This window comes from Variovorax sp. PEI5 (assembly GCF_056679935.1).
The window spans coordinates 1,363,743-1,588,431 of record NZ_CM155257.1; the positions used below are offsets into that span (position 1 = coordinate 1,363,743).

General features: G+C 70.5%; 205 protein-coding genes, 3 tRNA genes and 2 pseudogenes (2 of these 210 only partly in view). 109 read left to right on the forward strand and 101 right to left on the reverse strand.

The window, feature by feature from the left end; translation table 11 throughout:
• Nucleotides 1–634: the 5' portion of a tripartite tricarboxylate transporter substrate binding protein gene (locus tag AC1MLT_RS06225; protein ID WP_481034432.1), read on the reverse strand. Its footprint begins 362 nt before the window's first position; 634 of the gene's 996 nt are visible here — the first part of the coding sequence; it begins with the start codon at nucleotides 632–634; the stop codon falls past the left edge of the window.
• Between the two features lie 195 nt (nucleotides 635–829).
• Here AC1MLT_RS06225 and AC1MLT_RS06230 point away from each other — a divergent pair, with 195 nt between their 5' ends.
• From AC1MLT_RS06230 to AC1MLT_RS06240, 3 genes are all read left to right on the forward strand, one after another.
• Nucleotides 830–1,753, forward strand: coding sequence for a 2-dehydro-3-deoxygalactonokinase (locus AC1MLT_RS06230; RefSeq protein WP_481034433.1), 924 nt, complete (start codon nucleotides 830–832; stop codon nucleotides 1,751–1,753).
• Nucleotides 1,754–1,851: 98 nt separating this feature from the next.
• Nucleotides 1,852–2,493 (forward strand): 2-dehydro-3-deoxy-6-phosphogalactonate aldolase, encoded by a 642-nt coding sequence (locus AC1MLT_RS06235; RefSeq protein ID WP_481034434.1) that lies wholly within the window; start codon nucleotides 1,852–1,854, stop codon nucleotides 2,491–2,493.
• Between the two features lie 25 nt (nucleotides 2,494–2,518).
• Nucleotides 2,519–3,301: an aldolase gene (locus AC1MLT_RS06240; RefSeq protein ID WP_481034435.1), complete on the forward strand. Its 783-nt coding sequence runs from the start codon at nucleotides 2,519–2,521 to the stop codon at nucleotides 3,299–3,301.
• A gap of 63 nt (nucleotides 3,302–3,364) precedes the next feature.
• On the opposite strand, the gene AC1MLT_RS06245 is transcribed toward AC1MLT_RS06240, so the two are convergent.
• The 3 genes from AC1MLT_RS06245 to AC1MLT_RS06255 all read right to left on the reverse strand — a co-directional run bounded on the left by AC1MLT_RS06245 (nucleotide 3,365) and on the right by AC1MLT_RS06255 (nucleotide 6,780).
• Complete coding sequence (locus tag AC1MLT_RS06245) at nucleotides 3,365–4,780, reverse strand: MATE family efflux transporter (RefSeq protein ID WP_481034920.1); 1,416 nt, start codon at nucleotides 4,778–4,780, stop codon at nucleotides 3,365–3,367.
• Between the two features lie 91 nt (nucleotides 4,781–4,871).
• Nucleotides 4,872–6,212, reverse strand: a complete 1,341-nt coding sequence (locus AC1MLT_RS06250; protein WP_481034436.1) for an MFS transporter — start codon at nucleotides 6,210–6,212, stop codon at nucleotides 4,872–4,874.
• A gap of 67 nt (nucleotides 6,213–6,279) precedes the next feature.
• Entirely contained in the window at nucleotides 6,280–6,780 is a 501-nt protein-coding gene (locus AC1MLT_RS06255; RefSeq protein ID WP_481034438.1) for a MarR family winged helix-turn-helix transcriptional regulator, read from the reverse strand.
• Nucleotides 6,781–6,834: 54 nt separating this feature from the next.
• On the opposite strand from AC1MLT_RS06255, the gene AC1MLT_RS06260 reads away from it, so the two are divergent.
• Entirely contained in the window at nucleotides 6,835–7,404 is a 570-nt protein-coding gene (locus tag AC1MLT_RS06260) for a PaaI family thioesterase (protein WP_481034440.1), read from the forward strand.
• Nucleotides 7,405–7,431: 27 nt separating this feature from the next.
• Here the strand turns inward: AC1MLT_RS06260 and AC1MLT_RS06265 are convergent, their stop codons facing one another.
• Genes AC1MLT_RS06265 through AC1MLT_RS06275 form a run of 3 tightly spaced genes read right to left on the reverse strand, consistent with a single transcriptional unit; the run spans nucleotide 7,432 to nucleotide 9,984 of the window.
• Nucleotides 7,432–8,370: a LytR/AlgR family response regulator transcription factor gene (locus tag AC1MLT_RS06265; protein WP_481034441.1), complete on the reverse strand. Its 939-nt coding sequence runs from the start codon at nucleotides 8,368–8,370 to the stop codon at nucleotides 7,432–7,434.
• A 25-nt stretch (nucleotides 8,371–8,395) separates the two neighbouring features.
• Nucleotides 8,396–9,451 carry a sensor histidine kinase gene (locus tag AC1MLT_RS06270; RefSeq protein ID WP_481034443.1) on the reverse strand — a complete coding sequence of 352 codons (1,056 nt, stop codon included), beginning with the start codon at nucleotides 9,449–9,451 and terminating at the stop codon, nucleotides 8,396–8,398.
• 11 nt (nucleotides 9,452–9,462) lie between these two features.
• Complete coding sequence (locus AC1MLT_RS06275; RefSeq protein WP_481034444.1) at nucleotides 9,463–9,984, reverse strand: DUF6622 family protein; 522 nt, start codon at nucleotides 9,982–9,984, stop codon at nucleotides 9,463–9,465.
• A gap of 254 nt (nucleotides 9,985–10,238) precedes the next feature.
• On the opposite strand from AC1MLT_RS06275, the gene AC1MLT_RS06280 reads away from it, so the two are divergent.
• The 4 genes and pseudogenes from AC1MLT_RS06280 to gloA all read left to right on the forward strand — a co-directional run bounded on the left by AC1MLT_RS06280 (nucleotide 10,239) and on the right by gloA (nucleotide 14,303).
• Nucleotides 10,239–11,306: an extracellular solute-binding protein gene (locus AC1MLT_RS06280; RefSeq protein WP_481034446.1), complete on the forward strand. Its 1,068-nt coding sequence runs from the start codon at nucleotides 10,239–10,241 to the stop codon at nucleotides 11,304–11,306.
• A gap of 8 nt (nucleotides 11,307–11,314) precedes the next feature.
• Nucleotides 11,315–12,925: pseudogene (locus tag AC1MLT_RS06285) on the forward strand (ABC transporter permease); the annotation flags it as partial.
• Nucleotides 12,926–13,053: 128 nt separating this feature from the next.
• The gene (locus AC1MLT_RS06290) at nucleotides 13,054–13,755 is read left to right on the forward strand and encodes an ABC transporter ATP-binding protein (protein WP_481034448.1); all 702 of its coding nucleotides are present in this window, start codon (nucleotides 13,054–13,056) and stop codon (nucleotides 13,753–13,755) included.
• A gap of 137 nt (nucleotides 13,756–13,892) precedes the next feature.
• Nucleotides 13,893–14,303, forward strand: coding sequence for a lactoylglutathione lyase (gene gloA / locus AC1MLT_RS06295; RefSeq protein ID WP_481034450.1), 411 nt, complete (start codon nucleotides 13,893–13,895; stop codon nucleotides 14,301–14,303).
• Nucleotides 14,304–14,322: 19 nt separating this feature from the next.
• On the opposite strand, the gene AC1MLT_RS06300 is transcribed toward gloA, so the two are convergent.
• The 5 genes from AC1MLT_RS06300 to AC1MLT_RS06320 all read right to left on the reverse strand — a co-directional run bounded on the left by AC1MLT_RS06300 (nucleotide 14,323) and on the right by AC1MLT_RS06320 (nucleotide 18,859).
• On the reverse strand, nucleotides 14,323–14,877 hold the full coding sequence (locus AC1MLT_RS06300; RefSeq protein WP_481034921.1) for a DUF924 family protein: 555 nt from the start codon (nucleotides 14,875–14,877) through the stop codon (nucleotides 14,323–14,325).
• Nucleotides 14,878–14,920: 43 nt separating this feature from the next.
• Nucleotides 14,921–15,670: a haloacid dehalogenase type II gene (locus AC1MLT_RS06305; protein WP_481034452.1), complete on the reverse strand. Its 750-nt coding sequence runs from the start codon at nucleotides 15,668–15,670 to the stop codon at nucleotides 14,921–14,923.
• An 8-nt stretch (nucleotides 15,671–15,678) separates the two neighbouring features.
• Nucleotides 15,679–16,326 (reverse strand): bifunctional 4-hydroxy-2-oxoglutarate aldolase/2-dehydro-3-deoxy-phosphogluconate aldolase, encoded by a 648-nt coding sequence (eda, locus tag AC1MLT_RS06310; RefSeq protein WP_481034453.1) that lies wholly within the window; start codon nucleotides 16,324–16,326, stop codon nucleotides 15,679–15,681.
• The gene (edd, locus tag AC1MLT_RS06315; protein WP_481034454.1) at nucleotides 16,317–18,164 is read right to left on the reverse strand and encodes a phosphogluconate dehydratase; all 1,848 of its coding nucleotides are present in this window, start codon (nucleotides 18,162–18,164) and stop codon (nucleotides 16,317–16,319) included. Before edd ends, eda begins: the two co-directional genes overlap by 10 nt.
• Nucleotides 18,165–18,301: 137 nt before the next feature.
• Nucleotides 18,302–18,859, reverse strand: coding sequence for an OmpA family protein (locus AC1MLT_RS06320; RefSeq protein WP_481034455.1), 558 nt, complete (start codon nucleotides 18,857–18,859; stop codon nucleotides 18,302–18,304).
• A gap of 84 nt (nucleotides 18,860–18,943) precedes the next feature.
• Here AC1MLT_RS06320 and AC1MLT_RS06325 point away from each other — a divergent pair, with 84 nt between their 5' ends.
• Nucleotides 18,944–19,669 (forward strand): gamma-glutamylcyclotransferase, encoded by a 726-nt coding sequence (locus tag AC1MLT_RS06325; RefSeq protein WP_481034456.1) that lies wholly within the window; start codon nucleotides 18,944–18,946, stop codon nucleotides 19,667–19,669.
• Here AC1MLT_RS06325 and AC1MLT_RS06330 read toward each other — a convergent pair.
• Nucleotides 19,638–20,330 (reverse strand): nucleotidyltransferase family protein, encoded by a 693-nt coding sequence (locus AC1MLT_RS06330; RefSeq protein WP_481034457.1) that lies wholly within the window; start codon nucleotides 20,328–20,330, stop codon nucleotides 19,638–19,640. The genes AC1MLT_RS06325 and AC1MLT_RS06330 overlap by 32 nt on opposite strands.
• A gap of 57 nt (nucleotides 20,331–20,387) precedes the next feature.
• On the opposite strand from AC1MLT_RS06330, the gene pdxH reads away from it, so the two are divergent.
• From pdxH to AC1MLT_RS06380, 10 genes are all read left to right on the forward strand, one after another.
• A complete protein-coding gene (gene pdxH, locus AC1MLT_RS06335; protein ID WP_481034459.1) occupies nucleotides 20,388–21,095 on the forward strand; it encodes a pyridoxamine 5'-phosphate oxidase in 708 nt (235 codons plus the stop codon).
• Nucleotides 21,096–21,181: 86 nt separating this feature from the next.
• Nucleotides 21,182–22,033, forward strand: a complete 852-nt coding sequence (gene asd, locus AC1MLT_RS06340) for an archaetidylserine decarboxylase (RefSeq protein WP_481034460.1) — start codon at nucleotides 21,182–21,184, stop codon at nucleotides 22,031–22,033.
• A gap of 4 nt (nucleotides 22,034–22,037) precedes the next feature.
• The gene (locus AC1MLT_RS06345) at nucleotides 22,038–22,415 is read left to right on the forward strand and encodes a winged helix-turn-helix transcriptional regulator (RefSeq protein ID WP_481034461.1); all 378 of its coding nucleotides are present in this window, start codon (nucleotides 22,038–22,040) and stop codon (nucleotides 22,413–22,415) included.
• Between the two features lie 91 nt (nucleotides 22,416–22,506).
• Nucleotides 22,507–22,857, forward strand: coding sequence for an FKBP-type peptidyl-prolyl cis-trans isomerase (locus AC1MLT_RS06350; RefSeq protein WP_481034462.1), 351 nt, complete (start codon nucleotides 22,507–22,509; stop codon nucleotides 22,855–22,857).
• Nucleotides 22,858–23,048: 191 nt separating this feature from the next.
• Complete coding sequence (grpE, locus tag AC1MLT_RS06355; protein ID WP_481034463.1) at nucleotides 23,049–23,642, forward strand: nucleotide exchange factor GrpE; 594 nt, start codon at nucleotides 23,049–23,051, stop codon at nucleotides 23,640–23,642.
• Nucleotides 23,643–23,744: 102 nt separating this feature from the next.
• Entirely contained in the window at nucleotides 23,745–25,697 is a 1,953-nt protein-coding gene (gene dnaK, locus AC1MLT_RS06360; protein ID WP_481034464.1) for a molecular chaperone DnaK, read from the forward strand.
• A gap of 122 nt (nucleotides 25,698–25,819) precedes the next feature.
• Nucleotides 25,820–26,959, forward strand: coding sequence for a molecular chaperone DnaJ (gene dnaJ, locus AC1MLT_RS06365; RefSeq protein WP_481034465.1), 1,140 nt, complete (start codon nucleotides 25,820–25,822; stop codon nucleotides 26,957–26,959).
• A 530-nt stretch (nucleotides 26,960–27,489) separates the two neighbouring features.
• Nucleotides 27,490–29,412, forward strand: coding sequence for a PrkA family serine protein kinase (locus AC1MLT_RS06370; RefSeq protein ID WP_481034466.1), 1,923 nt, complete (start codon nucleotides 27,490–27,492; stop codon nucleotides 29,410–29,412).
• Nucleotides 29,413–29,491: 79 nt separating this feature from the next.
• Nucleotides 29,492–30,787 carry a YeaH/YhbH family protein gene (locus tag AC1MLT_RS06375; protein ID WP_481034467.1) on the forward strand — a complete coding sequence of 432 codons (1,296 nt, stop codon included), beginning with the start codon at nucleotides 29,492–29,494 and terminating at the stop codon, nucleotides 30,785–30,787.
• Nucleotides 30,784–32,319: a SpoVR family protein gene (locus AC1MLT_RS06380; protein ID WP_481034468.1), complete on the forward strand. Its 1,536-nt coding sequence runs from the start codon at nucleotides 30,784–30,786 to the stop codon at nucleotides 32,317–32,319. The genes AC1MLT_RS06375 and AC1MLT_RS06380 overlap by 4 nt, the downstream gene beginning before the upstream one ends.
• 73 nt (nucleotides 32,320–32,392) lie before the next feature.
• On the opposite strand, the gene AC1MLT_RS06385 is transcribed toward AC1MLT_RS06380, so the two are convergent.
• Together AC1MLT_RS06385 and aroQ are read right to left on the reverse strand one after the other, a co-directional pair.
• Complete coding sequence (locus AC1MLT_RS06385; RefSeq protein ID WP_481034470.1) at nucleotides 32,393–33,085, reverse strand: DNA-3-methyladenine glycosylase I; 693 nt, start codon at nucleotides 33,083–33,085, stop codon at nucleotides 32,393–32,395.
• On the reverse strand, nucleotides 33,082–33,534 hold the full coding sequence (gene aroQ, locus AC1MLT_RS06390; protein ID WP_481034471.1) for a type II 3-dehydroquinate dehydratase: 453 nt from the start codon (nucleotides 33,532–33,534) through the stop codon (nucleotides 33,082–33,084). The genes AC1MLT_RS06385 and aroQ overlap by 4 nt, the downstream gene beginning before the upstream one ends.
• Before the next feature lie 115 nt (nucleotides 33,535–33,649).
• Here aroQ and AC1MLT_RS06395 point away from each other — a divergent pair, with 115 nt between their 5' ends.
• Genes AC1MLT_RS06395 through AC1MLT_RS06410 form a run of 4 tightly spaced genes read left to right on the forward strand, consistent with a single transcriptional unit; the run spans nucleotide 33,650 to nucleotide 37,295 of the window.
• Nucleotides 33,650–34,771 (forward strand): S-(hydroxymethyl)glutathione dehydrogenase/class III alcohol dehydrogenase, encoded by a 1,122-nt coding sequence (locus AC1MLT_RS06395; RefSeq protein ID WP_481034473.1) that lies wholly within the window; start codon nucleotides 33,650–33,652, stop codon nucleotides 34,769–34,771.
• Nucleotides 34,764–35,699, forward strand: coding sequence for an alpha/beta fold hydrolase (locus tag AC1MLT_RS06400; protein ID WP_481034475.1), 936 nt, complete (start codon nucleotides 34,764–34,766; stop codon nucleotides 35,697–35,699). The genes AC1MLT_RS06395 and AC1MLT_RS06400 overlap by 8 nt, the downstream gene beginning before the upstream one ends.
• 10 nt (nucleotides 35,700–35,709) lie before the next feature.
• Nucleotides 35,710–36,579 carry an S-formylglutathione hydrolase gene (gene fghA, locus AC1MLT_RS06405; protein WP_481034476.1) on the forward strand — a complete coding sequence of 290 codons (870 nt, stop codon included), beginning with the start codon at nucleotides 35,710–35,712 and terminating at the stop codon, nucleotides 36,577–36,579.
• Complete coding sequence (locus tag AC1MLT_RS06410; RefSeq protein ID WP_481034477.1) at nucleotides 36,576–37,295, forward strand: 3'-5' exonuclease; 720 nt, start codon at nucleotides 36,576–36,578, stop codon at nucleotides 37,293–37,295. The genes fghA and AC1MLT_RS06410 overlap by 4 nt, the downstream gene beginning before the upstream one ends.
• On the opposite strand, the gene AC1MLT_RS06415 is transcribed toward AC1MLT_RS06410, so the two are convergent.
• Nucleotides 37,292–37,831 carry a gluconokinase gene (locus tag AC1MLT_RS06415; protein WP_481034922.1) on the reverse strand — a complete coding sequence of 180 codons (540 nt, stop codon included), beginning with the start codon at nucleotides 37,829–37,831 and terminating at the stop codon, nucleotides 37,292–37,294. The genes AC1MLT_RS06410 and AC1MLT_RS06415 overlap by 4 nt on opposite strands.
• A gap of 279 nt (nucleotides 37,832–38,110) precedes the next feature.
• On the opposite strand from AC1MLT_RS06415, the gene AC1MLT_RS06420 reads away from it, so the two are divergent.
• Entirely contained in the window at nucleotides 38,111–38,737 is a 627-nt protein-coding gene (locus tag AC1MLT_RS06420; RefSeq protein ID WP_481034479.1) for a hypothetical protein, read from the forward strand.
• Between the two features lie 30 nt (nucleotides 38,738–38,767).
• On the opposite strand, the gene AC1MLT_RS06425 is transcribed toward AC1MLT_RS06420, so the two are convergent.
• Nucleotides 38,768–39,856 carry a PA0069 family radical SAM protein gene (locus tag AC1MLT_RS06425; RefSeq protein WP_481034480.1) on the reverse strand — a complete coding sequence of 363 codons (1,089 nt, stop codon included), beginning with the start codon at nucleotides 39,854–39,856 and terminating at the stop codon, nucleotides 38,768–38,770.
• Nucleotides 39,857–40,062: 206 nt separating this feature from the next.
• Here AC1MLT_RS06425 and glgB point away from each other — a divergent pair, with 206 nt between their 5' ends.
• The 7 genes from glgB to AC1MLT_RS06460 all read left to right on the forward strand — a co-directional run bounded on the left by glgB (nucleotide 40,063) and on the right by AC1MLT_RS06460 (nucleotide 58,159).
• Nucleotides 40,063–41,964 (forward strand): 1,4-alpha-glucan branching protein GlgB, encoded by a 1,902-nt coding sequence (gene glgB / locus AC1MLT_RS06430; RefSeq protein WP_481034481.1) that lies wholly within the window; start codon nucleotides 40,063–40,065, stop codon nucleotides 41,962–41,964.
• Nucleotides 41,965–42,425: 461 nt separating this feature from the next.
• A complete protein-coding gene (locus tag AC1MLT_RS06435; protein WP_481034923.1) occupies nucleotides 42,426–44,426 on the forward strand; it encodes an alpha-1,4-glucan--maltose-1-phosphate maltosyltransferase in 2,001 nt (666 codons plus the stop codon).
• Between the two features lie 39 nt (nucleotides 44,427–44,465).
• Entirely contained in the window at nucleotides 44,466–47,792 is a 3,327-nt protein-coding gene (treS, locus tag AC1MLT_RS06440; RefSeq protein ID WP_481034483.1) for a maltose alpha-D-glucosyltransferase, read from the forward strand.
• 37 nt (nucleotides 47,793–47,829) lie between these two features.
• On the forward strand, nucleotides 47,830–48,702 hold the full coding sequence (locus AC1MLT_RS06445) for a mechanosensitive ion channel family protein (RefSeq protein WP_481034484.1): 873 nt from the start codon (nucleotides 47,830–47,832) through the stop codon (nucleotides 48,700–48,702).
• A 22-nt stretch (nucleotides 48,703–48,724) separates the two neighbouring features.
• Entirely contained in the window at nucleotides 48,725–51,046 is a 2,322-nt protein-coding gene (glgX, locus tag AC1MLT_RS06450) for a glycogen debranching protein GlgX (protein ID WP_481034485.1), read from the forward strand.
• Nucleotides 51,043–52,932: a malto-oligosyltrehalose trehalohydrolase gene (gene treZ / locus AC1MLT_RS06455; protein WP_481034486.1), complete on the forward strand. Its 1,890-nt coding sequence runs from the start codon at nucleotides 51,043–51,045 to the stop codon at nucleotides 52,930–52,932. The genes glgX and treZ overlap by 4 nt, the downstream gene beginning before the upstream one ends.
• Nucleotides 52,925–58,159: a malto-oligosyltrehalose synthase gene (locus AC1MLT_RS06460; RefSeq protein WP_481034487.1), complete on the forward strand. Its 5,235-nt coding sequence runs from the start codon at nucleotides 52,925–52,927 to the stop codon at nucleotides 58,157–58,159. The genes treZ and AC1MLT_RS06460 overlap by 8 nt, the downstream gene beginning before the upstream one ends.
• A gap of 81 nt (nucleotides 58,160–58,240) precedes the next feature.
• Here AC1MLT_RS06460 and AC1MLT_RS06465 read toward each other — a convergent pair whose 3' ends face one another.
• Nucleotides 58,241–58,711 (reverse strand): CBS domain-containing protein, encoded by a 471-nt coding sequence (locus AC1MLT_RS06465; protein WP_481034488.1) that lies wholly within the window; start codon nucleotides 58,709–58,711, stop codon nucleotides 58,241–58,243.
• Nucleotides 58,712–58,840: 129 nt separating this feature from the next.
• Between AC1MLT_RS06465 and AC1MLT_RS06470 the strand changes: the two genes are divergently transcribed.
• Nucleotides 58,841–60,151: an O-acetylhomoserine aminocarboxypropyltransferase gene (locus tag AC1MLT_RS06470; protein WP_481034489.1), complete on the forward strand. Its 1,311-nt coding sequence runs from the start codon at nucleotides 58,841–58,843 to the stop codon at nucleotides 60,149–60,151.
• Between the two features lies 1 nt (nucleotide 60,152).
• Nucleotides 60,153–60,968, forward strand: a complete 816-nt coding sequence (locus AC1MLT_RS06475) for an alpha/beta fold hydrolase (protein ID WP_481034491.1) — start codon at nucleotides 60,153–60,155, stop codon at nucleotides 60,966–60,968.
• Here AC1MLT_RS06475 and AC1MLT_RS06480 read toward each other — a convergent pair.
• Nucleotides 60,965–61,357 (reverse strand): thioredoxin family protein, encoded by a 393-nt coding sequence (locus AC1MLT_RS06480; protein ID WP_481034492.1) that lies wholly within the window; start codon nucleotides 61,355–61,357, stop codon nucleotides 60,965–60,967. The genes AC1MLT_RS06475 and AC1MLT_RS06480 overlap by 4 nt on opposite strands.
• Nucleotides 61,358–61,455: 98 nt before the next feature.
• Between AC1MLT_RS06480 and AC1MLT_RS06485 the strand changes: the two genes are divergently transcribed.
• From AC1MLT_RS06485 to AC1MLT_RS06505, 5 genes are read left to right on the forward strand one after another with little or no spacing between them, the layout of a single operon-like run.
• The gene (locus AC1MLT_RS06485) at nucleotides 61,456–61,848 is read left to right on the forward strand and encodes a DUF2069 domain-containing protein (RefSeq protein ID WP_481034493.1); all 393 of its coding nucleotides are present in this window, start codon (nucleotides 61,456–61,458) and stop codon (nucleotides 61,846–61,848) included.
• Nucleotides 61,849–61,869: 21 nt separating this feature from the next.
• Nucleotides 61,870–63,342, forward strand: a complete 1,473-nt coding sequence (locus AC1MLT_RS06490; RefSeq protein WP_481034494.1) for an FAD-binding oxidoreductase — start codon at nucleotides 61,870–61,872, stop codon at nucleotides 63,340–63,342.
• Complete coding sequence (locus AC1MLT_RS06495) at nucleotides 63,339–64,169, forward strand: thymidylate synthase (protein WP_481034495.1); 831 nt, start codon at nucleotides 63,339–63,341, stop codon at nucleotides 64,167–64,169. The genes AC1MLT_RS06490 and AC1MLT_RS06495 overlap by 4 nt, the downstream gene beginning before the upstream one ends.
• Nucleotides 64,170–64,183: 14 nt before the next feature.
• Nucleotides 64,184–64,687 carry a dihydrofolate reductase gene (locus tag AC1MLT_RS06500; RefSeq protein ID WP_481034497.1) on the forward strand — a complete coding sequence of 168 codons (504 nt, stop codon included), beginning with the start codon at nucleotides 64,184–64,186 and terminating at the stop codon, nucleotides 64,685–64,687.
• Entirely contained in the window at nucleotides 64,684–65,739 is a 1,056-nt protein-coding gene (locus tag AC1MLT_RS06505) for an NAD(P)H-dependent flavin oxidoreductase (RefSeq protein WP_481034498.1), read from the forward strand. Before AC1MLT_RS06500 ends, AC1MLT_RS06505 begins: the two co-directional genes overlap by 4 nt.
• 21 nt (nucleotides 65,740–65,760) lie before the next feature.
• Here the strand turns inward: AC1MLT_RS06505 and AC1MLT_RS06510 are convergent, their stop codons facing one another.
• Complete coding sequence (locus AC1MLT_RS06510) at nucleotides 65,761–66,441, reverse strand: DUF1120 domain-containing protein (RefSeq protein WP_481034499.1); 681 nt, start codon at nucleotides 66,439–66,441, stop codon at nucleotides 65,761–65,763.
• A 203-nt stretch (nucleotides 66,442–66,644) separates the two neighbouring features.
• Here AC1MLT_RS06510 and AC1MLT_RS06515 point away from each other — a divergent pair, with 203 nt between their 5' ends.
• The 3 genes from AC1MLT_RS06515 (at nucleotide 66,645) to AC1MLT_RS06525 (ending at nucleotide 70,187) form a co-directional block, all read left to right on the forward strand.
• A complete protein-coding gene (locus AC1MLT_RS06515) occupies nucleotides 66,645–68,084 on the forward strand; it encodes an NAD-dependent succinate-semialdehyde dehydrogenase (protein WP_481034501.1) in 1,440 nt (479 codons plus the stop codon).
• 104 nt (nucleotides 68,085–68,188) lie between these two features.
• On the forward strand, nucleotides 68,189–68,347 hold the full coding sequence (locus AC1MLT_RS06520) for a hypothetical protein (protein ID WP_481034502.1): 159 nt from the start codon (nucleotides 68,189–68,191) through the stop codon (nucleotides 68,345–68,347).
• A 190-nt stretch (nucleotides 68,348–68,537) separates the two neighbouring features.
• A complete protein-coding gene (locus AC1MLT_RS06525; protein WP_481034504.1) occupies nucleotides 68,538–70,187 on the forward strand; it encodes a histidine kinase famiy protein in 1,650 nt (549 codons plus the stop codon).
• A gap of 24 nt (nucleotides 70,188–70,211) precedes the next feature.
• Here the strand turns inward: AC1MLT_RS06525 and AC1MLT_RS06530 are convergent, their stop codons facing one another.
• The 12 genes from AC1MLT_RS06530 to flgB all read right to left on the reverse strand — a co-directional run bounded on the left by AC1MLT_RS06530 (nucleotide 70,212) and on the right by flgB (nucleotide 82,161).
• Nucleotides 70,212–71,456, reverse strand: a complete 1,245-nt coding sequence (locus AC1MLT_RS06530) for a YuxH family protein (RefSeq protein WP_481034506.1) — start codon at nucleotides 71,454–71,456, stop codon at nucleotides 70,212–70,214.
• A gap of 18 nt (nucleotides 71,457–71,474) precedes the next feature.
• Nucleotides 71,475–72,674: a flagellar hook-associated protein FlgL gene (gene flgL, locus AC1MLT_RS06535; RefSeq protein WP_481034507.1), complete on the reverse strand. Its 1,200-nt coding sequence runs from the start codon at nucleotides 72,672–72,674 to the stop codon at nucleotides 71,475–71,477.
• A gap of 70 nt (nucleotides 72,675–72,744) precedes the next feature.
• A complete protein-coding gene (gene flgK, locus AC1MLT_RS06540; RefSeq protein ID WP_481034508.1) occupies nucleotides 72,745–74,631 on the reverse strand; it encodes a flagellar hook-associated protein FlgK in 1,887 nt (628 codons plus the stop codon).
• Between the two features lie 81 nt (nucleotides 74,632–74,712).
• A complete protein-coding gene (locus tag AC1MLT_RS06545) occupies nucleotides 74,713–75,612 on the reverse strand; it encodes a glucosaminidase domain-containing protein (RefSeq protein WP_481034510.1) in 900 nt (299 codons plus the stop codon).
• A 115-nt stretch (nucleotides 75,613–75,727) separates the two neighbouring features.
• A complete protein-coding gene (locus AC1MLT_RS06550; protein ID WP_481034925.1) occupies nucleotides 75,728–76,813 on the reverse strand; it encodes a flagellar basal body P-ring protein FlgI in 1,086 nt (361 codons plus the stop codon).
• A gap of 127 nt (nucleotides 76,814–76,940) precedes the next feature.
• A complete protein-coding gene (locus tag AC1MLT_RS06555) occupies nucleotides 76,941–77,600 on the reverse strand; it encodes a flagellar basal body L-ring protein FlgH (RefSeq protein ID WP_481034927.1) in 660 nt (219 codons plus the stop codon).
• A gap of 128 nt (nucleotides 77,601–77,728) precedes the next feature.
• Nucleotides 77,729–78,511, reverse strand: coding sequence for a flagellar basal-body rod protein FlgG (gene flgG, locus AC1MLT_RS06560; RefSeq protein WP_481034511.1), 783 nt, complete (start codon nucleotides 78,509–78,511; stop codon nucleotides 77,729–77,731).
• 37 nt (nucleotides 78,512–78,548) lie between these two features.
• A complete protein-coding gene (flgF, locus tag AC1MLT_RS06565) occupies nucleotides 78,549–79,289 on the reverse strand; it encodes a flagellar basal-body rod protein FlgF (protein ID WP_481034513.1) in 741 nt (246 codons plus the stop codon).
• 25 nt (nucleotides 79,290–79,314) lie between these two features.
• Complete coding sequence (gene flgE, locus AC1MLT_RS06570) at nucleotides 79,315–80,532, reverse strand: flagellar hook protein FlgE (RefSeq protein ID WP_481034514.1); 1,218 nt, start codon at nucleotides 80,530–80,532, stop codon at nucleotides 79,315–79,317.
• A 49-nt stretch (nucleotides 80,533–80,581) separates the two neighbouring features.
• Nucleotides 80,582–81,271, reverse strand: coding sequence for a flagellar hook assembly protein FlgD (locus AC1MLT_RS06575; protein ID WP_481034515.1), 690 nt, complete (start codon nucleotides 81,269–81,271; stop codon nucleotides 80,582–80,584).
• A 44-nt stretch (nucleotides 81,272–81,315) separates the two neighbouring features.
• Nucleotides 81,316–81,720 (reverse strand): flagellar basal body rod protein FlgC, encoded by a 405-nt coding sequence (flgC, locus tag AC1MLT_RS06580; RefSeq protein WP_481034517.1) that lies wholly within the window; start codon nucleotides 81,718–81,720, stop codon nucleotides 81,316–81,318.
• Between the two features lie 3 nt (nucleotides 81,721–81,723).
• The gene (gene flgB, locus AC1MLT_RS06585) at nucleotides 81,724–82,161 is read right to left on the reverse strand and encodes a flagellar basal body rod protein FlgB (protein WP_481034929.1); all 438 of its coding nucleotides are present in this window, start codon (nucleotides 82,159–82,161) and stop codon (nucleotides 81,724–81,726) included.
• Nucleotides 82,162–82,409: 248 nt separating this feature from the next.
• Between flgB and flgA the strand changes: the two genes are divergently transcribed.
• The 5 genes from flgA to AC1MLT_RS06610 all read left to right on the forward strand — a co-directional run bounded on the left by flgA (nucleotide 82,410) and on the right by AC1MLT_RS06610 (nucleotide 85,683).
• Nucleotides 82,410–83,144: a flagellar basal body P-ring formation chaperone FlgA gene (flgA, locus tag AC1MLT_RS06590; RefSeq protein WP_481034519.1), complete on the forward strand. Its 735-nt coding sequence runs from the start codon at nucleotides 82,410–82,412 to the stop codon at nucleotides 83,142–83,144.
• 103 nt (nucleotides 83,145–83,247) lie between these two features.
• Nucleotides 83,248–83,568, forward strand: a complete 321-nt coding sequence (gene flgM, locus AC1MLT_RS06595) for a flagellar biosynthesis anti-sigma factor FlgM (protein WP_481034521.1) — start codon at nucleotides 83,248–83,250, stop codon at nucleotides 83,566–83,568.
• 6 nt (nucleotides 83,569–83,574) lie between these two features.
• Nucleotides 83,575–83,934 carry a hypothetical protein gene (locus tag AC1MLT_RS06600; RefSeq protein WP_481034523.1) on the forward strand — a complete coding sequence of 120 codons (360 nt, stop codon included), beginning with the start codon at nucleotides 83,575–83,577 and terminating at the stop codon, nucleotides 83,932–83,934.
• Between the two features lie 67 nt (nucleotides 83,935–84,001).
• Complete coding sequence (locus AC1MLT_RS06605; protein ID WP_481034525.1) at nucleotides 84,002–84,232, forward strand: hypothetical protein; 231 nt, start codon at nucleotides 84,002–84,004, stop codon at nucleotides 84,230–84,232.
• A gap of 461 nt (nucleotides 84,233–84,693) precedes the next feature.
• Entirely contained in the window at nucleotides 84,694–85,683 is a 990-nt protein-coding gene (locus tag AC1MLT_RS06610; RefSeq protein WP_481034527.1) for a patatin-like phospholipase family protein, read from the forward strand.
• A gap of 36 nt (nucleotides 85,684–85,719) precedes the next feature.
• Here AC1MLT_RS06610 and AC1MLT_RS06615 read toward each other — a convergent pair whose 3' ends face one another.
• Nucleotides 85,720–86,979 (reverse strand): hypothetical protein, encoded by a 1,260-nt coding sequence (locus tag AC1MLT_RS06615; RefSeq protein WP_481034529.1) that lies wholly within the window; start codon nucleotides 86,977–86,979, stop codon nucleotides 85,720–85,722.
• Nucleotides 86,980–87,666: 687 nt separating this feature from the next.
• Here AC1MLT_RS06615 and AC1MLT_RS06620 point away from each other — a divergent pair.
• Genes AC1MLT_RS06620 through AC1MLT_RS06640 form a run of 5 tightly spaced genes read left to right on the forward strand, consistent with a single transcriptional unit; the run spans nucleotide 87,667 to nucleotide 93,918 of the window.
• Nucleotides 87,667–88,770 carry a glycosyltransferase gene (locus AC1MLT_RS06620; protein WP_481034530.1) on the forward strand — a complete coding sequence of 368 codons (1,104 nt, stop codon included), beginning with the start codon at nucleotides 87,667–87,669 and terminating at the stop codon, nucleotides 88,768–88,770.
• Nucleotides 88,771–88,783: 13 nt separating this feature from the next.
• A complete protein-coding gene (locus tag AC1MLT_RS06625; RefSeq protein ID WP_481034532.1) occupies nucleotides 88,784–90,256 on the forward strand; it encodes a hypothetical protein in 1,473 nt (490 codons plus the stop codon).
• Nucleotides 90,249–91,808 (forward strand): oligosaccharide flippase family protein, encoded by a 1,560-nt coding sequence (locus AC1MLT_RS06630; protein WP_481034534.1) that lies wholly within the window; start codon nucleotides 90,249–90,251, stop codon nucleotides 91,806–91,808. Before AC1MLT_RS06625 ends, AC1MLT_RS06630 begins: the two co-directional genes overlap by 8 nt.
• The gene (locus AC1MLT_RS06635; protein ID WP_481034536.1) at nucleotides 91,789–93,027 is read left to right on the forward strand and encodes a glycosyltransferase family 4 protein; all 1,239 of its coding nucleotides are present in this window, start codon (nucleotides 91,789–91,791) and stop codon (nucleotides 93,025–93,027) included. The genes AC1MLT_RS06630 and AC1MLT_RS06635 overlap by 20 nt, the downstream gene beginning before the upstream one ends.
• Before the next feature lie 6 nt (nucleotides 93,028–93,033).
• Nucleotides 93,034–93,918, forward strand: coding sequence for a glycosyltransferase family 2 protein (locus AC1MLT_RS06640; protein WP_481034538.1), 885 nt, complete (start codon nucleotides 93,034–93,036; stop codon nucleotides 93,916–93,918).
• A 13-nt stretch (nucleotides 93,919–93,931) separates the two neighbouring features.
• Here AC1MLT_RS06640 and AC1MLT_RS06645 read toward each other — a convergent pair whose 3' ends face one another.
• From AC1MLT_RS06645 to AC1MLT_RS06660, 4 genes are all read right to left on the reverse strand, one after another.
• Nucleotides 93,932–96,235 carry a polysaccharide biosynthesis tyrosine autokinase gene (locus AC1MLT_RS06645; RefSeq protein ID WP_481034540.1) on the reverse strand — a complete coding sequence of 768 codons (2,304 nt, stop codon included), beginning with the start codon at nucleotides 96,233–96,235 and terminating at the stop codon, nucleotides 93,932–93,934.
• A 102-nt stretch (nucleotides 96,236–96,337) separates the two neighbouring features.
• Nucleotides 96,338–97,468, reverse strand: coding sequence for a glycosyltransferase (locus AC1MLT_RS06650; protein ID WP_481034542.1), 1,131 nt, complete (start codon nucleotides 97,466–97,468; stop codon nucleotides 96,338–96,340).
• On the reverse strand, nucleotides 97,468–98,151 hold the full coding sequence (locus AC1MLT_RS06655) for a sugar transferase (protein WP_481034544.1): 684 nt from the start codon (nucleotides 98,149–98,151) through the stop codon (nucleotides 97,468–97,470). Before AC1MLT_RS06655 ends, AC1MLT_RS06650 begins: the two co-directional genes overlap by 1 nt.
• Before the next feature lie 389 nt (nucleotides 98,152–98,540).
• Nucleotides 98,541–98,813, reverse strand: coding sequence for a hypothetical protein (locus tag AC1MLT_RS06660; RefSeq protein ID WP_481034546.1), 273 nt, complete (start codon nucleotides 98,811–98,813; stop codon nucleotides 98,541–98,543).
• Between the two features lie 418 nt (nucleotides 98,814–99,231).
• On the opposite strand from AC1MLT_RS06660, the gene AC1MLT_RS06665 reads away from it, so the two are divergent.
• Genes AC1MLT_RS06665 through AC1MLT_RS06675 form a run of 3 tightly spaced genes read left to right on the forward strand, consistent with a single transcriptional unit; the run spans nucleotide 99,232 to nucleotide 101,361 of the window.
• Nucleotides 99,232–100,386 (forward strand): zinc-dependent alcohol dehydrogenase, encoded by a 1,155-nt coding sequence (locus AC1MLT_RS06665; RefSeq protein WP_481034548.1) that lies wholly within the window; start codon nucleotides 99,232–99,234, stop codon nucleotides 100,384–100,386.
• A gap of 17 nt (nucleotides 100,387–100,403) precedes the next feature.
• Nucleotides 100,404–100,892: a hypothetical protein gene (locus AC1MLT_RS06670; RefSeq protein WP_481034550.1), complete on the forward strand. Its 489-nt coding sequence runs from the start codon at nucleotides 100,404–100,406 to the stop codon at nucleotides 100,890–100,892.
• 55 nt (nucleotides 100,893–100,947) lie between these two features.
• Nucleotides 100,948–101,361, forward strand: coding sequence for a hypothetical protein (locus AC1MLT_RS06675; RefSeq protein WP_481034552.1), 414 nt, complete (start codon nucleotides 100,948–100,950; stop codon nucleotides 101,359–101,361).
• Between the two features lie 70 nt (nucleotides 101,362–101,431).
• Here AC1MLT_RS06675 and AC1MLT_RS06680 read toward each other — a convergent pair whose 3' ends face one another.
• The 8 genes from AC1MLT_RS06680 to flhD form a co-directional block, all read right to left on the reverse strand.
• Nucleotides 101,432–102,187: an RNA polymerase sigma factor FliA gene (locus AC1MLT_RS06680; protein ID WP_481034554.1), complete on the reverse strand. Its 756-nt coding sequence runs from the start codon at nucleotides 102,185–102,187 to the stop codon at nucleotides 101,432–101,434.
• Between the two features lie 35 nt (nucleotides 102,188–102,222).
• Entirely contained in the window at nucleotides 102,223–103,887 is a 1,665-nt protein-coding gene (gene flhF, locus AC1MLT_RS06685) for a flagellar biosynthesis GTPase FlhF (RefSeq protein ID WP_481034556.1), read from the reverse strand.
• On the reverse strand, nucleotides 103,884–105,965 hold the full coding sequence (flhA, locus tag AC1MLT_RS06690) for a flagellar biosynthesis protein FlhA (RefSeq protein ID WP_481034558.1): 2,082 nt from the start codon (nucleotides 105,963–105,965) through the stop codon (nucleotides 103,884–103,886). The genes flhF and flhA overlap by 4 nt, the downstream gene beginning before the upstream one ends.
• Nucleotides 105,962–107,119: an EscU/YscU/HrcU family type III secretion system export apparatus switch protein gene (locus AC1MLT_RS06695; protein WP_481034559.1), complete on the reverse strand. Its 1,158-nt coding sequence runs from the start codon at nucleotides 107,117–107,119 to the stop codon at nucleotides 105,962–105,964. Before AC1MLT_RS06695 ends, flhA begins: the two co-directional genes overlap by 4 nt.
• 115 nt (nucleotides 107,120–107,234) lie before the next feature.
• Entirely contained in the window at nucleotides 107,235–108,269 is a 1,035-nt protein-coding gene (motB, locus tag AC1MLT_RS06700) for a flagellar motor protein MotB (RefSeq protein ID WP_481034561.1), read from the reverse strand.
• Nucleotides 108,270–108,386: 117 nt separating this feature from the next.
• Nucleotides 108,387–109,244, reverse strand: a complete 858-nt coding sequence (gene motA, locus AC1MLT_RS06705; protein ID WP_481034563.1) for a flagellar motor stator protein MotA — start codon at nucleotides 109,242–109,244, stop codon at nucleotides 108,387–108,389.
• A gap of 141 nt (nucleotides 109,245–109,385) precedes the next feature.
• Entirely contained in the window at nucleotides 109,386–109,925 is a 540-nt protein-coding gene (gene flhC, locus AC1MLT_RS06710; protein ID WP_296315049.1) for a flagellar transcriptional regulator FlhC, read from the reverse strand.
• A 48-nt stretch (nucleotides 109,926–109,973) separates the two neighbouring features.
• Nucleotides 109,974–110,306, reverse strand: coding sequence for a flagellar transcriptional regulator FlhD (flhD, locus tag AC1MLT_RS06715; RefSeq protein ID WP_481034565.1), 333 nt, complete (start codon nucleotides 110,304–110,306; stop codon nucleotides 109,974–109,976).
• A 611-nt stretch (nucleotides 110,307–110,917) separates the two neighbouring features.
• Between flhD and AC1MLT_RS06720 the strand changes: the two genes are divergently transcribed.
• The 4 genes from AC1MLT_RS06720 (at nucleotide 110,918) to AC1MLT_RS06735 (ending at nucleotide 114,518) form a co-directional block, all read left to right on the forward strand.
• Nucleotides 110,918–112,078, forward strand: coding sequence for a flagellin (locus AC1MLT_RS06720; protein ID WP_481034567.1), 1,161 nt, complete (start codon nucleotides 110,918–110,920; stop codon nucleotides 112,076–112,078).
• A gap of 149 nt (nucleotides 112,079–112,227) precedes the next feature.
• Entirely contained in the window at nucleotides 112,228–113,706 is a 1,479-nt protein-coding gene (fliD, locus tag AC1MLT_RS06725; RefSeq protein WP_481034568.1) for a flagellar filament capping protein FliD, read from the forward strand.
• A gap of 66 nt (nucleotides 113,707–113,772) precedes the next feature.
• Nucleotides 113,773–114,186 carry a flagellar export chaperone FliS gene (gene fliS, locus AC1MLT_RS06730; protein ID WP_481034570.1) on the forward strand — a complete coding sequence of 138 codons (414 nt, stop codon included), beginning with the start codon at nucleotides 113,773–113,775 and terminating at the stop codon, nucleotides 114,184–114,186.
• 32 nt (nucleotides 114,187–114,218) lie between these two features.
• Nucleotides 114,219–114,518, forward strand: coding sequence for a flagellar protein FliT (locus AC1MLT_RS06735; protein ID WP_481034571.1), 300 nt, complete (start codon nucleotides 114,219–114,221; stop codon nucleotides 114,516–114,518).
• Nucleotides 114,519–114,526: 8 nt separating this feature from the next.
• Here AC1MLT_RS06735 and AC1MLT_RS06740 read toward each other — a convergent pair whose 3' ends face one another.
• Complete coding sequence (locus AC1MLT_RS06740; RefSeq protein WP_481034572.1) at nucleotides 114,527–115,600, reverse strand: tartrate dehydrogenase; 1,074 nt, start codon at nucleotides 115,598–115,600, stop codon at nucleotides 114,527–114,529.
• Nucleotides 115,601–115,710: 110 nt separating this feature from the next.
• Here AC1MLT_RS06740 and AC1MLT_RS06745 point away from each other — a divergent pair, with 110 nt between their 5' ends.
• Nucleotides 115,711–116,625: a LysR substrate-binding domain-containing protein gene (locus AC1MLT_RS06745; RefSeq protein ID WP_481034573.1), complete on the forward strand. Its 915-nt coding sequence runs from the start codon at nucleotides 115,711–115,713 to the stop codon at nucleotides 116,623–116,625.
• A 31-nt stretch (nucleotides 116,626–116,656) separates the two neighbouring features.
• Here the strand turns inward: AC1MLT_RS06745 and fliE are convergent, their stop codons facing one another.
• Nucleotides 116,657–116,962, reverse strand: a complete 306-nt coding sequence (gene fliE, locus AC1MLT_RS06750; protein WP_481034574.1) for a flagellar hook-basal body complex protein FliE — start codon at nucleotides 116,960–116,962, stop codon at nucleotides 116,657–116,659.
• A gap of 173 nt (nucleotides 116,963–117,135) precedes the next feature.
• Between fliE and fliF the strand changes: the two genes are divergently transcribed.
• From fliF to fliR, 13 genes are all read left to right on the forward strand, one after another.
• On the forward strand, nucleotides 117,136–118,938 hold the full coding sequence (gene fliF, locus AC1MLT_RS06755) for a flagellar basal-body MS-ring/collar protein FliF (protein WP_481034576.1): 1,803 nt from the start codon (nucleotides 117,136–117,138) through the stop codon (nucleotides 118,936–118,938).
• A gap of 12 nt (nucleotides 118,939–118,950) precedes the next feature.
• Nucleotides 118,951–119,943, forward strand: coding sequence for a flagellar motor switch protein FliG (gene fliG, locus AC1MLT_RS06760; RefSeq protein ID WP_481034577.1), 993 nt, complete (start codon nucleotides 118,951–118,953; stop codon nucleotides 119,941–119,943).
• A gap of 13 nt (nucleotides 119,944–119,956) precedes the next feature.
• Nucleotides 119,957–120,649: a FliH/SctL family protein gene (locus AC1MLT_RS06765; protein WP_481034579.1), complete on the forward strand. Its 693-nt coding sequence runs from the start codon at nucleotides 119,957–119,959 to the stop codon at nucleotides 120,647–120,649.
• A 22-nt stretch (nucleotides 120,650–120,671) separates the two neighbouring features.
• On the forward strand, nucleotides 120,672–122,030 hold the full coding sequence (fliI, locus tag AC1MLT_RS06770; RefSeq protein ID WP_481034930.1) for a flagellar protein export ATPase FliI: 1,359 nt from the start codon (nucleotides 120,672–120,674) through the stop codon (nucleotides 122,028–122,030).
• A gap of 59 nt (nucleotides 122,031–122,089) precedes the next feature.
• Nucleotides 122,090–122,554, forward strand: a complete 465-nt coding sequence (locus AC1MLT_RS06775; RefSeq protein ID WP_481034580.1) for a flagellar export protein FliJ — start codon at nucleotides 122,090–122,092, stop codon at nucleotides 122,552–122,554.
• Complete coding sequence (locus AC1MLT_RS06780; RefSeq protein ID WP_481034581.1) at nucleotides 122,551–124,236, forward strand: flagellar hook-length control protein FliK; 1,686 nt, start codon at nucleotides 122,551–122,553, stop codon at nucleotides 124,234–124,236. Before AC1MLT_RS06775 ends, AC1MLT_RS06780 begins: the two co-directional genes overlap by 4 nt.
• A 212-nt stretch (nucleotides 124,237–124,448) precedes the next feature.
• Nucleotides 124,449–125,051, forward strand: a complete 603-nt coding sequence (locus AC1MLT_RS06785) for a flagellar basal body-associated FliL family protein (RefSeq protein WP_481034582.1) — start codon at nucleotides 124,449–124,451, stop codon at nucleotides 125,049–125,051.
• A gap of 2 nt (nucleotides 125,052–125,053) precedes the next feature.
• Nucleotides 125,054–126,058: a flagellar motor switch protein FliM gene (gene fliM / locus AC1MLT_RS06790; protein WP_481034583.1), complete on the forward strand. Its 1,005-nt coding sequence runs from the start codon at nucleotides 125,054–125,056 to the stop codon at nucleotides 126,056–126,058.
• On the forward strand, nucleotides 126,048–126,455 hold the full coding sequence (fliN, locus tag AC1MLT_RS06795; RefSeq protein WP_481034585.1) for a flagellar motor switch protein FliN: 408 nt from the start codon (nucleotides 126,048–126,050) through the stop codon (nucleotides 126,453–126,455). The genes fliM and fliN overlap by 11 nt, the downstream gene beginning before the upstream one ends.
• Before the next feature lie 135 nt (nucleotides 126,456–126,590).
• Nucleotides 126,591–126,902 carry a FliO/MopB family protein gene (locus AC1MLT_RS06800; RefSeq protein WP_481034587.1) on the forward strand — a complete coding sequence of 104 codons (312 nt, stop codon included), beginning with the start codon at nucleotides 126,591–126,593 and terminating at the stop codon, nucleotides 126,900–126,902.
• Nucleotides 126,895–127,692: a flagellar type III secretion system pore protein FliP gene (gene fliP / locus AC1MLT_RS06805; protein WP_481034588.1), complete on the forward strand. Its 798-nt coding sequence runs from the start codon at nucleotides 126,895–126,897 to the stop codon at nucleotides 127,690–127,692. The genes AC1MLT_RS06800 and fliP overlap by 8 nt, the downstream gene beginning before the upstream one ends.
• Nucleotides 127,689–127,958 (forward strand): flagellar biosynthesis protein FliQ, encoded by a 270-nt coding sequence (gene fliQ / locus AC1MLT_RS06810; protein WP_481034589.1) that lies wholly within the window; start codon nucleotides 127,689–127,691, stop codon nucleotides 127,956–127,958. The genes fliP and fliQ overlap by 4 nt, the downstream gene beginning before the upstream one ends.
• 16 nt (nucleotides 127,959–127,974) lie before the next feature.
• Entirely contained in the window at nucleotides 127,975–128,745 is a 771-nt protein-coding gene (gene fliR, locus AC1MLT_RS06815; protein ID WP_481034590.1) for a flagellar biosynthetic protein FliR, read from the forward strand.
• A 4-nt stretch (nucleotides 128,746–128,749) separates the two neighbouring features.
• Here fliR and AC1MLT_RS06820 read toward each other — a convergent pair whose 3' ends face one another.
• From AC1MLT_RS06820 to AC1MLT_RS06835, 4 genes are all read right to left on the reverse strand, one after another.
• Nucleotides 128,750–131,035, reverse strand: coding sequence for a TonB-dependent siderophore receptor (locus AC1MLT_RS06820; RefSeq protein WP_481034591.1), 2,286 nt, complete (start codon nucleotides 131,033–131,035; stop codon nucleotides 128,750–128,752).
• A 252-nt stretch (nucleotides 131,036–131,287) separates the two neighbouring features.
• On the reverse strand, nucleotides 131,288–131,674 hold the full coding sequence (locus AC1MLT_RS06825; RefSeq protein WP_481034592.1) for a VOC family protein: 387 nt from the start codon (nucleotides 131,672–131,674) through the stop codon (nucleotides 131,288–131,290).
• A 90-nt stretch (nucleotides 131,675–131,764) separates the two neighbouring features.
• The gene (locus tag AC1MLT_RS06830; protein WP_481034594.1) at nucleotides 131,765–132,400 is read right to left on the reverse strand and encodes a response regulator; all 636 of its coding nucleotides are present in this window, start codon (nucleotides 132,398–132,400) and stop codon (nucleotides 131,765–131,767) included.
• Nucleotides 132,397–133,221 (reverse strand): sensor histidine kinase, encoded by an 825-nt coding sequence (locus AC1MLT_RS06835; protein ID WP_481034596.1) that lies wholly within the window; start codon nucleotides 133,219–133,221, stop codon nucleotides 132,397–132,399. Before AC1MLT_RS06835 ends, AC1MLT_RS06830 begins: the two co-directional genes overlap by 4 nt.
• 309 nt (nucleotides 133,222–133,530) lie before the next feature.
• On the opposite strand from AC1MLT_RS06835, the gene AC1MLT_RS06840 reads away from it, so the two are divergent.
• From AC1MLT_RS06840 to AC1MLT_RS06865, 6 genes are all read left to right on the forward strand, one after another.
• Nucleotides 133,531–135,048, forward strand: a complete 1,518-nt coding sequence (locus AC1MLT_RS06840; protein ID WP_481034597.1) for a sensor histidine kinase — start codon at nucleotides 133,531–133,533, stop codon at nucleotides 135,046–135,048.
• Nucleotides 135,033–136,421 (forward strand): sigma-54-dependent transcriptional regulator, encoded by a 1,389-nt coding sequence (locus tag AC1MLT_RS06845; RefSeq protein WP_481034598.1) that lies wholly within the window; start codon nucleotides 135,033–135,035, stop codon nucleotides 136,419–136,421. The genes AC1MLT_RS06840 and AC1MLT_RS06845 overlap by 16 nt, the downstream gene beginning before the upstream one ends.
• 56 nt (nucleotides 136,422–136,477) lie before the next feature.
• Nucleotides 136,478–137,620 (forward strand): SLC13 family permease, encoded by a 1,143-nt coding sequence (locus tag AC1MLT_RS06850; protein ID WP_481034599.1) that lies wholly within the window; start codon nucleotides 136,478–136,480, stop codon nucleotides 137,618–137,620.
• A 177-nt stretch (nucleotides 137,621–137,797) separates the two neighbouring features.
• Nucleotides 137,798–138,724, forward strand: coding sequence for a hypothetical protein (locus AC1MLT_RS06855; protein WP_481034600.1), 927 nt, complete (start codon nucleotides 137,798–137,800; stop codon nucleotides 138,722–138,724).
• A gap of 78 nt (nucleotides 138,725–138,802) precedes the next feature.
• Nucleotides 138,803–139,399, forward strand: coding sequence for a hypothetical protein (locus AC1MLT_RS06860; RefSeq protein WP_481034601.1), 597 nt, complete (start codon nucleotides 138,803–138,805; stop codon nucleotides 139,397–139,399).
• 12 nt (nucleotides 139,400–139,411) lie between these two features.
• Nucleotides 139,412–140,683 carry an MFS transporter gene (locus AC1MLT_RS06865; protein ID WP_481034603.1) on the forward strand — a complete coding sequence of 424 codons (1,272 nt, stop codon included), beginning with the start codon at nucleotides 139,412–139,414 and terminating at the stop codon, nucleotides 140,681–140,683.
• Here the strand turns inward: AC1MLT_RS06865 and AC1MLT_RS06870 are convergent.
• Nucleotides 140,674–142,854: a putative bifunctional diguanylate cyclase/phosphodiesterase gene (locus AC1MLT_RS06870; protein ID WP_481034605.1), complete on the reverse strand. Its 2,181-nt coding sequence runs from the start codon at nucleotides 142,852–142,854 to the stop codon at nucleotides 140,674–140,676. The two genes, AC1MLT_RS06865 and AC1MLT_RS06870, sit on opposite strands and share 10 nt — an antisense overlap.
• A gap of 198 nt (nucleotides 142,855–143,052) precedes the next feature.
• Here AC1MLT_RS06870 and AC1MLT_RS06875 point away from each other — a divergent pair, with 198 nt between their 5' ends.
• The 7 genes from AC1MLT_RS06875 (at nucleotide 143,053) to AC1MLT_RS06905 (ending at nucleotide 149,155) form a co-directional block, all read left to right on the forward strand.
• Entirely contained in the window at nucleotides 143,053–144,036 is a 984-nt protein-coding gene (locus tag AC1MLT_RS06875) for a Bug family tripartite tricarboxylate transporter substrate binding protein (RefSeq protein WP_481034606.1), read from the forward strand.
• A gap of 139 nt (nucleotides 144,037–144,175) precedes the next feature.
• Nucleotides 144,176–145,528 carry an FAD-dependent oxidoreductase gene (locus AC1MLT_RS06880; protein WP_481034607.1) on the forward strand — a complete coding sequence of 451 codons (1,353 nt, stop codon included), beginning with the start codon at nucleotides 144,176–144,178 and terminating at the stop codon, nucleotides 145,526–145,528.
• Between the two features lie 340 nt (nucleotides 145,529–145,868).
• Nucleotides 145,869–146,567, forward strand: a complete 699-nt coding sequence (maiA, locus tag AC1MLT_RS06885; RefSeq protein ID WP_481034609.1) for a maleylacetoacetate isomerase — start codon at nucleotides 145,869–145,871, stop codon at nucleotides 146,565–146,567.
• Between the two features lie 69 nt (nucleotides 146,568–146,636).
• On the forward strand, nucleotides 146,637–147,482 hold the full coding sequence (locus tag AC1MLT_RS06890) for an alpha/beta fold hydrolase (protein ID WP_481034611.1): 846 nt from the start codon (nucleotides 146,637–146,639) through the stop codon (nucleotides 147,480–147,482).
• Nucleotides 147,483–147,487: 5 nt separating this feature from the next.
• Complete coding sequence (locus AC1MLT_RS06895) at nucleotides 147,488–147,772, forward strand: cupin domain-containing protein (protein ID WP_481034613.1); 285 nt, start codon at nucleotides 147,488–147,490, stop codon at nucleotides 147,770–147,772.
• 200 nt (nucleotides 147,773–147,972) lie between these two features.
• The gene (locus AC1MLT_RS06900) at nucleotides 147,973–148,557 is read left to right on the forward strand and encodes a sugar O-acetyltransferase (protein ID WP_481034615.1); all 585 of its coding nucleotides are present in this window, start codon (nucleotides 147,973–147,975) and stop codon (nucleotides 148,555–148,557) included.
• A gap of 10 nt (nucleotides 148,558–148,567) precedes the next feature.
• Entirely contained in the window at nucleotides 148,568–149,155 is a 588-nt protein-coding gene (locus AC1MLT_RS06905) for a putative glycolipid-binding domain-containing protein (RefSeq protein ID WP_481034617.1), read from the forward strand.
• Between the two features lie 27 nt (nucleotides 149,156–149,182).
• Here AC1MLT_RS06905 and AC1MLT_RS06910 read toward each other — a convergent pair whose 3' ends face one another.
• From AC1MLT_RS06910 to chrA, 9 genes are all read right to left on the reverse strand, one after another.
• Nucleotides 149,183–150,121, reverse strand: a complete 939-nt coding sequence (locus tag AC1MLT_RS06910) for a 2-hydroxyacid dehydrogenase (protein ID WP_481034932.1) — start codon at nucleotides 150,119–150,121, stop codon at nucleotides 149,183–149,185.
• Nucleotides 150,122–150,186: 65 nt separating this feature from the next.
• Nucleotides 150,187–151,179: a tripartite tricarboxylate transporter substrate binding protein gene (locus AC1MLT_RS06915; RefSeq protein WP_481034619.1), complete on the reverse strand. Its 993-nt coding sequence runs from the start codon at nucleotides 151,177–151,179 to the stop codon at nucleotides 150,187–150,189.
• A gap of 3 nt (nucleotides 151,180–151,182) precedes the next feature.
• Complete coding sequence (locus tag AC1MLT_RS06920; RefSeq protein ID WP_481034620.1) at nucleotides 151,183–151,911, reverse strand: ribonuclease activity regulator RraA; 729 nt, start codon at nucleotides 151,909–151,911, stop codon at nucleotides 151,183–151,185.
• 89 nt (nucleotides 151,912–152,000) lie between these two features.
• Nucleotides 152,001–153,023 carry a Bug family tripartite tricarboxylate transporter substrate binding protein gene (locus AC1MLT_RS06925; RefSeq protein WP_481034621.1) on the reverse strand — a complete coding sequence of 341 codons (1,023 nt, stop codon included), beginning with the start codon at nucleotides 153,021–153,023 and terminating at the stop codon, nucleotides 152,001–152,003.
• Nucleotides 153,024–153,097: 74 nt separating this feature from the next.
• Nucleotides 153,098–154,090 carry a Bug family tripartite tricarboxylate transporter substrate binding protein gene (locus tag AC1MLT_RS06930; protein WP_481034933.1) on the reverse strand — a complete coding sequence of 331 codons (993 nt, stop codon included), beginning with the start codon at nucleotides 154,088–154,090 and terminating at the stop codon, nucleotides 153,098–153,100.
• A 154-nt stretch (nucleotides 154,091–154,244) separates the two neighbouring features.
• Nucleotides 154,245–156,029 (reverse strand): L-arabinonate dehydratase, encoded by a 1,785-nt coding sequence (gene araD, locus AC1MLT_RS06935; RefSeq protein ID WP_481034622.1) that lies wholly within the window; start codon nucleotides 156,027–156,029, stop codon nucleotides 154,245–154,247.
• 227 nt (nucleotides 156,030–156,256) lie between these two features.
• Entirely contained in the window at nucleotides 156,257–157,285 is a 1,029-nt protein-coding gene (locus AC1MLT_RS06940; protein WP_481034623.1) for a LacI family DNA-binding transcriptional regulator, read from the reverse strand.
• Entirely contained in the window at nucleotides 157,282–159,723 is a 2,442-nt protein-coding gene (locus AC1MLT_RS06945) for a PAS domain S-box protein (protein ID WP_481034624.1), read from the reverse strand. Before AC1MLT_RS06945 ends, AC1MLT_RS06940 begins: the two co-directional genes overlap by 4 nt.
• Nucleotides 159,724–159,981: 258 nt before the next feature.
• Nucleotides 159,982–161,190 carry a chromate efflux transporter gene (gene chrA / locus AC1MLT_RS06950; RefSeq protein ID WP_481034625.1) on the reverse strand — a complete coding sequence of 403 codons (1,209 nt, stop codon included), beginning with the start codon at nucleotides 161,188–161,190 and terminating at the stop codon, nucleotides 159,982–159,984.
• Nucleotides 161,191–161,418: 228 nt separating this feature from the next.
• Here chrA and AC1MLT_RS06955 point away from each other — a divergent pair, with 228 nt between their 5' ends.
• Nucleotides 161,419–161,688 carry an inner membrane complex domain-containing protein gene (locus AC1MLT_RS06955; RefSeq protein ID WP_481034627.1) on the forward strand — a complete coding sequence of 90 codons (270 nt, stop codon included), beginning with the start codon at nucleotides 161,419–161,421 and terminating at the stop codon, nucleotides 161,686–161,688.
• A gap of 22 nt (nucleotides 161,689–161,710) precedes the next feature.
• Here AC1MLT_RS06955 and AC1MLT_RS06960 read toward each other — a convergent pair whose 3' ends face one another.
• Nucleotides 161,711–162,304: an N-acetyltransferase family protein gene (locus AC1MLT_RS06960; RefSeq protein WP_481034629.1), complete on the reverse strand. Its 594-nt coding sequence runs from the start codon at nucleotides 162,302–162,304 to the stop codon at nucleotides 161,711–161,713.
• A 189-nt stretch (nucleotides 162,305–162,493) separates the two neighbouring features.
• Between AC1MLT_RS06960 and AC1MLT_RS06965 the strand changes: the two genes are divergently transcribed.
• The gene (locus tag AC1MLT_RS06965; RefSeq protein ID WP_481034631.1) at nucleotides 162,494–163,795 is read left to right on the forward strand and encodes an acetyl-CoA hydrolase/transferase family protein; all 1,302 of its coding nucleotides are present in this window, start codon (nucleotides 162,494–162,496) and stop codon (nucleotides 163,793–163,795) included.
• Between the two features lie 23 nt (nucleotides 163,796–163,818).
• Here AC1MLT_RS06965 and AC1MLT_RS06970 read toward each other — a convergent pair whose 3' ends face one another.
• Nucleotides 163,819–164,532: a Crp/Fnr family transcriptional regulator gene (locus AC1MLT_RS06970; RefSeq protein WP_481034632.1), complete on the reverse strand. Its 714-nt coding sequence runs from the start codon at nucleotides 164,530–164,532 to the stop codon at nucleotides 163,819–163,821.
• 137 nt (nucleotides 164,533–164,669) lie between these two features.
• Between AC1MLT_RS06970 and AC1MLT_RS06975 the strand changes: the two genes are divergently transcribed.
• Both AC1MLT_RS06975 and AC1MLT_RS06980 read left to right on the forward strand, forming a co-directional pair.
• Entirely contained in the window at nucleotides 164,670–165,719 is a 1,050-nt protein-coding gene (locus AC1MLT_RS06975) for a 2-hydroxyacid dehydrogenase (protein WP_481034634.1), read from the forward strand.
• Between the two features lie 49 nt (nucleotides 165,720–165,768).
• On the forward strand, nucleotides 165,769–167,319 hold the full coding sequence (locus AC1MLT_RS06980) for a M20/M25/M40 family metallo-hydrolase (protein ID WP_481034635.1): 1,551 nt from the start codon (nucleotides 165,769–165,771) through the stop codon (nucleotides 167,317–167,319).
• Between the two features lie 380 nt (nucleotides 167,320–167,699).
• Here the strand turns inward: AC1MLT_RS06980 and AC1MLT_RS06985 are convergent, their stop codons facing one another.
• A complete protein-coding gene (locus tag AC1MLT_RS06985) occupies nucleotides 167,700–167,942 on the reverse strand; it encodes a hypothetical protein (protein ID WP_481034636.1) in 243 nt (80 codons plus the stop codon).
• A 22-nt stretch (nucleotides 167,943–167,964) separates the two neighbouring features.
• On the opposite strand from AC1MLT_RS06985, the gene AC1MLT_RS06990 reads away from it, so the two are divergent.
• The 4 genes from AC1MLT_RS06990 to AC1MLT_RS07005 are packed head-to-tail and all read left to right on the forward strand — an operon-like array spanning nucleotide 167,965 to nucleotide 170,761.
• Nucleotides 167,965–168,489, forward strand: a complete 525-nt coding sequence (locus AC1MLT_RS06990; RefSeq protein WP_481034637.1) for a hypothetical protein — start codon at nucleotides 167,965–167,967, stop codon at nucleotides 168,487–168,489.
• Entirely contained in the window at nucleotides 168,486–169,163 is a 678-nt protein-coding gene (locus AC1MLT_RS06995; RefSeq protein WP_481034638.1) for a hypothetical protein, read from the forward strand. Before AC1MLT_RS06990 ends, AC1MLT_RS06995 begins: the two co-directional genes overlap by 4 nt.
• Before the next feature lie 32 nt (nucleotides 169,164–169,195).
• Nucleotides 169,196–169,864: a hypothetical protein gene (locus AC1MLT_RS07000; RefSeq protein WP_481034639.1), complete on the forward strand. Its 669-nt coding sequence runs from the start codon at nucleotides 169,196–169,198 to the stop codon at nucleotides 169,862–169,864.
• Between the two features lie 3 nt (nucleotides 169,865–169,867).
• Nucleotides 169,868–170,761, forward strand: coding sequence for a hypothetical protein (locus AC1MLT_RS07005; RefSeq protein ID WP_481034641.1), 894 nt, complete (start codon nucleotides 169,868–169,870; stop codon nucleotides 170,759–170,761).
• Between the two features lie 54 nt (nucleotides 170,762–170,815).
• On the opposite strand, the gene AC1MLT_RS07010 is transcribed toward AC1MLT_RS07005, so the two are convergent.
• The 7 genes from AC1MLT_RS07010 to AC1MLT_RS07040 all read right to left on the reverse strand — a co-directional run bounded on the left by AC1MLT_RS07010 (nucleotide 170,816) and on the right by AC1MLT_RS07040 (nucleotide 178,799).
• Nucleotides 170,816–171,607 carry a class I SAM-dependent methyltransferase gene (locus AC1MLT_RS07010; RefSeq protein ID WP_481034642.1) on the reverse strand — a complete coding sequence of 264 codons (792 nt, stop codon included), beginning with the start codon at nucleotides 171,605–171,607 and terminating at the stop codon, nucleotides 170,816–170,818.
• 29 nt (nucleotides 171,608–171,636) lie between these two features.
• Nucleotides 171,637–172,539, reverse strand: a complete 903-nt coding sequence (locus AC1MLT_RS07015; protein ID WP_481034644.1) for a substrate-binding domain-containing protein — start codon at nucleotides 172,537–172,539, stop codon at nucleotides 171,637–171,639.
• 112 nt (nucleotides 172,540–172,651) lie between these two features.
• Nucleotides 172,652–172,963 carry a hypothetical protein gene (locus AC1MLT_RS07020; protein ID WP_481034645.1) on the reverse strand — a complete coding sequence of 104 codons (312 nt, stop codon included), beginning with the start codon at nucleotides 172,961–172,963 and terminating at the stop codon, nucleotides 172,652–172,654.
• An 11-nt stretch (nucleotides 172,964–172,974) separates the two neighbouring features.
• Entirely contained in the window at nucleotides 172,975–174,849 is a 1,875-nt protein-coding gene (locus AC1MLT_RS07025; RefSeq protein WP_481034646.1) for a TRAP transporter large permease, read from the reverse strand.
• Between the two features lie 35 nt (nucleotides 174,850–174,884).
• Nucleotides 174,885–175,898 (reverse strand): TRAP transporter substrate-binding protein, encoded by a 1,014-nt coding sequence (locus AC1MLT_RS07030; protein ID WP_481034648.1) that lies wholly within the window; start codon nucleotides 175,896–175,898, stop codon nucleotides 174,885–174,887.
• A 40-nt stretch (nucleotides 175,899–175,938) separates the two neighbouring features.
• Nucleotides 175,939–177,543 (reverse strand): acyl-CoA synthetase, encoded by a 1,605-nt coding sequence (locus tag AC1MLT_RS07035; RefSeq protein WP_481034934.1) that lies wholly within the window; start codon nucleotides 177,541–177,543, stop codon nucleotides 175,939–175,941.
• Between the two features lie 86 nt (nucleotides 177,544–177,629).
• Nucleotides 177,630–178,799, reverse strand: a complete 1,170-nt coding sequence (locus tag AC1MLT_RS07040) for an acetyl-CoA acetyltransferase (protein ID WP_481034649.1) — start codon at nucleotides 178,797–178,799, stop codon at nucleotides 177,630–177,632.
• Nucleotides 178,800–178,931: 132 nt separating this feature from the next.
• On the opposite strand from AC1MLT_RS07040, the gene AC1MLT_RS07045 reads away from it, so the two are divergent.
• Nucleotides 178,932–179,753 (forward strand): IclR family transcriptional regulator, encoded by an 822-nt coding sequence (locus AC1MLT_RS07045; RefSeq protein WP_481034650.1) that lies wholly within the window; start codon nucleotides 178,932–178,934, stop codon nucleotides 179,751–179,753.
• Here the strand turns inward: AC1MLT_RS07045 and AC1MLT_RS07050 are convergent.
• Nucleotides 179,750–180,634, reverse strand: coding sequence for a LysR family transcriptional regulator (locus tag AC1MLT_RS07050; RefSeq protein ID WP_481034651.1), 885 nt, complete (start codon nucleotides 180,632–180,634; stop codon nucleotides 179,750–179,752). The genes AC1MLT_RS07045 and AC1MLT_RS07050 overlap by 4 nt on opposite strands.
• An 89-nt stretch (nucleotides 180,635–180,723) precedes the next feature.
• On the opposite strand from AC1MLT_RS07050, the gene AC1MLT_RS07055 reads away from it, so the two are divergent.
• The 3 genes from AC1MLT_RS07055 to AC1MLT_RS07065 all read left to right on the forward strand — a co-directional run bounded on the left by AC1MLT_RS07055 (nucleotide 180,724) and on the right by AC1MLT_RS07065 (nucleotide 183,305).
• Nucleotides 180,724–181,521, forward strand: a complete 798-nt coding sequence (locus AC1MLT_RS07055) for an SDR family NAD(P)-dependent oxidoreductase (protein WP_481034652.1) — start codon at nucleotides 180,724–180,726, stop codon at nucleotides 181,519–181,521.
• Between the two features lie 35 nt (nucleotides 181,522–181,556).
• Nucleotides 181,557–182,417: a PCC domain-containing protein gene (locus tag AC1MLT_RS07060; protein ID WP_481034653.1), complete on the forward strand. Its 861-nt coding sequence runs from the start codon at nucleotides 181,557–181,559 to the stop codon at nucleotides 182,415–182,417.
• A gap of 129 nt (nucleotides 182,418–182,546) precedes the next feature.
• Nucleotides 182,547–183,305, forward strand: coding sequence for a molybdate ABC transporter substrate-binding protein (locus AC1MLT_RS07065; protein WP_481034654.1), 759 nt, complete (start codon nucleotides 182,547–182,549; stop codon nucleotides 183,303–183,305).
• Nucleotides 183,306–183,319: 14 nt separating this feature from the next.
• Here AC1MLT_RS07065 and AC1MLT_RS07070 read toward each other — a convergent pair whose 3' ends face one another.
• From AC1MLT_RS07070 to AC1MLT_RS07085, 4 genes are read right to left on the reverse strand one after another with little or no spacing between them, the layout of a single operon-like run.
• A complete protein-coding gene (locus AC1MLT_RS07070) occupies nucleotides 183,320–184,129 on the reverse strand; it encodes an aldolase/citrate lyase family protein (RefSeq protein ID WP_481034655.1) in 810 nt (269 codons plus the stop codon).
• Nucleotides 184,130–184,143: 14 nt separating this feature from the next.
• Entirely contained in the window at nucleotides 184,144–185,616 is a 1,473-nt protein-coding gene (locus AC1MLT_RS07075; protein ID WP_481034656.1) for an NAD-dependent succinate-semialdehyde dehydrogenase, read from the reverse strand.
• 38 nt (nucleotides 185,617–185,654) lie between these two features.
• The gene (locus AC1MLT_RS07080; protein ID WP_481034657.1) at nucleotides 185,655–187,211 is read right to left on the reverse strand and encodes a UxaA family hydrolase; all 1,557 of its coding nucleotides are present in this window, start codon (nucleotides 187,209–187,211) and stop codon (nucleotides 185,655–185,657) included.
• Between the two features lie 32 nt (nucleotides 187,212–187,243).
• The gene (locus AC1MLT_RS07085; RefSeq protein ID WP_481034658.1) at nucleotides 187,244–188,227 is read right to left on the reverse strand and encodes a tripartite tricarboxylate transporter substrate binding protein; all 984 of its coding nucleotides are present in this window, start codon (nucleotides 188,225–188,227) and stop codon (nucleotides 187,244–187,246) included.
• Between the two features lie 113 nt (nucleotides 188,228–188,340).
• On the opposite strand from AC1MLT_RS07085, the gene AC1MLT_RS07090 reads away from it, so the two are divergent.
• Entirely contained in the window at nucleotides 188,341–189,294 is a 954-nt protein-coding gene (locus AC1MLT_RS07090; RefSeq protein WP_481034659.1) for a LysR substrate-binding domain-containing protein, read from the forward strand.
• Complete coding sequence (locus AC1MLT_RS07095) at nucleotides 189,291–190,763, forward strand: DHA2 family efflux MFS transporter permease subunit (protein WP_481034660.1); 1,473 nt, start codon at nucleotides 189,291–189,293, stop codon at nucleotides 190,761–190,763. Before AC1MLT_RS07090 ends, AC1MLT_RS07095 begins: the two co-directional genes overlap by 4 nt.
• On the opposite strand, the gene AC1MLT_RS07100 is transcribed toward AC1MLT_RS07095, so the two are convergent.
• From AC1MLT_RS07100 to AC1MLT_RS07110, 3 genes and pseudogenes are all read right to left on the reverse strand, one after another.
• The gene (locus AC1MLT_RS07100) at nucleotides 190,735–191,820 is read right to left on the reverse strand and encodes an SDR family oxidoreductase (RefSeq protein WP_481034661.1); all 1,086 of its coding nucleotides are present in this window, start codon (nucleotides 191,818–191,820) and stop codon (nucleotides 190,735–190,737) included. The genes AC1MLT_RS07095 and AC1MLT_RS07100 overlap by 29 nt on opposite strands.
• Before the next feature lie 89 nt (nucleotides 191,821–191,909).
• Entirely contained in the window at nucleotides 191,910–192,104 is a 195-nt protein-coding gene (locus tag AC1MLT_RS07105) for a hypothetical protein (protein WP_481034663.1), read from the reverse strand.
• 79 nt (nucleotides 192,105–192,183) lie between these two features.
• Nucleotides 192,184–192,552, reverse strand: a pseudogene (locus AC1MLT_RS07110) (alcohol dehydrogenase catalytic domain-containing protein); the annotation flags it as partial.
• Nucleotides 192,553–192,738: 186 nt separating this feature from the next.
• Here AC1MLT_RS07110 and AC1MLT_RS07115 point away from each other — a divergent pair.
• From AC1MLT_RS07115 to AC1MLT_RS07155, 9 genes are all read left to right on the forward strand, one after another.
• Nucleotides 192,739–193,788, forward strand: a complete 1,050-nt coding sequence (locus AC1MLT_RS07115; protein ID WP_481034664.1) for an SAM-dependent methyltransferase — start codon at nucleotides 192,739–192,741, stop codon at nucleotides 193,786–193,788.
• Between the two features lie 349 nt (nucleotides 193,789–194,137).
• On the forward strand, nucleotides 194,138–194,749 hold the full coding sequence (locus tag AC1MLT_RS07120) for a biliverdin-producing heme oxygenase (protein ID WP_481034666.1): 612 nt from the start codon (nucleotides 194,138–194,140) through the stop codon (nucleotides 194,747–194,749).
• Entirely contained in the window at nucleotides 194,746–196,977 is a 2,232-nt protein-coding gene (locus AC1MLT_RS07125; RefSeq protein WP_481034668.1) for an ATP-binding protein, read from the forward strand. The genes AC1MLT_RS07120 and AC1MLT_RS07125 overlap by 4 nt, the downstream gene beginning before the upstream one ends.
• A gap of 290 nt (nucleotides 196,978–197,267) precedes the next feature.
• The gene (locus tag AC1MLT_RS07130) at nucleotides 197,268–198,401 is read left to right on the forward strand and encodes a branched-chain amino acid ABC transporter substrate-binding protein (RefSeq protein WP_481034669.1); all 1,134 of its coding nucleotides are present in this window, start codon (nucleotides 197,268–197,270) and stop codon (nucleotides 198,399–198,401) included.
• 15 nt (nucleotides 198,402–198,416) lie between these two features.
• Nucleotides 198,417–199,352, forward strand: a complete 936-nt coding sequence (locus tag AC1MLT_RS07135; protein ID WP_481034671.1) for a 4-hydroxyproline epimerase — start codon at nucleotides 198,417–198,419, stop codon at nucleotides 199,350–199,352.
• 5 nt (nucleotides 199,353–199,357) lie between these two features.
• The gene (locus AC1MLT_RS07140) at nucleotides 199,358–200,458 is read left to right on the forward strand and encodes an NAD(P)/FAD-dependent oxidoreductase (protein WP_481034672.1); all 1,101 of its coding nucleotides are present in this window, start codon (nucleotides 199,358–199,360) and stop codon (nucleotides 200,456–200,458) included.
• Nucleotides 200,455–200,736 carry a (2Fe-2S)-binding protein gene (locus AC1MLT_RS07145; RefSeq protein ID WP_481034673.1) on the forward strand — a complete coding sequence of 94 codons (282 nt, stop codon included), beginning with the start codon at nucleotides 200,455–200,457 and terminating at the stop codon, nucleotides 200,734–200,736. The genes AC1MLT_RS07140 and AC1MLT_RS07145 overlap by 4 nt, the downstream gene beginning before the upstream one ends.
• Entirely contained in the window at nucleotides 200,733–202,052 is a 1,320-nt protein-coding gene (locus tag AC1MLT_RS07150; RefSeq protein WP_481034674.1) for an FAD-dependent oxidoreductase, read from the forward strand. Before AC1MLT_RS07145 ends, AC1MLT_RS07150 begins: the two co-directional genes overlap by 4 nt.
• Nucleotides 202,053–202,106: 54 nt before the next feature.
• Nucleotides 202,107–202,787 carry a GntR family transcriptional regulator gene (locus AC1MLT_RS07155; protein WP_481034675.1) on the forward strand — a complete coding sequence of 227 codons (681 nt, stop codon included), beginning with the start codon at nucleotides 202,107–202,109 and terminating at the stop codon, nucleotides 202,785–202,787.
• A gap of 62 nt (nucleotides 202,788–202,849) precedes the next feature.
• On the opposite strand, the gene AC1MLT_RS07160 is transcribed toward AC1MLT_RS07155, so the two are convergent.
• Both AC1MLT_RS07160 and AC1MLT_RS07165 read right to left on the reverse strand, forming a co-directional pair.
• Nucleotides 202,850–206,413, reverse strand: a complete 3,564-nt coding sequence (locus tag AC1MLT_RS07160) for an ATP-binding protein (RefSeq protein ID WP_481034677.1) — start codon at nucleotides 206,411–206,413, stop codon at nucleotides 202,850–202,852.
• A 43-nt stretch (nucleotides 206,414–206,456) separates the two neighbouring features.
• The gene (locus AC1MLT_RS07165) at nucleotides 206,457–207,716 is read right to left on the reverse strand and encodes a metallophosphoesterase family protein (protein ID WP_481034679.1); all 1,260 of its coding nucleotides are present in this window, start codon (nucleotides 207,714–207,716) and stop codon (nucleotides 206,457–206,459) included.
• Nucleotides 207,717–207,900: 184 nt separating this feature from the next.
• On the opposite strand from AC1MLT_RS07165, the gene AC1MLT_RS07170 reads away from it, so the two are divergent.
• Nucleotides 207,901–208,356, forward strand: coding sequence for a hypothetical protein (locus tag AC1MLT_RS07170; protein ID WP_481034680.1), 456 nt, complete (start codon nucleotides 207,901–207,903; stop codon nucleotides 208,354–208,356).
• A gap of 63 nt (nucleotides 208,357–208,419) precedes the next feature.
• Here AC1MLT_RS07170 and AC1MLT_RS07175 read toward each other — a convergent pair whose 3' ends face one another.
• The 20 genes from AC1MLT_RS07175 to AC1MLT_RS07270 form a co-directional block, all read right to left on the reverse strand.
• Complete coding sequence (locus AC1MLT_RS07175) at nucleotides 208,420–210,390, reverse strand: S9 family peptidase (RefSeq protein ID WP_481034681.1); 1,971 nt, start codon at nucleotides 210,388–210,390, stop codon at nucleotides 208,420–208,422.
• Nucleotides 210,362–210,913, reverse strand: coding sequence for a Csu type fimbrial protein (locus AC1MLT_RS07180; RefSeq protein ID WP_481034683.1), 552 nt, complete (start codon nucleotides 210,911–210,913; stop codon nucleotides 210,362–210,364). Before AC1MLT_RS07180 ends, AC1MLT_RS07175 begins: the two co-directional genes overlap by 29 nt.
• 13 nt (nucleotides 210,914–210,926) lie before the next feature.
• Nucleotides 210,927–211,457, reverse strand: coding sequence for a Csu type fimbrial protein (locus AC1MLT_RS07185; protein WP_481034684.1), 531 nt, complete (start codon nucleotides 211,455–211,457; stop codon nucleotides 210,927–210,929).
• Nucleotides 211,458–211,576: 119 nt separating this feature from the next.
• A complete protein-coding gene (locus AC1MLT_RS07190) occupies nucleotides 211,577–211,969 on the reverse strand; it encodes a spore coat protein U domain-containing protein (RefSeq protein ID WP_481034685.1) in 393 nt (130 codons plus the stop codon).
• A 56-nt stretch (nucleotides 211,970–212,025) separates the two neighbouring features.
• Complete coding sequence (locus tag AC1MLT_RS07195) at nucleotides 212,026–212,532, reverse strand: Csu type fimbrial protein (RefSeq protein ID WP_481034686.1); 507 nt, start codon at nucleotides 212,530–212,532, stop codon at nucleotides 212,026–212,028.
• A gap of 68 nt (nucleotides 212,533–212,600) precedes the next feature.
• Entirely contained in the window at nucleotides 212,601–213,104 is a 504-nt protein-coding gene (locus AC1MLT_RS07200) for a Csu type fimbrial protein (RefSeq protein WP_481034687.1), read from the reverse strand.
• 64 nt (nucleotides 213,105–213,168) lie between these two features.
• Nucleotides 213,169–213,681: a spore coat protein U domain-containing protein gene (locus tag AC1MLT_RS07205; RefSeq protein WP_481034688.1), complete on the reverse strand. Its 513-nt coding sequence runs from the start codon at nucleotides 213,679–213,681 to the stop codon at nucleotides 213,169–213,171.
• A gap of 1 nt (nucleotide 213,682) precedes the next feature.
• Nucleotides 213,683–214,198: a spore coat protein U domain-containing protein gene (locus AC1MLT_RS07210; RefSeq protein WP_481034689.1), complete on the reverse strand. Its 516-nt coding sequence runs from the start codon at nucleotides 214,196–214,198 to the stop codon at nucleotides 213,683–213,685.
• Nucleotides 214,198–215,214 (reverse strand): spore coat protein U domain-containing protein, encoded by a 1,017-nt coding sequence (locus AC1MLT_RS07215; RefSeq protein WP_481034690.1) that lies wholly within the window; start codon nucleotides 215,212–215,214, stop codon nucleotides 214,198–214,200. Before AC1MLT_RS07215 ends, AC1MLT_RS07210 begins: the two co-directional genes overlap by 1 nt.
• A 10-nt stretch (nucleotides 215,215–215,224) precedes the next feature.
• Nucleotides 215,225–215,761 carry a hypothetical protein gene (locus AC1MLT_RS07220; protein ID WP_481034691.1) on the reverse strand — a complete coding sequence of 179 codons (537 nt, stop codon included), beginning with the start codon at nucleotides 215,759–215,761 and terminating at the stop codon, nucleotides 215,225–215,227.
• Complete coding sequence (locus AC1MLT_RS07225) at nucleotides 215,758–218,295, reverse strand: fimbria/pilus outer membrane usher protein (protein ID WP_481034693.1); 2,538 nt, start codon at nucleotides 218,293–218,295, stop codon at nucleotides 215,758–215,760. The genes AC1MLT_RS07220 and AC1MLT_RS07225 overlap by 4 nt, the downstream gene beginning before the upstream one ends.
• Nucleotides 218,296–218,299: 4 nt before the next feature.
• Entirely contained in the window at nucleotides 218,300–219,037 is a 738-nt protein-coding gene (locus tag AC1MLT_RS07230) for a fimbrial biogenesis chaperone (protein ID WP_481034694.1), read from the reverse strand.
• A gap of 11 nt (nucleotides 219,038–219,048) precedes the next feature.
• Nucleotides 219,049–219,582 carry a spore coat protein U domain-containing protein gene (locus tag AC1MLT_RS07235; RefSeq protein WP_481034696.1) on the reverse strand — a complete coding sequence of 178 codons (534 nt, stop codon included), beginning with the start codon at nucleotides 219,580–219,582 and terminating at the stop codon, nucleotides 219,049–219,051.
• A gap of 337 nt (nucleotides 219,583–219,919) precedes the next feature.
• A tRNA-Asp gene (locus AC1MLT_RS07240) sits at nucleotides 219,920–219,996 on the reverse strand.
• 69 nt (nucleotides 219,997–220,065) lie between these two features.
• Nucleotides 220,066–220,141, reverse strand: a tRNA-Glu gene (locus tag AC1MLT_RS07245).
• Between the two features lie 57 nt (nucleotides 220,142–220,198).
• Nucleotides 220,199–220,274 (reverse strand) — tRNA-Ala (locus tag AC1MLT_RS07250).
• Between the two features lie 27 nt (nucleotides 220,275–220,301).
• On the reverse strand, nucleotides 220,302–221,702 hold the full coding sequence (gene gltX / locus AC1MLT_RS07255; protein ID WP_481034697.1) for a glutamate--tRNA ligase: 1,401 nt from the start codon (nucleotides 221,700–221,702) through the stop codon (nucleotides 220,302–220,304).
• Entirely contained in the window at nucleotides 221,699–222,934 is a 1,236-nt protein-coding gene (locus tag AC1MLT_RS07260) for an O-succinylhomoserine sulfhydrylase (RefSeq protein ID WP_481034698.1), read from the reverse strand. The genes gltX and AC1MLT_RS07260 overlap by 4 nt, the downstream gene beginning before the upstream one ends.
• Nucleotides 222,935–222,966: 32 nt before the next feature.
• Nucleotides 222,967–224,466 carry an amidophosphoribosyltransferase gene (gene purF, locus AC1MLT_RS07265; protein WP_481034700.1) on the reverse strand — a complete coding sequence of 500 codons (1,500 nt, stop codon included), beginning with the start codon at nucleotides 224,464–224,466 and terminating at the stop codon, nucleotides 222,967–222,969.
• Nucleotides 224,467–224,478: 12 nt separating this feature from the next.
• A protein-coding gene (locus tag AC1MLT_RS07270) for a CvpA family protein (RefSeq protein WP_481034702.1) crosses the window boundary here: on the reverse strand, nucleotides 224,479–224,689 show its end. It continues 275 nt past the right edge of the window; only the last 211 of its 486 coding nucleotides appear in the window; its start codon lies off the right edge, out of view; its stop codon occupies nucleotides 224,479–224,481.

The window sequence follows — 224,689 nt, forward strand, 5'->3', positions numbered from 1 at the left end:
CCGCGTCGATGTGGCCGCCCAGCAGCGCCACCACGCCCGGCGCCGCGCCCTGGTAGGGCACATGGTTGAACTTGACGCCGGCGCGATCCTCCAGCGCCGCCGCGGCCAGGTGCCAGATCGAGCCGTTGCCCGAATTGCCCACGCGCACCTCGTCGGGCCGCGCCTTGGCGGCGGCGAGGAATTCCTCGACCGTGTTCCAGGGCGCCTCGGCGCGCACGGTGATCGCCGCCGGGTCGGCGTTGAGGCGCGCGACCGGCTGGAAGTCGGCATAGGTGAACTTGGACAGGTTCAGGTGCGGCAGGATCACCAGCTCGGCGATGACGACGCTGACCTTGTAGCCGTCCGGCTTGCCGTTGAGGACGTCGCTCATGCCGACCACGCCGCTGGCGCCGGGCTTGTCGTTGACGATCAGGGGCTGCGGCAGGTGCTTCTTCACGATCTCCGCGAAGGCGCGCGCCAGGGCGTCGGTGCCGCCACCGGCCGAGGCCGGCACCACCAGCTCGATCGGCTTGCTGGGATAGGCGGACGCCTGCGCGCGCGACCACAGCGGCAGTGGCAGCAGGGCCGCGCCCAGGCCCTGGAGCACGCGGCGGCGCGGGGTTGCGGACGGATTGGGCGAGTCGGTCATGGACATGTCTCTGGCTTCGTTGGAGGGGAAAGGCGGGAGGACGACGGCCCCAGGCAGCGGAAACCCTCGGCCGGCCGGGGACATGCCGACTTATCATATGACCATTGAAACCGGCCCCCGGCAGGACAAACCCTGCCACCGGCGCCCCGCCGCCACCGGCCCCTGGAACACCTTCACATCTTCGAGAGGACATCTCCCGTCATGACACTGGTCGCGGTCGATTGGGGCACGAGTTCGTTGCGCGGCGCGTTGCTGGACGACGCCGGCCGGGTGGTCGAGGAGCGCGCCGCGCCGCGCGGCATCCTGACGGTGGCCGCCGGCGGTTTCCCGGCCCTGTTCGACGAGCTGTTCGGCGACTGGATGCGCGCCGCGCCGGGCACGCGGGCGCTGATCTCGGGCATGGCGGGCAGCCGCCAGGGCTGGATCGAGGCGCCCTACTGCCCCTGCCCGGCGGGCCTGGCCGATGTCGCGGCGCATGTCGTGGCGGTCGAGCCCGGCCGCATCGCCATGGTGCCGGGCCTGAGCGCGGAGAACGACGGCGTGCCCGACGTGATGCGCGGCGAGGAGGTCCAGCTCTTCGGCGCGATGGCGCTGACCGGCCGACGCGACGGCGTCTTCGTGCTGCCCGGCACGCACAACAAGTGGGTGCGCGTGGCCACCGGCCGCATCGCGGGATTCCGTACCTTCATGACGGGCGAGTTCTACGCGCTGCTGGCCACGCATTCGATCCTGGCGCGCACCATCGATGCCGACGCGCCGCTCGACGAGGCCGCCTTCCGGCAGGGCGTGGCATGCGCGGGCCACGGCCACGGGCTGCTGCACCATGCGTTCGGCGCCCGCACGCTGTCGCTGTTCGGCCGCATGGACGCGGCATCGCTGGCGAGCTACCTGTCGGGCCTGCTGATCGGCGAGGAGCTGCGCACCCAGACCTGGGACGCCGACGATGGCGAGGTGGTGCTGATCGGCTCGCCCCCGCTCACGCGGCGCTATGCCCTGGCGCTGGATGCGCGGGGCATCGCGAGCCGCGCACTGGGCGCCGAGGCCACGTGGGCCGGCCTGCGGGCGCTGCACGAGCTGCACCGGGCCGACCCGTTCGCCGCGTCCGGTCCTTCCGGCAGGGCCTGAAGGGCGCCGACGCGGCACCCCCACCTCGCTACCTGTCCGCCTTCCTCCCGGCTCCCCGCCACGCCCGCTCCCGCCCCACCGCACAGAAACGCCCCGACATGACCACCCCCCACGACACCTTCGAAGCCGCGCTGCGGCAGCTTCCACTGGTCGCCATCCTGCGCGGCCTGACGCCGGCCGAGGCGCCCGCCATCGGCGACGCCCTGCTCGAGGCCGGCTTCCGCGTGCTGGAAGTGCCGCTCAATTCGCCGGATCCGCTCGCGAGCATCGCGCTGCTGCGCCAGCGCTGCGCCGGGGCCCTGGTCGGCGCCGGCACCGTGCTGACGCCCCGGCAGGTGAACGAGGTGCGCGACGCCGGCGGCGAGCTGATCGTCTCGCCCAATTTCGACGCCGCCGTCGTCGCCGAGACGGCGCGCCTGGGCCTGGTCAGCCTGCCCGGCGTGGCGACGCCGAGCGAAGCCTTCGGCGCGCTGGCCGCCGGCGCGAGCGGCCTCAAGCTGTTCCCGGCCGAGGCGGCCTCGCCGGCCGTGGTCAAGGCCTGGCTGGCGGTGCTGCCCCGGGGCACGGCGCTGATGCCGGTCGGTGGCATCGCGCCCGCCACCATGGCCGCCTGGCGCGCCGCCGGCGCCACCGGCTTCGGCATCGGCTCGGCGCTCTACAAGCCGGGCAAGAGCGCGGCCGCCGTGGCCGAGGACGCGCGCGCCTTCGTCGCCGCCTGGACCGGTGCCCTGCGCGCCTGAACCCGTCGCTCCCGCCGCCGCCACCATGAACCCGACCTCCGCTGCGAACCCCACCCCGACCTTCGAGGACGCCCGCATCCAGTACGCGAGTCCCGCCGTCCGCCAGCTGCGCGAGGACCTCGCGCTGGCCCTGCGCGCCGCCGCGCATCATGGTCTCGCCGAGGGGGTGTGCAACCATTTCAGCGTCGCCCTGCCCGGCAATGCCGAGCGCTACCTGCTCAATCCGCGCGGCCTGCTGTGGAGCGAGGTCGGCGCCGACGACATCGTGCTGATCGACGTGCGCGGCGAGGTGCTGGCCGGCCGCCATCGCGTCGAACCCACCGCCCTCTTCATCCATGGCGCGGTGCATCGCCTGACGGGCCACGCGGTGGTGCTGCACGTGCACGCGCCCCACGCCACCGCCCTCACCCTGACCGCCGATCGCGCGCTCGATCCCACCCTGAGCCAGAACGCGATGCGCTACATGGGCCGCATCGCCATCGACGACACCTACAACGGCCTGGCGCTCGACGATGCCGAGGGCGAACGCATCGCCCGCGCCATGGCCGGCAAGGACGTGGCCTTCCTGGCCAACCACGGCGTGCTGGTGGCCGGCGCGACCCTGGCGCATGCCTACGACGACCTCTACTACCTGGAGCGCGCCTGCCTGCACCAGGTCATCGCCCAGTCCACCGGCCGGCCGCTGGCGCCGGTCGACGCGGCGCTGGCCGCGCGCGTGGCGGCGCAGGTGCAGGGCGAGCGCGAGCAGTCGGACCTGTTCTTCGAGGCCTTGCGGCGTCGGCTGCCGGCGCCGGTCGCGGCCGCCTGAGCGCGTCGCACGCGGGCCCGCGAAGGCGCGAAGGCCCGAACACGCGGGCGACGCGGCGGCGCGTCAGGAACGCAGCGGCAGCCGCCGCAGCAGGCCGGTGGTGGTGCGCGGCCAGCCGACGCGGCCGAACCAGGCGCCACCCGCGATGGCCGCCGTGATGACCACGCCATACACCGCCAGCGCCACGCCCTGGGCGACGAAGACGTGGACCAGTTCGCCGCTCCAGCGCAGCGCCAGCCAGCCGCCCGCGCCGGCCACCACCAGTCGCACCAGATTGCCCAGCACCGGCCACAGCAGCCGGCCCGCGCCCTGCGAAGCGAAGTACAGCACCAGCCCGACGCCGAAGCAGCCATAGAACGGGCCGACCGCGCGCAGGTACTGCGCGCCCGTGGCGAGCATCGTCGGATCGTCGCCGAACAGCAGCAGCCAGGGCCGCGGGAACAGCGCCGCCGCGACGCCGATGGATTCGGTCAGCACGAAGGCCAGGCCGGCGCCGGTCCAGGCCGCGCGCATCGCCCGCTCGCGCTGGCCGGCGCCGATGCAGGTGCCCACCATGGCCACCAGTGGCGCGCCGAGCCCGAACACCAGCGGCACCAGCAGGTATTCGAGCCGCGACGCCGTGCCGTAGCCGGCGATGGCGCCAGCGCCGAAGTGGCCCGACAGCGCAGTCGCGATGCCGATCGACAGGTTGGTCGCCACCGTCGACACGGCGCCGATCAGTCCGATGCGCAGGATGTCGCGGAACAGCACCCAGCGCAGCCGCACGCCGGCGACCGTCAGCCGCAGCAGGCTGCGGGGCGAACGCAGATAGGCCGCCAGCGCCAGCGTGCCGCCCAGGTAGTAGATCAGCAGGGCCAGCGCGCCGCCCGCGATGCCCAGCCCCGACAAGGGTCCCCAGCCGAAGATCAGCAATGGCGACAGCGGCACCAGCAGCACCACGCCGGCCACCGTCACGTTGGCCGGCACGGCCATGTTGCCGGTGCCGCGGATCACCGCCGCCAGCGCGTTGAACAGCCACACCAGCACCGCGCCGGCGAAGACCCAGTGCGAGTACGCCAGCGCGGCATCGAGCGCGGCGCCGCTGCCGCCCATGAGCGCGTAGAGCCAGCGCCCGCCCAGCAGCAGGGCCGCCGTGAAGGCCAGACCGAAGCCCAGCGCGATCACCAGGGCATGCACCACCAGCGCGTCGGCGGTGTCGCGCCGCCCCGCGCCCAGCGCCCGCGCGATGGCCGAGGCGATGCCGCCACCCATGGCGCCGGCCGAGGTCATCTGCATCAGCATCACGATCGGGAACACCAGCGCCATGCCGGCCAGCGCATCGGTGCCCAGCTTGCCGACGAAATAGGTCTCGACCAGGCCGACGGCCGCCTGCGCGACCATCACCAGCACGTTGGGCGCGGCCAGCCGCAGCAGGGTCGGGACGATCGGCGCCTCCAGCAGCAGCCGGGTGCGCGGGTCGAGGCCACGGGCCGGAGCCATGCCGGCGGCGGACGTGGGGGTGGCGGTCCCGGGGGCGGAGACGGAGGCGGCGGGGGCGGTGGGGGTCATGGGTCGGCTCCGGTCCAGGGGTTCAGGCGCGGGCCGCCGCGTTCGACGCCGGCAGCGCCAACGGCCCCGACGCTGCCGGGGCGGCCCGGGCCGGCGCGGCGGGCCGGCGGATCGCCATCACCAGCAGCGCGGCGACCAGGCAGGCGGCACCGGCCGCGTACAGGGCCGGCGTGTAGGTCAGCAGCAGCGTGCGCACGAAGCCGGCGCCATAGGCCGCGGCGGCGGCGCCGAGCTGGTGGGCGGCGAAGATCCAGCCGAACACCAGGCCGACCTTCTGCGGTCCGAAGGCCGCGCCCGCGAGCTTGACGGTCGGCGGCACGGTGGCGATCCAGTCGAGGCCGTAGAACATCGCGAACAGGCCCAGCCCGTAGATCGTGAATTCCGAATGCGGCAGCCAGAACAGCGACAGGCCGCGCAGGCCGTAGTACCAGAACAGCAGCTTGCGGTTGTCGTAGCGGTCCGACAGCCAGCCCGAGAGGATGGTGCCGACGAAATCGAAGGCGCCCATCATCGCCAGCACCGATGCCGCCGGCACCGCCGACAGGCCGTTGTCGCCGCACAGCGAGATGAAGTGCGTCTGCACCAGACCATTGGTGCTCAGGCCGCAGATGAAGAAGGTGCCCGCCAGGATCCAGAAGGTGCGGTGGGCCGAGACCTCGCGCAGGGTCGTGAACGGCGTGCGCCAGGTCATGGCGCTCATGGCGGGCGTGGCGGCCACGGCCGCCTCCGGCGTCTGGCCGTAGGGCCGCAGGCCGAGGTCCGAGGGCCGGTCGCGCATGAACGCCAGGCACAGCAGCGCGATCAGCACGGCGCCGAGGAACACCGGCGCGACGGCCGAGCGCCAGCCCCAGTGCTCGATCATCCAGGCGGCCACGGGCAGGAAGGCGAGCTGCCCGGTGGCGGCGCTGGCCGTCAGCAGGCCCACCACCAGCCCGCGCCGGGCGACGAACCAGCGGTTGGCGACCACCGCGCCGAGCACCAGCGCCGTCAGGCCCGTGCCGATGCCCAGCATCAGGCTCCAGACGATGAACAGCTGCCAGAGCTGCGACGCCAGCGTGACCAGCGCCATGCCCGAGCCCACCAGCGCCAGCCCGATGCACATCACCGCGCGCAGGCCGTGGCGCTCCATCAGCACGGCGGCGAACGGCCCCATCAGGCCGAACAGCGCGAAGCGCAGCGCCAATGCCGACGAGATGTCGCCCGTGCTCCAGCCGAACTCCTGGCCGAGCGGCCGCATCATGGCGCCAGGCAGGCCCAGCGCGGCCGACATGGTCAGCATCGTCAGGAACGTGATCGCCGCGACGACCCAGCCGTAATGGATCCCGCGACGCTGCAGCCAGGGAAGGATGCGGTGGGCGAACATGGCGGGCCTGCGGTGGGTGGATCGGTCGGGGGAAAGGACGTGCGGCGGCGCGGCGTGGACGAACCGTTCAGCCGGCGTCGGCGTCGGGATCGGGGGCCGGCGCATCGACGCCGAGCAGGCCGAGCGAGTCGTCGATCAGCGCGTGCAGGGCCAGCACGCGCTCGATGCCGAGCCGCTCGTTCAATGTCCGCTGCGCCACCTTCCAGTGCTTCTGGCCTTCGCCGCGCTTGACGATGCCCGCTGGCGTGATGCTCACCAGCCGGCTGCGCGCGTCGGCTCCCGCGCCCAACTCCAGCCAGCCGGCAGCGACCAGCGGCTGCAGGTTGCGGCTCAGGGTCGAGGCGGTCATCTTCATCGCCGCCGCCAGGTCGACCGGCCGCAGCGGACCGAGCTTCAGCACGTGCGAGAGCAGCGAGTACTGGGTCGTCTTCAGGCCGCTGGCCGCCATCGCGGCGTCGTAGTGCTGCGAGACGCGGCGCATCAGCTGGCGCACCTTGAAGCTGGTGCAGCCCTGCGGCTGCACGGTAGTGGCGGCGGTCGTCCTGGATGTCGCGGGGGTGATGGCCATGAATTTCATTGTACCTACAATCGTTGCATATACAACCCAAAGGAGACCCCGAAGATGACCGACGACACGACGATCCCCGACGATGCCGGCGCGCGCCTGCTGGAGCGCTGGCTGGCCGACGAGCGCGCGGTGGCCGCCCGGCTCGATGCCGGTCCGGGTCCCGGCCTGGCGCGGCCCGAGGAGATCGCCGGCCTGAGCGGCCTGGAGGTGATGCGCGCCATGCTGGCGGGCACCCTGCCCTATGCCGCCATCGCCCGCACGCTCGACTTCACCATCGTCGAGGTGGCCGACGGTCGCGCCGTGTTCCAGGGCACGCCCCTGGCGCGACACCTCAATCCGCTGGGCACCGTGCATGGCGGCTGGATCGCGACATTGCTGAATTCGGCCCTGGGCTGCGCGGTGCACACCCGCCTGCCGGCCGGCCGCGGCTACACGACGGCGGAGCTGGGCGTGAACTACGTCAAGGCCGTGACGCCGCGCGTGCCGCGCGTGCGCGCCGAGGGCCGGGTGATCCACTGCGGCCGTCAGCTGGCCACCGCCGAGGCGCGGGTGGTGGGCGCCGACGGCACGCTGTACGCCCACGCGACGACGACCTGCCTGGTGTTCGAGCAGCGGCCGGCCTGACGCGATCGCGATCGCCGCGCCAGCCGCTCACAGGGCGCGGAACAGGTGGGCGTGGAGCCGGCTCACCGGCAGCCGCTCGGTCCGCCCGCGCAATCTCAGGTGCATCCGGCCGGCCTCGTCCCGGTGCACCGATTCGACGGCCGTGCCGCGCACCACCACCGCCCGGTGGACCTGCCAGAAGACCTCGGCGTCGAGTTGCGGCAGCAGCTGCTTCAGCGGCGTGCGGATCAGGTGCTCGTGGCTGGCGGTCAGCACGCGCAGGTACTTGTCGGCGGCCTCGAAGCACAGCACCTCGTCGACCGGCACCATGCGCACGCTGCCGCCGCCGGCATCGCCGACGGCCAGCAGGCGCAGCGGTGCCGGCGCGCGCCGTGGCGCCGGCGCGGCCCGGGCGGCATCCAGCAGCTCGCGCCACCGGGCCAGCGTGCGTTCCAGCGCCTCGTCGAGCGCGGCGGGTCCGGCGGACAGCGGCGGCACCGGGGCGGCGAGCGCCCGGCGCAGCCGCTCGACGGTCCGGCGCAGGCGCTCGGGCTGCACCGGCTTGAGCACGTAGTCGATGGCCTCGGTCTCGAAGGCGCGCGCGGCGTACTCGTCGTGGGCGGTCACGAACACCAGCTGCGGCAGGGGTGCCTGGTCGGTGGGCCAGCGTTCGGCCAGCTCGGCGGCGGCACCCAGGCCATCGAGACCGGGCATGCGGATGTCGAGGAACAGCACCCGTGGCAGCCATCGCAGCGCCGCGTCCACCGCCGCGCGGCCGTCGCCGACCATGGCGACGATCCTCAGCTCGGGCCAGGCCAGCGCCAGCTCGGCGGCCAGGGCCCGCGCGAGCAGGGGCTCGTCCTCGGCGATGAGCGCGGAGGCGGTCGCGTCCGTTCGATCGGGCCTGTCGGGCCTGTCGGGCCTGTCGGGCCTGTCGGGCAGGCCATGCGGGCCAGGCTCGTCGGCCGGGGGAAGGATGGCAGGCATGTCGGGCTCCGGTGCGTGGCCGGGCTCAGGCCGGCCAGGGAAGACTCAGCGTGACGCGGGTGCCGCCATCGGCATCGAGCGCGGGCGCCAGCGCCAGCCGGGCGCCCCCGCCATACACGGCGGCCAGCCGCTCGCGCACCTGGGCCAGGCCGAAGCCGCCATCGGCATCGCCGGTGGACGGCGCCGCCGCGTCGAGTCCGACGCCGGTGTCGCGCACCTCGATGACCAGCCGGTCGGCCGCGCGATGCGCGGTGACGCCGAGCCACCCGCCCGCCACCTGCGGCTCCAGCCCGTGGCGGATGGCGTTCTCCACCAGCGGCTGCAGCAGCAGCGGCGGTACGGGCACGTCGCGCAGCTCGGCGGGCAGCGCCAGCGTGTAGCGCAGGCGCTCGCCCATGCGCATCGACATCAGCTCGAGGTAGTCGGCCAGCCGGTCGAACTCGGCCGCCAGCGGATGCGCCGGCGCGCGCGAGGCACCCAGCGTCATGCGCAGGTAGCCGTTGAGACGGTCGAGCATGGCCACCGCGCGCGGCGGATCGGTGGCGATCAGCGCGCGCAGGTTGGCCAGCGTGTTGAACAGCATGTGGGGTTCGAGCTGGGTCTCCAGCAGCCTCAGGCGGGCCTCGGTGGCGGCGCGCTGCGCCTGGTCGATCCGGCCCTGCAGGTGCCGGCTGCGGCCCAGGCTGTAGAAGAAGAAGCACAGGCCGGCCGTCGTGGCGATCGTCACGATCATCGCGGAGGCCAGCTGGCGGCCGTCGCCCGCCAGGAAGCCGAGCGCCGGCGCGCCGACCCAGGCATCGCCGATCAGGTTGCCGCCCAGGAAGCCGATGCCGATGCCGGCCCCGACGACCAGATAGCCGCCGAGCCCCCGTGGCCAGCGGACCTCCTGGCGCCGGGTGACCAGCAGGCGGGTGACGTCGATGAAGAGCCAGCTGACGAGGCCGGTGGCGAGCGAGTAGACGAGATGCGTCGTCCAGGCGCCGCCACGGGCCAGGGTCAGCGCGCCGGCGACCAGGCCGCAGAACACGGCGGTGATCAGTCCATGACCCAGCAGGTGGCGCATGCCGGCTTTGTACTCCACGGCATCCCCGCTCAGGCGATGCCGGCGGCGACCGGGGCGGCCTCGCCCCGGCCGGCCAGTCGCCAGAGCCGCGCCGCGCGGGCCACGAACACGCCGCCGAACACGCCATACAGCACCGGCACGCCGAATCCGAAGAGGGCCTGCTGGCGCAGCTCCGGGTGCAGGGCCAGGGCGACGCCGACCGCGTACCGGGTCAGGAAGATGCCCATCAGCAGCACCAGGGGCCACGGGCTGCCGGCGACGTGGAAGCGCCGCCGCGCGGCGTCGTACCGGGTGCCGGCGGGCAGCGGACGGCGCAGCGTCAGCGCCACCACGGCCAGGAGCGCGGCGGCCCAGCCGCCGAGCGCGGCCGGCGAATCACCGAAGACCGACACCATGCCGTGGACCGACAGGCCGCCCATGACCAGCGGCAGCACCAGGACGCGCCGCAGGCCGAGCTCGTGGTCGCTCCACTGCCTGAGGCCCAGCCACAGCAGGAGGAGGAGGACGGTGAAGACCCATTTCGGGGTGTGCAGGACGATCTGGATCAGCATTTGGAGGACTCCGTGGAACGATGGGCGGACTGTGCCGCCGCCCGCGCCCCGCCGCCATCGGCATGCGACGGAATGCGCCCCGGCGGCGCCGGTCGCCGCCGGCGGGCGCGGGATGCCGGTGCCCCTCCCGCGCATCGATAGGTCGCCGCCGCGCAAGGGCAATCCGCCGATGGCGTCGATTCATTTGATAATTATTCTCATCGGCAGCGCCGATCCGCATCGTCTTCAACCACATCCCCGGAGGATCCCTTCCCATGACCGACCGCCCCCGCGCGACCGGCCGCCCGCCGCGCGCCCGCTCCTTCCTGTCCACCTGCGCCGGCCTCGCCATCGCCGCGCTCATGGCCTCCACGGCGGCGCAGGCGGCCGAGGAACTCACGCTCTACACGACGCGCGAGCCGGGCCTGATCCAGCCGCTGCTCGCGGCCTTCACGGCGACCACCCGGGTGCAGGTGAACACGGTGTTCGTGAAGGACGGCCTGCTCGAACGCGTCAAGGCCGAGGGCCAGCGCTCGCCGGCCGACGTGCTGATGACGGTCGACGTCGGCAACCTGCTCGACCTGGTCGAGGGCGGCGCGACGCAGCCGGTGAAATCCGCCGCGCTGGAGTCGGCGGTGCCGGCCCACCTGCGCGGCACCGACGGCCAATGGTTCGCGCTGTCGATGCGCGCCCGCGTGCTGTATGCCGACAAGGACCTGAAGCTCGGCGCCTTCCGCTACGAGGACCTCGCCGATCCGAAGTGGAAGGGCAAGGTCTGCATCCGCGCCGGCCAGCATCCCTACAACACCGCGCTGGTCGCCGCGCTGATCGCGCACGACGGCGAGGCCCGCGCCGAGCAGTGGCTGCGCGGCGTCAAGGCCAACCTGGCGCGCAAGGCGACCGGTGGCGATCGCGATGTCGCGCGCGACATCCTGGGCGGCATCTGCGACGTCGGCCTGGCCAACTCCTACTACGTCGGCCACATGAAGGCCTCCAAGGAAGGCACCGACGCGCGCCGCTGGGGCGATGCGATCCAGGTGGTGCGCCCGGCCTTCGCCAACGGCGGCGGCACGCATGTCAACATCAGCGGCGCGGCGGTGGCCCGGCACGCGCCGCAGCGCGCCAACGCGGTCCGGCTGCTGGAGTTCCTGGTCTCGGCGCCGGCGCAGGAGCTCTATGCGCAGGCCAACTACGAATACCCGGTGCGCAAGGGCGTCGCGCTCGACCCGATCATCGGCGAGACCATCGGCGAACTCAGGATCGACGCCCTGCCGCTCACCGAGATCGCCCGGCACCGCAAGCAGGCCAGCATGCTGATCGACAAGGTCGGCTTCGACCGTTGAGCCCGCCGGTGTCCCGCGCGGTGGGGCCGCTCTGGCGGGCCGTCGCGCTCCTGATCGCGCTCGGCGTGCTCGCCCCGGTGGCGACGCTCGCCGTGCTGGCGCTGGGCGCCGATGCCTCGCACTGGACGCACCTCTTCGCCTTCGTGCTGCCCGACGCGGCCCTGAACACGGCCCTGCTGCTGGCGGGCGTCGGCGCGGTGGTGCTGGTGGTGGGCGTCGGCTGCGCCTGGCTGGTCAGCGCCTGCGACTTCCCGGGCCGCCGCGTGCTGCACTGGGCCCTGCTGCTGCCGCTGGCCATGCCGACCTACATCGTGGCCTTCGCCTACCTCGACCTGCTGCACCCGATCGGCCCGGTGCAGGGCGCATTGCGCTGGCTGCTGGGCCACGAGAGCCCGCGCGATTTCCGCCTGCCCGACCTGCGCTCGATGGGCGGCGCCATCCTCGTGCTGGGCAGCGTGCTCTATCCCTATGTCTACATGACGGCGCGCGCCATGTTCATGACGCAGCCGGCGCACCTGATGGAGGCCGCGCGCACGCTGGGCGCCACGCCGCTGGGCGCCTTCTTGCGCGTGGCGCTGCCGCTGGCCCGCCCGGCCATCGCCGTCGGCCTGAGCCTGGCGCTGCTGGAGGTGCTCAACGACATCGGCGCCTCCGAGTTCCTGGGCGTGAACACGCTCACCGTGGCGGTCTACACGACCTGGATCACGCGCTCGGACCTGGCCGGCGCGGCGCAGATCGCCTGCGCGATGCTGGTGGTGGTGGTGGCGCTGGTGCTGCTGGAGCGCCACGGCCGGCGGCGCCAGCGCTTCGGCTCGGCGCAGCGCATGCGCGCCATGCAGCCGCGACGCCTGCACGGCGCGCGCGGCTGGACCGCCACGCTGGCCACGGCGACACCGGTGCTGCTGGGCTTCGCCGCGCCGGCCGCCTACCTGGTGTGGGAGAGCGCCAAGCGGCTGGGCCAGGGCGGCGGCCTGTCGCCGGGCCTGCTCGCCAGCCTGGGCAACACGCTGGGGCTGGCACTGGGCGTCACGGCGGTGGCGCTGGCGGCCGGCCTGGTGGTGGCGTGGCGCACGCGCGCCACCGGCTCGGCCGCCAATCCCGCGCGCTGGCAGGCTCGCGTGGCGACGCTGGGCTATGCCTTGCCGGGCACGGTGCTGGCCATCGGCCTGCTGACGCCGGCCCTGGCCGTCGATGCCCGCCTGGCCGAGGTCCTGCGCCTGCCCGGCCTGCCGCTGATGGGGCTGGGCGTGGTGCTGGTGGCGGCCTGCGCGATGCGCTTCCTGGCGATGCCGGTGGGCGGACTCGAAGCCGGCCTGGCGCGCATCCCGCCGGCGCTGGAGCAGGCCGCGCGCCTGCTCGGCGAGAACGCCGCCGGCACCTTGCGCCGGGTCCACCTGCCGCTGCTGCGGCCGGCGCTGGCGACCAGCACGCTGCTGGTGTTCGTCGAGGCGATGAAGGAACTGCCCGCCACCCTGCTGCTGCGGCCGGCGAACTTCGACACCCTGGCGACCTGGCTCTATGCCGAGGCGGCGCGCGGCACCTACGAGGAAGGCGCCCTCGCCGCGCTGGCCATCGTGCTGGCCGGGCTGGCGCCGGTGCTGCTGCTGGCGCGCACCCAGTTCGTCCAGGCCGCGATGTCGTCGACCCCACCGGCCGACGCCGTCGCGCCATCGACATCGACATCGACATCGACATCGATGCCACCCGCGCCGATCGGCCCGGTACCCCTCTCGCTCGTTCCGCCGTCATGACCTCCACGCCACCGGGCAGTGCCCTGCTCCTCGATGCGGTCCGCATCGCCTACGACGGCGCGCCGGGCCGGGCCGCCGTCGTCGACGGCTTCTCGCTGGCGCTCGACGCCGGCCACATCGCCTGCCTGCTGGGCCCCTCGGGCTGCGGCAAGACTACCGTGCTGCGCGCCATCGCCGGCTTCGAGCCGGTGCGCGCGGGTCGCATCGCCCTGGGCGGGCAGACGCTGTCGACGCCGTCGCTCCACCTGCCGCCGGAGCGCCGCCGCGTCGGCATGATGTTCCAGGAATACGCGCTGTTCCCGCACCTCACGGCGGCGCAGAACGTCGCCTTCGGGCTGCGCCGGCTGACGCGCGCCGAACAGGCGGCGCGCACCGCCGAGCTGCTGGCGCTGGTCGGCCTGCCCGAGGCCGGCGACCGGCATCCGCACGAACTCTCCGGTGGCCAGCAGCAGCGCATCGCGCTGGCCCGCGCCCTGGCGCCCGCGCCGGCGCTGCTGCTGCTCGACGAGCCGTTCTCCAACCTCGACGCCGACACCCGCGAGCGCCTGGCCTGCGAGGTCCGCGCCATCCTGCGCGCGGCCGGTCAGACCGCCCTGCTGGTGACCCACAACCAGGCCGAGGCGCAGGCCATGGCCGATCGCGTCGGCACCATGCGCGACGGGCGGCTGGCGCGCTGGGACGCCGTCACCAGGACCTGAGCCACGCGCGCGCCATCTCCGGACGGCGGCTTCCGGGCAGCGGCTCCGGGAGCCATCCCGGCTCGATCGCGGAGATGCGATCACTGGCATGATGCCCAGCCCACGTTCCACTCCCCGCCCCACGCGGGCTCCCTGTCATGAGACTCCTCCACACCATGCTGCGCGTCGGCGACCTGCAGCGCTCGATCGATTTCTACACCCAGGTGCTGGGCATGAAGCTGCTGCGCACCTCCGAGAACCCCGAGTACAAGTACAGCCTGGCCTTCGTCGGCTTCGAGGGCAATCCCGGCCAGGCCGAGATCGAGCTGACCTACAACTGGGGCACCGACCGCTACGAGCTGGGCACCGCCTATGGCCACATCGCGCTGGGCATGCCCGACATCTACGCCGCCTGCGAGAAGATCAGGGCGGCCGGCGGCGAGGTCTCGCGCGAGCCCGGCCCGGTCAAGGGCGGCACCACCGTCATCGCCTTCGTGACCGACCCCGATGGCTACAAGATCGAGCTGATCCAGCGCGACGAGGGCGCGGCCGGCGGCGGCCTGCGCTGAGCGGCGTGGCGCGCAGCGCCTAGAAGCTCGACCCCGGCGTCGCCAGGAACGCCAGTTCCTCGGCGCTGGAGGTCCGGCCCAGGATCGCGTTGCGATGCGGATAGCGGCCGAAGCGCTCGACGATGGCGCGGTGGCGGCGCTCGAAATCCAGGTTGTCCGCGATGCCCAGCGCGATGAACAGGCGCTCCGCCTCCGCGTGCACGAGACGCGACTCGCTGTGCATGTAGGGCATGTAGAGAAACACGCGCCGCTCGGATGGCAGCGCCAGGTCCTGCCCGAGCGCGACCGCCTCCTGCGCCAGGGCCAGTGCCATCGGATCGGCCGCGAAGGCGCCCGCCGCGCCGCGATGGATGTTGCGGGAGAACTGGTCGAGCACGATCACCTCGGCCAGGCGGCCGTCCGCGTCCTTCCGCCACTGGAACAGCTCGCCCCGCAGCGCCGCGGCATGCGTCGCGCCGAAGCGCCGCGCGATCGTCGCGTCGAATGCCGGATCGACCTTCCACCATTGGGCCGGTACGATCTCCTCGAACCAGAAGCGCAGGATGTCGGCGGGCGTATCGGTCATGTCGGTCATGTCGGTCATGTCGGTCATGTCGTGCAGGTCGGTCGTGCCGCGCTCAGCAGCCCAGCAGATCGGCCAGGGCGCCGATGTCGCGCGCGTGCAGGTCGTTGCCATCGCGTGGCGACACGTCCTTGGGCTGGCCGGCGCCGAATTCCAGCGGCCGCTCGATGTAGGCGGTGCGCAGGCCGCAGGCGCGCGCGGCGGCCAGGTCCTCGTGATGGGCCGCCGCCAGCATGACGCGCCGTGGCGCGACGTCGAACACCGACGCCACGCCGAGATAGGTGCGCGGATCGGGCTTGTAGGCCTGGAAGACCTCGGCCGACAGCACGCAGTCCCAGGGCAGACCGGCGCGCTTGGCCATGGCGGTGAGCAGGCCGATGTTGCCGTTGGACAGCGGGCAGATGGTGTAGCGGCGGCGCAGCCGCGCCAGGCCGGCGACGGCATCCGGCCAGGCCGGCAGGCGATGCCAGGCGCGATTGAGATCGCGTCGCGCGGCATCGTCGAGACGCGCCGCAACGCCGAAGTCGCGCAGCACGCCGTCGAGGATGCGCAGGTGCAGGTCGTCCAGGCGCACGAAGCCGCCCTCGCCGGCCTCGATGGCCGCCATGACGGCACGCATGGCCGGCTGGTAGCCCGCGCGCCAGGCCAGGGCGAAGGCGCCGCCATCGATGCCGGGCAGCGCGCGCTCGGCCTCCGCCGCGATGCCTCCGTGCCAGTCGACCACCGTGCCGAAGACATCGAAGGCGATCACGGCCACCTCGTCCGGATCGAGCCCGGGCCGGGCGGCGGTGCTGGCGTCTCCCATGGGACGGCTCAACGCTGCAGCCGCGAGGCGTCGCGCGCCAGCTGCTCGATGCGGCCCCAGTCGCCGGCCTGGATGGCATCGGTCGGCACGATCCACGAGCCGCCCACGCAGGCCACGTTCGACAGCGCCAGGAACTCCGGCGCGTTGCCCAGGTGGATGCCGCCGGTCGGGCAGAACGAGACATCGCCGAACGGCCCCTGCCAGGCCTTGAGCATGGCCAGTCCGCCGGCCTGCACGGCGGGGAAGAACTTGAGCTGCTGGTAGCCGTCCTCCTGCGCCATCATGATCTCGCCGCCGGTCGCCACGCCGGGCAGCAGCGGCAGGCCGAGTTCGTGGCACGCCTTGCCCACCGAGTGCGTGTAGCCCGGGCTGACGCCGAACTTCGCGCCGGCCAGCGCCGCGGCCTGGGCGTCGGCCGCCGTGCGGATGGTGCCGGCGCCGGCGACGGCCTCGGGCACCTCCCGGGCGATGGCCTCGATGCACTGCAGCGCCTGCGGCGTGCGCAGCGTCACCTCCAGCATGCGGATGCCGCCGGCCACCAGCGCGCGCGCCAGCGGCACCGCATGCGCCACGTCGTGGAGCACGATCACCGGGATCACCGGCGCGTCGCCCATCACGTCCAGCGCGCTCAGTCGCCCGTCTCTGTTCACAGCCATGTGCATGCTCCTTCTTCTGCCGTCAATGCATTGCGGCGCATGCCGGCGAACAGCTCGCGGCCCAGGCCGCGGCCCTCGGCGAAACGCTGCTCGTCGGTCATGGTCGCGTTCTCGCGCGCCGCCCACTCGTGTTCCGGGATCAGCACGGCCAGCGTGCCGGCCAGCGCGTCGAGCCGGATCAGGTCGCCATCGCGCACCTTGGCCAGCGGCCCGCCGGCGGCGGCCTCCGGCGACACGTGGATCGCCGCGGGCACCTTGCCCGAGGCGCCACTCATGCGCCCATCGGTCACCAGCGCCACCCGATGGCCCTTGCCCTGCAGCACCGACAGCGGCGGCGTGAGCTTGTGCAGCTCGGGCATGCCGTTGGCCTGCGGGCCCTGCCAGCGCACCACGCAGATCACGTCGCGGTCGAGCTCGCCGGCCGCGAAGGCCTTCTGCAGGCCGGCCTGCGAGTCGAACACCCGCGCTGGCGCCTCCACCACGTGGCGGTCGTCGGGCACCGAGGACACCTTGATCACGCTGCGCCCCAGGTTGCCCTTGAGCAGCTTCAGGCCGCCGCTGGGGCTGAAGGGCGCCGCCACCGGCCGCGCCACGCTGTCGTCCTTCGACGGTGCCGCCTCGCGCCAGCCCAGCACCCGCTCGGCCGAGGCGTCGCCGCCCTCGAGCACCGGGATGCGGCCGAATTCGGCGATGCCGCCGGCGCGCACGGTCAGCACGTCGGCATGCATCAGGCCGGCGCCGACGAGCTCGCCGATCACGAAGCCCGGGCCGCCCGCGTCCTGGAAGGCGTTGACGTCGGCGCTGCCGTTCGGATAGACCCGCGTGAGCAGCGGCACCACGTCGGAGAGATCGGAGAAGTCGTTCCAGTCGATCAGGATGCCGGCGGCGCGCGCCACCGCGACCCAGTGGATCAGGTGGTTGGTCGAGCCGCCGGTGGCCAGCAGCGCGACCATGGCGTTGACGATGCAGCGCTCGTCGACCACCTCGCCGATCGGCGGGCAGCGGGAGCCGGCCGGAGCGCCCGTCGCCCGGCCCAGCACCGTGCGCACCGCCTCGCGCGTGAGCGCCTCGCGCATCGAGTCGCCGGGCTGGATGAAGGCGGCGCCGGGCACGTGCAGGCCCATGGCCTCGAGCAGCATCTGGTTGCTGTTGGCGGTGCCGTAGAAGGTGCAGGTGCCGGGCGCGTGGTAGGCCGCCATCTCGGCCTCCATCAGGCCCTCGCGGCCGACCAGGCCCTGCGCGGCCTGCTCGCGCACCTTGGCCTTGGCGCTGTTGGAGAGGCCCGAGGGCATCGGTCCGGCCGGCACGAACACCGTGGGCAGATGGCCGAAGTGCAGCGCGCCGATCAGCAGGCCCGGCACGATCTTGTCGCACACGCCCAGCATCAGGGCGGCGTCGAACATGTCGTGGGTCAGCGCCACCGCCGCGCCCATGGCGATGGTGTCGCGGCTGAACAGGCTCAGCTCCATGCCGGGCGTGCCCTGGGTGACGCCGTCGCACATGGCGGGCACGCCACCGGCGACCTGCGCCGTGGCGCCCAGGCGACGCGCCTCGTGCTTCAGGATGTCCGGGTAGCCCTGGTACGGCGCATGGGCCGAGAGCATGTCGTTGTAGGCCGTGACGATGCCGATGTTGGGAGCGCGCTCGGTGACGATGCGCAGCTTGTCGTTGGCCGGCACGCCGGCCACGGCATGCGCCACGTTGGCGCAGCCCATGCGGTCGGAACCCCGGTCGCGGCGCGCCATCTCGGCGATCTGGTGCAGGTAGCTCTCTCGGCCGGGCCGGCTGCGCTCGCGGATGCGGTCGGTGACGCGGCTGACGGTGGAATTCGTGGTCATGGGATCTTGGTGCTCTCTGGAGAGTGCCGCCGGGCGGCTTCGGCCCGAGGCGACACTATCGTATCAAGCGCGCATGAAAAAAGCCCGGTCGTCGCCGGGCTTTCGAGATCGCGAGGGGGCGGCCTGCCGCCCGGCCGTCAATCGATCAGCTTGACCTCGACGCGGCGGGCCTCGGCGTTGTTGCCCGAGCCGGTGCTGACGGCCGGCTTCTGCAGGTCGACGCGGTCGGCCGGCACGCCCAGGCCGAGCAGCACGTCGCGCACGGTCTGCGCGCGCAGCTTGGCGAGTTCCTCGTTCACCGTGGCGTCGCCGGTCGAATCGTGGAAGCCCGAGACCATGGCGCGGCGACCCTTGCCGATGCCCTGGATGACGGCGGCCAGGGCCTCGGCCGCGCCGGGCGCGAGGTCGGCGCTGCCGGTGGCGAAGTAGAAGTTCACGACGCCGTCGGCCACGCTGATGCTGGCGCCTTCGGGGACGACCACCGTGACCGTCTCGGTCACGACGCTCACCGTCGGGGTGGTGGGCACCACCACGGTGGCGGCGGGCGCGGTGGCGGCGGGTGCCTCGGGGCGCGTGATCAGGCCATAGCGATAGACGGCGAAACCGACGATGGTGCAGACCAGCAGCGCGATGAGGGCGAACAGGAAGCCGAGGGCAAAGCGTTGCTGACTGTCTTCGTCTTGGGGGGATGACATCCGGTGATCTCCGTAGGAAAGTGAGTTGGGCACGTAAATAATGGGCGGGTGAGCCATGATCGTGAAATTGTAGGCGGCGCCGTCATGGGGCCGCGCGACGGAACCCTCCCAAATGCGCCATCCGCGCCCACCGCCGGACCGCCGGCGCTGCCGCGCGATCCCCAGCCGCTGCTCGAACGCGTGATCGCCGACTGGGGCGGGCGCGACGATCTGTGGCTGTTCGGCTATGGCTCGCTGATCTGGCGCCAGGAGTTCGACGCCGTCGAGCACCGCCCCGCCCTCGTGCACGGCTGGCACCGGGCCCTCAAGCTCTGGAGCCGCGCCCATCGGGGCACGGCGCACAACCCGGGCCTGGTGTTCGGACTGCTCTCGGGTGGCAGCTGCCGGGGCGTGGTGTTCCGCGTGCCGGCCGCCGCCGGGCTCGAGGCGCTCGGACGGCTCTGGCTGCGCGAGATGGCCGATTCGATCTACGACCCGCGCTGGCTCGACTGCCGCACCGCCGGCGGCCCGGTGCGCGCCCTCGCCTTCACGCTGTCGCGCCGCAGTCCGCACTACGCGGGCGAACTCAGCGACGACCACTACCGCCATGTCTTCCGCAGCGCCAGCGGCAACTTCGGCACCTCGCTCGACTACGCGCGGCTGACGCTGCAGGAACTCCAGCGCCACGCGATCCACGACCGCGCCCTGGCGCGCCTGGTGCGCCTGGCCGAGCGGGTGGAACAGGAACGGGCGGCCGAGGCGATGGCCGCGGACGACGCGGATGCGGTGGGCGGCGTGCTCAGCCGGTCGCCGGCGGCGCCACGCGGCTGAGCAGCAGCGCCTCGGCCGCCGCCAGGTCGGCCAGGGTGTCGATGTCGGTGACGATGCCGACGTCGTCGATCGCCAGTTCGGTCACCCGTCCCGCCGCGCGCAGGCGCCGGAGCACCGGCGCGGCGCCGAACTCACCGGCCAGCCGCAGGAGGTCGTCGCGGCAGGCGGCGGAGAAGGCCACCGGATGGCCGCGCCGACCGTCGTGGACGGGCTGCACGGCATGCGCCGCCAGACCGGCCGGCGCGTCCGGGTCCGCCGGCGACGGCGACGGCCCGCGCAAGGCCCGCGCCACGCGCCGCAGCGTGGCCGGCTCGACCAGCGGCAGATCGGCCGGCAGCACCAGCCAGCCGGCGGCATCGATCGTGGCGCGCACCGCCGCGGCGATCGAGTCGCCCATGCCGGGATGGCCGGCATCCTCGACGTGCCACGGCAGCCCGCTCGCGCGCACCGCGGCCAGCGTGCGCTCGCGCACCGCGCGGCCATCCAATGGCGCATCGAGCTTGTGGACGGTGCCGCCCGAGGCGCGGAAGCGTTCGCCCCGGCCGGAGGCCAGCACGATCACCGTGGGCGCGGCGGCGGCCTCGCCGGCTTCGCCGAGCTCGTCGGGTTCACCGGGCGGCACGGGACGAGGCGGGAGGAAGGGTCGTTCGGAAGGATCCATGATCGCCAGTATCCGGCCCGCGCGCGGGCGCCCGCGCAGCACGGACAATCGGACCCCATGACCGATCCCCAGCGCCCCGGCGACGCCGCCGCCCTCCCCACCCCCACCGAACTCGCCGCCCTGCGCAAGAGCTACGAGCGCGCCGAACTCGACGAGACCCGCAGCGACGTCGACCCGCTGCGCCAGTTCGAACGCTGGCTGGGCGAGGCCCTCGCCGCCCGCGTGCCGGAGCCCAACGCCATGACGCTGGCCACCGTCGGCGCCGACCTGCGGCCCTCGACGCGCATCGTGCTGGTCAAGGGCGTCGATGCGCGCGGCCTGGTCTGGTACACCAACTACGACAGCCGCAAGGGCCATGAACTGGCGGGCAATCCCTACGCGGCGCTGCAGTTCCACTGGGTCGAGCTCGAACGCGTGGTGCGCATCGAAGGCGTGGTCGAGCGCATCGACGCCGCCGAGAGCGACGCCTATTTCGCCAGCCGGCCGCTCGACTCGCGCCTGGGCGCCTGGGCCAGTCCGCAGAGTCAGGTGATCGAGAACCGCGAGGTGCTGGTCAAGAACGCCGCCTGGGCCGCCGCGCGCTTCCTGCTGTCGCCGCCGCGACCGCCGCACTGGGGCGGCTATCGCCTGGTGCCGCAGCGCTGGGAGTTCTGGCAGGGCCGCAAGAGCCGGCTGCACGACCGGCTGCGCTATCGCCGCGAGGACGGGGAAGGCGCCGCGGGCGGCGACGGCGCGGGCTGGATCCGCGAGCGCCTGGCGCCCTGACCGACGCTCATACGCTCGAAATGGCCCGCCGCGCGACGGGCCGAGTTCCTAAAATGCGCTGTCCGCCGCTTCCCGAGACCCACGCCGTGTCCGACCGCCTTCCCGTCCTGCCCCAATACGTCCTGCCCAAGCAGGCCCTCACATCGTTCGCCGGCTGGGTCGCGGGCAAGGAACGCGGCGCCGTGACGACGTGGATCATCCGGCGCTTCGTCCTCAAGTACGGCGTCGACATGGGCGAGGCGCTGGAGAGCGACGTCACGCGCTATGCCAGCTTCAACGACTTCTTCACCCGCGCCCTCAAGCCCGGCGCGCGACCGATCGACGCGGCCGCGCTGGTCTCGCCGGTCGATGGCGCGATCAGCCAGTTCGGTCGCATCGATGGCGACCAGATCTTCCAGGCCAAGGGCCACAACTACCGCACCACCGAACTCGTCGGCGGCGATGCCGCGCTGGCGGCGCGGTTCGCGCACGGCAGCTTCGCCACCCTCTACCTGAGCCCGCGCGACTACCACCGCATCCACATGCCGTGCGACGGCCGGCTGACGCGCATGATCTATGTGCCGGGCGACCTGTTCTCGGTCAATCCGACGACCGCGCGCGGCGTGCCGGGACTGTTCGCGCGCAACGAGCGCACGGTATGCGTGTTCGAGACGGCGCGCGGTCCCTTCGTGCTGGTGCTGGTGGGAGCGACCATCGTCGGCAGCATGGCCACCGTCTGGCACGGCGTGGTCAATCCGCCGCGCGGTGGCGGCATCCGCGAATGGCATTACGACGACCGCGAGATCGTCCTGAGGAAGGGCGAGGAGATGGGCCGCTTCCTGCTGGGCTCGACCGTGGTGCTGCTGTTCCCGGCGCCGGCGCTGCGCTTCAACTCCGACTGGGCACCGGCGCGCGCCGTGCGCCTGGGCGAACCCATGGCCGACTACGCGGCCGCCTGAGCGCATGAGCCCGAAGGAGAACACCGCCATCGGCCAGCTGCTGGCGCTGCTGGAGGCGCGCTATGCGCTGCGCGTGCTGTGGGCGCTGCGCGACGGCCATGCGCAGACCTTCCGATTGCTGCAGGACAGCGTCGGCGGCATCACGCCCAACACGCTCAACACCCGCATCAAGGAACTGCGCGAGGCCGGCGTGGTGAGCCATGGCGGCGACGGCTACAGCCTGACCCTGAGCGGCCAGGACCTGCTCAAGCGCCTGTCGGACCTGCAGGCCTTCGCGGTCAAGTGGCAGGCCGGGCAGCAGCGCAAGGCCCTGGCGCCGGCACCGGCGGTCGCCCCCGCGACAGCGGCGCCGGCGGCGGCCGATCTCCCGCTCGCGCGCTGACGCACGGGCCGGCATCGGCCTACTCCGAGGGGTGGAAACGGCTCGTTAAACTCCGCCGCTTCCCTCCATCGACACATCCCAAGGAACGTTCATGCCCACCACTCCCTCCGGCCTGCAATACGAAGACACCGTCGTCGGCGACGGGGCCGAAGCCAAAGCCGGCCAGCACGTGCACGTGCACTACACCGGCTGGCTCTACCAGGACGGCGTGCAGGGCGCCAAGTTCGATTCGAGCCGCGACCGCAACGACCCGTTCGCCTTCTCGCTGGGCGCCGGCCAGGTCATCAAGGGCTGGGACGAAGGCGTCGCCGGCATGAAGATCGGCGGCCAGCGCACGCTGATCATCCCCGCCTCGCTGGGCTATGGCGCGCGCGGCGCCGGCGGCGTGATCCCGCCGAACGCGACGCTGAAGTTCGACGTCGAATTGCTCGACGCCCACTGAGCGCACGCCTCTCCCCGTCTCTCCGAGGGCCGCTTTGCGGCCCTTTCGCGTTTCCGGAACCCATGCCCGGGCACGGCGTGGGGGCGCCGGCCGGCGGGACCGTGTTCATTTTCTTCTTGAAAAGTTCCGGGGCCATCCCCACGTGGCCTGCACTCGCTTTTTCCAAGGTCCGGTTCACGCCGCCATCGAACATGTCAGCACCCTTCCAACCCGAATCCCCCGCCACGAATCCGAACGACCCGAACGGCCTGCAGGGCGCGCCCAGCCCCGAGGAGCTCGAAGCCGCCCAGGCCGCCAACGAAGCCGATGCGCAGGCCGCGCTGGCCGACGTCCAGGCCGAGCTCGCGACGCTGCGGTCCAAGAACGCCGAGCTGGCGGACCAGTACCTGCGGGCCCAGGCCGACGTGCAGAACGCGCGCCGCCGCGCCGACGACGAGATCACCAAGGCGCGCAAGTTCGCCGTCGAGGCCTTCGCCGAGAGCCTGCTGCCGGTGACCGACAGCCTGGAGGCCGGGCTGGCCATCAAGGACGCCACGCCCGACCAGATCCGCGAAGGCGCCGCCGCCACGCTGCAGCAGCTCAAGAGCGCGCTGGAGCGCAACAAGGTGATCGAGATCGCCCCGGCCGCCGGCACGAAGTTCGATCCGCACCAGCACCAGGCGATCTCGGTCGTGCCGGCGCCCGGCCAGGAGGCCAACACCGTCGTGGCCGTGCTGCAGAAGGGCTACACCATCGCCGAGCGCGTGCTGCGTCCGGCCCTGGTGACCGTCAGCGCACCGTCCTGACCTATCCATCATCGAAATTCGGCCGGTTCAGACCCTTGAATCGCGCCATGTGATCCGCAGATTCACGACAACTCAATTTCCGCATTCAGGAGCAAGAACATCATGGGCAAGATCATCGGCATCGACCTGGGCACGACCAACTCGTGCGTCTCGATCATGGAGGGCAACACGACCCGCGTGATCGAGAACTCCGAGGGCGCGCGCACCACGCCGTCCATCGTGGCCTATCAGGAAGACGGTGAAGTGCTGGTCGGCGCCTCGGCCAAGCGCCAGGCCGTCACCAACCCCAAGAACACGATCTACGCCGTCAAGCGCCTGATCGGCCGCAAGTTCGAGGAGAAGGAAGTCCAGAAGGACATCGACCTGATGCCCTACACGATCACCAAGGCCGACAACGGCGACGCCTGGGTCGAGAGCCGCGGCAAGAAGCTCGCGCCGCAGCAGGTCAGCGCCGAGATCCTGCGCAAGATGAAGAAGACCGCCGAGGACTACCTGGGCGAGCCCGTGACCGAGGCCGTGATCACCGTGCCGGCCTACTTCAACGACAGCCAGCGCCAGGCCACCAAGGATGCCGGCCGCATCGCCGGCCTGGACGTCAAGCGCATCATCAACGAGCCGACGGCGGCCGCGCTGGCCTTCGGCCTGGACAAGCAGGAGAAGGGCGACCGCAAGATCGCCGTGTACGACCTGGGTGGCGGCACCTTCGACGTCTCGATCATCGAGATCGCCGACGTCGATGGCGAGAAGCAGTTCGAGGTGCTGTCGACCAACGGCGACACCTTCCTCGGTGGCGAGGACTTCGACCAGCGCATCATCGACTACATCATTTCCGAGTTCAAGAAGGAACAGGGCGTCGACCTCGGCAAGGACGTGCTCGCGCTGCAGCGCCTGAAGGAAGCCGCCGAGAAGGCCAAGATCGAGCTGTCCAACGGTGCCCAGACCGACATCAACCTGCCCTACATCACGGCCGACGCGTCGGGTCCGAAGCACCTGAACATCAAGCTGAGCCGCGCCAAGCTCGAATCGCTGGTCGACGAACTGATCGAGCGCACCATCGCGCCGTGCCGCACCGCCATCAAGGATGCCGGCGTGAGCGTGTCGGACATCAACGACGTCATCCTGGTGGGCGGCATGACCCGCATGCCCAAGGTGCAGGAGAAGGTCAAGGAGTTCTTCGGCAAGGAGCCGCGCAAGGACGTGAACCCCGACGAGGCCGTGGCCGTCGGCGCCGCCATCCAGGGCCAGGTGCTCTCGGGCGACCGCAAGGACGTGCTGCTGCTGGACGTGACTCCGCTGTCGCTCGGCATCGAGACGATGGGTGGCGTCATGACCAAGATGATCACCAAGAACACGACCATCCCGACGAAGTTCGCGCAGACCTTCTCGACTGCCGAGGACAACCAGCCGGCCGTGACGATCAAGGTGTTCCAGGGCGAGCGCGAGATCGCCTCGGGCAACAAGGCGCTGGGCGAGTTCAACCTCGAGGGCATCCCGCCGGCGGCGCGCGGCACGCCGCAGATCGAGGTCAGCTTCGACATCGACGCCAACGGCATCCTGCACGTGGGCGCCAAGGACAAGGGCACGGGCAAGGAGAACAAGATCACCATCAAGGCGAACTCGGGCCTCTCGGAGGACGAGATCCAGAAGATGGTGAAGGACGCCGAGCTCAATGCCGCCGACGACAAGAAGAAGCTCGAACTGGTGCAGGCGCGCAACCAGGCCGAAGCCATGGTGCACAGCGTGAAGAAGTCGCTGGGCGAGCATGGCGCCAGCCTGGACGCCGGCGAGAAGGAGAAGATCGAGGCCGCGATCAAGGACGTCGAGGAGGTCCTCAAGACCGAGGACACCGCGGCGATCGGCGAGAAGACCAACACGCTGATGAGCGCGAGCCAGAAGCTCGGCGAGAAGATGTATGCCGACTCGCAGGCCGCGGCCGGCGGCGCGGCGGAAGGCCCGGGAGCGACCGGTGCCGGTGGCGCAGCGCAGTCGTCTTCGGGCGCCGCGGCCGACGACAACGTGGTCGACGCCGAAGTCAAGGAAGTCAAGAAGGGCTGATCGCCCGGCATTGACCCGAGGCTGGATCACCTGGGCGGGTGATCCAGCCTTTTCCGTTTCAAGAAGAGTTTCATCACGCGTCCGAGGATCCCGCCCCACCTCGTTCCCGAAGATCATCGACCATGGCCACCAAACGCGACTATTACGAAACCCTTGGCGTTCCCAAGAACGCGAGCGACGAAGAGATCAAGAAGGCTTATCGCAAGCAGGCGATGAAGCACCATCCCGACCGCAATCACGGCGACAGCAGCAAGGACGCCGAGGCCAAGTTCAAGGAAGCCAAGGAAGCCTACGAGATGCTGTCGGACGCGCAGAAGCGCGCGGCCTACGACCAGTACGGCCATGCCGGCGTCGATCCCAACATGCGCGGCGGCCCGGGCGCGGAAGGCTTCGGCGGTTTCGCGGAGGCCTTCGGCGACATCTTCGGCGATGTCTTCGGTGGCGCGCGTGGTGGTCGCCAGAGCAGCGGACGCCAGGTCTTCCGTGGCGGCGACCTGAGCTACGCGATGGAGGTCACCCTGGAGGAAGCCGCCGACGGCAAGGATGCGCAGATCCGCATCCCGAGCTGGGACGAGTGCGGCACCTGCCACGGCTCGGGCGCCAAGCCCGGCACCAAGCCGATCACCTGCACCACCTGCCACGGCCAGGGCGCCGTGCAGATGCGCCAGGGCTTCTTCAGCGTGCAGCAGACCTGCCCGCAGTGCCATGGCACCGGCAAGATCATCCCGGAACCCTGCGCCACCTGCCATGGCCAGGGCAAGATCAAGAACAACAAGACACTGGAAGTGAAGATCCCGGCGGGCATCGACGACGGCATGCGCATCCGCAGCACCGGCAACGGCGAGCCGGGCACAAATGGCGGGCCGCCAGGCGATCTCTACATCGAGGTGCGGCTCAAGAAGCACGATGTCTTCGAGCGCGATGGCGACGACCTGCACTGCGTGGTGCCGGTCAGCATGACGACCGCCGCGCTCGGTGGCGAGATCGACGTTCCCACGCTCAAGGGCGATGCCGCGATCGACATCCCCGAAGGCACGCAGAGTGGCAAGCAGTTCCGCCTGCGCGGCAAGGGCATCAAGGGCGTGCGCTCCAGCTATCCGGGCGACCTGTACTGCCACGTGCGGGTCGAGACGCCGGTCAAGCTCACCGAGCATCAGCGCAAGCTGGTCAAGGAACTCGACGAGTCGCTCAAGAAGGGGGGCGACAAGCACAGCCCCGCCGACAAGGGCTGGATCGACAAGGCCAAGGACTTCTTCAGCTGAGTCCACCGGCCGCGGGCCCTGCTTCGGACCGGACAGCGACGCGGGTCGGCGCCTCCACCCGTTCCGAGGTCCGGCGGCATCCCTTTCGTCGATCGACTCGATGGGCCCCGTCTGTTTCGGACCCGGCGGATCGCTCGCTCCCATCGCGGCCGGGCGCCCTTTTCCTCCCTCCGGCGAAGGGACTGCCGACGCTCTCGTCTGGCCGGGTCCGGCGCCCGCTCCGATGCCCTTTCACGCCGGCTTTTCCCGGCCTGGAAAAGGGCTCTTTCTTTCATCGGAGTCCGACGGACAGTCCGATGCGAAGCTTTCTTCCGAAGTGGTCTAAGGTTCTACTGCTCAAGCGTCCTCTTAGGAACTTTGCCTCAGCCGTGTTGCTCTTAAAGGACATTGCGCCTTCACGGGTGTGATCTTTGCTTTATGCTGAATCTCAGCACAGGCATGCAGTCCTCGCGGAACACCGACTCAGGGTGCGACGGCCCGGCTGCTGCAGATCGGGGCTTTCGCCTCATTGACTCGATGGAGGTATTTCCATGGACGTGATCAGCAACTTTGCCGCCCGTTACGACCGCACGCGAGAAGAGGTCATCTCGCTGCAGGAGTATCTGGATCTCTGCAAGCGCGACCCACTCGCCTACGCCACCGCTGCCGAACGCATGCTCAGGGCCATCGGCGATCCCCAGCTGGTCGACACGCGCAACGACTCCCGCCTCTCACGCATCTTCGCCAACAAGGTGATCAAGCTCTATCCGGCCTTCAAGGAGTTCTATGGCATGGAGGACGCCATCGAACAGGTGGTGTCGTACTTCCGGCATGCCGCGCAGGGGCTGGAGGAGAAGAAGCAGATCCTGTATCTGCTGGGCCCGGTGGGCGGTGGCAAGAGCTCCATCGCCGAGCGCCTCAAGCAGCTGATGGAACACGTGCCCTTCTATGCCATCAAGGGCTCGCCGGTGAACGAGTCGCCGCTCGGCCTGTTCGACCCGGTGGAGGACGGCGAGATCCTGGAGAAGGAATACGGCATCCCGCGCCGCTACCTGCAGCGCATCCTCTCGCCCTGGGCGGTGAAGCGGCTGGAGGAATTCGGTGGCGACATCCGCAAGTTCCAGGTCGTCAAGCGCTATCCGTCGGTGCTGCGCCAGATCGGCGTCGCCAAGACCGAGCCGGGCGACGAGAACAACCAGGACATCTCCTCGCTGGTCGGCAAGATCGACATCCGCAAGCTGGAGACCTATGCGCAGGACGACCCCGACGCCTACTCCTACTCCGGCGGCCTGTGCCTGGCCAACCAGGGCCTGCTCGAGTTCGTCGAGATGTTCAAGGCCCCGATCAAGGTGCTGCACCCGCTGCTGACGGCCACGCAGGAAGGCAACTTCAAGGGCACCGAGGGCTTCGGCGCCATTCCCTTCGACGGCATCGTGCTGGCCCACAGCAACGAGAGCGAATGGAAGGCGTTCCGCAACAACAAGAACAACGAGGCCTTCCTCGACCGCATCTACATCGTCAAGGTGCCCTACAGCCTGCGCGTGTCCGAGGAGATCAAGATCTACGAGAAGCTGGTGCGGACCTCCTCGCTGGCGCAGGCGCCGTGCGCGCCCGGCACGCTGCGCATGATGGCGCAGTTCTCGGTGCTCACGCGGCTCAAGGAACCGGAGAACTCCAGCATCTTCAGCAAGATGCAGGTCTACGACGGCGAGAGCCTGAAGGACACCGATCCCAAGGCCAAGTCGCTGCAGGAGTATCGCGACTACGCGGGCGTCGACGAGGGCATGAGCGGCGTCTCCACGCGCTTCGCCTTCAAGATCATCTCGCGCGTCTTCAACTTCGACAGCTCCGAGATCGCGGCCAATCCGGTGCACCTGATGTATGTGCTGGAGCAGCAGATCGAGCGCGAGCAGTTCCCGGCCGAGACCGAGCAGAAGTACCTCGCCTACATCAAGGAACAGCTCGCCGCGCGCTATGCCGAATTCATCGGCAAGGAGATCCAGACCGCCTATCTCGAGAGCTACAGCGAATACGGCCAGAACATCTTCGACCGCTATGTCACCTATGCCGACTATTGGATCCAGGACCAGGAATACCGCGACGTCGACACCGGCGAAGTGTTCGATCGCGTCTCGCTGAATGCCGAACTCGAGAAGATCGAGAAGCCCGCGGGCATCTCCAATCCCAAGGACTTCCGCAACGAGATCGTGAATTTCGTGCTGCGCGCGCGCGCCGGCAACGCCGGCAGCAATCCGGCCTGGACGAGCTACGAGAAGCTGCGCACGGTGATCGAGAAGAAGATGTTCTCCAACACCGAGGAATTGCTGCCCGTCATCAGCTTCAACACCAAGAGCAGCGCCGACGAGCAGAAGAAGCACCAGGACTTCGTGGCGCGCATGGTCGAGAAGGGCTACACGCCCAAGCAGGTGCGCCTGTTGTGCGAGTGGTACCTGAGGGTGCGCAAGAGTTCGTGATGACGTGAATCCGCCAGGTCGTGGATAGCCTGGATGTCATAGATGGCGAAGATGCGCTTCGGCGCGGAGGTCCGGCAACGTGGCAATGCTTCAACAGATCATCGATCGGCGCCTGTCGGGCAAGAACAAGTCCATCGGCAACCGTGAACGCTTCCTGCGGCGCTACCGAGGACAGATCCGCGACGCCGTGAGGAAGGCGGTCAGCGGTCGCGGCATCCGCGACCTCGAACGCAGCGAGGACATCACGCTGCCCCGGCGCGACGTCTCCGAGCCGGTCTTCGGCCACGGGCCGGGTGGCAACCGCGAGTACGTGCATCCCGGCAACCAGGAATACCTCAAGGGCGACCGGATCGCCCGGCCGCCCGGGGGTGGCTCGGGCAAGGGCAAGGGCAGCGGCGAGGCCGGCGACAGCGGCGAGGGCGACGACGATTTCGTCTTCACGCTCACCCGTGAGGAATTCATGCAGGTCTTCTTCGAGGACCTCGCCCTGCCCCACCTGGTGCGCACGCAGCTGGCCGAGGTGCCGGAGTGGAAGAGCCATCGCGCCGGCTTCAAGAGCGATGGCAATCCGAGCAGCCTGCATGTCGTGCGCTCCATGCGCGGCGCGCTGGCCCGGCGCATCGCGCTGGGTGGCGAGGGCCGCATCGCCCTGCATCGCCTGGAGGCCGAGCTGCTGCGGCTGGAACTCGAGCCCGGCGCCGACGAGCCGCCGGCGTCCGAGCGCATCGCCGCGCTCAAGGCCGAGATCGCCGAGGTGCGCCGCACCGCAAAGCACGTGCCCTACATCGATCCGATCGACCTGCGCTTCCGCAACCGCGTGCGCGTGCCGGTGCCCAGCGCGAAGGCGGTGATGTTCTGCCTGATGGATGTCTCGGGGTCCATGGACGAGTCCCGCAAGGACATGTCCAAACGCTTCTTCATGCTGCTCTACCTGTTCCTCACGCGGCACTACGAGAAGATCGAGCTGGTGTTCATCCGCCATCACACGCAGGCCCAGGAAGTGAGCGAGGAGGAGTTCTTCCGCGCCACCGAGACCGGCGGCACGGTGGTCTCCAGCGCGCTGGTGCTGATGGAGGAGATCGTGCGCGCGCGCTATCCGAGCGGCGAATGGAACATCTACGGCGCCCAGGCCAGCGACGGCGACAACTGGCACCAGGACAGCGGCCGCTGCCGCAAGATGCTCGACGAGGCGATCCTGCCGCTGGTGCGCTACTACGCCTATGTGCAGGTCGCCGATGCCGAGCAGAACCTGTGGCAGGAATACGCCCAGCTCGCCGCCATCAAGACCAACTTCGCGATGCGCAAGGTCGCGAGCGCGCAGGACATCTATCCGGTGTTCCGCGATCTCTTCAAGAAGGAAGGAGCGCACGCATGACGACCGACCTGCTTTCCCCGCCGCGCGCGGAGCGGCTGCCCAGCCCGTCGGACTGGACCTTCGACCTGATCGAGACCTACCACCGCGAGATCCGGCGCACCGCCGAGTCGTTCGGGCTCGACACCTATCCGATCCAGCTGGAGGTCATCACCTCCGAGCAGATGATGGATGCCTATGCCAGCGTGGGCATGCCGGTGATCTACCGGCACTGGTCCTATGGCAAGCAGTTCATCGCCACGGAGAAGAACTACAAGCGCGGCCACATGGGCCTGGCCTACGAGATCGTCATCAATTCCGACCCCTGCATCGCCTACCTCATGGAGGAGAACACGATGGCGATGCAGGCGCTGGTGATCGCCCACGCGGCCTATGGCCACAACAGCTTCTTCAAGGGCAACTACCTGTTTCGCATGTGGACCGACGCCTCCTCGATCGTCGACTACCTGGTCTATGCGCGCAACTACGTGAGCGAGTGCGAGCAGCGCCACGGGCTCGACGCGGTCGAGGAACTGCTCGACTCCTGCCACGCGCTCATGAACTATGGCGTCGACCGCTACCGCCGGCCGCAGAAGCGCTCGCTGGCCCAGGAGGTGAGCCAGCGCGCCGAGCGCGAGCACCACCTGCAGCAGCAGGTCAACGATCTCTGGCGCACCCTGCCCCGGCGCGTCGAGGCGACCGCCGGCGTCGATGCCCTGCGCCGCTTTCCGGCCGAGCCGCAGGAGAACCTGCTCTATTTCATCGAGAAGAACGCCGCGCTGCTCGAACCCTGGCAGCGCGAGATCGTGCGCATCGTGCGCAAGGTCGCGCAGTACTTCTATCCGCAGCGCCAGACGCAGGTCATGAACGAGGGCTGGGCGACGTTCTGGCACTACACGTTGCTCAACACCATGTACGACCGGGGCCTGCTGGCCGACGGCTTCATGATGGAGTGGCTGTCCTCGCACACCAGCGTGGTCTACCAGCCGCCGGTGGGCCATCGCGCCTACAGCGGCATCAACCCGTACGCGCTGGGCTTCGCGATGTTCTCCGACCTGCGCCGCATCTGCGAGAAGCCGACCGAGGAGGACCGCCGCTGGTTCCCGGACTATGCCGGCAGCGACTGGCTCACCACGCTCGACCACGCGATGCGCAACTTCAAGGACGAGAGCTTCGTCGGCCAGTTCCTCAGCCCCAAGACGATGCGCGACTTCCGCCTCTTCGCGGTGCGCGACCATGCAGACCAACCCGAATTGGTGATCTCGGCCATCCACGACGATGGCGGCTACCAGGCCTTGCGCGAGTCGCTCTCGCGCCAGTACGACATCGGCAGCCGCGAGCCCGACATCCAGGTCTGGAACGTCAACCTGCGCGGCGACCGCGCGCTCACGCTGCGCCACGTCCAGCGCAACGGCCAGCCGCTGCACGAGGGCACGCACGAGGTGCTCAAGCACGTCGCTCGGCTGTGGGGCTTCGACGTCCGCCTGGAGAACGTCGACATGCTGGGCCGCGTGACCCTGCGGGACACGGCGCCCGGTCCCAAGCACCACTTCTGACCCGGCGGCGGAAGGCCCGGGCGCCGGTGCTCGATGCCCGGCCAGCCGGCCGGCCGGCACGGGCCCGGATGGCTCAGGCGGGCCTGGGCGGTCGCAGCGCCCGGCGCGCCGCCAGCGCGCGCTCGCGCGCGGCGCAGCCCTCGACATGGTCGTTCACCAGTCCCATCGCCTGCATGAAGGCATACATCGTGGTCGGCCCGACGAAGCTCCAGCCGCGCCGTTTCAGGTCCTTCGACAGCGCGATCGAGGCGGCCGACGTCGTGAGCGTCGCGAGCACCTCGGCCGTGACGCGCGCCGGCCGCGCCGCCGCGTCGGGTTCGGCGCGCCAGGCATAGGCGGCGAGCGAGCCGAACTCGGCGCGCAGCGCGATCACGCGGCGGGCATTGTTGAGGGTCGACTCGATCTTGCCGCGATGCCGCACGATGCCCGGGTCGGCCAGCAGCCGGTCGACATCGGCGGCGTCGAAGCGCGCGATGGCCTCGGCATCGAAATCGGCGAAGGCGCGGCGGAAGTTCTCGCGCTTGTTGAGGATGGTCAGCCAGCTGAGGCCGGCCTGGAAGCCCTCCAGGCAGATCTTCTCGAACAGGCGGCGGTCGTCGGTCACCGGGAAGCCCCACTCGTGGTCGTGGTAGTGCCGGTAGGCCGGCGTGGCCCGACACCAGCGGCAGCGCGCCAGGCCGTCCTCGGCGACGAACAGCCCCGTGGCGGCGCCGGCATCGGCATCGACGGCCGCGACCGTGGGCGATGGCGACGCGCCGGTCGTCATTGCTCGTCGAGGCGCGCCAGGGCGTCGATGGCCAGCGCGTAGCCCTTGACGCCGAAGCCGACGATGATGCCGCGCGCCACCGGCGAGATGTAGGAGTGGTGGCGGAAGGCCTCGCGGGCGTGGACGTTGGAGATGTGCAGCTCGATCACCGGCAGGCTCGCGCCCTTGATGGCGTCGTGCAGCGCGACCGAGGTGTGGGTGTAGGCGCCGGCGTTGAACACCACGCCCAGCAGGCGGCCGGCGGCGACCTCGCGACCGGACTCGTGGATCCAGTCGATCAGCACGCCTTCGTGGTTGGACTGGCGGCACTCGATCCCGATGCCGAGCCGGCCGCCGGCCGCCGCGCACAGGCGCTCGACGTCGGCCAGGGTCTCGTGCCCGTACTGGGCCGGTTCGCGCGTGCCGAGCAGGTTGAGGTTGGGGCCGTTGAGGACCAGGATCTTCTTCATGGGCAGTCTCCGCGTGCGGCAACAAAGGGGCGGCCATTATGTCGGCGCTCGAACCGTTTTAAGCTCTGCGATCCGCAGCGCCCGCCGCCGCCCATTTCCTCGAAGGAACCCGCCCATGAAAACCAAAGCCGCCGTCGCCTGGCAATCCGGCCAGCCCCTGACCATCGAGACCGTCGACCTCGAAGGACCGAAATTCGGCGAGGTGCTCGTCGAGATCAAGGCCACCGGCATCTGCCACACCGACTACTACACCCTCTCGGGCGCCGATCCCGAGGGCATCTTCCCGGCCATCCTGGGCCACGAGGGCGCGGGCATCGTGGTCGACGTCGGCCCCGGCGTCACCTCGCTCAGGAAGGGCGACCACGTCATCCCGCTCTACACGCCCGAATGCCGCCAGTGCAAGTTCTGCCTGTCGCGCAAGACCAACCTGTGCCAGCTCATCCGCGGCACCCAGGGCAAGGGCCTGATGCCCGACGCCACCAGCCGCTTCAGTCTCGACGGCAAGCCCATCTTCCACTACATGGGCACCAGCACCTTCAGCAACTACACGGTCGCGCCGGAGATCTCGCTGGCCAAGATCCGCGAGGACGCGCCCTTCGACAAGGTCTGCTACATCGGCTGCGGCGTGACCACCGGCATCGGCGCGGTGATCTTCACGGCCAAGGTCGAGGCCGGCGCCAACGTGGTGGTGTTCGGCCTCGGCGGCATCGGCCTGAACGTCATCCAGGGCGCGAAGATGGTGGGCGCCGACAAGATCATCGGCATCGACCTCAACCCCGAGCGCGAGGCGATGGCGCGCAAGTTCGGCATGACGCACTTCCTCAACCCGAAGGACATCGAGGCCGCCGGCGGCAACATCGTCGACGCCATCGTGCAGCTCACCGATGGCGGCGCCGACTACAGCTTCGAGTGCATCGGCAACACCCAGGTCATGCGCCAGGCGCTCGAATGCACGCACAAGGGCTGGGGCCGCAGCATCATCATCGGCGTGGCGGAAGCCGGCGCCGAGATCAGCACGCGGCCGTTCCAGCTCGTCACCGGGCGCCACTGGGAGGGCTCGGCCTTCGGCGGCGCGCGCGGGCGCACCGACGTGCCCAGGATCGTCGACTGGTACATGGAGGGCAAGATCAACATCGACGACCTGATCACCCACACCATGCCGCTCGAGGACATCAACAAGGGCTTCGACCTCATGAAGCGCGGCGAGTCGATCCGCGGCGTGGTGCTCTATGACTGATGCCGAGGCGGCGCTCGGCGCCCTGCGCCGCGTGGGCGCCGGAGCGCTCAATGTCGCCTTCCACGAGAGCGGTCCGGCCGACGGCACGCCGGTGCTGCTGATGCACGGCTTCCCGTACGACGTGCATGCCTATGCCGAGGTCGCGCCCCTGCTGGCCGGGCGCGGCTGCCGCGTCATCGTGCCCTACCTGCGCGGCTATGGCGCGACCTCCTTCGCCGACGACGCCACGCCGCGCTCGGGCGAGCAGGCCGCGCTCGGCGCCGACCTGCTGGCGCTGCTCGACGCCCTGGGCATCGAGCGCGCCGTGCTGGCCGGCCACGACTGGGGCGGCCGCGCCGCCTGCGTCGTCGCCGCGCTGTGGCCCGAGCGCTGCATCGGCCTGGTCTCGTGCAATGGCTACAACGTCCAGCACATCGCCGCCGCCGCGGAGCCGGCCGCGCCGGAGAACGAGCATCGCCACTGGTACCAGTACTACTTCCACGGCGAACGCGGTCGCGCCGGCCTGGCGCAGGATCGCGAGGGCCTGTGCCGGCTGCTCTGGCGGCTGTGGTCGCCGACCTGGGAGTTCGACGACGCCACCTACGCGCGCAGCGCCGCCGCCTTCGACAATCCGGACTTCGTCGATGTGGTGATCCACTCCTACCGCCATCGCCATGGCCTGGTGGCGGGCGATCCGGCCCTGGCCGACATCGAGGCCCGGCTGGCCGCCCAGCCCGACATCGCCGTGCCCGCCATCACGCTCGACGGCGCCGACGATGGCGTGATGCCGGTCGGCGGCACGGCCAGCCACGCGCACCATTTCACCGGCCACCTGGAGCATCGCGTCGTGCCCGGCGCCGGCCACGCCCTGCCGCAGGAGAAGCCGCAGGCCTTCGCCGATGCCGTCCTCGACGTCATCGCGCCCACACCGCTCTCGACCGCTCCCTGAACCACCCGCCATGACCGATGCCCTCAAGACCCTGTCCGAGCACCGCTGCTTCGACGGCACGCAGCGCTTCTGCGAACACGATTCGCGCGCGACCGGCCGCCCGATGCGCTTCTCGGTCTACCTGCCACCCGGCGCCACGCCCGAGCGGCCGGTGCCCGCGCTGGTCTACCTCGCCGGCCTGACCTGCAACGAGGAGACCTTCCCGACCAAGGCCGGCGCCCAGCGCCGGGCGGCGGAGCTCGGCCTGGCATTGGTCGCGCCGGACACCAGCCCGCGCGGCGCGAACGTGCCCGGCGAGGCCGACAGCTGGGACTTCGGCGTCGGCGCCGGCTTCTACCTCGATGCCACCGAGGCGCCCTGGGCCGCGAACTGGCGCATGGAGAGCTACCTGATCGACGAACTGCTGCCCCTGCTGGCCGGCGCGCTGCCGATCGACGTCTCGCGCCTGGGCCTCTTCGGCCATTCGATGGGCGGCCATGGCGCCCTCACGCTGGCGCTGCGGCATCCGGGCGTCTTCCGCTCGCTCTCGGCGCTGGCGCCGATCTGCGCGCCGATGCGCTGCCCGTGGGGCGAGAAGGCCTTCACCGGCTACCTGGGCGCCGACCGCACGCGCTGGGGCGAGCACGACGCCACCGTGCTGATGGAGAACCAGCCGATGCCACCCTACCCCGGCGGCATCCTGGTCGACCAGGGCCTGGACGACAAATTCCTGGCCGCCGGCCAGCTGCGCCCGGAGCTGCTGGAGGCCGCCTGCGCCGCCATCGGCCAGCCGCTGACCCTGCGCCGCCACGCGGGCTACGACCACGGCTACTACTTCGTGCAGAGCGTCGTCGCCGACCATCTCGCGCATCACGCGCGCCAGTTGGGCGGGGCGGCATGAACCATCGCGACGACAGAGACAACGACGACTCCAGCGACCACCGCGGCGGCCACGCGGCCGCCCCGGCGCGCCCCCGCCCGCCGGCGCCGCCGGCCCGGCCGCAGGTCCCCACGCGCGAGGAGATCGCGCTGCTCGACGTCTTCGAGGGCCTGGGCCCGCGCGACATCATGGTGGTGGCGACGGCGCAGCAGGCCGCCGAGGCATTGGCGGCGCTCGGCGCGCTGCGGGTGGTCGGCTTCGACACCGAATCGAAGCCGACCTTCCTGAAGAACGAGGTCTCCAGCGGACCGCACGTGGTGCAGTTCGCCGCGCTCGACCGCGCCTGGGTGTTCCAGCTGCACGACCCCGACTGCCGCGCCGCCGCCGCGCACCTGATCGCCTCGTCCGCGCTGACCAAGGTCGGCTTCGGCCTGGCCGGCGACCGCACGCAGATCCGCCACACGCTGGGCATCGAGCCGCAGGCGGTGGTCGACCTCGACACCGTGTTCAAGCGGCGCGGCTATCGCAACTCGGTCGGCGTCAAGGGCGCCGTGGCGATGGTCTTCCGGCAGCGCTTCCTGAAGTCGCGCAAGCAGACGACCTCCAACTGGGCCGCCCGGCACCTGTCCGAGGGCCAGGTCTGCTATGCCGCCAACGATGCCTATGCCGCGCTGCGCGTGAGCGAGGCGATGGGGCTGGACGCGCCCTCGCTGACGCCGTTGCCGCTGTCGGTCTAGCGTTCCGGGTTCTCCGGACGCATCCCGGCTCCGGTTTCCGGTGGCGTCCCTTCCCGAAGGGCCGACGTCTCCAGCCACCGCGCCACCGCTTCCACCGATTGCTGCGTCGGCGCCGTCGCCGGCACGTCGATCACGCCCGGCTCGCCGATGGGCGACTCCAGCGCGGCGAACTGGCTGGCCACCAGGCTGGCCGGGAAGATGTGGTGCGAGGCGCGTGCCGCGACGCGGCGCTCGGCCTCGTCGCGCTCCAGCACCAGGAAGACGAAGCGCAGTCCCGGCGCCGCCGCGCGCAGGCGCTCTCGGTAGTCGCGCTTGAGGGCGGAACAGGTGAGCACCGCGCCATCGCCGGCATCGGCCAGCGCGCGGCCCAGGGTGTCGAGCCAGCCGGCGCGGTCGGCATCGGTCAGCGGGGTGCCGGCGCGCATCTTCTCGACGTTGGCCGGCGGATGGAAATCGTCGCCTTCGATCAGCCGCAGGCCCAGGTGCTCGGCCAGCGCCTGGCCGAGGGTGGACTTGCCGCAGCCCGAGACGCCCATGACGACGAGCCGGCAGGGCTGGGAAGCGGTGGAGGCGGTGGAGGCGGTGGAGGCGGTTGACGCGGAAGTGGCGGGGGACGTGGCGTGGTGGGGCATGGGGTGGCGGGCGTCGGTGGCGGGTGGTATCGGATGGCGGCTGACTCGTGAGACCGTCTTTGTACTGCGTCGGGAAGCGATGGCGTGGCCGATTTTCCGCAGGTGATGGACGACGGACAAGCCCGCTGCCTCCCGGCGACCGCGCCCGCCGTCGAGTCCCAACCCTCCACAGGTGCCACCGCCATGAAGAATCCGCTCTCCCTCCTCCGTCCGGCCGCCCTCGCCCTGGCCGCCACCCTGCTCGTCGCCTGCGCCTCCACGCCCCGCCCGGAGGCGCAATGGGTCGATCCCGCGCTGGGCGCGCAATCCCGCCTGCTCCAGGGCCAGAAGGTGCTGGTGGCCTGCGACGCCTACGACGCGGCGGTGCGGCAGATCTGCCAGGACGCCCTGTTCCGCGAGGTGCTGGCCAAGGGCGCGCAGCCGGTCGTGCTGCCCGCCGGCGCCACCTTCATGACCGATCGCGAGCTCGACGGCCAGCTGGTCGGCAGCGCCGCCGGCCTGGGCGCCCGGGCGGTGATCGTGCTGGCGCTGACGCCGGCCACCGCCAGCGCCGGCTCGGGCGTGTCGCTGGGCATCGGCGGCTTCAGCTTCGGCCGTGGCGGTGGTGGCGGCATCGGACTGGGCGTGCCGATCGGTGGCTCGCAGGTCAGCACCGGCTTCTCGGCCAACGGCCGCGTCACCGACGCGCGCACCGGACGGCTGGTCTGGACCACCAGCTTCGTGGCCGCGCCCTCGCAGGACCTGCGCGCGCAGTCCGGCGCATTGGCGAAATCGGTGATCGACGCGGCGCAGGCGGCCGGGCTGTTCTGACGCACCGGCCCGGCGCGGCCTCCGGCCGCCTCAGAACAGCTTGCCCTGCCCTGCCACCCCCGGCGGCCGGAAGGCCGCCAGGTCCGGCACCAGGCGCTCGCGGTCGAAGCCGATGCGCCGCGTCGCCTTCTCGAAGCGCTGGCGGATCAGGTCGGCCCACACCCCGCTGCCCTTCATGCGGGTGGCGAAGTCGGCGTCGTAGTCCTTGCCGCCGCGCATGTCCTGGATGCGCGCCATCACGCGCTCGGCGCGCTGCGGATGGTGCAGCTCCAGCCATTGCCGGAACAGCGGCGCCACCTCCCATGGCAGGCGCAGCACGGTGTAGAAGGCGCTGCGCGCGCCGGCGTCCCAGGCGGCTTCGAGCACCTGCTCCATGTCCTCGGTCACGAACGGGATCTGCGGCGCCACGCTGACGCCCACCGGCACGCCGGCCTCGGCCAGGGCGCGGATGGTGCGCAGGCGGCGATGCGGCGCCGCCGCGCGGGGCTCCAGCGAGCGCGACAGGCGGGCATCGAGCGTGGTGACGGTGACATAGACGGCGGCCAGCCGCTTGGCCGCCATCGGCGCCAGGATGTCGAGGTCGCGCTCGACCGCGCTCGACTTGGTGACGATGCCGAATGGATGGCGCGCCTCCTCCAGCACCTCGAGGATGGCGCGCGTGAGCCGCAGCTCGCGCTCGATCGGCTGGTAGCAGTCGGTGGCGGTGCCGATGGCGATCTGGCTCGGCCGGTAGCCCTTGCGGCCGAGTTCGGCGCGCAGCACGTCGGCGATGTTGCGCTTGGCGATCAACCGGGTCTCGAAGTCCAGGCCCGGCGACAGGCCGAGGTAGCTGTGCGTCGGCCGGGCGAAGCAGTAGATGCAGCCATGCTCGCAACCGCGATAGGGATTGAGCGAGCAGTCGAAGGGGATGTCGGGCGAATCGTTGCGGCCGAGCGCCGATCTGGCGTCCTCGAAGCGCACCTCGGTCGCCGGCGGTGGCGGGGCGTCGGTCACGCCCTCCTCCAGCGTGCCCCACCCATCGTCGAAGGCGGCGCGCTCGTCGCGCTCGAAGCGATGCGCCAGGCGGGTCGCGGCGCCGCGGCCCTTGAGCGCTTGCACGGGAATGAAGGTGTCGGCCATGGAACTGTGGTTATACACAGTATTTGACTCATTCATGAGGCATATGGTCCTGGCGACAGCCATTCGGGACATGCAGAAGTCAGACGATCGACTTCGTCCGACACGCCAAAGCGCACGCATTCACCGAAGCGATTACACGCATGCGTTCCAATGGTCTGGAAAAGAAGCTGCCGGAATGGTCCGGCACGGATCGAGGAAACCCACCCGTGCACAACGAACAATCGCGCCTGAGCGAGCAGGACGTCTGGCTATTTCGCGAGGGTCGGCATGCCCGGCTCCATGAATCCATGGGCTGCCAGCTGCACGAGGGAGGCGGCGCCTCCTTCGCCGTCTGGGCTCCCAATGCCTGGGCCGTCTCGGTGATCGCCGACTGGAACCACTGGGACGACCAGGCCACGCGCCTGACGCTGCGCGAGGACGGCAGCGGCATCTGGGAGGGCCATGTGCCCGAGGCCACGCATGGCGCGGTCTACAAGTACCGGATCTTCTCGACCCAGAACGGCTACGTGGTCGACAAGGCCGATCCCTTCGCCTTCTATGCCGAGCCGGCGCCCGCCACGGGCTCGCGCGTCTGGTCGCTCGAGCACGAGTGGAACGACGCCGAATGGATGGCCGGACGCGGCCCGAAGAACGCGCTCGACGCGCCGATGTCGATCTACGAGCTGCATGCCGGTTCGTGGCAGCGACAGGACGGCCAGATGCTCGGCTGGGCCGAACTGGGCGAGCGCCTGGCCGACTACGTGGTCGAGATGGGCTTCACGCACGTCGAGCTGATGCCGGTGACCGAGCATCCGTTCTATGGCTCGTGGGGCTACCAGACCACCGGCTATTTCGCGCCGACCTCGCGCTATGGCACGCCGCAGGACTTCATGGCCTTCGTCGACCACATGCACCAGCGCGGCATCGGCGTGCTGCTCGACTGGGTGCCCTCGCATTTCCCGACCGACCAGCACGGCCTGGGCTACTTCGACGGCACGCACCTGTTCGAGCATGCCGATCCGCGCCAGGGCTTCCACCCGGAATGGAGCTCGAGCATCTTCAACTACGGCCGCAACGAGGTCCGCAGCTTCCTGATCTCGTCGGGCCTGTTCTGGCTGGAGAAATACCACCTCGACGGCCTGCGCGTCGATGCCGTCGCCTCCATGCTCTACCTCGACTACGCGCGCAAGCATGGCGAGTGGATCCCCAACAAGTACGGCGGCCGCGAGAACCTGGAGGCCATCGAGTTCCTGCAGGACCTCAACCGCGCGATCTATCGCGAGCATCCCGACACCGTCTCCATCGCCGAGGAATCGACCGCCTGGCCGATGGTCTCGCGCCCGACCGAGATGGGCGGGCTGGGCTTCGGCATGAAGTGGAACATGGGCTGGATGCACGACACGCTCAAGTACTTCTCGCGCGATCCGATGTTCCGCCGCCATCACCAGGGACAACTCACCTTCTCGATGGTCTATGCCTTCGACGAGAACTTCGTGCTGCCGCTCTCGCACGACGAGGTGGTGCATGGCAAGGGCTCGCTGATCAACAAGATGCCGGGCGATGCCTGGCAGCAGTTCGCCAACCTGCGCGCGCTGTTCGGCCTGATGTGGGGCCACCCCGGCAAGAAACTGCTGTTCATGGGTGGCGAGTTCGGCCAGCGACGCGAATGGACGCACGATGGCGAGCTCGAGTGGTGGGCCACCGGCGATGCCAAGCACGCCGGCCTGCAGCGCTTCGTGCGCGACCTCAACCGGCTCTACCGCGAGGTCCCGGCCCTGCACCAGGTCGATTTCTCGGCCGAGGGTTTCGAGTGGATCAGCGCCGACGACAGCGAGCACAGCGTGATCGCCTTCCTGCGCAAGCCCCGCGCCGGCGAAGGCGGCGCGCCGGCCCTGGTGGTCTGCAACCTGACGCCATTGCCGCGCGTCAACTACGTCCTGGGCGTGCCGCAGGGCGGCGTCTGGGCCGAACGGCTCAACAGCGACGCCACCGTCTATGGCGGCGCCGGCTGGGGCAACCTGGGCGACGTCACGGCGGCGCCGCTGCCCGCGCACGGCCGGCCCTGCTCGCTGACGCTGACCCTGCCGCCGCTGTCGACCCTGATCCTCACCCCCGCCCAGTTCATCTGACGCACGACGACGCCATGTCCAAATCCGAATCCGCAAAGCCGGCGAAAGCCTCGAAGTCCGCCAAAGCAGCCAAGGACGCGACCAGCACCGCGCCGCCGGCCGCGAAGAAGTCCGCCAAGCGCGCCGCCGTCGTCGAGACGGCGGCGACGCCGCCGGTGCAGTCCAAGCTGATCGACGACACCGCGCACGCGCCGCTGTCCACGGCGCCGAAGGCCGCCGCCAAGACACCGCGCCCGTCGCGCGCCAAGAAGCCCAAGCCGGCCGACGTGATCGACGGCACCTTGGAGACGGGCGCCGATCCGGCACCCGGAGCCGACGCGGCATCCGCCGCCGAGACGGCGCCCTCGGTGTTCACCGATGCCGCGACGGCGGTGACGCCGGTCACGGCATCGCCGACGGCCGGGACCGCGCCGACCCCGGCGCCCGGCACGCCGGCCGCACGCGCGCCCTCCTTCGCCGGCATGCCGCCCGACGGCCACGTGCGCGCCGTCATCGATGCCGTGCTGCCGGCCGTCGATGGCGGACGCTTCGCCGTCAAGCGCGTGGCGGGCGAACGCTTCGACGTCACGGCGCACTGCTTCGCCGATGGCCACGACGTGCTGCGCGTGATCCTGCAATGGCGCGCCGAAGGCGCCGCCGAGGTCACCGAAGTACCGATGACCCTGCTGAACAACGACATCTGGGAAGCCTCCTTCGTGCCGCCGGTGCCGGGCCGCTATGGCTACACGGTGGTGGCCTGGGTCGATGGCTTCGCCTCCTGGCGCCACGAACTGACGCGGCGCGTCGACGAGGAGGACATCCGCATCGCCGCCCAGGTCGGCGCCATCGAACTGCTGGCCGCCGCCGGCCGCGCGACCGGCGCCGACGGCGACACGCTGACCCAGCGCGCGCGCGAACTGGAGCAGGCCGCCACCGACCGGTCGAAGGAAGGCATCGCCATCAAGGCACTGGCGCTCGACTCCGACACCGAGGCCCTGGCCGCGCGCTATCCCGACCGCCGCGCCGAGGCCCGCCATGCCGTCGAGCTGCCCCTGGTGGCCGACCGCGCGAAGGCTCGCTTCAGCAGCTGGTACGAGCTGTTCCCGCGCTCGGCCGGCGACACGCCCGGCGTGCACGGCACCTTCAAGGACGTCGAGAAGCGCCTGCCGGCGATCGCCCGCATGGGCTTCGACGTGCTGTACTTCCCGCCCATCCATCCGGTCGGCCGGGTGCAGCGCAAGGGCCGGAACAACGCCCTGGTGGCCGAGGCCGACGACGTCGGCAGCCCGTGGGCGATCGGCTCGACCGAAGGCGGCCACAAGTCGATCCTGCCGGCGCTGGGCACGCCCGAGGACTTCCGCCACCTGGTGGCGCAGGCCCGCGAGCTGGACATCGACATCGCGCTGGACATCGCCTTCCAGTGCGCGCCGGACCACCCCTATGTCACCGAGCATCCGGGCTGGTTCCGCTGGCGGCCGGATGGCAGCGTGCAGTACGCCGAGAACCCGCCCAAGAAGTACCAGGACATCTATCCGTTCAACTTCGAGTGCGAGGAATGGCGCGGCCTGTGGGCCGAGCTCAAGAGCGTGTTCGACCACTGGATCGGCGAGGGCGTGACGGTGTTCCGCGTCGACAACCCGCACACCAAGGCCTTCCCGTTCTGGGAATGGGTGATCACCGAGATCAAGCGCGAGCACCCGGAGATCATCTTCCTGGCCGAGGCCTTCACGCGGCCGAAGGTGATGCACCGGCTGGCCAAGCTGGGCTATTCGCAGTCCTACACCTACTACACCTGGCGCAACACCAAGGCCGAGCTGGAGGCGTACTTCACCGAGCTGTCGCAGGGCCCGGGCCACGACTACTTCCGCCCCAACGTCTGGCCCAACACGCCCGACATCCTGCACGAGCAGCTGCAGCAGGGCGACGCGGCGACCTACCGCTCGCGCCTGGTGCTGGCCGCCACGCTGGCGGCGAGCTATGGCATCTACGGCCCGGCCTACGAGCTGCTCGAGCACCTGCCGCGCCATGCCGGCAGCGAGGAATACCTCGACTCCGAGAAGTACCAGCTGCGCACCTGGGACCACGACCAGCCGAAGAGCCTCGCGCCCTTCATCGAGCGCGTCAACCGCATCCGCCACGACAACGAGGCCCTGCAGTCCAACGCCAGCCTGCGCTTCCTGGCGGTGGAGAACGACCAGCTGATCGCCTATGCCAAGGCCTCCGAGGACGGCCTGAACGTGATCGTCACGGTGGTCAACCTCGATCCGCACCACGCCCAGGAGGGCTGGGTCGGCCTGGAGCCCGGCTCGATCGACGTCGAGCCCGGCCAGCCGTGGCAGATGCACGATCTGCTGAGCGACCAGCGCTTCAACTGGAATGGCGACTGGCACTACGTGCGGCTCGACCCGCAGCGCGCCCCGGCGCATGTCTTCGTGGTGCGCCGCAAGTCGCGCGACGAGAACGACTTCGAATATTTCGTCTGATCCACGCGCCCCTTCACCTCCCCTGAGAAGTCTCCCGCCATGAATGCTCCCTTGCCCGGCCTGACGCTGGAAAACCCACAGATCGACACCAGCGACGACCCGCAGTGGTACCGCGACGCGGTCATCTACCAGCTCAACGTCAAGGCCTTCTTCGACACCAACAACGATGGCGTCGGCGACTTCAAGGGCGTCACGGCCAAGCTCGACTACGTGAAGGAGCTGGGCGTCAACACCATCTGGCTGATGCCCTTCTATCCCTCGCCGCTGCGCGACGACGGCTACGACATCTCGGAGTACGAGAACGTCAACCCGCAGTACGGGACCATCGAGGACTTCAAGGAGATGCTCGACGCCGCGCACCAGCGCGGACTGCGCGTGATCACCGAGCTGGTCATCAACCACACCTCCGACCAGCATCCCTGGTTCAAGGCCGCGCGCCGCGCCCCGGCCGGCTCGCCCGAGCGCAACTTCTACGTCTGGAGCGACACCGACCAGATCTACCAGGGCACGCGGATCATCTTCACCGACACCGAGACCTCCAACTGGACCTGGGACCCGGTGGCCAAGCAGTACTTCTGGCACCGCTTCTTCAGCCACCAGCCGGACCTGAACTTCGACAATCCGGCGGTGATGGAAGCCATCCTGAAGACGATGCGCTTCTGGCTCGACATGGGCGTCGACGGCTTCCGGCTCGATGCCATCCCCTACCTGGTGGAGCGCGACGGCACCAGCAACGAGAACCTGCCGGAGACCCACGACGTCATCAAGCGCCTGCGCGCGGCCATCGACGCCGAGTACAAGAACCGCTTCCTGCTGGCCGAGGCCAACATGTGGCCGGAGGACGTGCGCGAGTACTTCGGCAATGGCGACGAGTGCCACATGGCCTACCACTTCCCGCTGATGCCGCGCATGTACATGGCCATCGCGCAGGAGGACCGCGATCCGATCATCGAGATCCTGCAGCAGACGCCGGAGATCCCCGATGGCTGCCAGTGGGCCATCTTCCTGCGCAACCACGACGAGCTGACCCTGGAGATGGTGACCAGCCGCGAGCGCGACTACATGTACCGCATGTACGCCGCCGATCCGCGCGCGCGCATCAACCTGGGCATCCGCCGCCGCCTGGCGCCGCTGATGGAGAACGACACCGACCGCATCAAGCTGATGAACAGCATGCTGCTGTCGATGCCGGGCTCGCCCATCATCTACTACGGCGACGAGATCGGCATGGGCGACAACGTGTTCGTGGGCGACCGCAATGGCGTGCGCACGCCGATGCAGTGGAGCCCCGACCGCAACGCCGGCTTCTCGCGCGCCGATCCGCAGAGCCTGTACCTGCAGCCCATCATGGACGCCATGTACGGCTACGAGGCGCTCAACGTCGAGACGCAGTCGCGCGAAGCCAGCTCGCTGCTGAACTGGACCAAGCGCATGCTGGCCGTGCGCAAGACCAGCCGCGCCTTCGGCCGTGGCCAGCGGCGCTTCCTCAAGCCTGGCAACCGCAAGGTGCTGGCCTACATCAGCGAGCACGACAACGACCTGATCCTGTCGGTGTTCAACCTCTCGGGTTCGGCGCAGCCGGTGGAGCTCGACCTGTCGGCCTACAAGGGCCGGGTGCCGGTGGAGATGCTGGGCAAGACGGCCTTCCCGCCGGTGGGCGACCTGCCCTACCTGCTGACCATGCCCTCGCACGGCTTCTACTGGTTCCGCCTGTCGGCCGACGTCGCCATGCCGAGCTGGCACCAGGAGGGCGTGCCCCTGCAGGACCGCCCGGTGCTGGTGCTGTTCGATGGCTGGACCAGCTTCTTCCGCGAGCGCGTGATGCCCTGGCGCATCGGCATGGCCGAGCGCATGCGCCTGCAGCTGGAGACCGAGACCCTGCCGCGCCACGTCGAGACCCAGCGCTGGTATGCCTCCAAGGGCACCACCGTGCAGCGGGCGCGACTGCGCGACCACGCGGTCTGGGAAGCCGGCGAACGCAGCTGGATGCTGCCCCTGGTGGACCTCGACGGGCCGGCCGAGGCCTCGACCTATTTCGTGCCCCTGGCCCTGGCCTGGGAGGACCGCGACGAGGAGCAGCTCAAGACGCTGATGCCCGGCGCCGTCGCCAAGGTGCGCCAGCAGGCCGACGTCGGCGTGATGGCCGATGCCTTCTGCGACGAGAGCTTCTGCCGCGCCATGGTCAACGCCATCGGCCTGCGCACCGAGCTGCCGACCGCGCGCGGCAAGCTGCTGTTCCGCCCGACCGCGGCCTTCGCCGCGCTGGCCGGCGACGGCATCGACGCCATGGCGGTGACGCCGCCGAGCGCGCACAGCAGCAACACCGTCGTCACCCTGGGCGAGCAGCTGTTCCTCAAGGGCTACCGGCGCCTGCGCCCGGGCATCAACCCGGAGCTGGAGGTCGGCCGCTTCCTGACCGAGGTCGCGCGCTTCCCCAACTGCGTGCCGGTGGCCGGCGCGCTGGAGTACGCCGCCGACGACGGCAGCGTCATGACCCTGGCCATCGTGCAGGCCTATGTGCCCAACCAGGGCGATGGCTGGGACTACACCCTGGCCTACCTGGAGCGCCACCTGGAGTCGCTGCGCACCTTCGACGCGCCGCAGCCCGAGGACGTGCATGGCGGCTTCCTGGCGCTGATCCACACCCTGGGCGAGCGCACGGCCGAACTGCACCTGGCGCTGTCGACCCAGTCCGGCGACGCGGCCTTCGATCCGCAGCCGGTGACCACCGAGGACGTGCGGCAATGGCGCGAACGCGCCGGCGCCGAGGCGGCCCGCACCCTGGAATTGCTGTCCGAGCGCCTGTCCGAGCTCAGCCCCGAGGTCCAGGACGACGCCAAGCGCCTGCTCTCGCATGCCCAGGAGGTGCGCCAGCGCGTGGCGGAATTCCCGCTCGAGGGCCAGGACGGCCTGAAGACCCGCTACCACGGCGACTACCACCTGGGCCAGGTGCTGGTCTCGCGCAACGACTTCCTCATCATCGACTTCGAAGGCGAGCCGGCGCGGACCTTCGAGGAACGCCGCCAGCGCAGCTCGGCGCTGCGCGACGTCGCGGGCATGGTGCGGTCGTTCAACTACGCGCACTGGTCGGCGCTGCGCCGCGTCGCGCAGAGCGCCGACGAGCTGGTCAAGCTCGAAGCCGCCGCCAGCGACTGGGAGACCCAGACGCGCAACGCCTTCCTCAACGCCTACGGCGAACGCATGATCGAGGGCGGCTCGCGGCAATCGGGCGAAGCCGCCGAGCGACTGCTCGCGCTGTTCGAGTTCGAGAAGGCGATGTACGAGCTGCGCTACGAACTGAGCAACCGCCTCGACTGGGTGCAGGTGCCGCTGCAAGGCATCCTGGCCCTGGTCGACCGCGCCTGATCCAGGCCGCACCCATCCTCATTCGGAGAGAAACGACATGGAAAACTTCGGCATCCACCTGGAGCCCCTGAGGGCCATCCTCTACCAGATCGGCATCTTCCTGCCGCGTCTGCTGTTCGCGGTGGTCGTCATCATCGGCGGCTGGCTGCTCGCCAAGGTGGTGCGCTTCGCCGTCATCAAGGCCCTGCGCGCGATCAACTTCAACGTGCTCACCGAGCGCTCGGGCATGGACAACTTCCTGCGCCAGGGCGGCATGGCCGGCGACACCACCAGCATCTTCGGCATCCTGGCCTACTGGCTGGTGGTGCTGGCGGCATTGCTGATGGCCTTCAACAGCCTGGGCCTGACCTACATCACCGACCTGCTGGTGCGGGTGGTGTGGTTCGTGCCGAACGTGTTCGTGGCGCTGCTGGTGCTGGCCTTCGGCGCCTACTTCGCCCGCTTCATCGGCGACACCGTGACCACCTACGGCCGCAACGTGAAGCTGCAGGACGCGACGGTGCTGGGCAAGCTGGCCCAGTACGCCGTGATGGCCTTCGTGGTGCTGATCGCGCTGGACCAGATCAAGGTCGGCGGCGACATCATCCGCGAGAGCTTCCTGATCCTGCTGGCGGGCGTGGTGTTCGCCGTGGCGCTGGCCTTCGGGCTGGGCGGCCGGCGCTGGGCGCAGGAGCGCATCGAGCAATGGTGGCCGCGCGATCCGTTGGCCACGCGCCAGAGCCAGCAGGCCATGAAGGACGCCGTGCGCGAGACCGCCGCCACGACGCCGACGCCGACCCAGCCGGGTGCAATGGGCTCGTCGGCGGCCACGCCAGCGCGCGACACGACCCGCGCCGATCCGTTCAAGGACGTCGGCCGCGATCCGGCGCGCGACCGGCCGCGCGGCCCGTTCGACGGAAAGCTGCCGTGACGACGATGTCCGGCCCGCGCGCATGAAGCGCTCCGATCCGATCCAGGTCGTCTGGCCTGGAAAGCCCTACCCGCGCGGCGCGACCTGGGATGGCGAAGGCGTCAACTTCGCGCTGTTCTCCGAGCACGCCGAGAAGGTCGAGCTCTGCCTGTTCGACGACAACGGCCGCCGCGAGCTGCAGCGCATCGTGCTGCGCGAGCGCACCGAGGACGTCTGGCACTGCTACCTGCCGCAGGCGCGCCCCGGCATGGCCTATGGCTATCGCGTCCACGGCCCCTACAAGCCCGAGGAAGGCCACCGCTTCAATCCGCACAAGCTGCTGATCGACCCCTATGCCAAGGATTCGGTCGGCCAGCTGCGCTGGAGCGACGCGCTCTATGGCTACACCATCGGCAGCAAGCGCCAGGACCTGTCCTTCGACCGCCGCGACAGCGCCGCCTTCATGCCCAAGGGCCGCGTGCTGGAGACCGCCTTCACCTGGGGCGCGGACCGGCCGCCGGACATCGCGCGCCAGGACATGGTGATCTACGAGATGCACGTGCGCGGCTTCACCATGCAGCATCCGGCCGTGCCGGAGGACCTGCGCGGCACCTATGCCGCGCTGGCCACCGCGCCGGTGATCGAATACCTGCAGCGCCTGGGCGTCACCACCGTCGAGCTGCTGCCGGTGCACAGCTACCTGAACGACCACCACCTGGCCCAGAAGGGCATGCGCAACTACTGGGGCTACAACACCCTCGGCTTCTTCGCACCGGAGATGCGCTACAGCGCGTCGCGCAAGGTGAAGGAGTTCAAGACCATGGTGAAGACGCTGCACTCGGCGGGCATCGAGGTCATCCTGGACGTGGTCTACAACCACACCTGCGAAGGCAACCAGATGGGGCCGACGCTGTCGCTGCGCGGCATCGACAACGCGGCCTACTACATCCTCAACGCCGAGCACCGGCGCTACTACGACGACTTCACCGGTTGCGGCAACACCGTCAACCTGGAGCATCCGCGCGCGCTGCAGCTGGTCATGGACTCGCTGCGCTACTGGGTCGAGGAGATGCACGTCGACGGCTTCCGCTTCGACCTCGCCTCGGCGCTGGCGCGCGAGGCCGGCAAGGTCGAGAACCTCGGCGGCTTCTTCGACGCCATCCGCCAGGATCCGGTGCTCAACCGCGTCAAGCTCATCGCCGAGCCCTGGGACCTGGGGCACGGCGGTTATCAGGTCGGCAACTTCCCGCTCGGCTGGGCCGAGTGGAACGACCGCTATCGCGATGGCATGCGCGCCTACTGGAAGGGCGACGGCCACAAGCTCGGCGACGTCGCCCGGCGCCTGACTGGCTCGCAGGACCTCTATGGCTGGTCGGGCAAGCAGCCGCATGCCAGCATCAACTTCATCACCGCCCACGATGGCTTCACCCTGCACGACCTGGTGTCGTACAACGAGAAGCACAACGAGGCCAATGGCGAGGGCAACCGCGACGGCAGCAGCAACAACGTGTCGTGGAACTGCGGCGTCGAGGGGCCGAGCGACGACCCGGAGATCCGCTCGCTGCGCGCGCGCCAGAAGCGCAACCTGCTCGCCACCCTGATGCTGTCGCAGGGCGTGCCGATGCTGCTGGCCGGCGACGAGTCCGGCCACACGCAGCAGGGCAACAACAACGTCTACTGCCAGGACAACGAGCTCGGCTGGCTCGACTGGGAGCTCGACGACGAGCGCCGCGAACTGCTGGACTTCGCCCAGCGGCTGATCCACCTGCGCCGCCGCCATCCCTCGTTCGGCCGCCGCAGCTTCTTCCGCGGCATGCCACCGGAGAACGGCACGGTGCGCGACCTGGTGTGGTTCCGCCCCGACGGCCGGGAGATGAACCCGGCCGACTGGGACGACGGCCACGCGCGCTGCATCGGCATGTTCATGTCCGGCCTGGGCATCGTCGATGTCGGCCCGCGCGGCGAGACCCTGCGCGACGACGATTTCTTCCTGCTGCTCAACGCCCACCACGAGCACATCGACTTCCTGCTGCCGGCCGATGGCGGCGCGCCCTGGCGCGTCGAGCTCGACAGCGCCCTGCCCGCGGATGCCGCGGCGGCCGCCGCCGAGCTGGCGGCCCGGCGACCGGCACCCGCGCCGGCAGGTGGGGCCGTCGACGCCCGCGAAGCCGACGCCGGCATTACCGGTCCGGCCGATGCCGCCGATGCCGCCGATGCCGCCGACGTGCCGCCCGACGACTCCCCCACCGGTTCCGCCTCCTCGGCTCCCGCTTCCCCGATCTCCTCCGGGCCGGCGGCAGCGCACCATCCGGTGCATTGCCGCTCGCTCGTTCTCCTGCGCCGCCCGGCGCACACCGGTTCATGAAAAACATCCATTCCATGCCCTTCGGCGCGACGGTCCTGCCCGACGACGCCGGCGTGCGATTCCATCTCTGGGCGCCCGGCGTCCAGCGCATCGAACTCGATCTCGAGGGCCGCGACGGCCCCTCCGGCCCGGATCCCGAGCCCCGCCTCATGGAGCGCGATGCCGATGGCTGGCATCGCCTGACCGTGGGCGAGGCCCGCGCGGGCGACCACTACCGCTATCGCCTGCCCGACGGCCTGCGCGTGCCCGACCCGGCCTCGCGTCGCAATCCCGACGACGTGCACCAGGCCAGCGAGATCGTCGATCCCCGGGCCTACGAATGGAACGACGCCGACTGGCGCGGCCGGCCGTGGACCGAGGCCGTGATCTACGAACTGCACATCGGCGCCTTCACACCCGAGGGCACCTTCGCCGCCGCGCAGCGCCGCCTGCCCGAGCTCGCGGCGCTCGGCTTCACGGTGATCGAGCTGCTGCCGGTGGCGGACTTCCCCGGACGGCGCGGCTGGGGCTACGACGGCGTGCTGCTGTTCGCGCCCGATGCCGTCTATGGCACGCCCGACGAGCTCAAGGCCTTCGTCGACGCCGCCCACGGCCTGGGCCTGATGGTGCTGATGGACGTGGTCTACAACCACTTCGGCCCCGAAGGCAACTACCTGCACGCCGGCACGCCCGAGTTCTTCAACCCGGCGCACCAGACGCCCTGGGGCGCGGCCATCAACTACGACGGCGACGACTCGTCCATCGTGCGCGACTTCTTCGTCCACAACGCGCTCTACTGGGTCGAGGAGTTCCGCTGCGACGGCCTGCGCATGGATGCCGTGCACGCCATCCGCGACGACTCCGAGGTCGACATCGTCGCCGCCATCTGCCACGCCCTGCGCGACGGCCCGGGGCGCGAGCGCCACGTCCACGTCGTGCTGGAGAACGATGCCAACGGCTCGCACTACCTGGAGCGCGATCCCGCCACCCAGGCGCCACGCATCGCCACCGCGCAGTGGAACGACGACCTGCACCACGCGGCGCATGTCATCGTCACCGGCGAGACCGATGGCTACTACGCCGACTATGCCGACGACGCCGTGGGCAACTTCGGCCTGGCGTTGGCCGAGGGCTTCGTGTTCCAGGGCCAGCCCTCGCCCTTTCGCAACGGCGAGACGCGCGGCGAGCCCAGCGCGCAGCTGCCGCTGGCGGCCTTCGTCTCGTTCCTGCAGACGCACGACCAGGTCGGCAACCGCGCCTTCGGCGACCGCATCTCGGCCCTGGCCGATCCGGTGCTGCTGCGCGCGGCCTATGCCTGCCTGCTGCTGTCGCCGCACGCGCCGATGCTGTTCATGGGCGAGGAATATGGCGCCTCGACGCCGTTCCAGTATTTCTGCGACTTCGGGCCCGAGCTGGCCGCCGCCGTCTCCGAGGGCCGGCGCGCCGAGTTCGGCGGCTTCGCGGCCTTCAAGGACCCCGGCATGCTCGACCGCATCCCGGACCCGAATGCCGAATCGACCTTCCTGGCCTCCAAGATGAAATGGGAGGAGCGCACCGAGGGCGAGCATGCCGTGCTGCTGGCCCACATCGGCGAGCTGCTGGCGATCCGCCACCGGATGCTGGTGCCGCGCCTGGCCGGCCAGCACCACGGCGGCCGGTGGCGCCGCGATGGCGAGGCATTGCGCGTGGAATGGACCATCGGCGGCGCCACGGGCGATGCCGCCCGGCCGGCCACCCTGCGTCTGCTGGCCCATTTCGGCACGGCGCCGATCGGGGGCGTCGCGCCCTCGGCCGGCACCGTCCTGTATTCCAGCCTCGTCGAGACCGGCCCGGCCGGCGAATCCGGATCATGGCGCCTGCAGCCGGGCGCCGTCCACATCAGCATCGAGGAGAACGAGCGTGCCTGACGATACCCCGCACGGAGAGCACGAAGCCCTCCAGCGCCTGAGCGCCTACTACGGTATCGCCACCGAATACAGCGACATCTTCGGCCGGCGCCACGTGGCGCCGGCCGCCAACCTGGTGTCGCTGCTGACCAGCTTCGGCGTCGACCCGACGATGCTGCCGCACGAGAGCCTGCAGCGCGCCCATGCCGCCACCTGGCGCGAGCACCTGACGCCTGTAGTCGCCATCGATGCCGAGAGCCCGCGCTGGCTGCTGCGCGTGCGGGTGCCCGCCGCGCAGGCCGAGGCCGCCTGGACGGTGCGGGCCGAGGACGGCACGCTGCACCAGGGCCGCCTGGCGCTGCACGCGGTCTCCGAACTGCATCGCACCGAGATCGATGGCGTCGCCTGGTGCGAGCGGATGGTGCCGGTCGCCGTCGCGCTGCCCATGGGCTACCACCGGCTGACGGTCGAGGGCCTGGCCGGCGAGACGCTGGTCATCGCGGCGCCGCCGCATTGCTATCGCCCGGAATCGCTGCGCGGCGACGCCCGCGTGTGGGGCCCGGCGGTGCAGCTGTATGCCTTGCGCTCGCGGCGCAACTGGGGCATCGGCGACTTCGGCGACCTGGCCCTGCTGGCCCAGCAGGCGGCGCAACGCGGCGCCGGCATCATCGGCCTCAATCCGCTGCATGCCCTGTTCCCGCACAACCCGGCGCACACCAGCCCCTACAGCCCGTCGTCGCGCATGCACCTGGACGTGCTCTACATCGATGTCGAGGGCGTGGACGAATTCCGCGACTGCGAAGCCGCCCAGCGGCTGGTGCAGTCGCCCGACTTCCAGGCCCGCCTGGCGGCCCTGCGGGAAGCGCCGCTGGTCGACTACCGCGGCGTCGCGGCGGCCAAGTTCGAGGTGCTGGAACTGCTCTACACGCATTTCCGCACGCAGCGCGATGGCGCCGGCGCGGCGGCCGGCTCGGCCTTCGACGCCTTCCGCGCCGGACGCGGCGCGCCGCTGCGCCGGCATGCGGTCTTCGAGGCCCTGCAGGCGCACTTCTTCGCCGAGGACGAATCGGTCTGGGGCTGGCCGGTGTGGCCCGCGGCCTACCAGGACCCGGAGTCCGACGAGGTCGCGCGCTTCGTCGAGACGCGGCTCGAACGCATCGAGTACTACGAGTACCTGCAGTGGCAGGCCGCGCGCCAGCTGGAACGCGCCGGCGCGCAGTGCGAGGCACTGGGCATGGCGGTCGGCCTGTACCTCGACCTGGCGGTGTCGGTCGATCGCGCCGGCTCCGACGCCTGGAGCGAGCAGCGCCTGTTCGTGCATGGCGCCAGCGTCGGCGCGCCGCCCGACGAGTTCAATCCCAACGGCCAGGGCTGGGGCCTGCCGCCCTTGCGGCCGGACCGGCTGCGCCAGGACGGCTACCGCTTCTTCATCGAGACCCTGCGCGCCAACATGCGTGGCGCCGGCGCCCTGCGCATCGACCACGTGATGGGCCTGATGCGGCTGTTCTGGATCCCGCCGGACAAGACGCCGCAGGATGGCGCGTATGTCCACTACGCGCTCGACGAGATGCTGGCCGTGGTCGCCGTCGAGAGCCAGCGCGCGCGCTGCATGGTGATCGGCGAGGACCTGGGCACGGTGGCCGACGAGATGCGCGGCGCCCTGGCCCGCTTCGAGGTGCTGTCGTACCGGCTGGTGTACTTCGAGCGCCATGCCAACGGGCAGTTCAAGGCGCCGGCCGAGTACCCGCGCAACGCGCTGGTGGCCATCAGCACGCACGACCTGGCCACGCTCGCGGGCTGGTGGAGCGGCCACGACCTGCGCCTGCGGCTGTCGCTGGGCCTGTTCCCGAACCAGGAACTGTTCGAGAAGCAGCTCTTCGACCGCGCCCAGGAGCGCATCCGCCTGTTGCTGGCGGTGCAGCGCGAGGGCCTGCTGTCGGCCGACGCGGTGGCCCACGCCACCGGCGCGCAGACCCTGTCGACCGAGGTCATCGCCGCCATCCACGCCTTCGTCGCCAGCACGCCGGCGCAGGTGATGATGGTGCAGCTGGAGGACGCGCTGGGCATGACCGAGCAGGCCAACATGCCCGGCACCACCGACTCGCATCCGAACTGGCGGCGCAAGCTCTCGCTCGACCTGCGCGAGATCGCCAGCGACGAGCAGACCGAGGTGCTGTGCCGCACGCTGGCGGCGATCCGCCCGCATCCGGTGCTGCGCAGCCTGCCGCGCCGGACCGTCGAGACGCTGGTGCCGCGCGCCACGTACCGGCTGCAGTTCCACAAGGACTTCGACTTCGACGACGCCATCGCCATCCTGCCCTACCTGGCGCGGCTGGGCGTGAGCCACGTCTACTGCTCGCCGATCCAGCGCGCGCGGCCGGGCAGCATGCATGGCTACGACGTCGTGGCGCACGACGAGATCAATCCCGAGCTGGGCGGCCGCGAGGGCTTCGAGCGCTTCACCGCCGCGCTGCATGCCCAGGGCATGGGCCAGCTGCTCGACCTGGTGCCCAACCACATGGGCGTGCTGGGGGCGGACAACGCCTGGTGGCTCGACGTGCTGGAGAACGGCCCGGCCTCGCTCTACGCGCAGCACTTCGACATCGACTGGCAGCCGCTCAACGCCGAGCTGCGCGGCAAGGTGCTGCTGCCGGTGCTGGGCGACCACTACGGCGACGTGCTGGAGCGCGGCGAGCTGGCGCTGGCCTTCGACGCCGGCCGGGGCACGCTGTCGGTGAACTACCACGAACACCGCTTCCCGCTGGCGCCCGAGACCTACATGCGGGTGCTCGAGCGCGCCCTGCCGCGCCTGTCGGACCCCGACGTCGTGGCCAGCCTGGCCAGCATCGCGACCTCGTTCGGCCACCTGCCGGCGCGCTACGACACCGAGCCCGAATCGGTGGCCGAGCGCGCGCGCGACAAGGAGGTCATCAAGGGCCGCCTGGCCCGCCTGGTGGCGCGCCAGCTCGACGTCGCGCAGGCCATCGTGGCGGCGGTGGCCGACCTCAACGCCGTGCCCGAGCGCGACGCGCTGCACGCGCTGCTCGATGCCCAGGCCTACCGCCTGGCCTACTGGCGCGTGGCGGCCGACGAGATCAACTACCGCCGTTTCTTCGACATCAACGAACTGGCGGCACTGCGCATCGAGCGCGAGGAGGTCTTCGAGGCCACCCACGGGATGGCGCTCGATCTCGCCGCCTCGGGCGCCGTCGACGGCCTGCGCATCGACCACCCGGACGGCCTGTTCGATCCGGCCGAGTACTTCGACCGCCTGCAGCAGGGCTTCGCGCGCCGCGCCGGGCTGGTGCTGCCGGGTGTCGACGCCAATGGCCGCAGCGCCCGACCGCTCTACGTGGTGGCCGAGAAGATCGCCGCCTCGCACGAGGAGGTGCCGGTGCAGTGGGGCATCCACGGCACCACCGGCTACCGCTTCGCCACGGTGGTCAACGGCGTGCTGGTGGACACCGCAGCGGCCGAGCGCTTCGACCGCATCTGGCGCGGCTTCACCGGCGTGCAGCAGCCGTTCGACGAGCTGGCCTACGAGGGCAAGCGCGCCATCATGCGCAACGCCCTGGCGTCGGAGCTCACGGTGCTGTCGACCGAACTGCTGCGCATCGCGCGCGCCGACCGCCGCACGCGCGACTACACGCTCAACTCGCTGCGCCGCGCCCTGAGCGAGATCGCCGCCTGCATGGCGGTCTATCGCAGCTACATCGTCGAGGCGCCCTCGCCGCAGGACCTGGCGTACATCGACCAGGCGGTCGACGAGGCACGCCAGCGCAGCCACGACGCCGATGGCTCGGTGTTCGACTTCGTGCGGCTGACGCTGCTGGGCGAGACCGTGCCGGGCGCCTCCGCCGGCCTGCGCGCCCGCGCGCTGCGCCTGGCGATGCGCTTCCAGCAGTTCAGCGCCCCGGTCACCGCCAAGGGCGTCGAGGACACCGCCTTCTACCGCTACTTCCCGCTGAGCTCGCTCAACGAGGTCGGCGGCGAGCCGGCGCACTTCGGCATGACGCTGGAGGACTTCCACGTCGCCAGCGCCGACCGCGCGGCGCGCTGGCCGCACACCATGCTGGCCACCTCGACGCACGACAACAAGCGCTCCGAGGACGTGCGCAACCGCATCGACGTGCTCTCGGAGATGCCCGCGACCTGGCGCCTGGCGCTGCGGCGCTGGCGCGCCATGAACCGCGACGTGCCGGAGTTCGAGGACGAGGGTGGCGAGGGCGGCGACGCGATGGTGTCCAAGCACGACATCACCGGCCCGGCGCCCTCGGCGGCCGACGAGTACCTGCTCTACCAGACATTGCTGGGCACCCTGCCGGTCGGCGGGCTGGCCGACGAGCATCGCGAGTCGTATGGCGAACGCATCGAGCGCTATGCCCTGAAGGCGGCGCGCGAATCGAAGGCGCACACCAGCTGGGTCAACCCGGACGAGAGCTACGAGGAGGCGCTGACCGGCTTCGTGCGGCACCTGCTGGGTGGCGCGGACGCGGCCGGCGTGGCCACCGTCGACGACGACGATGCCGGCCCGGCCGGTGGCGATGCATTCCTGACCGACCTGGGCCATCTCGGCGCCACGCTGGCCTGGTTCGGCGCGCTCAACAGCCTGTCGATGGTGCTCATCAAGTACGCCTCGCCGGGCGTGCCCGATCTCTACCAGGGCAACGAGCTGATGGACCTGAGCCTGGTCGATCCGGACAACCGCCGCCCGGTCGACTATCCGGCGCGCGCGCGCTGGCTCGACCGGCTGGAGGCCATCGCCGCCGCGCCGGCGCATGGCACGGCCGATGCGGTGCGCGAGCTGGCCCTGGAGCCGCACGATGGCGGCGCCAAGCTGTGGGTGCTGTGGCGCCTGCTGGCATTGCGCGCCGCGCAGCCGGCGCTGTTCCGCGATGGCGGCTACGAGCCGGTCAACGCGCGGGGCGACCGCAGCCACCATGTCGTGGCGTTCGCGCGGCGCCTGGGCGAGGAGTCGTTGATCGCGGTGGCCGGGCGCCTGTTCGTCGGCCTGGCGACGACGGCCGAGTCCGAAGCGGGGCAGAAGGCCCATGCGCGCTGGCTGCCGCTGGGCGAGGCGGTGTGGGGGAACACCTTCGTCACGCTGCCGGACTGGTGCGGCATCGAGGGCACGCGCTTCGAGAACATCCTCACCGGCGAGGTGCTGGCGGTGCAGTCCGGCGGCCTGTCCATGGCGGACCTGTTCGCCAGCTTCCCGGGCGCGGTGCTGCGCCGGCTGGCGGACTGAGCGGCTCCGGGCGCCGGGCCGGCGCCCGTGGGCGGGCCGGTCCGGCCGGGCCGGCCGGGCCGGCCGGTCGGCGTGGCCCGATCAGCCTGGGCGCGCTTCCGTGTCGACGCCGGCTTCCTCGGCCGGCCAGTCGCGGATGTAGGCCTTGAGCATCTTGTTTTCGAAGTTCTGGCTGTCCACGACCGCCTTGGCGACGTCGTAGAAGCTGATCACGCCCATCAGCATGCCCTTGTCCATGACCGGCATGTAGCGCGCATGGCGCTCCAGCATGATGCGGCGGATCTCGTCGAGCTCGGTCTCCAGGGTGCAGGTGACCGGCGCGTCGTCCATCGCCTTGCGCACCGAGGTGCCGCCGATCTGGCCGCCATTGCCCACGATGGTGACGATCACCTCGCGGAAGGTCAGCATGCCGACCAGGTCGCCATGCTCCATCACGACCAGCGAGCCGATGTCCTTCTCGGCCATGGCGGTGGCCGCGGCGGTCAGCGGCTCGTCGGGCGTGACGGTGTAGAGCGTGTTGCCCTTGACGCGCAGGATGTCGCTGACTTTCATGGGGGGGTTCTCCGTGGGAATCCGTGTAATCGCGCCGTGTGGCGGGGGATGTGCATTTTTGCATAGCCACGCGCTCCGCCCGCACACAATGAGGCTTCCGATCCCGCACTTTCCGAGGAGACAAACCCGATGCCCGGCTATTCCGATCCCGGTTTCGACACGCTGGCGCTGCACGCCGGCGCGAGCCCCGACCCCGCCACCGGCGCGCGCGCCGTGCCGATCCACCTGACCACCTCCTTCGTCTTCGAGTCGAGCGACCATGCCGCCTCGCTGTTCAACCTGGAGCGCGCCGGCCACGTCTACAGCCGCATCAGCAACCCGACCAACGCGGTGCTGGAGCAGCGCGTGGCCGCGCTCGAGGGCGGCATCGGCGCCATCGCCACGGCCAGCGGGCAGGCCGCGCTGCACCTGAGCGTGGCGACATTGATGGACGCGGGCTCGCACATCGTGGCCAGCACGGCGCTCTATGGCGGCTCGCAGAACCTGCTGCACTACACGATGCGGCGCTTCGGCATCGAGACCACCTTCGTGCAGCCCGGCGACCTCGATGGCTGGCGCGCCGCCATCCGGCCGGAGACCCGGCTGCTGTTCGGCGAGACGGTGGGCAATCCGGGCCTGGACGTGCTGGACATCCCGGCCGTGAGCGACATCGCGCACGCGGTGGGCGTGCCGCTGCTGGTCGACTCGACCCTGACCTCGCCCTACCTGATCAGGCCCTTCGACCACGGCGCCGACCTGGTGTATCACTCGGCGACCAAGTTCCTCTCCGGCCACGGCACGGTGATCGGCGGCGTGGTGGTCGATGGCGGCAGCTTCGACTGGGAGCGCTCGGGCCGCTTCACCGGCCTGACCGAGGCCTATGCCGGCTTCCATGGCATGGTCTTCAGCGAGGAGAGCACCGTCGGCGCCTTCCTGCTGCGGGCGCGCCGCGAGGGACTGCGCGACTTCGGCGCCTCGATGAGCCCGCACACGGCCTGGCTGATCCTGCAGGGCATCGAGACCCTGCCATTGCGCATGGAGCGCCACATCGACAACACGCAGAAGGTGGTGGAGTTCCTGGCCGAGCATCCCTTCGTGGCGCGCGTGGGCCATCCGCTGATGCCCTCGCACCCGAGCCATGCGCTCGCCGGCCGGCTGCTGCGGCATGGCGCGCGCGGCGCCGGCGCGGTCTTCAGCTTCGACCTCAGGGGCAGCCGCGCGCAGGGCAAGGCCTTCATCGAGGCCCTGCGCCTGTTCAGCCACCTGGCCAACGTCGGCGACTGCCGCAGCCTGGTGATCCACCCGGCGAGCACGACGCATTTCCGCATGACCGACGAGGCACTGGCCGGCGCCGGCATCTCGCAGGGCACGATCCGGCTGTCGATCGGCCTGGAGGACCCGGCCGACCTGATCGACGACCTCCGGCGCGCCCTGAAGGCGGCCGAGAAGGCGGGGGCCTGAGATGCTGCTCACCGTCCAGGGCCACGCCACCTACGCCTACACCGGCGGCAAGACCTTCGACCCCGCCCGGCCCACGGTGGTCTTCATCCACGGCGTGCTCAACGACCACAGCGTCTGGATCCTGCAGAGCCGCTGGTTCGCCCACCACGGCTGGAACGTGCTGGCGATCGACCTGCCCGGGCACTGCCGCAGCGCCGGCGCGCCGCCAGCGAGCGTGGAGGACGCCTCGCGCTTCGTGGCCGACCTGCTCGACGCCGCCGGCATCGAGCGCGCGGCCCTGGTGGGCCACAGCTTCGGTTCGCTGATCGCGCTGGAGACCGCCGCCCGGGCGCCGCAGCGCGTCACGCACCTGGCCATGGTCGGCACCGCCTATCCGATGGCCGTGTCGCCGGCGCTGCTGGCGAGCTCGCGCGACGCGCCGCTGCGCGCGATCGACCAGATCAACGTCTTCTCGCACTCCTCGCTGGCGCCGCCGCCCTCCTCGCTCGGCCCCGGCACCTGGCTGTATGGCGGCTCGCGCGCGCTGATGCGCCGGGTGCTGGCTTCCAACCGCGAGACCAATGTCTTCCACACCGGCTTCAAGGCCTGCGACGACTACACCGGTGGCGAGGCGGCGATCGACGCCGTGGCCGCCTCCGGCTGTCCGCTGCTGTTCCTGCTCGGCGCCGCCGACCAGATGACGCCGCCGCGCGCGGCTCGCGCGCTCGCCGCCCGGGCGCCGCAGGCGCGGGTGGTGACGGTCGAGGCCGGCCATGCGCTGATGAGCGAGGCGCCGGAGGCGACGCTGGCGGCGCTGCGCGGGTTCCTGGGCGCCTAGGCGGCCGGCGGCGCCAGCTCGAAGCGCGCCGGCGCCGCCGCCAGCGCGGCCAGCAGCGCGGCCACGTCGGCCTCCGACGGGTGGGCCGCCCGCAGCGCGGCCAGCGTGCGCGTCAGGGTCGCGGCATGCGGCAGCAGCGGGCCCATGAAGCGGGTGCCCTCGGCATCGGCCACCAGCAATGTCGGGAAGGTCTCGATGTCGAAGTCGCCGGCGACATCGGCGTCGTCCTCGATGTCGACCCAGGCGAAGCGCAGGTGCGGATGCGCGCGGGCGACCTCCTCGAACAGCGGCCGGTAGTCACGGCAGGTGCCGCACCACTGGGCGCACAGGCAGACCACCCAGGGCGACGGTGCGCGGGACGGAGCGTCGGGTGGCGGGGCAACGGTCATGGGAGCGGAGGGGTCGGAAGACGGCCGGTATCATGCCATCGGACCTTTTTCATATCCGGTCCGGGCCCTTTCGCCACGTCCCAACCCTCCCCCCTTTCATGCAAGCCATCTCCCGTCCGAGCGCCTCCGTCGCCGCCACCCGCGTCCTGGCGGTGGGCAGCCTGGTCGGGCTGATCGTGCTGGGCCTGGCGTGGGAGATGTGGCTGGCGCCGCTGCGCCCGGGCGGCTCGGTGCTGGCGCTGAAGGTGCTGCCGCTGGTGCTGCCGCTGGCCGGCCTGCTCAAGCGCCGCATGTACACCTACCGCTGGGTCAGCCTGATGATCTGGCTCTATTTCACCGAAGGCGTGGTGCGCGCCTGGAGCGACACGCTGCCCCTGAGCCGCGCGCTGGCCGGACTGGAGATCGCGCTGTGCCTGGCGCTGTTCGCCGCCTGCGCCTGGCACGTGCGCCTGCGGCTGCGCCACGGGGCCGATGCCGCCGCCGCGGCCTGACCGGAAACACCGAGAGAACCCATGACTTCCCCCTCCTCCCCCCATACCCCGCTGCTGGAGGCCCTGCGCGCGGCCGTCGGCGCGCCGCACGTGCTGACCGACGAGACCGGCGACGACCTCACCGCCTACGAGCGCGAATGGCGCGGCCGATTGCGCGGCAAGGCATTGGCCGTGGTGCGGCCGGCCAACGCGCGACAGGTGGCCGAGGTCGTCAAGGCCTGCGCCGCGGCCGGCGCCTCGCTGGTGCCCCAGGGCGGCAACACCGGCCTGGCGGTCGGCTCGACGCCCGACCAGAGCGGCACCCAGGTGGTGCTGACCCTGCAGCGCATGAACGCCATCCGCGCCATCGATGCCGCCAACCTGACCGTCACGGTCGAGGCCGGCTGCGTGCTGCAGACCCTGCAGGAGGCCGCCGACCGGGCCGGCTTCCTGTTCCCCCTGAGCCTGGCGGCCGAGGGCAGCTGCACCATCGGCGGCAACCTGGCGACCAATGCCGGCGGCACCCAGGTGCTGCGCTACGGCAACGCGCGCGACCTCTGCCTGGGGCTGGAGGTGGTGACGCCGCAGGGCGAGATCTGGGAGGGCACCAACGGCCTGAGGAAGGACAACACCGGCTACGACCTGCGCGACCTGATGATCGGCAGCGAGGGCACGCTGGGCATCATCACCGCCGCCACCATGAAGCTCTATCCGCAGCCCGCCGCGCGGCTGACGGCCTGGGCCGCCGTGCCCTCGCTGGAGCACGCCGTCACGTTGCTGGGCCTGGCGCATCGCCAGCTGGGCGCCGGGCTCACCGGCTTCGAGGTCATGGGCCGCTTCGCGCTCAGCCTGGTGGGCAAGCACATGCCGCAATTGCGCGTGCCCTTCCTGGAGGACGAGTCGGTGCCGTACTGCGTGCTGCTGGAGAACTCCGACAGCGAATCCGAGGAGCACGCCCGCGCGCGCTTCGAGGCCCTGCTGGAGACCGCCTTCGAGGACGGCTGCGTGAGCGACGCCGTGGTGGCCGAGAACATCGCCCAGGCGCGCGGGCTGTGGCACGTGCGCGAGAGCATCCCGCTGGCGCAGGCCGAGGAAGGCCTCAACATCAAGCACGACATCTCGATCGCGGTCTCGCGCATCCCGGACTTCGTCGCCGAGACCGACGCCTTGCTCGCGCGCGAGATCCCCGGCGTGCGGCTGGTCAACTTCGGCCACCTGGGCGACGGCAACCTGCACTACAACGTGCAGGCCCCGGCCGCTGGCGACACGAAGGCCTTCCTGCGCGAGCAGGAGGAGCGCGTCAACACGCTGGTCTACGACGCGGTGGAGCGGTTCGGCGGCTCGTTCTCGGCCGAGCACGGCATCGGCGCGCTCAAGCTGCACAAGCTGGAGAAGCACAAGTCGCCGGTGGCGCTGGGCATGATGCGGGCCATCAAGCAGGGACTCGATCCGCACAACGTCCTCAATCCCGGCCGCGTGCTGCGCGCGGCGGGCCACGAGGAGCTGGTGCGATGAGCCGGCCGATCCGCTCGCAGTACGAGGACTTCATGCGCCACGTCGAGACCACCGGCGTGCACAAGGCCGACCGCACCGGCACCGGCACCAAGAGCGTGTTCGGCTACCAGATGCGCTTCGACCTGAACGAGGGCTTCCCGCTGGTGACGACCAAGAAGGTGCATCTGCGCTCCATCATCCAGGAGCTGCTGTGGTTCCTGACCGGCTCCAGCGACAACAACTGGCTGAAGGAACGCGGCGTCACGATCTGGGACGAGTGGGCGCGCGAGGATGGCGACCTGGGCCCGGTCTATGGCGTGCAGTGGCGCAGCTGGCCGACGCCCGAGGGCGGCCACATCGACCAGATCGCCGAGGTCATCCGGACCCTGAAGTCCAACCCCGACTCGCGCCGCATCATCGTCAGCGCCTGGAACGTGGCCGACCTGTCGAAGATGGCATTGATGCCGTGCCACGCCTTCTTCCAGTTCTACGTCGCGCCGGCGCAGGAGCCCGGCGGGCGCGGCCGGCTCAGCTGCCAGCTCTACCAGCGCAGCGCCGACATCTTCCTGGGCGTGCCCTTCAACATCGCCAGCTACGCCCTGCTCACGCACATGGTGGCGCAGCAGTGCGACCTCGACGTCGGCGACTTCATCTGGACCGGTGGCGACTGCCACATCTACAGCAACCACGCCGAGCAGGTCGCGCTGCAGCTCGCGCGCGCGCCCCATCCCTATCCGCTGCTGGAGATCAAGCGCCGGCCGCCATCGATCCTCGACTACCGCTTCGAGGACTTCGAGGTCCACGAGTACGTGCACCACCCGGCCATCAAGGCGCCGGTGGCGGTCTGAGCGGGGCGGCGACCATGACCGGCACGACCCGCGTCAACCTCATCTACGCCCGCGCCGCCAACGGCGTGATCGGCCGCGATGGCGACCTGCCCTGGCAGCTGCCGGAGGACCTGGCGCACTTCAAGCGCGCCACCGCCGGCGCGCCGGTGGTCATGGGCCGCCGCACCTGGGACTCGCTGCCGCCGCGCTTCCGGCCCCTGCCCGGGCGCGACAACATCGTCGTCACGCGGCAGGCCGGCTGGCAGGCAGCCGGCGCGCGCCGCGCCGATGGCCTGGACGCGGCCCTGGCGCTGTGCGCGGATGCGCCGGAGGTGTGGGTGATCGGCGGCGCGCAGATCTACGCCCAGGCCGCCGCCATCGCCCGGCGCGCCGTGGTGACCGAGATCGGCCGCGACTTCGAGGGCGACGCCCGTGCGCCGGAGCTCGATCCCGCCGCCTGGCGCGAGACGGCGCGCGCGGCGCATGTCGCGGCCGATGGCCTGCCGTTCGATGTCGTCACCTACGAGCGCCACCCATGACCCGCCCATCGCTCCCCGAGCTGCTGTCGATCGACCTGCCGCTGATCCAGGCGCCGATGGCCGGCGTCCAGGGCAGCGCGCTGGCGATCGCGGTGTCCGAGGCCGGCGCGCTGGGCTCGCTGCCCTGCGCCATGCTCGCGCCCGAGGCGCTGCGCGACGAGCTGCGGGCCATCGTCCAGGGCACCCGCCGGCCCTTCAACGTCAACTTCTTCTGCCACGCCCCGCCCACGCCCGATGCCGCGCGCGAGGCCGCCTGGCGGGCCGCCCTGGCGCCCTACTACGCGGAATTGGGCCTGGACCCCGCGGCCGTGCCGGCCGGCGGCGCGCGGCGACCCTTCGACGACGCCATGGCCGATGTGCTGGAGGAATTTCGGCCGCCGGTCGTGAGCTTCCATTTCGGCCTGCCGGCGCCGGCCCTGCTGGCGCGCGTCAAGGCCTGGGGCGCCACGGTGCTGGGCTGCGCCACCACGGTGGCCGAGGCCCGCTGGCTGGCCGCCCGGGGCGCCGATGCCGTGATCGCGCAGGGCCTGGAGGCCGGCGGCCATCGTGGCCTCTTCCTCACGGACGACCTGACGACGCAGCTGGGCACATTGGCCCTGGTGCCGCAGATCGCCGCCGCCATCGACCTGCCGGTGATCGCCGCCGGCGGCATCGCCGATGCGCGCGCAGTGGCGGCGGCCCTGGCGCTCGGCGCGGCCGGCGTGCAGGTCGGCACCGCCTATCTGCTGTGCCCCGAGGCCACCACCACCGGGCTGCACCGCACGGCACTGAGCGGCCCGCGCGCCGCGCACACGGTGCTCACCAACCTCATCAGCGGCCGACCGGCGCGCGGCATCCGCAACCGGCTGCTCGACGAGCTCGGTCCGCTCGGCGCCATCGCCCCGGCCTTCCCGCTCGCCGGCGCCGCCCTGGCGCCCCTCAAGGCCGCCGCCGAACGACTCGGGCGCGACGACTTCTCCACCCTGTGGGCCGGCCAGAACGCCAGCGGCTGCCGCGAGGTGCCGGCCGCGATCCTGACGCGCGACCTGATGCGGGGGCGGCCGGGCGCGTGAGGGCGCGGGCGCCGCGCGCCTTCAGAGATATTCGAAGTCCACGGTCGCCGCGCCGTCGATCGCGATGCCCGAGCGCGCGCCCTGGACCACGCTCTTCAGGACGAACGGGAACACCTCCAGCGCGCCGAGCATCCTGACGATCGCCGTGGGCACCCGCGCGCCCGCCGTCGCGCCATAGCCGGTCGCCATCGCGTGGTCGATGAAGCCCTGGTCGGCATCCGTCCGCCTGGGGCCCCAGGCACCCCGGGTGGCGCCCTTGGGCCGCACGAGGACCCGGACGGCCGGCTCGGGCACGCCATCGGGCGTTCGCACCAGCCGCATGTCGACGACCTGGATCCGGAACACGCCCACCGGCTGGGCACCGGAGCGCCCGAGACCGAACCCGAGGCTGTCGCCGGCCGTGAAGTCGGGCTTGGACGCCGCGCGGTTGTCGGTGGCCGCGAGCGCCACCGCCGTGGCCGAGGGGCAGGTGACGGTCAGCGAGATCCGCCGGGATGGCAGCAGGTAGAACGGATCGGCATCCTCGTAGGTCCTGACCGTCGACGCGCTCAGCGTCCCGTAGTCGAGCGCGCCATGGTTGCCCAGTTCCAGCGTGCAGGATTCGGGCGTGATCAGGCCCCTGACCGTCAGATCCTGGGGCGCCGCCCGGGCTCCCGCGAGGGCCAGCAGCAGCGCGCTGGCGATCATCGATGCCTTGAACATTCTTTCCTACTCCTTGTTGCGGTGGTCGGGCCTGGAAACTTTATGCCGTCCCATTTCGAGGAATCTGCACATTCATCACCCGTGACGCGCGAACCCTCCGAATGATCGATGCGTCGTTCGTGCCCACGCGGCGCGGCGCGCCTTCGAAGGACGCTAGGATGTCCGGTTCTCCCAACCCTTTTCCTCGAAGGATGCAAGCGAACATGACGAGCTACACCGACACACGGCTTCTGATCAATGGCGAATGGTGCGATGCCGCCAGCGGCAAGACCATCGACGTGGTCAATCCCGCCACCGGCCAGCCGATCGGCAAGGTCGCCCATGCCGGCATCGCCGACCTCGACCGCGCGCTGGCGGCGGCCCAGAGCGGCTTCGAGGCCTGGCGCCGCATCCCCGCCAACGAGCGCGCGGCCACGATGCGCAAGGCCGCCGGCCTGGTGCGCGAGCGCGCCGACGCCATCGGCCGCCTGCTGACGCAGGAACAGGGCAAGCCCTTCGTCGAGGCGCGTGGCGAGGCGCTGGCCGCGGCCGACATCCTGGAATGGTTCGCCGACGAGGGCCGGCGCGTCTATGGCCGCATCGTGCCCTCGCGCAATCTCGCGGCGCAGCAGCTGGTGCTGAAGGAACCGATCGGCCCGGTCGCCGCCTTCACGCCCTGGAACTTCCCGGTCAACCAGATCGTGCGCAAGCTCGGCGCGGCGCTGGCCTGCGGCTGCTCGTTCCTGGTCAAGGCGCCCGAGGAGACGCCGGCCTCGCCCGCCGCCCTGCTGCAGGCCTTCGTCGATGCCGGCGTGCCGGCCGGCACGGTCGGCCTGGTGTTCGGCGATCCGGCCGAGATCTCCTCCTATCTGATCGCCCATCCGATCATCCGCAAGGTGACCTTCACCGGCTCGACGCCGGTGGGCAAGCAGCTCGCCGCGCTGGCCGGCTCGCACATGAAGCGCGCGACGATGGAGCTGGGCGGCCACGCGCCCGTTATCGTGGCCGCGGATGCCGATGTCGCATTGGCGGTCAAGGCCTCGGGCGGCGCCAAGTTCCGCAACGCCGGCCAGGTCTGCATCTCGCCGACGCGCTTCCTGGTGCACCACAGCCTGAAGGAGGAGTTCGCGCGCGAACTGGTCAAGCATGCCGAGAGCCTGAAGCTCGGCGACGGCCTGGCCGAGGGCACCACGCTCGGCCCGCTGGCCAATGGCCGCCGCGTCGCGGCGATGGGCAAGATCCTGGAGAACGCGCGCGCCACCGGCGCCAAGGTCGCCACCGGCGGCGAGCGCGTGGGCGGCGAAGGCAACTTCTTCGCCCCTACCGTGCTCACGGATGTCTCGCTCGATGCCGATGTCTTCAACAACGAGCCGTTCGGCCCGATCGCCGCCATCCGCGGCTTCGACTCGCTCGACGAGGCCATCGCCGAGGCCAATCGCCTGCCCTATGGCCTGGCCGGCTACGCGTTCACGAAGTCGATCGCCAACGCGCACCTGCTGTCGCAGCGCGTCGAGGTCGGCATGCTGTGGATCAACCAGCCCGCCACGCCATCGCCGGAGATGCCGTTCGGCGGCGTCAAGGATTCGGGCTACGGCTCCGAGGGCGGACCCGAGGCGCTGGAAGGCTACCTGGTGACGAAGTCGGTCTCGATCATGTCGGTCTGACACGGCGAGGGACAAATTGCCGTCGCCAGGCGGCGCCTGCTGGGCGCCGCGATCGGCGTGCCGTCCCACCCGGGATGGCTCGGGGCGACGGCAACTTGACCCCCATGACCGATCCACGCAATGTCGCGCACGACAAAAAAGTGCAACAGGAAAAGAAGCATCGCGGCGAGGAAATCGCCCCCGGCGCGGAACACGCGCCCCAGCCCGGCCAGAAGCCGGCGCTGAAGCACGACGACGCCAAGACCGACGACAAGCAGGACTGACCGACCCCGGTCGTTCCGACGTCGCCGCCGACCCCCCATGGGAAGATCCATGACCCGGGCCCGGATCGGATGCGAACGCATCGCGCCACCGTCCCGGGTCGGGTCGCCGGCACCGCCGGCGACCGGTCTTCCCTTCATCGTTCAACTCTCCTCTCCTTCAGCGACGGTTCTTCGGCGCTGACCGAAGATCATGGCCCAGTCGGAAAAACCGAAGATCAGGAATTCGCCACCCCCCGAGGTGGCGGTCGAGCACTCGCACGACGACTCGATCGCGGGCCACCGCGACGACATCTTCTTCGCCGCCATCGAGACCACGCGCATGCCGATGCTGGTCACCGACCCGCGCAAGCCCGACAACCCGATCGTCTTCGCCAATCGTGCCTTCCTCTCCATGAGCGGCTATGCCAGCGAGGAGATCATCGGCCACAACTGCCGCTTCCTCCAGGGCCCCGACACCGATCGCGCGACCATCGCCGCCGTGCGCGAGGCGGTCGAGGCGCGACGCGAGATCAACACCGAGATCCTGAACTACCGCAAGGACGGCACCACGTTCTGGAATGCGCTCTACATCTCCCCGGTCTACAACCAGGACAAGGAGCTGGTCTATTTCTTCGCTTCCCAGCTCGACGTGAGCCGGCGTCGCGATGCCGAGGAGGCGCTCGGCCAGGCGCAGAAGATGGAAGCCCTCGGCCAGCTGACCGGTGGCATCTCGCACGACTTCAACAACCTGCTGCAGGTGATGTCGGGCCATCTCGACCTGCTCGAGCACCGCCGCAAGGCCGGCAACGTGACCGATGCCGCCCTGAGCCGCGCGGTCGACAACATCCGCAGCGCCGTCCAGACCGCCTCGACCCTGACGCAGCAGCTGCTCGCCTTCTCGCGCAAGCAGCGCCTGGAGGGACGGCTGGTCAATCTCAACAGCCTGGCCGAGGGCATCGCCGACCTGGTCAAGGAAACCCTGGGCGCGGGCATCGAGGTCCGCATGGCGCCGGAGCCGGCCCTGGGCAACTGCCAGCTCGATCCGACCCAGCTGGAGATGGCGGTGCTCAACGTGCTGGTCAACGCGCGCGACGCCATGCCCGATGGCGGCACCGTCACGCTCAGGACACAGAGCATCGAGGTTGACGGCGACGACATGGGCACCTTCGTCGGCCTGATGCCGGGGCGCTACGTGTCGCTGTCGATCACTGACACCGGCACCGGCATCGCGCCGGAGATCCTGGGTCGCGTGATGGACCCCTTCTTCACCACCAAGGAGGAAGGCAAGGGCACCGGCCTGGGCCTGTCGATGGTCCACGGCTTCGCCAAGCAGTCCGGCGGCACGGCCAGCGTCGAGTCCGCGCTCGGCGTCGGCACCACGGTGCGCATGTATTTCCCGGCGACCGATTCGCTGGCGCCGCCCGCCGTGGCGCGCACGACCCGCCGCGCGGCCGACCACGGCGGCAGCGAGACCATCCTGGTGGTGGACGACCGCATCGAGGTGGCGCAACTCTCGCGCGACATGCTCCAGGACCTGGGCTACACGGTGCACGTGGCGGGCAACGCGCGCGAGGCATTGCAGCTGGTCGAGGACCAGCGCGATGCCTGGACGCCCGACCTGCTGTTCTCCGACCTCATCATGCCCGGCGGCATGAATGGCTTCGGCCTGGCGCGCGAGATGCGTCGGCGCCTGCCCGGCATCCGGGTCCTGTTGACGACCGGTTTCGCCGGTTCGGCCGATGGCAAGAACTCGGACCAGGGCGTGGAGTTCGAGATCCTGAAGAAGCCCTACCGGCTGGCCGACCTGGCGCGCCGGGTGCGGCTGGTGCTCGACGACCCGGTCGACGACGCGTCGGCCTGAGCCCCACGCGCGCGGTGGCGGTCCTCAGGCCCGGCCGACCCGCGCGCCGATCGCCGCCAGGGTCCGCAGCAGGGCCCGGTTGACGTCCTCCGGCTCCATCTCGTGAGTCTGGCGCAGGCTGCGCACGGTGTCGGGGTCGTCGCCCTCCATCGCGCAGGCGACCTGCAGCGTCGGCGCGTAGGGGCCGCTGCCGCCCTGCACCGCCATGACGATGCGGTCGGGCAGCGGGATGCGCGCCAGGCTGGCGCGCAGGGGCTCGTCCATCACCAGGTCGAGTTGCGAGAACAGGCCGCACAGGTAGATCTCGCGCCGCAGGTCCTCCTCGATGCCGGCATCCATCAGGTGGTGCATGAGCTGGCTGCGCAGCACCATCGACGCATTCACCGGGCGCAGGGCGACATCGTCGCTGGCATGGGGCAGCTGCTCGGCCAGCCAGCGGTTGAGCGTGCGGAAGCCCAGCATCATGAAGCCATGGCGCAGCGAGGCGATGCCGTTGCGCAGGCCCAGGCCGGCCGAGTTGAGATAGATCAGCAGGCGGTAGGCCAGGGCCGGTTCCTGCGCGAAGGCCAGCTCGATGCGGTCGAGCGACTGCTCGGCATCCAGCGCGTTCATGGTCTGCACGATGGCGCGCCGGGTCGGCGGCAAGGGCTGGCCCCGGTAGCGGTGCAGCACGTCCTCCAATGGCCAGCCGGTCACGGCCCAGGCGCCCTGCTGGTCGAGCGCATGCTCGGTCAGGGCGCGGCTGGCGACGCCATCGATCAGCATGTCGGCCTGCACCGGGCTGTCGGCGGCGCGGCCGGCCATGCGGGCGCCGGCGCTGTTGTCGCGCGCGCGCAATGCCGCCTGCAGCGCGACGGCGGCATCGAGCGGCGCGAGCTGGACGGCGCGGCGCGCGGCCCAGCGCTCGCCCGCCAGCGGCCGCAGCTCGTCGGGCGTGCCATCGAGCACCAGCCGCGCGCCGCGCGCGTGGGCCTCGCGCAGCGCGCCGCGCAGGCGCGCGTCGTCGAGCCACGCCGCCGGCACCTCGATGGCCGGATCGGCGCGCGTGGCGTGCGCCAGCAGGCCGCCCAGCAATTCGCGCGAGCGCGCCACCAGCAGCAGGTCGGGCGATTCGGCCGACCACAGCTCCTCCAGCGTGCGCAGCAGATGCTGGCCATCGACCCCGGGGTCGTCGGCATGCACGAACAGCCGCACGCCCGCCAGCGCGCGGGCCCGATTCCAGAGCGGCCGGTAGCCCAGGGTCAGGCTGCCGAGAACCGATTGCGCCATGCCAGTCCCCTTCCCGCCTCAGCCGATGTAGTTGAACAGCGACAGCTTCTGGACCTGGGCGTAGGAACTCAGCGCCGCCGAGTACACGGTCTCGTTGGTCTTGAATTCGGAGATCGCCTTGACGGTGTCGAGGTCCTCGGCGCGCGAGCGGTCGGCCTCGAGCTGCGCGTTGCGCGTCTCCTGGCGGTTGGTGATGCTGTCGACGCGGTTGAGCAGGTCGCCGGCGCGGCCGCGCGAGGACGACAGGCGCGAGGCCGCCGTGTCGATCTGCGCCAGCGCCTGGGCCACGCCCTGCGTCACGGCGCCGGGGGTGGTGCCGTCGCGCACGCTGGCGATGGCCTGGTCGAGCACGCCGAACAGGCTCGAGCGCGTGCTGGGCGAGACGCTCAGGCTGTCGCCATTGGCCGGCTTGCCGCTGGCCAGGAACGACATGCCGTCGAACGCGATGGCCTGGCCGCTCTTGTAGGGCTGGCCGGTCTTCACCGCGGCATGGGTGGTGGTGTCGGTGACGTCGTAGGTGGTGGCGCCGGCGGCATCGACGGAGAAGCTGACCTGGTAGCCATGGCCGGTCAGCGCCGCCGGGTCGCTGACCTGGCCGGCATTGGTCCAGACGCCGCTGGTGCCGGCGCCCTGCGCGATGGCGAAGACGCCATTGCCGGTGGGCACGTCCATCCAGGTCGCATGGCCGTCGAGCGCGGCGGGCACGCCGACCTCGCTGGCGGCCGGCTGGCCGGCGATGCCCTGGTAGTTGACGCCGGTGCCATCGTCGACGAATGGCGCGCCGGTGCTGCCCAGGCCACCGAACAGCGGCAGGCCATTGCCGTCGCGGGTGTTGGCATGGCCCACCAGCTCGTCGCGCAGGGTCGTCATCTGCTGCGCGATGCTGGCGCGGTCGGTGGCCGAGAGGCCGACGCCACCGGCCTGCACGACCAGCGTGCGGAAGCTCTGCATCGCCGTCATCGCATCGCCCAGGGTCGACTCGGCCGTCGAGACGGCATTGCGCTGCACCTCGAGCGCGCGCTGGTCGGTGGCGACGCGCGCCATGCGCGTGGTGGCGCGCTCGGCCTGCGCGGCGGCGGTCGGGTCGTCGCTCGGGCGCAGCACGCGCTTGCTGGCGCTGATCTGCTCCTGCAGCTTGGACATCTGCGACTGGCGCGTGGCGATGCGGCTCAAGGCGTTGTCGTAGGCGTTGGCGGTCGCGAGCCGGGTGCTGGACATGAATGGTTTTCCTTCCTCTGGGCGGGTGGGCGTGCGGGTGGCGCGGGAGCTGGCGCCGTGGCGGGCTCGTTCAGCGCATGTTCTGCAGCAGGGTGTCGAACAGGTTCTGCGCCACCTGGATCATCTTGGCCGAGGCCTGGTAGGCCTGCTGGAACTGCAGCAGGTTGGCGGCTTCCTCGTCGAGGTTGACGCCATCCTGGTTGGCGCGCTGGGTCTCGGTGCTGCTGGCGATGGCGCCGGAGACATCGGCGGCGTACTGCGCGCTCTGCGAGCGCACGCCGACCTGCGCGATCAGGCCGGCATAGCCGTCGACCATCGGCGCGCCGTCGAACACCGGCTTGTCGCGCAGCGCCAGGATCGCATTGGCGTTGCCGGCATTGAGCGTCGCATAGCCGGAGGTGGTGGCCTGCACCGTAACGGTGTCGCCCGCCTTGGGCGTGCCGCTGAGCGACAGGGTCCAGCCGTTGTAGCTGATCGGCTGGCCCGAGGCATAGGCCACGCCGCTCGGGTTGCCGGTGCCGCTGCCGGCGACGTCGAAGGTGCCGTTGGCATTGAAGGTCAGCGTCACCGGCGCCCTGAGGTTGGCGTCCTGCGCGGTGGCCGCGATGGTGCCGATGGCGATGCTGCCCTTGTTGGTCGCGGCCGGGCGCGCCTCGACCGGACTGGCGGCCGCGAGTTCGCGCGGCGAGGTCAGCGCCACGCCCATCGCGCCGGCCGCCGCCGCGTAGGGCTGGAGCGTGAAGGTGTCGCCGGCGGCCGCCGCGCCGCTGGCGATGTCGAGCCGCAGGCCGTCGACCACCGCGGGCATCGGCCCGGCGAACTGCGTCGCCTTGCCATCGGACAGCCGCTTCACCTCGAAGGCGCCGCCGGCGCCGAACTTGATCTCGTAGCCCGACGCGGCCAGTCCGCTTGCATCGCCGACCTGGGCGGTCACCACCGCGTTGCCGGTGTTGGCCAGGCCGGCGGCGGCATCGGGGATGGCGATGTCGCGGAACAGGCCGTTGCCGGCGTGGCCCTCGAGGTCGACGCCCAGGCGGTTCTGCCGGTTGACCTCGGTGGCGACCGTGAGCGCCATGCGGCCGAGGCCGTCGCGGGCCGCCGTCAGGTCGTCGTTCTGGAAGCGCAGCAGCCCGGCGACCTTGCCGCCCGAGAGCATCGATTCGTCGATCGGGCTGGAGAGCATGGCGCGCTCGAGCGCCAGGCCGCTGGTGCCGCCATCGGCGGTCTGCAGCGTCATCTTCGAGGTGCTGGCGCCGAGCACCAGCGCCTGGCTGCCGATGAAGACGTTCAGGCTGCCATCGTCGGACGCCACGGTCGAGACCTGCACCTGCGCGCCGATCTCGCGCACCATCTGGTCGCGCTGGTCGAGCAGGTCGTTGGGGGCATGGCCGCTGCCCTGCGAGAGCGCGATCTGCTCGTTGAGCGCGGCGACGCGGCCGGCCAGGCTGTTGATCGCCTTGACCGAATCGGCCAGGCCCGAATTGACGCCGCGCTGCAGGTCGTCGAGCTGGGTCTGGGCATGGGTGAAGCGTGCCGCCATCTCGTCGGCGCGCGACAGCACCACGTTGCGCGCCGTCATGTCGTTGGGCGTGGTGGCGACATCGGAGAAGGCATTGAGCATGTCGCTCATGGCCGCGCCCATGCCGCTGGTGCCGCTGGGGAACACGTCCTCCAGCGCGGCGAGCCGGTCGGCGCGGGTCGAGTCCATGGCCGCCACCGATTGCGACTGCACCGCCTGGCGGGTCAGGAACTGGCTGTGCGAACGCGTGATGTCGGCCACCTCCACGCCCTTGCCGATGTAGCCGCTGCCGGTGTATTGGCCGGCCACCGACTGCAGCACCGCGCTCTGGCGCGAATAGCCCACGGTGTTGGCGTTGGCGATGTTCTGGCCGGTGGTGGACAACGCGGTCTGGTTGGCCATCAAGGCCCGGGAGGCGACGTTGAGCAGGTTACTCATGGGAGAGGTCTCGGGATGCGGAGGGCTTCGGGAAAGGCGACGCGGATGACGATGACTCGGGCGACGGTGGAGCGACGGTCGTCACACCTGCTGCGCGCGCTGGATCATGAGCGTCGAGTTGATGGCGCGGCTGAGCTTGGCGGCATAGGCCGGGTCGGTGGCGTAGCCGGCCTGCTGCAGTTCGCTCGCATAGGTGTGGGCGGCGCCGTTGACGGCACCGCCGCCGGCGCCGGCGGCCACGGCCTTGGCCTGCGCATAGCGCGGGCTCTCGCCGATCAGGCGCGCGTAGTCGCGGAACGAGGCCTCGTAGGAATCGTAGGCGCGGAAGTTGGCCTGCACCTTGCGCGGCGCGCCATCGACGTACTCGGTGGTCGTGATGGTCGCGACCTTGCCGGTCCAGCCGGCTCCGGCCTTGATGCCGAACAGGTTGTGCGACGTGCTGCCGTCGGCATTGCGGATCTCGCTGCGACCCCAGCCGGTCTCGTGGCCGGCCTGGCCGATCATGAAGCTCGACGGGATGCCGGTGGCCTGCGCCACGCGCTCGGCGGCGGCGCTGTGCTGGGACACGAAGCCGCTCTGGCTGGCGCTCGGATTGACCACGGTGGAAGCCGCCGGCAGCGACACGGTCGGCAGGCTGCCGCGCGCGTCGCCGGTCATCTTCTGCGACAGCTGGCGCGTGATGGCGTCGGTCAGGCCACCGGGCATGCCGGAGAGCTGGACCGAGAACTGCTGGTCGAGCAGGTCGGTGCCCAGCTTCTCGCCCTCGCTGTCCATCAGGCCCGACTTCATGGTCGCCTCGCGCATGCTCTTGAGCAGCTCGCGCATGAACAGCGACTCGAACTGCTTGGCCGCCTCCCTGACCGCCTTCGGATCGTTGGTGCCGGCCGCGAGCTTGAGCGCATCCAGCGACCGCGCATCCGCCGCCAGCGCATTGCCGCTGCTCGCCGGCAGCGAATTGGACGACATGGACGAGATGGTCATGCCCTGACTCCTTCCGGAAACGCCGCGGAACCGGCTCCGCCGGGCCGTTGGCGTTGCCCCCTGCAAGGGGGCTGGCGCTGCCACACGAAGTGGGCAAGCCTGGGGGTGAGCCTGTTCATATGACTTCGAGTTCGGCGTTCATGGCGCCGGAGGCCTTGATCGCCTGCAGGATCGCCAGCAGGTCCTGCGGCGTGGCGCCCAGCGCGTTGAGCGCGCGCACCACGTCCGAGAGCTGCGGCGAGTTGGGCACCTGGATCAGGATGCCGGGCTCCTGCTTGATCTGGATGCTGGCCTGCTCGGCCACCACCGTGCGGCCACCCGACAGGGGCGCCGGCTGGCTGATGACCGGCGTCGAGCTGATCGTGACCGACAGGTTGCCATGGGCGATGGCGCACGGCCCGAGCGTCACCGACTGGTTCAGCACGATGGAACCGGTGCGGGCGTTGATCACCACCTTGGCCGCCGGCGCCGCCTGGTCGAGCGTGATCTCCTCCAGTTCGGCCAGGAAGCCGACGCGGGCATTGGACTCGGTCGGCGCCCGGACCTCGATGGTGCGGCCGTCGATGGCGCGCGCGGTACCGGTGCCCATCTTGCGGTCGATCGCCAGCGCCACGCGACGGGCGGTCTGGAAGTCGGTGGTGTTGAGGCCCAGGTTGACGCTCTCGCCCTCGAGCAGCGGCGACGGCACGGCGCGCTCGACCTGCGCGCCGTTGGGCACGCGCCCGGCGCTCAGGTGGTTGATCTGCACCTTGCTGCCACCGGCCGCGGCGCCGGCGCCACCGACCACCAGGTTGCCCTGCGCCAGCGCATAGATCTCGCCATCGGCGCCGCGCAACGGCGTCACCACCAGCAGGCCGCCCTTGAGCGACTTGGCGTTGCCCATGGAGGACACGTTGACGTCCAGCGTCTGGCCCGGCTGGGCGAAGGCCGGCAGCTGCGCCGTCACGATCACCGCCGCCACGTTCTTCAGCTGCAGCTGCGAGGCCCGGTTGTCAGGCAGCACGATGCCCAGCTGCTGCAGGTAGTTGGCCACGCTCTGCGTCGTGTAGGGCATCTGCGTCGTCTGGTCGCCCGTCCCGTCAAGCCCCACCACCAGCCCGTAGCCGGTCAGCTGGTTGGTCCGCACGCCCTGCACGGCCGCCAGCTCCTTGATGCGAATGGCATGCGCCGGCGAGACCCAAAGACCAAGAAAAACGGCCAGCGCGGCAAGCGCAGCGAAGCCCGAGCGGGAAACGCCGCGGAACCGGCTTAGCCGGGCCGCCGGCGTTGCCCCCTGCAAGGGGGTTGGCGAAGCGACACGAAGTGCGCGAAGACTGGGGGTGTACATACTAGAAGGGAAGCACGTTCATGAAGAAGCGACCCAGCCAGGGCATGACCTGGGCTTCCTGCTGCGCGCCACGACCGCGCGACTCGATGCGCACGTTGGCCACCTGCAGGGAGTTGACGACGCTGTTGGCCTGGATGGCGCGCGGATCGACCGTGCCGGAGAAACGCAGCACGTCGACGTTCTGGTTGACGCCGATCTGCTTCTCGCCCGCCACCACCAGGTGGCCGTTGGGCTGCACGTCCACCACCGTCGCGGTGATCGAGCCGGTGAAGGTGTTGGCGCTCTCGGTGCCGCCCTTGCCCGCGAAGTCGTACTTCGAATCGGCACTGGCGCTGGCGCGCGTGAACGAGTTGGCCGAGAGGAACGGCACCGCCGCGATGCTGGTGTCGATGCCGTTCTTCTTGTCGATGGTCGAGGTCGACTTCTGGCTCGCGCTGACGTTCTCCACGATCAGGATCGTCACCGTGTCGCCCTGCATGCGCGCGCGCCGGTCCTCGAACAGCGGCCGGTACCGCGCCGGATTGAACAGGCTCCCCGTCGCCGGCCGCACCGCCGCCACCGGCACCTGCGGCGCCAGCGCCGCCACGTTCGTCCTCGGCATCTCCACCTCCGGCGTCTGCGCCAGCGTGGAACACCCGCTCAGCCCCACGACGCCCAGCATTGCAAAGGCGAGCGAAGCGAAGCCCACGCCAGAAACGCCGCGGAACCGGCTCCGCCGGGCCGCCGGCGTTGCCCCCTGCAAGGGGGTTGGCGCAGCGACACGCAGTGCGCGAAGACTAGGGGTGTTCATCAGAGTTGCCCGAGCTTCTGCAGCATCTGATCGCTGGTCTGGATCGCCTTCGAGTTCATCTCGTAGGCGCGCTGGGTCTGGATCATGGAGACCAGCTCCTGCACCACGTTCACGTTCGAGGTCTCCAGGAAACCCTGCATGACCGTGCCCAGGCCGTTGGTGCCGGCGGTGCCGCCGTTGGGCTGGCCGGAGGCGGCGGTCTCGACATACAGGTTGTCGCCGCGCGGCTCCAGGCCGGCCGGATTGACGAAGTTGGCCAGCGCCAGCGAGCCGATGTTCTGCGGCGTCGCGCTGTTGGGCAGCGTGGCCGAGACCGTGCCGTCGGCGGCGATGCTGACGTTGGTGGCCGAGGGCGGCACGGTGATGCCGTTGGCCACCGGCAGACCCGACGAGGTCACCAGGCGACCCTGCGAGTCGACCTGGAACGAGCCGTCGCGGGTGTAGCCGATGGTGCCGTCGGGCTGCGTCACCTGGAAGAAGCCGTTGCCCTTGATCGCCACGTCGAGCTGGTTGCTGGTCTGCTGCATGCTGCCCTGCGTGAACGAGCGGCTGGTGGCGACGGTGCGCACGCCCAGGCCCAGCTGCAGGCCGGTGGGCAACTGCGACTGCTCCGAGCTGTTGGCGCCGACCTGGCGCAGGTTCTGGTACATCAGGTCCTCGAAGACGGCATTGGACCGCTTGAAGCCGGTGGTGGAGACGTTGGCCAGGTTGTGCGAGATGACGTCCAGCTGGGTCTGCTGGGCTTCCATGCCGGTCTTGGAGATCCAGAGCGAATTGATCATGGCGGAGCGGTTCCTTGGGTGGCGGATGCGACGGGCCTCAGCCCTGGATGTTGAGCAGTTGCGAGGCCGACTTGTCGGAGCTCTCGGCGGTCTGGAGCAGGCGCATCTGCTGCTCGAACTGGCGGGCGGCGGCGATCATGCCGACCATGGTCTCGACCGGGTTCACGTTGGAACCCTCGAGCGCGCCGGTCTCCAGCCGGGCGACCGGGCTGGTCGGCAGCGGGTCCAGCGTGGCGGTGCGGAACAGGCCGTCCTCGCCGCGCGCGAGCCGGTCCTCCGGCGTCGCCGTGGCGAGCTTGATGCGGCCGATGGTGGCGGCCGGCGCGCTGCCGGTCTGCGCGCTGACCGTGCCGTCGCCGCCCACGGTGAGTTCCGAGCCCGGCGGCACGTCGATCGGCGCGCCGCCATCGGACAGCACCATCAGGCCGTTGGTGGTGGTCAGCGTGCCCTCGGGCGAGACCTGGAACGAACCCGAGCGGGTGTACGCCTCGGTGCCGTCGAGGCCCTGCACCGCGAACCAGGCATTGCCCTGGGCCGCCATGTCCAGCGTGCGGCCGGTGCGCTGGATGGCGCCGGGCTTCTCGTCGTGGCCGGAGGTGGCCTCCATCGCGAACACGCGGGTCGAGGCGCCGTCGCCGCGCAGCGGCACCGCGCGATAGGTCGAGAGCTCGGCGCGGAAACCCTGCGTCGACGCGTTCGCCAGGTTGTTGGCGAGCACGCCCTGCCGCGCGGCGGCGGCGCTGGCCCCGCTCATGGCGGTGTAGATCAGGTGGTCCATCGCTCGGGCTCCGTCTCGGGCGCGATCAGCGCAGGTTCACCAGGGTCGACATGACCTGGTCCTGGGTCTTGATGGTCTGGGCGTTGGCCTGGTAGGCGCGCTGGGTGGTCATCATGTTGACCAGCTCGGCCGTCAGGTCGACGTTCGATTCCTCCAGCGCGCCCGAGCGCAGCTGGCCCAGCGTGCCGTCGCCCGGCGCGCCGCGCACCGGCTGGCCCGAGGCGAAGGTCTGGCTCCAGTAGCCCGCGCCGGTCGGCGACAGGCCCTGGGCATTGCGGAAGTTGACCAGCGCGACCTGGCCGGCCGACTGCGTCTGGCCATTGGAGTACGTGGCGGTGATGACGCCGTTGTTCTCGATGGCGATGCCGGTGAGCTGCCCGGAGGTGTATCCATCCTGTGACAGGTCGGCCACCGCGAAGCGCGAGTTGACCTGGGTCATCTTGCCCAGGTCGAGCGAGGCGGTGAAGGTCTGCGCCGGATTGTTGGGCGAGGCCAGCGTCAGCGTCGGCACGGTCGAGGTGGCGGTGTCCAGGCTGCCATCGGTCTTGAAGTTCAGCTGGAACGGGGTCGAGGCCGCCGGATCGGCGCCGTTGACGCTGGTGTAGACATTCCAGGTGTTGTTGGCCGTCTTCTCGAAGTACAGGCCCACGGGCACTTCCAGGCCCTGCGGGTCGTAGGCGGTGAGCGAGGTGCCGTAGGTCTTCAGCGGCGTCGGCGGCGTGGCGGTCGAGGCGACCGCGGCGGTGGCGTCGAGCGTGATCTCGGCGGTCATCTTGCTGGTCTGCTTGGCCGGGATCGGGGTGCCGGTGGGCAGCCTGAGCGGCTGGGCGTCGAAGCTCTGGCGCACGCCCTTGACGTCGGTCGGGTAGCCCATCAGGTGGGCGCCGTTGTTGGTGATGAGGCTGCCTTCCTTGTCGAGCTTGAAGTTGCCCGAGCGGGTGTACGCGGTGCTGCCGTCGTTGGCCTTGACCTGGAAGAAGCCGCCGCCGTTGATGGCGACGTCGAGCTCGTTGCCGGTGATGTTGATCGAACCCTGGGCGAACTGCTGCGACACGGTGCCGACCTCGACGCCCAGGCCGACATTGGTGCCGCCCAGGCCGCCGGCGGCGCTGGCGTAGACCTCGGAGAACTCGGCGCGCGCGGACTTCATGCCCACCGTGTTGGCGTTGGCGATGTTGTGGCCGATGACGTCGAGACTGCGGCTGGCGGCGTTCAGGCCGGAGAGCGCTTGCTGGAAACTCATGGAAGGTGCTCCTGGAGGGGAAAGGTCGGGAAGGTCGTCGATGCGGCGGTCAGAGGACCGAGCGCACGCTGGAATAGGACTTCACGCCATTGCCCTGCAGGGTCAGCGTGAGACCGTCGGTGCCGCTGCCCACGGCCATGACCTTGTCCTGCATCAGCAGGGTCGAGGTCACGGCCGTGCCGCCGTTGGAGGCGACGGCCTGGAACTTCAGCGGGGTGTCGGTCGGATAGGCCGAGGCATCGACATTGAAGCTGTGCTGGCCGGCATCGAGCGCGCCCAGCTTGATGGTGTCGATCACGCGACCGGCCGGGGTCAGCACCTGCACCTGCACGTCGGCGGCCTTGCCGGCGAGGTCGAAGGCGCCGGCGCCGGTCTTGCCATCGCTGCTGAAGGCGAGCCTGTCGCCCTCGACCAGCACGTTGTGGCCGACCAGGTTGCCGGCCTGCAGCACCTGCATGGCCGACATCTGCGTCGACATGTTCTTCATCGTGTCGTTGAGCTGGGCGATGCCGCTGACCGTGTTGATCTGCGCGATCTGCGAGGTCATCTGGGCGTTGTCCATCGGGCTCATCGGATCCTGGTTGTTCATCTGCGCGACCAGCAGCTTGAGGAACTTGTCCTGCTGCTCGGAGGCGCCGGTGGCGGTGAGCGAGGACGTCGCCTCGGCGCCGGCGCTCGACGTCGGCGCGTAGGCCTTGGTGGTGCCGGTCAGGGTGTTGGTCGCGATGGTGGCGGTCATGGTGGGGAGGAGCCCGGGTGGATGCGTGGGTGGGAGGCGCCGGCTCAGGAGCCGATCTGCAGGGTCTTGAGCAGCAGGCTCTTGGCGGTGTTCATCACCTCGACGTTGTTCTGGTAGGAGCGCGACGCCGAGATCATGTTGACCATCTCCTCGACCGCGTTGACGTTGGAGTGCGTCACGTAGCCCTGGGCATCGGCCATCGGGTTGGCCGGCTCGTGGACCTTGCGCCCGGCGGTCTGGTTCTCGGTCACGGCGTCCACGCGCACGCCGGCGTTGGTCTCGCCGTCCATGGCGAGGGTCTGGAAGACCACCTGACGCGCCTTGTAGGGCTGGCCGTCCGGGCCGGCGACGGCATCGGCGTTGGCCAGGTTGCTGGCCACCACGTTGAGGCGTTGCGACTGGGCGCTCACGGCGCTGCCGGAGATGCCGAAGATGGAGAACATGGACATGGCTTACTGACCCTGGATCGCGGCGAGCATGGTCTTGCCCTCGCCATTGATGAAGCGCAGCGTGGCTTCGTAGCGCACGGCGTTGTCGGCGAAGGCGGCGCGTTCGCGGTCGAGGTCGACGCTGTTGCCGTCGAGCGTGGGCTGCGTCTGCACGGCATAGCCGGCCGCGATCGAGGCGCCGGCGCCCGCCGCGCCCGCGCCGCCCAGCGGGATGTGGCGGGCGTCGGTGCGGCCGCCGGCCGCGCCGCCGGCCAGGCCCGCGCCGCCACCACCGCCACCACCGGTCGCGTCGCGCAGCGCGTCGGCGAACGAGAAGTCGCGGGCGGCATAGCCGGGCGTGTCGGCATTGGCGATGTTGCCGGCGATGGTCCGCTGGCGCTCGGCGCGCAGCACCAGGGCCTTCGCGTTGAAGTCCAGCGAGTTCGTCAGTGAGTCCAGCATGGCGGCGTCGGGATGGGTGCGTGGTGGGAGGGCGTGGCCCATGGCGGGGCGTGCGGAAATTGTCCGGCCGCGGCCGGCCTCGGAAGCCTGGAGTAAGGGGGGGTTTCGCGGCCTGTTCCCGGTTTTGCGCGGCGCCATCGTGCCTACAGTTCGGTGCACGGCGATGCCGCGTCCCGCCCCGGGCGCCGCCCGCCGGACCCGTCACTCCCTCCCGCCGCGCGGGACCCTCCGACCCAAGGATCTGCCGCATGCGTTCATTCCCTCTGCTCGCCGCCGCCCTGTGCGCCATCGCCCTGGCGCTGGCGCCGGCCCGGGCGCAGCAGGCGCCATCGGAGGGCGCCGAGGTGAGCCCGGAATTCATCGCCTCGACCCAGCAGTGGCTGGACGACGCGGTGTCGAAGGCCCAGTCGGCCCAGCCGGCGCCGCTGCGGATGGAAGTCGCCATCGGCGCGCTGGACGCCCGCCTGCGCCTGGCGCCCTGCTCCCACGTCGAGCCCTACATCCCGGTGGGCTCGCGACTGTGGGGCCGCACCCGCCTGGGCCTGCGCTGCACGCAGGGCGGCGGCCGCTGGAATGTCTTCCTGCCGGTGACGGTGAAGGCCTTCGGCCCGGCCTGGGTGCTGCGCGACAACGTCATCGCCGGCAGCGTGCTGACGGCCGCCGATGCCATCCAGACCGAGGCCGACTGGGCCGCCGAGCCCTCGCCGGTGATGCTCGAGGCCACCCAGTGGGTCGGCCAGGTCGCCTCGCGCTCGCTGGTGGCGGGCCAGCCATTGCGCCAGTCGATGGTCAAGGCGGCCCAGGCCTTCGCCGCCGGCACCCCCGTGCGGGTGGTGGCGCAGGGCCCGGGCTTCGAGATCTCCTCCGACGCCGAGGCCATCACCCCCGGCGTGGTCGGCCAGCCGGTGCGGGTGCGGATGGAGAACGGGCGCATCGCCAATGGCATCGTGCTCGACATGCGAACCGTCCGTCTGCCTCTCTGATGCCGATCATCTGACGATCCGGCAGAAAAATGGCTCAAGTTCTCTTCAGCACCGCCGAAAGAACGTCCAAGGACCCTGTGACGGGGTCGTTGGAGAGCCAGCCATGAAGATCAATTCCCTCAACGATGCCGCTCAGACGGCCGCCCTGAACGGCGTCCGCGGCGAGCGCGGCGCCCCCGGCGCGACGCGTTCGTCGACCACCGGCCCGGTGTCGCCGGTCGCCGCCACGTCCGGCGTGCCGGTGACCGTCTCGGCCTCGGCGCGCTCGCTGGAGGTCGTCTCGGCCGGCAGCGGGATCGACGAGGCCAAGGTCGCGGCCGTCAAGGCGGCCATCGCCGATGGCAGCTTCAAGGTGAATTCCGGCGCCATCGCCGACAAGCTCCTGGCCAACGCCCAGGAATTCCTCAGTCACAACCGGAGCTGACCTCCCATGCCCGACACCCTCCAGTCCACCCAGCAACTGCTGTCCGCCGTCGAAAGCCAGCTCGACCTCGTCGATGCCGTGCTGCTCGACGGCGACGCCGTGCGCCTGAGCGCCGCCTGTTCGGACATCCGCATCGCCTCGATGGCGTTCGCGGGCGCGCTGGAAGCGGCCCTGTCGGCGGAGGCCTTCGACCGCGAGTTCCGCACCCGCATCGAGACCGTGGCGCGGCGCCTGTCGCTGCAGCGCACCGGCCTGGCGCGGCGCCACGTGGTGGTCGAGCGCTCGCTCGCCTCCCTCATCAAGCCGCGTGCGAGCGCCACCTACGTGATGCCGGGCTCCCCCGCGGCATCGGCGATGGCGCACTGACCTACCGCGCGTCGACCGCCTTGTGATCTACACCTCGTCCATCTCCACTCTCTCGGAGCGTCCATCCATGAATCCGCTGCTGTTTCTCTTCGGTCTGGACATCGGACTGCTGGCCCTGGCCTACTGGGCCGGCTCCCTGCTCGGGCTGCTGCTGGTGATGGGTCTGTGCTTCGCGATCGCCCTGGGCCTGATCCTGTTCTCGACGGCGGCGCCCGAGCCGGAGATCGAGATGCCGGAGGGCGGACTGCCCTCGCCGCTGGGCCCGTACTTCTCCTCCTTCGCCACGCTCGAGCGCTGAGCTTGCGGGACGCGGAAAAAAAACGGCCCGGAGGCTTTCGCTCCCGGGCCAAGTTCCGCATGAACACCCACTCATCAACTGACTGACAGCGACCGCGGATTCCCTTCTTCCGCAGCCGCATGCCATTGAATAACGGGAAGCATCGGCTTGACCACCAGGGTCCTGGCTTTTCAGTGCTTATCCCAGCCGATTCGCGACCAATGTCTTCGACATTGCATCAAAACGATGCTTCGTTGAACAAGTCTTTCGATCAGTGAGGCCTCGACGGCACGGCGCGCCTGTAGGGATTTCACGCATTCCGTTGCGGGGCGATCTTCACGCGGCCCGATCACCGATGCCACGGCGCGCGGGCGTTGCGGCCTACGTCGGGCGGGCGACGCGGCTGCCATAGTCGGGCTCGGCCCCTGCCATGGTGGCGGGGATCGGGGGCCCGCTGCGGGGCCCGGGAACGCGGAGGACGCATGACGGACCTGAATCTCGCGCTGCAGGGCGGCGGCGCCCACGGCGCCTTCACCTGGGGCGTGCTCGACCGACTGCTGGAGGAGCCCGACATCGACATCCGGCGCATCAGCGGCACCAGCGCGGGTGCGTTGAATGGCGCCGCCCTGGCGAGCGGCCTCGCCCACGGCGGCCGGGCGGGCGCGAAGGCCAGCCTGGCGCGCCTGTGGCAGCAGGTCGCCCTCGCCGGCCTGCCCTTCACCCTGCTGCTGCTGCCGTTGCGCAAACCGAGCCAGGGCATCTGGGACGACGCGGTGCCATTGACGTCGCCCTACCTGACGAACCCGCTGGGCATGGGGCCGCTGCGCTTCATCCTGAACGACCTCATCGACATCGAGGCATTGCGCCAGCCGGCCGCGCCGGCGCTGCATGTCAACGCGGTGGGCGTCAACAGTGGCCGGCATCGCGTCTTCGGTCCCGGGGAGATGTCCATCGACGCCATCCTGGCCTCGGCCTGCGCGCCGCTGGTGTTCCAGGCCGTGCAGATCGACGACGAGGCCTACTGGGACGGCAGCTACGCGGCCAATCCGACGCTGTGGCCCCTGTACGCGGACCGGACCGATGCCGACGTGTTGATGGTCGAGCTGACGCCCCTGACGCGCACCGAGACCCCCACGACCGCCAAGAACATCCTCAATCGCATCAACGAGATCGCCTCGACCCAGGGCCTGGTCTCGGAGCTGAAGGATCTCGCCGCCTTCAACGCGCGCGCGGGCCGGGACATCCGCATGCATGTGCTGAGCCTGCCGGAGGCGTCGTCCGGCCTCGAGGTGGAGCCGTCGATCAAGCGCAGCGTCGGCATGGCGTTGTTCGAGTCGCTGCGCCGCAAGGGCCGCGAGGCCTGCGAGTCGTGGCTCGGGGCGCATCGGAGCTCGCTCGGCGTGGCCGCGACGGTCGACATCGAGGCCCGCTACCTGTCGGCCCACGGGCGCGGCCCGAGCGGCGGCGCCTGAGCCGGCCGGCCCGGACCGCCGCCGCGTCCCGGCCACTCAGGACGGCGCGGCGCGCGGCGGCTTCGCCGCCGCTCCGATGCCGTCGGACCGCGCGCTCGAAGGCATCCGCACATAGACCGGCTCCAGGCCGAGGGGCACCAGGAAGCGACCGCCGGCCGGCGCGAGCCTGCGCTCCACGCCCAGGAGATCCCGGACGACCAGTTCGCGCAGCGCGCCTTGCGGAACGATCAGCGACTCCCCGGCGGCATTCGTCGCGTTCCAAGCGACGACCACGTCGGCCTGGCCGTCGCTGAAGAGGAAGGCCTGCACGACGGCGGCCTTGCCCTTGCCGCCATACAGGCGCTTCACGAAGCCGAGGGGGCCGAGTTCCGAGGTCATGGTCTTGAAGGCCTCGTAGGCCAGGCGATGGGAGGCGTCGTTGCGCGTCAGCCCCAACGGCCCGTCCGACCGGTCCTGGGACGAGAACCACAGCAAGGCCTTCACGCCGGCCTCCGCGGCCAGGATGTACGAGCGCGGCAGATAGGCCGCCACGGTGCGCTCGGGCACCCCGCCGGGAATGGCCTTGTCGCCATCCATCGACGGCCATCCCATCTCCGTGATCCAGATCTCCACCGGCCGACCCCGCTTCTTCTGGGCGGCAGCCTGGAGGCGCACGAAGGCGGAGCCCAGGGAGCGATCGGGGTCGACCGCGACGAAGGGGCGCACCCAGTCCGTGTCGTGCGCGACGGCCGCGATCTCGGGCACGCCGGGCGTGTACGGATGCACCGTGAGGCCGTCCAGCCGTGGATCCAGGCCGGCCTCGAGCAGCCAGTAGTCGATGACCCACATGTCGTCGCCGGCCAGCAGCTTGATCCTCGGGTCGTAGGCCTTCACTTCACGCACCGCCGCGTTCACCATCCTGACGTAGTGATCGAGCCAGGGCGATGGCGCCTTGCCGTTCCACTGGCCGCCCAGCGCGCCGAGCAGCGACGAGTTGTGCGGCTCGTTGCCGATCTCCAGCACATAACGCACGCCTTCCTCGTCGAGCAGATGCGCGACGTGGGCCGCGAAGCGACCGAAGGCATCCGGATCGGCATGCAGCGCGACATGGGCCGGCGTGGTCATCTTCGTCGTGCTCTTGCTCAGGGTCAGCAGCGCCACCAGCCCGATGTCGTTGGCCTTGTAGTAGGCGAGCTGTTGGCGCAGGGCGGGATGGAAGTCGTTGTAGACCCCGGGCGAGGTCTCCATCCATTGCCAATAGACATGTTCGCGCACCCACTTGACATTGAGGTCGCTCAGCATGGGAAACATGCTCATCGGCTGACCCTGAAGGAACTTGACGCACAGTCCCACCGAGTCGATGAACTTCCTGGAGGCGGGATCACGCGCGGGTGCTGGCTGCGCCCGCGCGCCGGGGACGATCCCCATCGATGCGCAGGAAGCCGCCATGGCCATCGCCAGGCGACGCGTCATTCCATGGGAGCACCAACTCCCGGCAATTGCCGGACTGCTGGACAAAGGCTCTTCGCCAGGACGGGGATCAGGGGTCAATTGGACTCCAATGGATTCATCGTGCAGCAATTATCCGGAGCATCCCCGGTAATCCGGTGAACAGTGCCCGAACGGGCGCGCAGGCATTTCGGTCGAATCCCCATCGGATTCGTCCGAATGACTTCCCGACTCGAGCCGACCCTCGATCCCGGCCCTTCCGATGAGGTCGATCACTTCCTCTCGCCCCGTTTCAACCTTCCTGGACCCGACGTCGCTCGACGTCGCATGACGTATTAATTGTTCAGATTCTCGAAAAAAGACCATGGCGTAATGTCGATTCCACTCAAAAATCATTACTTAAACATTACTTGCCCTTAGATACAAAATAGGAATTAAGAAAAATCAATAAGCAGATTTTTCTCATTGATCCGATGTCATTTAAGTCAATTCATTCCATCGAAATAAGACATTTCCTATGAATCATCGCCAGACCCGAGAGCGCGGCGTTCCCGCATGAAAGTCGCACTGGTTCATTACTGGCTGGTGGGTATGCGTGGAGGCGAGAAGGTGCTGGAAGTGTTCTCCGATCTCTATCCCGATGCGGACATCTTCACGCTGGTCTGCGAACCGAGTGCGATCTCGCAGAAGTTGCGTCGCCATCGCATCACGACGTCGTTCCTGCAGAGGATCGGTGGGGTCCGCCACTACCAACGGATGCTGCCGCTGATGCCCTATGCCCTGGAATCCTTCGACCTGAGCGACTACGACCTGGTCATCTCGAGCGAGGCCGGTCCGGCCAAGGGCATCATCCCCGGCCCCCAGGCGATGCACATCTGCTACTGCCATTCACCCATGCGCTATATCTGGGACCTGTATTCCCAGTACCGCGCGGCGGCCGGCCCCGTGACGCGCGCGCTGATGTCGCTCACCGCGCCCTCGCTGCGGCAATGGGACGTGAGCACCTCGCACCGTGTCGACCACTTCGTCGCCAACTCCCGCTATGTCGCGCAGCGCATCCAGCGCTACTACCACCGCAGCGCGCACGTGGTGCATCCGCCGGTGGACGTCGCGCGCTTCGCGCCGGTGACCGGCGCGGGGGACTATTTCCTCTGTGCCGGCCAGATCACGCCCTACAAGAAGACGGAGATCGCCGTGGAGGCCTGCAGCCGCCTGGGACTGCGCCTGGTCGTGATCGGCGCGGGCGCCGGCGCCGCGCTCAGGCGCTCGGCCGGCCCCACGGTGGAGTTCCTGGGCGCGGTCGACGATGCCGCCCTGACCCACCATCTCGCGCATTGCAAGGCCCTGCTGTTCCCGGGCGTCGAGGACTTCGGCATCGTGCCCCTGGAAGTCATGGCCAGCGGCCGGCCCGTCATCGCCTATGCCCGCGGAGGGGCGCTGGAGACCGTCGTCGACGGACGCACCGGCCTGTTCTTCCACGAGCAGACCACGGCGTCGCTGATGGCGGCGATCCAGCGCTTCGAGGACTCGAGCCCGCCGTTCGACCCCGGGGTGCTGCAGGCACACGCGCGGTCGTTCGGCCTCGACGTCTGCCGTTCACGGTTGGCCGCCCTCATCGATTCACTGCTGGGCGACGAGCACGGACGTCGAATCACCTGACCGGACCCCTTCCATGGAAGCCATCCCGATCGTCGTGTTCTGGTGCCTGATCGCGTGGGCCGTGTTCCAGCCGCCCCACGTGATGCTCTACCTGTTCTTCGCCAGCGTGTCGTTCGGATCGCTCGCGGTCGTGCCGATCGCCTGGACCGGTGGCTTCACCCTGGTGCCCACGACGATCGTCGGCATGCTGCTGATCGCGCGCCAGCTCGGCAACGTCCGTGGCCTGATGCGCACGCTGGATCTGGCGCTGCAACCATCGGCGGCCCTGCTGCTGCTGCTGTTCTGGGTGGTGGCGGGCATCACCACGCTGTTCATGCCGCGCTTCTTCCGGGGCGAGGTGCTGGTCATGAGCATGGCGTTGTCGACCGTCATGGTGCTGGAGCCGACATCGCAGAACCTGACCCAGTTCGTCTACATGAGCATCAGCGTGCTGGGCACCTTCGCCTTCGCGGGCCTGCTGCGCGACGTGGCCATGCGGCAACGGGCGCTGAACGGGCTGTGCCTGGGCGCCGGCGTCGTGATCGTCACCGGCTTCCTGGACCATGCGTCGCAGTACCTGCCGCTGGAGCCGATCCTCCAGCCCCTTCGCACCGCCAACTACGCGCTGAACGTCTCGTCGGAGATCCTGCAGACCAGGCGGATCGTCGGCCTGATGCCCGAGGCCTCCACCTTCGGCACCCAGGTGCTGACCTTTCTCGCCATGCTGCATTTCTTCCGGCGGGCCATGCCCCGGGGTCCCGTGCGCCACGTGGTCGTGCCCATCCTCATCGGCCTGCTGCTGGCGCTGGCGGCGCTGTCGACGTCGAGCACGGCCTACGTGGGACTGTGCGTGCTCGCCGCGACCGGCGTGGCCGAATGGTGCTGGCGGGTCGCGACCTCGCGCCGGAACGCGCAGCTCCAGCGGGGCCTGGAAAACGAATTCTGGTTGAGCATCGTGGCGCTCTGGCTGCTGCTCCTGGTGGTGATCACGGTGCCGCGCCTGTTCGCGCCGATCGAGCAGATGTTCGACATGATGGTGCTGCAGAAGACCCGTTCGCTGTCCTACGAGGAGCGCAGCATGTGGAACCACGTGTCGTGGAACGCCCTGCTTTCGACCTATGGCCTGGGCGTCGGTCTGGGCGGCACGCGCACCTCCAATTTCGCGGTCTCCTTGGTGAGCAGCGTCGGCCTGCTGGGCGCGACCTTCTATTTCCTGTTCGTCGTCCAGTGCCTGTTCATCCGACGGGCATCGCGTGCCGACAACCAGGGCCGGATGATGATGTCCGCGACGCGCTGGACCTATCTGCCGATCTTCCTGATCGGCCTGGCGATCGCCACCACGCCGGATTTCGGCTTGATGAACGGCTTCCTGTACGGCCTGTCGATGGCGTTGGCGCACCGGGGTCCACGCGCGGTCGCGCAGCCCATCGAGGTGGTGTTGTCGGCGCCGGTCGCGCTGGTCGAGCCCTCCCGCATCGTGCCGGGTCGAGGCATCCGCTTTGACTGAGTCGCAGAAAATCGCCAGCCGCGCCATCGGGGCCGGCCTGTGGACGGTGGGCATGCGGATCATCGTCAAGTCGGTCGACCTGGTCATGCTGCTGTCCCTGGCGCGGTTCCTGGACGTCGCGGACTTCGGACTGGTCGCCACGGCCATGGCCGTGGTGCTGATCGTCGAGGCCCTGTTCGAACTGCCGATGACCCTCGGCCTGCTGCGCGCGCCGGTGCTGGTGCCCGGCATGCTCCACACGGCCTTCACCGTCAGCCTGCTGCGCGGCAGCGTCGTCGCCGCGGTGCTGCTGGCCCTGGCGTGGCCGCTGGCGGTCTTCAACGACGAGCCGCGCATGACCACCCTGCTCGCGGTGCTCGCCCTCGCACCGGCGATGCGGGGACTGGTCAATCCCCGGATGGTCGAGTTCGTGCGCGCGTTCGACTTCCGCCCCGATGCCCTGCTGGAGCTGGTCGGCAAGCTGGTCGCCCTGGTCCTGTCGGTCGTGATCGCCGCCCGCACGGGCAGCTACTGGGCCATCGCGGCCGCGACGGTCGCCGCGCCGCTGACGACCACCCTGCTGTCCTATGGCGTCGCGCCATGGCGCCCGCGCCTGTCCCTCACGCACTGGTCGTATTTCTCCAACCTCGTGGGCTGGAACTTCCTCTCCCAGGTCTGCACCGCGTTCAACTGGCAGGTCGATCGGCTGATCCTGCCGCGCCTGACGACCACCACGTCGTTCGGCCACTACGCGATGGGCAAGCAGATCTCGGAGATCCCGAGCCAGGCCCTGCTCCAGCCACTGCTGCGCCCCGCCTCGGCGGCCCTGATCTCGTCGCCCGCCGACCAGCGCCAGACGAGATACCTGAAGCTGTCCCACGCCATCGTGCTGCTGATGCTGCCCGTGATGGGGTTGCCGCTGCTGTGGCCCGACGTCCTGGTCCACCTGGCGCTCGGGGCGCGCTGGGCCCCCGCGGCGCCCTGGCTGCGCTGGGTCAGCGTCCTCACGGTGCTGAGCCTGCCGGTGGTCCTGATGCCAGCTCTGGCGATGACGCTGGACCGCACGCGCCTGGCGATGTTCAGGACCCTGCTGGAACTGCTGATCCGGTTGCCTGTGGTCTGGTGGGGGGCGGTGAATTTCGGTCTCGCCGGTGCCATCGCCGGCAGCGCCACGGCGTCGAGCGCCGGCACCCTGATGTCGATGCTCGTGGTCCGTCGCCTGCTCGGCGTCGGCCTGGGCCGGCAGGTGCGGGCGTTCTGGCGGCCACTGCTGGCGATCCTGCCGGCCGTCGCGCTGCTGCATGCGACCCGGCCCCTGGTGATGGAGCGCGACGACCTCGCCGCCATGGTGCTGCTGGCGCTGTCGTTCGGCCTCGCCTATCTGCTGCTCTATGGGCTGTCGGTGTTCCTGCTGTGGCACTGCGCCGGCCGGCCGGCGGGTCTGGAGCACCACGTGCTGGCCTTCCTGCGCCGGCACCTCCTGCGGCTGGGATCCGTCGTCTCGCGGACCTTCGCCTCCTCCTCCACGCCATCGAACGAAGTCGGGAAACACCATGTCGAACACAAGCGCTGAGCCGGTCCCGCGCGCCCTTGCCGCGCCCCTGCCGGATCTCGTCATCAACGGCAAGTTCCTGCAGTCGTCGGCGCACCGGTCGGGCGTCCACCGGGTGGCCCGCGAGCTGGTGAAGGCCCTCGATCAGGTGCTGGAGGACAACGACGCCCTGGCCGCCGCGCTCGCCTGCCGGGTCGCCGTGCCGGGCCGGGAGGACATCGGGCTGCGGCTCGTGCGCATCCGCGTCGAGCACCATCCACTGGCCTTCGTGCCGCCGCTGACGCCGCGCCTGGGCAGCGTGCTGTGGGAACAGGCGATGCTGCCGCGCATCGCCGGCGACCGGGTCCTGATCAACCTGTGCAACCTCGGGCCGGTGCGCCATCGCAATGCCTTCACCATGGTCCACGACGCCCAGGTCTACACCTCTCCGGGCTCCTATTCGCGCCCGTTCCTGGCCTGGTATCGCTTCGTGCTGCCGCTGTTGGGGCGCAGGAACCGGGCCCTGCTGACCGTCTCGGCCTACTCGAAGGAGCAGCTCGATCGCTTCGGCGTCGCGCCGGCGAACCGGATCCACGTGATCCACAACGGCTGCGACCACATCCTGCGGCTGGTGCCCGACCCGGCGGCGACGCAGGCCACCGGTCTCGCGGGCGCGCCCTATGTGCTGGCGCTGGCGAACCACCAGGCCCACAAGAACATCCAGGTGCTGCTCGAGGCCTTCCACGCGCCGGCCCTGCGCTCGACCACGCTGGCGCTCTTCGGCCCGGCGCGGCGCGAGGATTTCGAGCAGCGCGGCTGGCGGGTGCCGCCCAACGTCAGGTTCCTCGGCCCCGTCAGCGACGAGCGCCTGGCCGGACTGCTCGGGCGGGCCGTCGCGTTGGCCTTTCCGTCGCTCACCGAGGGCTTCGGGCTGCCGCCGCTGGAGGCCATGGCGCTGGGCTGCCCGACGGTGGTCGCGCCCAGCGGCGCCCTGCCCGAGATCTGCGGCGACGCCCCCCTGTGGGCCCCGGCGCACGATGTCGACCAGTGGATCCGCCAGCTCGTCCGACTGCGCGACGAGCCGGGACTGCGCGCCGACGTCGGCCGCCGCGGCCTGAAGCACGCCCTGCGCTTCACCTGGCGGAAGGCCGCCCTCGGCCTGCTCGAACACGTGCTGGGACAGCCATTGATCGATTCCGGATTGCTCGGCGAGCGGAACGCGCCGCGCGCCGCGCGCGCCGACCGCAGCACGACCGCGTGAACGGCCATGAAACCCACCATCGCCATCGGCATCGCCACGGCCGGTCGCCGGGCCGTGATGACCCGCACCGTCGGCCACCTGTTCGGCCAGACCCGCATCGCGGACGAACTGCTGATCTGCCCGGCCCGTCCGGAGGATTTCGATCCGGACTGCCTGCTCGACTATCCCGGTCGCGCCGCCATCTTCCACGGCCCCGTGGGGTCGTCGGCGCAACGCAACGTGCTGATCGACGCCTGCACCTCGGACGTCATCATCTTCTTCGACGACGACTTCCTCCCCGACGCCGACTATGTCGCCGAGGTCGCGTCGTTCTTCGATTCCTACCCGCAGGTGGCGATCGCGACGGGCAAGCTGCTGGCCGACGACATCCTCGGCCCCGGCCTCGACCACGCCCAGGGATTGCGCATCCTGGCGCAGGCCGGCCCCAATCTCGCGGACTTCGTCAGGCGCCCCACCTACAACGGCTATGGCTGCAACATGGCGGTGCGGCTGCGCGCGGTGCGCACGCACGGCATCCGCTTCGACGAACGTCTGCCGCTGTATGCCTGGCTGGAGGACCTCGACTTCTCGCGCCAGGTCGCCGTGCATGGCGAGGTCGTCCAGTACGACCGCTTGCGCGGCGTCCATCTCGGCAGCAAGGGCGCCGGCCGGAGCTCGGGCCTGCGCCTGGGCTACTCGCAGATCGCCAATCCGATCTACCTGGTGCGCAAGGGCACCATGGGATGGACGGTGGCGTGCCGGCACATGACCCGCAACCTCATCGCCAATGCCGCGCGCAGCTTCGCGCCCGAGGCATGGATCGATCGGCGCGGCCGCCTGAGAGGCAACCTCGCGGCGCTCTGGGACTGGATGCGCGGGCGGGACGATCCCGGGCGCATCCTGAACATCTGAGGCGGCCGCGCCCTCACGAGGACAGCGCGCCGCCGCCGCCGTGGGGCAGCACGTACTGCTGGTTGGCCGACCGATAGCTGCGATGGCGGTAGTAGTAACGGCTGTTGTAGCGCTTGTCGAGGTTCATGCCGTTGAACAGCAGACCGTTGATGGAGACGCCGGCCTGGTTCAGCCGCCGCACGCTCTCGTTCAATTCGCCCAGCCGGCCCTGCCCCGCCCGCGTGACCAGCAGCACGACGCCGCACGCGCGCGCCACCGTGACGGCATCCGCGGCCACCAGCACCGGGGCGGTGTCGATCACGACCAGGTCGTAGCGGGACGAGAATTTCTCCAGCGCCCGCATGAACGCCTCCGACTCCAGCATGTCGGCCGGGAAGTCCGGCAGCCGCCCGGTCGTGAGGACGTCCAGGTTCGGCCGCACCGCCACATGGACGGCCTCGGTGTCCGCGAGCCGGCCCGACAGCACCTCCGAGAGTCCGGCCGACGACGTGAAGCCGAAGGCGAAGCTCCGGTCGCCGCGCCGCAGGTCGGCATTGATCATCAACACCCGTTTGCCCGACTGCGCCAGCAGCAGGGCGAAGTTGCAGGCGATGAAGCTCTTGCCGACGCCCGGCGTCGCGCCGGCGATCATGATGCGGTTGTTGGATGCCTGCGCCAGGGTCGTCTTGAGCGTGACCCGCAGGGTCCTGAGCGCCTCGATCGGCTCGCTGTGCGGATAGGCGTCGGCGAGCAGCCGTTCCTCCCGGGCGCTCTTGCGGGCCTGCTGGTCCAGGACGAACTGCTGCGGACTCTGGGGCAGGACCGCATAGACATTCAGCCCCGTCGAGGCCTCGACCTCGTCCGGGTTGTGGATGCCTGCGCTGCTGCGGGTGCGGGCGATCGCCAGACCCGGTCCGGCGAACAGCCCCAGCACCAGCGCGAGGGCGAGGATGAGCGACTTCTGCGGCTTGACCGGCTGCTCGGCGACGTCGGCGTTGTCGAGCAGCCGCACGTTGCCGATGCGGCCCTCCTTGACCAGACGCATCTGCAGCGCGTTGTTCTGCATCGACTGGTAGAGGTCGGTGTTCACCTTGACGTCGCGCTCCAGACGCAGCGCGTCGCGCTGCACGTTGGGCATGCCCGAGATGCGCGCGTTCAGCGCGTCCAGCTCCTGCTGCACGGTGCGGATCTGCCGGTCCAGCGTCTGCAGGCGGGGACTCTCCGGCATGAAGTGGCCCTCCGCCTCGCGCCGGCGCAGTTGCAGTTCGAGCAGGCTGGTCTTGAGTTCGGTCGTCCGGCGCAGCCAGACCCGGGCCTCCTCGTCGAAGGACGCGGTACCGTTGACGTTCCTGAAGCGCGCCAGCGCATCCTCCGAACCCTGCAGCTGGCGCTCGAAGACCGGCAGCTGGGCAGCCAGGAAGTCGAGCGTCTTCTGGGCCTCGGCCGATTTCCGCTGGCCGCTCTGCAGCACGTACTGGCGGCCGAGCGCGTTCAGCGCGGCCGCCAACCGCACGGGATCGGCATCCTCGAGCATCACCGAGACGACGTTGGACTGCCGCCCCTGCTCGACGAGCTGCAGGCGGGTCTGCATGTCCTCGATCGCGCGCAGACGCGAGGCCACCGCGACTCTGAATTCGCCGCCCGGCAGGGCATCGAGCCGGCTCAGCTCGATGTCGATGGCGCCGGCCGCCACCGCGGCGCGCAGGGGCGCGCCGACCTGGCCCTCGAGCGGGACGTCGAGCAGCCGGTGGCGCACGACATAACGGCCACCGGCCTGCGCCGTCACGACGAAGGGCTCGTCGTTCTCCAGGTCGGCCGGCACGGAGAAGCGCTTGACCTCGATGCGCTCCCGGCCGGTGACATAGCCATCCAGGCCCAGGAAGCCGGGGGTCGACAGCCCGGTGGCCAGGGTCGACAGCCAATAGCCCACCACCGGCGGGTGGTGCGGCCGGGCCACGACCCGCAAGGCGGCATCGTCGACGGCGCCACCGACCACCAGGCGCGACCCCAGCACCTGGAGCTCGCCGGCCACCGGCGTCCTGATCTCGAACAGGCCCGAGGTCTCCCTGAAGGCGCCCTTCTCGTCGGATGCCGGCTCCTCGATCTGGATCAGCAGGTTGCCCCGATAGATGGGCCTGGCCAGGGTCACGTAGATCGCGCCGAGGGCCAGGATCGTCGCCAGGACCCCGAGGATCAGCCATCGGTGGTCGATGAAGATGTCCTTGTAGTCGGACAGCCGGGGCGCGTCCCCGTCGTCGATGAGGACCACCAGCGAATTCGATGCATCGGGTGGTCGCCGACGCGGATCGTGGGGAGAGGCGATGACGGAGGAGTTCATACGGGAGACGCAGGGGTGGAGGAACGGGCGGCGGGGAAAGCGCAATCCGGCGGCGAGCGCCGGCTTGGGCCGGGCGCATCGGGGCGCGGCCGGTGACTCACGTCATTCCCCGAAGAGGTCGGACGAATAGGAATTCATCAGCCTCGAGCGGAACTTCAGGGAACCGAAACGCGCCCGGGTGGCGTCGCGCGCCGCGTCGCCCATGCGGGCCCTCAGCCCCGCGTCGTCGATCAGCAGCGCGATGGCCCTGACCATCTCGTCCTCGGTCGCGCAGAGGAATCCGGTCGTCCCGTGCTCGATCACCTGGCGGTGCTGCGGCGTGTCCATCACCACGCTCGGCAGGCCGACCGCCATGGCCTGGATCAGGAACAGCGGATAGCCGCGGGTCCGCCAGGGCGCCACGTAGAGCCAGCCGGCGGCGAGCTCCGCCGCATGCGTCGAGTCGCGCTCGATGTCCACGATCCGGACCCCGGCGGCGTCGAAGCAGCGCACCATGTGCTTGTCCATGTGGCCGAGCCACTTGAACCCGATGCTCAACTCCTCGGCGCTCAGCAGCACGGCGATCTGCGAGAGGATCTCGATGGCCTGGATGCTGGCGTACGTGCCGCCGCTGAGCACCAGCGGATGCGCCGACTCCGCGCGCGGGACGTTCAGGAACGCGTCGTGCACGGGACTCTCGATCAGGTGGCTGCTGCCCCACGACTCGAACGCCTTGGACTGCAGCGCGAAGGTGGCGATGGCGGAACTCTGCGCCGGCCGGATCAGCGGTCGGGCCAGGGCCATGGTCAGCCAGCCGGCGAGCCGCAGCGTGCTCAGCGAGCGCGAGCCATGCGGCGAATACAGCACCTTGGCCTGCAGGCCGCAGCGACGCAACGCCAGCGACCCGATGACGCACGGGACGATGCCGTGGAAATGCAGCGTGGTGGGCCGGCTGCGCAGCAACTCCCGGCAGCACAGCAGGTAGAAGTCCTTGTACTGGACGTACTTGTTCCTGTTCTTCTCGACCAGGACGACCTCGGCGTGCCGCTGCAGGTGGTGGATGTGCTTGCGGGCCTTCTCGTCGTCCAGCAGCACGATCGACTGCGGCCGCCCCATGTACGACAGCTCGCGCAGCGCCGGTCCCAGGAAGCTGTAGACCTCGTCGGTGACCGCCGCGACCAGATGCAATATGCGCGGCACCTTGCTCTCGTCCTCGGTCGCATCGCGACACACGTCCATGAGGGCAGCGTTCACTAACGGGCACCTTCCCTGAACAGGACGACCTTGACCGTCCTCAGGAGGATCATGGCGTCGCGGGCGATGGACCGACTCTCGACATAGCGCCGATCCAGCGCGACGCGCTCCTCGTAGGACGTGTTGTTGCGGCCGCTGACCTGCCACAGTCCCGTCATGCCGGGCCTGACGCTGACGTAGTGCCACCGGCTGGCGCCGTATTTCTCCAGTTCGGCCACGGTCACGGGTCGCGGGCCGACGAGATTCATCTCGCCCTTGATGACATTGAGCAACTGCGGCAGCTCGTCCAGGCTGGTGCGGCGCAGGAAGTCGCCGATCATCGTCACGCGTGGATCGCGGGTCAGCTTGTGGTCGCGCCTCCATTCGCGGGCCGCCTCCGGATCGGTCTCCAGCAGATGCGCCAGCACCTGCGAGGCATCCCGGCGCATCGACCTGAACTTCAGGCAACGGAAGAGCCGGCCATCGCGGCCGACGCGATAGTGGGCGAAGAGCAGCGGCGCGCCATCGCTGCGCCAGATGAATCCCATGATGACCAGCAGCAAGGGCGACAGGAGGGCGAAGAGGATCAGCGCCAGCACCTGGTTCACCCGCAGATCGACCCATTCCCTGAGGTATGCCGATCCCTGGGGTCTTCCTTCGTTGACCAGGGTTCGGGCAGAAATGTAGGTCGCTACGCTCGACATGTCGATCTCCTTGCCAATCAATGCGGTGCCCTCAGCCAGCGATCAGTTTGACTTCTGTGATTCCAAAGGCGTACACGTAGTTGTCTTAAAGTGAATTCGCCCATTCGTTCTCACCTGCAGGACTCGCATCGGCATGAGCGATTCGGTCCATGCGACTTCGCGACATCGACATGAGGTCAATCATCAATGACCAATCACCAATGACGAATTGCTTATTCAGGGGTCAATTCCATTCCGGATCGACCTGGCAATTGACTCCGACGGGAGAAGATGGCCCATCCACGAGATTCGTTCTTGCGTCTTGCGATGGATCAATCGATGACGTATCGATCGCGTGATCGATGCGTGGCGTCGGTCGGACCGGCGGCGACCGCGCGGATCACGAGGACTCAGCGGGAGCTGGGACCGGGTCTGCTGTTGGCCTTGCGGAGCCGGTCGAGCTGCAGGGCCTGCTGGGCGTCCCGCAGGCTCTTGGCCGCCCGTGCCGCCGCGTAATTGACGAACAGGATGTCGACATTCCGGTTCCAGGCCGCGATGGCATGCGCCTGGCCATCCGGCTCCCGGCCGCCGCCGTCCTGGGCCGGCGTGGGACGCGCGGGGAACGGAGGAACCGCGGTGCCGGTCCGGGTCAGGATGGCGGCTTTCTTCTGATGGGTCAGCATGCTCTGTGATTCCATGTCTTGCGGGGCGGCGCGAAGTGATCCACCTCCGCGATGGCAATGGCAATGGCGATGGCGATCGCGCTGGCGGATGTGTCTTCTCGATGGGGGGTGGCATGGAGCCCGGGGCCGTGGTGCCTCCGGGGTCGACCCGGGAGTCACGCACATGGAACGGGCTGGCGCTCCACCGTGGCAATTCCCGGCAATCCTCATGCCCGTCGTGTGACGGAATGCAAGCCGGGCGGATCGCGCCAGGCCCGGCCTCGAAGAGACCGGTGCGGAACAACCTTCTGGCATGCAGACGTCCCGGACGTCGATGCAGCGTGCCGACTGACATGGACTGCACATGCCGGCGCACGCGAGTTGGTCGAATGCAGGAATTGACTTGGAGGTCTCAAATCGATTCACCCAAGAGGTTTCAATGCTTGCTTTGAATTATCGAGGCCCCTATCGCGTGCGTGTCTCGGAGAAGTCCGATCCTGTCATCGAGCATCCGAACGATGCCATCGTCCAGGTATTGCGTGCCTGCATCTGCGGTTCGGATCTGCATCTCTATCACGGCCTGGTGCCGGACACGCGGGTCGGGACGACCTTCGGGCACGAGTTCGTCGGCACTGTCGTCGACATCGGCAGTTCGGTGCAGAACCTCAAGCGCGGCGATCGCGTGCTGGTGCCATTCAATGTCTTCTGTGGCAGTTGTTATTTCTGCCAGCGCGAGTTGTATGGCAACTGTCACAACACCAATCCACAGGCGAGCGCGGTCGGCGGCATCTATGGCTACTCGCACACGGCGGGTGGCTTCGATGGCGGCCAGGCGCAATTCGTGCGCGTGCCATTCGCCGACGTCGGACCGACCAAGATCCCCGACGAGCTGCTGCTGGAGGACGCCCTCATGCTCACCGACGCCTTCCCGACCGGCTACCAGGCCGCCGAGATGGGCGGCATCCGCCAGGGCGACACGGTGGTGATCTTCGGCGCCGGCCCGGTCGGCATCTTCGCGGCGAAGTCGGCCTGGCTGCTCGGCGCCGGGCGGGTGATCGTGGTGGATCACCTGGAATACCGGCTTGAGTTCGTCAGGAACTTCGCGCAGTGCGAGACCGTCGACTTCAAGTCGGTCGACGACATGGCGATCCACATCAAGAAGATGACCGACTGGCTGGGCGCCGATGTCTGCATCGACTGCGTCGGCTGCGAGGCCGCCGGCAGCGCCATGCAGCGCCTGACGGGCGTGAAGATGAAGGTGCAGGCGGGCTCGGCCACGGTGCTGCACTGGGCCATCAATTCGGTGCGCAAGGGGGGCACCGTGTCGATCGTCGGGGTCTACGGGCCGACCTTCAATGCCGTGCCGATCGGCAACGCGGTGAACAAGGGCCTGACCCTGCGCATGAACCAGGCCAGCGTGAAGCGGCACCTGCCGCGCCTGATGGAGCACATCAAGGCCGGGCGCGTGGAGCCGCACAAGATCATCACGCATCGCATCCCGCTGGAGGAGGCGGCCGACGCCTACCACCTGTTCTCGAGCAAGCTCGACAACTGCATCAAGCCCGTCCTGATCCCGCCGGGCGTCACCGTCTGATCCCAAGGAGCCCACGCATGGACACACCGCAACAGTTCGCCCACATCAAGGGTTGGGGCGCCGACCTGGACCCGGCAAACCGTCCCGCCTATCCCAAGGAGCGGACGCCGCCCCGGCTCGATCCGCCGGTGCGCTGGCAGGAACCACCGGCGCAGACGCGCTATGTCGAGGTGCTGCGTTCGACCGAGCGACCGGCCATGACGCCGGTCTTCGGCAGCGGCCAGCCACCGCGCGGCGTGAGCGGCAGCGTGCGCCGCTTCGCCTTCGGCTTCAGCGAGAACGACCTGCGCCACTGGCTGCTGCTGCTGCTGGCCGATCGCATCGACGTCGGCGAGGGACTGGTCGAGGATCTGGCCCGGGGCCACGTGCCACGCATCTATTCGGAGATGGGCGGCCGCGCCGAGCTGACCCACAACCCCATGGGCGCGGCCAAGAAGGCGCTGACCGTGGCGGCGGTGCTCGGAGCCGTCTATCTGGTCACGCGCCGTCGCTCCAGCCGGCGATGAAGGCCGCCGTCTTCATGTTGTCATTTCCACGCAGACGCAGAACCAGGAGATCCCCATGAGCCCATCCGCCCCGCCATCGGCCACCGACACCCCGGCCTTCACCTTTCCGACCGCCGACCGGCACGACGAGAACGCATTGCCGGCATCGGCGCCCAAGGTCGACCATCCCACGGAGGAGGCGCTCGACCACGGCATCGAGGAGTCGTTCCCGGCCAGCGACCCGGTGTCGGTCAGCGTCACGAGCAAGCTGCCAGCGGCATCGGGCGGCGGCGGGGGCAATGGCGCGGCGGCCGGCGGTCCCACCGGCACGCAGCCGACCGCGCCCGGCGACGACGCGCCGCCCGGCACGCCGGGCACGGGCGAGAGCCTGTGCCGGACCTGCGGCGGCAAGGGCACCACCGAGGACGGCAAGCCCTGCCCGACCTGCCAGGGCACGGGCAAGGTGAACGTCGGCATCGGCGGCGGCTGACGCGACCACGACGGGCTGGTCCCGGGCATCCGGCCCGGTGAGGGCCCGGCCGGGCGGCGTGGCGCCCGGCTCAGTGGCCGCGCATCTTCGAGCGCAGCCGCGCGATCGACTGGCTGTGCAGCTGGCAGATCCGCGACTCGGTCACGCCCAGCACGGCGGCGATCTCCTTGAGGTTCATGTCCTGCTCGTAGTACATGCCCATGATGTAGCGCTCGCGCTCGGGCAGCGTGTCGATGGCGGCGACCAGCGCGGTGCGCAGGCGCTGGTCCTTCAGCAGACTCATCGGATCGGCCTCCGTGTCGGCGACGGTGGTGTGGCGGTCCAGGAAGCCGTCGTCGTCCTCGCCCTGCCCGCCACCCCCCATGTCCTCCAGGTAGACCAGCTGCGCGCCGCGCACCCGGCCGAGCAGGCTCTGGTACTCGGCCAATGGCAGCTTGAGTTCGGCGGCGATCTCGGACTCGACCGGCGCGCGGCCCAGGCGGTGCTCGAGGCGGGTGACGGCCTTCTCGATGTCCTTCTGGCTCTTGCGCGAGCCGCGCGAGAGCCAGTCGCCCTCGCGCAGTTCGTCGAGCATGGCGCCCCGGATGCGCTGCGTGGCGAAGGTCTCGAACTGCACGCCCTGGCTGGGCTCGTAGCGCGACAGCGCCTCCGCCAGGCCGATCATGCCGACCTGGATCAGATCGTCGACCTCCACGTTGGGTGGCAGCTTGGCGATCATGTGGTGCGCGAGCCGCTGCACCAGCGGCACGTACTGCTTGATCAGGGCATCGCGGCCGAGTTGGCCACGCGCCGTGTAGGTCGGAGCGGAGAAGGTGCCTGCGTGCATGGGTCGAGGTTCCGGAGTCGGGCCGCGCGAGCCGGTCAGAGGGCGCAGGCCGCGGGCGAAAAGTAGAAGTCCATGTCGGCGGCCACCGGATCGATCGGCGTGCGCTGGCCGGCATGCATCGACAGGTCGACCAGCTCGCGCGCATCCGCCGCCTTCCAGTCCTGCGGCACGCGCTGGCCGTCGGTCACGCCGCGCAGCGTCATGCGATGGCGCATCAGCACGTCGAGCGCCGGGCCGATCTTGGCCGCCTCGTCGATCTTGGAGAGCACCGCCTGGTAGGTGCCATCGGCCGTGAAGGCGGTGGCGATCTCGTCGAGCGTGTCGCCATGCGCGCCGGCGTTGAGCACCACGACGCGCTTGATGCCGGGCACGTCGATCAGGTCGAGCAGGTCGCGGCGCTGCGGGTCGCGGGGCGCGATGCCGGCGGTGTCGACCAGCACCAGGCGCTTGCCCGACAGCAGGCTGAGCATCTCGACGAGCTCGGCGCGATCGTGCGCCTGATGGGCGACGATGCCCAGCTCGCGACCGAAGGCGCGCAGCTGCTCGTGCGCGCCGGCGCGCTGGACGTCGAGCGTGACCAGGCCCACGCTGGCCGCTCCCCACTGGCTCGCGCACTGCGATGCCAGCTTGGCGATGGTGGTCGTCTTGCCGACGCCGGTGGCGCCGATGAGGGCGAAGGTGCCGCCCTCCTCCACCATGGATGGGGCCTGCGGATCGATGCCCAGGCGCCGCTCCAGCGTGCGCAGCATGGCGTCGGCCAGGTGGCCGTCGTCGTCGGCCTGGTCGATGCCCGCGAGCGGCTCCAGCACCTCGCGCGCCAGGGCCGGCGAGTAGCCGGCGCGCACCAGCCTGAGCATCAGGTTGGAATGCACCGGATCGCGCCGCGCATGGCCGAGCCAGGAGAGCGTGTTGAAGCGTTCCTCCATCAGGCGCTTCATGGCGTCGAGTTCGGCCATCAGCACGCGGGTCGCATCGGCGCCCACGCCCACGCCGGCCGGCGCCGGCTCGGACCCGGCGGGTCGCACGACGATCGGCGCGATCGATGCCATCGGCGCGGACGCGGCGATGGACACCGGCGCCGGCACCGGAGCGGGTTCGGGGATCGGCGCGGCCGGCTCCACCAGCTCGCGCGCCACCGGCGCCCAGGCGGCGGCCATCGGTTCCGGCTCGAGGACGGCGGCCACGGAGGGCGGCACCACCGGCGCGAAGGCCTGGGGCTGGGCCTGGGACCGGACCGGTGCCGGCATCGGTGCGCTCGCCGGCGCCATGGCGGCGGGTGCCGATTCGGTCTGCCGGCGCAGCATGCGTTCGCGCACATAGTCCTGGAACGACAGCGTGCTCATGGCCAGCTGCTCGACATCGGCCTGCACCACCTCCTCAGTCGTCGCGCCGCTGGTGGAGACCAGCGCATAGGGCGACGACGCGGCAGCGGCGGCCTGGACCGGGCGCCGGGCGACCGGCGCCGCCGGTACCGCCGCCCACGACGGCGCCAGCGGCTGCGGTGCCGGCGGCTGCGATGGCGACTGCGTCTCCGACCGCAGCACGCCCAGCGGCGACAGCGCCTCCTCGGTCGAGGCCATGACCTCGACGCCGGTGCCGGTCTGCCGGTTCGACAGGATCAGCGTCGCGTCGCCGAAGGCAGCGCGCGCCAGGGCCAGCGCTTCGCGGGCGGTGGGGGCGTGAAAGCGTTGGATGTTCATGCGTTGGCTCCTCGCAGGATCGGACCGATGCGGATCGTGTGGGTTTCGGGAATCTCGCTGTGCGCCAGCACCTGCAGACGCGGCGCGGCACGCTTGACCAAGCGCGCGATGGCGCCGCGGATGCCGTCGGGCACCAGCAGGCAGGCCGGCACGCCGCGCTCTTCCTGGCGCAGCGCGACCTCGGCGGCGGTGCGCGTGAAGACCTCGGCCACGCCGGGATCGAGCGCCGGCGAATGGGGGTTGCCCAGCGCCTGCATCAGCAGCCGCTCGAAGCCCGGCTCGATGGCGATGACGTCGAGCTCCTTCACCGGGCCGTAGATCTGCTGCACGATGGCCGGAGCCAGCGCGGTGCGCACGCGGCGCACCAGCTCGATCGGATCGGTGGTGCTGCCGGCGTTCTCGGCCAGCGTCTCGACGATGGTGCGGATGTCGCGGATGTTCACGGACTCTTCCAGCAGGAGTTGCAGCACCTTCTGGAAGGTGGCGATGGAGACCAGCTTGGGTACCACCTCCTCGATCAGCTTCGGCGCCAGTTTGCTCACGTGTTCGACCAGTTGTTGGGTTTCCGTGCGGCTCAGCAACTTGGCGGCCTGCACTTGCATCAAATGTGACAGGTGAGTGGCCATCACGGTCTCCGAATCAACGACCGTGAAACCGCCCATTTGTGCGGCTTCCTTCTGCCGCTCCTCGATCCAGTGCGCCGGCAGGCCGAAGGCCGGGTCGGTGGTGGCGGTGCCCAGCAGCGGCATCGTGATGCCGCCGGGATTGATCGCCAGGTACATGCCGGGGAAGGCCTCGCCCTCGGCCACCACGACGCCGCGCAGGGTCACGCGATAGCCGCTGGGCTTGAGTTCGAGGTTGTCGCGCACGTGCACCGCCGGCGGCAGGAAGCCCACCTCCTGGGCGAACTTGCGGCGCACGCCCTTGATGCGCGTGAGCAGGTCGCCCTGGCGGTCCTTGTCGACCAGCGCGATCAGGCGGTAGCCGAGTTCCAGGCCCAGCGGATCGACCGGCAGCAGGTCGTCCCAGGTCGCCTCGGCATCGGCGGCGGGCGCGCCGGCGACGACTTCCGGCGCCGCCACGGCCGGGCGCCGGTGGCTGGCCCAGGCGCCATAGCCCAGCAGCGCGGCCATGGCCAGGAACACCACGTGCGGCATGCCCGGGATCACGCCCAGCAGGCCCAGGATGCCGGCCGTGAGGCCCAGCACGCGCGGCGAGGTCAGCAGCTGCTGGATGATCTGCTTGCCGACGTCGTCCTCGCGGCCGACGCGCGAGATCACCATCGCCGCGGCGACCGAGATCAGCAGTCCGGGGATCTGCGCCACCAGCGCGTCGCCCACCGCCAGCAGCACGTAGGTGTCGGCCGCCTTGCCCGCCGACAGGCCGTGCTGCAGCACGCCGATGGTGAAGCCCCCGACGATGCTGATGATCAGGATCAGGATGCCGGCGACCGCATCGCCGCGCACGAACTTGGAGGCGCCGTCCATCGAGCCGAAGAAGTTCGCCTCCTCGGCCACCTCGAGGCGCCGGCGCCGGGCCTCCTTCTCGTCGATGTTGCCGGAACTGAGGTCGGCATCGACCGCCATCTGCTTGCCGGGCATGGCGTCCAGCGTGAAGCGCGCCGACACCTCGGCGATGCGCTCCGAGCCCTTGGTGACGACCACGAAGTTGATCACCACCAGGATCGCGAAGACGATCAGGCCGACGGCGAAGTTGCCGCCGATGAGGAAGTGGCCGAAGGCCTCGATCACCGCGCCGGCCGCGCCCGGGCCGGTGTGGCCCTCCAGCAGCACGACGCGCGTGGAGGCGACGTTGAGCGACAGGCGCATCAGCGTGGTGAGCAGCAGCACGCTCGGGAAGGCGGCGAAGTCCAGCGGCCGCACCATGTAGGCCGCGACCATCATCACCATCAGCGCGACGGCGATGTTGAGCGTGAAGAACACGTCCAGCAGCCACGGCGGGATCGGCAGCACCATCAGCGCCAGGATCGAGATCACCAGCAGCGGCGCGGCCGCGCGCTGCAGCACGCCACCGTTGGCGCCCATCCACTGGCGGGCGGAAGCGAAGTTCTGGATCATGGCGTGGGCGCGGCGGTGGCGGTCTTCTTGTGGAGCGGATCGAGTTCGGGCGGCACGAAGGGTTCGGGCACCGAAGCCGGCATGGGGCCCTCGCCGCGCAACGCGGCCTTCAGGCGATAGACATAGGCCAGCACCTGGGCCACGGCCGTGTAGAGGCTCGAGGGGATCGACTGGTCGATCTCGGCATGGGCGAACAGCGCGCGCGCCAGCATCGGCGACTGCACCACCGGGATCCTGTGCTCGTTGGCGATGTCGCGGATCCGCATGGCCAGCAGGTCGGCGCCCTTGGAGATCACCTGCGGGGCGCTCATGGTCTGGTCGTCGTAGCGCAGCGCGACGGCGAAGTGCGTCGGGTTCATCAGGATGAAGTCGGCCTTGGGCACGGCGCCGATGCTGGCGCGCTGGACGATCTCGCGCGCCGCGTTGCGCTGGCGGCCCTTGGTGTGGGGATCGCCCTCGGATTCCTTGTGCTCCTGCTTGACGTCCTCGTGCGACATCTTCAGCTTCGCGCGATGGAAGAAGCCCTGCAGCGGCACGTCGACCACCGCCGCGGACAGCACCACCAGCAGCATCAGCCCCATGCCCGCCACCAGCCAGTCGCCCAGGGTGCGCAACGCGGCCGGCGCCGGCTCCAGCACCATGCGGGCCACCGTGTCGATCGAGCCGCTGAGGAACATCCAGCCGGTGGTGCCCAGCAGCGCCGACATGAACACCAGCTTGGCGACGTTGAAGAGCTGCTGCTTGGAGACCAGGTTGGTCAGGCCGGAGATCGGATTGAGGCGGCTGAAGTCGGGCGTGATGGCCTTGGCGCTGGCGACCCAGCCACCGGCGGCCACCGTGCTCACCACGGCCGCCGCCATCACGATGCCGGCGAACACCGTGCACGCGATCAGCCCGAGGCCGGCCAGATGGGCCAGCCGCGCCAGCATCTGCGCCGGGTCGGACACCGTGGCGGCATCGAAGACCAGCGCCTGCGCGAGCGCGCCGCGCAGGAGCTCGAAGCCGGTCGGCGCCAGCAGCATCAGGGTGACCGCGCCGGTGCCCATCACCGCCAGGTGCGAGAGGTCGCGCGAGCGGGCGACCTGGCCGTCCTTGCGGGCCTGGTCGAGCTTGCGCTGCGTGGCGGGGAGATTGCGGTCCTGGCTGGATGACATGGCGGGCGGTGTGCGTTGCCAGGAATTGTCCGCAGCCGGGTCGAAATCTAAAGGCGGATCAGAGGGGGAAAACGGCGCCTTTCAACCGGTCCGCAACTGCCCGGGGGCGCCGCGCTCAGCGCCGCGCGGCGGTCTCGGCCGCCACCTTGGCGGTGCCGCCGGCGGGCACCTCGGCCGCCTCGCGCGCCGGGGCCTTCGGCGCCGCCCTGGCCTGCTCCTTCTCCTGTGCGCGGACCTGGTCGGCGATCGCCTTGACGGCATCGTTGCCCTCCATGGCCGGTCCGCCCAGCAGGCGCGACTCGCCCTCGCGCGTGAGCACCGTGATGCTGATGCGCCGGTTCACGGGGGCGAGCTTGTTGTCCTTGTCGAGCAGGTCGCTGGCGGCCACGCCGACCACCCGCACCAGCTTGTCGTCGGGCATGCCCGAGGCCACCAGCTCGCGCCGCGAGGCATTGGCGCGGTCGGCCGAGAGCTCCCAGTTGCCATAGCCCCGGTCGCCGTTGCCATAGGGCGCGGCATCGGTGTGGCCGGCCAGGCTGACGCGGTTCTCGATGCCGTTGAGCGCGGTGCCGATGTCCTGCAGGATGGTGCGCATGTAGGGCTTCACCAGCGCGCTGCCGCTGTCGAACATCGGGCGGTTCTGGTCGTCGACGATCTGGATCTCCAGGCCGTCGATCGACATCTGCAGGCGGATCTGCGAGCGGTACTCGCGCAGCTTGGGGTTGTTCTCGATCAGGTCCTCGATCTTGGCGCGCAGGGTCGCCATGCGCTTGGCGTCCTGCTGGCGCGCCAGCTCGCTCTTGCCCGCCTCGTCGGGCTTGGACTTGGCCTCGCCCTGCGCGCTCTTGATCTCGCCATGCGTGCGCGAGAGATCCTTGCCGCCGCCGGTGACGATGCTCGAGCTGCTGCCCGATCCGGGTCCGCCGGACATCTCCACCTTGAGCGGCGAATGGAAGTACGACGCGATGCCCTGCAGGTCGCCCTTGGCGGTCGAGCCCAGCAGCCACATCAGCAGGAAGAAGGCCATCATGGCCGTCACGAAGTCGGCATAGGCGATCTTCCAGGCCCCGCCGTGATGCGCGTGCGCCGCCTTCTTGACGCGCTTGATGATGATCGGCTGGAGCTTCTTCGCTCCCTGTGCGGTCGCCATGTCAGGATCCTTTTCTCATGCCTGGGACACCGTGGAACCGGTTGCGCCGGGCCACCGGTGTCGCCCCCTCGAAGGGGGTGGGCGAAGCGACGCGAAGTGCGCGCAGACCGGGGATGGTCATTTCTTCTTCACGTACGTCTCGAGCTCGCTGAAGCTCGGGCGCTCGGTCGAGAACAGGACCTTGCGGCCGAACTCGATCGCGGTCGTCGGGTTGTAGCCCTGCATGCTGGCCAGCAGGGTCGTCTTGATGCACTGCAGTTCCTTGGAGCCGTCCTCGACCTTCTGCTCCAGCAGACCGCCCAGGGGCTCGACGATGCCGTAGGCCAGCAGGATGCCCAGGAAGGTGCCCACCAGCGCCGAGCCGATCATCCCGCCGAGCACCGCCGGCGGCTGGCCGACCGATCCCATGGTGTTCACCACGCCCAGCACCGCCGCCACGATGCCGAAGGCCGGCAGGCCGCCGGCCAGGCGCGCGATCGCCGCCACCGGCGCGTGCGCCTCGGAATGGTGGGTGTCGATCTCGCTCTCCATCAGCGCCTCGATCTCGTGCGCGTTGAGGTTGCCCGAGACCATCATGCGCAGGTAGTCGGTCGTGAACTCGACCACGTGGTGGTCGCTCGCGAGCTTGGGGTACTTCTGGAAGATCGGCGAATCCTGCGGCGTCTCGACATCCTTCTCGATCGACATCAGGCCGTCCTTGCGGGCCTTCTGCAGGATGTCGTAGAGCAGCGCCATCAGTTCGAGATAGCGCGCCTTGGTGTACTTGGAGCCCTTGAAGGCGCTCGGCAGCAGCTTCAGGGTGCTCTTGAGCACCTTGGGCTGGTTGTTGACGACGAAGGCGCCGATGGCGCCACCGCCGATCACCATCAGCTCGATGGGCAGCGCGTGCAGCACCACGCCGATGTTGCCGCCGTGGATGATGTAGCCGCCGAAGATGCAACCGATCGCGACGAGATAACCGATGATGACGAACATGGGATGCGGGCCTGACTTTCTACTTCAGTAGCCTGTATTGGGCCGTGTCGAGGGCCCGGACGGTCCATGAATAAGGGCCCGCGAAGGGCCCCTGTTCCGGTCTTAGATAGCGCCCGCTCACGCGGTCGCCGGCGGCTTCGCCTATTGCAGCTGGATGCTGCCGGCGGCCGCGCCCTTGCCCGCGCGTGCCGGCGGCTCGCACAGCCCGCAGACGAAATGGCGCGCGTTCTCGTAGGGCTCGGTGACGAAATGGCCGCCGCAGCGCGAGCACGGGGTCATGGCCAGCATCTGGTTCTCCATGAAGCGCACCAGGCGCCAGGCGCGCGTGATCGACAGCTGGGGGTCGAGGCCGCAGACGCCGACCTGCTCGGTGTAGAGCTGGTAGGCCTTGATCAGCGCGTCGATGCCCTCGAGCATGCTGGTCTTGGCCAGGTAGGTGTAGATGTTGTGGAACAGCGAGGCGTGGATGTTGGGCTGCCAGGTCAGGAACCAGTCGGTCGAGAACGGCAGCTGGCCCTTCGAGGGCGACTTGCCCGCCACTTCCTTGTAGAGGCGCAGCAGGCGCTCATAGGAGAGTTCGGTCTCGCTCTCCAGCACCTGGAGCCGGGCACCCATCTCGATCAGGCTGACCGCCCGCTCGATCTGGCGCGATTCACCGAGGATGCTTTTCTGTGCAGGCATGAGTGACGGGCTCCGTGGCTGGGGAAGTGAAAGGCGGGAACGACGGGATCAGATCGAGGCTTCGGCGAAACGGCTGGACATCAGCAGGTTCGCATGCAGGCGGGCGGTCGACTCGTTGGCGGTGCGCGTGGGCAGGTTGTGCTGCGTCAGCAGGTTCCAGACCATCTCGTCGTCGGCGCGGAAGCGGCACAGCAGCATGTTGCTGGCGGCCAGCTTCATGATCTGCGAGGGCGACAGCATCACGATCAGGTCGGCCGATTCCTCCGAGATCCCCAGGCGGAACAGCGCCTGCGCCTTGTCCTGACGGATCAGGCTCTGGGACAGCATCAGGTAGGTGAGGTTGGCTTCCTTGATCTCTGCCAGCATTTGTTCGCTCGTCATCTTGTGCCTTTCGCGGACCGAAGTCCTGTCGTTCGATGAAGCGATTGTGGAGGGCGTAACAAAAACTTTAATAGGCAAAGAACCGTTAACTCGGGCTGGTTCTCCGACAAGCCGGCAAGGCAAATTCCTACATCCAAAGTACTCTTGTAAAACAAATGAATACATAAATACGTTCTCAATCGATTTTGTGAACTTGATTTATGTAATCTTTCATACTCGTTACGCTTTGAAATACAAAAACTTTAAATCTTTCGACTTCGTTCCAGAAACGAGTCTGGACGGCCTCGGCAGGCTCAACTTTTTTGTAACACGTCGATAAATTCACACTATTTTTGTTGTTCTGAACCGACGAAAAGGGCCGTTTTCGCGAATTTCAGGTCTTGTCCGACAACACCCCTGGCGCTTCGTAGGGGTATCCCGCGCGCTTATCGATCGATCGGCGGATTTCTTGAGGGCCAAAAGAAAAAATAAAAAGGCTAAAGACTGCGGCCGGTCCGCCCGAAAACCACACATCGGGCCTCGCAGCGAGGTTTGACCCGCAAGCCAGTGTCAGTGACTGGCGTGACATTGGCAGCGATGCCGCAACTCAACAGCTTGAAGGAAATCTGGACATGACCTCCGTCATCAATACCAACATCAACTCGCTCAACGCCCAGCGCAACCTCGGCGCAAGCCAGACCTCGCTGACGACGTCGATGCAGCGCCTGTCCTCGGGCATGCGCATCAACAGCGCCAAGGACGACGCCGCCGGCCTCGCCATCTCCGAGCGCATGACCGCCCAGATCAAGGGCCTGACGCAAGCCGGCCGCAACGCCAACGACGGCATCTCGCTGGCGCAGACCGCTGAAAGCGCCCTGGGCACCATCAGCAACAACCTGCAGCGTGTTCGTGAGATCGCCGTGCAGTCGCGCAACGCCACCAACTCCAGCGACGACCGCGCCGCCCTGCAGAAGGAAGTCGTCCAGCTCAAGTCGGAAATCGACCGCGTCGCCACCCAGACCTCGTTCAACGGCACCAAGCTGCTCGACGGCAGCTTCAGCGCCCAGGCCTTCCAGGTCGGCGCCAACCAGGGCGAGACCATCAGCATCGCCAGCGTCGCCAACGCCAAGATCGACCAGCTCGGCACGTGGACGTCGGTGTCGACCTCCGCTGCCACGGTCACCGGCACTGCGCCGGCCGCGGCCGGAAACATCGCCGCCAACGCGTTCAGCATCAACGGCGTCAACATCGGTGCCGTGACCGCCGGTGCGGACGTCAAGGGCCAGGGCGCCAACGTCGCCGCGGCGATCAATCTGAAGACGGCCGACACCGGCGTCACGGCAACGGCTGACGCCACGACCGGCGCCATCACGCTGAGCTCCACCGGCCCCGCATCGATCGTCGTCGCGGGCACGGTCACCAACACCGGCCTGACCGCCGCAACGACGACCGCCGCCACCGTCGCCGGCACCTCCCAGACCGGCTTCTCCACCCTCGACGTCTCCACCACGGCCGGTGCCGACAACGCCATCCTGGCCATGGACGCCGCGCTGAAGTCGGTCAACTCCTCGCGCGCCGACCTCGGTGCCATCCAGAACCGCTTCGAATCGGTGGTTTCCAACCTCGCCAGCTCGGCCGAGAACCTGACCGCCTCGCGCAGCCGGATCACGGACGCCGACTTCGCGGCCGAGACCGCCAACCTGTCGCGCTCGCAGATCCTGCAGCAGGCCGGCACGGCGATGGTGGCCCAGGCCAACCAGCTGCCCCAGGGCGTGCTGTCGCTGCTGCGCTGATCGCGGCCGCAAAGACGGAAACAGGGGGCTCTTCAGGGTCTTCCTGAAGGGTTTGGCCCCGGGCGGCGAACGGAGAATTCCGTTCGCCGCCTTTTGCATGACGCATCCGTGGCGTGAGCGCTACCTTCGACAAGCAGAGGACAAAGACCATGGCAACCATTTCATCGGCCGGCATCGGCAGCGGGCTCGATGTCGACGGCATCGTCACCAAGCTGATGGCGGTGGAGAAGCGGCCGCTGACCTCGCTGCAGACCAAGGCCAGCACGATCGACAGCAAGATCTCGGCCTTCGGCACCATCAAGTCGCAGCTCTCGTCGCTGTCCGACGCCGCCGGCGCCCTGGCCAAGGCCGCGATCTGGGACGGCAAGACGGCCGCCACGGGCAACGCCGCGGCCATCTCGGCCTCCCTCACCGGCACCGCCACCGCCGCCATCAGTTCGTTCGAGGTGTCGGTGTCCACGCTGGCGCGGGCGCAGACCGCGGCATCGGCGGCCGTCAGCCCGCCGGGCTCGGTCGTGGGCAGCGGCAGCCTGTCGATCTCGCTCGGGTCCTGGAGCGGCGGGCCGACGCCCGCCTTCACGCAGGGCACGGCGGCCGCCATCACGGTGGCCGTGACGGACACCGACACCATGAGCAGCATCGCCACCAAGATCAATGCGGCCGGCGCCGGCGTCTCGGCCACGGTGATCAAGGATGCCGCCGGCGAGCGGCTCATGATGCGCTCGAGCACCACCGGCGAAGCCGCGGGTTTCCGCATCCAGGCCACCGACGACGGCACCACCACCGGCCCCGGGCTGGACATCCTGGACTTCGACGATCCGGCCGGCGGCCGGGGCATGGGCGCCGGCGTGCAGTACGGCCAGAACGCCAAGGCCACCATCAACGGCATCGACATCAGCTCGCCCACCAACACCCTGGCCGACACCGTGGCCGGGGTCTCGCTCACGCTCTCGCAGGTCACCACCACGCCGGTGCAGATCGACGTGACGGCCGACACCAGCGCCATGCGCAACGCGATCAAGACCTTCGTGAGCGCCTACAACGCCACGAACGACATGTTCGCCGCGGCCACCAGGTACGACCCGACCACCAAGACCGCCGCCCTGCTCCAGGGCGACGGCACCACGCGCGGGCTGCAGAACGCCCTGCGCAGCATGGTGGGCGCGGCCTCGGGTGGCGGCGCCATCACGCAGCTGTCGGACCTGGGCATCGAGGTCAGCAAGGACAAGTCCGGCAAGCTGGTGGTCGACGAGGCCAAGCTCACCAAGGCGCTCGCCGATCCGGCGGCGGTGCGGCAGTTCTTCGCGGCCGACACCACGGCGACGGCGGCGGCGACCACGTCATCGACATCGACGACCACCGACGTCCGCGTCGGCTTCGCCGCCCGCTTCTCCGCCTTCGCCCAGGAGGCCGTCGGCGCCAGCGGCTCGCTCAGCACCAAGACCGAATCGCTGCAATTGCAGAAGACCGCCAACGAGAAGGACCAGGACCGTGTCAACACGCGCCTGACCCTGACCGAGTCGCGCCTGCGCAAGCAGTACTCGTCGCTCGACACCACCGTCTCGTCGCTGACGGCGCTCAACAGCTACATCACGCAACAAATCGCACAGTGGAACAAGTCGGATTGAAACGGGCCTTGAGTTCCCGCACCGCCTGCCGATAACAAGAACAAGAACTGCAAAGGACAACGCGCCATGTACACCCCTCCCAGCCTCCGCGCCGCCTCGGCCTACAAGACCGTCGGCGCCCAGTCGAGCGTCGATGGCGCCGATGCCCACCAGCTCATCGTGCTGCTCTTCGACGGCCTGCTGCAGTCGGTCAACGCGGCGCGCGGCGCGCTCTCGCGCGGCGACGTGGCGACCAAGGGAGTCCAGATCCAGCGCGCGGTGCGCTTCCTGGAGGAAGGCCTCAAGGGCGGCCTGGACGACAAGCGCGGCGGCGAGCTGGCGCAACGCCTGCGCGCGCTCTACGATTACTGCATCCAGCGCCTGACGCAGGGCAATGCGCGCAACGACGGCAACGCCTTGGCCGAGGTCGTCGCGCTGATCACCCCGGTGGCCGACGGCTGGAAGGAAATGGGCCGCCAGCGCAGCGCGCAACCCGCGTGAACGCCATGCAGCACACCCGAATCGAGGCCCCCATGCAAGACCGTCTGCTCGACTATTACACCGCCATCGAGGAGGCCAGCAGCCAGATGCTGCGCGCCGCCCGCCGCGAGGACTGGGACGCCGTGGTGCGCTGCGAAGGCGTCTGCGTCGTGCTCATCGAGCAGTTGCGCTACAAGGCCCGCTCCGAGGACCTGCCGCGCGAGGACCGCGCCGAGAAGATGCGCGTCATGCAGCGCATCCTGCGCCACGACGCCGAGATCCGCACGCTGGCCGAGCCCTGGCTGTCGCAGTTCGACCAGCTGCTCGACCCGCGCACGCAGCAGGTGCACTGATCGTTCGATCAGTCGCCGGCCACGATCGCCGCGATCGCTTCGCCGACTTCGGTGGTCGAGGCGGTGCCGCCCAGGTCGCGCGTGCGGGGGCCACGCGCCAGGACCTGTTCGATGGCCGACAGGATGGCGTCGTGGGCGGGCTTGCAGCCCAGGAAATCCAGCATCAGGGCGCCGGACCAGATCATGGCGATCGGGTTGGCGATGTTCTGGCCGTAGATGTCCGGCGCCGAGCCGTGCACCGGTTCGAACAGCGAGGGGAAGGCACGCTCCGGATTCAGGTTCGCCGAGGGCGCCAGGCCGATGGTGCCGGTGGTCGCCGGTCCGAGGTCCGACAGGATGTCGCCGAACAGGTTGCTCGCCACCACGACATCGAAGCGCTGCGGCTGCATGACGAAGCGCGCCGTCAGGATGTCGATGTGCTGCTTGTCGACCGTGATCTCCGGATAGCCCTGCCCCACCGCGTCGGCGCGGCCGTCCCACCAGGGCATGCTGATGGCGATGCCGTTGCTCTTGGTGGCCACGGTCAGGTGCTTGCGCGGGCGCGACTTGGCCAGCTCGTAGGCGTACTTCAGCACGCGGTCGGTGCCGAAGCGGCTCATCACGGTCTCCTGCACCACGATCTCGCGGTCGGTGCCCGGATACATGATGCCGCCGAGGTTGGTGTATTCGCCCTCGGTGTTCTCGCGCACCACGAAGTAGTCGATGTCGCCCGGCTTGCGGCCGGCCAGCGGGCACGGCACCCCTTCGAACAGCCGCACCGGGCGCAGGTTGATGTACTGGTCGAACTCGCGCCGGAACTTCAGCAGCGAACCCCACAGCGAGACGTGGTCGGGCACGGCGGCGGGCCAGCCGACGGCGCCGAAGTAGATCGCGTCGAGCGGCTGGAGCTGCGCCTTCCAGTCGTCCGGCATCATCTGGCCGTGCTGCTGGTAGTAGTCGCAGCTGGCCCAGTCGATCGGCTTGAAGTTCAGCGTCAGGTCGAAGCGGCGGGCCGCGGCCTCGAGCACGCGGACGCCTTCGGGAATGACTTCCTTGCCGATGCCGTCGCCGGGGATGAGTGCGATGTCGAACGGACGATTCATGGGTGCGTGTCTCCTGGATGCGGATGCGGGGATGGAACGGAAGCCCGCAGTGTCGTCAATTCACGCTCGCTCTACTATGGGGTGTTTCGTCAATCGATCGTGCACGTCCCGTGAACAATACGCCCGCCACCGACGACCTGCGCGTCTTCGTCACCGTGATCCGCCAGACCAGCTTCCGCGCCGCCGCGCAGGCCCTGGGCGTGTCGCCCGCCTATGTGACCAAGCGCATCCGCCTGCTCGAGACCCAGCTGGCGACCCGGCTGCTGCATCGCACGACGCGGCGCGTGACCGTGACCGAGGAAGGCGAGCGCGTCTATGTCTGGGCCCTGCGCGTGCTCGACGACCTCGACAGCCTGGTGGAGGAAGTCGCCGCCGCACGGCGCGCCCCGCGCGGCCTGCTGCGGGTCAGCGGGAGCTTCGGCTTCGGCCGCCAGGTGGTGGCGCCGGCCCTGGCACGGATGATCGCCGCGCATCCGACGATGGCGGTGCGGCTGGAACTGTTCGACCACCTGATCGACATCGCCGGCGATGGCTTCGACCTCGACGTGCGGGTCGGCGACGCCATCGCGCCGCAGTTCATCGCGCGCCGGCTGGCGGCCAACCACCGGGTGCTGTGCGCCGCGCCGGAATACCTCGCGCGCCGTGGCGCCCCGCAGTCGCTGGCCGACCTGGCCGCGCACGACTGCCTCGTGATCCGCGAGCGCGACCACCCGTTCGGCGTCTGGAAGCTGGAGTCGGCCGGCGGCGGGATCGAGACCGTCAAGGTGACCGGCCCGATGTCGACCAACCATGGCGAGATCGCCGTGCAGTGGGCGGTGGAGGGACGCGGCATCGTGTTGCGCTCGATCTGGCAGGTCGGCCCGCTGCTGCGCGAGGGCCGCCTGGTGCGCGTGCTGCCCGAGCACCGCCAGGAGGCCAACGTCTGGGCCGTGTACCCGACGCGGCTGGCCCATTCGGCCAAGGTGCGGGTCTGCGTGGAATTCCTGGAGCGCTCGTTCGCCGGCCTCGACCACGGCCTCCACTGAGGCGCGGACCGGCGGCGGCGGCACGGGCCGCCTACACCTGCATGTTCATGATGTCGCTGTAGGCCTGGACCATCCGGTTGCGCACGTGCAGCGTGGCCTGGAAGCCGATCTGCGACTTCTGGATCGCGACCATGGTCTCCTCCAGGCCGACCTTGGGATTCTCCAGCTGCACCTCGCGCTGCATCGAGGTGGCCTGGTTCTGGGCGCCGCTGACGGCGCCCAGGGCGCCCTTGAGGGCGCCGGCGAAACCCCCGTCGGGCGCGGACTCGACCGCGCGGGCCGCATCGGCGGAGCGGGCGACAAGGGGGACGGTGACGGGTGCGAGACGAAGTTCCATGGCACCGATGCTAGGGGTCGACGGCTTTTCCGATCCCCGGGAAATGACGGTGAAAGCAGCGCTTTATCGGGCTTATGGAAGCCGGCGCCAATCGAATAATCGCTGCCAGTGGAAGGCCGCCGGCCATCCGCACCCCGCCCGCCGCCATCGCCGCCCACCCTCCGATTGCACCCATGTCCGCTGTCGCCGATCTGCCTGTCGCTTCCTTTCCCGCCGCCGCGGCTCCCGCCTGGGGCGGCCGTCTCGCGACCATGGACCGCCGCAAGCGCCTGCGCCTGGCGCTGGGCGTGGTGGTGCTGGTGGCCGTGGCGATCGCCGCCGTGGTGCTCGGGCGCCAGCCGGACTGGCGCGTGCTGTTCGCCAACCTGAGCGACAAGGACGGCGGCGCCGTCGTCGCCCAGCTGACGACCATGAACATCCCCTACAAGTACGCCGAGGGCGGCGGCGCGGTCATGGTGCCGGCCGACAAGGTCCACGACGTGCGCCTGCGGCTGGCCTCGCAGGGCCTGCCCAAGGGCTCGGTGGCGGGCTTCGAGCTGATGGAGAACAGCCGCTTCGGCATGACGCAGTTCCAGGAGAAGCTCAACTTCCAGCGCGGCCTCGAAGGCGAGCTCACACGCTCGATCCAGGCGCTGGGCTCGGTGCAGAGCGCCCGCGTGCACCTGGCGCTGCCCAACCAGAACGGCTTCTTCCGCGAGCAGCAGAAGCCCTCGGCCTCGGTGCTGCTGACGCTCTATCCGGGTCGCTCGCTGGAGCGCTCGCAGATCGCCGGCATCGTGCACCTGGTGGCCTCCAGCGTGCCCGAGCTCGCCCCGACGGCCGTCAGCGTGCTGGACGACAGCGGCAAGCTGCTCTCGGACAGCGGCAACGCCGGCGATGCCGCAGGCGCCGTCGACGGCCAGCAATTGCAGTACCGCCAGCAGCTCGAGCAGCTCTACACCCGCCGCATCCTGGACATCCTGGAGCCGGTGGTGGGCCGCCAGAACGTGAAGGCCCAGGTCACGGCCGATGTCGACTTCTCGCAGACCGAGGCGACCTCGGAGGAGCACCGGCCCAACCTGACGGCCGAGACCAGCGCGGTGCGCAGCCAGCAGACGGTGGAAGTGACCGGCGCCGGCGCCGGCGGCGCCGCCCCGGCCGGCGGCGTGCCCGGCGCCACCACCAACCAGCCGCCTGGCCCCACCACCGCCCCGGTCAACGGCGCCGCCGCGCCGCTGGCGCCGACGGCAGCCACGGCCGGCGCGGGTGCCGCCACGGCGGCGGCTGCGGGCGCCAAGACGCCGGGCAAGCGCGAATCGATCACCAACTACGAGGTCGACAAGACCGTGAAGACGGTGCGCAACGCCACCGGCCAGATCCGCCGCCTGAGCGCCGCCGTGGTCGTCAACTACCAGAACATCGCCGATGCCCAGGGCAAGAGCAGCCCGACCGCGCTGTCGCCCCAGCAGATCGAGCAGATGACCGCGCTGGTGCGCGAGACCATCGGCTTCAGCAAGGATCGCGGCGACTCGGTCAATCTGATGAACGCGCCGTTCCTGGTCGACGCCACGACGCAGGCGCCGGAGCTGCCGCTGTGGAAGAAGCCCGAGACGCTGGAGCTGGTGCGCAGCCTGGCCTGGCCGATCGGCCTGGCGGTGATCGGCACGATCGTGCTGTTCGGGCTGGTGCGCCCGGGCCTGAAGGCGATGGCGGTGGTGCCGGCGCCGGCCGCCCTGCCCGCCCCCGGCACCGCCGGCGCGCTGGCCGCGCCGGGCGCCACGCTCGACGCCATGCTGGCCGAGGAGCCCTCGCGCCCGGCGCTGGCCTCGCCCGGCAACGGCGCGGCGCCCGCGCTGGCCGCGACGCCCGAGGTGGTGCCCGAGCAGGCCCGCCTCGAGGGTGCCCGCCAGATGGCGCGCGACAACCCCGGCGCGGTCGCCAACATCGTCAAGAGCTGGGTCAACGGCGATGCCGCCGCGACCCCGGCGGGCGCCTGATCCGACATGGCCATGGACGAACAGGGACTCAGCGACGCGGCGATTCTGCTGATGTCGCTCGGCGAGGAGGAAGCCGGCCAGGTGCTGCGCCACCTCAGCCCGCGCGAGGTGCAGAAGATCGGCGAGACCATCGCCAAGACCCGCGCCGTCTCGCGCGAACGCCTGGGCGAGGTGGCCGACCGCTTCGTCACCGCCACCGCCGGCCAGAGCCTGTTCGCGGCCGACACCAGCGACTACGTGCGCGCGGTGATGCAGCGCGCGCTGGGCACCGAGAAGGCCGCCATCCTGGTCGACCGCATCCTGCAGACCGCCGACCTGACCGGCATCGAGAACCTGAAGTGGATGGATGCCGCCTCGGTGGCCGAGGTGCTGAAGGTCGAGCATCCGCAGATCGTGGCGGCGATCCTGGTGCACCTGGAGCCCGAGCACGCCTCGGCCATCCTGGTCGCGCTGCCCGAGACGCTGCGCGCCGAGGTGCTGCTGCGCGTGGCCACGCTCGAGGGCATCCAGCCGGCCGCGCTGGAGGATCTCAACGAGGTCATGTTCCGGGTGCTGGCCGGTGGCGGCAAGATCAAGAAGGCATCGCTCGGCGGCGCCAAGACCGCCGCCGGGATGATCAACATGCTCGGCGCCGGCGTCGACACCCTGGCGATCGACGCCATCCGCCAGCACGACCCCGACCTGGCCCAGCAGATCGCCGACCTGATGTTCGTCTTCGACGACGTCATGAAGCTCGACGACAAGGCGCTGCAGCTGGTGCTCAAGGAAGTGGCGTCCGAGACGCTGATCGTCGCGCTCAAGGGCGCGGCGCCGGCGCTGCGCGACAAGTTCCTGGCCAACATGTCCTCGCGCGCGGCCGAGTCGCTGCGCGAGGACCTGGAGTCGCGCGGCCCGATGCGGCTGTCCGAGGTCGAGGCGCAGCAGAAGGAGATCCTGAAGGCGGTGCGCCGCCTGGCCGACGACGGCCAGATCACCCTGGGCGGCGGCGGCGGCGGTTTCGTCTGAACGAGAGGAAGCCATGAAGACCGCCCTCATCCCCAGCGAGGACATCGCCGGCTTCTCGCACTGGCGCTTCGACCGCGTCGGCGCCCCGGCTGCGAACGCCATGCCGGCGGAGGACGCCCGCGAGATCGCGGCGGCCCACCAGCAGGCGCTGTGGCAGGCGCACCAGGACGGCCTGGCCGAGGGCCGCGCCAGCGGCCGCGCCGAAGCCATGGCCGAGGCGCAGGCCCAGCTGGAGACCTACTTCGCCACCCATGGCCAGGAGACCGCCGCGCGCCTCGCCGCGCTGCTCGCCGGCGCCGAGTCCGGGCTGGCTCAGGCGCAGCAGGACATCGCGCGCGGCACCCTGGAGATCGCCTGCGCCGTGGCGCGCCAGGTGCTGCGCCACGAGATGGCGACCCAGCCGCGCGCGCTGGAGCCGGTGGTGCGCGAGGCCCTGGGCCTGCTGATGGCCGACGGCCGCAATGCCGCCGTGCGGCTGTCGCCGGTGGACTTCGAATCGCTCGACGCCCATCTGCGCGCCGAGTTCGCCGGCCAGGCGGTCAGCATCGTCGCCGACGCGGCGCTCGCCCCGGGCGACTGCCGCGTCGAGTCGGCCGGCGCCGTGATTGATGGCGGCATGGCCACGCGCTGGGCCCGCGCGGTCGCCAGCCTGGGGCTGGACATGCCCTGGCAGCCGCATCCCGCGGAGCGCGACCATGGCGCCTGAACGCGCCGTCTGGCAGCGCTACATGGCCGATGCGCAGGCGCGCGTCGAGCGCGCGCCCGGGCTCGAGGTCCACGGCACGCTCACGCGGCTGGCCGGCCTGGTGCTGGAGGCCACCGGCATCCGCTCGCCGGTCGGCTCGCAGTGCCTGATCCACCAGGAGCACCAGTCGCCGGTGCTGGCCGAGGTGGTCGGCTTCTCCGGCGACCGCGCCTTCCTGATGCCGGCCGGCGACGTGCACGGCCTGTCCAGCGGCGCCGGCGTGGTGCCGGCCGCGCCCTACGTGCCGCTGCCGCGCCTGGGCGAGCCCGAGCACGACGTCGCCATCAGCATCGGCGCGCTGCGGCTGCCGCTGGGCGCCGGCCTGCTCGGCCGCGTGGTCGATCCGCAGGGCCGGCCGATGGACCACCAGGGCCCGGTCACCGACGTCAAGGCCGAGCCCATGGATCGCCGCCCGATCAACGCCATGGACCGCGATCCGGTGCGCGAGCCGCTGGACACCGGCGTGCGCGCCATCAACGCCCTGCTCACCGTCGGCCGCGGCCAGCGCATCGGCCTGTTCGCCGGCTCGGGCGTCGGCAAGAGCGTGCTGCTGGGGATGATGGCGCGCTACACCGAGGCCGACGTGATCGTGGTCGGCCTGATCGGCGAGCGCGGGCGCGAGGTGAAGGAATTCATCGAGGACATCCTGGGCCCCGAGGGCCGCGCGCGCTCGGTGGTGGTGGCCGCGCCGGCCGATGCGCCGCCGCTGCTGCGCATGCAGGGCGCGGCCTATGCCACGGCCATCGCCGAGCACTTCCGCGACAGGGGCCAGCACGTGCTGCTGCTGATGGATTCGCTCACCCGCTACGCCATGGCGCAGCGCGAGATCGCCCTGGCCATCGGCGAGCCGCCGGCCACCAAGGGCTATCCGCCGTCGTGCTTCGCCAAGCTGCCGCAGCTGGTCGAGCGCAGTGGCAACGGCCTCAACGGCGTCGGCTCGATCACCGCCTTCTACACCGTGCTGTCCGAGGGCGACGACCAGCAGGACCCGATCGCCGATGCCGCGCGCGCCATCCTCGACGGCCACATCGTGCTCTCGCGCAGCCTGGCCGAGGAGGCGCATTTCCCGGCCATCGACATCGAGCAGTCGGCCTCGCGCGTGATGCACAACGTCGTCTCGCGCGAGCACCTGGCCGCCGCGCGCGACTTCCGCGCCACCTACTCGCGCTATCGCAAGAGCCGCGACCTGGTGCGCCTGGGCGTCTACGTGGCCGGCAGCGATCCGGCGCTCGACCAGGCGATCCGCCGCCAGCCGGCCATGAGCGCCTTCCTGCAGCAGACCATGCACGAGGGCGCGCCCCTGGCCGCCAGCATCGGCCAGATGGCCGAGGCGCTGGGCTGAGCCGCATCCGGCCGCTCCCGCAACCCCCCTCTTCCCTTTGCGCTCCGGAGAACAAGCTCATGAACCGAACCAACGGCCTGGAACTGGCGCTCTCGCAAGCGCTGGAGCGGCGCGACGCCGCCGCGCGCGTGGTGGCCCAGGCCCGCCAGGGCTGGATGGCCGCGCGCGCGCAGCTCGACCAGCTGGAGACCTATGCCGGCGAATGCACCGATCGCTGGGCCGCCAAGCAGGTCGGCTGCATGCCGGAGATCATGCGCCACCACTACCAGTTCATGGCCCGGCTGACCCATGCCATCGTGCTGCAGACCGGCATCGTCGGCGAGGCCCTGGCCGGCATCGACCGCGAGACCGGTGTCCTGCGCGAGGCCGAGTCGCGGCTGGAGAGCCTGCGCCAGCTCAACGAGACGCGCCTGCGCGGCGAACGCCAGCTGCAGGACCGGCGCGAGCAGAAGCAGTCCGACGAGAGCGCTTCCCTGCAATACCGCCGGATGGTGGAGAGCCGCCTGGCCGGAGGCGCGCTGTGAGGACCGTCGAGTCGCAGGGCGGCGGCGCCCTGGCGGCCCTGGTCGCGCCCGCGCCGGCATCGCGCTCGCCGGAGCGGAGCGCGGCCGACGCGCGTGGCGCCGGTGCCGGCTTCCGCGCCGCCCTGGCCGCCGCCGAGCCACCGGTGCGCGAGCGGGCCGCCGCGCCCGTCGAGTCCCGCGCCCCGGCCCGCGCCGAGACGCGCCCGCCGCGCGCGGAAGGCGCGCGGACCGAAGCCGGCGCCGAGGCGCGCCAGGCCGAGGACGCCCGGGCCCGGGCGACCCGCGACGAACGCGAAGCGGCCGCCGACGCGGCCGCGCCAGGTCGCGACATGTCGCAGACGCGGGACGCGCAGCGGCTCCAGGACGCAGGGAAGGACAAGGACGCCAAGGACGCCCAGGACGCCCAGGCGGCGCCGGACGACGCCGCGCCCGCCACGGTCGACCACGCCCTGTTGCTGGCGCAGAGCGGCCTGGTGCCGGCGGGCACCCTGCCCGCGCTGCCGGAGCCACCACCGGGCACCGGCCCGGCGCGGTTCGCGGGCGGCCCCGATCCGCTGGCGCTCGGCGCCGTGGCGGGCGATGGCTTCGCATCCGGGGCGACGCGGCTGACGGGCATGGCGGCGGCCGTCACGGGCGGCGCCATCGACCTCGGCGCGGCCGGCGTGGCGGGCGGCTTCGGCGTGCCCGGCATGGCGGGCGGCATGGCCGACGGCGCGACCGGCGCGGCCGCCGGCGGCGCGGCGGCGGCGGCGTCCGGCCAGCCGGCGACCTGGCGGCCGGCCGCCACGGCGCGCAGCCGGACCGGTGGCGTCGATGCCGTGACCACGGCGGCGGCCACGCCGGCGGAGGCCACGGCGACAGCCGCCGGCCCCATCGCCGCGCGGCTGGCCTCGGCGGCGCTGCGGGACGCGGCCTCCGATACCGGCGCGGCGGCGGCGCACACGCCCGCCACCCTGCTGCAGCAACGCGCCGTGGCGCAGGACGCCACCAGCGGCGGCGCCGGCGCCACGGCATCGGCATCGGCCGCCACGGCGGCAACGGCCGCGACGGCCGCGACGATCGATGCCGCGCTCGCCGCCGGCATCGCGCTGGCGCCGTCCCAGGCCGGACCGCGCCGTGGCGACCGCGCGGGCGGCGCGACCGGCGAGTCGGAAGGCGCCGCCGGCGCCGTGTTCGGCCAGGCCGGCGCGATGTCGGCCGGCCCGGCGGCGACGGCGGCGAGCGGTTCCATCGCGGCACCGACGGCCGATGGCGCCTCGGAGCGCCTGATCGACCAGTTCGGCTGGTGGCTGGCGCAGAAGACGCAGAGCGCGGAACTGACGGTGGATGTCGGCGGCCAGCCGGTGTCGGTCAGCGTCAGGGTGCAGGGCAACGAGGCCCAGGTGGTGTTCCGCAGCGATGCGCCGGAAGCCCGCCAGGCCTTGGCCCAGGCCCTGCCGCAACTGCGCGACATGCTCGGCAGCGAAGGCCTGGTGCTGGCCGATGCCTCGGTCGGCGGCCAGGCCGCCGGGGGCGGCGCGGCCGCCGATGGCGGGCGTGGTGGCGATGACGCGGCGCGTCAGGCGGGCCAGGCCACCGCTACGAGCGGCGGCGACGCCCGCGCGTCGGCCCTCGCACCGGTCGCCACGGCGGCTCCGGCGCGCGGCGCCGCCGGCCGACGCGCGCTCGACCTCTACGTCTGAGCCTGAGCGGGTCCTCGCTTCGCGACCCCGCGAAGCCGGATCCGAAGGCGCCGTAAAGCGCCGCTTTCCCGTCCTTTTTCCCGCGCTTCGCCCTCGTCGATCGCTCGAATAATCGATGCCACGCCGCCAGCGCGCCGGTCCTCCGTCGCACGCCGCCCGGCATCGACATCCGTCACCAGCGACGAACGAACGAACGAAAGCAAGGAAACACCGTGTCCGCCAAAGCCGCCGATTCCGCCACGGCCACCGACAAGCCCAAGGGCAAGGGAAAGAAGGGCCTCGTCATCGCCCTGCTGGCGGGCCTCGTGCTGGCCGGTGGCGGCGCGGGTGGCGCCTGGTACTTCATGCAGAAGAAGGGCCACGACGCCTCGGCCAAGGAGGAACCCGCGCACGAGGAGGAGGCTCCGGCCAAGCCCGGCGCCGCGCCGGTCTACCTGGCGATGGAGAACATGGTGCTCAACCTGGCCGACCCCGGCGGCGAGCGCGTCGCGCAGGTCGGCATCACGCTGGAGCTGGAGAACGAGAAGACGGTCGAGAAGATCAAGACCCTGATGCCCAAGGTGCGCAGCGGCGTGCTGATGCTGGTCTCGCAGCGCACCTCCGACGAACTGCTCAAGCGCGACGGCAAGGAGAAGCTCGCCATCGACATCCGCGCCGAGGTCTCCGACGTGCTCGGCTACGAGGTCGAGTCCTCGAAGCCGGCCAAGGCCAAGGGCGATGGCGCGGACGACGAGGAGCCGGCGCCGCGCCGCAAGAAGCGCGCGGCCTACAGCCCGGTGCAGGGCGTGCTGTTCTCCGCCTTCATCGTCCAGTGACCATGACCACCGAGACCCCGATCCTCGACGAGGCGCCGGTGGCACCGGCCGCCGAGCCGGCGCCGGCGGCCGACGACGCGGTGGCGCGCATGGCCGCCGCGGCGGCGCGCGACTACGACCTCTCGGTGGCCGACCGCCTGGTGCGCCGGCCGATGCCGACGCTGGACATCGTCAACCAGCGCTTCCTGCGCCACCTGCGCGGCGGCGTGTTCCAGTTCGTGCGGCGCAGCGCCGAGATCTCCATCGCGCCGGTCGAGATCTCGACCTATGCCGAGTTCGTCGGCGCGCTGCCCTCGCCCACCAACTACAACGTCGTCTCGCTGCAGCCGCTGCGTGGCCATGGCCTGGTGGTGTGCGAGGCGGCCCTGATCTCGGCGTTGGTGGATGCCCTCTACGGCGGCGCCTGCCGGCTGCAGACGGTGATGGAGGGACGCGACTTCTCGCCCACCGAGCTGCGCGTGATCCAGCGCCTGGTGGGCATCGTCTGCGGCGAATACAACAAGGCCTGGAAGGAGATCTATCCGCTCGAGCTGGCCTACCAGCGCAGCGAGACGCATGTCCAGTTCCTCAACGTGGCGGCGCCGGCCGACAAGCTGGTGGTGACCACGCTGCGCTTCGTCATCGGCGACTTCGAGGGCGCGGTGCGCATCGCCATCCCCTATGCCGTGCTGGACCCGATCCGCGACGTGCTCTATGGCGCCCAGCAGGCCCAGGCGCTGGCCGAGGACCGGCGCTGGGTGACGCTGCTGACGCGCGAGATCCAGGCCGCCGAGGTCACGCTGGTGGCCGAGCTGGCGCATCCCGAACTCACCATCGGCCAGCTGCTGGCGATGAAGCCGGGCGACTTCATCCCCTTCGACCGCGCACCCCGTGTCGTCGCCTCGGTCGACGGCACGCCGGTCTTCGCCTGCCACTACGGCACCCACAACGCGCATTACGCGCTGCGCATCGACGAATGCCTTCGCGGGGACGACCCGCACTGGCTTGGAGGAACCCATGTCCGCTGAACAACAACCGGTCTTCGAAACGAATGCCGACGATGCCGCCGACGCCACCGCCGGTGGCGCGGCCTGGGCCGAGGCGCTCGACGCCGGCGCCCCGGCGGGCCCGACCCCGGCGGCCGATGCCCAGGCGCCCCTGCACGACATCCAGCGCGTGCTGGACATCCCGGTGCAGCTGACGGTCGAGCTGGGCCGCAAGAAGGTGCCGATCAAGCACGTGCTGCAGCTCGGCCAGGGCTCGGTGGTCGAGCTCGACACCCTGGCGGGCGAGCCGATGGACGTGCTGGTCAATGGCTACCTGGTGGCGCAGGGCGAGGTGGTGGTGGTCAACAACAAGTTCGGGATCCGGCTGACGGATGTGGTCACGCCGTCCGAGCGCCTGCGCCGCGTCAATCGTGGATGACTTGGCTCACCCCCAGACTTCGCGCACTGCGTGTCGCTGCGCCTTCCCCCTTGCAGGGGGCAACACCGGCGGACCGGCGGAGCCGGTTCCGCGGTGTTCTGGCGAGGGGCGGGGCGTTGAGGGCCCGGGAGTGACATGACGCAGAGTCTCATCACCGTCGTTCTGTTCGTGCTGGCGATCCTGTCGATTCCGTTCCTGCTCAGGCGCTGGCAGGAGAAGCGCGGCGGGGTGTTGGCGGGAGCGGTGGCGGGGCCGGGCGCGAAGCTGGTCTCGGCGGTCGCGGTCGGGCCGCAGCAGCGCGTCGTCACGGTCGAGGTCGGGCCCGAGGGCGCGCGCACCCAGCTGGTGCTGGGCGTGACGGCGCAGTCGATCACCTGCCTGCACACGCTGGGCGTGTCGGCTTCGCCCCCCTCTCCCTTGTCCGCGCCCCGGGAGCCGCATGTCTGATCGCAACCACTTCCCGGCGCGCTCGCGCGTCTCGTCCCTCGCCGGTGCTGGCGTCGTGGCCCTGCTGGCCCTGCTGGCGCTGGTGCCGTCGGCGCGGGCGCAGACGCCGGACATCGGCAGCCAGCTGCCACTGCTGGTCGGCCAGGGCGCCGGCGGCACCAGCTTCTCGGTGCCGGTGCAGACGCTGCTGTTCTTCACGGCGCTGTCGTTCCTGCCGGCCATCGTGCTGATGATGACGGGCTTCACCCGCATCGTGATCGTGCTGTCGCTGATGCGCCAGGCCCTGGGCACGCAGTCGGCGCCGCCCAACCAGGTGGTGATCGGGCTGTCGCTGTTCCTGACCTTCTTCGTCATGGGACCGACGCTCGACCGCGTCTACAACGAGGCCTACAAGCCCTACACCGAGAACACCCTGAACTTCGAGGCCGCCGTGGCCAAGGCCGAGGCGCCGATGCGCGACTTCATGCTCAAGCAGACCCGCCAGTCCGACTTCGCCCTGTTCGCCCGCCTGGCCCAGCTGCCGGCCAACGCCACGGCGCAGACCGCGCCGATGCGCGTGCTGATCCCGGCCTTCGCCACCAGCGAGCTGAAGACGGCGTTCCAGATCGGCTTCATGATCTTCATCCCCTTCCTGGTGATCGACATCGTGGTCTCCAGCGTGCTGATGTCGCTGGGCATGATGATGCTGTCGCCGGTGCTGGTGGCCCTGCCCTTCAAGCTGATGCTGTTCGTGCTGGCCGATGGCTGGAACCTGCTGATCGGCTCGCTCGCCGCGAGCTTCGCCCGATGAACGCCGAGACCGTGGTCACGATGGGCGGCGACGCCCTGGCGCTGCTGCTGACGGTGTCGATGCCGGTGCTGCTGACGGTGCTGGCGGTCGGCCTGGTGGTGAGCATCTTCCAGGCCGTGACGCAGATCAACGAGCAGACGCTGGCCTTCGTGCCCAAGCTGATCGCCGCCGTCGCCGTGCTGGTGATCGCCGGACCATGGATGCTGGCGACCCTGGTCGACTACATCCGCCGCGTCATCGAGTCGATCCCGCAGATGGTGCTGTGAGCGCGGGGCCATCGGCGTGCTGACCTTCACCGAGGCCCAGCTGATGGCCTGGATCAGTCCGGTGCTGTGGCCCTTCCTGCGCGTGCTCGGCCTGTTCACGACGGCGCCGATCTTCTCCTCGCGCGCCTTCCCGGTGCGCGCCCGCGTCGGGCTGGCCTTCGTGGTGGCGCTGTGCGCTCAGGCGACGCTCGGGCCGCAGCCGGCCATCGGATTGAACGACGTCGCGGGCATCGGCACCTTGGTGCAGCAGGTCGGCATCGGCATGACGATCGGCTTCGCGGTGCGGCTGATCTTCGCCACCATCGAGCTCGCCGGCGAACTCGTCGGCCTGCAGATGGGCCTGAACTTCGCCGCCTTCTTCGATCCCATGAGCAACGCCCAGGTCAGCGCCGTGTCGCGCTTCTTCGGCAACATCGCGGTGCTGCTGTTCATCGCCGTCAACGGCCACCTGACGGTGCTGATGGCGGTGGTGCGCAGCTTCGACACCTTTCCGGTCGACGGCAGCATCCTGCAGGCCCTGGCGCGCCTGCGCATGCACGAGCTGGGCGCCGAGCTGTTCGCCAGCGCCTTGTGGATCGCGCTGCCGATGATCGGCCTGCTGCTGTTCGTCAACCTGGTGCTGGGCGTGATCTCGCGCGTCGCGCCGCAGATGAACATCTACGCCATCGGCTTCCCGGTGACCCTGACCACCGGCCTGGCCGGCATCGCCCTGGTGCTGCCGATGATGGAGCGGCCGCTGCTGGCGCTGATGGAGCGGATGCTGTCGCTGTTCATGGGCGGGCGCTGAAGTCTCAGAAGCGGGTCCGCAGCGTCATGCTGACGAAGCGCTTGTCGCCATAGTTGGGATAGTCCAGCGTTGCCCAGTAGCGCTTGTCGGCGGCGTTGAAGACCGCCAGGCTCAGGGTCGTGCGCTCGCCGAAGCGCCAGCTCGCGTTGAGGTTGAGCAATCCGAAGGGCGACTGCGTGACGGTGGCCGGCCCGGCCGGGCTGGGCACGTTGACCGCGTCCATGCGCCCCTGCCAGAGCCATTGCGCGCCGATCTCCAGCGGCTGCAGCGCGCCGCTGAAACGGTACTGCGTGCCCACTTTCACCAGCCACTCGGGCAGGTTGGCATAGGTCAGGTCGGCCGCGTTGCGCTGCGTGTTCACGCGCGTCACGCCAGCCGTGGCGCGCCAGCCCGCGGACAGCCACGCCGCCGCGTCCAGTTCCCAGCCGGTGCTGCGCGTGCCGGAGACGCCGACGTAGGCCGAGCCGCCATCGGGCAGGCTGCCCGCGGGCTGCGAGCTGTCGCGCACGCCATAGTTGTCCTGCTTGACCTCGAAGACGGCGAAGGAGGCGGACAGGCCGCGGTCGAGCCACTCGCCCTTCACGCCGATCTCGTTGCTGGTGCCCTGCACCGGGTCGAGCGGCTGGTTGTCGCGGTCGCGATAGTTCTGCGGATTGAAGATGCCGGTGTGGCTCGCATAGGCCGCCACCTCCGGCGTCAGGTCGTAGACCAGGCCGAGGAAGGGCGAGGTCTCGCGCCGCACCGACTGCCGCGCGGTCGTGCCGGTGTAGGCGCCGGCGGTGTCGAAGTTGTCGGTCTGGCGTCGCCAGTGGGTCAGGCGCGCGCCGGTCAGCAGCGCCAGCTCGTCGCTCAGGCGCCAGCGGGCCGAGGCATAGAAGCCGTCCTGGCGCGTGCGCTGCTCGGTGCGCGCGCCGGTCTGGCGGTAGACCGGCTCCGGTGCCGTGCCATCCCAGGTGTAGACATCGGGGATGGTGTAGCTCCAGGCGTTCGCGCCGGCGGTGATGCTGGAATAGCCGTCGGTGCGCGTGTCCGTGCGCAGGCTGCTCAGGCCCAGGGTCAGGTCGTGGCGCCGGCCGCCGAGGCTGAACTTGCCCGTCAGGTAGGTGTCGAGCGTGTCCTGCGTCTCGGCGCCGCCGCCGACCGCGCCATAGAGGCGCACGCCGGCGCCGGTCGCCCGGTCGATGAAGGGCGCCCTGGCCGTGGTCGCGCCATAGGCATAGGTGCGCAGGCTGAAGTTCTCGCCCTCGGTGTGGTTGTAGGCGGCCTTGAGCGACCAGTCGTCGTCGAGCTGGTGGTCGATGGTGGCGAACACCGTGCCGGACTCGCGCTGCCAGCGCGTCCACGACGGCGAGAAGTTGCTCGAGCGGGGCAGCCTGGCCAGGCCGCCATCGGCGGTGAAGCGCGGGATCGTGCCCCACAAGCCGGCGACGGGATCGTTGTCCTGGCGCTGGTAGCCCAGCGAGACGACCGTGTCGCGGCCGAGGTCGGCCTCGACCACGCCCAGCAGCGCGTACTTGTCCTCCTGGTAGCGGTCGCGGAAGCTGTGGCGCTTCTGCGGCGCCACCACGAAGCGGCTGCGCACGCTGCCGTCGGCGTTGAGCGGCACGTTGAGGTCGAGCTCGCCGCGATAGAAGTCCCACGAACCCGCGCTCAGCGCCACCGAACCGCCGAACTCGCGCCGGGGCCGCTTGCGGATCAGGTTGATGGTGGCCGAGGGCGTGCCGACGCCGGTCAGGATGCCGTTGGCGCCGCGCACGATGTCGATGCGCTCGTACAGGGCGGTGTCGAATTCCTGGTTGGTGTTGGCGCTGTACGTGGGCAGGCCGTCGATCTGGAAGTCGGTGATCTGGAAGCCGCGCGCGTAGTAGAGCGGGCGCTGGGTGTCGAAGAAGCTGGCGTGGATGCCGGTGGCGCCGCGCAGCACGGCATCGATGCTGGTGAGGGAGCGCTGCTCGATCTCCGCGCGCTCGATGGTGCTGACCGACTGCGGCGTCTCGCGCGGGGTGAGCGGCAGGCGGGTCGTGGTCGCGCCGAGCTCGCGCTGGCTGCTCACGGTGACCGAGGACAGCTCGGCGGCGGGGGTCGCCGCCGCCGCTGCAGCGGAGCCACCGGCGCCCTCCTGCGCCCGGGCCGGGATGCCGATGGCGGTCAATGCCAGGCTCAGCGCGCCGAGGCGGAACGCATGGCCGGCGCGCGGGGCGGCGGCACGGTGGCGGGAGCGCGGGACAGGAGAAAAGACGGAGGAAGAGGCGAAGGAAGAAACGGAGGAAGAGCGAAAGCGTGTCGTCATGCAACGGGTCCTGGGCGGCGGGGTTCATGCCGCTGGACTCGGAGACGTTCACGCGAAGCGCGATGTCGCATCGCGCGCGAGGAAGGCGAACCAGCGGCTGGGGAAGGCTGGCTGCACCGTGGAAGAACCAGGCCGGTCGGACGACCGGAACGCGATGTGGCTGGAAGTGGAAATTCTAATTCGATGCCGGGCCGCCCTCGGCGCCGGCCACCGGACCGGCCTCTCGGCCGGCGCCAGGCGGGGAGTCCGCGCTCAGCGGAAGATCGCGCAGAGCTTGTTGCCGTCGGGGTCGCGCACGTAGCCCAGGTGCATCGGGCCCATGCCGCCGTCGCGCGGGCCCGGGGGCTGCTCGATCGAGGTGCCGCCATGGGCGATGGCGGTGTCGTGGAAGCGCTGCAGCTGCTCGGGCGAATCGCACTTGAAGCCGATGGTGCCGCCGTTGGCCGGGGTCGCCGGCTGGCCGTCGATGGGCTGGCTGACGCTGAAGGTGTTGCCGGCATGCCGCCAGAACAACCTGACGTGGCCGGATGCCGACGTGTTGCGGACCGCCGCGCCGGCACCGAGCACGCCCAGCACGGCGTCGTAGAAGCGCTGGGACCGTTCGATGTCGTTCGAGCCGACCATGACGTGATTGAACATGCTTGTGAGTCTCCATCCGAAGGGGGGTTGCCAGGCCCGCGACGTCGCGGGCGTCCTCAGTATGGCATCCGGTGCGGGGCGCCGAGGACCTCAGACCAGCTGGTTGCGGATGGCGTAGACCGTCACGGCCGCGTTGTTGGGCAGGTTCAGCTTCTCCAGCACGCGCGAGCGATAGACGCTGACGGTCTTGGGGCTCAGCTTGAGTTCCTCGGCGATGTCCGACAGGCGCTTGCCCGAGGCGATCATGGTCAGCGTCTGCAATTCGCGGTCGGACAGCACCGAGTGCGCCGAGGTGCTCTCCTGCGCCGGGCGCGAGACCGTCTCGGCCAGCATCTGCGCCATCTCGGGCGTGACGTACTTGCGGCCCTGCGCCACCATGCGCGTGGCCGTCACCAGTTCGGCCGGATCGCCGCTCTTGCTCACATAGCCCTGCGCGCCGGCCTTCAGGCAGCGGATGGCGTACTGCTCCTCCGGGAACATCGACACCACCAGCACCCGCACGGTCGATTCGGCATCGGCCAGCGCCGACAGCACCTCCAGCCCGCCGCGTCCGGGCAGGGCCAGGTCGAGCAGCAGCACGTCGCAGTGCACGTGGCGCAGCAGCTCCCGCACCTCGGCATAGCTCGCCGCCTCGCCCGTCACCCGCAGGTCCACCGCTTCCTGCAGGGTCTGGCGGATGCCGCGTCGCACCAGCGCGTGGTCGTCACAAATCACGACATCGATCATCCGGATCTCCCATCCACGTCTTGCGCGTCATCGTCATCGTTCTCGTCGTCGAAGCCGGTCTCCGCAGTGGTCGCGCCCCCGCCCCCATCCTCCATCACGGCGCCGCTCGACGGCACCGGCAGCACCAGGCGCACCGTCGTGCCATGGCCGGGCCGGCTGTCGATGGCGAGGCCGGCGCCGGCCTCGCGGGCGCGCTCGGCCAGCCCGCGCAGGCCGAAGCCGCCGGCGCCCCGGGGATCGTCCGATGCGCGGCGCGGCCGAGGCCGGCCGATGTCGAAGCCCGGGCCGTCGTCGCGCACTTCCAGCCAGGCCGACGCGCCCTCCATGCCGGCGCGCACGCCCACGGCGCTGCCCGGCGCATGACGCCCGACATTGGCGAGCGCTTCCTGCACGGTCCGGTAGGCCGCCAGCCGCGAGGACGCGGTCAGCCCGTGGCCGAATCCCGGCGCCACGTCGAAGGCGACCGGCAGGCCATGGCGCCGACCGAAGTCGCGCGTCAATGCGCGCAGCGCCGTCACCAGGTCCTCCGAGGGTTCGGGCGGATACAGGTCGCGCACCACGCGCTGGGTCGCGGCCATCGCCTGGCGCAGCGCCTCGTGGGCCGAGGCGACATGCGCCGCCGTCTGCGCATGGCCGGGATGGCGCGCCACCCAGGACAGGTCGAAGTGCGCGGCGCCGAGGGCGCTGCCGATGTCGTCGTGGATCTCGCGGGCCAGCGCGCGGCGCTGGTCCTCCAGCAGTTCCTGGATGCTTCCGCCGATCGCCGGGTCCGGGCCCGCCGGCGATGCCGCGCGGGCGGCCGGACCGGGTGTGGAAGTCATGGAAAAGGACCGCTGCATCGTGATCGGATGATAGGGGACGAATGTAACCAACCTTGTCCGGAAACGCCGTAAGCAGGCGCCCACCTTCCGGCCGACGCAGGCCGACCGGACCCGGGGCCGGCGGTGCCCGGCGGTCGGGCTGCCGGCCGGCGCCGGCACCGCCGGAGTTCGGCGGCGCCGCCGGGGTGGCGGCTGACGACCCGGCCCCGGCGGCTTCGGCTATCGTCCGCCTCCCCCGGCCAGCGGCCTCGCGCCGCGCCGCGATGGCACGACAACACCTACAAGAAAGCCTCACCGGCCCCCTGTCCCATGAGATCCCTGCGCGGCCAACTGGTCTTCTTCTGGCTGCTCCTGCTGGGCGTCTGCGTGGCGCTGGCCATCGTCATGATCACGCTCTATCGCAGCAGCGTCGGCGTGCAGATCGACGGCGGACGCGCGACGGCCGAGCGCGCCTGCCGCGACATCGCCACGCGCTATGTGCGCTCGCTGCCGGCCGAGACGCCGGCCCAGCCGCGCCTGGACCTGCTGCAGGTGCTGCTGCAGCTGGTGCTGCTGGAGGCGCCGCAGGTCGAGGGCGGCGTCTGGCGCGCCGATGCCGGCATGCTGGCCTATGCCTATCCGACCTACGAGGGCGGCGGCGTCAAGCTCGACATCCCGGCGGCCGAGCAGCCACTGATTGTCGAGACCGCCCGGCAGGCCGCGCGCACGCAGCAGACGCGCAGCGACGTGGTGCGCGGCAGCCGCGAGGCCCTGATCGTCGCCGCCTGCCCGCTGGCCGCGCCGGGCGCAGACCTGGCCGCCTGGACCATGACGCGCATCCATGCCGGTGCGCTCGACGCGCAGGGCAGCGTGCGCGCCGGCGTGGTCGCGCTGATGGTGGCGGTGGTCGCCTCGGGCCTCTGGCCGGGCCTGATCCTGCGGCGCGGATTGCGCCACGTGCAGCGGCTCGAGGCGCGCCTGGCCCAGGCCGAGGGCGACGTGGTGCCGGTGCTGGAGGCGACCGGCGTGCGCGAACTCGACCGCATCGTCGACGGCTTCAACCGCTATCGCCTGCGCTTCGAGGAGGCGCGCGCGACCTTGCGCGAGGCGGCCCGCCAGCGCAGTCGCGACCAGCGCCTGGCCGCGCTCGGGCGCATGACCGGCGGCATCGCCCACGAGATCCGCAATCCGATCGCCGCCATGCGGCTGAAGGCCGAGAACGCCCTGGCCGGCCCGTCGGCGCGCCAGCCCGATGCGCTGCGCGCCATCGTCGGCCAGATCGACCGCCTCGAAGGCCTGGTGCAGAGTCTGCTGGGCCTGGTGCAGCCGCTGGTGCTGGCGCCGCGCGAGGTCGCCCTGCCGGCCTGGCTCGACGAGCGGATGGCGACGATCGCGACCCGCGCGGCCGAGGCCGGCGTCGAGCTCGCGGTGCGCCACGACGGCCCGGCCTCGGCGCCGTTCGATCCGGTGCATGTCGCGCGCGCCATCGACAACCTGCTGGACAACGCGGTGCGCCACACGCCGCGCGGCGGCCGCGTCACGCTGGCCGCGCTGCGCGACGCCGATGCCACCGCCACCACTCCCGCCGCCCATGCCGCCGATGCCGACGGCGCGGCGCGGCGTCCGTCGGGGCCGCTGCGGCTGCGTGTCGACGACACCGGCGCCGGCGTGGACGAGGCGATGCGCGCGCGGCTGTTCGAGCCCTTCGCCACCGGCCGCGCCGATGGCACCGGCCTGGGCCTGGCGCTGGCGCGCGAGGTCGCGCTGGCCCATGGCGGCGACCTGCGCCACGTCGCGCTCGAGCGCGGCACCCGATTCGAACTGGAGCTGCCATGGCGCGCCTGCTGATCGTCGACGACGACACCGCCTTCCGCGAGACCCTGGCCGAGACCCTGCAGGGCCTGGGCCACGCCACGGTCGAGGCCGCCGGCGGCCAGGCCGCGCTGGACCTGCTGCGCGGCGGCGGCGCGCGCTTCGACGCCATCTTCCTCGACCACCGCATGCCCGGGCTGGACGGCCTGCAGACGCTGTCGGCGCTGCGCTCCACGCTGGCGCGCCTGCCGCCGGTGATCGTGCTGACGGCCTATGCGAGCGGTGGCAACACCATCGAGGCGATGCGCCTGGGCGCCTTCGACCACCTGGCCAAGCCGATCCGCCGCGATGCCGTGATCGAGGTGCTGGCGCGCGCCCTGCGCGTGGAGACCGGCGTGGCCGACGCGCCGGAGGGACGCGCCGATGGCGCCGAGGCCGATGCCGCGCCCGACGAGCTGATCGGCCCGAGCGCGGCGATGCGCGAGGTCCACAAGCGCATCGGCCTGGCCGCGGCCAGCACGGCGCCGGTGCTGGTGCTGGGCGAGACCGGCACCGGCAAGGAGATGGTGGCGCGCGCCCTGCATCGCCATTCGGAGCGCGCCGGCGCGCCCTTCGTGGCGATCAACTGCTCGGCCATCCCCCGGGAACTGCTGGAGAGCGAGCTGTTCGGCCACGTGCGCGGCGCCTTCACCGGCGCCACCGGCGAGCGCGACGGCTGCTTCCGCGCCGCCGATGGCGGCGTGCTGCTGCTCGACGAGATCGGCGACATGGCGCTGGACGTGCAGGCCAAGATCCTGCGCGCGCTGCAGGAAGGCGAGGTGACGCCGCTGGGCAGCCATCGCACCGTGAAGGTCGACGTCCGGGTGGTCGCGGCCACGCACCGCGACCTGGCCGTCGCCGTGCGCGAGGGACGCTTCCGCCAGGACCTGTTCTACCGGCTCGACGTGCTGTCGATCCGGGTGCCGCCGCTGCGCGAACGGCGCGACGACATCGTGGCGCTGGCCACGCACTTCCTGCGCCGCGCGGCGGCGCCGGGCGCGCCGAAGTCGCTCTCGGAAGCGGCGCTGCGGCGGCTCGAGCGCCACGACTGGCCGGGCAACGTGCGCGAGCTGCGCAACGTCATGGAACGCTGCCACGCGCTGGTGCGCCAGGCCGTGATCGGCATCGCCGACCTGCCCTTCGACGACATCGCCGCCGCGTCGATGCCGGCATCGGACGGCTGGGGCGAGGCCGGGCTGCCGGCCGACTGGCTCGGCGGTGAACTGCCGGCCACGGTCGAGCGCCTGGAGCGCCTGCTGATCGCCGATGCGCTGGCCCGCACCCAGGGCAACCGCGCCGAGGCCGCGCGGCGCCTGGGCATCCATCGCCAGCTGCTGTATCGCAAGATCGCCCAGTACGGGCTCGAATGACGCCGCGCCGCCGCCTGCCTTCCCTTCCCTTCGCTTCTCGTCTCTCCTTTCTCTTCATGACCGACTCCGCCGCCACTTCCTCCTCCCCCGCCACCGACGACGACGGCGATGCGCCGACCGGTGGCAACGGCCTGCTGTGGGTGCTGCTGGCGGTGGCGGTGGCCTTCGCCGTGCTGCGCCCGCGCGCGCCGCTGGACTACGTGAAGCTGGTCGACTGGCAGACCGTCGGCGCGCTGGCCGGGCTGCTGGCGATCACGCAGGGCGTGGAGAAGAGCGGCATGCTGCAGGCGACCGCCCAGCGCCTGCTCGCGCGCACCACCCACCTGCGCGGCCTGGCGCTGCTGCTGGTGGCGGCGGCGGCGCTGCTCTCGGCCCTGGTCACCAACGATGTCAGCCTGTTCCTGCTGGTGCCGCTGACGCGCGTGCTGGCCACCCAGGCGCACCTGCCGCTGGCCCGGCTGGTGGTGCTGGAGGCGCTGGCGGTGAATGCCGGCTCGGCCCTGACGCCGATCGGCAATCCGCAGAACCTCTATCTCTGGCACCGCTCGGGCGAGAGCTTCGTCGGTTTCATGGGGATGATGGCGCCGACCGTGGCGATCATCCTGTTCTGGCTCTTCGCCGCCACCTGGTGGCTGGTGCCCAAGACGCCGGTGACCCTGCGCGCGAGCGCCGCGCCGGCGGCCGTGCAGCCCCGGCTGCTGATGCTGGCGGGCGCACTGTTCGTGCTCTTCGTGGTCGCGCTCGACCGCCACTGGCTGCTGGCCGGGCTGGGCGTGGTGTTCGGCGCCTTCCTGCTGTTCCATCCGCGCGTGCTGCGCGGCGTCGACTGGGCGCTGCTGGCGATCATCGCGCTGATGTTCGTCGACCTGCGCCAGCTCGGCGAGCTGCCGGTCGTCGCCACGCTGCTGCACCAGTGGCCGATCGCCGAGGGCTGGCGCGCCTACCTGGCCGCCATCGCCGCCTCGCAGGTCATCAGCAACGTGCCGGCCGCGATCCTGCTCGACGGCCCGGTGCGCGACCTGCCGGCGCTGGCGGCGGGCGTGACGGTCGGCGGCTTCGGCTGCGTGCTGGGTTCGCTGGCCAACCTGATCGCGCTGCGCCTGGCGCGACTGCCGCATGGACTGCGCGAGTTCCACCGCATCAGCATCCCGTTCCTGCTGGTGTGCGCGGCCTCGGCGGTGTGGCTGCGGATGGGCTGAGGCGGCGGACAGCGGGCGGCGGCAGGTGGCGCGGGTGTCCGGAAAGCGGACGCCCGGCTGTCCGGGTTTCATGCACAGGCGCCCCTCGGAATCACGCAAGTCGTTGATTCACAAGGACCCGCGAGCTGGCACGAAGCGTGAGAGCGTCAAGTACGTCTCATCACAAGGAGTTTCACCATGCGACCATCCCTCCGCCCCGCCGCCCTCGCGGCCCTGCTCCTGCTCGGCGCCGGCACCCTGGCCCAGCAGGCCTTCGCCGATGCGCCCACGCCCGACACGCCGCCCGCGTCGTCGGCCGCGCCATCGTCGAGGCCCGCCACATCACCGATGCCTTCGACCCGGCTGGCCCCGCCCCCGCCGATCGCCGCTGCGGGCCCGGGCCGCGCCGCGCCTCCGCCTCCGCCGGTGGCCGATGCCAGCATCGGCGCCGCGATGCCGGTGCTCACCGGCCGCGTGCAACGCTGGCTGGTCAATCCCAATGGCGAGGTCGACGGCCTGCTGCTGGCCGATGGCACGCAGGTCGCCTTCCCGCCGCACCTGTCGGCCTCGGCGCAGCGACTGCTCCAGCCGGGCGATGGCGTGCGCGTGACCGGCTGGCGCGCGCCCGACGCCCAGGTGGTGCGCGCATCGAGCCTGACGGCGACGGCCAGCAGCCGCAGCCTGAGCGACACGCCGCCCGCCGCCGATGCCCGGCCGCCGGCACCGCGCGAACCCGGCGCGCTCACCGCCATGAGCGGCAGCGGCCGGATCGCGCGTCAGCTGCGCACCGACCGGGGCGATGTCAATGGCGTGATCCTGGAGGACGGCCTGATCGTGCGGTTCCCGCCGCACGTCGGCATCGCCCAGGCGGCCCTGCTGCAGCCGGGCGCCACCGTCGCCGCCAAGGGCTGGGGCAGCCGCGGCCCGCAGGGCGGCGCCTTCGAGGCCACCGCCATCGGCGCCACGGCGGCCGACCTGCGCGAGGTCTTCGCCGGCCCGGGCCGCGCGCCGGGTGGACCGGGCGCGGGGGGTCGGCCGGGCGCACCAGGCGCTCCGGGCGCATCCGGCGCGCCGGGTCGTCCGGGCGCGCCGGCGGCACCCGTCGCGCCACCGACCGGCTCCTGAGGCGAACCTGCCCGCCAGATCCGGCCGCGTCCCGTCTCCGCCCTTTCCCCTCACTTCCTCTTATTTTCGAAAGCTCCCATGTCCCGACTCACCGATCCCAGCACCACTCCGGAACCCTCCGACGCGCCCGATGACGAGGCCGCCGGCACCGTCGACGTCTGGTCCGTCGAGGGCGTCTTCCAGCAGCTGGTCTACAGCCCCAAGGGCGCCATCGAAGGCGTGCTGATCGACACCGATGGCATCGCCACGCAGTTCGTCACCGACGCGCACGACGATGCGACGGCCGGACTGCTGGCCACGCTGCGGCCCGGCCAGGCGCTGGTGCTCGAAGGCATCGATGCCGGCCCCTCGCCACGCGGCGAGCCACCGCACACGGTCTACCAGTTCGAGCGCCTGGTGTCGGTCGACGGCCAGCCGCCCCGGGTGGCGCCGGCATCGGCCACCGTCTCGGGCCGGGTCGTCGGCTTCAACCACACCCGCCACGGCACGCCCAACGGCGTGCTGCTCGACAGCGGCGATTTCGTGCACACCCGGCCCGAGGGCTTCGAGCGGCTGGGCCTGAAGGGCGGCGACATGCTGGAGGCCGAGGGTCCGTCCCGCCCGCTGGCCACCGGTGGCGGCCGCGCGATCGAGGCGCATCGCGCCAACGGCCACGTGATCGCTCCCCGGCTCTGACGGAGCTCCGCCATGCGCGACCGATCCTCGTCCCTGCTGGCGCTCACGCTGCTGGCCTTCTTCATGGCCGACGTGCGCGACGGGCTCGGTCCGTTCCTCGCGACCTACCTGCAGGAGCACCAGGTCCGCCAGGACCTGATCGGCTACACCATGACCGCCGGCGGCCTGGCCGCCGTCGCCATGACGCCATTCGCCGGCGCCTGGGTCGATCGCTCGGTCGCCAAGCGCGCCATGACGGCGATCTCCGGCATCGCCATCCTGGCGGCCAGCGCGCTGGCCTTCACCACCCTGTCGGCGCCGCTGCTGATCGCCTCGCAGATCGTCACCGGCGCCGCCGGCGCCCTGCTCACCGCCGCGCTGGCGGCATTGACGCTGGGCCTGGCGCGCGCGCAGGGCTTCAAGCACCAGACCGGCCGCAACGAGGCCTTCAGCCATGCCGGCAACATGATCTCGGCCGTCGGCGCCGGCACGGTCGCGCACCTGTTCGGCGCGCCCTGGATGCTGGCCGTGATGGGCGCGATGACATTCGGCGCCCTGCTGGCGGTGCGCACCATCCGCGCCGCCGACATCGACCACGAGGCCGCGCGCGGCGACGAGCCGCAGGACCCGCCACCGGCGCCGCGGGCCACCGACGCCCAGGGCCACGAGCGCATCGGCGCGCTGCTGAGGAACCGCCCGCTGCTGATGTTCGCGCTGACGCTGGCCTTCTTCCACCTCGGCAACGCCGCCATGCTGCCGCTGATCAACCAGCGCCTGGCGGCCACCGTGGCCGACTCGGCGCCCCTGCTGTGGACCGGCATCGCCATCGTGGTGGCGCAGCTCACCATGATCCCGGTGGCATTGTGGGTGTCGCGCAGCCAGCGCTTCGACATCGCCTGGTTCGTCTACGCGGCGATCCTGGTACTGCCCGTGCGCGGCGCGCTGGCCTATGCCTTCGCCAGCCAGTGGAACAACATCCCGGTGCAGGTGCTCGACGGCATCGCCGCCGGCATCATGGGCGTCGCCGCGCCGCTGCTGGTGCAGCGCTACACGCGCGGCAGCGGCCGCTTCAACACCGCGCTGGGCTTCGTCATGACGCTGCAGGGCGTCGGCGCGGCGCTGAGCCCGGGCATCGCCAATGTCATCGTCGGCGCCCAGGGCCGCTTCGGCCTGGCCTTCATGTGCCTGGCCGGCGCGGCCCTGCTGGCACTGCCGGCCTTCTGGCTGGCCCAGCGCGGTGCGCCCTCGGACGCGCCAGCCTCTCCCGCGGCGCCGCTGGCGCCCGGGACGACGCCTCACACCTGAGCGACGGCTTCGGGTGCCGCCAGGGCCAGCGCCGGCGGCGGCGGCAGCGCGTTGCGATGGGCCGGATCGAGCGACCAGCTCGCCATGTCGTGTGCCTTCATCGGCCGCGCGTACAGGAAGCCCTGGAACTCGTCGCAGCCCATGCCGGCCAGGATGTCGTGCTGCGTCTGCAGCTCGACGCCCTCGGCCACGACGCGCAGGCCGAGCGCGTGCGCCAGCCGGATCACCGCCTCGACCACCGGCCGCGAGTCGGCCCGGGTCTCCAGGTCGGAGACGAAGCTGCGGTCGATCTTGAGCTGGCGCGCCGGCAGCTGGCGCAGGTAGCTCAGGCTCGAATAGCCGGTGCCGAAATCGTCGATCGACAGGAAGACGCCGAGGTTCTCCAGGCCCTTGAAGGTGCGCTGGGTGGCCGCGATGTCCTCCATCGCGACCGACTCGGTGATCTCGCACATCAGGCGCGAGGCCGGCACGTCGTGGCGCCGCAGGGATTCCTCGATGCGCTGCGCCAGGCCGCTCTCGCGCAACTGCAGCACCGACAGGTTGACCGCCACGTTCAGATGGAGGCCTTCCGCGCGCCAGGCCGCGATCTGGCGGCAGGCCTCGTCGATGATCCAGTCGCCCAGTCTCACGATGACGCCGAAGCGCTCGGCCAGCCCGATGAAATGCACCGGCGCGAGCAGGCCGCGCTCCGGGTGGTTCCAGCGCACCAGCGCCTCCACGCTGTCGACCCGGCCGGTGGCACCGTCGATCTTGGGCTGGTAGTGCAGCTCGAACTGCCCCAGGTCGACCGCGCGGCGCAGGTCGCTCTGGAGTTCGAGCTGGTTGTCGGCATCGGCCCCCATGTAGGACTCGAAGATCGCGTAGTTGCTGCCGCCGGTGCGCTTGGCGGCATACATGGCGGCATCGGCGTTGGCGATCAGCTTGTCGGCCTCGCCCTCCAGCGGATGGATCACGATGCCGATCGAGCAGGCGATCTGGACCTGCTTGTCGAGCACCTCGAAGGGCTGCGACAGGGTCGCCAGGATGGCATTGGCCAGCTGCGCGCACTCGGCCTCGTCCTTGATGTCCTCGAGCAGCACCAGGAACTCGTCGCCGCCGATGCGCGCCACGGTGTCGCCCTCGCGTCGGAGGGCCAGCAGGCGCTCGGCCGTGGCCACCAGGATGTGGTCGCCGGCGATGTGGCCGAACGAATCGTTGACCGGCTTGAAGCCGTCGAGGTCGATGAAGAGCACGGCGATGCGCTCCTCGATCTGCAGCTGGTTGGCGCGCGCCATGCGCCGCAGCGCGTGGTTCAGGCGGTCCTCGAACAGCACCCGGTTGGGCAGGCCGGTGAGCGCGTCGGTGAAGGCGCGCCGCGAGAGTTCCTCGTTGGCCGCCTGCAGGCGCTGGTTGGACTCCTCCAGCGAGCTCGACAGGCGCCGCGCCACGATCTGCAGGCGCGCCTCCAGCAGCGAGGTGAACAGCGTGCCGCCCAGCAGCAGCAGCGAGGCCACCACCACCAGGCCCGTGAGGCCGGAGCCGCTCAGGGCGTCGGCGCTGCGGCAGACCGAGCCGACCGGGAAGCTCGCCGCCGCCATGCCGGTGTAGTGCATGCCGCAGATCGCCACGCCCATCAGCAGCGCGGCGGACAGCTGGATGCCGAAGCGCCGCTCGCCCTGGCGCCGGATCAGCGCGAAGATGCTCATCGCCGCCGCCGACGCGCCGACCGCGATCGCCGCCGACAGCGCCACCGTGCCCCAGTCCCAGACGATGCCCGGCGCCATGTCGAGCGCGGCCATGCCCACGTAGTGCATGGCGCAGATGCCCGCTCCCATCATCAGGGAGGCGACGACCAGCCGGCGGAGGTTGAAGTCCGGCTGGCTCGCGACCCACAGCGCGATGCTGGAGGCGACCACCGCCACGGCCCACGAGGCCAGGGTCAGGTTGCCGGCGAAGCCCAGCCGGATCGGCAGCGAGAAACCCAGCATGCCGACGAAATGCATCGCCCAGATGCCGGTGCCCATGGCGACCGAGCCGACCGCCCACCAGACCACGTCGAGGCGGTCGTCGGAGCGGCGCACGCGCTGTGCCAGGTCCATGGCGACATAGGCCGCCAGGGTCGCGATGAGAAGCGACGCCGCGACGATCCAGGGATCGTGGCCGGTCGGCAGGTAGGGCGTCGAGGGGTTCACAAGAACCGAGGATATCCTTTGTATCCAAATGTCAAAAGACATCCGCGATTTGTCCGTTCGAGGTCCCGGGCTTCTCTACGATGGATGCCGGCGCGCCCGGCCTGTCCCGGAGGCGCCGACGGCCCTGTTCCCGGCCTCGACTTCGTTCTCGACCTTTCCATCGATCCAGACTCCCCTCCCCGACCACCACGACGCCGCATGAACCTTCCTCTCTCCTCCCTCGCCCGCCGGAGCGTGCTCGCCGCCGCCCTCGTCGCCCTGGCCGCGCCGGCCCTCGCCCAATCCGATGCCGCCTGGCCGACCCGCCCGGTGCGGCTGCTGGTGGGCTTTCCCGGCGGCTCCACGCCCGACATCGCCGCCCGCGTGCTGGCCGAGCCGCTGTCCCGGGCGCTGGGCCAGCCGGTGGTGGTGGACAACAAGCCGGGCGCCTCCGGCAACATCGCGGCCGACACCGTGGCCAAGGCCACCGACGACCACACCCTGGGCATCGTCATCAACGGCAACCTGACGTCGTCGAAGATGCTCTACCCCAAGCTGCCCTACGACCCGGCCCGGGACTTCAGCGAGCTGTCGCTGATCGCCACCGCGCCGCTGGTGCTGGTGGCCGCCAACGACGTTCCGGCCGGCAAGGACTTCGTGGCCGCCGCCCGCGCCTCGGGCGCGAAGTGGAACTATGGCTCGGTGGGCGTCGGCTCGGTCGGCCACCTGGGCATGGAGCTGCTGAAGAACCGCGTGAGCGGCATGGATGCCCAGCATGTGCCCTATGCCGGCAATCCGCAGGTGGTGACGGCCATGATCGGCGGCCAGGTGCAGCTGGCCCTGGTGCCGCCGGCCATCGCCATCCCGCAGGTCAGGGCCGGCAAGCTGCGGGCCATCGGCCTGACCAGCGGCCGCAGCACCCTGGCGCCCGAGTACCCGCCCCTGACCGACCTGGGCGTGCGCGACTTCAATCTGGAGGTGTGGACCGCCCTGCTCGGCCCCGCCAGCCTGTCCCCCGCCGCCAAGGCCCGCATCACGCGCGAGATCGCCGTCATCATGAAGAATCCCGAGGTGCGCCAGCAGTTCTTCGAACGTGGCTGGCAGCCGGTCGGCACCTCCCCCGAGGGCATGCGCGCGCGCGTGCAGGAGGAGGCGGCGATCATGGGCCGGATCATCCAGACGCGGGGGATCACGCTGCAGTGAGACTGGTAGCCGACGACGGGTTGCAAAACAGCCATCCATCAAAGACATTCGCAATTCGCGAATCACGAATATCGCCTTGGCATGGCGTGGGTCGCCCCGCCGATCAATGCCTTTCACCCTGAGCGCCACCGACCTCTCCATGACCCCCTCCCACCTCCAGGAACCCGCCCGCCTGCTCCCCGTCTTCGGCGACTACGACGTGGTCGTCGTCGGGGGCGGTCCGGCCGGGCTGGCCGCCGCCGCCAGCGCGGCGCGCCATGGCGCGCGCACGCTGCTGGTGGAGCGCTATGGCTTCCTCGGCGGCATGGGCACCGCCGGCGGCGTGACCAACTTCGCCGGCCTGTACGCCCGCCATCAGGGCGAGATGCGCCAGGTGGTGCATGGCGTGGTCGACGAGCTGTTCGAGCGCCTGGAGGCGCTGGGCGGCCTGAACCATCCGCAGGACGGCATGCAGGGCCGCATCCGCGTGCGCTCCTACGACACCTCGGCCTACAAGTGCGCCGCCGATGCGCTGCTGCTCGACGCCGGCGTGGAGCTGCTGTTCCACGCCCATGCGGCGGCGGTGCTGCGGGACGGCGCGCGCCTCACGGCGCTGGTGGTGGAGACCAAGTCCGGCCGCCAGGCGATCCGCGCCAATGTCTTCATCGACGCCTCCGGCGATGCCGACGTGGCGGCCTTCGCCGGCGTGCCGCACGCGATCGGCGACGGTCACGGCAGCGGGCTGTTCCCGACCACCATGTTCCGCGTCGGCCATGTCGACGCCGAGGCGGCGCTGGCGGCGGTGGGCGAGTTCAAGGCCATCAACGACGTCATGGAGCGCGCCCAGCGCGAGCATCCCGGGCGCTACCGCTTCCCGCGCCAGGGCGCGATCCTGCGGCCGCAGATCCGGCCGACCGAATGGCGCGCCAACGTCACGCAGCTGAAGAACGCGCAGGGCCACGCCATGAACGGCGTCGACGCGCGCGAGCTCAGCGCCGGCGAGGTCGAGGGCCGGCGCCAGATCGTCGACTACTTCGCCTTCCTGCGCGAACGGGTCGACGGCTTCGCCGATGCGCGCATCGTCGAGATCGCGCCGCAGGTGGGCATCCGCGAGACGCGCCGCATCGACGGGCTGTATGCCCTCTGCGGCGACGACATCGTCGGCTCGGCGCGGTTCGACGATGCCATCGGCGTCAACGGCTGGCCGATGGAGCTGCACACCGATGGCGGCGTGGAATGGCGCTTCCCGCGCGATCCGGAGCGCGCCTTCAACGAACTGCCCTGGCGCATGCTGGTGCCGCGGGGCATCGACAACCTGCTGGTGGCGGGCCGCTGCGCCTCGATGACGCACGAGGGCCAGTCGGCCGCGCGGGCCAGCGGGGCCTGCTTCGCCATGGGCCAGGCGGCCGGCACGGCGGCGGCCCATGCCGGCGACACGCCGATGCGCGGGATCGACCCGGTGCGCCTGCGCGAACGCCTGCGCGCCGACGGCGTGTGGCTGCCCGAGGACTGAGGTCCGGCCCCGGAGACTCGCGCCGCCCGGCGGGCGGCGGCGGTGTCTCGCTCGACGATTGTCGCGGTGGAGCTCGCCGTCGCACAGCAGCGCGGGGAGAAGGACGACGGCCACTCACAGGCGGGAGGAGGTGTCCTTGCCGGTCGCCTCGGGTGAAAAAACGCCTCGGCGCCGACACCGCTTGTGACACCGTGACGGACGCGGACGCGCCATGCTTCGTCCGTCGCGCGTGTCGTCGCCCCTTCGACCCCTCCAACCCCTTCGATCCCTCCGATCCGTTCGACCCAGCCAGCGTCTCGCGCCTTCCGAGCCCTCCCACCCGTCCAACCAAACAAACCCCATGGCCCTTCCGTCCCCCGCCGGCGTCGATGCCGACCGCTTCGAGCTCTATTCGTACTGGCGCACCTCCGCCACCTATCGCGTGCGCGTCGCCTTCAACCTCAAGGGCGTGAAGCCCCGCGAACACAACGTCGACGTCGATGCCGGCGAGCACCGGAGCGAAGCCTTCCTGAAGATCAACCCGATGGGCGCCATCCCGGCGTTGATCGACCATGGTCCGGGCCAGCCGTCGACGCCGCTCACGCAGTCGCAGGCGATCCTCGAATTCCTCGACGAGACCTACCCGGAACCACCGCTGCTGCCCACCGACGCCCATGGCCGCGCCCGCGTGCGTTCGCTCGCGGCGCTGCTCGCGGCCGATACCCATCCGCTCATCACGCCGCGCATCAAGAAGTACCTGACCACCACCGGCGGCTTCGACGATGCCGCCTGGCGCGCCTGGCAGATCCAGTGGTTCGGCACCGGCCTGCGCGCGCTGGAGCAGCGCCTGGTCGACGAGCCCGGCACCGGCCGCTTCTGCCATGGCGACACGCCCGGCATGGCCGACATCTGCCTGGCCAGCGTCATCGCCGTGATGCGCGTCTTCAGGATCGAGATCGACGGCATCCCGACGGTGATGCGCATCATGGCCGCCTGCGAGGAACTGGATGCCTTCTCGCGCGCCGATCCGATGAAGCAGGAAGGCGCGCCGTCGTCGTGACGCACGCCTGATCCGCCCAGCCACCCTTCCCTTCCCCGCCCCGCAACCCATCCCCCAAGGAGAAATTCCATGCCCCGACTGAAGATCGCCGTCCCCACGGGCGAACCCATCGAACTGCACTACGAGGACCATGGCAATGGCCGCCCGGTGGTGCTGATCCACGGCTGGCCGCTGAGCGGGCGTTCGTGGGAAGCGCAGGTCGGCGCGCTGGTCGAGGCCGGCCATCGCGTCATCGCCTATGACCGGCGCGGCTTCGGCGCCTCGTCGCAGCCCTGGTCGGGCTACGACTACGACACCTTCGCCGCCGACCTCGACGCCCTGCTGACGCAGCTCGACATCACCGGCGCCACCCTGGTCGGCTTCTCCATGGGCGGCGGCGAGGTGGCGCGCTATGTCGGCAAGTACGGCACCGCGCGCATCGCCGGCGCGGTATTCGCCGGCGCGGTGCCACCCTACCTCTACAAGAGCGCCGACAACCCCGATGGCGGTCTCGACGACGCCACGATCGCGCAGTTCGAGGATGGCGTGAAGACCGACCGGCTGGCCTTCCTGGAGGATTTCTCGAAGAACTTCTTCGGCGTCGACGGCCAGCTGAAGGTGAGCGAGCCGATGCGCCAGTACGCCGTGCGCATCGCCTCGGGCGCCTCGCCCAAGGGCACGCTCGACTGCATCGCCGCCTTCGGCCGCACCGACTTCCGCGAGGACCTGAAGAAGTTCGACGGTCTGCCCACCCTGGTGATCCACGGCGACAGCGATGCCATCGTGCCCTTCGAGGTCAGCGGCAAGCGCACCCACGAAGCCATCACCGGCAGCACGCTGGCGCTGATCGAGGGCGCGCCGCATGGCTTCAACGTGTCGCACGCCAAGGAGTTCAACCAGCACCTGCTGGCCTTCCTGGCGCAACTGCCGAAATGAAGCGCATGAACCGTACGGATTTCAAGGTCTTCGAATCCGAGGCCCTGGCCGCCGGCTACGACGAGGCGCTGATGCGCGAGTGGCAGCCCCACGCCGTCATCGAGCACCATGCCCACCCCTTCGATGCCGACGCGGTGGTGACCCAGGGCGAGATGTGGCTGACCTGCGGCGACGAGACGCGCCACCTGCTGCCGGGCGACACCTTCGAGCTGCCGCACGGCACGCCGCATGCGGAGCGCTATGGGGCGGAAGGGGCGATCTACTGGGTGGCGCGGCGCAATCCGCGCTGAGGCGACGACCGGGCGTCCTCAGGGACGTCGAGGATCGAGGTCCCACGCGAGACAGGTAGGCACCTTAGCGAAGTTATCCCAGGACGATAACTTTCCTAATTTCCCTATGAATATCAGGTTCCCCTCCTGAAGTACGTGTGTGTGTCACGACGAGCTCCGGCCATCGAGGCGGTGCGCCCATCCATCAACGAGACCGATCCATGACGCAGAAGAACCCCACCAAATCGACGACACCCGCCAGGACCCAGAAACAGAGGATGCTCGCCGGCGAACTCTACGATGCCGGCGACGACGAGATCCAGGCCGACCTGGCCGCCACGCGCGAATGGCTGGTGCGCTACAACGCCGCGCTGGGCATGAGCTCGCAGGACCGGCGCGTGCTGCTGGCCGAGCGCTTCGGCGCCGTCGGCGACGGCTCGACCATCCGCCCGCCCTTCCACTGCGACTATGGCTTCAATGTCGAGCTCGGCGCCGGGGTGTTCCTGAATTTCGGCTGCGTGATCCTCGACGTCGTGAAGGTCACGATCGGCGACAAGACCCAGATCGGCCCCCACGTGCAGATCCTCACGGCCGACCATCCGCGCGGCGCCGCCGACCGCGAGGCCGGACTGGAATTCGGCCGGCCGATCCACATCGGCCGCAATGTCTGGATCGGCGGCGGCGCGATCCTGCTGCCGGGCATCACGGTCGGCGACGACGCGGTGATCGGCGCGGGCAGCGTGGTAACGCGCGACGTGCCGGCCGGCGCCACGGTGGTCGGCAATCCGGCGCGCGTGCGCGGCTGAGGGCGGCGCGTTGGCGGCGCGGACCTCCGTGCTGTTCTGGCGCCGCACCGACATCGCCGGCCTCGAGCGGCTGGAACTGACGGTCGCGCCCGACCATGTCGCGGCGACGTCGATGGTGATCTGCCTGGAGGATGGCGGTTTCCGGCTGGCCCATCGATGGCGGCTGGGCGCCGACTGGCGCGTGCGGCGGGTCGACGTCGATTGCTGGGATGACCGGGGCCACCGGACGTTGCGACTGGCGCGTGGCGGCGATGGCGACGGAACCGGTTGGGAGGTCGATGGCGTGGCGCGCCCCGACCTCGACGGCGTGGACGATGTCGATCTGTCGGCGACGCCCTTCTGCAACACCCTGCCCATCCGCCGGGTGCCGGCCACGCCCGGCCGGAGCCTCACGGTCGATACGGTCTTCATCGACGCGCCGCGCCTGACCGTGGCGCGCTCGCGCCAGCGCTACGAGCGGCTGGGACCGCACCGGCTGCGCTATGTCGATCTCGGCCTGTTCGCGGGCTTCAGCGCCGGCCTGAGCGTCGACGACGAAGGCTGGGTGGACTCCTACGAAGGCCTGTTCGAACGCGTGGCGCCCTCCCCAGGCGCATGACCGGCGGCCGGCCCGGCCCGGGCCGCGTCAGGCGGCGGCGCTGATCATCGGGCGGCCGGCCAGGAAGGCCGCCAGGTTGTCCTCCACGCGTTGCGCCATCGCCGCGCGCGTCTCGTGCGTGTTGCTCGCCAGGTGCGGCAGCAGCACGACGTTGTCGAGCGCGAGCAGCGCCTCCGGCACGTTCGGCTCGTCCTCGAAGACATCGAGGCCGGCGCCGGCGATGCGCTTGTCCCGCAGCGCCTCGACCAGCGCCTGCTCGTCGACCACCGTGCCGCGCGAGATGTTCACCAAATAGCCCTGGGGGCCGAGCGCGTCGAGGATCCCGCGCGAGACCAGGCCGCGCGTCTCGGCGCCGCCGGCGCTGGCGATGACCAGGAAGTCGGCCCACCCGGCGAGCTCCTCCAGCGTCTCGGCATAGCCGTACTCGACGTCGTCGAGCCGGCGCCGGTTGTGATAGCGCACCTCCATGTCGAAGCCCGAGGCGCGGCGCGCGATCACGCGGCCGATGCGTCCCATGCCCAGGATGCCGAGCTTCTTGCCCGAGACCCGGGTCGCCAGCGGGAACTGGCCGCGCTGCCAGTCGCCGCGGCGCACGAAGCGGTCGGATTCGGTGATGCGGCGAGCCACGTCCATGACCAGCGCGAAGGCGGTGTCGGCGACGCAGTCGTTGAGCACGTCGGGCGTGTAGCCGACCGCGATGCCGCGCGCGCGCGCCGCGTCGAGGTCGATGGCGTCGAGGCCGACGCCGAAGCTGGAGATGACGCGCAGCGCCGGCAGCGCCGCGATCATCGCGGCATCGGCGCCGAAACGCGCCGAGGTGACCAGCGCGGTGAACTCGCCGCCATGCGCGGCCAGGAAGGCCTTCGGATCGGCCTCCTCCCACAGCGGATGGACGTCGTGGGTCGCGGCGAGGCGGGCCTCGAGGGCCGGCAGCAGCCGGCCGTGCTGGAGGACGCGGGTCTGGATGGTCGTGGTCGTGGACATGGATGTGGGTGCGGATGGAGGTCGGGAGGTGGCGCGGGGCTGCGCCGTCATTCCGGCTGGATGCCGGCGCTCTTCGCCACCCGGGCCCACTTGACCATCTCGGTGCCGATGAAATCGCCGAACTGCCGGGGCGTGCCGCCGCCGGGTTCGATGCCATTGTCCTGCAGGGTCTTGCGCACGTCGGGCAGGGCCAGGATGCGGACGACCTCGGCATTGAGCCTGGCGACCGTGGCCGCCGGCGTGCCGGCCGGCGCGAGCAGGCCGCCCCAGGTGCTGGTCTCGTAGCCGGCGATGCCGGCCTCCTGCATCGTCGGCACGTCGGGCAGCACCGACGAGCGCTTGGCCGTCGTCACGGCCAATGCGCGCAGGCGGCCGGCCTTGATCTGCACGTTGGCCGCCGCCACGGTGTCGAACATCAGCGAAGTGCGCCCGCTGATGAGATCGGGATGGGCCAGCGTGCTGCCCTTGTAGGGCACGTGCGTGATGTCCAGCCCGGTCATGCTCTTGAACAGCTCGCCCGAGAAGTGCGGCGCGCCGCCGTTGCCGCTGGAGGCGAAGGACAGCTGGCCCGGATGGGCCTTGCCATAGGCGATCAGCTCGGCCACCGACTTCACCGGCAGTTCCGGCGAGACGATCAGCACCAGCGGCACCACGTGCGTCAGCGCCACGGGCTCGAAGCTCTTCATGGTGTCGAAGGGCAGCTTCTTCACCATGCTCGGATTGATGGCGTGGCTGCTGGCGACCAGCGCCAGCATGTGGCCGTCCGGCGGGCTCTTGGCGACCAGGTCGGTGCCGATGATGCCGGTGGCGCCGGCCCGGTTGTCCACCACCACCGACTGGCCCCAGGCCTCGGTCAGCTTCTGGCCGATGAGCCGCGCGGCCAGGTCGATGGCGCCGCCGGGCGAGGCCGGCACGACGATGGTGATCTGCTTGCTCGGGTAGGCGGCGGCCGGGGCGGTCTGCGCGATGGCGGGCAGCGCGCCGGCCAGGGCCAGCAGCGTGGTGGTGGTCGACGAGGCGACGAAGGTGCGGCGGCGCATGGCTCAGATCCCCTTGGCCTGGCGCCACACGCCGAACGCGGCGCGCGTCTCGGCGTTGGGCGGATAGGTGCCGGCGAGCCGGGCGCCACCTTCCACGCGCTCCAGCACGAAGGCTTCCATCTTCTCCTGCTCGATGGCGTCGAGCGAGATCTCCTCGGCCAGGTGCGACGGGATCACGACCACGCCCTCGTCGTCCCCGACCATCACGTCGCCCGGATACACCGCCACGCCGCCGCAGCCGATCGGCACGTTCAGGTCGATGGCGTGGTGGTGGATGAGGTTGAGCGGCGCGCTGCCACCGGCGCAATAGACCGGGAAATCCATCTGCGAGATCGGGCCGCTGTCGCGCACCGGGCCATCGGAGACCAGGCCGGCGGCGCCGCGCACCTTCAGCCGCGTCGTCAGGATCTGCCCGCCGGAGGCCACGCGCGTCTCGCCACGGCAGTCGATCACCAGCACGTGGCCCTCGGGCACGCTCTCGATGCCCTTGCGCTGCGGGTGGTCGGGGTTGTCGAAGGCGCTGATCTGGTCGAGGTCCTCGCGCGCCGGGATGTTGCGCATCGTGAAGGCCGGCCCGACCAGGTTGCCACCGCTGGGCGTCGTCAGCCGTCCGACGCCCTGCAGGTAGACATTGCGGAAGCCGCGCTTGAACAGCTGCGTGCACAGGGTGGCCACGCTCACGTGGCGCAGTCGTTCGCGGGCTTCGGGGGAGAGAGCGGTCGGTTCGGTCATGGCGGGGGAAGTGGGAGGGGTGGGGAGGTTGCGAGGGAAAGCCGGACTTGGATCGGATCGAGCGGATCGAGCGGAAGGCACCGGCGCGGTCAGTCGGCCGAGGCGCCGGAGCGGCGCACCAGCTCGGCCCAGCGCGGGATCTCCTTCTGCATCAGCGCGGCGAGCTGCGCCGGCGAGCCGGCCACCACGTCCATGCCGAACTGGTTGGCCAGCTTGTCCTTGACATCGGGCAGCTGCAGGATGCGGTTGATCTCGCCGGACAGGCGCTGCGCGATCGGCGCGGGCAGGTTGCGCGGCGCGTAGACGGCCTGCCACGACGCCATGTCGAAGCCCGGGACACCGGCCTCCTGCAGGGTCGGCAGCTGCGGCACCAGCGCCATGCGCCGGGCCGAGGTCACGGCCAGCAGCTTCAGCTTGCCGGCCTGCACCAGCGGCAGCGCGGCGGTGACCTGGTCGAACATGAAGGCGACCTGGCCCGACGACACGTCCAGCATGGCCGGCGGCGTGCCCTTGTAGGGGATGTGCGTGAGCTTGACGCCGATGGCCTCGGCCAGCATCTCGCCGGCCAGGTGCGTCGAGGTGCCCGCGCCCGACGACGCGAAGGTGCGCTTGGTCGGGTCCTTCTTCAGCAACGCGATCAGCTCGGCGACCGAGTTCACGCCCAGATTGGGGTCGACGATCAGCACGTTGGGCAGGAAGGCCACCAGCGAGATCGGCTCGAAGTCCTTGACCGGGTCGTAGGGCAGGTTCTTGTACAGGCTGGCGTTGATGGCGTGGGTGCTGATGGTGCCGCCGAACAGCGTGTAGCCATCCGGCCTGGCCTTGGCGACATAGGTCGCGCCGACGGCGCCGGCCGCGCCCGGGCGGTTGTCCACCACCACCGGCTGGCCGAGCGCCTCGCCCAGCTTCTGCGCGATGACCCGGCCGATGACATCGGTCGAGCCGCCGGGCGTGAATGGCACGACATAGGTGATGGCCCGCGTCGGCCAGGCGGCGGCATCGGACTGCGCCAGCGCGACCAGCGGCGCGGCCGGCAGCGCGGCGAGCGCGGCGGCGGCGCGCAGGATGGCACGGCGGCCATGGGAGGGGGAGGAGGAGATCGGAGTGGACATGGGGCGGCCGTTGTCTGGAGGGTATGCGTCGTGGAGGGGGATGGGAGCGGAAGTGGTCGTGGCGGTCGGGGTCGTCACTCGACCTTGACGCCGCGCGCCTGGATGACCCGTCCGTAGCGCAGCCGGTCGGCCTCGATGGTCTGGCGCAGTTCGCCCGGGGTGCCGCCGCGCGGCGTGGCGCCCTGGGCGATCAGTGCCTGGCGCATGTCGGGCAACGCCACGACGTCGCGCACGTCGGCCGAGACCTGGTCGATCAGGGCCTGCGGCGTACCGGCCGGCGCCAGCAGCGCCACCCACGAGCCGGATTCGGCATCGCTCACGCCCAGCTCGGCCAGCGTGGGCACGTCGGGCATGGCTGGCGAGCGCTGCGTGCTGGTCACGGCCAGGGCGCGCAATTTGCCGCTCTTCACGTAGCCCGAGGTCTCCAGGATGGAGGCGAACAGCATGTCGACGTGGCCGGCCATCAGGTCGGCCATGGCCGGGCCGCCGCCCTTGTAGGGCACGTGCACGAACTTCACGCCCGCCGCCTGCTGGAAGATCTCCGCCGTCAGATGCGGCGAGCCGCCGCTGCCGGAACTGGCATAGGTGAACCTGCCGGGCTCCGCCTTGGCCAGCGCGATCAGCTCGCGCGGCGTCCGGGCCGGCACCTTCGGATGGACGACGAAGGCGAATGGCAGCTCGGCGAACAGCGACACCGGCGCGAAGGCGCGGTCGGCGTCGTAGGGCATCCGGTAGAGCGACGGATTGATCGACTGCGTGCCGACATTGCCGATCAGCATCGTGTAGCCATCGGGCTTCGCCTTGGCGACGAGCTCGGCGCCCACCAGCCCGCCCGCGCCGGTGCGGTTGTCCACCACCACCGACTGGCCCCACTTCTGGCCCAGCCGCGTGGCCAGCAGGCGCGCGGCGATGTCGGTGCCGCCGCCGGGCGCGAAGGGCACCACGAAGGTCACCGGCCGCGTCGGCCAGGGCGTCGCCTGGGCCCCGGCCGGGCGCGGTGCGGCCAGCAGCAGCGCGCAGGCCGCCACCGGCCACAGCGCGAGCCGCCACGCCAGTACGCGGCGCATGCGTGGCGCCGGGCCGGCGGACGGGAAATGCGGGAAGGTCTTCGCCATGGCGGGTCGTCCTTGTCTCGTTGTCTCGTTGTCTCGTTGTCTCGTTGTCTCGTCGTTTTTCTTCGTCTCGTCGCGCCCGATCACGGGCGCCGGATCGCGCGGTCGATCAGTGGATCTCGGGCTCGCCGCGGCCGCCCTGCCCGGCCGACGCGCCCGACGCGCCCGGCACGGCGTCCGCCGTCGGCTCGACATAGTCCGGCGCCAGGAAGTCGAAGTCGCAGCCGGTGTCGGCCTGCTGCACGTGCTTCAGGAACATCACGCCATAGCCGCGGCTGAACTTGGGGATCGGCCTGAGCCATTCGGCGCGGCGACGCGCGATCTCGGCATCGTCGACCGCCATGTCGATGCGGCGCGCGTCGACGTCGAGCGTCACCAGGTCGCCATCGCGCACCAGCGCCAGCGGGCCGCCGACATGCGACTCTGGCGTCACGTGCAGCACGCAGGCGCCATAGCTGGTGCCGCTCATGCGGGCATCGCTGATGCGCACCATGTCGCGCACGCCCTCCTTCAGCAGCTTCTGCGGGATCGGCAGCTGGCCCCACTCGGGCATGCCCGGCGCGCCCTGCGGGCCGGCGCTCTGCAGCACGATGACGCTGTCCCGGGTGATGTCGAGCTCGGGCGAATCGATGCGCGCGGCGAGGTCGTCGTAGTTCCTGAACACCACCGCCGGTCCGGTGTGGCGGCGCAGGTGCTGCTCCATCGCGGCGGGCTTGATGACGGCACCGTCGGGCGCCAGGTTGCCGCGCAGCACGGCCAGTCCGCCGCTCTCCAGCAGGGCCTGCTCGCGCGGGCGGATGACATCGGCGTTGTAGACCTCGGCGCCGGCGATGTTCTCGCCCAGCGTCCGGCCGTTGCAGGTCATCTGGGTGCCATCGATGAGCGGGCCCATGCCGGCGAGGAAGGCGCGCAGTCCACCGGCGTAGTAGAAGTCCTCCATCAGGTACTTGCCACCCGGGCGCAGGTTGGCCGTCACGGGCGTCTCGCGCGCCAGCTCGTCGAAGCGCGCCAGGTCCAGCGGCACGCCGGCGCGCCGCGCCATCGCGATCAGGTGGACGATGGCGTTGGTCGAGCCGCCCAGGCCGAGCACCGCCTTGACCGCGTTGTCGAACGAGGCGGGCGTCAGGATGTCGAGCGGCTTGAGGTCCTCCCACACCATCTCGACGATGCGCCGGCCCGACTGCGTGGCCATCATGGCGTGGCGCGAATCGGGCGCCGGGATCGACGAGGCGCCCGGCAGCGTCAGGCCCAGGGTCTCGGTGGCGCTCATCATGGTGCTGGCCGTGCCCATGGTCATGCAGGTGCCGGGCGAGCGCGCGATGCCGTCCTCGACGTCTCGCCAGTCGTCCTCGGTGATGTTGCCGGCGCGCAGCTCGGCCCAGTACTTCCAGGTGTCGGAACCGGAGCCGAGGACGCTGCCCTTGTAGTCGCCGCGCAGCATCGGCCCGGCCGGCACGAAGATCGTCGGCAGGTTGTTGGCCAGCGCGCCCATCACCAGGCCCGGCGTGGTCTTGTCGCAGCCGCCCATGAGCACCACGCCATCGGCGGGATAGGAGCGGATCAGCTCCTCGGCCTCCATCGCCAGCAGGTTGCGATAGAGCATGGTGGTCGGCTTCTGGAAGGCCTCGCCCAGGCTCATCGCCGGGATCTCGACCGGGAAGCCACCGGCCTGCCAGACGCCGCGCTTGACCTCCTCCACGCGCTGCTTGAAGTGCGTGTGGCAGGAGTTCATGTCGCTCCAGGTGTTGAGGATGGCGATCACCGGCTTGCCGAGGTAGTCGTCGCGGCTGAAGCCCATCTGCGCGGTGCGCGAGCGATGGCCGAAGCTGCGCAGGTCCTTGACGCCGTACCAGCGGTGCGAGCGGAGGTCTTCGGGCTTTTTGCGTGAGGTCATGGATGCGGTGGGGAAGGAAGACCGGCGACGCTTGCGGCAGCCAGTCGATGTTAGCGCTGTCATACGATCTTACGCAGGGTCGCCAGGACCCGCCTAGCGGGTTTTCCAGGGGTCCGGATCGAGGGCCGCCCGGCCCGGCCCCGGGGAGCCATCGACGCTCCGGAACCCAACGTCAAACCGTTAGCAGATTGAAGCCGCCGACGCCGGCCGGCGGACCTCGCGCGGGCTCAGGCGCTGTCGCGCGCGACGACCGAGAAGCCCAGGTCCATCACCTTGGAGGCGACCGCGCGGCCCTCGGCGCGCTCGACGATGCACAGCGCGGCCTGCCGGCCGATGGCCGTGCCATCGATGCGGATGGTGGTGATGGCCGGATGCGAGTCGCGCGCGAAGGCCAGGTCGCCGAAGCCGATCACGCCCAGGTCCTGCGGCACGCGCAATCCGCGCGCCTGGGCCTCGATGATCACGCCGTGGGCCAGCACGTCGGAGCTGCAGGCCAGCGCATCGATCGGGACGCCGGCATCCAGCAGCCGCGCCAGGGCCGAGCGCCCGGCTCCGAGCGTGGTGGGCGCCGGCACGCGATGCACCGGCAGCAACGCTCCCCGGGTCCCCCAGGCCTGCTCGAAGCCGATGCGCCGCAGGTCGGCGCGCCGGTCGTCGCCGGTGACGATGGCCGGCCGGCGATAGCCGCGCTCGCGCAGGAAGCCGGCCATCGCCGCCCCGGCCCGCTCGTGCGAGAAGCCCACCAGCATGTCGATCGGCTCGGGCGTCAGGTCCCAGGTCTCGACCACCGGGATGCCCGAGGCCAGCAGACGGCGCCGTCCCTGGGCCGAATGCATGATGCCCGTGAGCACGATGCCATCGGGCCGGCGCCCGACGATGGCGTCGATCAGCGCGTCCTCGCGCGAGCGGTCGTAGCCGCTCTGGCCCAGCATCAGCTGGTAGCCGCGCCCGGCCAGCGTCTCGGTCAGGGCCTGGATGGTCTCCAGGAACACCGGACCGGCGATGGTCGGCACCAGCGCCGCCACCAGCCGGCTGCGGTTGGATGCCAGGCCGCCGGCCAGCAGGTTGGGCACGTACCCGGTGCGCTCGACGGCCAGCCGCACTTTCTCGCGCGTCTCGGGCGAGACGCGCTCGGGCGTGTTGAGCGCGCGCGAGATCGTGATGGCCGAGACACCGGCGAGCCGCGAGACATCGGCCAGGGTGATGCCGCCGGTGCCCCGGCGGGGCGTGCGCGGGGACGGGATGGCCTTGGTCAACCCCCCTCCCCGCGTGCCACCGGAGGGGCATCGATGAGTTCCTTGATGACCGTGCCCAGCCGCTCGACCGGGAACGGCTTGATCAGCACGTGCATGCCGGCCTCGAGCTGGCCGCTGCCCAGCACGCCATGCTCGGCATAGCCGGTGATGAACAGGACCTTGAGGTCCGGTCGTCGCGCGCGCGCCGCATCCGCCATCTGCCGGCCGTTCATGCCGCCGGGCAGCCCGACATCGGTGACCAGCAGGTCGATGCGGGCGCCGGACTGCAGGATCTTCAGACCCGCCACGCTGTCCTGGGCCTGCAGCGCGGTGTAGCCGAGGTCCTCGAGCACCTCGACCACCAGCATCCGCACCGAGGGCTCGTCGTCCACCACCAGCACCGTCTGGCCGTCCAGGGCACGCCCGGCATCGACGGGCGTCGCCGGCACGGCCTCGCCCTCGACGCCGCCATGGTGGCGCGGCATGTACAGGCGCACGGCGGTACCCCGGCCGACCTCCGAGTGGATGCGCACCTGCCCGCCGGACTGCTGCGCGAAGCCATGGATCATGGACAGCCCGAGCCCGGTGCCCTGGCCGATCGGCTTGGTCGTGAAGAAGGGCTCGAACACCCGGGCCACCACCTCCGGCGGCATGCCCGTGCCGGTGTCGGTCACGCACAGCGAGAGATATGGTCCCTCGGGCAGGCCATAGGCCGCGGCGGTGGCCGCATCCAGCGACTCGTTGGTGGCCGCGATCGTGATGCGTCCACCATCGGGCATGGCATCGCGCGCGTTGATGCACAGGTTCAGCAGCGCGTTCTCCAGCTGGCCCGGATCGATCAGGGCCGGCCAGAGGTCGTCCGCGGCCACCACCTCCAATGCGATGGCCGGTCCGATGGTGCGGCGCACCAGCTCCTCGATGCCGTCGACCAGCTGGTCGACGCGCGTCGGCTTGGGCGTGAGGGTCTGCTGGCGCGAGAAAGCCAGCAGGCGGTGCGTGAGGCCGGCGGCGCGCCGGGTCGCGCCCTGGGCCACCTGGATGTAGCGCTCGAGCTCGCCGAACTGGCCCTTGCGGATGCGCGCCTGCATCAGTTCCAGCGAGCCGGAGATGCCCGCGAGCAGGTTGTTGAAATCGTGCGCCAGGCCGCCGGTGAGCTGCCCGACCGCTTCCATCTTCTGCGCCTGGCGCAACTGCTCCTCGGTGCGCATGAGTTCGGTGGTGCGCTCGATCACGCGCTGCTCGAGGGTTTCGTTGAGCGCCTGCAGCGCGGCGGCGTTGCGGTCGCGCTCGGCCTGCGCGGCACGGCGCTCCTCGACGTCGAGCAGCACGCCCGGGAAGCTCAGCGGGGTGCCGTCGGCGGCGTGGTCGACGCGCCCGTTGGCCTCGATCCAGTAGTAGCGACCATCGGCCCGGCGCACCCGGTACTGGTGCGCATAGGCGCCGCCGCGCCGGATCGCCTCGTCGATGGCGGCCACCAGTCCCGCCTTGTCGTCGGGATGGACGGTGGCCACCACCTCCTCCAGCCTCAGGCCGATGCGGCCGAGCTCGGGATTGAGTCCGAAGGCCGTCGCGAAGGCCTCGTCGACGGCGAAGCGGTCGGTCGGCAGATCCCAGTGCCAGGTGCCTATGATCGCGCCCGCCGCGAGCGCCAGCTGCACGCGCTCGACGTTCTCGCGCGCCACCGCCTCGCTCTCGCGCAGGCGATCCTGCGCCATGCGGCGGTCGGTGACGTCGTTGAAGAAGATGGCGATCTGTCGTTCCTCGGGCTCGCCCACGCGGATGGCGCGCACGTCGAACCAGCGGCCGAAGGCCTCGGCATAGCTCTCGAAGTTCGCCGGCTCCCCGGTCAGGGCGACCCGCCCGTAGGTGTCGAACCAGAAGCGCTCCAGGTCGGGCGCGAACTCGGTCACCCACTTGCCCTGCAGGTCGACGCCGGCCTGGCGCTCGAAGGCGGGATTGGCCTCGATGAAGCGGTAGTCCACCGGCCGGTCGTCGGCGTCGAACTTCACCTCCACGATGGCGAAGGCGGTCTCCACCGTCTCCAGCAGGGTCTCGAAGCGGTCCTTGAACTCGCGCAGCTGCCGGCCCGTCTCGTGCTGGCGCGTGCGGTCGCGCAGGATCTTGACGTAGCCCTGGTGCGTGCCATGCGCGTCGCGCAATGGCATCAGCTCGCCGGAGGCCCAGAACCGGCCGCCGTCGCGCCGCGCGTGCCAGCGCTCGTCGTCGGCCTGGCCATGGGCCAGCGCCAGCCGCATCTCCTCGCGCGGACGGTCGCGGGCCCGGTCCTCGGCGGTGAAGAGCCGGTCGGCCGAGGCGCCCAGCATCTCCTGGCGCGACCAGCCGAAGATCTTGCGCGCTCCCTGATTCCAGTCGGTGACCAGGCCCTCGCGATCCATGACGACGATCGCGAAATCGATGGCGTTTTCGATGACTTGCTGGAGGTGGTGGCGCGCGGGCATGGAACGACGGTCAGGGTGGAGGAACGCGACGGCGGCCGTGGCCACGTGCGGCTCCCGACGTGGACGCGGCGAGCCGGCGCGCCTGGGGTTTTACACCACGCCGCGATCAACTCGCCGACATCGATCCGGCGCCTCTCTCATCGAAACTGATGACGCGAGGACGCACTCTCCAGGCGCGCGACGCGCTGCCAGTCCGCCGCGTCCGGCCGCATCGATCGCACCGGTCGTACCGGTCGCATCAGGCGCGTCGGCCGTCCCTCAGGCGCTCCCCAGCACCCACCCGACCAGCGCGCCCAGCATCACCACCAGCACCGGCGACAGTCGCGCATACATCAGCAGCCCGAAGGCCGCCAGCGCCAGCCCGAAGTCGGCGCGCGAATGGATAGCGCTGGTCCACACCGGGTCGTAGAGCGCCGCCGCCAGCACGCCGACCACCGCCGCGTTGACGCCGGCCAGCGCACGCCGCACGCCGTCGCGCCGGCGCAGCGACTCCCAGTACGGCAGCGCTCCCGCCACCAGCAGGAAGGCCGGCAGGAAGATGACCACGAGCAATGTCAGGCCGCCGGTCCAGCCACCGAACGGGCCGGGCATGACGGCGCCCAGGTAGGCGGCGAAGGTGAACAGCGGCCCCGGCACCGCCTGCGCCGCGCCATAGCCGGCCAGGAAGACATCGTTCGAGACCAGGCCGCCAGGCACGACGACCGCCTGCAGCAGCGGCAGCACCACATGGCCGCCGCCGAACACCAGCGCGCCGATGCGATAGAACGCGGCCACCACGGACAGTCGCTCCCAGCCCGGCACGGCCGCCAGCAGCGGCAGCACCGCCAGCAGCCCCGCGAACAGGACCAGCAGCAGGCCGCCGATCCGGCGCCCGGCCTGCCGCGCGCCGGATGAGGCCGCGACGGCCGCGGCGCCGGGCCCCGCCAGCCACCGGCCCGCGAGGCCGCCCAGGACGATGACGGCGAGCTGCCCCATCGCCGTCGGCATCGCCAGCACTCCCAGCGCGGCGGCGATGGCGACGCCCGCGCGCGGCCGGTCGGGGCACAGCGACCGCGCCATGCCCCACACCGCCTGCGCCACCACGGCGACGGCGACGATCTTCAGGCCCTGCACGGCGCCGGACTGCGCCAGCGCCTGCCAGCGCGTGACGCCGGCCGCGAAGCCGATCAGCAGCAGGGCCGATGGCAGCGTGAAGCCGATCCAGGCCGCCAGCGCCCCGCCCCAGCCGGCGCGGCCCAGTCCGAGCGCGATACCGACCTGGCTGCTGGCCGGGCCGGGCAGGAACTGGCACAGCGCCACCAGGTCCGAATAGCGCTGGTCGTCGAGCCAACGCCGGCGCTCGACGAACTCGGTCCGGAAATAGCCCAGGTGCGCCACCGGCCCGCCGAAGGACGTCAGCCCGAGCCGCAGGAAGGCCCACAGGACTTCCAGCACCGTGCCGCGCGGAGCGAGATCGGTGGCCGGCATGGCGGGAGTTGCGGGAGTGGCGACGGGCGGGTGGGCGGCGGGAGGCGGCGCGGAATTCATGGCTGGGAATCGGATTCGCGATCCGCTGCGGTTCTCCGACAGGCCGTCATGGCCTTTCCTTCGGACACATTGGATTTCAGATGACAAGGTTTGGTAACGACTTGGCATCACACTCCGCGTGCCTTGCCATCCGGCATCGCGCCATCAATGATCCGTGAAGGTTACCCCATGAACAAAAGCATCCTCGCAGTCGCCGCCGTCGGCATCGCCTTTACGCTCGCCGCCTGTGACGTCAAGAAGACCGCCGAAGGCAACGTCACCATGCCCAAGTACGAGAAGACTCAATCGGGCGATGTCACCCTGCCGAAGTACGACGTCACGGCGCCCAAGGTCGAGGTGACGACGCAGGAGAAGGTCGTCACGGTCCCCACGGTCAAGACCGAGGAGAAGGTCGTCGAGGTGCCCAAGGTCACGGTCACGCCGGCCAAGGACAAGTAAGCCCGCCTCGCCGGCGCGCTGCTCAGGCCGGCGACGGCACGGGAGCCAGGGCGACTTCCCGGCGTTGACGCCGGCCCTTGAGATCGAGGCTGTAGATGATCTGCGAGGGATCGTCCGGATCGCTCCGGTGCTCCAGATCGAGATGCGCGGCGAAACGACGCATCAGTTCGTTGTCGCGCGCATCGCTCGAATGCATGGTCTCGATCCCGCGATCGATGGCATCGTCGATCAGGTGCTGCATCAGCAATGTCCCCAACCCCTTGTTCTGCCACCTGTCGGCCACCGTCACGGCGAATTCGCAATCCAGGCGATCGGCGGTGACGCTGAAGCGGGCCACGCCGATCTGCTCCTCGGTCGATCCGGTGACGGTGACGGCCACATAGGCCATGTCGGTCGCCGGATCGAGCTGGGTCAGCTGCGCCAGCAGGCCGTCGCTGGGTGTGGTCATCGACTCCAGGAAGCGGAAGCGGCGCGAGACCGGCGACAGGTTCTCGATGAAATGCCGCTCCAGTTCGACGTCCTGGGCATGCAGCGGGCGGATGAAGATCCGGTCGCCACCACGGATGACGCGCTCGCTGCCCTCGCCCGCCAAGGGAATCGCATGGATGTGAGTCATGGGGGAAAGTCCTCATGGAAAAGAGTTCAGCTTGCGCGGTCACGCAGTCGAAAGTCTGTGCGTCAACGCACATCCAGGCACAAATCAGAACATTCCATTCAACGCCGCGCCGTTCGCGCATCCGAGCATGCCGAGCCGGATGCCACGCGCATCGCTCGACAAGCATCCCGGGATCGTCCACCATGGCTCATGACTTCCTCCCTCCAGGCCATGTATCTCCAGCGGCGGATGTCCGCGACCGACGCGGTCCGCTGCGTGGAGGATGGTGATTTCATCGTCGTGCCCACGGGGGTCGGCGAACCGCCGGCATTGCTGACCGCGCTGTCCGAGCGACGTCTCGAACTCCACGATGTGAAGGTCGGCCAGATCCTGGCGATGCGCAAGTACGCCTACCTCGATCCGGCCACCACCGCCCACGTGCGTCACGTGGCCTTCTTCTTCGGCGGCGCCACCCGCTCCGGTGGCCAGGCCGGCTGGATCGACTTCATCCCCAACTGCTTCTCCGAGATCCCGTCGCAGATCGAGCGCGGCCGCATCGGCGCCGATGTCGTCTTCAGCCTGGCCTCGCCGATGGATGCCGATGGCAATTTCGCGCTCAGCCTGGGGGCCGACTACACCATGGCCGCCGTGGCCAAGGCGCGCGCGGTGGTGCTGGAGGTCAATCCCCACGTCCCCTACGCCTTCGGCGCCTGCCACGTCCACGTCTCCCGGGTCGCGGCCCTGGTGGAGGACGACACCCCGGTGCTGGAGGTCGGCCTGCCACGCATCGGGCCGGTGCAGGAGGCGATCGGCCGGCAGGTCGCCGCCATGATCGAGGATGGCTCGACCCTGCAGATCGGCTATGGCGGCATCCCCGACGCCGTCGTGGTACAGCTCGCCCACAAGCGCGACCTGGGCATCCACACCGAGATGATCGGCGACGGCATCCTGTCGCTGGTGGAGTGCGGCGCGGTCAACAACCGCCGCAAGAACCACCATCCCGACAGGATGGTGGCGACCTTCGCGCTCGGCTCCCGGCGCCTCTACGACTTCATGCATCGCAATCCGATGCTGGAGATGCACCCGGCCAACATCACCAACGATCCGGCACTGGCCGGCCTCAACGACCGGCTGGTGGCCATCAACGCCACCTTGCAGATCGACCTGCTGGGCCAGTGCGGCTCGGAGAGCCTGGGATCGAAGCCGTTCTCGGGCACCGGCGGACAGTCCGATTTCGTGCGGGCGGCCAACCGCTCGCGCGGCGGCCAGGCCTTCATCGTGCTGCCCTCGACGGCCCGCGACGACACCATCTCGCGCATCGTCCCGGTGCTCGCGCCCGGCACCCACGTCACCACCAGCAAGAACGACGTCGACCACGTGGTGACCGAGTACGGCGTCGCGCAGTTGCGCGGCCGCTCGGCCCGGGAGCGCGCCCGCGCGCTGATCGGCATCGCGCATCCGCACTTCCGCGCCGCGCTCACCGCGCAGGCCGGCGCGCAAGGCCTTCTCTGAGCGCCACGGACGCGCGCACGCGCTCAGCGCGCGACGATGTCCGGCAGCAGGCGGTCGTATTCCTTCTTGACCACCGCATAGCACTCGCAGCTGCGGCGCTCGAGGCCCGGCCGGTCGAGCACCGTGATGCGGCCGCGCGCATTGCGGATCAGCCCGTCGCGCTGGAGCCGGCCGGCGACCATGGTCACGCCCTCGCGCCGCACGCCCAGCATGTTGGCGATCAGCTCCTGCGTCATGAGCAGCTCGCTGCCCGACAGCCGGTCCATGCTCAGCAGCAGCCATCGGCACAGCTGCTGGTCGAGCGAGTGGTAGCGGTTGCACACGGCCGTCTGCGTCATCTGCGTGATCAGCGCCGCGGTGTAGCGCAGCAGCAGGTGCAGCACCGGCAGGCGATCGAACTCGTCCTTCAGGGTCGTCGCGTCGAGCCGGAAGGCGCGCCCCGCGCTCTGCACCACGGCGCGGCTGGTGGTCGAACCCGCGCCCATGAAGAGCGAGATGCCGACCACGCCCTCGTTGCCGACGACCGCGATCTCGGCCGAGGACCCGTTCTCCATCACATGGAGCAGCGAGACGATGGCGGTGGTCGGGAAATAGACATGGCTCTGCACCCCGCCCGACTCGGACAGCACGCCGCCCAGCGGCAGGGTGACGGCTTCGAGCCGGGGCCGCCAGCGCTCCCACTCCTCGCGCGGCAGCGCGGCCAGCAGACGGTTCAGCTTCGGGTTGGCGTGCGGCATGGTCTTCCAAGAAACTGGGACTCGTGGGCCATCATGCATGCCAATGCGCGACCGCGCACGGACATTCGCCGCGCGTGCCGTCCGGATCCGGCCTCCGGACGCCGCAGCACCGCCGCCTTCCACCACCCAGGACGCCCATGACGACGACAGCGACGACCACGACCACGGCGATGACGACGGCGACGACGAGGAGGACGGCCGTCTTCAGCGCCCGCCCCTACGACATCCGGTTCCTCGACGAGGCCCTGGCCGGCGATGCCGTCGCGGGTGGCCTCGTCTACGTCCAGGCCACGCTCGGCCCCGACACCGCGGTGCTGGCGCGTGGTTGCGACGCGGTCTGCGTCTTCGTCAACGACCGCCTCGACGCCGACACCCTGGAGGCCCTGCACGCCTTGGGCGTGCGCGCCGTGCTGCTGCGCTGCGCCGGCTTCAACAACGTCGACATGGCCGCCGCCACCCGGCTCGGCTTCTTCGTCGCGCGGGTGCCGGCCTACTCGCCCGAGGCCGTCGCCGAGCACACGCTGGCGCTGATCATGACGCTCAACCGCCACACGCACCGGGCCTACAACCGCGTGCGCGAGGGCAACTTCATGCTCGACGGCCTGCTGGGCAGCACCCTGCATGGCAGGACCGCCGGCGTGGTGGGCACCGGCCGCATCGGCCTGGCCACGGCGCGCATCCTGCACGGCCTGGGCTGCCGGGTGCTCGGCAGCGATCCGGTCCCGGCGCCGGCGTTCGAGAGCCTGGGCCGCCGGGTGCCGCTCGAGGTGCTGCTGGCCGAATCCGACATCGTCTCGCTGCACTGCCCGCTCACCGTGGCGACGCGCCACCTCATCGACGCCCGCGCGCTGGCCTCGATGAAATCCGGCGCGATGCTGGTCAACACCTCGCGCGGCGCCCTGATCGACACCGGCGCCGTCATCGAGGCGCTGAAGTCGCGCCGGCTCGGCCAGCTGGCGATCGACGTCTACGAGCAGGAGAGCGAACTGTTCTTCCAGGACCACTCGGGCGAGATCATCGACGACGAGGTGTTCCAGCGCCTCATGACCTTTCCCAACGTGCTGGTCACCGGCCACCAGGGCTTCTTCACCATCGAGGCCCTGCGCGAGATCGCCGAGGTGACGCGCCACAACCTGCGCTGCTTCGTCGACGGCACCGATGGCGCCCATCTCGTGCCGGCGCCCTGAGGCAGAGCCGGCCCGGGCGCGGACCGCCGGCTGCGCTTATCCTGCGCGCATGACTTCCCTCCCGCGCCCGCCCTTCGCCCTCGCCCTCGCCCTCGGCCTCGCACTGGGCGCGGCCGCCGCGCCCGCCGCCGAACTCTCGCCCGCCGCCGCGTCGAGGTTCGCGCAGGGCACGTACCGCGACTACTTCGAGCTGCTCGCCCTGCCCAACGACGCCATCGTGCCGGCCGACGTGCGCACCAATGTCGACTGGCTCGAGGCCGCGTTCGCCAGGCGTGGCTTCACGACCCGCCAGCTCGCCAACGACGGCAAGCCGATGCTGTTCGCCGAGCTGCCCGGCGCCGATCCGGCGCGCCGCACGGTGCTGTTCTACATGCACCTCGACGGCCAGCCGGTGATCCCGGCGCAATGGGCGCAGAAGAGCCCCTGGATGCCGGTGCTCAAGCAGCGCGACGCGCAGGGCCGGTGGGAGCAGATCGACGCCGCGGCCCTGCTCGACGGCAAGGGCGCCTTCGATCCGGAATGGCGGGTCTTCGGTCGCTCGTCGGCCGACGACAAGGCGCCCATCATGATGTTCCTGGCCGCCATCGACGCCCTGAAGGCGAACGGCGCGGCCGCCGGCGTCAATGTCAAGGTGCTGCTCGACAGCGAGGAGGAGAAAGGCTCGCCGACCATCGGCAAGGTGATGCAGGCCCACCTCGACCTGCTGCGCACCGATGCCATCGTCATCCACGACGGCCCCATGCACGCCACCAACCGGCCGACGCTGATCTTCGGCAACCGGGGCGCGGCGGCGGCGCGGCTCACGGTGTATGGCGCCAAGGTGCCCCTGCACAGCGGGCACTACGGCAACTACGCCCCCAACCCGGCCCAGCGGCTGGCGAGCCTGCTGGCCTCGATGAAGGACGACACCGGCCGCGTCACCATCCCCGGCTACTACGACCACGTGAAGCTGGGCGAGGCCGAGCGCCGCATCATGGCCGCCGTGCCCGACGACGAACCCGCGATGCGCCGCCGCCTGGGCATCGCCCGGGCCGACCGCGTCGGCGCCAACTACCAGGAGGCGATGCAGTACCCCTCGCTCAACGTGCGCGGCATGGCCTCGGCGGCGGTGGGCGACAAGGTCGCCAACATCGTGCCCGACCAGGCCGTCGCCGACCTCGACCTGCGCACCACGCCCGACTCCGACGCGAAGTACCTCGGCGGCCTGATCGAGGCCCACCTGCGCCAGCAGGGCTACCACCTGGTGCCGGGCGCGCCGAGCGACGACGACCGCGCGCACCACGACAAGCTGGCCACCTTCACCTACCAGACCGGCGGCGCCGACGCGGCCGGCACGCCGATCGATTCGGCCGTCGGCGCCTGGGCCTATGCCGCGATGACCGAGTCCTTCGGCCGCGCGCCCGAGCCGGTGCGCATTCGCATGATGGGCGGCACGGTGCCGACGGCCGAGATCGTGGAGGCGCTGCGCGTGCCCTTCGCCATCGTGCCGCTGGTCAACGCCGACAACAACCAGCACGCGGCCAACGAGAACATGCGCATGGGCAACTACGTGGATGGCATCCGCACCATCTACGGCCTGCTGACCAGTCCTTTGCGCTGAGCGCGTCTTCGCGGCCGCGTCGGCGTGACGCAACCGCGCACGACAGCAGATACGGGACCGGTGCCCGGTCGTCCCACCGTCCTCCGTGACGCAGCGCAGCGCAGCGCCACGACGCGGCCTCACAAGCTTGGCGCCATGTAGCCTCGGCACGCGCCCTGGACGGGTGCTGCCGGCCGCCCTCGCGGTCCTCGGGATCCGGTGGCCGGGCGTCGCGGCTCGAATTGATCGGTCGGCTCGCCATGCCGGCTGGCCGGCCAAGTCGCACGCATGCTTTTTCCATACATGCGCGTGAAATTCCTTTTCAATTGAACTTATTGATTAGCGCAAATCAATAATGCTTCCATAGAGACGACCATTTTCCTAATTGAAGAATTATTCAATTACTGAATATACTCGTCCACCTTGGTTTTCCAGGACCGCATGGCGACAAGGTTCCACCAGGAGGCATCGTTGAATTCGAAGAATTCCTTTCCATCCCGAAGGCCGCATTGGCCATCCAGCATGCGTCGAGGATCGATCTGCTGCCTGTCGCTGTTGTTCATGCCTTTGATGACATGGGCTGCCAAGCCTTTCGAAACACCGTACCAATTGATGGTGTTCTTGAGTGCCGAGGCATTGGTCAAGGCCCAGATTCCCTTCGAAATCATGGCCGCCACCCCCTATGGGATGCTGCCGCTCGGACAACCCTCGTCACCCTTGTACATACCGCTCGTCAATCTCGACGCGGGCGATCAATTGCAATTGCCGGACCAGGGCTTCGACAACCTCAGACCCAGCGGACACTATCAATTCATTCTGGTGGATGCCTCCCGCCCGAAGAAGATCAATTACAACTTCATCATCTCCATCACCGACGAGCGTTGCGCGAACATGATCATTCCATCCAACGGCGTGAAGCTCGAGGCCCAGACTGGCCAATGGCTTGAATTCGCCGTGCTCAAGGTGGAGGAAGGAAGTGCCAGCATTCCCATCGCCTCGCCCACCACGCGCATCTGCACGAATTCGGAGGGCAATTTCAAGTTCGGCATCCCGCGGATCGAGGGCGGGAAATTCAGGGCCGAGCTCACCGCCCTGAACGAGCAGGACCAGCCCTCCGGGTCCTACCCACTGGACATCTTCATCGAGCATCCCTCCGACGCACCGGACGCCGCCCCGAGGAGCGCACGATGAACACGCCCTGGCGGCCGACGAGCACCCGCGTTGCGAAGCGGCCGGCGCCAAGGAGGGCGGGCTGGCTGGCTTGCGCCTTGTCGCTCATCGCGTCGATGGGCGGGCGCGAGGCCGTCGCCGCGCCCTTCCTCAACTGCACCGACGAATCGCTCGTCCTGACGGTCAACGCCGGACCGCTCTTCGTCGGATCGCCCGGGAAATTCAAGATCGCCGGCCATACCCGCGTACCCGCCGCCGCAGGATTGCCGAGCAAATTCAGGCCCATCGCGTTCGACGATCCGGGCGACCGCCTCATGACGCTGCCCGGCGAAGGGCGCGCCGGCTCGCAGGACCATCACTCCATCGAGCTGTTCGACGTCTCGGGGTCCCAGCGCATTCAATACACCTTGCGTTTCGCATTGCTGCCGGGTTCCTGTCCAGCCCTGTCCGCATCGTCCATCGATTCGCGCGTGCTGGTCGAACGCGGTCGCCGTCTCGCGTTCTCGGTATTGCGCAGGCCCATCGGCAATCCGACGGGACCGCAATTGATTTCCAGCCCGAAATCCATCTGCGTGAATCCGCAGGCCGACGTGCGCCTGATATTCAATCCGATGGTCGACCACTTCCTGCCCATCGAACTCGAAACGGTGTTCGGCGATCAGGTCAACCTGACGGAATTGTCCGTTCCACTCTGAGCCCCCGTCCAACGTCTTCGAAGAGGCCAAGCTTGAAAACAGAAGATCTCCTGGATTCCCGCGCCAAGGAATCCCCGCGACGCCGGCATCGGATGGCGAGCGCCGCACGGTTCGCCATCGTCGGCACGCTGGGCATTCTTTGCGCCACGTTCGCCCAGGCGTCGCCGACGGCCGACCCCAGCAAGCGTCAAGTGAGATTGCGCACCGACGCCCTTCGCGAATCACCTTTCGCGGAATACCTCGACAGCCATTTCGATGGCGACACCACGACGGGCAGAAAAAACGACTTCACGGACTGGAAAAGCCTCCATCACGCGAAGCATTTCCCTTCGATCGAGGGACAGGACTACCACGCGGTGCGTCTGGATCTCATTTCTTCCTCGCAGCACGCCAAGCTCGCCTACCTCATCCTCAACGCCACCGACCGGCAGTGTGCCGTGCCCTACAACTCGCTCGCCACCCAGTCCGCGGCCCGCAACGCGAACGGGCGGGAGTACGAGGTTTTCTCGATCACCAGAATGGATTCGCGAAGCGTTCCCCAGAGAAGTTTTTCACGCGTCTTCTGCGCGCCCGACAAGGCGCATTTCGACGTGGCCTTCAATGCGGCCGGCCCCCGGGCCATGCCCGTGGTCATCTCCACGCTCTCGCCGACCGACAGCACCCAGGTCCTCAATCGCATCGTGTTTTTCCTGGTCCTGTGAAACATGAAGACCCTGATCGCCTCCATCCTTCTCGGGCTGACTTGCGTCACGGCATACGCCGTTCCCGCGCTCTTCCGCATCGATACGCGCTCGCCCGATTCGGTGTTCAGGGACGGCTTCACCGCGCCGGGGACCAACCGGAACCTGTTGCAGCACGCGGAGGGGCTGAGTTGCGGCCGTTTCGATGGCAGGCCCGCGGGTGCAGCGCCCGAGGCCGCGGCGGCCGCCGTGCCCCCCACGGCTTATATCGAGCTCAACGGCCGGACCGGGGCGCCGATGGTGATCAGGGCACGCCTGCAGATGATGGCAAGGACACAGCCCAATCCGATCGTGTGGCGCTACGAGCTGACGCCTTCGCGCAATGACTACAACGTGGCCGACACCTTCGCGCAGCGAATCAATCCGACAACCCGCGTCAACCTGAATACCGGGCGCGTCGCGGCGGCGGAGATGCGGGCGCGAGTGCAGGAAACCTGGGTCGCCGCCGCGCCGATCGCCGGCAATCGCGTGATGCATGGCATCGCCTACACGCTCGAGCGTGGCCGTGTCATCGAAGTGCCGGGAATGGTCGCCACCAACGTCAACTGGGTGGTGGCGGTGACGGACCACGCCAACGAGAATCCTTTGCCCATCGACACCGTCGTGAACGGCGCGGCCGAGCCCTCCATCGGGCGACGCATCCTGAACGTGGGAGATGGCCTGGTGTCGGCATGCGCGTGCGGTGGATCGTTCGCCGCGGACCGAAGCGACACGTCGAACGTGATCACGGACGACAGTGCCTGCCGCGCCGGCGCCAGCTCGGTCCGTGAAGTCCCGGAAGAGTCGTCGTTCAGTCAGATCACGACGCCCAGCGGGCTGGATCCCAAGGCGCACGACGACAAGATCGAATCGAGGTAGCCGGGCGCCTGCGCCTGACACTCGGCACGGCGCGGCTCGGGTCTGGCGGAGGCTTCAGCGCCGGGTGGAGGAGTCCTTGCGGAACACCACCACGTGCTGCCACGGCAGGCCCGGCGCCGTGCGTTCCCAGGTCAGCGCCTGGACCTCGGCCTCGCGGCGGATCTGCGCCTCGCTCATCTTGTGCAGCGTCTTGATCGGCACCGCCGGATCCTCGGCGCGATACTCGACGAAGACCACGCGGCCGCCCGGCTTCAGGGCGCGCACCAGGCTCGCGAGCACCTCGTGGGGCCGCGACAGCTCGTGGTAGACGTCGACCATGATCGCCAGGTCGACCGATCCCGGCGGCAGGCGGACATCGGTCTCGGTGCCCAGCGAGGGCTCGATGTTGGCGATGCCCTCGCGCCGCGCCGACCGCTCCAGCAGCGCCACCATCTCCGGCTGCACGTCCACCGCCAGCACCCGGCCCGACGGCGCCACCGCGCGCGCCATGCGGCGCGAAAGGTAGCCGGTGCCGGCGCCGATGTCGGCCACCACCTGGCCCGGGCGCAGGTCGAGCAGGCGCAGCAGCACGTCGGTGCGCTCCTCCTTCTCGCGCTCCTCGCGCTCCAGCCAGGCCGCGCCCTGCCAGCCCATGACCTGCGAGATCTCGCGCCCCATGTAGCGCCGGCCGATGCCATCGGGGCTCGCCGGCGTCGCGGTGTAGCGCTCGGCCGCCGGGGCAGCCGGGGTCCCGGCGCGGACCGGGGCCGGCGTCGCCACCGGTTGCTGGGCCGCTGCCAGTGGGACCATGCCACCCAGCAGCGCGGCGGCGATCCAGGCGAGCGACCGCGCGCGATTCGCGGCCATGGCGGCGGTGACGGCGGCGGCGGCGGCGTTCAGGGAACCGCCTTCTTCGCCGGCTCCAGGCCGCTCTTGCGGATCACCGGCTCGGCCGCCGGCGAGGTGAAGTACCGGATCATCTCGCGCGCCGCCTGCGGCTGGCGCGCCGTGGTGGCGATGCCGGCGGAGAACACCGTCATGCGCTGCACCTCGGGCGGCAGCACGCCGATGAAGTCGGCGCCGGCCACCGGCAGCAGCTCGCTCACCTGCTGCAGGCCCAGCGCGGCGTCGCCGCGCGCCACCACGGTGGCCACGCGCTCGCTCAGGATGCGCTGGCTCTTGGGCTTGACCTGCGCCTCCAGGCCGAGCTTCTTCAGCATCTCGGTCTCGTAATAGGTGCCGCTGGCGCTGGCCGAGTAGGCGATCGACGGCGCCGCGAGCAGGGTGCGCTTGAGCGCCTCGACGGTGCTGATGTCGGGCCGGGGCGCGCCCTTCCTCACCGACATGCCGATGAGCGAGTTGACCAGGTCGACCTGGCTGCCCGGCACCACCTTGCCCTGCGCCACCAGCGCATCGAGCGCCGGCCGCGCCAGGATCACGACATCGACCGGCTCGCCGCGCCCCATGCGGCTGGGGATCGAATCGACCGCGCCGCCCATCGACGAGCCATAGGCCGTCTTCACCACCGAGCCGCTCAGGCGCTCGTAGGCCGGGCGCAGCTCGTCGTAGGCGGCGGCGAAACCGCCGGAGGTCATGACGTTGATCTCGGTCGTGACCGGCACCGGGGCGATCGGCGCCGAGGCCGGCTTGTTGCCGACGCCGGCGCAACCGGCCAGCGCGAAGGCGGCGAGCCAGACGGCGGCGCGCCGCGTCACGGGCGCGACGCAGGCGCCGGTGGTGGCACGGGCGGTGGCGGCGATGTCAGCGGTGGTGGAGGCGGAGGGGTCGGAATCACGCATGGATCTGTCTCGTGGTGGAATGGAAGTGCGCCCATGCTAGAGCGCGAGGCTGTCAATCCGCCTTCAGCGGACTCGGGGTTATCACCGATTCGCGATCGCCGCGCCCGGCCCTTCAGTCCGCGGCGGCGCCATCGAATTGCGCCATCAGCTCGTCGACGAAGCGCCGCGAGCCCGTCAGCGTGAGCGTGAGGGCATGCCAGCCATCGGCCTCGACCTGCACCTGCAGATCGTCGTCCCAGTCCAGACCCTCCTCGACCGGGCCGTGGGTGTGCGGGAAGCGGGTGCGGGCCCAGTCGAGCACGCGCTCGACCTCGGCCCGCACGTCGGCGTGCCGGGCGGCATCGGTGGAGGCCATCGCCTCCAGGGCGAGGACGCCATCGGCGTCCTCGTGCAGTTCGAAGGAGAGATAGCGCAGGGCGGGCATGGCCGCCGAGGCTACAGCACGCCGGTGGAGATCACCGGCACGGCGGCGATGACCACCAGGCCGATCAGCAGGGCCGCGAGGTAGGGCCAGATCGCGCCCATCGCCTCGTCGGGCGAGACGTTGCCGATGCGACAGGCGATGTAGAAGCCCACGCCCACCGGCGGCATCATGAGGCCGATGTTCATCGCCACCACCACCACCATGGCGTAGTGGACGTCGTTGATGTGCAGCGCGCGCGCGATGGGAAACATCAGCGGCGCCATCAGCAGCAGCGCGGGCAGCCCCTCGAGCACGCAGCCCAGCGCCAGGAAGATGACGATCGTGACGGCCATGAAGCCCCAGGCGCCGCCGGGCAGGTTGGTCATGAAGCCGGCGATCTGCTGCGCCACGCCCGATTGCGTGATGGCCCAGGCCATGGCCAGCGCCGTGCCCAGGATCATCAGCACCGCGCCGCTCAACGCGGCCGTCTCCACCAGCATGGCGTAGAAGCGGCGCCATCCGATGCCGCCATAGAGCACGATGCCGATCACCATCGCGTAGAGCACGGCGATGGTCGAGACCTCGGTCGCCGTGGCGACGCCGCTGCCAACCGCGCCGCGGATCAGGAAGGGCAGCACCAGCGCCGGGCCGGCCACCAGCAGGGCCTTGCCGATGACGCCGAGCGAGGCGCGCTGGACGCCGCCCATGTCCTCGTGACGCGCCTTCCAGCGCGCCAGCACGGCCAGTGCCACCAGCAGCACCGCCGCCACGGTCACGCCGGCCTGGAACAATCCGGCGATCGACACCCCGGCGACCGAGCCGAGCACGATCAGCACGATGCTCGGGGGCACCGTGTCGGCCATGGCCGCGCCGGTGGACAGCAGCGCGATCATCTCCTTGGGCTTCTGGCCGCGCCGCTTCATCTCGGGGAACAGCGCCGGCGCCACCGTCGCCATGTCGGAGACCTTGGAGCCGGAAATGCCCGAGACGATGAACAGCGAGCCCAGCAGCACGTACTGCATGCCGCCGCGCACGTGGCCGATCAGGGAGGCCAGGAACTCGATGATGGCCTTGCCCATGCCGGTGGCGTCGAGCACGCAGCCCAGCAGCACGAAGATCGGCACCGACACCAGGATCATGCTGGACATGCCCTCGTCCATGCGGCCGATCATGACGTCGATCGGGATCTGCGTGCTGAAGGCCAGGAAGCACACCGTGCCGATGCCGAAGCAGAACGCGATCGGCACGCCCGCCAGCAGCGCGACGCCGACGAAGCCGATCAGGAACAGTGCGATGCTCAGGTTGCCCAGGTCGCCGATGGCCGGCGCCAGCCACCAGCAGACGCCGCCGATGGCGGCCACCGCCACCGCGGCCACGGCCAGTTCGCCCGCCGTGCAGCGGCGCCAGGCCTGCGCGAGCACGGTCAGCAGCATGGCGCCGATGCCGAAGGCGATTGCCGCGACGCGGAAGCTGTTGGGGATGTCGAGCGCCGGCAGCGACACGATCCATTCGCTCTGCACGTACTCCACGGCCGGGCGCATCAGCGCGCCCAGGAAGGCCGCCACCACCAGCAGCCCGAAGGCGTTGACGTGGCCCTGCGCCCGTGGCGGCAGCTTCTGCAGGAAGATGGTCAGCCGCAGGTGCTCGTTGCGGTGGATGGCGATGACCGAGCCGAGCATGGCCAGCCACAGGAAGCAGATCGACACCACCTCGTCGATCCAGACCACGGAGATGGAGAACACATAGCGCGAGCAGACGCCCGCGAGCATCAGCACCATGATGGCCGCCGCCAGCGCGGCCCCGGCCATCTCCACGGGACGCATGAGCATGCTGCTCGGGGGCAGGACCGGCGCCGCCAGTTCGTCGGGCAGGGTGAAGGCGGCGACCGGGTCGCTGGTTGTCGTCATGATGCGCGGGGAGGAAGGAGACGTGTGGGGCCTTCTCAGGCCAGCTTGCCGGTGTATTTCTCGAGCAGGGCCCAGGCGTCGTCGCCGAACTTCTTCTTCCACTCTTCGTAGAACCTGGCCTCGCGCAGCTTGGCGCGGAACACCTCGGCATTGGTGTCGTTGAACTCCATGCCCTTGCCCTTGAGGTCGGCCGTCAGGCTGTCGTTGAGCTTCCTGACCTCGGCGCGCTGCTTGAGCGCGGCCTCGGCGACGTGGCGGGAGACGATCTCGCGCAGGTCGGCCGGCAGGCGGTCGACGGCGCGCTTGTTGCCCAGGAACCAGAAGCCGTCCCACATGTGGTTGGTGACCGAGCAGTACTTCTGCACCTCGTTGAGCTTGGCCGTGGCCACGATGGCCAGCGGGTTCTCCTGGCCGTCGACGATCTTGGTCTGCAGCGCGGTGTAGACCTCGGCGAAGTTGATGGTGGTGGGCGAGGCGTCGAAGGCCTTGAACATCGAGACCCAGAACGGGCTCGGCGGCACCCGCATCTTCATGCCCTTGAGGTCCTCGGGCCTGGTGATGGGACGCGTGCTGGTGGTCATCTGGCGATAGCCGTTGTCCCAGATCTTGTCGAAGGCCACGATGGCGTTGGTGGCCGCGATCTGCTTGCGCACGTGGGCGCCGAGGTCGCCGTCCATGGCGGCCCAGACCTGGTCGTAGTCCTTGAACGCGAAGCCCACGCCACTGATCTGCGCCGAGGGCACCAGCGTGCCCAGGATCAGCGGCGACAGCGTGAAGAACTCGAGCGCGCCGTTGCGCAGCTGCGAGAGCATGTCGGTGTCGGTGCCCAGCTGGCTGCTGGGGAAGACCTTGATGTCGACCCGGCCCTTGGTGTCGGCCAGGATCTTCGCGACCATCTCGTTGGCCGAGACGTTCAGCGGGTGGGTGATGGGCAGGTTGTTGCCGAACTTCATCGTGAATTCGGCCTTCTGCGCCCGCGCCAGGGGCGCCAGGGTCGGCAGGGCCAGGGCGGCGGTGCCCGCGAGCAGGGTGCGGCGATCGAGTCTCATGGGTCTGTCTCCTCGTTTGAAAATTTCTGGGTGGATGCGCTCAGTCGGCGCGCGGTTCGGCGACGTCGCCGCGCTCGACCAGCAGGCGGCGCACGTCCTTCTTCACGATCTTGCCGTAACCGGACTTGGGCAGCGCGTCCCAGAAGAACACGTGATGCGGCCAGCGATAGCGCGCCAGCCGGCCTTCCAGGTGGGCCAGCAGGGTGGCCGCGTCGAGCGCCGATGCGTCCGGCGCGCGCACCACCACCGCCGCGCCCACCTCGCCCCACTTGGGATCGGGCAGGCCCAGCACGGCGACCTCGGCGACGCCGGGATGCGCCAGCAGCACCTCCTCCACCTCGCGCGGATAGACGTTGGAGCCGCCGGAGATGTACATGTCGGATTCACGTCCGGTGATGTGGAGCAGGCCGCGCTCGTCCATGCGGCCCAGGTCGCCGGTGTGGAACCAGCCGCCGCGCAACGCCTTGGCCGTGGCCTGCGGATCGCCGTGGTAGCCGCCGAACACCGCCGGGCCCCGGCAGCAGATCTCGCCGACCTGGCCGGTGGCCACGGGCCGCATCCGGTCGTCGAGGATCGCGACCTCCATGCCGGTGCGCGGGCGGCCGCAGGCGCCGACGTGGGCATTGGGCGAGGCATCGTCGGCATCGTGCATCTCGCGCGGCAGCACGGTGATGCAGCCGGTCACCTCGCCCAGGCCGAAGTACTGCACCAGCACCGGTCCCAGCGTCTGCAGGGCGCGCTTCTGGTCGGCACGGTACATCGGCGCGCCGGCATAGATCACGTAGCGCAACGAGCCATGGTCGTGGGCATGGACCGAGGGGTGCTCGACCAGGATCTTGACGATGGTCGGCACGGTGAACAGGTTGGTCACGCGGTGGCGCTCCACCAGCTCCCAGACCACGGCCGGATCGAGCTTCTCCGACGGCAGCAGCACCGTCGCCGCGCCGCGCGCGACGTTGAGCAGCGCATGGATGCCGGCGCCGTGCGACAGCGGCGCCACGGCGATCGAGCAGTCGCGCTCGGTGGTGCCGGGGATCAGGTCGGCCAGGTGGTTGGTGACCACGAAGCCCATCTGGCCGTGGGTCAGCACGCCGGCCTTGGGCTTGCCCGTGGTGCCGGAGGTGTAGAAGAACCACAGCGGGTCGTCGGCACGCACCACGGCCTCGACCGGCCGGCGGCCCAGGTGGCGCGCCACCAGGGCCTCGTAGTCGTGCTCGCCCGCGCGCGGCGTGCCGATGGCGATCACCTCGCGCAGGGCCGGCGCGGCGGCGCGCACGGCATCGACATGGCCGGCGAAGTCGGACTCCGCGATCATCGCCACCGCGCCGCTGGAGGCGCCCAGGTAGGCGACCTCGCCGGGCGTGAGGCGGAAGTTGGTCGGCACCCAGACGCAGCCGATGCGGAAGGCGGCCCAGCCGCATTCGAACAGCTGGCGGTTGTTGCGCGAGTGCACCAGGATGGCGTCGCCCTGGCGCAGGCCCAGCTGCTGCAGGGCGTGGGCGATGGCGTCGACGCGGCGGTCGATCTCGGCCCAGGTCCATTGCCGGTCGCCCTGGATCAGGCCCGGGCGGTCCGGATGCAGGCGCGCGGTCTGGGTCAGCAGCTGCGCCAGGTTGCAGGCATGCGCGCTGCCGGCCGCCGTGATCGCGTCCGTGGCGGTGCCGGTGTCCGCGTCCGGCGTCCCGGTCGCCGCCGTGGCCGCGTCGGCCTCCGGCGCCGCCAGCACCGCGCTCACGCGGTCGCCTCCAGCACGCTCAGGTAGTTGGCGACGGCCGCGCCGCCCATGTTGAAGACGGCGCCCAGGCCGGCGCGCGGCACCTGCATGTCGCCGGCGGTGCCGGAGAGCTGCATCGCGGCCATCACGTGCTGCGACACCCCGGTCGCGCCGATCGGATGGCCGCGCGACTTCAGGCCGCCCGACGGATTGATCGGCAGCCGGCCATCGGCGCGGCTGGTGCCCTCGAGGATCACGCGCGCGCCCTGGCCGTGCGGGGCCAGACCCATGGCCTCGTATTCGAGCAGCTCGGCGATGGTGAAGCAGTCGTGCGTCTCGACGAAGTGCAGGTCGTCCAGCCGCGCGCCGGCGGCCTCCAGGCCGCGCTGCCAGGCCAGCGCCGCGCCTTCGAAGCGCGTCGGGTCGCGCCGCGACAGCGGCAGGAACTCGTTGACCTGGGTGCGCGAGCGCCAGCGCACGGCCGGCACCCGGGCACCCGCGACCGGCGCCATGGAGATCACCAGCGCGGCCGCGCCATCGGACACCAGCGAGCAGTCCGAGCGCTTGAGCGGCCCGGCCACGAAGGGATTCTTCTCCGACGGCTGGCGGCAGAACTCGAAGCCCAGGTCGCGCTTCATGTGGGCATAGGGATTGCGCACGCCATTGGCGTGGTTCTTGGCCGAGATCGCCGCCAGTGCGTCGGACTGGTCGCCGAAGCGCTCGAAGTAGGTGCCGGCGATGGTGCCGAACACGCCCGCGAAACCGCCCGGCGTGTCGCCCTCCTCCCGCACGTAGGAGCAGCGCAGCAGCACCTCGCCGATCTGCGCGTTGGGCAGGGTGTTCATCTTCTCGAAGCCGACCACCAGCGCATGCCGCATGCGGCCGCTGGCCACCGCGTCCAGCGCGCCCCAGATCGCGGCCGAGCCGGTGGCGCAGGCGTTCTCCAGCCGCACCGAGGGTGTGTGGCGCAACTCCGGGAAGGCCTGCGCCGCCATCGCGCCGCTGAAGTCCTGGCGCAGGAAGCCGCCATTGAAGTGGCCGACGAAGACGCCATCGATGTCGGCCGGCGCCAGGCCGGCGGTGTCGAGCGCGCCCTGGGCGGCCTCGCGGAACAGGTCCTCGGCTTCCAGGGCGTCATGCTTGCCAAAGGCCGTGTGACCCCAGCCGATGATGTGTGCTTGCGTCATTTTGGTTCACTATATGGACTGAGCGACTTCGAGCCGCCCTGTCCTCTGGTTGCAATGCAGAGGACGATAAAGAATTTCCAGGGTCTTCCGCCCCCGGACTTTCCTTCAACCGCAGACAAAAAGGTTCACCCCATGGACCAACCGATTCGGGTAACCCCGGAGCCTCTCGATGCCACCGAGCTCACGGCCGGGGCCCGCGCCCTGCGCCGGGGCCTGGCGGTGCTGCGCCTGCTGACGCGCGTCGGCCCCGGGGGCCTGCGCATGGCCGAGATCGTGCGCCGGCTCGACCTGCCCAAGGCGACCGTGGTGCGCCTGACCCGCACCCTGCTCGACGAGGGCTTCGTCATGCACGACCGGGGCTCGGGCGCCTACCGGCTCGGGCCGGAGGCCTTCGCGGTCGGCCTGGCGGCGGAACCCAGCTATGCCTTGCAGCGCCTGGCCGCGCCGATGCTGCGGGCGCTGGCGCTGGAGTCGGGCGACACGGTCTTCTTCGGCGTGCTGCATGGCATCGAGAGCATCTGCCTGTCGCGCGACGAGGGCGACTTCCCGATCCGCAACCAGCTCGTGAAGCCGGGCGACCGCTTCCCGCTGGGCGTCGGCGCGGGCGCCGTGGCCACGCTGGCGGCGCTGTCGGACGAGACGGTGCGCGACATCCTGGCGCGCAATGCCGCGCTGCGGGCCGAGCACTATCCGCGCTGCACCGATGCCGCCCTGCTGGCCCTGGTGGCCGAGACCCGCACCCGGGGCTACTGCGTGAACCCGGGACTGGTGCTGGAGAGCGCCTGGGCCGTCGGGGTGCCGGTCTACGACGCCAACGGCCGCACGGTGGGTTCCATCAGCATCGCCGCCATCGAGCAGCGCCTGGGGCCGGCACGCGCGGCGCAGCTGGGCAACCGCCTGATGCAGGCCAGCCAGGCGCTGACGCGGATGCTGGCCACCGGCGAGGCCCCCTAGAGGCGCGGCAGCAGCTCGACGAAGGCCCGCACCGTGGGGGCGTCGTCGTCGGTGCGCCAGGCGACGCCGGTCTCGATCTCGGCGCGCGGGCCGCCGGCGTCGCGCAGCGGCCGGTAGGCCACGCCCGCGCGCCCGAGCACCTGCACGCAGGATGGCAGCAGCGCCACGCCGATGCCGCCGGCCACCAGGCTGACGATGGTGGGCATCTGCCGCGCCGGGAAGATGCGCGGGCTGAAGCCATGGCGCATGCACACGCTCACCACGGTGTCGAACATGGTCGGGCCGAAGTGCCGCTCGAAGCACAGGAACTGCTCGTCGGCCAGGTCCTTCACCGCCACGCTGCGGCCGCGCGCGTGCCGGTGCGCCGCCGGCAGCGCCGCGATCAGCGGGTCCAGGCAGGTGCCGCGATAGGACAGCATCGCCGGCAGCTCGGGCGAGGCGAAGATGCAGCCGACGTCCAGCGTGCCGGCCTCCAGGTCGCGCAGGATCTGGTCGGTGGTCGACTCGTGCAGCGCCACCCGCACGCCGGGGAAGTCCTGGGTGAAGCGCCGCAGCGCATCGGGCAGGAACGAGCAGGCCGCCAGGCTGATGAAGCCGATCGCCAGGCTGCCGGCCTGGCCCGAGGCGGCATCGCGCGCGTGGGCGCGCAGCGACTCGGTGCGCGCCAGCACCGCGCGGGCATCGCGCAATGCCTGCTCGCCGCCCGGCGTCAGGGCGATGTGGCGCGAACTGCGCTCGAACAGCCGCAGGCCGAGCTCGGTCTCCAGCTCCTTGATGGCCAGACTGACCGGCGGCTGCGACAGCCGCAGGCGCGCGGCGGCGCGGCCGAAGTGCAGCTCCTCGGCGACGGCGATGAAACAGCGCAGGTGACGCATCTCCATGGTTTTGCAAATCGATCCATAGGAATTCCGAACTTCTGCAAATGTAGGGGCCTTCCTAGAATCGCACCGCAAAGCAACGGAGACATCCCATGACATCGAACGACACCCCCTCCTCCGCCCCCGTCGCGGTGATCACCGGCGGCGCGCGCGGCATCGGCCTCGCGGTGGCCGAATGGTTCCTGGAACAGGGCCACCGCATCGCCCTGCTCGACATCGACCGCGCCACGCTGGATGCCACGGCCACCCGCCTGGCCGACCCGGGGCGCGTGCTGGCGGTGGCCTGCGACGTCTCGGATCCCGAGCAGGTCGATGCCGCCGTCGCGCGCGTCGTCACCGCCTTCGGCCGCATCGACGCGCTGGTCAACAACGCCGGCGTGGCGGTCTTCAAGCCGATCGGCGAGACCTCCTTCGCCGAGTGGCGCCAGGTGCTGTCGGTCAACCTCGACGGCGCCTTCCTCTGCTCGCAGGCCTGCGTGCCGCACATGCGCCGCCAGGGCAAGGGCGCGATCGTCAACATCGCCTCCATCTCGGGCCTGCGCGCGAGCACCTTGCGGGTCGCCTATGGCACCAGCAAGGCGGCGCTGATCCAGCTGACCAAGCAGCAGGCGGTGGAGCTGGGCACCGTGGGCATCCGCGTCAACGCCATCGCGCCCGGCCCGGTCGAGACCGAGATGGCCAAGCTGGTCCACAGCGTGGCGATCCGCTCCGACTACCACGATGTCATCCCGCTGGAGCGCTATGGCACCACGCGGGAGATCGCCTCCGCCGTGGGCTTCCTGTGCAGCGATGCCGCCAGCTATGTCAATGGCCAGGTGCTGGCCGTCGACGGCGGCTTCGATGCCGCCGGCGTGGGCCTGCCGACCCTGCGCAAGAACGCGCGCGGCTGAGCGCGCCGGCGCGCTCAGCCCTTACCGGCCGCTCCATGCGAAGCATCCAGCACTTCGGGCCACGCGATGCGCGGCGGCTGCAGGCCGTCGAATGCCGGCTCGACCACGCCATGCTGACCCTGCCCGGCGATGCCGACCTGCTCGGCGCGCTGGCCGACGCGGTGGCGCGGCACGCTGCGCGCAGCGCCGTCTGCACCTTGCGGGGCGGCTCGTTCTCGCAGCTGGGCTTCGTCATGCCGGCGCCCTCGCGCGACACGGAGCACGCGGTCTACTACAGCGAGCGCCACCTGCCGGCGGCGCCAGTGACGCTCGAGGCCGGCACCCTCACGGTCGGCCTGCGCGAGGGCCGGCCCTGGTTCCACTGCCATGGCGTCTGGCGCGATGCCGGGGGCCGGCGCCTGGCCGGCCACGTGCTGCCCGACCAGGCCCGCATCGCCGAGCCCATCGAGGCCTCGGCCTGGCTGCTGCGTGGCGCCGACTATGTCGTCGACCGCGACGCCGAGACCCGCTTCGACCTGTTCCAGCCCCGGGCGCGCGGCGGCGCCACCGGCCAGGGCGCCACCGCCTTCGCCCTGCAGGTGCGGCCCAACGAGGACATCGCCCTCGCGCTGGAGGCGCAATGCGCGATGCGCGGCATCCGCCATGCGCGCGTGCGCGGCGGCGTCGGCAGCCTGGTCGGCGCGGCCTTCGACGACGGCCGCGTGGTCGAGCCCTTCATCACCGAGGTGCTGATCCACGAGGGCCGGATCGCGCCCGACGCGGACGGCGCGCCCCGCGCCGCGCTGGACGTCAGCGTGGTCGACCACACCGGCGGCCTCGCGCGCGGCTGGCTGCGCCGCGGGGCGAATCCGGTGCTGGTGACGTTCGAGCTGGTGGTCGAGCCGGCGGCGTCTTGAACTCCGACGCCGGAACCGGCCTGCTCGATGGCCATCGCCAGCAACCGCAGGCTCCAGGTGCGTGGCAGGCGCAGGCTTCTCATGCCGTCGTCGCTTGTCGACGTTTCCTTTGCTCTTATCCTCCCTCCCATGCGCCGCACCCTCGCCACCCTCCTCATCACCCTGGGCGTCCTCGCCGCCCAGGCCCATGCCGACGACATCAAGGTGCTGACCGCCGGCGCCTTCAAGCAGGTCGTGGTCGCGGCGGTGCCGGCATTCGAGGCCCGCACCGGCCATCGCGTCGAGGTGCAGAACGACACCGCCGGCGCGTTGTCCCGGCGCATCGCCGGCGGCGAGCGCTTCGACGTGCTGATGCTGACGCCGGCGCTGCTGCGGCCCTTGGGCGCCAGCGGACGCGTGGCGGCCGACAGCATCGCGCCGCTGGCCCAGGTCGGCATCGGCGTGGCGGTGAAGGCCGGCGCGCCGTCGCCCCGGATCGCCACGGTGGAGGACTTCAGGCAGGCGCTGCTCGACGCCCGCCGCGTGGCCTACATCGACCCGGCCTCGGGCGGCTCCAGCGGCATCTACCTCGACGGCCTGTTCCAGCGCCTGGGCATCGCCGAGGCCGTCAAGGCCAAGGCCGTGCTGGTGCCCGGCGGCCTGGTCGCCGAGCGGCTGGTCACGGGCGAGGCCGACCTGGCGGTGCACCAGGTCAGCGAGATCCTGCCGGTGGCCGGCGCGACCCTGGTCGGCCCGCTGCCCGAGTCGATCCAGAACTACACCACGTATGCCGGCGCCGTGGCCGCCGACAGCGCCCATGCCGAGGCGGCGCGCGCCTTCCTGGCGGCGATGAGCGCGCCCGAGGCTGCCGCGACGCTGCGCGCCAAGGGCATGCAGCCGGCGCGCTGAGCGACGGCATCGCCTCAGTAGGCGGTCGAGGCGGTCGCGGTCGGCGCGGTCGGCGCGGCCTGGGGGCCGAGGCCGAACTCGCCGGCCAGCCGGCGCGCGGCCTGCACCATCAGCACCAGTTCGATGCCGACGGCGACGAAGCTCGCGCCCAGGTCCAGGTAGCGCCGCGCCAGGGCCGGGTCGCCGGTCAGCGTGCCGGCGGCCTTGCCGCTGGCGACGATGGTGGCGATGGCCCCCTCGATGGCGGCCTGCACCGCCGGATGGCCGGGCGCGCCGCGATGGCCCATCGACGCGGCCAGGTCGGCCGGGCCGATGAAGACGCCATCCACGCCATCGACCTCGCAGATCGCCTGCAGGTGGTCGAGCGCGGTGGTGGTCTCGGCCTGCACCAGCAGGCAGATGCCGTCGTTGGCCACTTCCAGGTAGTCGCGCCGCGCGCCCCAGCCCGAGGCCCGCGCCGCCGCCGCGCCCACGCCGCGCACGCCCTGTGGCGGATAGCGCGTGGCGGCGACCAGCGCGCGCGCCTGCGCCGGCGTGTCGACCATCGGCACCAGCAGGTTCCTCACGCCGATGTCGAGCAGCTGCTTGATCAGCGCCGGGTCGCCGGTGACGGCGCGCACCACGGGCTGGCCCGGATGGGGCGCGACGGCCTGCAGTTGCGCCAGCGTGCTGCGCACGTCGTTGGGCGCGTGCTCGCCGTCGATCAGCAGCCACTGGAAGCCGGCCGTGGCGCAGGCCTCGGCGCTGTAGGCATGGGCCATCGAGAGCCACAGGCCGACCTGGGGCGTGCCGGCGGCGAGCGCCCGCTTGAAGGGGTTGTCCATGGGATGCGTGTCCTTCAGTCCAGTCCGCCCTGGCAGACGTACTTGGTGTGGAGGTAGTCGTCGAGGCCGTGCACCGAGCCCTCGCGGCCATAGCCCGATTCCTTGACGCCGCCGAAGGGCGCCGCCTCGGCCGCCAGCGCGCCTTCGTTGATGCCGACGATGCCGGCCTCCAGCGCGTCGGCCAGGCGCCAGATGCGGCGCGCGTCGCGGCTGTAGAAGTACGCCGCCAGACCGAATGGCGTGTCGTTGGCGGCGGCGACCACCTCGGCCTCGTGCTCGAAGCGCGTCAGCGGCACCACCGGCCCGAAGGTCTCCTCGCAGGCGCAGGCCATGGTGGCGTCGGCATCGGCGAGCACGGTGGGCGCGTAGTAGTTGGGCCCCAGCGCGGCCAGCCGCTCGCCACCGACCAGCACGCGGGCGCCGCGCGCGATGGCATCGCGCACGTGGCGCTCGATCTTCTCGATCGCGCGCGCGTTGATCATCGGGCCGATCTGCGAGGCGGGCTCGCTGGCCGGGCCGACCTTCAGCGCGCCGACGCGCGCCACCAGCCGGTCGGCGAAGGCATCGTGGACGGCGGCATGCACGAAGACCCGGTTCGGGCAGACGCAGGTCTGGCCGCCATTCCTGAACTTGGCCGCCATCAGGCCCTCGACGGCGGCATCCAGGTCGGCGTCCTCGAAGACGATGAAGGGCGCGTTGCCGCCGAGTTCGAGCGACAGCTTCTTGAGCGTGTCGGCCGAGCGCCGCGCCAGGTGCTTGCCCACCGGCGTCGAGCCGGTGAAGGTGATCTTGCGCACGCGCGCATCGTCGAGCCAGACATCCACCACCGCCGGCGTGCGCTCGCGCGAGGCCGTCACGATGTTCAGCACGCCCGGCGGCACGCCGGCCTCCTGGGCCAGGAACACCAGCGCCAGCGAGGTCAGCGGCGTGTCCTCGGCCGGCTTGCACACCACCGTGCAGCCCGCGGCCAGCGCCGGCGCGATCTTGCGCGCGATCATGGCGGCCGGGAAGTTCCACGGCGTGATCGCCGCGACCACGCCCACGGGTTCCCTGAGCGCGAACATGCGCCGCCCCGGCACCGGCGCGGGGATGACATCGCCATTGGCGCGCGTGGCCTCCTGGGCGAACCACTCGATGTAGCTGGCGGCATAGGCGACCTCGCCCCGGCCCTCGGCCAGCGGCTTGCCCTGCTCCATCGAGATCAGCGCGCCGAGGTCGTCCTGGTGCGCCAGCACCAGGTCGTTCCAGCGCCGGACGATGCGCGCGCGCTCCTTGGCCGGCACGCGGCGCCAGCCCGCGAAGGCGTCGTGCGCGGCATCGACGGCGGCGCGCGCCGCTTCCGCGCCGCTGTCGGGCACGCGGCCGACCAGGCCGCCGGTGGCGGGATCGGTGACGTCGAGGGTGGCGCCATCGGGCCCGGCGCGCCAGGCGCCGGCGATGAAGTTGGCATCGCGCAGGAGTTCGGTGCGCCGCAGGGCGAGTGACATGGGATTGCTCTCGTGGAAGGAAGGGGAAACGGAGGATCTCAGCTGACGATGCCCAGGTGCCAGGGCACGAACTCGTGGTTGCCCAGTCCGAGCCGTTCGCTCTTGGTCGGCTCGCCCGAGGCCGCGCGCAGGATGTGGCGGAAGATGCGCTCGCCCATCTGCTGGACGTCGACCTCGCCATCGAGCACGGCGCCGCAGTTGACGTCCATGTCCTCCTCCAGCCGCTGGAACATGGCGGTGTTGCTGGCGAGCTTGACCGTCGGCGCCGGCTTGCTGCCGAACATCGAGCCGCGCCCGGTGGTGAAGCAGATCAGGTTGGCGCCGCTGGCGATCTGGCCGGTGGCGGCGACCGGGTCGTAGCCCGGCGAGTCCATGAAGACCAAGCCGGCGGCGTCGATCGGCTCGGCGTACTCGTAGACCGCCTGCAGCGGCGTGGTGCCGCCCTTCATGGCCGAGCCGAGCGACTTCTCGAAGATGTTGGCCAGTCCGCCGGCCTGGTTGCCGGGGCCGACCACGCCATTGAACTGGCCGTTGTGGCCGCGCGTGTAGACCTCCCACCAGGCCAGGCGGTCGAGCAGCTTCTGGCCGACCTCGGGCGTGACGGCGCGGCGCGTGAGCATGAACTCGACGCCGTGGATCTCGGGTGTCTCCGACAGGATGGCGGTGCCGCCGTGGCGCACCAGGATGTCCATGGCCGCGCCCAGCGCCGGATTGGCCGTGATGCCGGAGAAGCCGTCGGAGCCGCCGCATTCGAGGCCGATCTTCAGGTGCGCCGCGCTGACCGGCTGGCGCCGGATGTCGTTGGCCCCGGGCAGCATCGCCTCGACCGCCGCGATGCCCGCGGCGATGGTGGCGCGCGTGCCACCGGTGTCCTGCATCACGAAGGTCCTGACGTGGCTGCCCAATGTCAGGCCCTGCGAGGCGACCAGGTCGGCCACCTGGTTGCGCTCGCAGCCCAGGCCGACGATCAGCACCCCGCCCAGGTTGGGATGGCGCGCGTAGCCGGCGATGGTCCGGCGCAGGACGTCGAAATGCTCGCTGGGCGACGACATGCCGCAGCCGCTGGTCTGCGCGAAGGCCACCACGCCATCGATGTTCGGATAGGCCGCCAGGCGCTCGGGCGTGAAGTGCGCGGCGATGTGGTGGATCGCCGTGGCCGAGCAGTTGACCGAGGCGATCAGGCCGATGAAGTTGCGCGTCGCCACGCGGCCGTCGGGTCGCACGATGCCCATGAAGGTGGCGCGCTCGGCCTCGGGCACGTAGTCGACCGGCCGCACGTCCTGGCAGAAGCCCGGGTCGCGCTCGAAGTCGATCAGCGCCAGGTTGTGCGTGTGCACGTGCTCGCCGGCCTCGATGTCGCGCTGCGCCGCGCCGATGACGGTGTCGTACTTGCGCACCGGCTCGCCCGCGGCGATGCGGCGCGCGGCGATCTTGTGGCCGGCGGGCACCTGCGCGCGCAGGCGCAGGCCGAGCTCGGGCAACGCCTGGCCGAGCGCGAGCGGCGCGCGCGCGATCAGCACGTCGTCGTTGGCGTGCAGCCGGATCAGCGACGAGGCGATGGCGACGTCCGGGAGGATGGCGGTGTCGGTGGTCATGGCGGGAAGGGTCCGGTGGGAGGGGTCGGCGATCAATTCTTGCCGATCAGTTCCCTGAGCCCGAGCTTCTCGATCAGCGTCTTCTCCCTGGCATGGCTGGCGGCGACGTACTTCTCGTAGTCGGGCGCGTCCAGGTAGAGCAGCGGCGCGTCGATGCGGGCGCAGGCGGCGGTGAATTCCGGGCTGGCGGCGGCGGCCCTGAAGGCGGTGCGCAGCCGCGCGGTGACATCGGCCGGCAGGTCGCGCGGACCGCCGATGCCGTTGGGCGCGTCGACCACCACGTCGTAGCCGAGCTCGCGCAGCGTGGGGACGTCCTTGAACTCGGCCGTGCGCTGCTCGCCCCAGGTCGCCAGCAGGCGCAGCTTGCCGGACTTGACGTGCGGCGCCCACGAGCTCGAATCGGCCAGCACGTCGACGTGGCCGCCCAGCAGGCCCTGCAGCGCCTCGGCGCCGCCCTTGTACGGGATGGCGTTGAAGCGGGCGCCGGCGGCCAGCGCGAACTCCTCCATGCCGACGTGCGTGGCGCCACCCAGGCCGGCGCTGCCATAGGTGATGCGCCCGGGGTTGGCGCGGGCATCGGCCACCAGGTCCTTGAGCGTCTTCCAGGGCGCCTCGGCGCGCACCGCGATGCCGAAGGTCTGGCCCGAGACGCGGGCGATGTACGACAGGTCCTTGAGCGGGTCGAGCGCGACGGTGCCCAGCTGCGAGAAGCGCGTGACCGAGATCGGGATCTGGCCGATGGTGTCGCCATCGGGCCGGGCCGAGGCCAGCGCCTTCAGGCCGATCATCCCGGAGGCGCCGGCGCGGTTGTCGATCACCACCGGCTGGCCCAGCTCGCGGCTGGCGGCCAGGCACAGCGCGCGCATCGTGACATCGGCCGTGCCGCCGGCCGGCCAGGGGCAGATGAAGGTGATCGGGCGCTCGGGATAGCCGGCGGCGAAGGCGCGCGTGGCGGACAGCGGCAGGGCGGCGGCGGCAAGGCTGCCGAGGACGAAATGGCGGCGGGTGGCTCGCATGTTCTTTGTCTCCTTCATTCGTGGAGCCGCGATTCTTCGTCCTCGCTTCATTGCGATCCAATCAATTCTCGGACATGCTTCTTTCCGTCTTGGTTATGAAGCAGGATCCCCGGATGACCGACATCGATCGCGTGCTGCGCTCCAACCTCAAGCTGCGCCACCTGCAACTGCTGGTGGCGATCGACCAGTTCCGCCATCTCGGCCGGGCCTCGGAATTCCTGTCGGTGACGCAGCCGGCGGTCTCCAAGACGCTGGCCGAGATCGAGCGCATGTTCGGCCAGGCGCTGTTCACGCGCTCCACGCGCGGCACCGAGCCCACCGCCGTCGGCTCGGCCGTGGTGCGCTTCGCGCGCTCGGTGCTGGCCGAATACGGTCGCACGCGCGACGAGATCGCGGCCGTGGCCGGCGGCGCGGCCGGCCGCACCCTGGTCGGCGCGATGGTGGTGGCGGTGCCGACGCTGCTGGTGGCAGCCGTCGACCTGCTCAAGCAGCGTTCGGCCCAGACCACCGTGCTGGTCGAGGAAGGCGACCTGACGCGCCTGCTGCCGCGCCTGCGCGTGGGCGAGCTCGATCTCTTCGTCGGCCGGCTGGAGCCGGGCTATGCCTCGCCCGACCTGGAGACCGAAGCGCTCTACACCGAGCCGATGTGCATCGTCGCGCGTCCCGAGCATCCACTCGCGCGGGCCTCGCGCGTCGGCTGGAGGCAGCTCGCCGAGGTGCCCTGGGTGATGCCGCCGCCCTGGGCCTCCTCGCGCATCAAGCTCGAGCAGATGTTCTACAAGCACCGGCTGGCGCCGCCCTCGGACATCGTGGAGACGGCGTCGTTCCTGGTCATGCTGAGCTTCGTGCGCGAGCGCCCGGCCATCGGTTTCCTGGCGCGCGGCGTGGCGCTGCATGCGCAGCGCGAGGGCCTGGTGAGGATCCTGCGGCTGGCGGTGCCCATCGAGCTGCCGCCGGTGGGCATGATCACGCTGCGCGGCCGCGCCCGCACGCCGGCCACGCTGCAACTGATGGACTGCCTGCGCAGCTGCGCGCCGGCCCTGAGAGACCCGCCCGAGATCCCATGAACACCCTGCCCGACCCCGCATCGCCCACCCCGCCACCCGCGCCACCCGCGCCACCGCCGCCGGCCATCGATCCGGGCCGCGCGCGCCTGGTCGCGCTGCTGGTGGCCGCCGCGTTCTTCATGGAGAACCTCGATGCCACCGTCATCACCACCGCGGTGCCGGCGATGGCCCGGAGCTTCGGCGTCGCGCCGGTGGCGCTGTCGGTGGGCATCAGCGCCTACCTGCTGGCGCTGGCGGTGTTCATCCCGGTCAGCGGCTGGGTCGCCGAGCGCTTCGGCGCGCGCCGGGTGTTCGCCGGCGCGGTGCTGCTGTTCACGCTGGCCTCCATCGCCTGCGGGCTGTCGCAGAGCCTGCCGGTGTTCGTCGCCGCGCGCATCGCGCAGGGCATCGGCGGCGCGCTGATGGTGCCGGTGGGCCGGCTGGTGGTGCTGCGCGGCACGCCCAAGGCCGACCTGGTCAAGGCCATCGCCACGCTGACCTGGCCGGGCCTGGCGGCGCCGGTGCTGGGGCCGCCGCTGGGCGGCTGGATCGCCAGCACCTGGAGCTGGCACTGGATCTTCTTCCTCAACGTGCCGCTGGGCATCGTCGCGCTGGTGCTGGCGCTGCGCTGGATCGAGGACGTGCCCGGGAGCCGGCGGCCGTTCGACCTCGTCGGCTTCGCGGCCAGCGGCATCGGGCTGGCGGCGCTGATGTTCGGGCTCGACCTGCTGAGCCACGCGCCGGTCGACCGGCCGCGCGCCCTCGCCTTCACCATCGGCGGCCTGGCCACGCTGGCCTTCGCGCTGTGGCACCTGCGGCGCGCGGCGCATCCGCTGGTCGACCTGTCGGCCTTCGGGGTGCGGACCTTCCGCGTCTCGGTGGTCGGCGGCTCGCTGTTCCGCATCGCGATCAGCACTGCCCCGTTCCTGCTGCCGCTGATGTTCCAGCTCGCCTTCGGCTACGACATGGTGACCTCGGGCTTCCTGATGCTGGCGCTGTTCGCCGGCAACCTGGGCATGAAGCCGGCCACCGGCCTGGTGCTGCGGCGCCTGGGATTCCGCGGCACGCTGCTGGTCAACGGACTGCTGGTGGCGCTGGGCTTCGCGGCCTGCGCCCTGCTCTCGCCGACCACGCCGCTGCCGGCGCTGGTGGCCGTGCTGGTGTTCTGCGGCATGTGCCGCTCGATGCAGTTCACGGCGCTCAACACCCTCGCCTTCAGCGACACCTCGCCAGCGCAGACCGGCGGCGCGACGACGCTCTACAGCATGTTCCAGCAGCTCGGCGCGGGCATCGGCATCGCCTTCGGCGCCATCGCGCTGAACGTCACCGAGCGCTTCACCGGCCACGCCGGCCATCCGGGCGCGCTGGACTTCCGCATTGCGCTGGGCGCGGTCACCGTGGTGGCGCTGCTGGCCCTGATCGACATGGCGCGGCTGCCGCCCGATGCGGGCGACCAGGTCGTCAGGCGGCGCGCGGCGTCGGCGGGATGACGCGCTCGGCTTCCAGCCGCGCGAACAGGTCGTCGAAGGCATCGGGCGTGCTCTGGTAGCCGGTGAAGCCGGCCTTGCGGCTCTTGCCCATGTCGGCCAGCACCTCCATCGGTCGGCCCAGGTCGGCATCGGTGTGCCACCACGAGGCCAGCTTGCCGAGATCGGGCTCGCTCAGGCCATGGCGCGCGGCGATGTCCGCCCAGGTGGCGACGCTGTCCTCGCCCATGCGCTCGGCCAGCGGACGCACCACGCCATCGAAGGGCGCGGCCTCGATGCCGAAGCGCTCGGCGATGCGCGGCCACATCCACTGCCAGCGGAAGACGTCGCCATTAACGACGTTGAAATCCTGGTCGCGCGCGGCCTCGCTGGTCGCGGCCCAGGTCAGATGGCGCGCCAGCAGGCGGGCATCGGTCATGTCGGTCAGCCCCTCCCACTGCGCGGCCGAGCCCGGGAAGACGAAGGGCTGGCCGGTCTCGCGGCACAGCGTCGCATAGACCGCCAGCGTGACGCCCATGTTCATCGCGTTGCCGACGGCGTAGCCGATGATGGTGTGCGGGCGATGCACGCTCCAGCTGAAGCCATAGCGCGCGGCGGCGTCGAACAGGCGGTCCTCCTGCTCGTAGTAGAAGTTGTCGACCGCCTGGCGGCCCTGCTCCTCGCGGAACGGCGTGATCGGCACGGCGCCCGTGGCATAGGCCTCGAACGGGCCGAGGTAGTGCTTCAGGCCGGTGACCAATGCCGCGTGGCCGCCCTTCAAGGACGGCCCGATGGCGTCGAGCACGTTGCTCACCATGGCGCCGTTGACGCGGATGTTCTCCTTCTCCGTGGCTTGGCGGGCCCAGGCGGTGAAGAAGACGCGGTCGACATCGAGGCCTTCGAGCGCGGCGCGCAGTTCGTCGGGGCGGGTCAGGTCGGCGGTGATGGGCCGGCAGCCTTCGGGCACGGCGGTGCGACCGCGCGAGAGACCATGCACGGTCCAGCCTTGGCTCAACAGGTGTTCCGAAAGCGCGCGGCCGATGACGCCGCTGATGCCGATGACGAGGGCTTGGTGGGACATGCGGGAAAACCCTTCCTTTGGATGCAAAGCCGCAGATTAGGCGGTTGGGACCGACCCGTGTCAGGGAGGGGCTTTGAACGCCCCGTTGCTCAGGAGAAGGCCTGCCAGAAGTCAGTGCCGAGAAACCGGGAATTGATGCGGCTGGAAGCGAGTTCGATCGTCTCGAAGTCGGTGACCTCGGCAAGGAGTTTGTGCCTGGAACCGGCGTTGCCGAAGATGGAGGCGCGATCGGCGGCTTCACATACCCGAGTCATCAGTGCGATCGATTGGTGATGACGCTCCATCACCTTCTCGTCATCGACGGGATGTCCGCCTTGCTGCACGCGCCGTCGCACGCGATCGATGTCGATGTCCGGGTTTCGGGCGGAAGGCGCCCCGCCCGTGCGGGTTGCGCATGGGGCTGCCGTGGTGGCGCATGTCCAGGCCATGGTTCTGCAGGCCCTGCTGGCAGTCCCGGCACAGACCGCAGGGCCGGCTCGGGCTGATGGCGACGCGCTCGGCGGCCGCGAATGGCGTGTCGGGCCCGGCCTCGGCGACGACGCCGGCGACCTCGTGGCCCAGCACCATCGGCTCCTGGATGTGCACGGTGCCGAAGCCGCCGGGCTGGTCGCAGTGCAGGTCGGAGCCGCAGCGCGCGCGGTGCAGGCCGCCACGTCGATGTGGTTGTGGCCCACGCCGACGCTCCGCGATGTCGGGGAAGGTGGCACGGGTCACCAGGACGGAAGGACGCATCGGGGTTGTCTCCAGGATGTCGAAGGCGGCTACCTCATGAAGCAAGCCGCGCCGGTCTGCGAAGAGGAAATCGATCTGGCGCCATGCGCAATGTCGATGCCCCCCCGCCCGCGGCCCGCGCACTTCGCCAGAATCGCGCATCCGCCCCGCCCCGCACTCCCCTCGCACTCCCCTCGCACGCCGCCCATGACACTCCTCTCCTGCTCCCGTCGCCCTTCCCGCCGCCGGCCCCTGGCGCTGGCCATGGCCGCGCTGCTCGGCCTGGCCTCGCTCGACGCCGCGTCCCAGCCGGCGACGGGCCCCGGGTCCGATGCCGCTTCCGCTTCCACCGCCGCTCCAGGTCCGGGTTCGGGTTCGGGCTATGCGCCGCGCCGTGGCCAGGCCGGCAAGGACGTCATGTGGATCGCGACGCCCGACGCGGCGGTCGACCGCATGCTGCGCATGGCCGAGGTGCGCCCGGCCGACCGCGTGGTGGACCTGGGTTCGGGCGACGGAAAGATCGCCATCGCCGCCGGCCGCGATTTCGCGGCGCGCGCCACCGGGCTGGAATTCAATCCGGAGCTGGTCGCGCTGTCGACATCGCGCGCGCGCGAGGCCGGCGTGTCCGGGCGCGTCGAGTTCCGGCGCGCCGACATCTTCGCCACCGACTTCGGCGACGCCACGGTGGTCACGATGTACCTGCTGCCGGAACTCAACCTGCGGCTGCGGCCGATCCTGTTCCGCATGGCGCCCGGCACGCGCGTGGTGTCGCATTCGTTCGCCATGGGCGACTGGCGGCCGGACGAGACGGCGGCCATCGGCAATGCGATGCTGCACCTGTGGCGGGTGCCGGCCAATGCGTCGGGCGTCTGGCGCGTGCGGACGCCCTCGTCCGCCCCGGCCGCAGTCGCGGGCACCGCCGTGACCGCCACCGTTGCCGCCCCGGCTCCCGTGGAATTCCGCTTCACCCAGCGCTTCCAGCAGGTCGAGGGACAGGCCTCGTTCGGCCCGCTGACGGCGAGCGCGGTGCGACCGATGCTCGCCGGCGACGCGCTGGGCTTCGCCGTGCGCGACGCCAACGGCGCCCTGCTGCAGGTGCGTGCGCGCATCGCGGGCGACCGCATGACCGGCACGCTCAAGCCCGATGGCGGCGCGGCCCTGGCCTTCGACGCCGAACGCGTGGGCGCGGCCCAGCCGATCGAGGGCGTGGAGGCCACCCCGGCCGAGCGCGACGCCGCCGCGCGCGCGCTCAACTAGTGGTTGCGGCGCGCCTCGAGCGCATCGATGAAGGCGCGGCTCCAGCGGCCCTCCTTCGTGGCGCGGATGGTCTCGGCCTCGGCGTCGAGATGGGCGCGGGCGCGCACGACGCGGTCGCCGGGGTTGCCGCGCGACGGGCCGTGACGGCCATCATGGCGGTCCCCACACCGAATGCAAGCTCGCGCGCGAGGAGAAGGCCAGCGACGCTGGCGAGCCCGAAGTTCGAGCTGCCGCCCTGAACGTCCTACCACCGCGTCGGGTCGATCGGCGCGGCGCCTTGGCGATCGGGCGTGCGTGGGCATAATTTGAAACCCATTTCCTCCGGCGCACCGCGCTCCCGGCGACCTTCATGAATGCACCGTTGACGCAGGTCGACATCCTTCGCCCCCTGCGGGACGCCAGCGGCGCGCTGCACCACGCGCTCGACACGCAGCTGGCCATCGCGCGCGACGATGCCTCGCTCGACGACTACCTGGGGCACCTGCGCAGTCTGCGGCCGTGGCTGCGCGACATCCGCAGTGCCCTCAGGGCGCCGGGCGACCCGGCGCTCGACCAGGCCGCGCGGCGCATCGACGAGCGGCTGGCGGCGCTGGAGCTGGATCTGGGCACGGCATCGGACGCCGTGGCGGAACCCGCCGCCGGCTCGTTCGTCGAGGAGGTTCGGCGCGAACCCGCCTTCGCCTGGGGCCTGGCCTACGTGGTCGAGGGCTCGCAGCTCGGCGGCGCCGTGATGCACCGCCGCCTCGCCCCGCGCCTGGCGCCCCATCCGCTGCGCTATTTCGTCGTCGACGGCCTGGGGGCGCGCTGGCGCGATTTCGTCGCCCAGCTCGGCATCGCCCTGCGCGACGACCCGGCCGCCGTGGCGGCCGCCCAACGCGGCGCCGTGGCCGCCTTCGAGCGGCTGCTGGCGCGCTGCGGCCTGAGCCCGGCGACGGGGTCCTCACCGGTGACCATTTCGTGAACGTCGCGGCGCCGGACCTGCCTCCGGACACGGTCCCGGTCAGCCTGGCCACCGTCAACCTCGCCAACTGCGACCAGGAGCCGATCCACGTCCCCGGTTTCGTGCAGCCGCATGGCGTGCTGCTGGCGCTCGACATCGAAGGCCGGCTGACGCATGCGAGCCGCAACGCGCGCGAGGTCTTCCCGGACCTGCCGCCGCTCGGCGCCGCGCTGCATCCTGGCCAGCTGGGCGACGACGCCGCCCTGTGGGAGCCGCTCGAACGGGCGCTGGCCGAGGCCGCCGCCGGTGGGGACGAGGTGGCGCCCTTCGCGCTGGAGACGAGCGTCGCCGGTGCCGTCTTCGATGTCGTGATCCACGCCTTCGCCGGGCGCGTGCTGGTCGAATTCGAGCGCCACGATCTCGGCCACGACAAGGTCGCGAGCTTCGCGCTCCTGGCCCATCGCAGCATGGGCCGGCTGCGCAGCCGGCGCGACATCGCCACCATGCTCGACGACGCCGTCGACACGGTGCGCGAGCTGACCGGCTTCGACCGCGTGATGGCCTATCGCTTCCACCACGACGACAGCGGCGAGGTGGTGGCCGAGGCGCGCGTCGAGACGCTCGACCCCTACCTGGCGCGGCGCTTCCCGGCCGCCGACATCCCGGCGCAGGCGCGGCGGCTCTACACCATCAACACGCTGCGCCTGATCGCCGACGTGAGCGACGAGCAGGTGCCGGTCGATGCGATGGCCGGCGACACCGCGCCGGTCGATCTCAGCCATTCGGTGCTGCGCAGCGTCTCGCCGATCCACATCGAGTACCTGAAGAACATCAACGTCGCGGCCTCGATGAGCGTGTCGATCGTCGTCGGCGGCCGGCTCTGGGGCCTGATCGCCTGCCACCACCGCACCGCGCACCGCGTGCCCTATGCCATCCGCATGGCCTGCGACGTGCTGTCGCAGGTGGTGTCGGCGTCGGTGCAGACCGCGCTCGAACGCGCCGGCGCCACGCGCCGCTCGCAGGCGGCCGACGTGCGCTCCAAGCTGGTCGACGTGATCCTGCATGGCGACGACATCGCCGCCAGCATGGGCGAGCTCGGCCAGGGCCTGCGGCAGGCCATCGCCAACGACGGCGTGCTGTTCTCGCACTCGGGCAAGCTGGTGGACGATGGCGCGCTGCCGCGCGAGGCGGCGACGCAGCTCATGCGCTGGCTCGACGAGCAGCGCGACGACCTGGTCACCGTCAGCCACCGCACCGCCTTGCCGGCGGACGTCGGCGATGCGATCCGGCCGTTCTGCGGCGTGCTGGCGCTGCGCTTCGATCCGGTCCACCATGGCCTGTTCGTGTTCCTGCGCCGCGAGCAGGTCGAGACCATCACCTGGAGCGGACCACCCGACAAGGTCGGTCGCGTCGGCCCGCTGGGCACGCGGCTGACGCCGAGCGGCTCGTTCGCCGAATGGCGCCAGACCGTCGAGGGCACCGCCGTGCCGTGGGACGAGAGCGACCTGACCATCGCGCGCCAGCTGCTCGACGAACTCGGGCGCGCCACCTCGGCGCGCGGCGCCGAGATGGAACGCGCCCGCGCCCGGCTGCTGGCCGTGCTGGGCCACGACCTGCGCGATCCGCTGCAGACCATCAGCATGGCCGCGCGCATCATCGCCCACGGCGACCCCGACTCGCGCGTCAGCCAGCGCATCAGCTCCTCGACCGGACGCATGGATCGCATGATCACGCAGGTGCTCGACATGAGCCGCCTGCACGGCGGCCTGGGCCTGGGGCTGCGGCGTGTCGAGCACGACCTGGCGATGCTGGTGCGCGACCTCGTCGAGGATGCCGCCCTCGCCCATCCGCAACTGGTGATCCGCGCGTCGCTGCCGTCGACGCTGAAGGCGACGATCGATCCGGATCGCTTCGCGCAGGTCGTGAGCAACCTGATCGGCAACGCGCGCCACCATGGCGCGCTGGGCGAGCCGATCACCATCGAGCTGGGCCTCGACGGCGACGTGGTGCGCTTCGCCGTCGCCAACCGGTCGGCGCCGATCCCCGAGGACGCCGCGCGGATCCTGTTCCAGCCGTTGAAGGAACGCTCGGTGGGCAACGAGCGCAATCCGAGCGGCCTCGGCCTGGGTCTCTACATCGCCAGCGAGATCGTCAAGGGTCACCAGGGCACCATCGACTATGGCTACCGCGACGAGCAGGTGGTCTTCACGGTGCGCTTCCCGCGGGACCTGGCGGCCACCGGCGCCTGAGGGCGGGGGTGGCGGGCGCACCATCCTCGCGCCCCCACATCCCCGGACCGGATCGAAAAAGGTGCGGCCGCATCGCGCTGACATCGAAACAGCTGGCATGCAACCTGCTAAATACCCTGCCAAGATATCCTTGATATCTCTTTAATATATTTGTGCCGACTGCCTTCATGGACTCCCTCCTCTCCCACGGATCCCTGCAAGGACAGCGCGCATGGACATCACCGCAACGACCACGGCCGCCACCGCCCCTTTTCGCTCCCTCCCGTCCCCACCCACCTCTCGGAGAACGCATGAAGACTCACACAGGATTGATCCCGCTTCTCGGTCTGATGACACTGGCCTTCGCCGGTGCCGCGAGCGCACAGGAACAGGTCGTGAAGATCGGTCACAGCGGTCCGCTGTCGGGGCCCAATGCCTTCGCCGGCAAGGACAACGAGAACGGCATCCGCCTGGCGATCGATGAACTCAATGCCAGGAAGATCGCCGTCGCCGGCAAGACGCTGAAGTTCGAGCTGGTGTCCGAGGACGATCAGTGCGATGCCAAGACCGGCGTGAGCGTGGCGCAGAAATTCGTCGACGATGGCGTCAAGTTCGTCATGGGTCCGTATTGCTCGGGCGTGGCCATTCCGGCCTCGCGCATCTACAGCGAGGGCGATGTGCTGCTGTCGACCGTGGGCACCAACCCGAAGGTCACGCAGGGCGGCCACAGGAATCTGTTTCGTATCATCGCCAGCGACAACCAGATCGGCGCGGCCATGGCCGTCTACGCGGCCAAGGTGCTCAACGTCAAGAAGGTCGGCGTGATCGACGACCGCACCGCTTTCGGCCAGGGCCTGGCCGAGGAGTTCACCAAGGAAGCCAGGAACCAGGGTCTGACCGTGGTCGGGCAGGAGTTCACCACCGACAAGGCGGTCGATTTCTCGGCCATCCTGACCAACATGAAGGCCAAGGCGCCCGAGGCGATCTTCTTCGGCGGCTATGCCCCTCAGGCCGCGCCCATGGCGCGCCAGATGAAGGCGCTGGGCATGTCCGGCAAGCTGCTCGGCGGCGATACCGTGTGCAGCCCGGTCACCGGCAAGCTCGGCGGCGACGCGGTCAACGACCTGGTGTTCTGCGCGCAGGGCGGCTCGATGCTCGAGAAGGCCGAGAGCGGCCCGGCCTTCAAGGCCAAGTTCAAGCAGCGCTTCAACGTCGACGCCGATGCCTACGCGGCGTCCTACTACGACCAGGTGATGTTCATCGGCCAGTCGATGCAGAAGGCCAACTCGATCGCCCCCGACAAGGTGGGCGCGGAGATCCACAAGACCGCCTACAAGGGCGTTGCCGCCACCTACAGCTACGACGACAAGGGCAACATGAGGCAAGCGCCGATCACGGTGTTCACCTTCAGGAACGCGGTGCCGGTGCCGCTGGCGAGCTACTGAGCGGGAGCGCGCGACATGCGACGCATCGAGGTCATCGACTCGCACACCGGCGGCGAACCCACGCGACTGGTCGTCGGCGGTTTTCCCGACCTGGGCCATGGCAGCATGGCCGAGCGCTGCGCCCTGCTGGCGCGCGAGCACGACGCCTGGCGCTGCGCCACCGTGCTGGAGCCGCGTGGCAGCGATGTCGTCGTCGGCGCCCTGCTGTGCGCGCCGGTCGCGGCCGACGCCGCCGCCGGCGTGATCTTCTTCAACAACAGCGGCTACCTCGGCATGTGCGGCCACGGCACCATCGGCCTGGTCGTCACGCTGGCCCACATGGGGCGCATCGGCCTGGGCGAGCATCGCATCGAGACCCCGGTCGGCACGGTCACCGCCACCCTGCACGAGGACGGCGCGGTGAGCGTGCGCAACGTGCCGGCCCATCGGCATCGCCGGGGGGTGGCGGTCGAGCTGGCGGGCTGCGGCACGGTGTTCGGCGACATCGCCTGGGGCGGCAACTGGTTCTTCCTGGTCAGCGACCACGGCCAGGCCGTCCATGGCGGCAACCTGGCCGCGCTCACGGCCTATGCCGGCGCCCTGCGCGTGGCGCTCGCCGCCCAGGGCATCACGGGCGCCGATGGCGCCGAGATCGACCACATCGAACTGTTCGCGCCGGACGACACGGCCGACAGCCGGAACTTCGTGCTGTGCCCGGGCAATGCCTACGACCGCTCGCCCTGCGGCACCGGCACCAGCGCCAAGATCGCCTGCCTGGCCGCGGATGGCAAGCTCGCGCCCGGCGTGACCTGGCACCAGGCCAGCGTGATCGGCAGCCGCTTCGAGGCGCACTACGAACTGGACGAGGACGGCCGCGTGATTCCGACGATCCGTGGCCGCGCCCATGTCAGCGCCGAGGCCACGCTGCTGATCCAGGCCGACGATCCGTTCGGCTGGGGCATCAGGTCCTGATCCGTATGGATGCGGATGTGCTCATCGTGGGCGCCGGCATCGTCGGCGCCGCCTGCGCCCGGGCGCTGGCACTGGCCGGCCTGGGCGTGCGGGTGCTGGACGACCGGCGCGGCGGCGCCACGGCGGCCGGCATGGGCCATCTGGTGGTGATGGACGACAACCCGGCCGAACTGGCCCTGAGCCTGCATTCGCTGGCGCTGTGGCGCGACATCGCGCCCGCCCTGGCACGTGGCTGCGACTACCGCCACAGCGGCACCCTGTGGATCGCCGCCGACGACGCGGAGATGGCCGAGGCCGAACGCAAGCGCGCCCGCCTGGCCGCGCATGGCGTCGCCAGCGAACTGCTCGACGCGCGGGCCCTGCGCGCAGCCGAGCCCGCCCTTCGCCCCGGCCTGTCCGGTGCGCTGCGCGTGCCCGGCGATGGCGTGGTGTACGCGCCGGCGGCGGCCGAATGGATGCTGGCGCAGGCGGGCACGCGCATCCGGATCGACCGGGCCGAGGTCACGCACCTCGAGGGCACGCGGCTGCGGCTGCGCGACGGCTCGTGGCTCACCGCGCCGCGCATCCTGCTGGCCAACGGCATCCACGCCAACGCGCTGTGCCCGGAGCTGGCGCTGCGGCCCAAGAAGGGCCACCTGCTCATCACCGACCGCTATCCCGGCACCGTGACGCACCAGCTGGTGGAACTGGGCTATGTGACCAGCGCGCATCACAGCGAGGGCGACTCGGTGGCCTTCAACGTGCAGCCGCGTCCGACCGGCCAGCTGCTGGTGGGCTCGTCGCGCCAGTTCGACACCACCGACATGCAGGTCGAGCCGGAGATGCTGGCGCGCATGCTGCGCCGCGCGCTCGACTACCTGCCGGCCCTGGGCGACCTCAACGCGGTGCGCACCTGGACCGGCCTGCGCGCCGCCACGCCCGACGGCCTCCCGCTGCTGGGCGCGCATGCCGGACGGCCGGGCGTCTGGCTGGCGGTCGGCCACGAGGGACTCGGCGTGACGACGGCGCCGGCCAGCGCGCAACTCATCGCCGACCAGATGACGGGCCGCGCGCCAGCCATCGATCCGACGCCCTACCAGCCGCGTCGCCTGATGGAGATCGCATGACGGTCTCCCACGTCCAGCTGATGCTCGATGGCCAGCCGATGCGGGTCGAGGCCGGCGTCTCGGTGGCCGCCGCGCTGCGTCGGGCCAGCGACGGCAGCACCCGCCTGAGCGTGACCGGCCAGGCGCGCGCGCCCCTGTGCGGCATGGGCGTGTGCCAGGAATGCCGCGTCGATGTCGACGGCCGGCGGGTGCTGGCCTGCCAGACCCTCTGCCGCGAGGGCATGCGCGTCACCACCGGCCTGCATGCGCCACGCCAGCCAGTGCCTCCTGACCCATGACCCCACCCCCTGAAGAACATTGCGACCTGTTGATCGTCGGTGCCGGACCGGCGGGCATGGCGGCGGCCGTGGCCGCCGCGCCGAGTGGCGCGCGCATCGTGCTGGTCGACGACAACCCGGCTCCGGGCGGCCAGATCTGGCGCAGCGGACCGCATGCGAAGCCGCCGCCCGAGGCCGCCCGGCTGCGCGCGGCGATGGCGCGCTGCGGCAATGTGCACCTCCGCACCGGCACGCGCGTGGCGGCGGCGCCAGCGGCCGGATGCCTCCTGCTGGAGGATGCCGCCCATGGATGGGTCGTGCGCCATTCGAAGCTGATCCTGTGCACCGGCGCGCGCGAGCTGCTGCTGCCCTTCCCTGGCTGGACGCTGCCCGGCGTGACCGGCGCGGGCGGCCTGCAGGCGCTCATCAAGGCCGGCTTGCCGGTGTCCGGCGAGCGCATCGTGATCGCCGGCAGCGGTCCCCTGCTGCTGGCCGCCGCCGCCACCGCGCGGCGCGCCGGCGCCCGGGTGCTGCGCATCGCCGAACAGGCATCGCTCGCGCGGCTGGCCGGCTTCGGTGCCCGGCTGGGTCGCTGGCCTGGCAAGGCCCTGCAGGCCACCATGCTCTACCAGTCGGTCTACCGCGCCCACAGCCATGTGCTGGCGGTGACGGGCGATGGCGCGGTCGGATCGGTACGGCTGCGCCGTGGCGGCGGCGAGGCGGTCGAGGACATCGCCTGCGACCGCCTGGCCGTCGGCTTCGGCTTGCGACCCAACACCGAACTGGGGCAACTGCTCGGCTGCCAGGTCGTGCCATCGCCGCAAGGCGCATCGGCGCTGGCGGTCGACGAGCGCCAGCGCACCAGCCTGGACGATGTCTACGCGGCGGGCGAGTGCACCGGCGTCGGCGGCAGCGAACGGGCCCTGGTGCAGGGCGAGATCGCCGGCTGCGATGCCGTCGGCCTGACGGCCCGCGCCGAGACCCTGCGCCAGCGCCTGGCGCACTGGGACGCCTTCGCCGCGCACCTGCACCACTGCTTCGCGCTGGGCGAGCGCCTGCGCGCGCTGCCGGACCCCGACACGCTGGTCTGCCGGTGCGAGGACGTGCCGCACGCGGCGCTCGTCGGGCGCCACGGCTGGGTCGACGCGAAGCTGCATACGCGCTGCGGCATGGGCGCCTGCCAGGGCCGCATCTGCGGCGCGGCGACGCAATTCCTGTTCGACTGGACCGCGCCGACGCCCCGCCCGCCCCTGTTTCCGGTGCGCGTGAGCACCCTGGCCGTGACCATGCCGCCCGCCACCGCCACCGCCGCGGCGGCCGGCGGATCGGATGCCTGAACCGGCCGCGGGCCGCCCGGGCGCATCGTCTGTGAATTGGCCAAGATACCGCCCATGCCTCCTGTGACCTCCCTCCGGACCTCGCCCCGGCGTCCGCCGCCCAAGCGCCGGGCCGCCGACCTCGCCTACGACGCCATCGAAACGCTGATCTCCACGCTCCAGCTCGAACCCGGCAGCCCGGTGGTCGAGGCCGAGCTGGCCGAGCGCACCGGACTGGGCCGCACGCCGGTGCGCGAGGCGCTGATGCGCATGGTGTCGATCGGCCTGATCGACCAGCAGCCGCGACGCGGCCTGTCGGTCTCGACCATCGACCTGGCCGACCATCTCGACGTGATCCAGACGCGCCGCGCCCTCGAGGGACTGATCGCCGCCTGCGCGGCGCGGCGCGCCACCACGCTGGAGCGCAAGGCCATCCTGCGCTGCGCCGAGAAGATGGTCCGCGCCGCCGCGCGCGGCAGTCTCGAGGACTACATGAGCGCCGACCAGGAACTCGATCAGATCAACCATCAGGCCTGTCGCAACATGTCGGCCGTCAATGCCGTGCTGCCGCTGGCGATCAAGTGCCGCCGCTTCTGGTATGCCTACCAGCACGAGGGCGAGATCGTCGAGGGCGCCGATGCGCACCTGGCGCTGGCGCAGGGCATCTCGACCGGCGACGAGGCCGCCGCCGTCGCCGGCGCCCACCGTCTGATGGACTACCTGGAGCGCTTCGCGCGGCGGGTCATCGACAACTAGGCGTCCGGGCGGGTTTCGAGCATCGGGTCCGGCCTGCCGCGAACGCCTCGCGGCCAGCGGCCCTACAGCGCGACCACGTTCACGTCGGCGCCGAAGACGCGCCGCACCGTCGGCACCAGGTGGTCGTGGTGGCTCAGGAAGATCACCTGGGTCCGCGTCGACAGCTCGGCCAGCGCCCGCAGGCCGGCCTCGGAACGGCCGTCGTCGTAGTTGATGAACAGGTCGTCGGCGATGAAGGGCATGGCGTGGCTCTGGCCCAGGTGCATCTCCAGCGCCGCCAGCCGCAGGGCCAGGTAGAGCTGGTCGCGCGTGCCATCGCTCATGCCGCCGATCGGCACCACCTGGCCGTCGGCGCGCAGGCCGTGCAGGGTCGGCGGCTGGCTGTCGAAGTCGACCGACAGCTTCTGGAACGAACCGCGCGTGAGGCCGGCGAAGATGACCCCGGCGCGGCCGAGCAGCGGACCCTGGCGCGTCTCGCGATAGCGGTCGATGGCCCACTTCAGCAGGCGCGAGGCGGTGTGCACGCGCACATAGCGCTCGGCCGCGTCGGCCATCTCGGCCAGGGCGTTCTGGCGCTGCGATTCGGCGCGCGCCGCGTCGTCCTGGCCGGCGATGCGCGACAGCGCGGCCTCGGCCTGCGTGATCTGCACGGTGAGCGCGTCCTGCGCCTGGCGCACGTCGGCGAGCTGCGCCCCGAGGTCGGCCATGCGCGCGGGGATCTGCGCGGCATCGATGGCCGCGACCTCGGCCTCCAGCGCCTCGACCGCGAGGCCATCGCCACCCTCCTCCACGGTCCGCAGGGCGGCCTCGATGTCGAGCGCGAGCCGGCGCCGCCGGTCGGAGCGCGCGATCAGGCCGCGCAGCTGCTCGTGCCGCCCGGCATCGGCATCGGCATCGCCGTCCCCGCCGATGTCCTCGCCACGGTCGGCAAGGCCTCCGGCAACGTCCTCGCCACCCGGTCGCGGCCCGGCCAGGCCGGCGCTGCGCAGCAGCGGCGCGAGTCCGGCCCGGGCGCGCTCGACGCTGGCGGCGGCGTCGCGAGCCGCCGCCGCGCGCGCCGCGCCCTCCTCGCGCAGCCGCTCGGCCTCCTTGTGGGCATCGCGCGCCTCGCCCAGCCGCGCCGCCAGCTCGACCGCCGCGGCGCCACGCTCGCGCCCGGCCAGTTCCGGCGCGACGGCGGCCACCACGGCGGCGGTCTCGGCATCGAAATCCGCCAGGTCGCGCCGCATGGCGTCGATGCGATGGTGGCGCAGGTCGCGGATGCTCTCGAGCCGGCTCTCGATGGCGGCGATGGCCTCCAGCGCGCCCTCGGCGCCGGCGACGTCGAGCGGACCGCCCTCGTCCTGCGCCAGTCCGATGCCGCCCAGGGCGAGGCGCCAGTCGGCCCGCCAGGCATCCAGCGCCGCGCCGGCCTGCGCCGCCGCATCGCGCTGGCGCTCGAGCGCGGCGCCCAGCGCGGCATGCTGGCGCGCCAGTTCCTCGGCGCGGGCCCGGGTCTCGGTGGCGCGTTCGACGGCGTCGGCCGCCAGCACGATCGTGACGGCCAGCGGCGCGCCGGCATCGGCGGCGATGCCGGCGCCATCGAGCGCGGACCGCAGGGCGGCACCGGCGGCATCGCGCGCGGCCCGTCCGCTGGCGAGGGTGCGCGCGGCATCGGCGCGAGCGGCATCGGCGCGCAGCACGCGCTCGCGCGCCGCGCGCCAGGTCTCGACATCGCGCAGCGCCAGATCGCCCAGGCCCAGCGCCCTCGCGGTGTCGCGCCAGTCGGCCGCATCGGCCGCGTGCCGTGCCTGCTGCGCGATGGCGCGCCGGGCGGCTTCGTCGATCTGCAGCCGCAGGCGCTCCAGCCCATCCATGCGGGACTGCAGTTCGCTGGCCTGCTGCGCCTTGTCGTGCCGCTGGTCGGCCAGGGCATCGGCCTGGCGCAGTCCGGCCTCGACCTCGGCGGCGCCCTCGGACGGTCCGATGGCGCCGTCGCGGATGGCGGCCCAGGCGGCGTCGCGCCGACCGCGCGCGGCGTCGAGCTCGGCCTGGCTCACCGGCCGGTGGGCATTGCGGTACTGCGCGATGCCCAGCTGCTCCAGCTCGGCCTGGGCGCGCAGGCCGGCCAGCCGTTCCTCGGTCGCCGCCAGTGCCTGCGCGCCATCGGCCTGGTGTCGCAGGCGCTCGCGGATGTCGGCTTCCGACGGTGGCGTCAGCGCGCCCAGCATCGCGGGCTCGGACGGGCCTGGACCCAGCGCGGCGCGCGCGGCGGCGAGCTCCCGCGCGGCCGCCTGCAGCAGCGCCTCCTCGCGCGCCAGGGTGGCCTCGGTGTCGCCCAGGGCGCGGGCCGCGGCCAGGGCGACGCGCAGCTCCGGCGGCACGCTGGAGACCGACAGCAGGCGGCGCTGCGCCTCGAGCGCGCTGCGCTCGGCCTCCTTGTCGGCCAGGGCCGACGCGGTGGCGGCGCGCGCCTGATCGAGCACCGCGAAGCGCTTGGCCAGCGTGGCGACGGCGGCGCGGCGCGGCAGCGCCGGCAGGCACGCGGCCAGCGCCTCCGCATCCGCCGCCGGCCAGCCGAGCTGGCGCGCCCGCGCCGCGGCCTGCTGCCAGTGGACATCGATCTCCAGCAGGCGGCGCTCGATGTCGCGATCGTGGTGGCGCACCTGCTGGTGGCGCGCGGCCAGGGTCTCGATGGCATCGGCCTGGCGCAGCACGCGCTCGTCGAGCCGGATCCGCGCGTGCCGCGCCTGGACCTCGACGGCCTGGGCCTCGAACAGCGTGTGGTCGCGCCGGGCGGCGGCGAGCGCGAGTTCGGCGCGCGCCAGCTGCGCGGCGGCATCGGCCGGCAGCTCGACGACCGCGCCGAGCGCGGCCAGATCGGCCCCGGTCTCGCGCCACTGGCGCAGCGCGGCGACGACGCGTCGCACGCGCTCCAGGCGCATGCGCTCGGTCTCCAGGTCGCGATGGCGCTGGCGCAGGATGTCGCGCCGGCCGCCCAGGTCGTCGAGGGCGCGCTGGCCGTCGACCCAGTCCTTGGTGCGCACCGTCGTCTGCTTGAGCGCGGCATCGGCCTGCGCCAGGCGGTCGGCGGCGACGTAATAGGCGCGGCCGCCGGACTTGCGCACGCCCCACAGGCCGTCGGCCTCGCTCTCCAGCTGCTCGCGCACGGCGCCCAGGCCCATGATGCCGGCGGCCGACTGGAACAGGATCTGGCCGATGTCGTTGGCGCTGTCGAGGATGTCCTGTCCGCCCTTGACCAGGCGCGGGTGGTCGAGGCCGAACATCTGGTCGAAGAAGCCGCGCTCGGTGCCGCCGAGGAAGGTGGCCCAGGTCGCGTCGGCGAGCGGCTGGCCGCCCGGCCCCAGCAGCGAGCGGGTGCGCGCCTTGGTGCGGACGACCTCGAGCGCCTCGCCGGCATGGACCAGCGTGGCGCCCAGCCGCATCTCGGCCTTGGCATGCAGGAAGTCGTAGCTGGAGCGGGTCTCGATGCCGTAGAGCAGATCGAGGATGGCGCTGCGGGTGGTGGACTTGCCGGCCTCGTTGACGCCGACGACCAGATGGAAGTCGTGCGCCGCCGCCGGGAAGGCGAGCCGGCGGTCGGTGAACTTGCCGTAACGCAGGAGGTCGAGGTGCTGGATGCGCATGGGGGACGGGAATTCGTGGGTCAGGCGGAACGGGCGCCGCCGCTCACGGCGTCTGCGCCAGGCGCGCGAGCAGCCCGGGCGTCACCGAGCGCACCAGCGCGGCGACATCGCCGGCGCGGATGGCCTCGAAGTCCGGCACCGCCTCGGCCAGCTCGGCCGGCGCCTTGCCGGTGAGCTGGCGCAGGTCGTCGGTGAGGCTGCGCAGGAAGGCCTCGTCCTGCGCCACCTCCTGCAGCAGCGCCTGCAGATCGGCGATGGCATCGGAGCGCTCGCGCAGCTGGCGCTCGTCGGCCGGCGGCAGGGTCTCGACGCGCACCTTCTCGATCCACAGCCGGTCGGCGCCCAGGGCGGCCGCCTGCGCCAGCAGCTCCTCGCGCAATTGCCGGTACTGGCCGAACAGATCGCCATGCGCGGCGCTGCGGCCGGTGATGGTGACGCGCACCGACAGCGGCCGGCGGTCGTCCTGGCGTGCCAGCAGCTCGCCCAGCGCGCGGCCGGCCAGCGCCACGACATCGGCCAGGTCGGTCGCTGCGGCGGCATCGACCTCCAGCCGCTCCCAGCGCAGCACGTCGACGATCAGGCGCTCGACCGAGACGATGCCGCCCGCGTCGGCCGTGACCAGCACGGCGCCGCGCGGCCCGGTCTCGCGGATGTGCCGGCCCTGCAGGTTGCCGGGAAACACCACCCACGGATCGCCCTGCCGCAGCACCGCGTACTCGTGGACATGGCCGAGCGCCCAGTAGTCGTAGCCGCGCGCGGCCAGCTCGGCGAGCGAGCACGGCGCATAGCGCGCATGCGCGGCATCGCCCTCCAACGCGGTGTGCAGCACGCCGATGTTGAGCCAGCCGGCGACCGCGTCGGGATAGGCCACCGCCAGGTTGTCGAAGGTGGCGGCATCCTTGAAGCTGCGTCCGTGCAGGGCGACGCGCAGCGTCTCGATGCGGTGGGTGACGGCGCGGCGCGTGTCGAAGACGTGGACGTTGGGCGGGAAGCCCAGACGGCGCGTCATCTCGCTCTCGGCGTCGTGGTTGCCATAGAGCAGGTAGACCGGGATGGCGGCCTGGTGCAGCCGGCCCATCTCGCGCACGAAGAAGCGCCCGGTGTTGAAGTCGCGCCAGGCGCCGTCGTAGAGGTCGCCGGCGATGACCAGGAAATCGACGGCCAGCTCGATCGCCTCGTTGACGAGGTTGGAGAAGGCCTCGCGCGTGGCGTTGCGCAGCAGGTCGACCGGTGCGTCCTCGTAGGCGGACAGGCCGCGAAGCGGACTGTCGAGATGGATGTCGGCGGCGTGGATGAATCTCATGGAGCGGGATGGGTGGAGGACGCCGGGCCGCGCGGGACCCTGGGGTGATTCTGCCGTGCCGCAGCGCGGCGGTGCCGGGATCCGCGAAGATGCCGGCGATGAAGAGACCACGCCATGGGCAACCCGGGGAATCGATCGACATGGACGACATCGAGACGATGGGGGCACGGCCGGGAGCGGCCTCGTGATCCGCACCGAATGCATGAGCGAGCAGTTCACGAAGCTGCACCTGGAGGTCGGCCGGTTCCCGATCACCCTGCACCACTTCACCGGCCCGGATGCGGGCGACCCGCACGACCATCCCTACGCCTTCACGACGACCATCCTGGCCGGCGGCTATGTCGAGGAGGTGTGGCACCGGGGCAAGGAGGGCTGGACGATGCGGCGCATCCATCGCGAAGTCGGGACCTCGCACCGGGTCGGCGCCCGGAGCATCCACCGCATCGTCGAGCTGCCGCAGGGCGAATGCGTGACGTCGATCGTCTGGCACGCCGATGGCGTGCGGCGCCGCCAGCCGCGCTTCTGGCGCTTTCGCAATGGCGTGATGTGGTCGCGCCGATGGGACGAGCCGAAGTTCAGGCGCACCGCGTCCATCCGCTCCACGGCGGCGGGCAGGGCAGCGCCAGCGGCCCCGCCGTGAACCGCGCCGGACCCGCTCGGGAGCCGATGCCGGCGCGTGGCTCGCGCATGACCCTCATGGCCCTCATGGCCCGGCCAGCAGGTGGCGATCGAACCAGGCGACGATGCGACGATTCACGTCGGCCACGTTCTGCGGCGCCTGGATGGCGTGCCCCTCGCCCGCGTACACCACCAGCGTGCTGGCCACGCCCAACGTGCGCAAGGCGCGCCAGTACTCCAGCGATTGCGCGGCCGGTGTCTCGATGTCGCGTTCGCCCACGTACAGCAGGGTCGGCGACCTGGCGCGGCGGATCGACTCGATCGGCGAGGCCGCCCGATAGGCCGCCATGTCCTCGTACACCGTGGCGCCGAAGTACGGGCGCAGCCATTCGTTGATGCCGTTCTGGCCCGCGTAGCTGACCCAGTTCGCGATGCCGCTGCCCGCCACGATGGCCGCGAAGCGATCGGTGCGGGTGTTGGCCCACATCGCCAGATAGCCGCCATAGCTGGCGCCCATCCAGCCCAGGCGCCGCGCCGCCTCCGGTGGCAGACGGGGCAGCATGGCATCGAGCCCGCTCATCACGTCGCCGAAATCCCCCTGCCCGACATCGCGCACCACCAGCCGCTTGAAGGCCTCGCCGCGGCCGCTGCTGCCGCGTGGATTGGGCAGGAACAGCGCCAGGCCACGGTCCAGCAGCCGGCCACGCAGATCGTCGGCGGCGACATGTTCCGGCTGCCAGGCGGCCGCCGGGCCGCCATGCACGTCGACCACCAGACCGCGCACCGGTCGGCTCGCGGGCGGCCACAGCAGCCAGCCCTGCAGATCGCGCCCGTCGTTGCGCCAGCTCACGCGCTCGGCCCGGATCCGCGCCGCGGGCGGCGGCGGTGGCGGCGCCATGTCGCCCGGCAGGCGCACGGGCGCCTGGAGAGCGCCCGCCAGCAGCTCGGGCGCGCGATCGAACGCCTGCACGCCCATCGCGACCACCTGCCCCGCCGCGTCGAAGGCGACCGGGCCGATCTGCACCGGCTGGCGCCACAGCGGTACGACGGGCCCGCCCGCCGTGGCGGTCGCCGGCTCGATCGGAACCAGTGCCGCATCGCCGTCCATCTGCGCGACGCCGACCCACCCCGACCCGCGCCGCGACAGCGCCGTGAAGCCGCCCGCGAAGCCCGGCGTCAGGTCGACCGCGGGGCCGCCTTCCAGCGGCACCTGCCAGACCTCGCCATTGGCGGTGGCCAGGTCGCTCATGAGCCCGCCGATGAAAGCCACCGAACGGCCATCGGCCCGCACCACCGGCCGCGCGATCTGCATGCCACGGGGGTCGAACAGCTCGCGCACGTTGCCATCGGCCAGCGACATCGTCACCAGCCGCGCGATCCACCAGTTGTCGTCGCCATTGCCCGACGCGCTCACCGCCACGAAGCCGTCGCCAGCGGGCAGCCAGTCGTAGTCGTACACATAGTCGCCGACCCGGGACACCAGCCGCGCCAGCCCGCCACCGCTCGCCACCACGGCGATGCGCTGCGTGTCGATGCGCGCGCCGATCTCGCCCGTCATCGCTTCGCCCGCCTGGATCGCACCGGCCTCCTTGCGTGGCCGGATGGTCGCCAGGAGGCCGAGCTGCGTGCCATCCGGCGACCAGCGCGGCCGGCTCGCATAGCCGGCGATGGTGGTCAGCACCCGGCTGGTCGTGCCATCGGCCCGGATCACCTGGGTGGTGCGCGCGCGGGTGTCCTGCTGCAGCAGCACGACGGCCCGGTTGTCGGCGTCGAACAGCAATCCGGTGAGCGTGCAGCCGGCGCACAGCGGCACCCGGTACGTCGTCGACCCGTCGATGCGGTTGCGGACCACGACCGGCGCGCCGGCCGGTGCGCGCGCATCGGCCACCACCGGCGCGGCGAACTCCAGCGTCGCGACCTGCGCGCCGTCGTCCGAGATCGCCACCCAGCGCGTGTCGGCCGCAGCCGGCATGGTGGCGCACGCCGCGACGGCCAGCAGCGCGAAGACGAACCCGCTCGCCGCGCGATCAATAGGACAGCGTGATGCTGACGACATCGGCATAGCTGCCCGCGACGGACGCCTGGCTGGGCACCGGCAGGCTGCCATACAGCACCAGCACGTAAGGCGTGCCCGCCGTGATGCGGGGCAGCGCGAACGCCGATGCGCCGACGGGCTGGCTGCGGGCGCTGTCACGGTAGAGCGCGTAGTCGACCAGCACCGAGCCGGGCCCGCTCAGCCGGCGCAGGCTGCCGCCGCCGGGATGGGCGCCGGCATCCAGCGCGAGCGTCGGCGTGACGGTGTCCGAATTGCAGACCACCTGCAGCGCACCCGTGCCACTGGATGGCGACTGCCCCCGGGCCGTGCCCGACGCCAGCACATCGCGGCTGCCGAAATCGAGCACCGCGGCCGGCAGGCCGCTGCCCGCGCCGCCGGCCACGGTGCACTGCGCCACCACGCTCGCCGAGACGTTGAGATGGGCTGTCTGCGTGGCGCCCAGCAGGTTGCCGCTCAACGATGCCAGGAGCCATGCGACCGGCCATGCGACCGGCAGCGGGGCCAGGAGGGAACGGAAAATCATCGCGCGCCTGCCATCAATAGCCCACCGTCACGGTGAGGGTGTCGCTGTAGCTGCCCGGCGCGGGCGCCGGCTGCGTGGGAATGCGCCCGTACAGCACGAACTCCTGGTTGCCGCCATCGCCGGACTGGCCCGTGCCGGTCGGGCCCGTCGGGTACAGCGGGCCCGCCGCCGTGCGGTCCGTCGCGCTGGCATACACGTCGTGGAGCAGATCGCCACCGGTGCCGCTGCTGAACATGCGCCGCTGCGTGCCCATGCCATTGCCGCTCGCCGGAATCGACACGCCGTAGAGGCCCGCGTTGGTGCAGTTGACACGCAAGCTCCCCTGCGCTTCGTGGGTCCGCGCGGTGGTCGACACGATGGCCGAGGAGAACGCCAGGTCCGCCAGGGCGCTCACCGTGCACGTGGCGGGGATGCCGGTGCTGATCGCGACCGTGGCCGACTGGGTGGCGGCCCGCACAGGACCCGTGACCAGCCAGACGATGGCCACGACGCCGCCGGCACACACCGGCGCCAGCAAAGCCAGCCGGCCGAGGCGAGCGAACATGGGGAGGAAGCGCGGTGGAGGGGTCATGGGCGGGGACGGGTGCGGGGGGCTCGTCGACGTGGAGTGGCAACGGGACCGATGCGCGATCAGTACGAGACGGTGAGCGTGACCGAGTCGGTCTAGGCGCCGGCTTCGGTGGCGGTCGGGAAGGCCATGGTGCGTGCCGGATCGGTGAACGAACCATAGGTCAGATAGGCGGAACTGCTGCCCCGGCGCATGCGTCGCGTCGTGGTGTAGTTGCCGCCGTCGCCGGCATCCACGGTATAGGTGCCGCCGTTCGTGCAGGTGACCTGCAGGGTGCCCGTGGCCGTCGAATCCGTGGCCACGGTCAGGGAGGCCGGACTGGGGATGGTCACGTGGGGCACCGTGCCCACCGTGCAGGAGGTGGGGATGGAGGTACTGACCGTCATGGTGGCGCTGGTGGTTGCGGCCCGCGCGATGTCGATGGTGCCGGCCATGCAGATGGCGGCAGCGGCGATGCCGGTCAGGCGGGTGGAGAAAGAGGTGATCACGTGGAGAGCTTCAGGTCGCAAGGACGTGGAGGAAGAAGGACGCTCGACGAGCGCGATCAATAGGTGACCGTGAAGGACACCGAGTCCGTGAAGCTGCCGGAGCCACCGGCGGTCTGCGCGGGAACGCGGCCATAGACGGTCACGGTCTGGGCCGCGCCGTTGCCCGTGTAGCTCAACGAGGTGCCGGCGCGCACGAAGGCCGTGCCGCGACCCGCGTCCGAATACAGCTGGTAGGTCACGTACTGGCCGGATCCGTTGTCCATGCGCCAGCCCGAGCTGTAGTTGCGGCCGTCCCCCGCGACGACGCTGTAGCTGGCGCCGTTGGTGCAGGTGACCGTCAGGGTGCCGGTGGTGTCGGCCTGGGTGACCGCCAGCGCCAGCGTCGTGGTGAGGTTGCCGAAGGCCATGGCGGTGCCGGCGGCGGCGATGCAACTGACCGGGACGGTGGCGCTGACGGGCAGGCTCGCCGTCGCCGTCGCCGCCTTCACGCTGCCGACGGTGCCAGCCACGCAGACGGCGGCAGCGGCGATGCCGATCAGGCGGGCGCAGAACGATGGGGTCATGTGGAAAGCTCCAGGTCGAAGGGATGATGGGATGGCGGGGTGACAGGGGAAACACGCGATGAGCGCGATCAGTACGTGACCGTGAAGGACACCGAGTCCGTGAAAGTGCCGGTGCCGCCCACGGTCTGCGCGGGGACGCGGCCATGGATGGTCAGGTTCTGGAACCCCTGATAGCTCAGCGAGGTGCCGGCGCGCGCGAAGGCGGTGCTGCGCGCCGCGTCCGAATACAGCTGGTAGCTCAGGTACTGGCCGGATCCGTTGTCCATGCGCCAGCCCGAGCTGTAGTTGCGGCCGTCCCCCGCGACGACGCTGTAGTTGACGCCGCTGGCGCAGGAGATCGTGATGGAGCCGGTCGCGTCGGCCTGGGCGACCATCAGCGCTGGCGTGGCATTGAGGGTGCCGAAAGCCAGGACCGTGTTCTGGGCCGTCAAGGCCACCGTGCAACTGGGATCGACCTGGGCCTTCACGGTCTGCTGTGCCGTCCATGTGCCGGCCTGCGTCGCTCCGCCGGTACCCAGGCAGACCGCGACCAGGACCGCACCCGGGGCAAGGATGAAGGATGCGGTCTTCATGATCGGCTTCTGGTGGTGGTGGCAGTGCACTGGGTGGAGAGGAACGCGGCGGACAGTGGAGTGATCAGTACGTCACGGTCCAGGTCAGGACGTCCTGGAATGCCCCGAAACCCGTCAGGAACTGGGAACGCACGCGGCCATAGGCAGTCACGGTCGATGGACTGCCATCGCTGGTGTAGGACTGCGTGGCACCGCTGCTCGGATAGCTCGTGGTGCGAGCGGACGAGGTGTAGATGTCGTATTCCATGTACACGCCGGATGCCGCCTGCATGCGCCGCTGCGAACCACTGGCATAGGTGCCGGTGTTGGCCACGACCGAAAACGCGACGGCGTTGCTGCAGGTGATCACGACCGTGCCGGTCGCATCGGTCCGGCTCACGCCCAACGCCGGAGTCGCGGGAAGCGTTCCGAAGTCCAGGACACCGGCCACCATCGACGAGCAGGTGGCACCCACGCGTGCGACCACCTGGGTGGGAACCATCAGATTCACCGCCAGCGCCGTCGTCGGCATGGCACTCCAGCCAGCGACCATCGAGAGGGCCGTGACGAGACAGGCGCGTGCATGCGATCTCTCCATGTCAGTAACTCACCGTGAGGATCAGGTCGTCGCTGTAATAGCCCTGCGTCAGGGTCTGCCCGGCTGGCAGCTGGGCGCGCAGCAGGACGCCGGTGAAACTGCCTCCCTGAGGACTTCTGAAGCCGGTGGTGGTCGCCGTGCTCGAGATCGTCGTGCTGCCGGAGTCGCCGATGAGCAGGTTGTAATTGAGATAGTTGCCCGCACTCGTGTCGTTGTTCTTCATGCGGCGTTGCGTGCCATTGGCATTGGCGCTCAACGGCGCCCAGACGCCGAACGGTGTCTGCGAATTGTTGTCGCAGCCCACCATGAGCGTGCCGGTCGTGTACAGGGTCGTACTGTTCGAAGTGACATTGCCGAAATCGAATGTGGACATCGACGCCGTGACCTGGCAGGTCTGCTGATATCTCGCGGTGATCAGGAAAGGCGCCGTGACCACCCCGGCAGAGCTGCACACGGACATCGTCGCCCACGCAAGCGCTGTGGCCTGCCTCGCCTTGGATCGTAAGAACGATGTCATCAGTAGCTCAGTGACATGATCACGGTATCCGTGTAGAGCCCTGGCGTCAGAGACGCGGGGGTCTGCGTCGGAAGCGTCGCGTAAGTGGTGAAGGATTGCGGCTTCCCGGTGCCAGTCCCGGTGATGCCTGCGGAGTCGATCAGGGAGGTACCACCACTCGCCGCAGTCGAGAGCTGGTAGTTGAGATAGGAACTCCCGTTGACCATCCGACGCCGGTCGCTGCCAGTCCCGAGCGGGTTGTTGCCATTGGAAAAGGTGGCTGTCCAGGTCGTCCCTGCTGCGCAGGTGATCCAGAAGTTCTGGTTGCCCGCAGTGGTCAATGTCCCCACGACGCCGGAATTCACGGAGATCTTGCCCAACACCATCATTGGCACCAGACCGATGTTGCATGCCGCACCGCCCACCCGGATGGTGACCGGGATGTTCAGATAGACGCTTGCGTTGGTGAGCGTCCCGTCGGTGCAACTCGACAGGCTGCTGCCTGACTTGGTTCGAATCTGGGCCGTCAACAGGACCGTGGAGTAATAGTCACCGGCCGGCACCGACTGCGATGCCGGCACCCTGACCGTTATCGCATTCGAGAGTCCGCTCGACGTGCCCGCGGAAGTGTTTGCGAACTGTCCGCTGCTCAAGGTGATGGCAGCCGCCGTCAGATCCTGCCCACCATTGGATGCGAGCTGGAAATTCAGCGTGTCGCCGGCTGGCGATCTGGCTTGGCGCGGGCTGACGGAGGTGCCCCCGGTGCCAGTCGAACTGGCCGCATCGGACGTCGTGCACATTGCCCAATAGACGGTGGCGCCACCGACGGGCAACCCCGAGCAGCTGTAGCGCGCCGGCAGCAGTGCACCGGATATGTCCGACCCGTTGTAGATCACCATCACGCTGTTCTGCATCGAAGCCGAACAGCTGATGGCCGCCGCCGCGGGCTGGCACATGCCGAGCCACAAGAAGACGATGGCGGCGATCCATGGCAACCGGCGGCCACCGCGAGCAAGGAGAAGATCGATCGGTCGCATGGGGCGGATCTCAGTAATCGAGGTTGAAGCGAACACCGGAGCGCGCTGCCGGCATCGGGTCGATGGCCGAGCCCTGCCCTTCGGGATACGGACGGAAGCCATCGGCTTGACGATCGAAGCGCAGCGGAACGAACGCCGCGCCGCCACGCCCGGCCCTCCACTCAGACGCACGTCGGGGAACGAGATTGCCGAGCCAGACCTCGCCGGGACTGCACAGCAGCCGCACCTGCGAGAGGTCACCGCCATCGGGCAGCACGACATCGCAACCGGGCTTCACGTGCAACGCGACCCGCAAGCGCCCGGTGGAAAAGCCCGTGCCGGCCGGCACGGCGACGTGCGGCGTGAACGAAGGCGCGGGTGTCGAGGGCGGGCTGCCGCCCATCGTCGATGCCGCGGCGGCGGCCATGCCGGACCACCCCGTCATGGCAGCGAGCAGCGACGCGGCCAGGATCACGCGGGCGCGCACGCGGGTGGACAGCCACCCTGGCGCGGCGGCGCCGGTGCGTTCGAGCGCCCGGCCCATGCGCCCCCCGTGCCTCGTCGTCATCGCGGCACCTCGCACCTGACCGGGCCGATGACGGGTTGCACCGCATCGCCGTCCGGGAACCGGAAGCCGAACATGCACACGCCGTCGATGCCACGGTCGATGCGGCCGGTGTTGCTCTGGTCCACGTCCTCCAGATAGGCCTCGCCGTCGTAGCCGACCATGCCCTGGCGCCCGTTGGCCAGTTGCACCACGTACCCGGTCGGGATCGGCTTGCCCGCGGCATCCACCAGCTTGAGGACGGCGGAGCGCACGCGGCGCGCCGCGAAGTCGACCACCACGCCGTTCTGGTAGGCAGCGACCACGGTCTTCTCGGTTTCCGGCACCTGCCAGCCGATGGGCGTGCGGGTCGGGTCCAGCGACACCTTGATCGAGCGGAAGGCCTGGATGTCGGGCAGGAAGGCGGTGCCATCGGCATTGGTGGTGCCGATGACGACGGAGTCCTGACGGATGCCGGCCTCGGGTCCTGCGTTCTTGACCAGAGCGAAGGCCTCGCCGATGCGGTTGGCGGCACGCAATTCACCGCCGAGCAGCAGCAGCGAGCCGGTGGCCTGCCCCGTCGCGCGGCTGTGGCCGTTCTGCTGCTGCACGCTGGCCGACAGCCAGGCCGGCGCCGTACGGAAGTTGACATTGGCCTGGCGATAGGCCGCGTCGCTGGTCGCGCCCTCGCGGGCCAGCACGCTCCAGCCCACGCCCTCCTGTTGCGCACCGGTGCTGTAGCCGTTGGCCTGCACGTCGTAGGTGGTCTGGCCGTTGCTCCGCTGCGCGCTGGTCATGCTGTTGACGTTGTGGCCCAGGCTCATCGACAAGCCGACATACAGGGTGCTGGTGCGGCGCTCGAGGTCGCGGTAGCCGCTGCAGATGAGGCTGGCTCCACGCCACAGCGAGCGCGATGCCGACAGGTTGAGCAGGCGATAGCCCTGGTGGCCGACATTGCCCGACTCGACACTGGTATAGCCCAGGTTGAGGCTCGTCTTCGCATCGAATGGAAGCTGGAAGCTGAGGCCGGCCCGGTGGGTGGCGCGCGCGCTCGCGGTGGACAGCAGCAGTCGGGTATAGGCGTCGGGGTTCGAGAGGTCGTTGTTCGGGTTGCGCATCAGGCTCACGCGACCCAGGTCGAAGTAGCTGCCCTGGCGGCGCTCGGTGCCGGCATAGGCGGTGACGCCATGCAGCAGGAAGTTGCCCTGCGCGGCCACGCGGCTGCCGCTGTCGCCCTCGAAGCGCGACTGCGAGGCCGACAGGTTGAGCGCGCCGAAGCTGCCCAGGCGCTGCACCACGCCGGCGCCCAGGTTGGAGAAGCCACGGGTCGATTCGGCATGGCCTTCGAGCGAGGTGTCGTTCGTCCAGCCCCAGCGTGCCGAGCCGGTGGCGGCCAGGTCGCCATAGTCGAAGGAACGCTGGCCATAGCCGTAGCGCAGCCAGCCGGCCTCGCCCGAATATTCGAGGATGCCCTGGCGCAGCAGGTCCGGGCTGTAGTAGTAGGCGCCGGTCACGGTGGTCTCGCGGCCCAGCGCATCCCGGGTGACGATGCGCACGTCGCCCCCGCTCATGGTGGGCAGCGAGTTGAGGGTGAACGGGCCGGAAGGCACCTGCCCGCTGTAGAGGCGGGTGTTGTTGATGTAGAGCTCGACGCTCGAGGGCACGGCGGCGCTGCCGCCGAACTGGGGCAGCGCGGTGGTCACGATGTCGGAGCGGCGCTGGTAGGCGCTCTGCACCTGCACGCCGCCCAGGCGATAGCTGCCGGACCAGCCGGGCCCCCCGGTGGTGAGGTCGCCGACCGTGTAGCTGCGGATGGCCGTCGCGTCGACATGGCGCCAGGTGCTGTCGAGCCGCACGAAGCGGCGGCCATCGGCGGTGGTGGGATCGGTGTTGAAGAAGCCGGTGTTCTCCACGGCACCGTAAGGCGACATGAGGCGTGTCGCCAGGTTGCCGCTGGTGTAGGCGCGGTTGTCGGTGCCACCGGAGCTGGCACTGAAGATGTCGTAGTTGACCAGGAAGCCGGTGGCCGACGCGACGCGCGTCGCATCGAGCGCCACGCGGCGGTCGACGGGCACCTCGAACGCCATGCGACCGACGTCGGCGATGGTCAGGCGCAGCAGCTGGGCCACTTCGTCGACCTCGTACCGGAGGCTGGGAATGGTGGCGATGTCGACCGCGGCGTCCGGCGGCAGGGCCGGGTCGACCGCGATGCGCAGTTCACGCAGATCGGTGGCCGACATGCGCAGCGTGGTGCCCTCGATGTCGGCCACGATGATCAGGTGGGTGTCCTCGCCATTGAGCACCACGCCCAACCCGGCGCGCTGGGGCCGGCCCGGCGCTCGGCCGTCGCCGGGCGGCTGACCGATGGGACCGGGGTCAGCGGCGGCAGCAGCAGCGGCGGCGGCGGCAGCGTGGGCCGTCGGCGCGAGCATCACCCCCAGGCCCGCGCAGACGAGGCAGGAGGCCAGGCACGCGATGGGCCGGCGCGCTTCCTTCTTCTGCATGACGAGCTGACCTGCGGCGACGTCGAAGGCGTGACTCAGGGGCGCTGCCTCCATGAGCTCAGCGAGCCTCAATCACCAGGTCCTTCCTGAGATCGAGGGAGCTGCCCTTGCCGGTGATGAGCGTGGCGGCGCCGGGCCTGACCAGCGCCCGGGTGTCGGCCGCCGATTCGAAGCGCATGGTCTGGCCGGCCAGCACATAGCCATTGAGACCGCTGCCGAAGGAGACTTCGCCATCGGGCGAACTCAGGGTGATGCCGGCGAGCTTGACATGGCGCGCGCCGGCGTTGAAGGCCTCGATGTAGTACTTGTCGCCACTGCGCCATGACGTGAACCTGATGTCGGCAATGGCCGCCTTGTCGGCGAAGAAGATGGGCATGGAGGTGCGAAGCACCATGCGGACGCCCTGCGCCGGCGCGCGCGGATCGATGGGCTTGGGAAGCTCGTCGATGACCAGCCGGTAGGTCTCCTCGCCGGAGACGGGCTGGCTGGCCGTTCGCACCACACGCAGGGTGTAGGTCTCCTCGGCCTTGATGGTGGTGGCGGGCGGGCTCACCAGGACGTCGCGCGTTTCGGTGAGCACGTCCTTGCCGTCGACCTGGGTCCACTTGAAGATGCGAATCTGCAGATTGACAGGTTCGTCCGAGGTGTTCGTCAGGCTGATGGCGCCGGCCTTCTCGGGCGCGGTCAGGTCCAGTCCGATCGGCGACATGCGCAACGATGCCGCATGCAGCGGGGTCACTGCCAGTAGAAGAGTTGCCGCCGCGATCGGAAATGCCTTGCGCCACCAGTTCATCATGGCCGTTCGCCTTACCAGGTCAGAGCGATCTGGACGGTGTCGGTGTAGGCGCCTTCGGCGCCGTTCGGGACCGCGCCCACCACCTTGCCGTAGACCTTGATGGTCCGTGCCTCGCCAGCGGTGAACGGGGATTGCGCCACGGCGGTGTTCGGCGTGTACTCCGTGGCCGCGGACGTGCTGCCCAGCGTGTAGGGAACGAGTTGCGCGGCGGCGGCCGAGTTGGCTGCCTTCATGTTGCGCTGCGAACCCGTGACGTTGAGGCCATTGTCGAAGGCCAGCGACGGCGCCTCCGTGCCGCTGCAGGTCACGACCAGTTGACCGGCGCCCGAGGCCGGGGTGTTGGCGGCGGCCCCCGTGGCGCCGACGGCATATGAACCGAAATCCAGTTCGCCGGCGGCGCCGGTGCCAGAGCCGATGCCGGTTGCGCCGTTGATGTCGCAGCCCGTCTTGACCGACAGCTTGACATTGAGGGTGCCGTCGGCGGCATGGGCGGAACCGATGGCCGCGAGGGCAACCGTACCGGCGATGAGTGCTTTCTTGAACATGTACCTACTCCAATCGTTGTTTCCAAAGCAATGCCGATATGGCGCTGCGGGACGAAGGCTAGGGACGTGGCGAAAACAAGGGGCGAGGAGCCTCGAATCGCAGGAATATCAGATCGAACGGGCGGGATCGCGGGACGAAATTTGTCCGCGCTGCCTGGCAGGCGACGGGATCTGGTCTGGAGCTCGTGCGCGAGGCACCCTGCCAAGGGACGCCTGCATGCCAAGGAGGCTGCTGTCGGCAGTCGGTCGAACGTGGACCGAGAGAGGAAGAAGCGTGGATAGAAAACAAAAAAGCCACCCGAAGGTGGCTTTTTCTCATGGGGGAACCCCAAGATACTGGCGGAGTGGACGGGACTCGAACCCGCGACCCCCGGCGTGACAGGCCGGTATTCTAACCAACTGAACTACCACTCCTGGTAGACAACGTTCACTCCTTGCGGAGCCAAGTGCTGACGACTTGTGCCGGCTTCACTTGCGTGAAACTGGCGACCCTACGGGGATTCGAACCCCGGTAGCCACCGTGAAAGGGTGGTGTCCTAGGCCTCTAGACGATAGGGTCAAAACCTGAGGAACCGCGTTGCGATCAACGCTTTCTTTTCTCGACACTTCAAATGAATGGTGGAGGTAAACGGGATCGAACCGATGACCTCTTGCATGCCATGCAAGCGCTCTCCCAGCTGAGCTATACCCCCGTTGGTGTCGAGCCTCGAATTATATACCTATATTTCAGCGTATCGCAAGCGCTGCGAAATTTCTTCGAAAGAAAACAGTGCGAGCACCGCATCGAGCGATGGCGTCTGGGGAGTTCCGAGCATCAGGACACGCACCGGCATGGCCAGCGCGGGCATCTTGAGGCCGTGCGCGGCGAGCGTTTCCTTGATGGCCGCGGCGATCGATGCCTTGTCCCGCACGGCCAGCTGCTCAAGCTTGCCGGCCAGCGTGGCCAGCGCCGGGCGCACCGCCTCGGTCACGTGCTGCGCCAGGTCGGCGGACTCGGGCTTCACGCCGACATAGAACCGGGAGGCCCACTCCGCCAACGCCACCGTGGTCTCGCAGCGGTCGCGGAACAGCGCGCAGATGTCGCCCAGGCGCGCATCGGCCTCGATGCCGTGGCGCTTGCGCAGCTGCGCGGCGACCTGGGTCGTCAGCGCATCGAGGTCCATCTGCTTGATGTAGTGCGCATTGACCCACTTGAGCTTGGCCGGATCCCATTGCGCCGGGCTGCGCGAGAGATGGCTGCCGTCGAACCAGGCCACCAGCTGATCGCGCGAGAAGATCTCCTCGTCGCCATGGCTCCAGCCCAGTCGTGCCAGGTAGTTGAGCATCGCCTCGGGCAGATAGCCGTCCTCTTCGTAGGCGGTGACGCTGACGGCACCCTTGCGCTTGGAGAGCTTGTGGCCGTCGTCGCCCAGGATCACGGGCACGTGGCCGAACAGTGGCAGCGGCGCGCCCAGCGCCTGGAAGATGTTGATCTGCCAGGGCGTGTTGTTGACATGCTCGTCGCCGCGGAAGACATGGCTGATCTCCATGTCCCAGTCGTCGACGACGACGCAGAAGTTGTACGTCGGCACGCCATCGGGACGCACGATGATCAGGTCGTCGATCTCGCGGTTGTTGATGGTGATCGGACCCTTGACGATGTCGTCCCAGGTCACGTCGCCCTCGATCGGATTGCGGAAGCGCACCACCGGCTTCACGCCCTCGGGGATGGGCGGCAGCGTCTTGCCGGGCTCGGGGCGCCAGCGGCGGTCGTAGAGCGTCTTCTCGCCGCGTGCGCGCTGGGCCTCGCGGGCCTCGTCGAGTTCCTGCGGCGTGCAGTAGCAGTGGTAGGCGGTGCCTTCCTCCAGCATGCGCGCGATGATGGCGCCATAGCGGTCGAGCCGCTGCATCTGGTAGATCGGACCCTCGTCGTAGTCGAGGCCGAGCCAGCGCATCGACGCCAGGATCTGGTCGACGGCGCCCTGCGTGGAGCGCGCGACGTCGGTGTCCTCGATGCGCAGCACGAACTGGCCGCCGTGGTGCCGCGCATAGGCCCACGAATAGAGCGCGGTGCGGGCCGTGCCCAGATGGAGAAAGCCGGTGGGCGACGGGGCGATGCGGGTTCTGACGGGACGGGTCATTGCGGGAGGGAGGATGAGACCGGCAGGCTGCCAAGGCCTCGTGCGAGATCGTTCTTGATGTCTTCGATGTGTTCCAGGCCGACGGCCAGCCGGATCAGGCCCTGGCCGATGCCGGCGGCCTGGCGCTGCACCTCGGTCAGGCGCCCATGCGAAGTGGTGCCCGGGTGCGTGATGATCGACTTGGTATCGCCCAGGTTGGTCGCGATGCTCAGCACGCGCGTGCTGTCGATCACGTGGAAGGCATTGGCGCGCAGGGTCTCGGGCGAGTCGCCGTGGACGTCGAAGGAGACCACCGCCCCACCCAGCCCGGACTGCTGCCGCATCGCCAGTTCGTGCTGCGGATGCGAGGCCAGTCCGGGGTAGTAGACGCGCGCCACCGAAGGCTGGGTCTCCAGCCATCGAGCCACCGCCAGCGCATTGGCGCACTGCGCCTGCATGCGGATGCCCAGTGTCTCCATGCCCTTGAGCACGACCCAGGCGTTGAACGGCGACAGCGCCATGCCGGCGGTGCGCACCACCGGTCCGAAGACGTCGACGATCAGCTTCGAGGGTCCGCAGATCGCGCCGGCCATGACACGGCCCTGCCCGTCGAGGTACTTGGTGCCCGAATGGATCACCAGGTCGGCGCCCAGTTCGGTCGGGCGCTGCAGCGCCGGCGTGCAGAAGCAGTTGTCGACCGCCAGCAGCGCGCCGGCGGCATGGGCGATGTCGGCCAGGGCGGCGATGTCGCAGACATCGGTCAGCGGGTTGGTCGGCGTCTCGGCGAACAGCAGGCGCGTCTCCGGCCGCATCGCGGCGCGCCATTCGGCGATGTCGGTCTGCGAGACGAAGGTCGTCTGCACGCCGAACTTGCCGAACTCCTTGCCGAACAGGTTGAGCGTCGAGCCGAAGACGGAGCGCGAGCAGACGACATGGTCGCCGGCCTTCAGCAGGCCCATGCACATCATGAGGATCGCCGCCATGCCGGTGGAGGCGCCGATGGCGGCTTCGGTGCCTTCGAGCGCGGCCAGGCGCTGCTCGAAGCTCGCGACCGTCGGGTTGGAGGTGCGCGAGTAGGTGAAGCCGTCCTCGGTGCCGGCGAAGCGGCGGGCGCCGGTGGCGGCATCGGGCTGGACGAAGCCGCTGGTCAGGAACAGGGCTTCGGAATGTTCGCCGTGCTGGCTGGGCGCCAGCGCGGTGCGCAGCGCGAGCGTGTCGCGATGCAGGCCTTCGGGCAGGGTTCTATCGGTCATGTCGGCGGCGATGTGTCTCAGGCGGAGGTGTCTCAGGCGGGATTGGGCAGCGCGAGGCGCGAGGAGTCTTCCTCGGTCTCCTCGATGCGTGGACGGCTGCCGTTCATGCGGGTGATGGCTTCGAGATCGATGTCGCCGGTGACGTAGGTACCGTCGAAGCACGAGGCGTCGAAGCCGTCGAGGGCCGGGTTGAGCGAGCCGACGGCGCGCTTCATGGCCGCGACGTCCTGGTAGATCAGCGCGTCGCAGCCGATCAGGGCGCGGATCTCCTCGACCGTGCGGTCGTGCGCGACGAGTTCGTCCTTGGTCGGCATGTCGATGCCATAGACGTTGGGATAGCGCACCGGTGGCGCGGCGCTGGCGAGGTAGACCTTGTTGGCGCCGGCGTCGCGCGCCATCTGCACGATCTCGCGGCTGGTGGTGCCGCGCACGATGGAGTCGTCCACCAGCAGCACGTTGCGACCCTTGAATTCGCTGCCGATCACGTTGAGCTTCTGGCGCACCGATTTCTTGCGCACGCCCTGCCCCGGCATGATGAAGGTGCGCCCGACATAGCGGTTCTTGACGAAGCCTTCGCGATACGGGATGCCCAGCAGGTGCGCGAGCTGCGTGGCGCTCGGGCGGCTCGATTCGGGGATCGGGATGATGACGTCGATCTCGTTGGGCGGCACGGTGGAGACCACGCGCTTGGCCAATGCCTCGCCCAGGTTCAGGCGCGCCTGGTAGACCGAGATGCCGTCGAGCACGGAGTCCGGCCGCGCCAGGTAGACGAATTCGAAGATGCACGGGTTGAGCGTCGGCGCGTCGGCGCACTGCGCCGACTGCACCTGGCCCTGCAGGTCGACGAACACCGCCTCGCCCGGCGCGACGTTGCGCTCGAACACATGGCCCGAGCCTTCGAGCGCGACGGATTCGCTCGCCACCATCACGGTGCCATCGGCGCCACGGCCCATCGCCAGCGGCCGGATGCCATAGGGATCGCGAAACGCCAGCAGGCCATGGCCGGCGATCAGCGCCACCACCGCATACGACCCGCGCAGGCGCCGGTGCACGCTGCGCACCGCCTCGAAGAGCGTGTCGGAGTTGAGGAAGCCGCCCCGGGTGGAGCGCTCGATCTCGTGCGCCAGCACGTTGAGCAGCACCTCGGAGTCGCTCTCGGTGTTGGTGTGGCGATGGTCGGTGGAGAACAGCTCGGCCCGCAGCGCGTGGGCGTTGGTCAGGTTGCCGTTGTGGACCAGCACGATGCCGAACGGCGCGTTGACGTAGAACGGCTGCGCCTCCTCCTCGCTGTAGGCGTTGCCGGCGGTGGGATAGCGCACCTGGCCCAGGCCGACGTCGCCCGGCAGGGCACGCATGTTGCGGGTGCGGAACACGTCGCGCACCATGCCCTTGGCCTTCTGCATGAAGAACTTGCGTTCCAGCAGCGTGACGATGCCCGCCGCGTCCTGGCCGCGATGCTGCAGCAGCAGCAGGGCGTCATAGAGCAGTTGATTGACGGGCGCTTGACTGACGACGCCGACGATTCCACACATGAAACGATCCTCTCAAGGCAGGTAGCTTGCCAACTTCTCCGGCAGCGAGGGCTTGAGCCCCTGCAATGCCGCATCCAGAACCCCGGCACTGCGCGAATCGCGCCACCAGGCGCCCTCGCTCAATGCCAGCAAATGAACCATGACCGCCAGCACCAGCAGCACGACCGCGCCGCGCGCCAGGCCGAAGGCCCCGCCCAGCGTGCGATCGACCGGGGACAGTCCG

Coding starts and splice junctions, on each gene's coding strand:
- AC1MLT_RS06975 (WP_481034634.1), top strand. CDS start 164,670: ATGACGACGACAGCGACGACCACGACCACGGCGATGACGACGGCGACG.
- gltX (WP_481034697.1), bottom strand. CDS start 221,702: ATGACCCGTCCCGTCAGAACCCGCATCGCCCCGTCGCCCACCGGCTTT.
- gloA (WP_481034450.1), top strand. CDS start 13,893: ATGAGACTCCTCCACACCATGCTGCGCGTCGGCGACCTGCAGCGCTCG.
- chrA (WP_481034625.1), bottom strand. CDS start 161,190: ATGCCGGCCACCGATCTCGCTCCGCGCGGCACGGTGCTGGAAGTCCTG.
- AC1MLT_RS06415 (WP_481034922.1), bottom strand. CDS start 37,831: ATGGGCGTCTCGGGCTGCGGCAAGTCCACCCTCGGCCAGGCGCTGGCC.
- AC1MLT_RS06945 (WP_481034624.1), bottom strand. CDS start 159,723: ATGCCCGCGCGCCACCACCTCCAGCAAGTCATCGAAAACGCCATCGAT.
- AC1MLT_RS06920 (WP_481034620.1), bottom strand. CDS start 151,911: ATGACCGAACCGACCGCTCTCTCCCCCGAAGCCCGCGAACGACTGCGC.
- AC1MLT_RS06860 (WP_481034601.1), top strand. CDS start 138,803: ATGTCCCGACTCACCGATCCCAGCACCACTCCGGAACCCTCCGACGCG.
- araD (WP_481034622.1), bottom strand. CDS start 156,029: ATGACCTCACGCAAAAAGCCCGAAGACCTCCGCTCGCACCGCTGGTAC.
- dnaK (WP_481034464.1), top strand. CDS start 23,745: ATGGGCAAGATCATCGGCATCGACCTGGGCACGACCAACTCGTGCGTC.
- AC1MLT_RS07230 (WP_481034694.1), bottom strand. CDS start 219,037: ATGATGAACTGGTGGCGCAAGGCATTTCCGATCGCGGCGGCAACTCTT.
- AC1MLT_RS06525 (WP_481034504.1), top strand. CDS start 68,538: ATGGCCCAGTCGGAAAAACCGAAGATCAGGAATTCGCCACCCCCCGAG.
- AC1MLT_RS07060 (WP_481034653.1), top strand. CDS start 181,557: ATGCGAAGCATCCAGCACTTCGGGCCACGCGATGCGCGGCGGCTGCAG.
- AC1MLT_RS07155 (WP_481034675.1), top strand. CDS start 202,107: ATGCCTCCTGTGACCTCCCTCCGGACCTCGCCCCGGCGTCCGCCGCCC.
- flgG (WP_481034511.1), bottom strand. CDS start 78,511: ATGATCAATTCGCTCTGGATCTCCAAGACCGGCATGGAAGCCCAGCAG.
- AC1MLT_RS07215 (WP_481034690.1), bottom strand. CDS start 215,214: ATGCGACCGATCGATCTTCTCCTTGCTCGCGGTGGCCGCCGGTTGCCA.
- AC1MLT_RS06850 (WP_481034599.1), top strand. CDS start 136,478: ATGACCGACTCCGCCGCCACTTCCTCCTCCCCCGCCACCGACGACGAC.
- AC1MLT_RS07030 (WP_481034648.1), bottom strand. CDS start 175,898: ATGAGACTCGATCGCCGCACCCTGCTCGCGGGCACCGCCGCCCTGGCC.
- AC1MLT_RS06500 (WP_481034497.1), top strand. CDS start 64,184: ATGACCGGCACGACCCGCGTCAACCTCATCTACGCCCGCGCCGCCAAC.
- AC1MLT_RS06575 (WP_481034515.1), bottom strand. CDS start 81,271: ATGACCGCCACCATCGCGACCAACACCCTGACCGGCACCACCAAGGCC.
- glgX (WP_481034485.1), top strand. CDS start 48,725: ATGAAGCGCTCCGATCCGATCCAGGTCGTCTGGCCTGGAAAGCCCTAC.
- AC1MLT_RS06865 (WP_481034603.1), top strand. CDS start 139,412: ATGCGCGACCGATCCTCGTCCCTGCTGGCGCTCACGCTGCTGGCCTTC.
- AC1MLT_RS06345 (WP_481034461.1), top strand. CDS start 22,038: ATGAGCCCGAAGGAGAACACCGCCATCGGCCAGCTGCTGGCGCTGCTG.
- AC1MLT_RS07120 (WP_481034666.1), top strand. CDS start 194,138: ATGAATGCACCGTTGACGCAGGTCGACATCCTTCGCCCCCTGCGGGAC.
- AC1MLT_RS06775 (WP_481034580.1), top strand. CDS start 122,090: ATGAACCGAACCAACGGCCTGGAACTGGCGCTCTCGCAAGCGCTGGAG.
- flgL (WP_481034507.1), bottom strand. CDS start 72,674: ATGTCCAGCACCCGGCTCGCGACCGCCAACGCCTACGACAACGCCTTG.
- AC1MLT_RS06820 (WP_481034591.1), bottom strand. CDS start 131,035: ATGACGACACGCTTTCGCTCTTCCTCCGTTTCTTCCTTCGCCTCTTCC.
- AC1MLT_RS06830 (WP_481034594.1), bottom strand. CDS start 132,400: ATGATCGATGTCGTGATTTGTGACGACCACGCGCTGGTGCGACGCGGC.
- edd (WP_481034454.1), bottom strand. CDS start 18,164: ATGACCACGAATTCCACCGTCAGCCGCGTCACCGACCGCATCCGCGAG.
- AC1MLT_RS06325 (WP_481034456.1), top strand. CDS start 18,944: ATGGGGCCGCGCGACGGAACCCTCCCAAATGCGCCATCCGCGCCCACC.
- AC1MLT_RS06645 (WP_481034540.1), bottom strand. CDS start 96,235: ATGAACTCCTCCGTCATCGCCTCTCCCCACGATCCGCGTCGGCGACCA.
- AC1MLT_RS07090 (WP_481034659.1), top strand. CDS start 188,341: ATGACCGACATCGATCGCGTGCTGCGCTCCAACCTCAAGCTGCGCCAC.
- AC1MLT_RS06800 (WP_481034587.1), top strand. CDS start 126,591: ATGACGCAGAGTCTCATCACCGTCGTTCTGTTCGTGCTGGCGATCCTG.
- grpE (WP_481034463.1), top strand. CDS start 23,049: ATGTCAGCACCCTTCCAACCCGAATCCCCCGCCACGAATCCGAACGAC.
- flgF (WP_481034513.1), bottom strand. CDS start 79,289: ATGGACCACCTGATCTACACCGCCATGAGCGGGGCCAGCGCCGCCGCC.
- flhC (WP_296315049.1), bottom strand. CDS start 109,925: ATGCCTGCACAGAAAAGCATCCTCGGTGAATCGCGCCAGATCGAGCGG.
- flgM (WP_481034521.1), top strand. CDS start 83,248: ATGAAGATCAATTCCCTCAACGATGCCGCTCAGACGGCCGCCCTGAAC.
- AC1MLT_RS07065 (WP_481034654.1), top strand. CDS start 182,547: ATGCGCCGCACCCTCGCCACCCTCCTCATCACCCTGGGCGTCCTCGCC.
- fliE (WP_481034574.1), bottom strand. CDS start 116,962: ATGGAACTTCGTCTCGCACCCGTCACCGTCCCCCTTGTCGCCCGCTCC.
- maiA (WP_481034609.1), top strand. CDS start 145,869: ATGGCCCTTCCGTCCCCCGCCGGCGTCGATGCCGACCGCTTCGAGCTC.
- AC1MLT_RS07140 (WP_481034672.1), top strand. CDS start 199,358: ATGGATGCGGATGTGCTCATCGTGGGCGCCGGCATCGTCGGCGCCGCC.
- AC1MLT_RS06675 (WP_481034552.1), top strand. CDS start 100,948: ATGAGCCCATCCGCCCCGCCATCGGCCACCGACACCCCGGCCTTCACC.
- AC1MLT_RS07235 (WP_481034696.1), bottom strand. CDS start 219,582: ATGTTCAAGAAAGCACTCATCGCCGGTACGGTTGCCCTCGCGGCCATC.
- AC1MLT_RS07145 (WP_481034673.1), top strand. CDS start 200,455: ATGACGGTCTCCCACGTCCAGCTGATGCTCGATGGCCAGCCGATGCGG.
- AC1MLT_RS06875 (WP_481034606.1), top strand. CDS start 143,053: ATGAACCTTCCTCTCTCCTCCCTCGCCCGCCGGAGCGTGCTCGCCGCC.
- fliI (WP_481034930.1), top strand. CDS start 120,672: ATGGCCGATGCGCAGGCGCGCGTCGAGCGCGCGCCCGGGCTCGAGGTC.
- AC1MLT_RS07055 (WP_481034652.1), top strand. CDS start 180,724: ATGACATCGAACGACACCCCCTCCTCCGCCCCCGTCGCGGTGATCACC.
- AC1MLT_RS06465 (WP_481034488.1), bottom strand. CDS start 58,711: ATGAAAGTCAGCGACATCCTGCGCGTCAAGGGCAACACGCTCTACACC.
- AC1MLT_RS06670 (WP_481034550.1), top strand. CDS start 100,404: ATGGACACACCGCAACAGTTCGCCCACATCAAGGGTTGGGGCGCCGAC.
- AC1MLT_RS07015 (WP_481034644.1), bottom strand. CDS start 172,539: ATGCGTGATTCCGACCCCTCCGCCTCCACCACCGCTGACATCGCCGCC.
- AC1MLT_RS06970 (WP_481034632.1), bottom strand. CDS start 164,532: ATGCCGCACGCCAACCCGAAGCTGAACCGTCTGCTGGCCGCGCTGCCG.
- AC1MLT_RS07115 (WP_481034664.1), top strand. CDS start 192,739: ATGACACTCCTCTCCTGCTCCCGTCGCCCTTCCCGCCGCCGGCCCCTG.
- flgE (WP_481034514.1), bottom strand. CDS start 80,532: ATGAGTTTCCAGCAAGCGCTCTCCGGCCTGAACGCCGCCAGCCGCAGT.
- AC1MLT_RS07085 (WP_481034658.1), bottom strand. CDS start 188,227: ATGCGAGCCACCCGCCGCCATTTCGTCCTCGGCAGCCTTGCCGCCGCC.
- AC1MLT_RS06305 (WP_481034452.1), bottom strand. CDS start 15,670: ATGGGAGACGCCAGCACCGCCGCCCGGCCCGGGCTCGATCCGGACGAG.
- AC1MLT_RS06425 (WP_481034480.1), bottom strand. CDS start 39,856: ATGGCCGACACCTTCATTCCCGTGCAAGCGCTCAAGGGCCGCGGCGCC.
- AC1MLT_RS07105 (WP_481034663.1), bottom strand. CDS start 192,104: ATGGAGCGTCATCACCAATCGATCGCACTGATGACTCGGGTATGTGAA.
- AC1MLT_RS06520 (WP_481034502.1), top strand. CDS start 68,189: ATGACCGATCCACGCAATGTCGCGCACGACAAAAAAGTGCAACAGGAA.
- flhF (WP_481034556.1), bottom strand. CDS start 103,887: ATGAACATCCAACGCTTTCACGCCCCCACCGCCCGCGAAGCGCTGGCC.
- AC1MLT_RS07075 (WP_481034656.1), bottom strand. CDS start 185,616: ATGTCACTCGCCCTGCGGCGCACCGAACTCCTGCGCGATGCCAACTTC.
- AC1MLT_RS07010 (WP_481034642.1), bottom strand. CDS start 171,607: ATGGCCGCGAATCGCGCGCGGTCGCTCGCCTGGATCGCCGCCGCGCTG.
- AC1MLT_RS07080 (WP_481034657.1), bottom strand. CDS start 187,211: ATGACCACCGACACCGCCATCCTCCCGGACGTCGCCATCGCCTCGTCG.
- AC1MLT_RS06245 (WP_481034920.1), bottom strand. CDS start 4,780: ATGGCTCCGGCCCGTGGCCTCGACCCGCGCACCCGGCTGCTGCTGGAG.
- AC1MLT_RS06350 (WP_481034462.1), top strand. CDS start 22,507: ATGCCCACCACTCCCTCCGGCCTGCAATACGAAGACACCGTCGTCGGC.
- AC1MLT_RS06765 (WP_481034579.1), top strand. CDS start 119,957: ATGAAGACCGCCCTCATCCCCAGCGAGGACATCGCCGGCTTCTCGCAC.
- pdxH (WP_481034459.1), top strand. CDS start 20,388: ATGACCGATCCCCAGCGCCCCGGCGACGCCGCCGCCCTCCCCACCCCC.
- AC1MLT_RS06235 (WP_481034434.1), top strand. CDS start 1,852: ATGACCACCCCCCACGACACCTTCGAAGCCGCGCTGCGGCAGCTTCCA.
- flhA (WP_481034558.1), bottom strand. CDS start 105,965: ATGATCCAGAACTTCGCTTCCGCCCGCCAGTGGATGGGCGCCAACGGT.
- AC1MLT_RS07210 (WP_481034689.1), bottom strand. CDS start 214,198: ATGACATCGTTCTTACGATCCAAGGCGAGGCAGGCCACAGCGCTTGCG.
- AC1MLT_RS06395 (WP_481034473.1), top strand. CDS start 33,650: ATGAAAACCAAAGCCGCCGTCGCCTGGCAATCCGGCCAGCCCCTGACC.
- AC1MLT_RS06370 (WP_481034466.1), top strand. CDS start 27,490: ATGGACGTGATCAGCAACTTTGCCGCCCGTTACGACCGCACGCGAGAA.
- AC1MLT_RS06720 (WP_481034567.1), top strand. CDS start 110,918: ATGACCTCCGTCATCAATACCAACATCAACTCGCTCAACGCCCAGCGC.
- AC1MLT_RS06980 (WP_481034635.1), top strand. CDS start 165,769: ATGACTTCCCTCCCGCGCCCGCCCTTCGCCCTCGCCCTCGCCCTCGGC.
- treZ (WP_481034486.1), top strand. CDS start 51,043: ATGAAAAACATCCATTCCATGCCCTTCGGCGCGACGGTCCTGCCCGAC.
- AC1MLT_RS07195 (WP_481034686.1), bottom strand. CDS start 212,532: ATGACCCCATCGTTCTGCGCCCGCCTGATCGGCATCGCCGCTGCCGCC.
- AC1MLT_RS06480 (WP_481034492.1), bottom strand. CDS start 61,357: ATGACCGTTGCCCCGCCACCCGACGCTCCGTCCCGCGCACCGTCGCCC.
- AC1MLT_RS07100 (WP_481034661.1), bottom strand. CDS start 191,820: ATGTCCCACCAAGCCCTCGTCATCGGCATCAGCGGCGTCATCGGCCGC.
- AC1MLT_RS06385 (WP_481034470.1), bottom strand. CDS start 33,085: ATGACGACCGGCGCGTCGCCATCGCCCACGGTCGCGGCCGTCGATGCC.
- AC1MLT_RS06695 (WP_481034559.1), bottom strand. CDS start 107,119: ATGTCATCCAGCCAGGACCGCAATCTCCCCGCCACGCAGCGCAAGCTC.
- AC1MLT_RS07260 (WP_481034698.1), bottom strand. CDS start 222,934: ATGACCGATAGAACCCTGCCCGAAGGCCTGCATCGCGACACGCTCGCG.
- fliS (WP_481034570.1), top strand. CDS start 113,773: ATGTACACCCCTCCCAGCCTCCGCGCCGCCTCGGCCTACAAGACCGTC.
- AC1MLT_RS06855 (WP_481034600.1), top strand. CDS start 137,798: ATGCGACCATCCCTCCGCCCCGCCGCCCTCGCGGCCCTGCTCCTGCTC.
- AC1MLT_RS06655 (WP_481034544.1), bottom strand. CDS start 98,151: ATGTCGAGCGTAGCGACCTACATTTCTGCCCGAACCCTGGTCAACGAA.
- AC1MLT_RS06410 (WP_481034477.1), top strand. CDS start 36,576: ATGAACCATCGCGACGACAGAGACAACGACGACTCCAGCGACCACCGC.
- AC1MLT_RS06605 (WP_481034525.1), top strand. CDS start 84,002: ATGAATCCGCTGCTGTTTCTCTTCGGTCTGGACATCGGACTGCTGGCC.
- flgB (WP_481034929.1), bottom strand. CDS start 82,161: ATGCTGGACTCACTGACGAACTCGCTGGACTTCAACGCGAAGGCCCTG.
- AC1MLT_RS07225 (WP_481034693.1), bottom strand. CDS start 218,295: ATGGAGGCAGCGCCCCTGAGTCACGCCTTCGACGTCGCCGCAGGTCAG.
- AC1MLT_RS06890 (WP_481034611.1), top strand. CDS start 146,637: ATGCCCCGACTGAAGATCGCCGTCCCCACGGGCGAACCCATCGAACTG.
- AC1MLT_RS06895 (WP_481034613.1), top strand. CDS start 147,488: ATGAACCGTACGGATTTCAAGGTCTTCGAATCCGAGGCCCTGGCCGCC.
- AC1MLT_RS07135 (WP_481034671.1), top strand. CDS start 198,417: ATGCGACGCATCGAGGTCATCGACTCGCACACCGGCGGCGAACCCACG.
- AC1MLT_RS07050 (WP_481034651.1), bottom strand. CDS start 180,634: ATGGAGATGCGTCACCTGCGCTGTTTCATCGCCGTCGCCGAGGAGCTG.
- AC1MLT_RS06400 (WP_481034475.1), top strand. CDS start 34,764: ATGACTGATGCCGAGGCGGCGCTCGGCGCCCTGCGCCGCGTGGGCGCC.
- AC1MLT_RS07165 (WP_481034679.1), bottom strand. CDS start 207,716: ATGAGATTCATCCACGCCGCCGACATCCATCTCGACAGTCCGCTTCGC.
- AC1MLT_RS07020 (WP_481034645.1), bottom strand. CDS start 172,963: ATGCCCGCCCTGCGCTATCTCTCCTTCGAACTGCACGAGGACGCCGAT.
- fliP (WP_481034588.1), top strand. CDS start 126,895: ATGTCTGATCGCAACCACTTCCCGGCGCGCTCGCGCGTCTCGTCCCTC.
- AC1MLT_RS07040 (WP_481034649.1), bottom strand. CDS start 178,799: ATGACGCAAGCACACATCATCGGCTGGGGTCACACGGCCTTTGGCAAG.
- AC1MLT_RS06275 (WP_481034444.1), bottom strand. CDS start 9,984: ATGCTGATCCAGATCGTCCTGCACACCCCGAAATGGGTCTTCACCGTC.
- AC1MLT_RS06515 (WP_481034501.1), top strand. CDS start 66,645: ATGACGAGCTACACCGACACACGGCTTCTGATCAATGGCGAATGGTGC.
- AC1MLT_RS06735 (WP_481034571.1), top strand. CDS start 114,219: ATGCAAGACCGTCTGCTCGACTATTACACCGCCATCGAGGAGGCCAGC.
- AC1MLT_RS06915 (WP_481034619.1), bottom strand. CDS start 151,179: ATGCGCCGCCGCACCTTCGTCGCCTCGTCGACCACCACCACGCTGCTG.
- treS (WP_481034483.1), top strand. CDS start 44,466: ATGAATGCTCCCTTGCCCGGCCTGACGCTGGAAAACCCACAGATCGAC.
- eda (WP_481034453.1), bottom strand. CDS start 16,326: ATGGCTGTGAACAGAGACGGGCGACTGAGCGCGCTGGACGTGATGGGC.
- AC1MLT_RS07220 (WP_481034691.1), bottom strand. CDS start 215,761: ATGACGACGAGGCACGGGGGGCGCATGGGCCGGGCGCTCGAACGCACC.
- flhD (WP_481034565.1), bottom strand. CDS start 110,306: ATGACGAGCGAACAAATGCTGGCAGAGATCAAGGAAGCCAACCTCACC.
- AC1MLT_RS07070 (WP_481034655.1), bottom strand. CDS start 184,129: ATGGACAACCCCTTCAAGCGGGCGCTCGCCGCCGGCACGCCCCAGGTC.
- AC1MLT_RS06665 (WP_481034548.1), top strand. CDS start 99,232: ATGCTTGCTTTGAATTATCGAGGCCCCTATCGCGTGCGTGTCTCGGAG.
- AC1MLT_RS06330 (WP_481034457.1), bottom strand. CDS start 20,330: ATGGATCCTTCCGAACGACCCTTCCTCCCGCCTCGTCCCGTGCCGCCC.
- AC1MLT_RS07205 (WP_481034688.1), bottom strand. CDS start 213,681: ATGGAGAGATCGCATGCACGCGCCTGTCTCGTCACGGCCCTCTCGATG.
- AC1MLT_RS06475 (WP_481034491.1), top strand. CDS start 60,153: ATGCTGCTCACCGTCCAGGGCCACGCCACCTACGCCTACACCGGCGGC.
- AC1MLT_RS06260 (WP_481034440.1), top strand. CDS start 6,835: ATGACCGACGACACGACGATCCCCGACGATGCCGGCGCGCGCCTGCTG.
- flgK (WP_481034508.1), bottom strand. CDS start 74,631: ATGAGTAACCTGCTCAACGTCGCCTCCCGGGCCTTGATGGCCAACCAG.
- AC1MLT_RS06240 (WP_481034435.1), top strand. CDS start 2,519: ATGAACCCGACCTCCGCTGCGAACCCCACCCCGACCTTCGAGGACGCC.
- AC1MLT_RS06510 (WP_481034499.1), bottom strand. CDS start 66,441: ATGTTCAAGGCATCGATGATCGCCAGCGCGCTGCTGCTGGCCCTCGCG.
- AC1MLT_RS07005 (WP_481034641.1), top strand. CDS start 169,868: ATGAAGACCCTGATCGCCTCCATCCTTCTCGGGCTGACTTGCGTCACG.
- AC1MLT_RS06615 (WP_481034529.1), bottom strand. CDS start 86,979: ATGAGCATGTTTCCCATGCTGAGCGACCTCAATGTCAAGTGGGTGCGC.
- AC1MLT_RS06995 (WP_481034638.1), top strand. CDS start 168,486: ATGAACACGCCCTGGCGGCCGACGAGCACCCGCGTTGCGAAGCGGCCG.
- fghA (WP_481034476.1), top strand. CDS start 35,710: ATGACCGATGCCCTCAAGACCCTGTCCGAGCACCGCTGCTTCGACGGC.
- AC1MLT_RS07150 (WP_481034674.1), top strand. CDS start 200,733: ATGACCCCACCCCCTGAAGAACATTGCGACCTGTTGATCGTCGGTGCC.
- AC1MLT_RS06620 (WP_481034530.1), top strand. CDS start 87,667: ATGAAAGTCGCACTGGTTCATTACTGGCTGGTGGGTATGCGTGGAGGC.
- AC1MLT_RS06990 (WP_481034637.1), top strand. CDS start 167,965: ATGGCCGCCACCCCCTATGGGATGCTGCCGCTCGGACAACCCTCGTCA.
- AC1MLT_RS06290 (WP_481034448.1), top strand. CDS start 13,054: ATGACCTCCACGCCACCGGGCAGTGCCCTGCTCCTCGATGCGGTCCGC.
- fliM (WP_481034583.1), top strand. CDS start 125,054: ATGACCACCGAGACCCCGATCCTCGACGAGGCGCCGGTGGCACCGGCC.
- AC1MLT_RS06300 (WP_481034921.1), bottom strand. CDS start 14,877: ATGACCGACATGACCGATACGCCCGCCGACATCCTGCGCTTCTGGTTC.
- AC1MLT_RS06250 (WP_481034436.1), bottom strand. CDS start 6,212: ATGTTCGCCCACCGCATCCTTCCCTGGCTGCAGCGTCGCGGGATCCAT.
- AC1MLT_RS06680 (WP_481034554.1), bottom strand. CDS start 102,187: ATGCACGCAGGCACCTTCTCCGCTCCGACCTACACGGCGCGTGGCCAA.
- AC1MLT_RS07175 (WP_481034681.1), bottom strand. CDS start 210,390: ATGTCGTCAGCATCACGCTGTCCTATTGATCGCGCGGCGAGCGGGTTC.
- AC1MLT_RS06555 (WP_481034927.1), bottom strand. CDS start 77,600: ATGCTGGGCGTCGTGGGGCTGAGCGGGTGTTCCACGCTGGCGCAGACG.
- aroQ (WP_481034471.1), bottom strand. CDS start 33,534: ATGAAGAAGATCCTGGTCCTCAACGGCCCCAACCTCAACCTGCTCGGC.
- AC1MLT_RS06230 (WP_481034433.1), top strand. CDS start 830: ATGACACTGGTCGCGGTCGATTGGGGCACGAGTTCGTTGCGCGGCGCG.
- AC1MLT_RS06470 (WP_481034489.1), top strand. CDS start 58,841: ATGCCCGGCTATTCCGATCCCGGTTTCGACACGCTGGCGCTGCACGCC.
- AC1MLT_RS06740 (WP_481034572.1), bottom strand. CDS start 115,600: ATGAATCGTCCGTTCGACATCGCACTCATCCCCGGCGACGGCATCGGC.
- AC1MLT_RS06825 (WP_481034592.1), bottom strand. CDS start 131,674: ATGTTCAATCACGTCATGGTCGGCTCGAACGACATCGAACGGTCCCAG.
- AC1MLT_RS06610 (WP_481034527.1), top strand. CDS start 84,694: ATGACGGACCTGAATCTCGCGCTGCAGGGCGGCGGCGCCCACGGCGCC.
- AC1MLT_RS06835 (WP_481034596.1), bottom strand. CDS start 133,221: ATGACTTCCACACCCGGTCCGGCCGCCCGCGCGGCATCGCCGGCGGGC.
- AC1MLT_RS06600 (WP_481034523.1), top strand. CDS start 83,575: ATGCCCGACACCCTCCAGTCCACCCAGCAACTGCTGTCCGCCGTCGAA.
- dnaJ (WP_481034465.1), top strand. CDS start 25,820: ATGGCCACCAAACGCGACTATTACGAAACCCTTGGCGTTCCCAAGAAC.
- fliQ (WP_481034589.1), top strand. CDS start 127,689: ATGAACGCCGAGACCGTGGTCACGATGGGCGGCGACGCCCTGGCGCTG.
- purF (WP_481034700.1), bottom strand. CDS start 224,466: ATGTGTGGAATCGTCGGCGTCGTCAGTCAAGCGCCCGTCAATCAACTG.
- AC1MLT_RS06320 (WP_481034455.1), bottom strand. CDS start 18,859: ATGTCATCCCCCCAAGACGAAGACAGTCAGCAACGCTTTGCCCTCGGC.
- flgA (WP_481034519.1), top strand. CDS start 82,410: ATGCGTTCATTCCCTCTGCTCGCCGCCGCCCTGTGCGCCATCGCCCTG.
- AC1MLT_RS06930 (WP_481034933.1), bottom strand. CDS start 154,090: ATGCGCCGCGTACTGGCGTGGCGGCTCGCGCTGTGGCCGGTGGCGGCC.
- AC1MLT_RS06505 (WP_481034498.1), top strand. CDS start 64,684: ATGACCCGCCCATCGCTCCCCGAGCTGCTGTCGATCGACCTGCCGCTG.
- fliF (WP_481034576.1), top strand. CDS start 117,136: ATGTCCGCTGTCGCCGATCTGCCTGTCGCTTCCTTTCCCGCCGCCGCG.
- AC1MLT_RS06925 (WP_481034621.1), bottom strand. CDS start 153,023: ATGTCCACTCCGATCTCCTCCTCCCCCTCCCATGGCCGCCGTGCCATC.
- AC1MLT_RS06495 (WP_481034495.1), top strand. CDS start 63,339: ATGAGCCGGCCGATCCGCTCGCAGTACGAGGACTTCATGCGCCACGTC.
- AC1MLT_RS07130 (WP_481034669.1), top strand. CDS start 197,268: ATGAAGACTCACACAGGATTGATCCCGCTTCTCGGTCTGATGACACTG.
- AC1MLT_RS06635 (WP_481034536.1), top strand. CDS start 91,789: ATGTCGAACACAAGCGCTGAGCCGGTCCCGCGCGCCCTTGCCGCGCCC.
- AC1MLT_RS06380 (WP_481034468.1), top strand. CDS start 30,784: ATGACGACCGACCTGCTTTCCCCGCCGCGCGCGGAGCGGCTGCCCAGC.
- AC1MLT_RS06880 (WP_481034607.1), top strand. CDS start 144,176: ATGACCCCCTCCCACCTCCAGGAACCCGCCCGCCTGCTCCCCGTCTTC.
- AC1MLT_RS06420 (WP_481034479.1), top strand. CDS start 38,111: ATGAAGAATCCGCTCTCCCTCCTCCGTCCGGCCGCCCTCGCCCTGGCC.
- fliD (WP_481034568.1), top strand. CDS start 112,228: ATGGCAACCATTTCATCGGCCGGCATCGGCAGCGGGCTCGATGTCGAC.
- AC1MLT_RS07025 (WP_481034646.1), bottom strand. CDS start 174,849: ATGACGACAACCAGCGACCCGGTCGCCGCCTTCACCCTGCCCGACGAA.
- AC1MLT_RS07180 (WP_481034683.1), bottom strand. CDS start 210,913: ATGATTTTCCGTTCCCTCCTGGCCCCGCTGCCGGTCGCATGGCCGGTC.
- fliG (WP_481034577.1), top strand. CDS start 118,951: ATGGACGAACAGGGACTCAGCGACGCGGCGATTCTGCTGATGTCGCTC.
- AC1MLT_RS06445 (WP_481034484.1), top strand. CDS start 47,830: ATGGAAAACTTCGGCATCCACCTGGAGCCCCTGAGGGCCATCCTCTAC.
- AC1MLT_RS06660 (WP_481034546.1), bottom strand. CDS start 98,813: ATGCTGACCCATCAGAAGAAAGCCGCCATCCTGACCCGGACCGGCACC.
- flgC (WP_481034517.1), bottom strand. CDS start 81,720: ATGTCCATGTTCTCCATCTTCGGCATCTCCGGCAGCGCCGTGAGCGCC.
- AC1MLT_RS06280 (WP_481034446.1), top strand. CDS start 10,239: ATGACCGACCGCCCCCGCGCGACCGGCCGCCCGCCGCGCGCCCGCTCC.
- AC1MLT_RS06965 (WP_481034631.1), top strand. CDS start 162,494: ATGACTTCCTCCCTCCAGGCCATGTATCTCCAGCGGCGGATGTCCGCG.
- AC1MLT_RS06490 (WP_481034494.1), top strand. CDS start 61,870: ATGACTTCCCCCTCCTCCCCCCATACCCCGCTGCTGGAGGCCCTGCGC.
- AC1MLT_RS06640 (WP_481034538.1), top strand. CDS start 93,034: ATGAAACCCACCATCGCCATCGGCATCGCCACGGCCGGTCGCCGGGCC.
- AC1MLT_RS06845 (WP_481034598.1), top strand. CDS start 135,033: ATGGCGCGCCTGCTGATCGTCGACGACGACACCGCCTTCCGCGAGACC.
- AC1MLT_RS06530 (WP_481034506.1), bottom strand. CDS start 71,456: ATGGCGCAATCGGTTCTCGGCAGCCTGACCCTGGGCTACCGGCCGCTC.
- AC1MLT_RS07200 (WP_481034687.1), bottom strand. CDS start 213,104: ATGAAGACCGCATCCTTCATCCTTGCCCCGGGTGCGGTCCTGGTCGCG.
- AC1MLT_RS07160 (WP_481034677.1), bottom strand. CDS start 206,413: ATGCGCATCCAGCACCTCGACCTCCTGCGTTACGGCAAGTTCACCGAC.
- AC1MLT_RS06435 (WP_481034923.1), top strand. CDS start 42,426: ATGCCGCCCGACGGCCACGTGCGCGCCGTCATCGATGCCGTGCTGCCG.
- AC1MLT_RS06255 (WP_481034438.1), bottom strand. CDS start 6,780: ATGGCCATCACCCCCGCGACATCCAGGACGACCGCCGCCACTACCGTG.
- AC1MLT_RS06840 (WP_481034597.1), top strand. CDS start 133,531: ATGAGATCCCTGCGCGGCCAACTGGTCTTCTTCTGGCTGCTCCTGCTG.
- AC1MLT_RS06265 (WP_481034441.1), bottom strand. CDS start 8,370: ATGCCTGCCATCCTTCCCCCGGCCGACGAGCCTGGCCCGCATGGCCTG.
- fliN (WP_481034585.1), top strand. CDS start 126,048: ATGTCCGCTGAACAACAACCGGTCTTCGAAACGAATGCCGACGATGCC.
- AC1MLT_RS06955 (WP_481034627.1), top strand. CDS start 161,419: ATGAACAAAAGCATCCTCGCAGTCGCCGCCGTCGGCATCGCCTTTACG.
- AC1MLT_RS06625 (WP_481034532.1), top strand. CDS start 88,784: ATGGAAGCCATCCCGATCGTCGTGTTCTGGTGCCTGATCGCGTGGGCC.
- AC1MLT_RS07185 (WP_481034684.1), bottom strand. CDS start 211,457: ATGTTCGCTCGCCTCGGCCGGCTGGCTTTGCTGGCGCCGGTGTGTGCC.
- AC1MLT_RS07095 (WP_481034660.1), top strand. CDS start 189,291: ATGAACACCCTGCCCGACCCCGCATCGCCCACCCCGCCACCCGCGCCA.
- AC1MLT_RS06960 (WP_481034629.1), bottom strand. CDS start 162,304: ATGACTCACATCCATGCGATTCCCTTGGCGGGCGAGGGCAGCGAGCGC.
- motB (WP_481034561.1), bottom strand. CDS start 108,269: ATGGCGACCGCACAGGGAGCGAAGAAGCTCCAGCCGATCATCATCAAG.
- AC1MLT_RS06545 (WP_481034510.1), bottom strand. CDS start 75,612: ATGACCATCTCGTCCATGTCGTCCAATTCGCTGCCGGCGAGCAGCGGC.
- motA (WP_481034563.1), bottom strand. CDS start 109,244: ATGTTCGTCATCATCGGTTATCTCGTCGCGATCGGTTGCATCTTCGGC.
- AC1MLT_RS06900 (WP_481034615.1), top strand. CDS start 147,973: ATGACGCAGAAGAACCCCACCAAATCGACGACACCCGCCAGGACCCAG.
- AC1MLT_RS07045 (WP_481034650.1), top strand. CDS start 178,932: ATGGACCAACCGATTCGGGTAACCCCGGAGCCTCTCGATGCCACCGAG.
- AC1MLT_RS06485 (WP_481034493.1), top strand. CDS start 61,456: ATGCAAGCCATCTCCCGTCCGAGCGCCTCCGTCGCCGCCACCCGCGTC.